This is a genomic window from Streptomyces resistomycificus (assembly GCF_001514265.1).
GTDB lineage: Bacteria > Actinomycetota > Actinomycetes > Streptomycetales > Streptomycetaceae > Streptomyces > Streptomyces resistomycificus.
In genome coordinates this window covers 55276-283753 of the sequence record NZ_KQ948989.1, presented here as the reverse complement: position 1 = coordinate 283753, position 228478 = coordinate 55276, and the positions used below count along the sequence as shown (strand labels likewise).

199 protein-coding genes, 6 pseudogenes and 1 riboswitch (2 of these 206 running past the window's edge) are annotated in these 228478 nt (G+C 71.6%); of the genes and pseudogenes, 93 read left to right on the top strand and 112 right to left on the bottom strand.

Features of this window, described 5'->3' with window-relative positions:
* Window positions 1-2073, top strand: the 3' portion of a protein-coding gene (locus tag AQJ84_RS06585) for an indolepyruvate ferredoxin oxidoreductase family protein (protein ID WP_053191582.1). It extends 1455 nt beyond the left edge of the window; the window shows 2073 of its 3528 coding nt (coding positions 1456-3528); its start codon lies beyond the left edge, outside the window; its stop codon occupies window positions 2071-2073.
* 234 nt (window positions 2074-2307) lie between these two features.
* On the opposite strand, the gene AQJ84_RS06580 is transcribed toward AQJ84_RS06585, so the two are convergent.
* The 12 genes from AQJ84_RS06580 to solA are packed head-to-tail and all read right to left on the bottom strand — an operon-like array spanning window position 2308 to window position 15431.
* Window positions 2308-3591 carry an NAD(P)/FAD-dependent oxidoreductase gene (locus AQJ84_RS06580; RefSeq protein ID WP_030037783.1) on the bottom strand — a complete coding sequence of 428 codons (1284 nt, stop codon included), beginning with the start codon at window positions 3589-3591 and terminating at the stop codon, window positions 2308-2310.
* Between the two features lie 47 nt (window positions 3592-3638).
* Window positions 3639-4310: a haloacid dehalogenase type II gene (locus tag AQJ84_RS06575; RefSeq protein ID WP_030037784.1), complete on the bottom strand. Its 672-nt coding sequence runs from the start codon at window positions 4308-4310 to the stop codon at window positions 3639-3641.
* Window positions 4311-4366: 56 nt separating this feature from the next.
* On the bottom strand, window positions 4367-5305 hold the full coding sequence (locus AQJ84_RS06570; protein ID WP_030037785.1) for an aldo/keto reductase: 939 nt from the start codon (window positions 5303-5305) through the stop codon (window positions 4367-4369).
* Window positions 5302-6762 (bottom strand): aldehyde dehydrogenase family protein, encoded by a 1461-nt coding sequence (locus AQJ84_RS06565; RefSeq protein WP_030037786.1) that lies wholly within the window; start codon window positions 6760-6762, stop codon window positions 5302-5304. The genes AQJ84_RS06570 and AQJ84_RS06565 overlap by 4 nt, the downstream gene beginning before the upstream one ends.
* The gene (locus tag AQJ84_RS06560; protein WP_030037787.1) at window positions 6759-7712 is read right to left on the bottom strand and encodes a succinylglutamate desuccinylase/aspartoacylase family protein; all 954 of its coding nucleotides are present in this window, start codon (window positions 7710-7712) and stop codon (window positions 6759-6761) included. The genes AQJ84_RS06565 and AQJ84_RS06560 overlap by 4 nt, the downstream gene beginning before the upstream one ends.
* Before the next feature lie 23 nt (window positions 7713-7735).
* Window positions 7736-9127: an aminotransferase class III-fold pyridoxal phosphate-dependent enzyme gene (locus AQJ84_RS06555; RefSeq protein ID WP_030037788.1), complete on the bottom strand. Its 1392-nt coding sequence runs from the start codon at window positions 9125-9127 to the stop codon at window positions 7736-7738.
* Window positions 9124-9990, bottom strand: coding sequence for an ABC transporter permease (locus AQJ84_RS06550; protein ID WP_030037789.1), 867 nt, complete (start codon window positions 9988-9990; stop codon window positions 9124-9126). The genes AQJ84_RS06555 and AQJ84_RS06550 overlap by 4 nt, the downstream gene beginning before the upstream one ends.
* Window positions 9987-10928, bottom strand: coding sequence for an ABC transporter permease (locus AQJ84_RS06545; protein WP_107082727.1), 942 nt, complete (start codon window positions 10926-10928; stop codon window positions 9987-9989). Before AQJ84_RS06545 ends, AQJ84_RS06550 begins: the two co-directional genes overlap by 4 nt.
* Before the next feature lie 2 nt (window positions 10929-10930).
* Window positions 10931-12076, bottom strand: coding sequence for an ABC transporter ATP-binding protein (locus AQJ84_RS06540; RefSeq protein ID WP_030037791.1), 1146 nt, complete (start codon window positions 12074-12076; stop codon window positions 10931-10933).
* Complete coding sequence (locus AQJ84_RS06535) at window positions 12069-13175, bottom strand: ABC transporter substrate-binding protein (protein WP_030037792.1); 1107 nt, start codon at window positions 13173-13175, stop codon at window positions 12069-12071. Before AQJ84_RS06535 ends, AQJ84_RS06540 begins: the two co-directional genes overlap by 8 nt.
* A gap of 55 nt (window positions 13176-13230) precedes the next feature.
* Complete coding sequence (locus AQJ84_RS06530) at window positions 13231-14292, bottom strand: succinylglutamate desuccinylase/aspartoacylase family protein (RefSeq protein ID WP_225889074.1); 1062 nt, start codon at window positions 14290-14292, stop codon at window positions 13231-13233.
* A 2-nt stretch (window positions 14293-14294) separates the two neighbouring features.
* Window positions 14295-15431 carry an N-methyl-L-tryptophan oxidase gene (gene solA, locus AQJ84_RS06525; RefSeq protein ID WP_030037793.1) on the bottom strand — a complete coding sequence of 379 codons (1137 nt, stop codon included), beginning with the start codon at window positions 15429-15431 and terminating at the stop codon, window positions 14295-14297.
* 280 nt (window positions 15432-15711) lie between these two features.
* Between solA and AQJ84_RS06520 the strand changes: the two genes are divergently transcribed.
* A complete protein-coding gene (locus AQJ84_RS06520; protein WP_059198805.1) occupies window positions 15712-16458 on the top strand; it encodes an IclR family transcriptional regulator in 747 nt (248 codons plus the stop codon).
* Between the two features lie 333 nt (window positions 16459-16791).
* Complete coding sequence (locus tag AQJ84_RS06515; protein ID WP_059198804.1) at window positions 16792-17535, top strand: IclR family transcriptional regulator; 744 nt, start codon at window positions 16792-16794, stop codon at window positions 17533-17535.
* A gap of 130 nt (window positions 17536-17665) precedes the next feature.
* Here AQJ84_RS06515 and AQJ84_RS06510 read toward each other — a convergent pair whose 3' ends face one another.
* The 4 genes and pseudogenes from AQJ84_RS06510 to AQJ84_RS06500 form a co-directional block, all read right to left on the bottom strand.
* Window positions 17666-19105 (bottom strand): NAD-dependent succinate-semialdehyde dehydrogenase, encoded by a 1440-nt coding sequence (locus AQJ84_RS06510; RefSeq protein WP_030045728.1) that lies wholly within the window; start codon window positions 19103-19105, stop codon window positions 17666-17668.
* A complete protein-coding gene (locus AQJ84_RS45235) occupies window positions 19102-20289 on the bottom strand; it encodes a (Fe-S)-binding protein (protein ID WP_450370759.1) in 1188 nt (395 codons plus the stop codon). The genes AQJ84_RS06510 and AQJ84_RS45235 overlap by 4 nt, the downstream gene beginning before the upstream one ends.
* Before the next feature lie 177 nt (window positions 20290-20466).
* Window positions 20467-22005, bottom strand: a pseudogene (locus AQJ84_RS45230) (FAD-binding oxidoreductase); the annotation flags it as partial.
* Window positions 22002-23270 (bottom strand): aspartate aminotransferase family protein, encoded by a 1269-nt coding sequence (locus AQJ84_RS06500; RefSeq protein ID WP_053190299.1) that lies wholly within the window; start codon window positions 23268-23270, stop codon window positions 22002-22004. The gene AQJ84_RS06500 and the pseudogene AQJ84_RS45230, both read right to left, overlap by 4 nt.
* A gap of 248 nt (window positions 23271-23518) precedes the next feature.
* On the opposite strand from AQJ84_RS06500, the gene AQJ84_RS06495 reads away from it, so the two are divergent.
* The 5 genes from AQJ84_RS06495 to yicI all read left to right on the top strand — a co-directional run bounded on the left by AQJ84_RS06495 (window position 23519) and on the right by yicI (window position 31632).
* Window positions 23519-25144, top strand: coding sequence for a PucR family transcriptional regulator (locus AQJ84_RS06495; RefSeq protein ID WP_030045725.1), 1626 nt, complete (start codon window positions 23519-23521; stop codon window positions 25142-25144).
* A gap of 331 nt (window positions 25145-25475) precedes the next feature.
* Window positions 25476-26990: a glycoside hydrolase family 43 protein gene (locus AQJ84_RS06490; RefSeq protein ID WP_030045723.1), complete on the top strand. Its 1515-nt coding sequence runs from the start codon at window positions 25476-25478 to the stop codon at window positions 26988-26990.
* Between the two features lie 453 nt (window positions 26991-27443).
* Window positions 27444-27905: a hypothetical protein gene (locus AQJ84_RS06485; protein ID WP_030045722.1), complete on the top strand. Its 462-nt coding sequence runs from the start codon at window positions 27444-27446 to the stop codon at window positions 27903-27905.
* A 29-nt stretch (window positions 27906-27934) separates the two neighbouring features.
* The gene (locus AQJ84_RS06480) at window positions 27935-29353 is read left to right on the top strand and encodes a GH1 family beta-glucosidase (protein WP_030045720.1); all 1419 of its coding nucleotides are present in this window, start codon (window positions 27935-27937) and stop codon (window positions 29351-29353) included.
* Window positions 29350-31632, top strand: coding sequence for an alpha-xylosidase (gene yicI / locus AQJ84_RS06475; RefSeq protein ID WP_053190298.1), 2283 nt, complete (start codon window positions 29350-29352; stop codon window positions 31630-31632). The genes AQJ84_RS06480 and yicI overlap by 4 nt, the downstream gene beginning before the upstream one ends.
* A 141-nt stretch (window positions 31633-31773) precedes the next feature.
* On the opposite strand, the gene AQJ84_RS06470 is transcribed toward yicI, so the two are convergent.
* From AQJ84_RS06470 to AQJ84_RS06445, 6 genes are all read right to left on the bottom strand, one after another.
* Entirely contained in the window at window positions 31774-32637 is an 864-nt protein-coding gene (locus AQJ84_RS06470) for a GDSL-type esterase/lipase family protein (protein WP_030045718.1), read from the bottom strand.
* A gap of 36 nt (window positions 32638-32673) precedes the next feature.
* On the bottom strand, window positions 32674-33750 hold the full coding sequence (locus AQJ84_RS06465) for a rhamnogalacturonan acetylesterase (RefSeq protein WP_051870318.1): 1077 nt from the start codon (window positions 33748-33750) through the stop codon (window positions 32674-32676).
* Window positions 33751-33816: 66 nt separating this feature from the next.
* Window positions 33817-34872, bottom strand: coding sequence for a glycosyl hydrolase 53 family protein (locus AQJ84_RS06460; protein WP_030045716.1), 1056 nt, complete (start codon window positions 34870-34872; stop codon window positions 33817-33819).
* Window positions 34873-35075: 203 nt separating this feature from the next.
* Complete coding sequence (locus AQJ84_RS06455) at window positions 35076-36908, bottom strand: rhamnogalacturonan lyase (RefSeq protein WP_404817982.1); 1833 nt, start codon at window positions 36906-36908, stop codon at window positions 35076-35078.
* A gap of 267 nt (window positions 36909-37175) precedes the next feature.
* Window positions 37176-38057, bottom strand: coding sequence for an alpha/beta hydrolase family protein (locus AQJ84_RS06450; protein ID WP_053192598.1), 882 nt, complete (start codon window positions 38055-38057; stop codon window positions 37176-37178).
* 285 nt (window positions 38058-38342) lie between these two features.
* Window positions 38343-39314 (bottom strand): PaaX family transcriptional regulator, encoded by a 972-nt coding sequence (locus tag AQJ84_RS06445; RefSeq protein ID WP_030041618.1) that lies wholly within the window; start codon window positions 39312-39314, stop codon window positions 38343-38345.
* A gap of 268 nt (window positions 39315-39582) precedes the next feature.
* Here AQJ84_RS06445 and AQJ84_RS06440 point away from each other — a divergent pair, with 268 nt between their 5' ends.
* A complete protein-coding gene (locus AQJ84_RS06440; protein ID WP_030041617.1) occupies window positions 39583-40461 on the top strand; it encodes a helix-turn-helix domain-containing protein in 879 nt (292 codons plus the stop codon).
* 59 nt (window positions 40462-40520) lie between these two features.
* On the opposite strand, the gene AQJ84_RS06435 is transcribed toward AQJ84_RS06440, so the two are convergent.
* From AQJ84_RS06435 to AQJ84_RS06420, 4 genes are all read right to left on the bottom strand, one after another.
* The gene (locus tag AQJ84_RS06435) at window positions 40521-41675 is read right to left on the bottom strand and encodes an XdhC family protein (protein ID WP_053192600.1); all 1155 of its coding nucleotides are present in this window, start codon (window positions 41673-41675) and stop codon (window positions 40521-40523) included.
* A 170-nt stretch (window positions 41676-41845) separates the two neighbouring features.
* Window positions 41846-44047 (bottom strand): xanthine dehydrogenase family protein molybdopterin-binding subunit, encoded by a 2202-nt coding sequence (locus tag AQJ84_RS06430; protein WP_030041615.1) that lies wholly within the window; start codon window positions 44045-44047, stop codon window positions 41846-41848.
* Window positions 44044-45024 (bottom strand): FAD binding domain-containing protein, encoded by a 981-nt coding sequence (locus AQJ84_RS06425; RefSeq protein ID WP_030041614.1) that lies wholly within the window; start codon window positions 45022-45024, stop codon window positions 44044-44046. The genes AQJ84_RS06430 and AQJ84_RS06425 overlap by 4 nt, the downstream gene beginning before the upstream one ends.
* Window positions 45025-45036: 12 nt before the next feature.
* The gene (locus AQJ84_RS06420; RefSeq protein ID WP_030041613.1) at window positions 45037-45675 is read right to left on the bottom strand and encodes a (2Fe-2S)-binding protein; all 639 of its coding nucleotides are present in this window, start codon (window positions 45673-45675) and stop codon (window positions 45037-45039) included.
* 425 nt (window positions 45676-46100) lie between these two features.
* Between AQJ84_RS06420 and AQJ84_RS06415 the strand changes: the two genes are divergently transcribed.
* Window positions 46101-46475, top strand: coding sequence for a hypothetical protein (locus AQJ84_RS06415; protein ID WP_053192602.1), 375 nt, complete (start codon window positions 46101-46103; stop codon window positions 46473-46475).
* A 115-nt stretch (window positions 46476-46590) separates the two neighbouring features.
* On the opposite strand, the gene hypE is transcribed toward AQJ84_RS06415, so the two are convergent.
* From hypE to AQJ84_RS06325, 19 genes are all read right to left on the bottom strand, one after another.
* Window positions 46591-47673, bottom strand: coding sequence for a hydrogenase expression/formation protein HypE (hypE, locus tag AQJ84_RS06410; protein ID WP_053192604.1), 1083 nt, complete (start codon window positions 47671-47673; stop codon window positions 46591-46593).
* Window positions 47666-48793, bottom strand: a complete 1128-nt coding sequence (gene hypD, locus AQJ84_RS06405) for a hydrogenase formation protein HypD (protein WP_030041611.1) — start codon at window positions 48791-48793, stop codon at window positions 47666-47668. Before hypD ends, hypE begins: the two co-directional genes overlap by 8 nt.
* On the bottom strand, window positions 48793-49095 hold the full coding sequence (locus AQJ84_RS06400; RefSeq protein ID WP_030041610.1) for a HypC/HybG/HupF family hydrogenase formation chaperone: 303 nt from the start codon (window positions 49093-49095) through the stop codon (window positions 48793-48795). Before AQJ84_RS06400 ends, hypD begins: the two co-directional genes overlap by 1 nt.
* Before the next feature lie 30 nt (window positions 49096-49125).
* Window positions 49126-51510: a carbamoyltransferase HypF gene (gene hypF, locus AQJ84_RS06395; RefSeq protein ID WP_053192606.1), complete on the bottom strand. Its 2385-nt coding sequence runs from the start codon at window positions 51508-51510 to the stop codon at window positions 49126-49128.
* The gene (hypB, locus tag AQJ84_RS06390; RefSeq protein ID WP_030041607.1) at window positions 51507-52286 is read right to left on the bottom strand and encodes a hydrogenase nickel incorporation protein HypB; all 780 of its coding nucleotides are present in this window, start codon (window positions 52284-52286) and stop codon (window positions 51507-51509) included. Before hypB ends, hypF begins: the two co-directional genes overlap by 4 nt.
* A 3-nt stretch (window positions 52287-52289) precedes the next feature.
* A complete protein-coding gene (locus tag AQJ84_RS06385; protein WP_030041606.1) occupies window positions 52290-52688 on the bottom strand; it encodes a hydrogenase maturation nickel metallochaperone HypA/HybF in 399 nt (132 codons plus the stop codon).
* Between the two features lie 143 nt (window positions 52689-52831).
* Window positions 52832-52936: a DUF6893 family small protein gene (locus AQJ84_RS45070; protein WP_374935428.1), complete on the bottom strand. Its 105-nt coding sequence runs from the start codon at window positions 52934-52936 to the stop codon at window positions 52832-52834.
* 11 nt (window positions 52937-52947) lie between these two features.
* Window positions 52948-53490 (bottom strand): hydrogenase maturation protease, encoded by a 543-nt coding sequence (locus tag AQJ84_RS06380; protein ID WP_030041605.1) that lies wholly within the window; start codon window positions 53488-53490, stop codon window positions 52948-52950.
* Window positions 53487-54917 (bottom strand): hypothetical protein, encoded by a 1431-nt coding sequence (locus AQJ84_RS06375; protein ID WP_030041604.1) that lies wholly within the window; start codon window positions 54915-54917, stop codon window positions 53487-53489. Before AQJ84_RS06375 ends, AQJ84_RS06380 begins: the two co-directional genes overlap by 4 nt.
* Window positions 54914-55606 (bottom strand): DUF6084 family protein, encoded by a 693-nt coding sequence (locus AQJ84_RS06370; RefSeq protein ID WP_030041603.1) that lies wholly within the window; start codon window positions 55604-55606, stop codon window positions 54914-54916. The genes AQJ84_RS06375 and AQJ84_RS06370 overlap by 4 nt, the downstream gene beginning before the upstream one ends.
* The gene (locus tag AQJ84_RS06365; RefSeq protein ID WP_030041602.1) at window positions 55603-56244 is read right to left on the bottom strand and encodes a DUF5947 family protein; all 642 of its coding nucleotides are present in this window, start codon (window positions 56242-56244) and stop codon (window positions 55603-55605) included. The genes AQJ84_RS06370 and AQJ84_RS06365 overlap by 4 nt, the downstream gene beginning before the upstream one ends.
* The gene (locus AQJ84_RS06360; protein WP_030041601.1) at window positions 56241-56783 is read right to left on the bottom strand and encodes a hypothetical protein; all 543 of its coding nucleotides are present in this window, start codon (window positions 56781-56783) and stop codon (window positions 56241-56243) included. The genes AQJ84_RS06365 and AQJ84_RS06360 overlap by 4 nt, the downstream gene beginning before the upstream one ends.
* Window positions 56780-58564, bottom strand: a complete 1785-nt coding sequence (locus AQJ84_RS06355; protein ID WP_030041600.1) for a nickel-dependent hydrogenase large subunit — start codon at window positions 58562-58564, stop codon at window positions 56780-56782. The genes AQJ84_RS06360 and AQJ84_RS06355 overlap by 4 nt, the downstream gene beginning before the upstream one ends.
* Window positions 58565-58648: 84 nt before the next feature.
* Window positions 58649-59737 (bottom strand): NADH-quinone oxidoreductase subunit B family protein, encoded by a 1089-nt coding sequence (locus AQJ84_RS06350; RefSeq protein ID WP_053192609.1) that lies wholly within the window; start codon window positions 59735-59737, stop codon window positions 58649-58651.
* A gap of 102 nt (window positions 59738-59839) precedes the next feature.
* Window positions 59840-61582, bottom strand: coding sequence for a hydrogenase maturation protein (locus tag AQJ84_RS06345; protein ID WP_053192611.1), 1743 nt, complete (start codon window positions 61580-61582; stop codon window positions 59840-59842).
* Between the two features lie 193 nt (window positions 61583-61775).
* Window positions 61776-62033 carry a hypothetical protein gene (locus AQJ84_RS06340; protein ID WP_030041597.1) on the bottom strand — a complete coding sequence of 86 codons (258 nt, stop codon included), beginning with the start codon at window positions 62031-62033 and terminating at the stop codon, window positions 61776-61778.
* Window positions 62020-62334, bottom strand: a complete 315-nt coding sequence (locus AQJ84_RS06335) for a DUF6400 family protein (RefSeq protein WP_030041596.1) — start codon at window positions 62332-62334, stop codon at window positions 62020-62022. Before AQJ84_RS06335 ends, AQJ84_RS06340 begins: the two co-directional genes overlap by 14 nt.
* A 178-nt stretch (window positions 62335-62512) precedes the next feature.
* Entirely contained in the window at window positions 62513-64369 is a 1857-nt protein-coding gene (locus AQJ84_RS06330; protein WP_159042785.1) for an SNF2-related protein, read from the bottom strand.
* 5 nt (window positions 64370-64374) lie between these two features.
* Window positions 64375-66723 (bottom strand): hypothetical protein, encoded by a 2349-nt coding sequence (locus tag AQJ84_RS06325; RefSeq protein ID WP_030041594.1) that lies wholly within the window; start codon window positions 66721-66723, stop codon window positions 64375-64377.
* 622 nt (window positions 66724-67345) lie between these two features.
* Between AQJ84_RS06325 and AQJ84_RS06320 the strand changes: the two genes are divergently transcribed.
* Window positions 67346-68008, top strand: coding sequence for a precorrin-8X methylmutase (locus tag AQJ84_RS06320; RefSeq protein WP_053192615.1), 663 nt, complete (start codon window positions 67346-67348; stop codon window positions 68006-68008).
* Between the two features lie 71 nt (window positions 68009-68079).
* Here AQJ84_RS06320 and AQJ84_RS06315 read toward each other — a convergent pair whose 3' ends face one another.
* On the bottom strand, window positions 68080-69156 hold the full coding sequence (locus AQJ84_RS06315) for a Nickel transporter NicT (RefSeq protein ID WP_030041591.1): 1077 nt from the start codon (window positions 69154-69156) through the stop codon (window positions 68080-68082).
* A gap of 499 nt (window positions 69157-69655) precedes the next feature.
* On the opposite strand from AQJ84_RS06315, the gene AQJ84_RS06310 reads away from it, so the two are divergent.
* Window positions 69656-70885, top strand: coding sequence for a cobalt-precorrin-5B (C(1))-methyltransferase (locus tag AQJ84_RS06310; RefSeq protein WP_225877293.1), 1230 nt, complete (start codon window positions 69656-69658; stop codon window positions 70883-70885).
* A gap of 28 nt (window positions 70886-70913) precedes the next feature.
* On the opposite strand, the gene AQJ84_RS06305 is transcribed toward AQJ84_RS06310, so the two are convergent.
* Window positions 70914-71249, bottom strand: a complete 336-nt coding sequence (locus AQJ84_RS06305; RefSeq protein ID WP_030041589.1) for a glyoxalase superfamily protein — start codon at window positions 71247-71249, stop codon at window positions 70914-70916.
* Between the two features lie 260 nt (window positions 71250-71509).
* Between AQJ84_RS06305 and AQJ84_RS06300 the strand changes: the two genes are divergently transcribed.
* Both AQJ84_RS06300 and AQJ84_RS06295 read left to right on the top strand, forming a co-directional pair.
* A complete protein-coding gene (locus AQJ84_RS06300) occupies window positions 71510-71944 on the top strand; it encodes a hypothetical protein (protein ID WP_030041588.1) in 435 nt (144 codons plus the stop codon).
* A complete protein-coding gene (locus tag AQJ84_RS06295) occupies window positions 71944-72531 on the top strand; it encodes a GNAT family N-acetyltransferase (RefSeq protein ID WP_030041587.1) in 588 nt (195 codons plus the stop codon). The genes AQJ84_RS06300 and AQJ84_RS06295 overlap by 1 nt, the downstream gene beginning before the upstream one ends.
* On the opposite strand, the gene AQJ84_RS06290 is transcribed toward AQJ84_RS06295, so the two are convergent.
* The 7 genes from AQJ84_RS06290 to AQJ84_RS06260 all read right to left on the bottom strand — a co-directional run bounded on the left by AQJ84_RS06290 (window position 72522) and on the right by AQJ84_RS06260 (window position 84231).
* Window positions 72522-75458 (bottom strand): discoidin domain-containing protein, encoded by a 2937-nt coding sequence (locus AQJ84_RS06290; RefSeq protein WP_051870022.1) that lies wholly within the window; start codon window positions 75456-75458, stop codon window positions 72522-72524. The two genes, AQJ84_RS06295 and AQJ84_RS06290, sit on opposite strands and share 10 nt — an antisense overlap.
* 92 nt (window positions 75459-75550) lie before the next feature.
* Window positions 75551-77023 (bottom strand): glycoside hydrolase family 32 protein, encoded by a 1473-nt coding sequence (locus tag AQJ84_RS06285; protein WP_037803219.1) that lies wholly within the window; start codon window positions 77021-77023, stop codon window positions 75551-75553.
* A gap of 100 nt (window positions 77024-77123) precedes the next feature.
* Window positions 77124-79421 carry a glycoside hydrolase family 3 N-terminal domain-containing protein gene (locus AQJ84_RS06280; protein ID WP_030041584.1) on the bottom strand — a complete coding sequence of 766 codons (2298 nt, stop codon included), beginning with the start codon at window positions 79419-79421 and terminating at the stop codon, window positions 77124-77126.
* Between the two features lie 167 nt (window positions 79422-79588).
* On the bottom strand, window positions 79589-80476 hold the full coding sequence (locus AQJ84_RS06275) for a carbohydrate ABC transporter permease (protein ID WP_037803218.1): 888 nt from the start codon (window positions 80474-80476) through the stop codon (window positions 79589-79591).
* Between the two features lie 6 nt (window positions 80477-80482).
* The gene (locus tag AQJ84_RS06270; RefSeq protein ID WP_030041582.1) at window positions 80483-81469 is read right to left on the bottom strand and encodes a carbohydrate ABC transporter permease; all 987 of its coding nucleotides are present in this window, start codon (window positions 81467-81469) and stop codon (window positions 80483-80485) included.
* 48 nt (window positions 81470-81517) lie between these two features.
* On the bottom strand, window positions 81518-82816 hold the full coding sequence (locus tag AQJ84_RS06265; protein WP_030041581.1) for an extracellular solute-binding protein: 1299 nt from the start codon (window positions 82814-82816) through the stop codon (window positions 81518-81520).
* A gap of 407 nt (window positions 82817-83223) precedes the next feature.
* On the bottom strand, window positions 83224-84231 hold the full coding sequence (locus tag AQJ84_RS06260) for a LacI family DNA-binding transcriptional regulator (protein WP_030041580.1): 1008 nt from the start codon (window positions 84229-84231) through the stop codon (window positions 83224-83226).
* A 540-nt stretch (window positions 84232-84771) separates the two neighbouring features.
* Here AQJ84_RS06260 and AQJ84_RS06255 point away from each other — a divergent pair.
* The 3 genes from AQJ84_RS06255 to AQJ84_RS06245 all read left to right on the top strand — a co-directional run bounded on the left by AQJ84_RS06255 (window position 84772) and on the right by AQJ84_RS06245 (window position 90148).
* Window positions 84772-87333, top strand: a complete 2562-nt coding sequence (locus AQJ84_RS06255; RefSeq protein WP_059198803.1) for a glycoside hydrolase family 32 protein — start codon at window positions 84772-84774, stop codon at window positions 87331-87333.
* Window positions 87334-87518: 185 nt separating this feature from the next.
* Complete coding sequence (locus AQJ84_RS06250; RefSeq protein ID WP_030041576.1) at window positions 87519-88010, top strand: nucleotidyltransferase domain-containing protein; 492 nt, start codon at window positions 87519-87521, stop codon at window positions 88008-88010.
* 482 nt (window positions 88011-88492) lie between these two features.
* A complete protein-coding gene (locus AQJ84_RS06245; protein ID WP_030041575.1) occupies window positions 88493-90148 on the top strand; it encodes a purine-cytosine permease family protein in 1656 nt (551 codons plus the stop codon).
* Window positions 90149-90221: 73 nt separating this feature from the next.
* On the opposite strand, the gene AQJ84_RS06240 is transcribed toward AQJ84_RS06245, so the two are convergent.
* The 3 genes from AQJ84_RS06240 to AQJ84_RS06230 all read right to left on the bottom strand — a co-directional run bounded on the left by AQJ84_RS06240 (window position 90222) and on the right by AQJ84_RS06230 (window position 93058).
* Window positions 90222-90410, bottom strand: a complete 189-nt coding sequence (locus tag AQJ84_RS06240; protein WP_030041574.1) for a YbdD/YjiX family protein — start codon at window positions 90408-90410, stop codon at window positions 90222-90224.
* Window positions 90407-92560, bottom strand: a complete 2154-nt coding sequence (locus tag AQJ84_RS06235; protein WP_037803215.1) for a carbon starvation CstA family protein — start codon at window positions 92558-92560, stop codon at window positions 90407-90409. Before AQJ84_RS06235 ends, AQJ84_RS06240 begins: the two co-directional genes overlap by 4 nt.
* Window positions 92561-92836: 276 nt before the next feature.
* Window positions 92837-93058 carry a DUF3311 domain-containing protein gene (locus AQJ84_RS06230; protein ID WP_030041572.1) on the bottom strand — a complete coding sequence of 74 codons (222 nt, stop codon included), beginning with the start codon at window positions 93056-93058 and terminating at the stop codon, window positions 92837-92839.
* Window positions 93059-93226: 168 nt separating this feature from the next.
* On the opposite strand from AQJ84_RS06230, the gene AQJ84_RS06225 reads away from it, so the two are divergent.
* The 5 genes and pseudogenes from AQJ84_RS06225 (at window position 93227) to bla (ending at window position 98764) form a co-directional block, all read left to right on the top strand.
* Complete coding sequence (locus tag AQJ84_RS06225) at window positions 93227-94789, top strand: sodium:solute symporter family protein (protein WP_053190762.1); 1563 nt, start codon at window positions 93227-93229, stop codon at window positions 94787-94789.
* Entirely contained in the window at window positions 94786-95472 is a 687-nt protein-coding gene (locus tag AQJ84_RS06220) for a SigE family RNA polymerase sigma factor (RefSeq protein ID WP_053190764.1), read from the top strand. The genes AQJ84_RS06225 and AQJ84_RS06220 overlap by 4 nt, the downstream gene beginning before the upstream one ends.
* A 221-nt stretch (window positions 95473-95693) precedes the next feature.
* The gene (locus AQJ84_RS06215; RefSeq protein ID WP_053190836.1) at window positions 95694-96029 is read left to right on the top strand and encodes a hypothetical protein; all 336 of its coding nucleotides are present in this window, start codon (window positions 95694-95696) and stop codon (window positions 96027-96029) included.
* A gap of 263 nt (window positions 96030-96292) precedes the next feature.
* Window positions 96293-97624 (top strand): annotated as a pseudogene (locus AQJ84_RS06210) (Gfo/Idh/MocA family protein).
* A gap of 201 nt (window positions 97625-97825) precedes the next feature.
* Window positions 97826-98764 carry a class A beta-lactamase gene (bla, locus tag AQJ84_RS06205; protein ID WP_030041567.1) on the top strand — a complete coding sequence of 313 codons (939 nt, stop codon included), beginning with the start codon at window positions 97826-97828 and terminating at the stop codon, window positions 98762-98764.
* Window positions 98765-99107: 343 nt separating this feature from the next.
* On the opposite strand, the gene AQJ84_RS06200 is transcribed toward bla, so the two are convergent.
* Window positions 99108-100412 carry a multidrug effflux MFS transporter gene (locus AQJ84_RS06200; protein WP_030041565.1) on the bottom strand — a complete coding sequence of 435 codons (1305 nt, stop codon included), beginning with the start codon at window positions 100410-100412 and terminating at the stop codon, window positions 99108-99110.
* Between the two features lie 72 nt (window positions 100413-100484).
* On the opposite strand from AQJ84_RS06200, the gene AQJ84_RS06195 reads away from it, so the two are divergent.
* The 6 genes from AQJ84_RS06195 to AQJ84_RS06170 all read left to right on the top strand — a co-directional run bounded on the left by AQJ84_RS06195 (window position 100485) and on the right by AQJ84_RS06170 (window position 110631).
* On the top strand, window positions 100485-100988 hold the full coding sequence (locus tag AQJ84_RS06195; RefSeq protein ID WP_030041564.1) for a MarR family winged helix-turn-helix transcriptional regulator: 504 nt from the start codon (window positions 100485-100487) through the stop codon (window positions 100986-100988).
* A 128-nt stretch (window positions 100989-101116) separates the two neighbouring features.
* The gene (locus tag AQJ84_RS06190) at window positions 101117-101812 is read left to right on the top strand and encodes a LuxR C-terminal-related transcriptional regulator (RefSeq protein ID WP_030041563.1); all 696 of its coding nucleotides are present in this window, start codon (window positions 101117-101119) and stop codon (window positions 101810-101812) included.
* 473 nt (window positions 101813-102285) lie between these two features.
* Complete coding sequence (locus tag AQJ84_RS06185) at window positions 102286-107499, top strand: family 43 glycosylhydrolase (protein WP_053190767.1); 5214 nt, start codon at window positions 102286-102288, stop codon at window positions 107497-107499.
* 204 nt (window positions 107500-107703) lie between these two features.
* The gene (locus AQJ84_RS44905) at window positions 107704-108879 is read left to right on the top strand and encodes a bifunctional class I SAM-dependent methyltransferase/NUDIX hydrolase (protein ID WP_030041562.1); all 1176 of its coding nucleotides are present in this window, start codon (window positions 107704-107706) and stop codon (window positions 108877-108879) included.
* A gap of 54 nt (window positions 108880-108933) precedes the next feature.
* The gene (locus tag AQJ84_RS06175; protein WP_030041561.1) at window positions 108934-109317 is read left to right on the top strand and encodes a DUF779 domain-containing protein; all 384 of its coding nucleotides are present in this window, start codon (window positions 108934-108936) and stop codon (window positions 109315-109317) included.
* Window positions 109318-109392: 75 nt separating this feature from the next.
* Window positions 109393-110631, top strand: coding sequence for a phosphodiester glycosidase family protein (locus AQJ84_RS06170; RefSeq protein WP_053190769.1), 1239 nt, complete (start codon window positions 109393-109395; stop codon window positions 110629-110631).
* Between the two features lie 22 nt (window positions 110632-110653).
* Here AQJ84_RS06170 and AQJ84_RS06165 read toward each other — a convergent pair whose 3' ends face one another.
* The 6 genes and pseudogenes from AQJ84_RS06165 to AQJ84_RS06140 all read right to left on the bottom strand — a co-directional run bounded on the left by AQJ84_RS06165 (window position 110654) and on the right by AQJ84_RS06140 (window position 115921).
* Window positions 110654-110848, bottom strand: a complete 195-nt coding sequence (locus AQJ84_RS06165; protein WP_030041559.1) for a hypothetical protein — start codon at window positions 110846-110848, stop codon at window positions 110654-110656.
* 123 nt (window positions 110849-110971) lie between these two features.
* Window positions 110972-111829, bottom strand: coding sequence for a phosphatidylinositol-specific phospholipase C/glycerophosphodiester phosphodiesterase family protein (locus tag AQJ84_RS06160; RefSeq protein ID WP_030041558.1), 858 nt, complete (start codon window positions 111827-111829; stop codon window positions 110972-110974).
* A gap of 183 nt (window positions 111830-112012) precedes the next feature.
* On the bottom strand, window positions 112013-113086 hold the full coding sequence (locus AQJ84_RS06155; protein ID WP_030041557.1) for an acyl-CoA dehydrogenase family protein: 1074 nt from the start codon (window positions 113084-113086) through the stop codon (window positions 112013-112015).
* Window positions 113083-114264, bottom strand: a pseudogene (locus tag AQJ84_RS06150) (acyl-CoA dehydrogenase family protein). Before AQJ84_RS06150 ends, AQJ84_RS06155 begins: the two are co-directional and overlap by 4 nt.
* A complete protein-coding gene (locus AQJ84_RS06145; RefSeq protein WP_030041556.1) occupies window positions 114261-115238 on the bottom strand; it encodes an NADPH:quinone oxidoreductase family protein in 978 nt (325 codons plus the stop codon). The pseudogene AQJ84_RS06150 and the gene AQJ84_RS06145 overlap by 4 nt, the downstream one beginning before the upstream one ends.
* Window positions 115239-115321: 83 nt before the next feature.
* Window positions 115322-115921, bottom strand: coding sequence for a helix-turn-helix domain-containing protein (locus AQJ84_RS06140; RefSeq protein ID WP_030041555.1), 600 nt, complete (start codon window positions 115919-115921; stop codon window positions 115322-115324).
* A 79-nt stretch (window positions 115922-116000) separates the two neighbouring features.
* On the opposite strand from AQJ84_RS06140, the gene AQJ84_RS06135 reads away from it, so the two are divergent.
* The 6 genes from AQJ84_RS06135 (at window position 116001) to AQJ84_RS06110 (ending at window position 122041) form a co-directional block, all read left to right on the top strand.
* The gene (locus AQJ84_RS06135; RefSeq protein WP_030041554.1) at window positions 116001-116936 is read left to right on the top strand and encodes an NAD(P)/FAD-dependent oxidoreductase; all 936 of its coding nucleotides are present in this window, start codon (window positions 116001-116003) and stop codon (window positions 116934-116936) included.
* Between the two features lie 29 nt (window positions 116937-116965).
* Window positions 116966-118504 (top strand): ATP-dependent DNA ligase, encoded by a 1539-nt coding sequence (locus AQJ84_RS06130; protein ID WP_053190774.1) that lies wholly within the window; start codon window positions 116966-116968, stop codon window positions 118502-118504.
* A complete protein-coding gene (locus tag AQJ84_RS06125) occupies window positions 118501-118959 on the top strand; it encodes an NUDIX domain-containing protein (RefSeq protein WP_030041551.1) in 459 nt (152 codons plus the stop codon). Before AQJ84_RS06130 ends, AQJ84_RS06125 begins: the two co-directional genes overlap by 4 nt.
* Before the next feature lie 76 nt (window positions 118960-119035).
* A complete protein-coding gene (locus AQJ84_RS06120; protein ID WP_030041550.1) occupies window positions 119036-120421 on the top strand; it encodes an NADP-dependent succinic semialdehyde dehydrogenase in 1386 nt (461 codons plus the stop codon).
* Between the two features lie 25 nt (window positions 120422-120446).
* Window positions 120447-120683, top strand: coding sequence for a DUF6213 family protein (locus AQJ84_RS06115; RefSeq protein ID WP_030041549.1), 237 nt, complete (start codon window positions 120447-120449; stop codon window positions 120681-120683).
* Between the two features lie 140 nt (window positions 120684-120823).
* Entirely contained in the window at window positions 120824-122041 is a 1218-nt protein-coding gene (locus tag AQJ84_RS06110) for a cytochrome P450 (RefSeq protein WP_030041548.1), read from the top strand.
* Window positions 122042-122107: 66 nt separating this feature from the next.
* On the opposite strand, the gene AQJ84_RS06105 is transcribed toward AQJ84_RS06110, so the two are convergent.
* On the bottom strand, window positions 122108-123334 hold the full coding sequence (locus AQJ84_RS06105) for an acyl-CoA dehydrogenase family protein (protein WP_030041547.1): 1227 nt from the start codon (window positions 123332-123334) through the stop codon (window positions 122108-122110).
* Between the two features lie 174 nt (window positions 123335-123508).
* Between AQJ84_RS06105 and AQJ84_RS06100 the strand changes: the two genes are divergently transcribed.
* The gene (locus tag AQJ84_RS06100) at window positions 123509-124153 is read left to right on the top strand and encodes a TetR family transcriptional regulator (RefSeq protein WP_030041546.1); all 645 of its coding nucleotides are present in this window, start codon (window positions 123509-123511) and stop codon (window positions 124151-124153) included.
* Between the two features lie 38 nt (window positions 124154-124191).
* On the opposite strand, the gene def is transcribed toward AQJ84_RS06100, so the two are convergent.
* Window positions 124192-124731 (bottom strand): peptide deformylase, encoded by a 540-nt coding sequence (gene def, locus AQJ84_RS06095; RefSeq protein ID WP_030041545.1) that lies wholly within the window; start codon window positions 124729-124731, stop codon window positions 124192-124194.
* A gap of 146 nt (window positions 124732-124877) precedes the next feature.
* Here def and AQJ84_RS06090 point away from each other — a divergent pair, with 146 nt between their 5' ends.
* The 7 genes from AQJ84_RS06090 (at window position 124878) to AQJ84_RS42075 (ending at window position 132962) form a co-directional block, all read left to right on the top strand.
* Entirely contained in the window at window positions 124878-126116 is a 1239-nt protein-coding gene (locus AQJ84_RS06090; RefSeq protein WP_030041544.1) for a MurT ligase domain-containing protein, read from the top strand.
* A gap of 23 nt (window positions 126117-126139) precedes the next feature.
* On the top strand, window positions 126140-126868 hold the full coding sequence (locus tag AQJ84_RS06085; RefSeq protein WP_030041543.1) for a type 1 glutamine amidotransferase: 729 nt from the start codon (window positions 126140-126142) through the stop codon (window positions 126866-126868).
* Window positions 126869-127046: 178 nt separating this feature from the next.
* Window positions 127047-128072 carry a 6-phosphofructokinase gene (locus tag AQJ84_RS06080; RefSeq protein ID WP_030041542.1) on the top strand — a complete coding sequence of 342 codons (1026 nt, stop codon included), beginning with the start codon at window positions 127047-127049 and terminating at the stop codon, window positions 128070-128072.
* 114 nt (window positions 128073-128186) lie between these two features.
* Window positions 128187-129137: a cytochrome c oxidase assembly protein gene (locus AQJ84_RS06075; RefSeq protein ID WP_030041541.1), complete on the top strand. Its 951-nt coding sequence runs from the start codon at window positions 128187-128189 to the stop codon at window positions 129135-129137.
* Between the two features lie 159 nt (window positions 129138-129296).
* Window positions 129297-130661 (top strand): PASTA domain-containing protein, encoded by a 1365-nt coding sequence (locus AQJ84_RS06070; protein ID WP_310591759.1) that lies wholly within the window; start codon window positions 129297-129299, stop codon window positions 130659-130661.
* A 23-nt stretch (window positions 130662-130684) separates the two neighbouring features.
* Window positions 130685-132778, top strand: a complete 2094-nt coding sequence (locus AQJ84_RS06065) for a protein kinase domain-containing protein (RefSeq protein WP_030041538.1) — start codon at window positions 130685-130687, stop codon at window positions 132776-132778.
* Between the two features lie 13 nt (window positions 132779-132791).
* On the top strand, window positions 132792-132962 hold the full coding sequence (locus AQJ84_RS42075; RefSeq protein WP_030041537.1) for a membrane protein: 171 nt from the start codon (window positions 132792-132794) through the stop codon (window positions 132960-132962).
* Window positions 132963-132971: 9 nt separating this feature from the next.
* On the opposite strand, the gene AQJ84_RS06060 is transcribed toward AQJ84_RS42075, so the two are convergent.
* Genes AQJ84_RS06060 through AQJ84_RS06045 form a run of 4 tightly spaced genes read right to left on the bottom strand, consistent with a single transcriptional unit; the run spans window position 132972 to window position 137046 of the window.
* Complete coding sequence (locus AQJ84_RS06060) at window positions 132972-134189, bottom strand: sensor histidine kinase (protein ID WP_030041536.1); 1218 nt, start codon at window positions 134187-134189, stop codon at window positions 132972-132974.
* Entirely contained in the window at window positions 134186-135913 is a 1728-nt protein-coding gene (locus AQJ84_RS06055; protein WP_030041535.1) for a sodium/solute symporter, read from the bottom strand. Before AQJ84_RS06055 ends, AQJ84_RS06060 begins: the two co-directional genes overlap by 4 nt.
* Window positions 135914-135938: 25 nt before the next feature.
* A complete protein-coding gene (locus tag AQJ84_RS06050) occupies window positions 135939-136295 on the bottom strand; it encodes a hypothetical protein (protein WP_030041534.1) in 357 nt (118 codons plus the stop codon).
* Between the two features lies 1 nt (window position 136296).
* The gene (locus tag AQJ84_RS06045) at window positions 136297-137046 is read right to left on the bottom strand and encodes a LytR/AlgR family response regulator transcription factor (RefSeq protein ID WP_030041533.1); all 750 of its coding nucleotides are present in this window, start codon (window positions 137044-137046) and stop codon (window positions 136297-136299) included.
* Window positions 137047-137124: 78 nt separating this feature from the next.
* Between AQJ84_RS06045 and AQJ84_RS06040 the strand changes: the two genes are divergently transcribed.
* The 7 genes from AQJ84_RS06040 to AQJ84_RS06010 all read left to right on the top strand — a co-directional run bounded on the left by AQJ84_RS06040 (window position 137125) and on the right by AQJ84_RS06010 (window position 145836).
* Window positions 137125-137610 carry an Lrp/AsnC family transcriptional regulator gene (locus AQJ84_RS06040; RefSeq protein WP_030041532.1) on the top strand — a complete coding sequence of 162 codons (486 nt, stop codon included), beginning with the start codon at window positions 137125-137127 and terminating at the stop codon, window positions 137608-137610.
* Between the two features lie 154 nt (window positions 137611-137764).
* Window positions 137765-138577, top strand: coding sequence for a dimethylargininase (gene ddaH / locus AQJ84_RS06035; protein WP_030041531.1), 813 nt, complete (start codon window positions 137765-137767; stop codon window positions 138575-138577).
* Complete coding sequence (rocD, locus tag AQJ84_RS06030; protein ID WP_053190779.1) at window positions 138574-139797, top strand: ornithine--oxo-acid transaminase; 1224 nt, start codon at window positions 138574-138576, stop codon at window positions 139795-139797. The genes ddaH and rocD overlap by 4 nt, the downstream gene beginning before the upstream one ends.
* 163 nt (window positions 139798-139960) lie before the next feature.
* Window positions 139961-142525 carry a SpoIIE family protein phosphatase gene (locus tag AQJ84_RS06025; RefSeq protein ID WP_030041528.1) on the top strand — a complete coding sequence of 855 codons (2565 nt, stop codon included), beginning with the start codon at window positions 139961-139963 and terminating at the stop codon, window positions 142523-142525.
* Between the two features lie 57 nt (window positions 142526-142582).
* On the top strand, window positions 142583-143812 hold the full coding sequence (locus tag AQJ84_RS06020) for a PP2C family protein-serine/threonine phosphatase (protein WP_030041527.1): 1230 nt from the start codon (window positions 142583-142585) through the stop codon (window positions 143810-143812).
* Window positions 143813-143978: 166 nt separating this feature from the next.
* Window positions 143979-144701 (top strand): lysophospholipid acyltransferase family protein, encoded by a 723-nt coding sequence (locus tag AQJ84_RS06015; RefSeq protein WP_030041526.1) that lies wholly within the window; start codon window positions 143979-143981, stop codon window positions 144699-144701.
* A gap of 109 nt (window positions 144702-144810) precedes the next feature.
* Window positions 144811-145836, top strand: coding sequence for an NAD-dependent epimerase/dehydratase family protein (locus AQJ84_RS06010; protein ID WP_107082667.1), 1026 nt, complete (start codon window positions 144811-144813; stop codon window positions 145834-145836).
* Between the two features lie 63 nt (window positions 145837-145899).
* Here the strand turns inward: AQJ84_RS06010 and AQJ84_RS06005 are convergent, their stop codons facing one another.
* The 8 genes from AQJ84_RS06005 to AQJ84_RS05970 all read right to left on the bottom strand — a co-directional run bounded on the left by AQJ84_RS06005 (window position 145900) and on the right by AQJ84_RS05970 (window position 153033).
* The gene (locus AQJ84_RS06005; protein WP_030041524.1) at window positions 145900-147498 is read right to left on the bottom strand and encodes an alpha/beta hydrolase; all 1599 of its coding nucleotides are present in this window, start codon (window positions 147496-147498) and stop codon (window positions 145900-145902) included.
* Between the two features lie 147 nt (window positions 147499-147645).
* The gene (locus AQJ84_RS06000; protein ID WP_053190839.1) at window positions 147646-148410 is read right to left on the bottom strand and encodes an urease accessory protein UreD; all 765 of its coding nucleotides are present in this window, start codon (window positions 148408-148410) and stop codon (window positions 147646-147648) included.
* The gene (ureG, locus tag AQJ84_RS05995; protein WP_030041522.1) at window positions 148407-149084 is read right to left on the bottom strand and encodes an urease accessory protein UreG; all 678 of its coding nucleotides are present in this window, start codon (window positions 149082-149084) and stop codon (window positions 148407-148409) included. The genes AQJ84_RS06000 and ureG overlap by 4 nt, the downstream gene beginning before the upstream one ends.
* Before the next feature lie 152 nt (window positions 149085-149236).
* Complete coding sequence (locus AQJ84_RS05990; RefSeq protein WP_053190782.1) at window positions 149237-149911, bottom strand: urease accessory protein UreF; 675 nt, start codon at window positions 149909-149911, stop codon at window positions 149237-149239.
* A gap of 16 nt (window positions 149912-149927) precedes the next feature.
* Window positions 149928-151649 carry an urease subunit alpha gene (locus tag AQJ84_RS05985; protein ID WP_030041521.1) on the bottom strand — a complete coding sequence of 574 codons (1722 nt, stop codon included), beginning with the start codon at window positions 151647-151649 and terminating at the stop codon, window positions 149928-149930.
* A complete protein-coding gene (locus AQJ84_RS05980) occupies window positions 151642-151953 on the bottom strand; it encodes an urease subunit beta (RefSeq protein ID WP_030041520.1) in 312 nt (103 codons plus the stop codon). The genes AQJ84_RS05985 and AQJ84_RS05980 overlap by 8 nt, the downstream gene beginning before the upstream one ends.
* Window positions 151954-151968: 15 nt before the next feature.
* Window positions 151969-152271 carry an urease subunit gamma gene (locus tag AQJ84_RS05975; RefSeq protein WP_028808600.1) on the bottom strand — a complete coding sequence of 101 codons (303 nt, stop codon included), beginning with the start codon at window positions 152269-152271 and terminating at the stop codon, window positions 151969-151971.
* A gap of 111 nt (window positions 152272-152382) precedes the next feature.
* Window positions 152383-153033 (bottom strand): TetR/AcrR family transcriptional regulator, encoded by a 651-nt coding sequence (locus AQJ84_RS05970; protein ID WP_037803214.1) that lies wholly within the window; start codon window positions 153031-153033, stop codon window positions 152383-152385.
* Window positions 153034-153232: 199 nt separating this feature from the next.
* Here AQJ84_RS05970 and AQJ84_RS05965 point away from each other — a divergent pair, with 199 nt between their 5' ends.
* A complete protein-coding gene (locus AQJ84_RS05965) occupies window positions 153233-154267 on the top strand; it encodes an ABC transporter permease (protein WP_053190786.1) in 1035 nt (344 codons plus the stop codon).
* Between the two features lie 188 nt (window positions 154268-154455).
* Here the strand turns inward: AQJ84_RS05965 and AQJ84_RS05960 are convergent, their stop codons facing one another.
* Window positions 154456-154734, bottom strand: coding sequence for a type II toxin-antitoxin system Phd/YefM family antitoxin (locus tag AQJ84_RS05960; RefSeq protein WP_030041518.1), 279 nt, complete (start codon window positions 154732-154734; stop codon window positions 154456-154458).
* A gap of 63 nt (window positions 154735-154797) precedes the next feature.
* Between AQJ84_RS05960 and AQJ84_RS05955 the strand changes: the two genes are divergently transcribed.
* The 4 genes and pseudogenes from AQJ84_RS05955 to AQJ84_RS43940 all read left to right on the top strand — a co-directional run.
* The gene (locus tag AQJ84_RS05955; RefSeq protein ID WP_030041517.1) at window positions 154798-155433 is read left to right on the top strand and encodes an ATP-dependent Clp protease proteolytic subunit; all 636 of its coding nucleotides are present in this window, start codon (window positions 154798-154800) and stop codon (window positions 155431-155433) included.
* Between the two features lie 7 nt (window positions 155434-155440).
* Window positions 155441-155746 (top strand): hypothetical protein, encoded by a 306-nt coding sequence (locus AQJ84_RS05950; RefSeq protein ID WP_030041516.1) that lies wholly within the window; start codon window positions 155441-155443, stop codon window positions 155744-155746.
* Between the two features lie 553 nt (window positions 155747-156299).
* The gene (locus AQJ84_RS05945; RefSeq protein WP_030041515.1) at window positions 156300-156773 is read left to right on the top strand and encodes a C40 family peptidase; all 474 of its coding nucleotides are present in this window, start codon (window positions 156300-156302) and stop codon (window positions 156771-156773) included.
* 96 nt (window positions 156774-156869) lie between these two features.
* Window positions 156870-157114: pseudogene (locus tag AQJ84_RS43940) on the top strand (DUF6328 family protein); the annotation flags it as partial.
* 45 nt (window positions 157115-157159) lie between these two features.
* Here AQJ84_RS43940 and AQJ84_RS05940 read toward each other — a convergent pair.
* Entirely contained in the window at window positions 157160-157618 is a 459-nt protein-coding gene (locus tag AQJ84_RS05940) for an ATP-binding protein (RefSeq protein ID WP_053190790.1), read from the bottom strand.
* A 214-nt stretch (window positions 157619-157832) separates the two neighbouring features.
* Here AQJ84_RS05940 and AQJ84_RS05935 point away from each other — a divergent pair, with 214 nt between their 5' ends.
* Window positions 157833-158693, top strand: a complete 861-nt coding sequence (locus tag AQJ84_RS05935) for a helix-turn-helix domain-containing protein (protein WP_030041513.1) — start codon at window positions 157833-157835, stop codon at window positions 158691-158693.
* Between the two features lie 9 nt (window positions 158694-158702).
* Window positions 158703-158933: a DUF397 domain-containing protein gene (locus AQJ84_RS05930; RefSeq protein WP_030041512.1), complete on the top strand. Its 231-nt coding sequence runs from the start codon at window positions 158703-158705 to the stop codon at window positions 158931-158933.
* 82 nt (window positions 158934-159015) lie between these two features.
* Here the strand turns inward: AQJ84_RS05930 and AQJ84_RS05925 are convergent, their stop codons facing one another.
* The gene (locus AQJ84_RS05925) at window positions 159016-160143 is read right to left on the bottom strand and encodes an 8-amino-7-oxononanoate synthase (RefSeq protein WP_053190793.1); all 1128 of its coding nucleotides are present in this window, start codon (window positions 160141-160143) and stop codon (window positions 159016-159018) included.
* Window positions 160144-160309: 166 nt separating this feature from the next.
* Here AQJ84_RS05925 and bioB point away from each other — a divergent pair, with 166 nt between their 5' ends.
* From bioB to bioD, 3 genes are read left to right on the top strand one after another with little or no spacing between them, the layout of a single operon-like run.
* Window positions 160310-161500, top strand: a complete 1191-nt coding sequence (bioB, locus tag AQJ84_RS05920; protein WP_030041509.1) for a biotin synthase BioB — start codon at window positions 160310-160312, stop codon at window positions 161498-161500.
* Window positions 161493-162773: an adenosylmethionine--8-amino-7-oxononanoate transaminase gene (locus tag AQJ84_RS05915; protein WP_053190794.1), complete on the top strand. Its 1281-nt coding sequence runs from the start codon at window positions 161493-161495 to the stop codon at window positions 162771-162773. Before bioB ends, AQJ84_RS05915 begins: the two co-directional genes overlap by 8 nt.
* 1 nt (window position 162774) lies before the next feature.
* Window positions 162775-163497 (top strand): dethiobiotin synthase, encoded by a 723-nt coding sequence (gene bioD / locus AQJ84_RS05910; protein ID WP_053190796.1) that lies wholly within the window; start codon window positions 162775-162777, stop codon window positions 163495-163497.
* A 15-nt stretch (window positions 163498-163512) separates the two neighbouring features.
* On the opposite strand, the gene AQJ84_RS05905 is transcribed toward bioD, so the two are convergent.
* Window positions 163513-165759: a helix-turn-helix transcriptional regulator gene (locus tag AQJ84_RS05905; protein WP_079022628.1), complete on the bottom strand. Its 2247-nt coding sequence runs from the start codon at window positions 165757-165759 to the stop codon at window positions 163513-163515.
* A 114-nt stretch (window positions 165760-165873) separates the two neighbouring features.
* Between AQJ84_RS05905 and AQJ84_RS05900 the strand changes: the two genes are divergently transcribed.
* Together AQJ84_RS05900 and AQJ84_RS05895 are read left to right on the top strand one after the other, a co-directional pair.
* Window positions 165874-166560, top strand: coding sequence for an esterase/lipase family protein (locus AQJ84_RS05900; RefSeq protein ID WP_030041504.1), 687 nt, complete (start codon window positions 165874-165876; stop codon window positions 166558-166560).
* 80 nt (window positions 166561-166640) lie between these two features.
* The gene (locus tag AQJ84_RS05895) at window positions 166641-167330 is read left to right on the top strand and encodes a class I SAM-dependent methyltransferase (protein WP_053190801.1); all 690 of its coding nucleotides are present in this window, start codon (window positions 166641-166643) and stop codon (window positions 167328-167330) included.
* Here AQJ84_RS05895 and AQJ84_RS05890 read toward each other — a convergent pair whose 3' ends face one another.
* Together AQJ84_RS05890 and AQJ84_RS05885 are read right to left on the bottom strand one after the other, a co-directional pair.
* Complete coding sequence (locus AQJ84_RS05890; protein ID WP_030041502.1) at window positions 167331-167705, bottom strand: hypothetical protein; 375 nt, start codon at window positions 167703-167705, stop codon at window positions 167331-167333.
* A gap of 4 nt (window positions 167706-167709) precedes the next feature.
* Window positions 167710-167949 carry a hypothetical protein gene (locus tag AQJ84_RS05885; RefSeq protein ID WP_030041501.1) on the bottom strand — a complete coding sequence of 80 codons (240 nt, stop codon included), beginning with the start codon at window positions 167947-167949 and terminating at the stop codon, window positions 167710-167712.
* 198 nt (window positions 167950-168147) lie between these two features.
* On the opposite strand from AQJ84_RS05885, the gene AQJ84_RS05880 reads away from it, so the two are divergent.
* The 8 genes from AQJ84_RS05880 (at window position 168148) to mug (ending at window position 177708) form a co-directional block, all read left to right on the top strand.
* Window positions 168148-168978 (top strand): ABC transporter ATP-binding protein, encoded by an 831-nt coding sequence (locus AQJ84_RS05880; RefSeq protein ID WP_030041500.1) that lies wholly within the window; start codon window positions 168148-168150, stop codon window positions 168976-168978.
* 4 nt (window positions 168979-168982) lie between these two features.
* The gene (locus AQJ84_RS05875) at window positions 168983-171550 is read left to right on the top strand and encodes an ABC transporter permease (protein ID WP_053190804.1); all 2568 of its coding nucleotides are present in this window, start codon (window positions 168983-168985) and stop codon (window positions 171548-171550) included.
* A 157-nt stretch (window positions 171551-171707) separates the two neighbouring features.
* The gene (locus AQJ84_RS05870; protein WP_030041497.1) at window positions 171708-172133 is read left to right on the top strand and encodes a GNAT family N-acetyltransferase; all 426 of its coding nucleotides are present in this window, start codon (window positions 171708-171710) and stop codon (window positions 172131-172133) included.
* 161 nt (window positions 172134-172294) lie between these two features.
* Window positions 172295-173629, top strand: a complete 1335-nt coding sequence (locus tag AQJ84_RS05865; RefSeq protein ID WP_030041496.1) for a hemolysin family protein — start codon at window positions 172295-172297, stop codon at window positions 173627-173629.
* A complete protein-coding gene (locus AQJ84_RS05860; protein WP_030041495.1) occupies window positions 173626-174639 on the top strand; it encodes a hemolysin family protein in 1014 nt (337 codons plus the stop codon). Before AQJ84_RS05865 ends, AQJ84_RS05860 begins: the two co-directional genes overlap by 4 nt.
* Before the next feature lie 70 nt (window positions 174640-174709).
* The gene (locus tag AQJ84_RS05855) at window positions 174710-175498 is read left to right on the top strand and encodes an SGNH/GDSL hydrolase family protein (RefSeq protein ID WP_053190807.1); all 789 of its coding nucleotides are present in this window, start codon (window positions 174710-174712) and stop codon (window positions 175496-175498) included.
* 225 nt (window positions 175499-175723) lie between these two features.
* Window positions 175724-177166: an adenylosuccinate lyase gene (gene purB, locus AQJ84_RS05850; protein WP_030041492.1), complete on the top strand. Its 1443-nt coding sequence runs from the start codon at window positions 175724-175726 to the stop codon at window positions 177164-177166.
* On the top strand, window positions 177163-177708 hold the full coding sequence (gene mug / locus AQJ84_RS05845) for a G/U mismatch-specific DNA glycosylase (RefSeq protein WP_078632017.1): 546 nt from the start codon (window positions 177163-177165) through the stop codon (window positions 177706-177708). The genes purB and mug overlap by 4 nt, the downstream gene beginning before the upstream one ends.
* Window positions 177709-177718: 10 nt before the next feature.
* Here mug and AQJ84_RS05840 read toward each other — a convergent pair whose 3' ends face one another.
* From AQJ84_RS05840 to AQJ84_RS05830, 3 genes are read right to left on the bottom strand one after another with little or no spacing between them, the layout of a single operon-like run.
* Complete coding sequence (locus tag AQJ84_RS05840; RefSeq protein WP_030041490.1) at window positions 177719-178147, bottom strand: hypothetical protein; 429 nt, start codon at window positions 178145-178147, stop codon at window positions 177719-177721.
* 41 nt (window positions 178148-178188) lie between these two features.
* Window positions 178189-178914 carry an ABC transporter permease gene (locus AQJ84_RS05835; RefSeq protein WP_030041489.1) on the bottom strand — a complete coding sequence of 242 codons (726 nt, stop codon included), beginning with the start codon at window positions 178912-178914 and terminating at the stop codon, window positions 178189-178191.
* Between the two features lies 1 nt (window position 178915).
* Window positions 178916-179851, bottom strand: coding sequence for an ABC transporter ATP-binding protein (locus AQJ84_RS05830; RefSeq protein WP_030041488.1), 936 nt, complete (start codon window positions 179849-179851; stop codon window positions 178916-178918).
* 108 nt (window positions 179852-179959) lie between these two features.
* Here AQJ84_RS05830 and AQJ84_RS05825 point away from each other — a divergent pair, with 108 nt between their 5' ends.
* From AQJ84_RS05825 to AQJ84_RS05815, 3 genes are all read left to right on the top strand, one after another.
* Window positions 179960-181114, top strand: coding sequence for a sensor histidine kinase (locus AQJ84_RS05825; RefSeq protein WP_053190810.1), 1155 nt, complete (start codon window positions 179960-179962; stop codon window positions 181112-181114).
* Between the two features lie 14 nt (window positions 181115-181128).
* A complete protein-coding gene (locus AQJ84_RS05820) occupies window positions 181129-181791 on the top strand; it encodes a response regulator transcription factor (protein ID WP_030041485.1) in 663 nt (220 codons plus the stop codon).
* Between the two features lie 99 nt (window positions 181792-181890).
* On the top strand, window positions 181891-183048 hold the full coding sequence (locus AQJ84_RS05815) for an ROK family protein (protein ID WP_030041484.1): 1158 nt from the start codon (window positions 181891-181893) through the stop codon (window positions 183046-183048).
* 458 nt (window positions 183049-183506) lie between these two features.
* On the opposite strand, the gene AQJ84_RS05810 is transcribed toward AQJ84_RS05815, so the two are convergent.
* Both AQJ84_RS05810 and AQJ84_RS05805 read right to left on the bottom strand, forming a co-directional pair.
* On the bottom strand, window positions 183507-184268 hold the full coding sequence (locus AQJ84_RS05810) for a GntR family transcriptional regulator (RefSeq protein ID WP_030041483.1): 762 nt from the start codon (window positions 184266-184268) through the stop codon (window positions 183507-183509).
* Between the two features lie 178 nt (window positions 184269-184446).
* The gene (locus AQJ84_RS05805) at window positions 184447-185331 is read right to left on the bottom strand and encodes an RNA polymerase sigma-70 factor (protein ID WP_030041482.1); all 885 of its coding nucleotides are present in this window, start codon (window positions 185329-185331) and stop codon (window positions 184447-184449) included.
* Window positions 185332-185488: 157 nt separating this feature from the next.
* Here AQJ84_RS05805 and AQJ84_RS05800 point away from each other — a divergent pair, with 157 nt between their 5' ends.
* The 3 genes from AQJ84_RS05800 to AQJ84_RS05790 all read left to right on the top strand — a co-directional run bounded on the left by AQJ84_RS05800 (window position 185489) and on the right by AQJ84_RS05790 (window position 189510).
* Window positions 185489-186319, top strand: coding sequence for an alpha/beta fold hydrolase (locus tag AQJ84_RS05800; RefSeq protein ID WP_053190812.1), 831 nt, complete (start codon window positions 185489-185491; stop codon window positions 186317-186319).
* Window positions 186320-186525: 206 nt separating this feature from the next.
* Entirely contained in the window at window positions 186526-188100 is a 1575-nt protein-coding gene (locus AQJ84_RS05795) for an alkaline phosphatase D family protein (RefSeq protein WP_053190815.1), read from the top strand.
* 123 nt (window positions 188101-188223) lie between these two features.
* A complete protein-coding gene (locus tag AQJ84_RS05790; protein WP_051870020.1) occupies window positions 188224-189510 on the top strand; it encodes a GNAT family N-acetyltransferase in 1287 nt (428 codons plus the stop codon).
* A 235-nt stretch (window positions 189511-189745) separates the two neighbouring features.
* Here the strand turns inward: AQJ84_RS05790 and AQJ84_RS05785 are convergent, their stop codons facing one another.
* Window positions 189746-190954, bottom strand: a complete 1209-nt coding sequence (locus tag AQJ84_RS05785) for a trans-sulfuration enzyme family protein (protein WP_030041478.1) — start codon at window positions 190952-190954, stop codon at window positions 189746-189748.
* 60 nt (window positions 190955-191014) lie between these two features.
* Between AQJ84_RS05785 and AQJ84_RS05780 the strand changes: the two genes are divergently transcribed.
* Complete coding sequence (locus AQJ84_RS05780; RefSeq protein WP_030041477.1) at window positions 191015-191506, top strand: Lrp/AsnC family transcriptional regulator; 492 nt, start codon at window positions 191015-191017, stop codon at window positions 191504-191506.
* 78 nt (window positions 191507-191584) lie between these two features.
* Complete coding sequence (locus AQJ84_RS05775; RefSeq protein ID WP_030041476.1) at window positions 191585-193276, top strand: DUF885 domain-containing protein; 1692 nt, start codon at window positions 191585-191587, stop codon at window positions 193274-193276.
* Between the two features lie 18 nt (window positions 193277-193294).
* Here AQJ84_RS05775 and AQJ84_RS05770 read toward each other — a convergent pair.
* From AQJ84_RS05770 to AQJ84_RS05760, 3 genes and pseudogenes are all read right to left on the bottom strand, one after another.
* Window positions 193295-193734: pseudogene (locus AQJ84_RS05770) on the bottom strand (SDR family oxidoreductase); the annotation flags it as partial.
* A 30-nt stretch (window positions 193735-193764) separates the two neighbouring features.
* Window positions 193765-194280 carry an immunity 21 family protein gene (locus tag AQJ84_RS05765; protein WP_030041475.1) on the bottom strand — a complete coding sequence of 172 codons (516 nt, stop codon included), beginning with the start codon at window positions 194278-194280 and terminating at the stop codon, window positions 193765-193767.
* Window positions 194281-194323: 43 nt separating this feature from the next.
* Window positions 194324-194821 carry a rhodanese-like domain-containing protein gene (locus tag AQJ84_RS05760; protein ID WP_030041474.1) on the bottom strand — a complete coding sequence of 166 codons (498 nt, stop codon included), beginning with the start codon at window positions 194819-194821 and terminating at the stop codon, window positions 194324-194326.
* Window positions 194822-194944: 123 nt separating this feature from the next.
* On the opposite strand from AQJ84_RS05760, the gene AQJ84_RS05755 reads away from it, so the two are divergent.
* On the top strand, window positions 194945-195391 hold the full coding sequence (locus AQJ84_RS05755) for an Lrp/AsnC family transcriptional regulator (RefSeq protein ID WP_030041473.1): 447 nt from the start codon (window positions 194945-194947) through the stop codon (window positions 195389-195391).
* Window positions 195392-195413: 22 nt separating this feature from the next.
* Here AQJ84_RS05755 and AQJ84_RS05750 read toward each other — a convergent pair whose 3' ends face one another.
* The 8 genes from AQJ84_RS05750 to AQJ84_RS05715 form a co-directional block, all read right to left on the bottom strand.
* Entirely contained in the window at window positions 195414-198407 is a 2994-nt protein-coding gene (locus AQJ84_RS05750; protein ID WP_053190818.1) for an AAA family ATPase, read from the bottom strand.
* Window positions 198404-199567 carry an exonuclease SbcCD subunit D gene (locus AQJ84_RS05745; RefSeq protein ID WP_030041470.1) on the bottom strand — a complete coding sequence of 388 codons (1164 nt, stop codon included), beginning with the start codon at window positions 199565-199567 and terminating at the stop codon, window positions 198404-198406. Before AQJ84_RS05745 ends, AQJ84_RS05750 begins: the two co-directional genes overlap by 4 nt.
* A 126-nt stretch (window positions 199568-199693) precedes the next feature.
* On the bottom strand, window positions 199694-200329 hold the full coding sequence (locus AQJ84_RS05740; RefSeq protein ID WP_053190821.1) for a YigZ family protein: 636 nt from the start codon (window positions 200327-200329) through the stop codon (window positions 199694-199696).
* A gap of 146 nt (window positions 200330-200475) precedes the next feature.
* Entirely contained in the window at window positions 200476-201015 is a 540-nt protein-coding gene (locus tag AQJ84_RS05735) for a SixA phosphatase family protein (protein ID WP_030041468.1), read from the bottom strand.
* Window positions 201012-201770, bottom strand: coding sequence for a hypothetical protein (locus AQJ84_RS05730; RefSeq protein ID WP_030041467.1), 759 nt, complete (start codon window positions 201768-201770; stop codon window positions 201012-201014). Before AQJ84_RS05730 ends, AQJ84_RS05735 begins: the two co-directional genes overlap by 4 nt.
* A gap of 55 nt (window positions 201771-201825) precedes the next feature.
* Window positions 201826-202644, bottom strand: coding sequence for an ABC transporter ATP-binding protein (locus tag AQJ84_RS05725; RefSeq protein ID WP_051870019.1), 819 nt, complete (start codon window positions 202642-202644; stop codon window positions 201826-201828).
* Complete coding sequence (locus AQJ84_RS05720) at window positions 202641-203654, bottom strand: FecCD family ABC transporter permease (RefSeq protein WP_030041465.1); 1014 nt, start codon at window positions 203652-203654, stop codon at window positions 202641-202643. Before AQJ84_RS05720 ends, AQJ84_RS05725 begins: the two co-directional genes overlap by 4 nt.
* Entirely contained in the window at window positions 203651-204652 is a 1002-nt protein-coding gene (locus AQJ84_RS05715; RefSeq protein WP_030041464.1) for an ABC transporter substrate-binding protein, read from the bottom strand. Before AQJ84_RS05715 ends, AQJ84_RS05720 begins: the two co-directional genes overlap by 4 nt.
* Before the next feature lie 94 nt (window positions 204653-204746).
* Window positions 204747-204935: riboswitch (cobalamin riboswitch) on the bottom strand.
* 73 nt (window positions 204936-205008) lie between these two features.
* Between AQJ84_RS05715 and AQJ84_RS05710 the strand changes: the two genes are divergently transcribed.
* From AQJ84_RS05710 to AQJ84_RS05700, 3 genes are all read left to right on the top strand, one after another.
* Window positions 205009-205416 carry a CoA-binding protein gene (locus AQJ84_RS05710; RefSeq protein WP_030041463.1) on the top strand — a complete coding sequence of 136 codons (408 nt, stop codon included), beginning with the start codon at window positions 205009-205011 and terminating at the stop codon, window positions 205414-205416.
* Between the two features lie 194 nt (window positions 205417-205610).
* Complete coding sequence (locus AQJ84_RS05705) at window positions 205611-207254, top strand: APC family permease (RefSeq protein ID WP_030041462.1); 1644 nt, start codon at window positions 205611-205613, stop codon at window positions 207252-207254.
* Between the two features lie 68 nt (window positions 207255-207322).
* Window positions 207323-208543, top strand: coding sequence for a 4-hydroxybenzoate 3-monooxygenase (locus tag AQJ84_RS05700; RefSeq protein ID WP_030041461.1), 1221 nt, complete (start codon window positions 207323-207325; stop codon window positions 208541-208543).
* Between the two features lie 18 nt (window positions 208544-208561).
* Here the strand turns inward: AQJ84_RS05700 and AQJ84_RS05695 are convergent, their stop codons facing one another.
* Window positions 208562-208921, bottom strand: a complete 360-nt coding sequence (locus AQJ84_RS05695) for an ArsR/SmtB family transcription factor (RefSeq protein ID WP_053190824.1) — start codon at window positions 208919-208921, stop codon at window positions 208562-208564.
* 63 nt (window positions 208922-208984) lie between these two features.
* Here AQJ84_RS05695 and AQJ84_RS05690 point away from each other — a divergent pair, with 63 nt between their 5' ends.
* The gene (locus tag AQJ84_RS05690; protein WP_030041460.1) at window positions 208985-210148 is read left to right on the top strand and encodes a cation diffusion facilitator family transporter; all 1164 of its coding nucleotides are present in this window, start codon (window positions 208985-208987) and stop codon (window positions 210146-210148) included.
* 2 nt (window positions 210149-210150) lie between these two features.
* Here the strand turns inward: AQJ84_RS05690 and AQJ84_RS05685 are convergent, their stop codons facing one another.
* Together AQJ84_RS05685 and AQJ84_RS05680 are read right to left on the bottom strand one after the other, a co-directional pair.
* Window positions 210151-210708 carry a YbaK/EbsC family protein gene (locus AQJ84_RS05685; protein ID WP_053190826.1) on the bottom strand — a complete coding sequence of 186 codons (558 nt, stop codon included), beginning with the start codon at window positions 210706-210708 and terminating at the stop codon, window positions 210151-210153.
* 41 nt (window positions 210709-210749) lie between these two features.
* Window positions 210750-211322, bottom strand: coding sequence for a helix-turn-helix domain-containing protein (locus AQJ84_RS05680; protein ID WP_053190829.1), 573 nt, complete (start codon window positions 211320-211322; stop codon window positions 210750-210752).
* A gap of 105 nt (window positions 211323-211427) precedes the next feature.
* Here AQJ84_RS05680 and AQJ84_RS43935 point away from each other — a divergent pair.
* Window positions 211428-211662, top strand: a pseudogene (locus tag AQJ84_RS43935) (hypothetical protein); the annotation flags it as partial.
* A gap of 76 nt (window positions 211663-211738) precedes the next feature.
* Here AQJ84_RS43935 and AQJ84_RS05675 read toward each other — a convergent pair.
* A complete protein-coding gene (locus AQJ84_RS05675) occupies window positions 211739-212491 on the bottom strand; it encodes an acyltransferase (RefSeq protein WP_053190843.1) in 753 nt (250 codons plus the stop codon).
* Between the two features lie 103 nt (window positions 212492-212594).
* On the opposite strand from AQJ84_RS05675, the gene AQJ84_RS05670 reads away from it, so the two are divergent.
* Window positions 212595-213125 (top strand): gamma carbonic anhydrase family protein, encoded by a 531-nt coding sequence (locus tag AQJ84_RS05670; protein ID WP_030041457.1) that lies wholly within the window; start codon window positions 212595-212597, stop codon window positions 213123-213125.
* Window positions 213126-213319: 194 nt separating this feature from the next.
* On the opposite strand, the gene AQJ84_RS05665 is transcribed toward AQJ84_RS05670, so the two are convergent.
* The gene (locus tag AQJ84_RS05665) at window positions 213320-213976 is read right to left on the bottom strand and encodes a DedA family protein (RefSeq protein ID WP_030041456.1); all 657 of its coding nucleotides are present in this window, start codon (window positions 213974-213976) and stop codon (window positions 213320-213322) included.
* Between the two features lie 181 nt (window positions 213977-214157).
* Window positions 214158-215954, bottom strand: coding sequence for an RICIN domain-containing protein (locus AQJ84_RS05660; protein ID WP_053190833.1), 1797 nt, complete (start codon window positions 215952-215954; stop codon window positions 214158-214160).
* A gap of 478 nt (window positions 215955-216432) precedes the next feature.
* On the opposite strand from AQJ84_RS05660, the gene galU reads away from it, so the two are divergent.
* Window positions 216433-217503 (top strand): UTP--glucose-1-phosphate uridylyltransferase GalU, encoded by a 1071-nt coding sequence (galU, locus tag AQJ84_RS05655; protein ID WP_079022725.1) that lies wholly within the window; start codon window positions 216433-216435, stop codon window positions 217501-217503.
* A gap of 100 nt (window positions 217504-217603) precedes the next feature.
* Here galU and AQJ84_RS05650 read toward each other — a convergent pair whose 3' ends face one another.
* Window positions 217604-218041 (bottom strand): DUF4442 domain-containing protein, encoded by a 438-nt coding sequence (locus AQJ84_RS05650; protein WP_030041452.1) that lies wholly within the window; start codon window positions 218039-218041, stop codon window positions 217604-217606.
* An 85-nt stretch (window positions 218042-218126) separates the two neighbouring features.
* On the opposite strand from AQJ84_RS05650, the gene AQJ84_RS05645 reads away from it, so the two are divergent.
* Together AQJ84_RS05645 and AQJ84_RS05640 are read left to right on the top strand one after the other, a co-directional pair.
* Window positions 218127-219068: a hypothetical protein gene (locus AQJ84_RS05645; protein WP_030041451.1), complete on the top strand. Its 942-nt coding sequence runs from the start codon at window positions 218127-218129 to the stop codon at window positions 219066-219068.
* Window positions 219069-219159: 91 nt separating this feature from the next.
* Window positions 219160-220152 carry a hypothetical protein gene (locus tag AQJ84_RS05640; RefSeq protein WP_030041450.1) on the top strand — a complete coding sequence of 331 codons (993 nt, stop codon included), beginning with the start codon at window positions 219160-219162 and terminating at the stop codon, window positions 220150-220152.
* A gap of 148 nt (window positions 220153-220300) precedes the next feature.
* On the opposite strand, the gene AQJ84_RS05635 is transcribed toward AQJ84_RS05640, so the two are convergent.
* Both AQJ84_RS05635 and tuf read right to left on the bottom strand, forming a co-directional pair.
* Window positions 220301-221146, bottom strand: a complete 846-nt coding sequence (locus tag AQJ84_RS05635) for a spermidine synthase (RefSeq protein WP_030041449.1) — start codon at window positions 221144-221146, stop codon at window positions 220301-220303.
* A gap of 84 nt (window positions 221147-221230) precedes the next feature.
* Window positions 221231-222400, bottom strand: coding sequence for an elongation factor Tu (gene tuf / locus AQJ84_RS05630; RefSeq protein WP_030041448.1), 1170 nt, complete (start codon window positions 222398-222400; stop codon window positions 221231-221233).
* A 307-nt stretch (window positions 222401-222707) separates the two neighbouring features.
* Here tuf and AQJ84_RS05625 point away from each other — a divergent pair, with 307 nt between their 5' ends.
* Window positions 222708-223496 (top strand): TVP38/TMEM64 family protein, encoded by a 789-nt coding sequence (locus tag AQJ84_RS05625; RefSeq protein ID WP_030041447.1) that lies wholly within the window; start codon window positions 222708-222710, stop codon window positions 223494-223496.
* Between the two features lie 7 nt (window positions 223497-223503).
* On the opposite strand, the gene AQJ84_RS05620 is transcribed toward AQJ84_RS05625, so the two are convergent.
* Window positions 223504-224673 carry a thiolase family protein gene (locus AQJ84_RS05620; protein ID WP_030041446.1) on the bottom strand — a complete coding sequence of 390 codons (1170 nt, stop codon included), beginning with the start codon at window positions 224671-224673 and terminating at the stop codon, window positions 223504-223506.
* Window positions 224674-224788: 115 nt separating this feature from the next.
* Between AQJ84_RS05620 and AQJ84_RS05615 the strand changes: the two genes are divergently transcribed.
* The 3 genes from AQJ84_RS05615 (at window position 224789) to AQJ84_RS40595 (ending at window position 226571) form a co-directional block, all read left to right on the top strand.
* On the top strand, window positions 224789-225259 hold the full coding sequence (locus AQJ84_RS05615) for a winged helix-turn-helix transcriptional regulator (protein ID WP_030041445.1): 471 nt from the start codon (window positions 224789-224791) through the stop codon (window positions 225257-225259).
* 142 nt (window positions 225260-225401) lie between these two features.
* Window positions 225402-226277, top strand: coding sequence for an undecaprenyl-diphosphate phosphatase (locus tag AQJ84_RS05610; protein ID WP_030041444.1), 876 nt, complete (start codon window positions 225402-225404; stop codon window positions 226275-226277).
* Window positions 226278-226391: 114 nt separating this feature from the next.
* Window positions 226392-226571, top strand: a complete 180-nt coding sequence (locus tag AQJ84_RS40595; RefSeq protein WP_078632009.1) for a hypothetical protein — start codon at window positions 226392-226394, stop codon at window positions 226569-226571.
* 33 nt (window positions 226572-226604) lie between these two features.
* Here AQJ84_RS40595 and AQJ84_RS05605 read toward each other — a convergent pair whose 3' ends face one another.
* Window positions 226605-227720 carry an AI-2E family transporter gene (locus AQJ84_RS05605; protein ID WP_030041443.1) on the bottom strand — a complete coding sequence of 372 codons (1116 nt, stop codon included), beginning with the start codon at window positions 227718-227720 and terminating at the stop codon, window positions 226605-226607.
* A gap of 119 nt (window positions 227721-227839) precedes the next feature.
* Between AQJ84_RS05605 and AQJ84_RS05600 the strand changes: the two genes are divergently transcribed.
* Window positions 227840-228325 (top strand): nuclear transport factor 2 family protein, encoded by a 486-nt coding sequence (locus AQJ84_RS05600; protein ID WP_030041442.1) that lies wholly within the window; start codon window positions 227840-227842, stop codon window positions 228323-228325.
* Window positions 228326-228395: 70 nt separating this feature from the next.
* On the top strand, window positions 228396-228478 hold the 5' portion of the coding sequence (lnt, locus tag AQJ84_RS05595) for an apolipoprotein N-acyltransferase (RefSeq protein WP_053192493.1). It continues 1483 nt past the right edge of the window; only the first 83 of its 1566 coding nucleotides appear in the window; its start codon is at window positions 228396-228398; the stop codon falls past the right edge of the window.

The window sequence follows — 228478 nt, the reverse complement described above, 5'->3', positions numbered from 1 at the left end:
CAGTGGATCGGGATGGAGCCGTTCGTCGACGCCGACCACTTCGTGCAGAACATCGGGGACGGCACTTTCATGCACTCGGGCAGCCTGGCCGTCCGGGCGGCGATCGCCGCGGGGGTGAACGTCACGTTCAAGCTGCTCTACAACGGGACGGTCGCCATGACCGGCGGCCAGGACGCCGTCGGCGCCCTGCCGGTCGACCGGCTCGCCGCCACGCTTCTCGACGAAGGTGTCGCCAAGGTGATCATCACGACCGAGGACAGGGCACGCATCCCGCGGGCGCGGCTTCCCAAGTCGGTGAAGGTTCTCGGCCGGGCTGCGATCGAGGACGCGATGGCGGAGCTCAAGGACACCGCCGGTGTCACGGTCCTCATCCACGACCAGGAATGCGCCGCCGAGAAGAGGCGTGCCCGCCGACGCGGCAAGGTCCAGGTACCGAGGACGCGAGTCTGGATCAACGAGCGCATCTGCGAGGGCTGCGGTGACTGCGGCCGCAAGTCGAACTGTCTGTCGGTTCACCCGGTCTCGACGGAGTTCGGCCGCAAGACCAGGATCGACCAGTCCTCGTGCAACCTGGACTACTCGTGCCTCGACGGCGACTGCCCTGCGTTCATGACCATCACGTCCACCGGCAAGCCGAAGCACGCGGACCTTCCCGTTCTCGAGGCCACCGACGTGGCCGAGCCGGCTCGCATGGCCGGTGCCGACTCCTTCGGCATGCGGATCACCGGGATCGGGGGAACGGGCATCGTCACCATCTCCCAGGTGCTGGCGACCGCGGCCGTCATCGACGGCCGACACGCGCGCAGCCTCGACCAGACCGGTCTCGCCCAGAAGGGCGGCGCCGTCGTCTCCGACATCAAGATCACAGAAGGGGTCGTGGAACAGGGGGCCAGGATCGGTGAGGGGCAGTGCGACCTCTACCTCGCATGCGACCCGCTCGTCGCGACCGACCCGAAGCACCTGTCCGCCGCTTCCCCGGGCCGCACCGTCGCCGTCATGACCACCACCGAGATACCCACCGGGCACATGGTGGTCGACACGGCGGTCAGCTTCCCGGCTCCCGACGCCGTGCGCCGTGCCGTCGACCACGCGACACGCCAGATCGTCGCCCTGGACTCCGGCGCACTGGCTACGCGGCTCTTCGACGACGAGCAGTACGCCAACATGCTGCTGGTGGGGGCCGCGTACCAGACGGGGCTGCTACCGATGCCGGCTTCGGCCATCGAAGAGGCCATCGCCCTGAACGGAGTCGCCGTCGACCGCAATGTGCAGGCCTTCCGGCGAGGGCGACAGGCGGTCGCCGATCCGGAGGTGCTGCGTGCCGTGCTGGCCGGCTCGCCGTTCCCGGAGGCACCGCAGCTCCCCACTGGAACCACCGAGCTCGTGGCCTCGGTCACCGATGACGAGGAGTCGGAGCTGCATCGTCTCCTCACCGTGCGCGTGGGCGACCTCATCGACTACCAGGACAGGCGCTACGCCCGCACCTACGTCGACTTCGTCAAGGCGGTGGCGCTCGCGGAACGCGCTGCCGTCGGTGCTTCCACCGAGTTGACCGAGGCCGTCGCCCGTCATCTCCACAAGCTCATGGCGTACAAGGACGAGTACGAGGTGGCACGGCTCGCCCTCGATCCGGTCGTGGACGACCACATCACCGCAACGTTCGGAAGCACGAGCCGACGCTACTTCCGGCTGCATCCGCCTGTTCTGCGAGCCGCGGGTATGAAGAGGAAAGTCGCTCTGGGGAGCTGGTTCCGTCCGGTTCTCAGCCTGCTGCGTGCGCTGCGGCGCGTTCGGGGGACCCGCCTCGACGTGTTCGGACTTCAGCACATGCGACGGATCGAGCGGGAGCTCGTCGACGAGTACCGTGAGTCGATCAACGCCGCGCTCGGGCTCTTGAACGAGGCGAACCTGGCCGAGGTCCACCGGCTCGCGGAGCTGCCGGACGCCGTTCGCGGATACGAAGGCGTCAAGCTCGCGACCGTCGAGCGCTACCGGGCCGACAAGGCCCGCATACTCCGTGAGCTGCAGGAGAGCGCGGACCCTGAGTCGACGGGAGCCGGACAGGGTCGTTGAACCCGGTGGCGTAGCGGGTGCGGGGCCAGGCATGCCTCCGACGCCGCTCGACCTGACGGTCGAGAATCGACACCGGCCGCGCTTCGCCTCGGGCCACGCCTCGGGCGAACCGCACCCGTCAGACCAGCGGACGTATGTGGGGTGCGGCGGCAGGCCGCGTGACCGGAAAGCCGCGGGGAGGTCCCAGGACCGCTGCTTGGGAGTCCCCGCGGCTTGGACGCCGTCGGCATCGGCTCAGAGCAGCCGGTCCTTCGCCTTGTAGTAGGCACCGCCGAACGGCAGGAACCAGGGCGTGCCGTTGTAGAACGGGACGGGCACCTTCGGGAAGCCGAAGCCGCGCAGCGGGTTGGCCTCCGGCTTGCCGTCCATCATCTCGGCGATGGCGCGGCCCATGTACGTGGCCATCTGGACGCCGTGGCCGCAGTAACCCATGGAGTAGTACAGGCCGTTGACGTCACCCGCGTGCGGGATACGGTCCCAGGAGAAGCCGACCATGCCGCCCCAGACGTAGTCGATCCGCGTCCCGGCCAGCTGCGGGAAGATCTCCGTCATCTCCCGCTTGAGGATGTCGCCGCTCTTGATGTCGGAGGCCGGATTGGAGGGGGCGAAGCGGGCCCGGCCGCCGAAGGCGAGGCGGTTGTCGGGGGTGAGGCGGACGTAGTGGCCGACGTTCTTGTGTGCGACCAGCAGGCGGCCGTTGGGGATGAGCTCCTTGGCGCGCTGCTCCCCCAGCGGCTCGGTGACGATGATGAAGCTGCCGACGTTGATCAGCCGCTTGCGGAACCACGGCATCGACTTGTCGGTGTAGGCGTCCGTCGCCGCCATGACCTGCTTGGCACGGATGGTGCCGTTCATGGTCTCCACCAGGAAGCCACCGCCGGGGAGGCGGGTGAGGCCGGTGGCGGCGTTGCGCTCGTGGATCTCGGCGCCGGCCCGCTCGGCGGCGTCTGCCAGGCCGCCGACGAACTTGCCCACGTGCAGGCCCGCGCTGAGCGGGTCGAGCAGGGCGCCGTGGTAGTAGTCCGTGCCGAGCTCGGCCCGCAGTTCGCTCTTGCTCAGGACGATCGTCTCGTGGCCGAAGTTCTCGGCCAGGTCGCGCTGCTTGGCCCGCAGGCCGTCGAAGTGCCCGGGCTTGCAGACCGCGCCGAGGCGCCCGGAGCGGTTGAAGTCGCAGTCGATGTTCTCGGTGCGGGTGAGCTCCTCGACGACGTCGACCGCCTCGCGGAAGGAGTCGTACAGCTCACGGGCCCGCTCCTGCCCGAAACGCTTGCGCGCCTCGGCGGGGCTGATGGTGATGCCCTGGGTGCACATGCTGCCGTTGCGCCCGGAGGCGCCCGAGCCCACCTTGTCCTTCTCGACCAGGACGACCCGGGCGCCCTTACGGGCGGCGTGATAGGCGGTGGACAGGCCGGTGAGACCGCCGCCGATCACCACCACGTCCGCCGCGTCGGGCAGGTCCTTTCCGGAACGGTCGGGGAAGGCGGGGGCTGTGTCCAGCCAGTAGGGGATCTGCTTCATGGCGTGCGTCCTCTGTGTCTCGGTCTGTTTCGCCGGTGCGCCGTCGGTCAGCAGCCGAGCAGCTTCGGCAGGCCCGACAGGTCGGGCAGCTCGTCGTAGGGCTGGTAGTCGGCGCTGCCGGGGCGGCCGTAGCGGTTGATCCACACGCGGCGCTTCAGGCCGAGGTCGCGGGTCGGGATGTGGTCGTACTCCCAGCCCTGGGCGGTGTGGATGACCTGGGACGGCTCGACGCCCATGGTCCGGAAGGCGTGCCTGAAGGTCTGGCGGTCCGGCTTGTAGGCGCCCGCCTGCTGGGCGGTGATGACGTAGTCGAACTCGACGCCGATGTTCTCGACGTTCCGCGCGATCAGGTTGTCGTCGGTGTTGGAGATGATGGCGATCTCGTACCTGGTCTTCAGGGCGCGCAGTGCGTCCGGGACCTCCGGGAAGGGACCGAAGGTGGGGACCGCGTCCACCAGGGCCTCGCCGTCGGAGTCGCGGTACTCCAGGCCGTGCAGGCGCATGGCGTTGCGCAGGCTGGAGGGCAGGGCCTCGTGGTAGGGGCGGTAGGCCTCCAGGACGGCTTGGAAGCGCATGACGCGGAAGTCGTCGAGGAACTCGTCGACGTCCAGGTTGTCCAGGTCCAGCCGGCCGGAGTCGGCAAGGATCTTCAGGGTGGTGGGGCCGAGCTGGAAGTCGACCAGGGTTCCATAGGCGTCGAAGGTGACGATCTCTCGCATGGTGTTCAGCCTCAGTTCGCGGGTTTCCGGATTTCCAGGGGGCGGGGTGGGGGGCTTCAGACGACGCGTTCGCCGGGGGTGACGATCGCGTCCAGTGCGGCCAGGTCGGCCGGGTCGGGGATCCAGTCGGCCGCCGCCGCGTTGGCGGTGACCTGTTCGGGGGTCATGGCGCCGCAGATGACGGAGCCGACGGCGGGCAGCGCGGCCAGTGCGCCCACGGCGACCTCCAGGAGGGTGAGTCCTCGTTCGGCGCCGTAGCCGGAGAGCGCCTCGACCTTGTCGAGGGCCGCGTCGGTGAGCCAGCCCTGCCGCCAGGACAGCCGGCTGCCGGCCGGGGGCTGCTCACCGCGCCGGTACTTCCCGCTGAGCAGGCCGTTGGCCAGCGGGTAGTACGGCAGCAGGCCCACGCCGTTGTGCAGACAGGCCGGGATCAGGTCCCGCTCCACGCCGCGGTCGAGCAGGTGGTAGCGGGCCTGGGTCGACACGAAGGCGCCGGTGAGCTGCTCGGGTGGGAGGTTGGAGCAGCCGATGTGACCGATCTTGCCCTCGTCGACCAGTTCACGGAGCGCGGCGACGGTCTCCTCCAGCGGGGTGACACCGTCCGGCTCGTGGTACTGGTACAGGTCGATCCGGTCGGTGCCGAGCCGGCGCAGGGACGCCTCGACGGCGTACCGGATGTAGGAGCGGGCGCCGCGCCGGCCGTGGAGGTCCGCCTCCGGCCCCATCTCCATACCGAACTTGGTCGCCAGGACGACCTCGTCCCGGCGTCCCTTGAGGGCAGCGCCGAGGAGGCGTTCGCCGTCGCCGCGCGAGCCGCCCTGTTCGCCGAAGCCGCCGTACATGTCGGCCGTGTCGAACAGCGTGATCCCGGCGTCGAGGGCCGCGTGGACGACGGCCTTCGTGCCCTCCTCGTCCAGACGGGCGCCGAAGTTGTTGCCGCCGACGCCGACCACGGAGACGGCCGGCCCGCGCTCGCCGAGCGAGCGGTATCTCATGACCGGCTCCCGAATCCGACGCAGACGTTCTTGGTCTGCGTGTAGCTGTCGAGGGCCGCGAGGCCCTTCTCCCGGCCCCAGCCGCTGTGCTTGTAGCCACCGAAGGGGAGTTCGACGCCGGTGCCGACGCCGGTGGCGTTGACGTAGACCTGGCCGGCCCGGATGCCCTCGGCCAGCCGCATCGCCTTGTCGATGTCCCGCGTCCAGACGTAGGACGCCAGGCCGTACGGGCTGTCGTTGGCGATGTCCAGGGCCTCGTCGGCGTCGTCGAACTCGATGACGGTGACGACGGGGCCGAAGATCTCCTCGCGGGCGCATCGGGCGTCGTTGGTCAGGCCGGTGAGGACGGTCGGCTCGACGTAGTAGCCGTCGGACAGGGCCGGGTCGGACGGCGCACCGCCGCCGGCCCGTGCCACGGCGCCCTCCTCGCGGGCCAGGTCCAGGTAGCCCAGCACCCGGTCGCGCTGCCTGCCGGCGACCAGCGGGCCGATGTCCGGGTCGGTGAGCCCCGGACCGATGCGCAGCGAGGCGGCGTACGCGACCAGCTTGTCGAGGAACTCCTCGGCGCCGCGCTGGAGCAGCAGCCGGGTGCCGGCCGAGCAGGTCTGGCCGGCGTTGCCGAAGGCCGAGGCCGCGACAGCGGTCAGCGCCAGGTCGAAGTCGGCGTCGGCGAAGACCACGACCGGGGACTTGCCGCCCAGCTCGGTGACGGACGGCACCACGTTGGCGGCGGCGGCCTGGGCGACCTTGATGCCGGTCGGCACCGAGCCGGTGAAGGTGACCTGGTCGATGTCCGGGTGCCCGGCGAGGGCCGCGCCGGTCTCTCCGTCACCGGGGACGACGTTGAGAACGCCCGGCGGAAGTCCGCACTCCAGGGCGATCCTGCCGATCTCCAGCGGGGTGAGCGGCGCCTCAGGCGACGGCTTGAGCACCACCGTGCAGCCTGCCGCCAGCGCCGGGGCCGAGCCCCTCGCGGTGTTCTGCAGCGGGTAGTTGAACGGGATGATCTGGCCGGACACACCGATCGGCTCACGCACGGTGTAGTCGATCAGGCCGGGCCCGAGAGGGATCGTCGTGCCCCCGAGCTTGTCGGTGACGCCCGCGTAGAACTCGAAGTAGCGGGCCGCCGCCTCGACATCGGCCTTGGCCTGGCTCAGCGGCTTGCCGACGTCCTGGCTCTCCAGGCGGGCCAGCCGTTCGCCCTGGTAGCGGATGGCCTCGGCGATCCGGTACAGGATGCGGCCCCGGTCCGCGGCCCGCATGCGGGCCCATTCGGGAGAGGTGAAGGCCGAGCGGGCCGCGGCCACCGCCTGGTCCACGTCCGCCTTGCCGGCCAGCGCGACATGGGTGATGACCGTACCGTCGGACGGGTCGAGGACCGTGAAGGAGCGTCCGTCGGCGGCGGCCACCTGCTTGCCGTCGATCAGCAGCTCGGTCAACCGCAGTTCGCCGGTCATGGCGTGATCTCCCCCTGCACCTCGCCGAAGATGACGACCTCGTCGCCGGGGCGGACGGTACGGATCCGGCGGACCCAGAGCACGATGCCGTCCTGCGGGGCGCGGACCTCCTCCAGCGTGTTGCCGTAGTGGTCGGCGATGTGGGCGATCAGGTCGCCTTCCTTGCAGGTGTCCCCCGGCTCGGCGTGGCCGACGAAGAAGCCGCCGGCGTCGGAGCGGGCGAAAGTGCCGGAGACCGTGGTGTAGGTGTCCCGCAGCTCCGCCGCACCGTCGATCATGCCGAGTTGCCGGAGGATGTTGCGGATGGAGTGCATGTGCAGGGTGACGTTCTCCTCGCGGTAGGTGCCACCACCGACCTCGATGGTGATGGCGGGCTTGCCCGCCGCGAGCGTGGGGTGGCGCACCGTGCCGCCCCACTTGCCGCCCTTCCAGACCAGCTCGTGCCCGGCCGCGAGGGCCATGTCCGTCGCCAGTTCCTCGTAGCCGCCCTGAAGGATGACCAGCGGGGCGATCTCACCGAACGTGCCGCCGGTGTGCAGGTCGACCAGGGCGTCGATGGCCGGGACGACCTGCTCGACGAAGGTGGCGGCCAGGCGCAGCGAGTACGAGCCGTCCGCGTCACCGGGGAAGATGCGGTTGAGGTTGAGGTGGTCCAGGCCGCTGGTGCGGGCCGCCGCCTCGAAGGCCGGGGTGTTCATGCAGGGGATGGCGACGAGCGTGCCGCGCAGGGTGGCCGGGTCGATCTCGGCGACCACGCGGCGGACGGCTTCCTGGCCGTCGTACTCGTCGCCGTGCACGCCGGCGTCCACACACAGGACCGGGCCGTCCTGGGCGCCGTTGACGACGATCAGGGGGATGCCGAGTTCCACACCGTAGCTGCTGGTGCCGACCGGGATGAGGCCTTGGGCGCGCTCGCCGGGGGCGACGGTCAGCGGACCGATGGAGTACATGTTGTTCCTTTCCGAAACATGGGTCAGATGCGGGCGGACGCCTCGGCGAGGGTCTCCGCGAGGATGTCGGCGATACGGTCGAGAAGGGCCCGGTCGCTGATCAGCGGGGGCGCGATCTGGACCAGTGGCGCGGACCGGTTGTAGACGCGGGCGAGGAGGCCGGCCTCACGCAGCCGGCGCGGGATCAGGTCGGCGATCAGGTCGGCGCGGGCGGTGTCGCCGAAGCCGCCGTCCTCGTGGTCACCGACGAGTTCGCAGGCGTAGAAGAATCCGGCGCCCCGGACGTCGCCGACGATCGGCAGGTCCGCGAGGGATGCCATGCGGCCCGCCAGGTGGTCCTGGAGGCCACGCACGTTCTCCAGGATCCGGTCCCGCTCCATGATCTCCAGGTTGCGCAGGGCGATGGCCGCGCTCAGCGGGTGCCCGCCGAAGGTGTAGCCGTGGTTGAGGACCGCGCCGGGCCGGTTGATGACCTCGACGACACCCTGGCTGACCAGAGTCGCCCCCATGGGGGCGTAACCGGCGGTGATGCCCTTGGCGACGGTGACCATGTCCGGGCGGGCGCCGTAGCGGTCCCCGCCGAACCACTCCCCGAGCCGGCCGAAGGCCGTGATCACCTCGTCGGCGACGAGCAGGAGTCCGTACCGGTCGGCCAGCGCCCGCAGACCCTGCCAGTAACCCTGGGGCGGGGTGATGCAGCCGCCCCGGTTCTGCACCGGCTCGGCGATCAGCATGGCGACGGTCTCCGGCCCCTCGGCCAGAATCGCGTCCTCAAGCTCGGCGAGCAGCCGGGCCGTGTACAGGTCGTCGTCCGCGTACTCCGGTGCGAGGCCGAAGCGGTTGGTGTTGGCCACGAACCGGGTGTCGATCGCCGGCGGGCCGTACGGCTCGGTCAGGCCTGGGTCGTCGGTGAGCGACAGGGTGCCGATGGTCAGCCCGTGGTAGGCGCCACGCCGAGCGATGGCCTTGGTGCGGCCCGGCTCGCCGCGCAGCGCGTGGTAGCGGCGGGCGATCTTCCAGGCGGTCTCGACGGCTTCGGCGCCGCCGCTGGAGAAGAAGGTGTGCTCGATGTCCACGGGGGCGATCCGGGACAGCCTCTCGGCGAGTTCGATCGCCGTCGGGTGCGCGGAGGAGGTCCACAGCGGGCTGTAGCACAGCTCTCGCAGCTGCCGTTCGGCGGCCTCGGCGAACTCGGGGCCGTAGGAGTAGCCGAGCTGGCAGCAGTACAGCCCGGACAGGCCGTCGATGTAGCGCCTGCCGTCGGCGTCGTCGACGTACGGGCCCTCTCCCCGCCGGATGACGAGGAGGTTCTCGCCTTCCGGGCCGAGCGAGCCGTTGGGGGTCATGTTGAGCAGCAGGTGGCCGGCCGCAATGGCGGACAGTTCGCCGGCCGGGGTGCGGGTGCTGGTGGTCATGAGGTTTCACTCCCGGTGGACAGGCCCACCGCGGGCTCCGTCGGCAGCAGACCGTCCTGCTTTTCGGCCCCGCCGAGTCGGCGCACCGCGGCGACCAGGACGAGGGCCAGGACGGCGATCGCGATGAGGACCGCGCTGATGGCCGTCACGGACGGGTCGACATCGAACTGGAGGACGTTGAAGACCTGGACGGGCAGGGTCGTGGTGTCCACCGAGGACAGGAACTGCGAGATGAAGAACTCGTCGAAGCTGGTGATGAAGGAGAAGACCGCGGCGGCGATCATGCCGGGCATCGCGAGAGGGAGCGTGATGCGCCGGGCGACGGTGAGCCGGTTCGCGCCCATGCTGGCCGCCGCGTCCTCCAGTCGTTCGTCGATGCCCTTCAGCGTGGCCATGAGGATCATCACGGCGATCGGTGAGGCGAGCACGGTGTGGCCGAGGGCGATGGCGATCGGACTGCCGAGCATGGCGGCCGGCTCGAAGAGCAGGAACAGCCCGAGGGCGATGACCACTTGGGGGATCACCAGCGGGGCGAGGACCAGTCCGTACACCGCCGAACGCAGCGGCAGGTTGCTGCGGACCAGTGCCGTGGCCGCCGTGATGCCCAGGAGGAGCGAGAACACGGTGGTCAGTGAGGCGATCAGGGCGCTGAGCGAGAGCGCGGCCGGCCACTTGCTGCCGTCGGCGAACAGCACCTTGTACCAGCCCAGCGTCCAGGAGTCCGGCGGGAAGGCGCCGAAGGCGTCCTTTCCGAAGGAGGTGACGACGATGAGGACGATCGGCAGGGCGAGGAACAGCAGGATCACCGTGGAGGCGACGGTCAGGAAGATCCGCCCGGCCAGTGTCGAGCGCAGCGCGATCATGAGATACCTCGATTCTTCGCGGCCTCGCTCACGGCCTTGATCAGCCGCAGCAGGAGCAGACCTCCGAAGGTGAGGAGCAGCAGGATGATGCCGAGCGCGGCGGCGCCGTTCCACTGGTTCTGCTTCATCACCTGCTCACTGATGAGCGAGGCGACCATGGTCTGCTTCGGACCACCCATGAGGGCGGGGGTCAGGTAGTAGCCGAGGCAGAGGATGAAGCACAGGATGCCCGCGTTGACCAGGCCCGGAGCGACCATCGGCAGGTAGACCCGGCGGAAGATCGTCAGCCGGCCCGCGCCCATGCTGGCCGCGGCGGCGGGCAGCCTGCGGTCGATGCCGCGCATCACCGCGTACAGCAGCAGCACGGTGTACGGCAGCATCACGGAGGTGGTGCCGATGACCACGCCTATCTCGTTGTAGAGCATCTGGAAGGGAGCGCCGGGGACCTTCAGATCCGTCAGGGCGTTGTTCACCACGCCGCGTTCACCGAGCAGGATGATCCAGCCGTAGGTGCGCACCAGCGCGCTGATGAAGTGCGGCACGATGACGATGATCATCACCAGGCCTGCCCACAGCGGCTTGAGCCGGGAGACGGCGGCGGCCAGCAGGAACCCGATGACCAGGCTGAGCAGCGAGGTCTCGGCGGAGATCCGCAGGGTGGTGAAGAGGACCTCCAGGTTGGAGCCCTGGAGGGCGTCCGCGTACCAGTGCAGCGTCCATCCCCCCTCCTCCCCCTTGAGGCTGAGGAGCAGGGTGCTGAAGATCGGGTAGACGAACAGCACCAGCAGGTAGACGACGACGGGTGCGGCGTTCAGCAGCCCGAAGCGGGTGCGGCGCTCGGACAGCGCGCGGCGCAGCCGGTGCAGCCGTCCCGTGCCGGCGGCGGGGGTCGCGGCGCCCGGGGCCGGGGGCGCGGGCGCGAGGAGGGATCCGGCCATGCTCACCCGCCCCCTTCCACCGCGAAGACGCTGACGTCGTCGGGGTGGGCCGTCAGGCTGACCTGCTCGCCGAGGACCGGGGCCTCGCCGGCCGGGAGTTCCAGCCGTACGACACCGGTGTCGGCGCCGCCCGCCGGGCGGACGGTGACGCGGACGAGGGTTCCCACGTAGGTGACCGTCTCGACGGTCCCGGTACAGAACCCGTCGCCGGGCGTGCACAGCCGGAGCCGGCCGGGCTGGACCGCGGCCCGCACCTTGGCTCCCTCCGCTCCCGCCTGCGGGCGGGCCGTGAGCAGGCCTCCGGTGTCCAGCCGTACGAGGGTCTGCTCGGGCGTCCGCTGCTGGACGGTGCCGGGCAGGAAGTTGGCCGCGCCGAGGAAGTCGGCGACGAACGGGGTGCGGGGACGCTCGAAGAGCTCGCGCGGGGTGTCGAACTGGTCGATCCGCCCGTCCCGCATCACCGCGATCCGGTCGGACAGGACCAGCGCCTCCTCCTGATCGTGCGTCACGTAGATGACGGTGAGGCCGAGTTCCTGCTGGATGCGCTTGATCTCGGTCTGCAGCTGGTCGCGAAGCTTCTTGTCCAGGGCGCCGAGCGGCTCGTCCATGAGGATCACCGGCGGCCGGTAGACCAGCGCCCGGCACAGCGCGACGCGCTGCTGCTGGCCGCCGGACAGCTCGCGCGGCCGGCGGCGGGCCATGGCGGAGAGTCCGGCGATCTCCAGGGTCTCGCCCACTCGTCGGCGCAGCTCCGCCTTGGGCACGCCCCGCAGTTGGAGCGGGAAGGCGACGTTCTCCCAGACCGTCATGTGCGGGAAGAGCAGGTACTGCTGGAAGACGAAGCCGAGGCCGCGTTTCTGCGGGGCGAGGCGGGTCACGTCACGGCCGCCGACGACGATGCTGCCGGAGTCGGGCTCGCAGAACCCGGCGATCATCATCAGGGTGGTGGTCTTGCCGGAGCCGGAGGACCCCAGGAAGGTGACGAACTCGCCGCCCGCGATCTCCATGGAGACCGTGTCGACAGCGGTCACGCCACCGTACGTCTTGCGCAAGTCCGTGACGGAGAGGGGTTTTCCGGTGCCGGACCCCGGCGGCGGGAAGACCGCCGGGGAGGACTGGGGCTGGGACTTCAGGTGCAGCTCAGGCATTGACCCACTCCTGCCAGCGCTTGGACACGGCGGCCTCGTTCTTGATCCACCACTCGACGTCGAGGTCGAACCCGGCCTTCAGGTGCTCGGGCGAGCTGGCCAGGTTGTCCCCGGCGGCCGTGGAGAGCTTCTTGTAGGCGGCGGGCACGACCGGGGCCATCGGGTAGATCTCGGCGTAGTTGGCCTGGATGTCGGGCCGCAGCGCGAAGTCGATCAGCTGGTAGGCGGCGTCCGGGTTCGCCGCGCCCTTGGGGACGCAGAAGCCGTTGCTCTGCCGGCGTGCGCCGTTCCACTGGTACGCCATCGGCGAGCCGCCCTTGATCAGGGCGTCGAGACGGCCGTGCCAGACGCTGGTGGCGACGACCTCCTCGCGGCCGAGCAGCAGGCCGGGGAGGGCACCGGTGTCCCAGTACTTGCGGACGGACCCCTTGATGTTGTCGAGGGACTTGAAGGCCCGTTCCACGTCGAGGGGATACAGCTTGTCCAGGGGCACGCCGTCGGCGAGGAGGGCGAACTCCAGCTCGGGCAGGTCGGCGTCCCTGGCCTGGAGGGCACGGCTGCCGGGGAACGCCTTGGTGTCCCAGAAGTCCGCCCAGCTCCCGGGCTTCTTCCCGTCGAAGGCGTCGGTGCGGTACGCCATGACGCTGGCCCAGTAGTTCTTGCCGACGCCGTGGGACATCATCAGTGACTCGGCGATGCCCGTGTTCCTGGTGTTCTTCAGGCGGTCGTAGTCGAGTTCCTCGGTGGCGTCCTCGTCCTTGAAGCGCACGACGTCGGCCATGGAGGTGTCGATCAGGTCGAACTGCGGGCGACCCTGCTTGATCTGGGCGAGCAGCTGGGCGTACGCGATGTTCACCACCTTGATCTGGATACCGGTCTCCTTGGTGAACGCGTCGTAGACCGCCGTCTGGTTGGCGTCTCCGTAGGTGCCACCGCTGTTGCGGACGACGAGCGTCTTGGAGCTCTTGCCGCCGCTGCCGGCGACGGACCGGCTGGTGCCGGTGCCGCAGGCGCTGAGGGCGGACGCGGCGGCGAGGCCCGCGGTGACTCCGCCGACTCCGCGCAGGAAGAGCCGGCGGTCTATCCGGGCATCTCTCATCGTGTGCCTCCTGGGTGGTGCTGGACGTGGGAAGGGGGGCGGCTGGGGTGGTGTTCTACGGGCGGGGGTCCGCCTCGTCGGGTGCGACGCCGACGCCGGGGGTCCGGAGGGTCTCCGGCCGCGTGGACTGGTCGGGGTCCCAGGGGACGGCTATGGCGGCCAGTTCGTCGCCGTGGGCGACGGTGAGGCCGTGCATGCCGTAGAAGATCCGCCCGCCGGCGGGGGCGTGGACGGTGTGCTCCCGGCCGTCGGCCGGGTCGACGATGCGGCCGAGGACGTCGCCTTCCGCCACTTCGCCGATGACGTCACCGTCGAAGGAGAACTCCGGGTACCACAGGCCCGTGGCCTCGGCCGTGACACCGGCGGACCAGACCCATGCGCGGATCGGGCCCGGGGCTGAGCCGTCCTGGTCGAGGACGCCCAGGTGGCGCAGTGCCCCCAGCAGACCGTCGACACGGCGGAGCGCCGTGGCCTCGTCCCGCTGCCCGAGTTCGCCCACCTCGACGAGGACCGCCGAGATGCCCCGGCGGGCGGCGGCCGCGTGGCTGTTGCCGCCGTCGGCCTTCAGACCGAGGATGACGTCCTCGATGCCGAAGGAGCCCGCCAGTTCGGCCGTGGCCTTGTCGAGGTCGGGGTCACCGGTGAGGCGGTGGCCGACGAAGTCCCGCAGGACCTGGTCGATGCCGCCGCAGTGCAGGTCGATGTAGACGTCGGCGCCGTCGATGAGGTGGCTGAAGAGCCAGGCGCCCAGCCGCTCGGTGGGGCCGCCGGCCGGGTCGCCCGGGAAGACGCGGTTCAGGTTCACGCCGTCGACCGGGGAGACGTTGAGCCGGCCCTGGTACACGGCCGGCGGGTTGGCGACGGGGCAGATGATCACCTGGCCGTGCACCTCGCCGGGTTCCAGCCTGTCCGCCAGTCGCACGACGGCGTCGATGGGCGTGAACTCGCCGCCGTGTACGCCCGCGGTGATGACGACTCGGGGGCCGGGGCGGGAGCCGTTGACCAGGGTCAGCGGAATGTCCGCGGTGAGGGTGCCGAGGTCGGCCCGGACGGTGCCGCGGGCCTTGGTGCCCGGCTGGGCCTCGAGGGAGCCGACGGAGAGGGTGGCGTCGTTCATGGTCATGCCTCCGTACGGCCGACGGTGGAGATGAAGTCGATGGGCTGGGGCGAGGTGCCGTCCAGCGCCAGGTCGGCGGCGATGTCGCCGAATGCGGGCGCGAGCTTGAAGCCGTGGCCGGAGAAGCCGGCGAGCAGGACGACGTTCTCGGCGCCGGGCAGGGGGCCGACCAGCGGGCGGCTGCTCTCGGTGTAGCCCTCCATGTAGACGGAGAGCCGGGTCGGGTCGGGGTGCAGGTCCGGCATGTGACGCCCGATCAGCTCGGAGAAGATATCCAGCTCTTCCGGCCGCACCGTCCGGTCCAGCTGGTTCGGGTCGCCGGCCGGCTCGTGCAGGGCGCGGGAGAGGCCGAGCTTGACGGAGATGCCGTCCGGGGAGGGCAGGCCGTAACAGTGGGTGGGTGCCGTACGGATGAACGCGGGGCGCTCCTCGCCGAACCAGGCGTCGGTGGTGGGCACGTACCAGGCGCTGACGAGCCGGCGGACGTCCACCTCCCACGGCAGGTCGGGCAGCAGGTCGTTGACCCAGGGGCCGGGGGTGACGACGGCCGTGTCGAAGTGCTCGCTGCCGGAGTCGGTGCGGATCTCCATGCCGTTCGCGACGGGCACGATCTCGCGCACCGTGGTGTAGCGGTGGATCCGGGCGCCGAGCTCCTCGGCCCGGCGGGCGGCGGTCTGGATCGACAGCTCAGGCCGGATGAAGCCGGCGCGGCGGTCGAGCACGGCCGCGTCGCCGTCCTCGAGGCGGTACTGCGGGAAGCGCTTGGCCAGGGACTCGGCGTCGAGCACCTCGTGGTCGAGGCCGTGCTCGGCGATGGACTGCAGGACGGTGGCCATCTGGTGGTGCTCGGTCGGCCCCATGAGCAGGCATCCGGTCAGGCGCCTCAGCTCGCGGCCGGTCTCCTCCTGGAGCCGCTGCCAGAGGGCGTCGGCGTGCTGGAGGAGCGGGACGTACCGGGAGTCCTCGAAGTGGGCGCTGCGGAAGATGCGGGTCTCACCGCCGGCGGCACTGCGGTCGTGACCGGGGGCGAACCGGTCGTACCCGACGACCTCGGCGCCGCGGGCCGCCAGCCGCCAGGCGGCCTGGCTGCCCATCGTTCCGACGCCGACGACGGCGACGCGCTTCCTGGCAGCTGACACTGGGCTTTCCTTTCGTATCGCCGAGGCGCATGCTGAGCGCCCGACGTGAGGCTGGTTGATTCAAGGTGGTTTGGGCGGGGGCCAGGCCCTTTCCTCGGGTCCTCGGCTCACAGCCGCCGCGTCTCGCGGCGCCGGCCCTCTCCGGAATCTCCTCCGTCGAGCCGTGCCACATTGTGGAACGCTGTGCTAGAATCTGGCACGAGAATGACAGCGGCTCGGAGGGGAGTCAAGAGGTGTCCAGCAGAAAATCCGCGGATTAACGGGGGGAAACCGGATGGAAATGAAGAGCGTCACCAGATCGCTGCGGGTTCTGGAAGCGGTCGCCCAGCATCAGCCGGTCACCGTCGGAGAGTTGACGAAACTCTTCGGCCTACCGAAGTCGACCGTGCAGCGCACTCTGGTCACCCTGGCCGAGGCGGGCTGGCTGCGCGCGAACCGCGAGGACACGACACGCTGGGAGATCGGCGCCCGGGTACTGGCCGTACGACCCGCCGCCCTGCAGGGCTCCAGCCTGTTCGCCGCCGCCCGCGAACCCATGATCCGCCTCCGCGACAGGGTGAACGAGACCATCCACCTGTCAGTGCCCGACGCACTGCACAGCATGGTCGTCGTCGACCGCGTCGACTGCGACCATCCCGTACGGACCTTCCACACCATCGGCGACACCTCACCGCTGCACGCCACCGCCGTGGGGCGGGTGATCCTCGCCCGGCTTCCGAAGCAGGACGTCGAGGAACTCATCACCCAGGGCCTGGAGCGCTTCAGCGACACGACCCCCGCCGACCCCGACGAGCTGCGCGCCGAACTGGACCGGATCCGCGCCGACGGCTACGCGGTCAACCGGAACCAGTACCGGCCGGGCGTCTGCGCCCTCGCCGCACCCGTGCTCGACGAGAACGGCACACCGTTGGCCGCCGTGGCCATCTCGATGCCCGACTCCCGGTACGACGTGAAACGGGAGTCCGAGTGGGGTGGCCTCGTGGCCGGCGCGACAGAGGAGATCAGCGGACGCCTACTGGGCGGCTGACGGAAGGTGGTGGCCCAAGAGGGCCCCGACCGGCGAGGGCCGGCTTGCACGCGTCGAAGCGTGCAAGCCGGCCCTCTCCGCATGCCAGGGCAGCCGTCACCCCGGGCCCGACCGGGGGGGCGGGCCCAGGGCGGCCGCCGCGCGCGGCACGGCGCGACGCGGGCAGGGCGCTCCCGCCACTCATCGCCGGGAAGGCCATGGGACCCCATTCCCCTTCATGCCGTATTGTGGAACGCCATGCTAGAATGCGGCATGAATCGTGCCCGCGGCTCCGGGGAGGGAGTCAAAGGTGAGCGACGAAGCCACGCGCCTGATGGGGGCCCCGGGATGGAAATGAAGAGCGTCACCAGGTCACTGCGCATCCTGGAGGCGGTCGCCCGGCATCAGCCGGTCACCGTCGGAGAGTTGACGAAACTCTTCGGCCTACCGAAGTCGACGGTGCAGCGCACTCTGGTCACCCTCAACGAGGCGGGCTGGCTCCGGGCCAACCGCAGGGACACCACGCGCTGGGAGATCGGCGCCCGGGTGCTGGCCGTACGACCCGCCGCCCTGCAGGGCTCCAGCCTGTTCGCCGCCGCCCGCGAACCCATGATCCGCCTCCGCGACAGGGTGAACGAGACCATCCATCTCTCGGTGCCCGACGCACTGCACAGCATGGTCGTCGTCGACCGCGTCGACTGCGACCATCCCGTACGGACCTTCCACACCATCGGCGACACCTCACCGCTGCACGCCACGGCCACCGGGCACGCGATCCTCGCCCATCTCCCGCGTCGCGAGGTCGACGAGTTCGCGACGGGCACATTCGAGGGGTACGGCGAGGACACCATCACGGACGCCGAGGAGCTGCGCACGGAGCTCCAGCGGGTCAGGGAGCGTGGCTACGCCGTCAACCACAACCAGTACCTCCAGGGCATCTGCGCCATCGCCGCCCCCGTCCTGGACGGTGACGGCGTCCCGCTGGCCGCGGTCGCCGTCTCCCTGCCGGACTCCCGCTTCGAGCCCGGTCGGCTCGCGGAGCTGGGGCGACTGGTGACCGAGACGGCGGCGGAGATCACCGCCCGCCACCTGCGCTGAGGGCGCCCTCGGCCCGGCCCGCCCGCGGCGAGGCAGGGCCCTCCCCGTGCCCGGCCAGGAGGACAGTGCGGCCGGGCACGGCGTGGCCCGCGCGGTGCGCGACGCGGCGTAGGTCAGGGCAGGACCGCCGTCATCGCACAGGCACCGCGAGGTACTGGTACTCCAGGAACTCGTCGAGACCGACCCGGCCGCCCTCGCGGCCGAGCCCGGACTGCTTGACACCGCCGAAGGGGGCGGCCGGGTTGGAGACGAGGCCGGTGTTGAGGCCGACCATGCCGACCTCCAGGCGCTCGCTGACCCGCAGGGCGCGGTCCAGGCCCTCGGTGAAGACATAGCCGACGAGGCCCCAGGGGGTGTCGTTGGCCCGGCGGATCACCTCGTCCTCGTCGTCGAAGGTGAGGATCGCCGCGACCGGGCCGAAGATCTCCGTGTCCATCAGGCGGCTGCCGGGGTCGACGTCCGTGAGTACGGTCGGCGGGTAGAAACAGCCCGGCCCCTCGGGCGTACGGCCGCCGACGAGTACCCGGGCGCCGCGCTCCACCGCGTCGGCCACCAGATCCTCGACCTTGGCCCGTCCGACCCTGTCGATCAGCGGGCCGACGTCGACGCCGTCCCGGGTGCCGGGCCCCACGACCAGCGCACCCATGCGCTCGGCCAGGCGCCGCCCGAACTCCTCCGCCACGGAACTGTGCACGAAGAAGCGGTTGGCGGCGGTGCACGCCTCGCCCATGTTGCGCATCTTGGCGACCATCGCGCCGTCGACCGCCTTGTCCAGGTCGGCGTCCTCGAAGACGATGAACGGCGCGTTCCCGCCCAGCTCCATCGAGGTCCGCACGACCGCCTCCGCGCTCTGGGCGAGCAGCAGGCGTCCGACGTTGGTGGAGCCGGTGAAGGAGAGCTTGCGTATCCGCCCGCCGCGCAGGAGCGGTTCGCACACCTCCCCCGCACGGGAGGTGGTGACGACGTTGAGCACACCGTCCGGCAACCCGGCCTCCTTGAGGATCGCGGCGAGGGCCAGGCTGGACAGAGGGGTCTGCGGGGCCGGCTTGAGGATCATCGTGCAGCCGGCGGCGATCGCCGGGCCGATCTTGCGCGTGCCCATGGCCAGCGGGAAGTTCCACGGGGTGATCAGCAGACAGGGGCCGACCGGGCGGCGGGAGAGCAGCATGCGGTTGCGGCCGTCGGGCAGGACGCCGTGGCCGCCTTCGACACGCACGGCCTCCTCCGAGAACCAGCGGAAGAACTCGGCCGCGTACGCCACCTCTCCCCTGGCCTCGGCCAGGGGCTTGCCCATCTCGGCCGTCATCAGGTGGGCCAGCTCGTCGGTGCGCTCGACGACGATCTCGTACGCCCGGCGCAGGATCTCGCTGCGGACCCGGGGCGCCGTACGGGCCCACTCCTCCTGCGCCTGAACGGCCGCCTCCTCCGCACGCTGGGCGTCCTTGGCGCCGGCGTCGGCGACGTGGGCGATGATCTCACCGGTCGCGGGGTCGTCCACGGGCATGGTGGCGCCGTCCGCGGCGTCCGCCCAGGCACCGCCGATGAACAACTGCGTGGGTGTGTCGGTCATGGGGTTCCTCCTGGTTGATCGGCGGTGGGGTCGAGCAGCTCCGCGAGGTGCAGGGCCCGGATGCCCCGGTCACCGGCGAGGTGGTCGATCTGGGTGGCACAGCTGAAACCGTCGGCCACGACGACCGTCCGCCCGGCCCCGCCGACGGCGTCGATGCCGTCGAGGCGTGGCTTCAGAGCCAGGTCGGCGACGGCCATCGAGGTGTCGTAGTGCTGCTCCTCGAAGCCGAAGTTCCCGGCGAGTCCGCAGCAGCCCTCGGCCTCGTCGACCTTTTCCACGCCCAGGCGGCCGAGCAGGTCGCGGGGGTGGCTGCCCTTGAAGGTGGCGTACTCGTGGCAGTGGGTCTGCAGGACGACGTTGTCCGGCAGCTCGGGCGGGGCCCAGTCCGGCGCGGCCAGGTCGGTCAGGGCGCCGGTGAAGGTGTGGACGCGGGCCGCGACGCGCCGGGCGGCCTCGGTGCCGAGCAGTTCGGGCACGTCACGCTTGAGGGCTGCGGCGCAGCTGGGTTCCGCCACGATGATGGGCCGGTCGTCGCCGTCGTCGAGGTGGGCGACCGTACGGGCCATGACGCGGCGGGCGGTGGACAGCTGGCCGGTGCTGACCCAGGTCAGGCCGCAGCACAGGCCGTCCTCGGCCGTGCACGGGATGCCGGCGTCGGCGAGCACGCGGCTCGCGGCGCCCGCCACCTCGGGGCGGAAGGCGCGGGTGAAGCTGTCGACGAAGAGCAGGGCCTTCGCAGGTTCGCCGGTCCTCGCCCCGCGCAGGGCCCGGCGGAGCGCGCGCCGGGAGGCGAAGGCCGGGATCCGGCGCTTCGTGGTCACGCCGCCGAGCCGGGCGAGCAGTTTGCCGACCGGTCCGCGCAGCAGCGCGTTGACCGGGCGGGCGGCGAATCCGGCGAGGGACGAGGTCAGCGGCAGCCAGCCCAGCGAGTAGTGGGAGCGGGGGCGGATCCTGCCCTTGTAGTGCTGGTGCAGGAACTCCGCCTTGTACGTGGCCATGTCGACGCCGACCGGGCAGTCGCTGGAGCACGCCTTGCAGGACAGGCACAGGTCGAGGGCGTCGCGCACCTCCGTCGAGCGCCAGCCGTCCTGGACGAGGTCGCCCCGCACCATCTCCTGGAGCAGCCGGGCCCGGCCCCGGGTGGAGTCGGTCTCCTCCCCGGTGGCCCGGTAGCTGGGACACATCACGCCGCCCGCGTCACTGCGGCAGCGGCCGACTCCGACGCAGCGGCGTACCGCGCCGGCGAAGCCGTCCTCGTCGTGGGGGAAGGAGAAGAGGCTCTCGACGGGCAGCACCTCGGAGGGCGTGTGCAGGGCGAGGTCGGCGTCGAGTCGGGCCGGGGCCACGACGACGCCGGGGTTGAGCAGCCCCTCGGGGTCGAAGATCTCCTTGAAGGCGGCGAACGTGCGGATCATCCGGTGGCTGTACATGACCTCCAGCAGCTCACCGCGTGCCCGCCCGTCCCCGTGCTCGCCCGACAGCGAGCCGCCGTGCGAGACCACGAGCGCGGCCGCCTCGCCGAGGAAGCGGCGGGTCGCGGCCCGGCCGGCGTCCGTGGCGAGGTCGAAGTCGATGCGCACGTGGACACAGCCCGCGCCGAAGTGGCCGTACAGCACCCCGGTCAGGCCGTGGGAGGCCAGCAGCTTGCGGAAGTCGCGCAGGTAGGCGGCCAGCTCCTCGGGCGCGACCGCCGCGTCCTCCCAGCCCGGCCACGACTCCCCGCCGTCCACCAGGCGGGCGGCGAGCCCGGCCCCGTCCTCACGGACCCGCCACAGCGAACGACGTTCGGCAGGGCTCCGCACGACCCGTCCGCCGGTCGTCCGGCCCTGGGCCTTGAGCACGTCGAGCAGTTCGGCGGCGCGGGCGTCGACCGCCGTCTGGTCGTCACCGTCGAGTTCGACGTACAGCCAGGCCCGCCCCTCGGGCAGTCCCGTCACGGAGTCCGGGCCACGGCGGGCGCGCATGGTGGCGACGATGGCCTCGTCCATGCCCTCCACGGCGGTGGGTTTCCAGCGCAGGATCTCGGGGACGTCCTCGGCGGCGTCGACCACGTCGTCGTAGCCGAGCGTCAGGAGGGTGGAAGCCTGTGCGGTCGCCACCAGGCGGACCGTCGCGGCGGTGACGACCGCACAGGAGCCCTCGGTGCCCACCAGGGCGCGGGCCATGTCGAAGCCGTGTTCGGGCAGCAGGTGGTGCAGCTGGTAGCCGGAGACCTGACGGGGCACGCGGCCCAGCTCGGTGCGGATCGGCGCCAGGTTGGCGTCGATCAGGCCTCGGATGTCCGCTGTGAGGCGGGCGACCCGGCGGACGGCGTCCGTGTCGTTCGGGTCGGCCGCGCGCAGGCCTTTGCCGTCGGCGACGGCGCGCACGCCGTCGGCGGTCACGATCTCCAGTGCCTCGATGTGCGTACTGGTACGCCCGTGCCGCACGGACCGGTTTCCGCAGGCGTCGTTGCCGATCATGCCGCCGAGAGTGCAGCGGCTGTGCGAGGAGGGGTCGGGGCCGAAGGTGAGCCCGTGCAGGGCGGTCGCGCCACGCAGCGCGTCCAGGATCACCCCGGCCTCGACCCGCGCGGTGCGCGCCACCGGGTCGATGTCCAGGATCCGGTTCATGTACCGGGAGAAGTCCAGGACCACACCCGGTCCGACCGCGTTGCCGGCCATGCTGGTGCCGCCGCCGCGCGCGGTGACGGGCACGCCCGCCTCCCGGCAGGCCCGCACCACCGCGACCACGTCGTCGGCGCTGCGGGGGAACACCACGGCCCTCGGCGGAACCCGGTAGTTGGAGGCGTCGTAGGCGTAGGTACCGGTGGAGCCCGGGCCGGTCTCCACCCGCAGGCCGGGAGCGGTCTCGGTGAGCCGCGCGACCAGTGGCTCCAGGGCCGTGGTGGTGTCCGTCATCGCCCTGCCGCCCCCGATGTGCCGGCCTCGACCGCGGTCGCCCACGCCTGGAGGCCCTCGTCCACCGCCGTCTCGTCGATGACGAGCGCCGGGATCATCCGTACGACCTGGTTCCACGCGCCGCACAGCAGCAGGAGCAGGCCCTCGTCGATCGCGGCGCGCTGCACGCGGGCGGCGGTCTCGGGGTCGGGGCTGCCGTCCTCGGTGACGAACTCGGTGGCCAGCATCAGACCCAGGCCGCGTACGTCACCGATGCCCGGCGTGCGGTCGGCCACCGCCTCCAGGCCGTGCCGCAGCCGCTTGCCCATGGCCTCGGCGTTCTCGACGAGCTTCTCGTCGCGTACGACGTCGAGGGTGGCGACGGCCGCCGCGCAGGCCACGGCGTTGGCGCCGTACGTGCCGCCCTGCGAGCCCGGCCACGCCTTGGCCATCAGCTCCTCGGAGGCGGCGATGCCGGACAGCGGGAAGCCGCTGGCCAGGCCCTTGGCGGTGACGAGGATGTCCGGGGTGACGCCGAAGTGGTCGTGACCCCAGAAGCGGCCGGTGCGGCCGACACCGGTCTGCACCTCGTCCAGGATGAGGAGGAAGCCGTGGCGGTCCGCACGCTCCCGCAGCCCTTCCATGAACGCGCGGGTGGCGGGCACGTAGCCGCCCTCCCCGAGCACCGGCTCGACGATGATCGCGGCCGTGTCGGCGGGCGAGGAGATCGTCTGGAGGGTGTAGTCGAGCTCCTGGAGAGCGAAGCGGGTCGCGGTCTCCTCGTCCCAGCCGTAGCGATAGGCCGACGGGAACGGGGTGACGACCACACCGCTCATCAGCGGGGAGAAGCCGGACCGGAAGCGGATGCCGGACGTCGTCATGGAGGCGGCGGCCACCGTACGGCCGTGGAAGCCGCCGTGGCAGACGATGACGTTGGGGCGGCCGGTGGCCTGGCGGGCCAGCCGCAGCGCCGCCTCGACCGCCTCGCTGCCGGAGTTGGTGAAGAACAGGCTGTCCAGCCCGGTCGGCAGCACGTCGCCCAGCTTCTCGACGAGCTGCCGCAGCGGCTGGTGCATGACGGTCGTGTACTGGCCGTGTACGAGCGTGCCCACCTGCTCCTGCGCCGCCGCCACGACCTTCGGGTGGCAGTGCCCGGTGCTGGTGACGCCGATGCCGGCGGTGAAGTCGAGGTAGCGGCGGCCGTCCTCGCCGAAGAGGTGGACGCCCTCGCCCCGGACCGCCACCACGGGCGTGGCCTGGCGAAGGTGCGGCGAAAGTGCGGTCATGTTCGTCTCCCGGCCTCGGTGTTCGGTCTGCTGCGGTATCCCGAGCATCTCCGCGGACCAGGGGTGCACCAACGTGCGATCTGTCCGGTCGGGCCGCGACATCCGGACGTTGTGTCAGCCTCATCACGGGCATGCCGGGTGTCGATCGCTCACGGACCGCCCTTGCGCAGGTCAGCCACGCTTGTCACAGTGGCCGGACACTCCCGGGCGCTGAACCGTGCTCGAGCGAGGGACCCCATGGAGAGACCGTGAACGACAACCACCCGGCCGGCCATGGGCCCACCCGCGCGCTCACCGTCGCCGACGTCCTGGCCCTTCCCGTGCTGGCCGCCGGACAACCCCAGGTCGTCACCGGTGTGGCCCACCTGGAGCGGCCGGTCGGGTGGGTCCACATCACCGAACTGACCGACCCGGCGTCCTTCCTCAAGGGCGGCGAACTCGTCCTGACCACGGGAATGCCACTCCCGGACGACGTGCCGGGCGTGCGCAGGTACGTCGACGAACTCGCCGACGTCGGGGCCGCGGCGCTGGTCATCGAACTCGTTCGTCGCTATCACCGCCCGCCGGACGCACTCGTGGACGCCTGCCGCCTGCGGGGCCTTCCCCTCGTCACGCTCGCCAAGGACGTCAACTTCCTGGAGGTCACCCAGGTCGTGCACGCCCTCCTGCTCGGCAACCAGGCGGACGCGATGCGCCGCACCCAGCGCATCCACGAGGTGTTCACCGCCCTGACCCTGCGCGGTGCCGGCCCGGAGGACGTGGTGCGTGCGGCGGCGGACATGTGCGGTCGCACGGTCGTCCTGGAGAACCTGGCGCACCAGGCACTGGTCTGCGAACCGTCCGGAGGCACGGTGGAGGAGGCACTCACCGGTTGGGAACAGCGCTCCAGAGCCACCGGGGCCCACGACCACACGGCGACCTGCGGCCCGGCGGGCTGGCTCACCGCACCCGTCGAGTACCAGGGTGAGCGCTGGGGCCGTGTGGTCATGCTCCCGTCCCGCACCGACGGCCCCGCCTTCGGGCCGGAGCACGTCACCGTGCTGGAGAGGACCGCGATGGCGCTGACCGTCGCCCGCCTCATCCATCACACCCCCTGGGAACGCACCGCTCACCGAAACGCCCTGCGCGACCTGGTCGACCAGCGCCACCGCTCCGCCGAGGACGCCCACGCCCGCTGCGCCGCACTGGGCCTGCCGACCGACCGCAGCCGGTTCGTCGCGACCCTGGTGGACCTCCGCACAGGCAGCGGAGGAACCGAGGCCGAGACCCGCCTGTCCCAGGAGCTCCGGACGGCGGGCGTCTCGGCCCTCGTCGGCGAGCTGGCCCCCGACCGCCTCGGCATCCTGCTGGCTCTGCGCCCCTCCCAGCCCTGGCGTCCCGTCGTCGAACGAATCTGCGGCACCGCACTGAGCCTGGCCCCGCGAGCCGTGGTGAGCGTCGGCTCGGAGATCACGGACCTCTCCGACACCGCCCGCTCGTTCCGCGAGGCGGCCCGCGTCGCCGAGGCCACCCCACCCGGCCAGCCCCTCCCCCCGGACCGGTCCTTCCACGAGCTGTCCGACATCGGCCTGCACCGCCTGCTGTACACCCTGCGCGAGGACACCCGGATCCAGGAGTACGCCGAACAGCAGCTCGGGCGACTCATCGATCACGACACCCAGCACGGCACCGACCTGCTGACGACCCTGCGCCACTACCTCGAAGCGGCCGGCAACAAGACCACCGCCGCACGCCGGGGCGGCCTCTCCCGCGAAACCATGTACCAACGCCTGCGCACCATCGAGCGTCTCCTCGACCGCGACCTGGAGGCCGGCGAGCAGCGCACCGAACTCCACGCGGCTCTCATGGCACTCGACGTGCTGCGGACCCACTGACGTAGACGGGCTGCGGCCTCGGCAGCGTCGGCAGCGTCGGCAGCGTCGGCATGATTGTCGAAGCGCTTCGACGGCGGCAAACGGCAGCAATCCGGCTGTCAGGCTACCCGTGGGCCGGTAATGGAAAGCATCTCGCGGTAGACACCCTTGTTCAACACGAAACCGGTCCGCTAACTTGCGACTGGAAGTGAAGCGCTTCGACAGCGACCTGAGCCTGACCAACCCCGTCCACCGCGCCGTCCGCCGTCCTGCTCCACATCACCCCCACGGCCCCCGGCGCTGCCCGAACCACCCCACGCCCGCACCACCAACCGACGAGAGGACCTATCGGGTGCCCCCTCTGCGCCAGCCGGACGGACGCTTCGCCAACCCCGTGCTCCCCGGCTTCCACCCCGACCCCAGCGTCTGCCGCGTCGGCGACGACTACTACCTGGCCTGCTCCAGCTTCGAGTACTTCCCCGGGGTGCCCCTCTTCCACAGCCGTGACCTGGTGCACTGGACGCAGATCGGCCACGCCCTGGACCGGCCGGACCAACTGCGTCTGCCCGCCTCCATGCCGTCCTCCGGCGGGATCTACGCCCCCACCCTGCGCCACCACGACGGCCGCTTCTGGCTGATCGTCACCAACTGCAGCGAGGGCGGCGGCAACCTGGTCGTCACGGCCACCGACCCCGCCGGACCCTGGTCGGACCCCATCTGGGCGCCGGGGGTCCCCGGCATCGATCCCGACCTGGTCTGGGACGAGGACGGCACCTGCTGGTGCACGGTCGCCGGGGTGTCGCAGGTCCGTCTCGACCCGTCCACCGGGCAGACGTACGGGACACCGCACAGGCTCTGGTCCGGCGGGCCCGGCGCCAAGGCCCCGGAGGCGCCGCACCTCTACCGGATCGGCGACTACTGGTACCTGCTGATCGCCGAGGGCGGCACCGAGCGCGGCCACGGTGTCTCGATCGCCCGCGGCCTTACGCCCGCCGGCCCGTTCGAGCCGTGCCCGGCCAACCCGATCCTCACCCACCGCGGCACCGACCATCCCGTCCAGAACACCGGGCACGCCGACCTGGTCCAAGGCCCCGACGGCTCCTGGTGGATGGTGCTGCTCGGCGTACGACCGGGCGGCGGCACCCCGGGCTGGCACGTGCTCGGCCGGGAGACCTTCCTGGCCCCCGTGACCTGGGTGGACGACTGGCCGGTCGTCGGCGAGGTCGCCCTGGACCTGCCCGAGCTCCCGTGGCCGCTCTTCCCCGGCCCGGTCGAGGAGCACCGGGACGACTTCGAGCTCGCCGAACTGCGCCCGTCCTGGATCTCCCTGCGCGACCGGCCCGCCGAACACTGCACCACCAAGGAACGCCCCGGATGGCTGACGCTCCGCGCGAGGGGCGGCTCCCTGGACGAGCCCGACGTGGTGTTCACCGGCCGGCGCCAGCAGCATCTGTCGTGCCGGGCGCGCACTCTGGTCGATGCCGGGGAGGGGGACGGCGGCCTCGCCGTCCGGCTCGACGAGCGGCACCACTACGCGATCGAGGCCTCCGGCACCGAGGTGCGGGTGATCGCGCGCGTCGGTTCCCTGCGCACGGTCGTGGCCGCACACCCCGTGCCCGCCGGGCCGGTGGTCCTCGCCGTCACGATCACGCAGCCGCCGCCTCCGCACGGCCCGTGCACCGGACCCGACGTCGTCTCCCTCGGCGTCGAGGAGCCCGACGGCACGTTCACCGAGCTCGCGTCCCTCGACGGCCGCTACCTGTCGACCGAGGTCGCCGGCGGCTTCACGGGCCGGGTCATCGGCATGTACGCCGCGGCTGGCACCGTCCACTTCGACTGGTTCGACTACGAGCCTCTCGACGGCTGAGGCAGGCCCCTCCTGTGCCTCCCGCTGACAGGGACAGGACGCTCCGCCACATCACCCCATGGGCCTGCGGCGGCAGGTGTGGCGGCGTTGGCGCCTGGTCGCTGCCCGACCACGGACCGGAGCCCTCGTACACCGACCGAAACCGACCGTCTCCCGGCGCCCTGGTTGCCCACCTCCCGGGCGACTAGGCGCCGGGGCGTCTCTGCGCGCCGCCTCACTTCGCCGGCCGCGCGCGCCGCTCGGTGTCATGGCAGCAGCCCTCTCTGTGGGTCGTCGAAGCGCTTCACCTGATGACGCAAGGTTATGAGGATTTTCTGGCGAAACAAGGGACCGCAGGCAATGGAGCCCTCTTTCTTCCCAGGCATTGACAGCGCATCTCAGGCGATGACAGCGTCGAAGCGCTTCACCAATCGTCCAACCGATGACTCTCCCGCTCGTTGAGGTGGCCCTCCCGTGGGTTCTGTTCCCCTACCCGCCGTCGGTCCGCGGCGATTCCGCGATCCCGCGCTCCTGCGGGACCGGCGCGTCGACGACCTGCCGCGACGGCTCACGCTCGAAGAGCGGATCGCTCTGCCTCACCCGTACGCGCCGCACGGCGCTGCGGGGCCGCGCACGGTCTACCGCGGGGGCCTAGGCCGCAAGGCCCACCACTCGAAGATCACCAAGTACCCGCAGCGGCGCAGCCACCACCGCGTGGCGGCGACCTCCGCCTTCGCCACCTCCGACTGCCCCGAAGGTGTCCACTCCGCCCAACGGGCCACCGCTCCGGCGCCGTTCAGCGTCGGCCCGACGAACCCTGGATACCCGCCGCCCACGGCCTACGCCGTCATCCACGGCCGTGGCCGCGGCCGCGGCTCCAACCCGCCCACCCGACCGGCCTGCCCGCACCGGCGCGGCCTGGCACCGGAGCTCTGATCACCGTGTCCCACGCATCCGGGCCCACCGTGCGCCCGTTCCCCGAACTGCCCGCCGGGTTCCGCTTCGGAGCCGCGACCGCCGCCTACCAGATCGAGGGCGCCCATGACCTGGACGGCCGCGGTCCGTCCATCTGGGACACCTTCAGCCACACCCCCGGCCGCACCCTCGGCGGCGCCACCGGTGACACCGCCTGCGACCACTACCACCGCTACCGCGAGGACATCGCCCTGCTGCGCCGGCTCGGCGTCGACGACTACCGGTTCTCGATCGCCTGGCCCCGCCTGCTGCCCCAGGGCACCGGGCCGGTCAACGCCAAGGGCCTGGACTTCTACGACCGGCTGATCGACGACTTGCTGGCCGCAGGTGTCGCACCCACCGTCACGCTCTACCACTGGGACCTGCCGCAGTCCCTGGAGACTTTGTCCGGCAGCGGCTCCGCCGCGGGCGGTGGCTGGCGCGTGAGGGAGACCGCCGAGGCGTTCGCGCAGTACGCGGCCCTCGCGGCCGAACGCTACGGGGACCGGGTGGAGCGCTGGATCACCCTCAACGAGCCGTACTGCTCCGCCTTCGTCGGCTACGCCGAGGGGCGGCACGCACCCGGCGCCGAAGAGGGCCGCGGCGCGCTGGCCGCAGCCCACCACCTGCTGGTCGCCCACGGGCTCGCGGTACGTGCGCTGCGCGCCGCGGGCGCCCGCGAGATCGGAATCACCCTCAACCTCGACCGCATCCACGCCGCCTCCGCCCACCCCGAGGACCAAGCAGCCCTGCGCCGGGCCGAGGTCCTCCACAACGAGGTCTGGACCGAGCCGCTGCTCGCCGGGCGCTATCCCGCGCACGAGGACGAGACCTGGGCCGGCCTCGCCGACGGTCCCTGGCGGTTGCCCGGTGACCTGGAACTGATCGGCGCCCCGCTGGACTTCCTCGGCGTCAACTTCTACCGCCCCGTGACGGTCGCCGCCGCGCCCCACCGCGCCGCCGACCCCCGACTGCGCACCGCCGTTGACATCGGCGTCACCGAGCTGGATCCGTACGGGACCCGGCACACCACCATGGGCTGGCCCGTCGTCCCGGAGGCGTTCACCGAGCTGCTCTGCGGACTCCACGCCCGCCACCCGCGGCTTCCACCCATCTGGATCACCGAGAACGGCTCCGCCGAGACCGACACCGTCGGCCCCGACGGCCGGATCCACGACACCGCGCGGATCGACTACCTCGCGGACCATCTCGCCGCCGTCGCCGCCGCTGTCGCCGCCGGGGTGGACGTACGCGGCTACTACGCCTGGTCGCTGCTGGACAACTTCGAGTGGGCGCGCGGCTATGACCAGCGCTTCGGCCTCGTCCACGTCGACTACGACACGCTGACCCGAACGCCCAAGGACAGCTACCACTGGTACCGGGGCCTGATCACCGCGCACCGCGCGCGGACGGAGGAAACCACCCCATGAAGTTCACCGACGGCTACTGGCTGATGCGTCCGGGCGTCACCGCGCGCTACGCCACCGAGGTCGCGGACGTCCGGGCCGACGAGCACCGGATGACCCTGTACGCGCCGGTGAAGCACGTGCGCAGCCGCGGCGGCGTACTCAACAGCGCGCTGCTGACGGTCGAGTGCTGGTCGCCGGCCGAGGGCGTGATCGGGGTACGTGCCACCCATCACGCCGGTTCGGCGCGGCGGGGGCCGGAGTTCGCGCTGTCCGGCGCGCAACCGGATGTGGGAAAGGTGTGCCGGGACGGCGCGGTGGTCGAGCTCACCGCCGGTGAGCTGTCGCTGCGGGTGGACACCTCACAGCCGTGGCACCTGGAGTTCACCGCCGGCGGGCGGGTGCTGACCTCCGTGGGCGAACGCGGCACCGGCTTCGTCACCGACGCCGACGGCCGGCACTTCATGCTCGGGCAACTCTCCCTGGGCGTAGGAGAGTCGGTGTACGGGCTGGGGGAACGGTTCACCCCGTTCGTCAAGAACGGGCAGGTGGTCGACATCTGGCAGGCTGACGGCGGCACCAGCAGCGAGCAGGCGTACAAGAACATCCCCTTCCACCTGACCAACCGCGGCTACGGCGTCTTCGTCAACCACCCGGGCAAGGTCAGCTACGAGGTGGGCTCCGAGTCGGTAGGCCAGGTCCAGTTCAGCGTCGAGGACCAGTCGCTGGAGTTCTTCGTCGTCCACGGCCCGACCCCGAAGGAGATCCTTCAGCGCTACACCTCGCTCACCGGCCGCCCCGCCCTGCCCCCGGCCTGGGCGCTCGGCCTGTGGCTGACCACCTCCTTCACCACCGACTACGACGAGGCCACCGTCAACCGCTTCGTCGACGGCATGGCCGAGCGCGGCATCCCGCTGAGCGTGTTCCACTTCGACTGCTTCTGGATGCGCGGCTACCAGTGGTGCGACTTCGCCTGGGACTCCGACACCTTCCCCGACCCGGCCGGCATGCTGGGCAGGCTCAGGCAACAGGGGCTGCGGATCTCCGCCTGGATCAACCCGTACATCGCGCAGAAGTCGGCGCTGTTCGAGGAGGGCATGCGCGAGGGGCACCTGGTGCGGCGCCCGGACGGCAGCGTGTGGCAGTGGGACCTGTGGCAGCCCGGCATGGCCCTGGTGGACTTCACCAACCCCGCTGCGCGCGACTGGTACACAGGCAAACTGAAGACGCTGCTCGACCAGGGCGTGGACTGCTTCAAGACCGACTTCGGCGAGCGCATCCCCACCGACGTCGTCTGGCACGACGGCTCCGACCCCGAGCGGATGCACAACTACTACACCCACCTCTTCAACCAGGCCGTCTTCGAACTGCTGCAGGCCGAGCGAGGCGAGGGAGAGGCGCTGCTGTTCGCCCGCTCCGCCACGGCGGGCGGCCAGCAGTACCCGGTCCACTGGGGCGGCGACTGCGAGTCCCACTTCAACGCCATGGCCGAGTCGCTGCGCGGCGGCCTCTCCCTCGGCCTGTCCGGCTTCGGGTTCTGGAGCCATGACATCGGCGGCTTCGAGGGCACCCCGACCCCGGCCGTGTTCAAGCGCTGGGTGCAGTTCGGGCTGCTCTCCTCGCACAGCCGCCTGCACGGCAGCAAGTCGTACCGCGTGCCGTGGGACTACGGCGAGGAGGCAGTCGACGTCACCCGCGAGTTCACCCTGCTCAAGCACCGCCTCGCCCCGTACCTCCAGCGCGCCGCGCAGCAGGCGCACGCCACCGGTGTCCCGGTGATGCGCGCCATGGTGCTGGAGTTCCCCGACGACCCGGCCGCCGCGACCCTCGACCGGCAGTACATGCTCGGCGACGACCTGCTCGTCGCCCCGGTCTTCACCGACGACGGCACAGTCGAGTACTACGTCCCGGAGGGCACCTGGACCAATGTGCTGACGGGTGCCCAGGTCGCCGGTCCGCGCTGGGTCCGTGAGCAGCACGGCTTCCACACCCTGCCGCTGCTGGCCCGCCCGGACTCGGTCATCCCGCTGGCCGCCGACGACCAGCGCCCGGTCTCCGCCTGGGCGGACGGCGTCGAACTGCGGGTGCACGCCTTCGCCGACGGCGCAGAGCGCACCGTGGTGATCCCCCGTACCGACGGCCCCGGTGAGACGGCCCGCTTCCACCTGCGCCGCCGGGGCGGCCGTCTGCACGTGACCACCGACAGCGCACACCCGTGGCAGCTGCGGATCGGCGGCCCGGACGCGACCGTGCACACCCGGCCCGCCGGCACCACGGAGGCCGACCTGCCGTACCCGGCCTGAACCCGACAGTCAGGGCGGGGTCCCCGCGGGGGCCCCGCCCTCGGCGGGGGTTGCTCGCCGCCGACGCGGCGAACTCGCCTGCGGCAAACGTCATAGGGGTGGAGTGACCCGTCGCGAACCGGGGAGTCAGCCGCGACGCCGCTACTTGAGATACGCGGCGAGCGGGAGTTTCTGCCGCCGCACGTCTCCGGCGACGAGCCTGGCGATCTGCTGGGCACCGTGGGTTTCGAAGTGGGTGTGGTCGTTGCAGAAGAACGCGCCTACCGGACCCGATCCGTAGTCGCCGTTGTTGGGACAGAAGCGCAGGCTGTTGTAGAGCGAGACGCTCAGCGTCTGCAGGTCGACGACCGGCGCTCGGGTGGCGGTTCCGGCGGCGAAGGTCTGGTTGACGAAGCCGCGGTTCTTGGTCGCCGTACTGCCGGAACAGGTGATGGCCGCCACCGGGGTGAGCAGCACCGGGTGCGCGCCCCGGGCGAGGGCGGCCTGCGCCATCGCGGTCATCAACTGCTGGTAGCGGGCCGGACCGACATGCCGGGGGCAGGTCGAGGAGGAGTCGTTGATGCCGAACTGGATGAACAGGTAGTCGCCGGCCTTCATCCCGGTGCTCGCGTTCAGCATGGCCTGCCAGCGTGACGAGTACGTGCTGGACGTGAGGCGGCACTCGCCGTCGGAGCCCTTGGTGCCGCTCACGTTCCCCTCGTACAGCCAGGTCTGGATGCTGCGGCCTCCCACGGCCTGGTTCCTGACGGTCACGTCGCTGTTGAACAGGGCACCGAACTGGCTGCCCCACCCGTTGGGACAAGGGCGGCCGGCGCTCGGGTTGGCCATGGTGGAGTCACCGGCCAGCCACACGGTGACCGGCTGGGCCTCGGCTCGTACGGCCGGGGCGCTGGAGGCATCGGTGCAGTCCGCCGCGGTGCTGTCGGCCGCCGAGGCGGTGCGAACGCCGAGACCCGACATGGCGATCACCAGTGCGGTGGTGACGAGTATCCGAAGGTTCTTCATGGGTTCCTTTCCGAGGCGTGCGCCTTCGCACGTCGGTCAGCGCAGGTGGGCGGCCAGGGGCAGGTTCTGTTCCCGGACGCTCTGGAGCAGCAGCCCACCGATCTGTGTCGCGCCGTACTGCGAGAAGTGGGTGTTGTCCGTGACGCCGTCGACGGAGGAGCGGAGGAAGAGCTGTGCGGAGGCGCTCGGACCGAGGGACTCGACCAGCGCCTTGCTCCTGGCGGTCAGATCGATCACCGGCACCCGCTGCGCCGTACCGACCGCGCGCATCTCGGCGGGCAGGTTCACGCCGACACCGTTGACGTGCAGTGCCGTGGACGTGAGCCGGTTGCCGCTGAACTGCCGGCGGACCGGCGGCGTCACCAGGACCGGGACGCCGCCCTTGGCACGCACCCTCGAGATCATGGTGGTGAGATTGTTCCGGTAGGCGGACGCGCTGGTCTGCTTGTCGTTGTGGCCGAACTGGATGAAGACGGGGTCGTTCGTCTTGACCTTCGACAACAGTGCGGGGAGGAGCGCCGAGTTACTCAGGAAGCTTCCCGAACTCTCCCCGGAGTCCGCATAGTTGGCTATGACGGCCCCGGGACGGACCGCGGGTGTGATCATCTGTCCCCAGCCGGTGTACGGGGCGGCAGACTGGTCGCACACGGTCGAGTCACCGGCCAGGTAGGCGACCAGCGGCTGGGTGGCCGGCTTCACCGAGACGGCCGAGACCTGCGGGCTGGATCCCGTGAACCGGATGTCCAGACCGGGGTTGCCGGTACCGCCCTGGCCGGTCGGCTGCCCCTCCGGTTGGCGCACGTTGACCGTGAACGAGTACGTGGCGACGGCTCCGGCAGCCGTTCGCGTGGCCGGAAGCATCAGTCGCCGGGCCTCGACCCACATCTCGGTCTGCCCGGCCGAGGCGCCGCCGATGGAGACCGTCACGTCGTAGTTGCCCGGCGAGACGCCGTAGCGACAGGTGATCGGCGAGGTGCCGGAACAGCCGGCGGGCAGAGCCTGCGGAGCGGCGGCAGCGGGGTGCGCCGCGCCGGTGCCGGCCAGCGCCGCGAGGGTCAGGAGTCCCGCCGCCCCCAGCCGGGCGCCGTCTGTGCCACCACGTCGAAATGTCATGCTCATTACACTCACGATTCCGTCCTTGACCAGGGAAACAAGCGGGTTGGGGTTCGCGGCCGTCGTTCAGGCCTGGGTGAAGCCGTTCATGATGGTGGTGGGCCGCTGACTGGCGGAGTCCCAGGCGCCCATGCCGTAGCCCGTGAACGGGGACATGCACTCCGGTTCCCAGTAGAAGATGCCCTGACCGCCGTTCGCCTTCAGCGCCTTGGTGTACGCGACCAGTGCGGCCTGGGTGGAGGAGGCCCTGTCCACCCGGCCGCCGAACTCGCTCTGCAGGAACGGTTTTCCGTACTGCGTGGAGATCTTCTTCATGTTCGCCACGATGCCGGGGGCCACATCGGCGCTGCCGTAGGAGGAGAACACCGACATGTCCCACTTCCCGCCGTTGGCGGCGTAGCGGCTGAAGAACGTCGTCATCACGTCGTACTTCTGCGGCTGGGCCAGGTGGATACACACCGTCGTGTTCGGGGACACCGCCTTCACCTGGGTGTACGCCGCGTTGAGCAGCCCGGTCATCTGCGCCGGGTTGGAGACGCTGCCCACGGGGCGGCAGATCCCGCTGTTGATCTCGTTGCCGATCTGCACCCAGGTGGGCAGCACGTCGTTGCTCTTCATGACCGTCATGGTCTGGTTCACGTACGTGCCCATCGCGGTGCGCATCTGGCTGTAGTTCATGTTCCGCCAGGCCGCGGGCGGGTTCTGCACCCCGACGGAGTTCCAGGTGTCGCCGAACATGTAGTCGAGCATGATCGACATGCCCGCGGCCTTGACCCGCTTGGCGAAGGCGGCGACCTCGTTGATGCCGCAGTGCCCGTCGGTCGGGCTGGTCGAGGGATTGACGAACGTGCGCAGCCGCACGGCGGTGATGCCGTATCCCTTGAGAATGGTCAGCAGGTCCTGCTTCTGCCCGCTCGCGTTCTTCCAGGAGAAGCCGCGCGCCTCCATCTGCGGCACCCAGCTGATGTCGACGCCCTTGACGAAACCCGCGGCGGCGTTGGCCGGCGTCTCGAGTTCGGCGAGCGCGGCAGCGGTGGCGATCGCCCCGGCGGTGGCGGTGGTGGCCTTGAGCAGGATCCTGCGGCTGAGCCGTCCCGAACCGGATGCCTCGGTGGGGTGCATGGTTCGTTCCTTCCTGCGCGCCGGCCGCGCATGAGTCGCGGCGGGCCGGCGGGCGGTGGGTCGTGGGGGGCGTGGGGGGTGGGTTGAGGGGCGTGGGGGGTGCGCGTGCCGAGGGTGCCGTTCCCTGCCTCGGCCGGCCTCACGGCGCACCGGCCCTCCCCCGGCCACCCACGAGGTCGGGACGGGCGGCCGGGGGAGGAAGGTCAGGGCGTGTAGACCGTGGGCCGCGGGGCCGTGGGCATCTGGTTGCCGATGAAGAAGCTCGGGTGCGGCGGCTGGTTGTAGGCGGTGTTCTGCCAGGCCAGGGCGGCGCGGTACATCGTGTCGTGGAGGAGCGTCGTGATCTTGGTGTTGGTCTGGTGCGGCGTCGAGTAGATCCGCAGGGCCGTGTTGTTCGAGGTCGGCCAGACGACCTCCTCACGCCAGTCGCCGAGGATGTCCCCGGCCAGGGACGGCGTGGACTTGGTGCCGTTGTTGGAGTGGACGCCGGAAGCGGTCAGCAGGCGGGTGTCGCCGGAGGTGCCGTACTTGTCGATGCGGGTGCCGTCGAGGAGTTCACGGACGGGGTCGCCGTCCCACCAGCTGAGGAAGTTCATGCTGGAGGGCTCCCGGCCGAGGGAGGCACCGGTCGCCGAGCGCAGGGTGGTGTCGGAGGCCGACCATGCCTCGGCGCCCGGGCTGCCGGCGTGGACGTCGGCGGCGACGCCGCGGCCGTTGTCCGAGCCGGAGGCCGTCTGCCACAGGATCTGGCCGGTGCGTGCGTCGGCCATCCAGGAGCCGGGCTTGCTGGAGTCCTCGGAGACCTTGAAGTACTCCAGGCCCGCGCGGGAGGGGTTGAGGTCGCCGACGTGGCCCGCGTCGCCATGGCCGAGCCTGGTGGTCCACAGCCCGTTGCCGTTGTCGTCCACCGTCATCGCGCCGTAGACGATCTCGTCCTTGCCGTCGGCGTCGACGTCCGCGACGGACAGGCTGTGGTTGCCCTGACGGTCGTAGCCCTTGCCGCTGTTGGCGGAGGAGGAGGTGTCGAAGGTCCAGCGTCGGGTGAACTGGCCGTTGCGCCAGTCCCAGGCCGCGATCACCGAGCGGGTGTAGTAGCCGCGCGCCATGATCAGGGAGGGGCGGGCGCCGTCCAGGTACGCCGTGCCGGCCAGGAAACGGTCGACGCGGTTGCCGTAGTTGTCGCCCCAGGAGGACACGTTGCCGCGGCCCGGGACGTAGTCGACGGTCCCCATCGCCTTGCCGGTCTGTCCGTTGAACATCGTGAGGAACTCCGGGCCGGACAGGATGTAGCCGCTGGAGTTGCGGTGGTCGGCGGACGCGTTGCCGATCACGGCGCCGGTGCCGTCCCGGGTGCCGTCGGCGGTCTTCATGGCGACCTCGGCCTTGCCGTCACCGTCGTAGTCGTACACCTGGAACTGTGTGTAGTGCGCTCCGGAGCGGATGTTGCGGCCCAGGTCGACGCGCCACAGCCGGGTGCCGTCCAGCCTGATGCCGTCGACGATCGTGTTGCCGGTGTAGCCGGACTGGGCGTTGTCCTTGGCGTTGGTGGGATACCACTTCAGGACCAGGTCGAGCCTGCCGTCGCCGTCCAGGTCGCCGACGCTGGCGTCGTTGGCCTCGTACGTGTACGACACCCCGTCCGGGGTCCTGCCGCCGGCCGGCGGCGAGATCGGCACGTCCAGGTATCCCGACCGGAACTGCAGCGCGCGCTCGGAGTGGGCCTGCTCGGTGCCGCTCACCACCGGGCGCACCGTGTAGTCGGCGGAGTCCGGGGCGCCGGAGTCGAAGTAGTTCGTGGAGCCGGTGACCGGCGAGGAGTTGAGCTTGGCGCCGCCGCGGTAGACGTTGAACGCCACGTCGTTCGGGTCGGTGGCCAGCCAGCGCCACGAGACCAGGTTTCCGCCGCTGGTGTGGACGCTGGTCAGACCTCGGTCGAGGCGCTCCACCTGCCGTGCGGTCGCGGCGTGCGCGGTCTGCGGCAGCACGGTGAGCGCGGAGGCGGCCAGCGTGGCGGCGGTGGCGAGAACGGCCGCCACGCGGCCGCCTGGAAGGCGGCGGATTCTTCGTCGCCGCGGCGCCGTGCGGGGACGCGGGTACAGGTCGGTCACGGTGACCTCCGATGTGGGGGGATGTGAGAGCAGCGAAGCGCCCGTCGGAGCCCGCGACCGAGCGCCTCGCTGTCCGCGTTCGTGGATGATCAGGGGAGGGCCCCGCGCATGCCGCTGGTGACGCGGTCATGACAGATCTGCCTCACGATCCTCATGTTCGGGAACGTCAGGCCGGGCGTGTGGGGCGGTCGCGCCTCACCGCAGGACGGATTCCCACTTGGTGTTGGGCCCGGCCGCGTCGGCAGGGAGGCGGTCCCGTGCGGCGGTGTCGGCGTACATGCTCCAGCGGGCCCAGTCGACGACGGTCCGCGGGAAGCGCTGGTCGCTCCAGAAGCTGGTGTGGCTGCCGCCGACGAAGGTGAGGAACGCCTTGGGCCAGGTTATTTCCCTGTACGCCTGCCGGGCCGAGTTGTACCCCGTGGTCGAGTCCCGGTCGCCGTGGACGAACAGGACCTTGGCGGAGATCGAACCGGACGGGTTGCCCATGTCGGTGCAGGACTGCGGGTTGGCGGAGACGATCCGGCTGTCGGGCCACGAGGTCAGCAGGCCGTGGGTGATCATGCCGCCCAGGGAGTGGCCCGAGACGCCGACGCCGATCCCGGTGTTGATGTGCCCGGCCAGCGGTCCGCTCGCGTTGAGCGCGAGGGTGTTGGTGAGGATCTGCGAGACGTCCTTGGAGGAGTTGCCGTTGTTGACGTCGTTGAAGTTGTGGTTGAAGTGCGGGGCGGGGACGACGAAGCCCGCCGCGGCCAGGGCCCGGATGACGAACAGGGAGTTCTGCGGGCTGCTTCCGTAGCCGTGGGTGAAGTTGTAGACGGGGAAGACACCGCCTGCGACCGGGGCGTTCGTCACCGGGTTGCCGCCGGGGGTGCCGGTGGCGGGGTAGTAGACGTAGGTGGTGCACCGGCGGCTGCCGCGGGTCCAGTCATACCGGCGCACGCCGACCGCGAACGGCGTGGTCGGTGCGCCCTGCGGCCTGGCGGTGGCGCCCGCCTGGCCGGTACCGAGCAGGGACGCGCCCACGCCCGCTGCTCCGGCCGCGCTCAAAGCCAGGAAGGTACGCCGTTGCATGCTCATCAATGACTCCCTGTTGTGTGGGGGGTTGCATGTATGAGGGGGTGCTTGTGGGGGGTGCGTGTGGGGGGCGCTTGTACGTGGGGGGAGCAGGGACGACCCGGACTCTTCATTGGTGGAGCAGCACCAGGAGTGGTGAGGGGCGGCGCACGTGATCTGCTCTGTACGTCGCCCCGACTGGGAACGCTCCCACACGGCTTCGAATAACAAAAAGAGTCGCGACCGGGCGCCCATCTGTCAATCGTTGCGACCCAATCACTGTGAACCCGGGGGTCGGACCCTCCGCCGTCAGCCGGGGCTGTGACCGATACCGGCACTCATGCCGGCGATCGTGTGGGCCCTGACGTCGGGATGCGGGCCGTCGACGAACCGGGCCACCACCGAACGGACGTGTTCCTGGGCCGGATGGGCCAGACCGTCGTACACCGCGACGCAGATCTCCCGCGCCCGGGACCGAGGCCAGTCGGCCGGAAGCAGATCGACGGGCAGCAGTGGGTCCAGCACCGGGAAGTGACGGTAGGTACTCATCACTTCGGTGCGCGCGTGCACCGCGTCAGCTCCCGTGACGGCACCGGCGCTGATACCGGGCAGCGAGCCGCTCCACCGCCGGATGAAGATCTCGTACTGCTCGGCGATGCCGGCGAGGTCCCATGCCTCCACCGGATTGCGGTTCGCCTCCGTCTCGAGATCCACCTGCCGCGCGCGGAACACACTCACGGCCCCCAGGGCCAAGTCGGCCAGCTCGACCAGCCCCTTGGGAGTCAGGGGGTGCGGCGACGCCCAGACCGCGTCGTACAGCGGCGCGAATCCCCGCCACCGCAGAGCGGTGCGCAGCGCGCGCCGTCGCGTGCTCTCCTGTTCCGGCACGGAGAAGGCCACCAGCGTCCACCATCCGTCCCACGAGTCGGGTTGCGTGGTGAACGTGGCGATCGAGCCACCGCCGCTCCACAGATCGACAGCGGCCTCCCGGGTCAGCCGGTACGAGCTGTACCGCCCCTGCCGGGCGCCCTCCAGCACCCCTCGACGCGCCAGCCTGCTGATCGTCGTGCGGGCGGTGCCGTCGGCCACGCCGAACTCCCCCAGCAGCGCCACGATCGCCGCGGCCGGCAACCAGGCCCGGACCGGAAACGTGTAGTCGGCGATCAAGGTGACCGCCAGGCCCGCCGGTGAGCCGCCGGCCTGCCAGCGGCGCGGCCGCATCGGCTCGGCGCCGTCGCCGTCGCCGGAGAAGATCTCCTCTAGGTGGGACAGGTTCGCCAAGGTCTTCTCCGACGCGTCGAATTACGGCGGCCCCACTGTAGTGGTCCGGTCCGACGTGCCTACCGAACTCGGGCGGGCCTCCCGCCCCCGCGCCTGTTCGACCGACAGTTCATGTCCGACCGGGATGCAAAGTGAAACATGCCGACCCTCGCTCCATGCGCGAAAGTTCACGACGACCGAGACTGAAACTCAGTCTCAATGAGAGTTGTCGAGTCGATGCAGTACTCTGCTCGCGTCAGCGAGGCACGTTCGACGACTGGAGAGCAGGATGTCTTCACGCGTGGCGCCCGGTGAGGAAGTGACGCCCGGTCTCGACCGGCGTGCGGAGCTGAAGGAGTTCCTGCGTTCCCGCAGGGCCCGGCTCAGGCCCGAGGACGTGGGCCTGCCCACGTACGGGCGGCGCCGGGTTCCCGGGTTGCGGCGCGAGGAACTGGCGCAGCTGGCGGGAATGTCGTACGCGTACTACGCGCGCCTGGAGCAGGGCTACGGCGACACCATGTCGGCCGAGGTGCTGGAGGCCGTGGCTCTCGCGCTGCGCCTGAACGAGGAGGAGCGTGACCATCTGATCCGGCTGGCCCAGCCCGAACGCACACAGGCCGCGCCCCCGCCGCAGCAACTGCGGCCCACCGTCCGGAACCTGCTCGACGCGCTCGGCGTACCCGCCTACGTCGTCAGCCGGCGCATGGACATCCTGGGCTGGAACCGGCTCGCCACCGCCGTCTTCGGGGACTGGGCCCAGCTGCCGCCCGAGGAACGCAACCTGGCCCGGCTGATCTTCCTCTCGCCCGCGACGCGCGACCGGTTCGCCGACCCGGACCGCGCGGCTGTGAGAGCCGCCGGCGCTCTGCGCATGAACGCCGGCAAGAGCCCCGGGGATTCACACCTCTCCTCCCTGATCCACGAGTTGTCGCAGAGGAGCGAGGAGTTCCGCCGGTTGTGGGCCCGGCACGAAGTGAGCTGCGGAACCATCGGCGACACCGTGCGGATGCGGCACCCGCTGGTGGGAGAGTTCGACCTCGTCCACGAGCCCATGGCGCTGCCCGGGGGCGCTCCCATGCGACTGGTCACCTACCACGCCGAACCGGGCTCCCGGTCGGAGGAAGCCCTGCGGACGCTGGCCAGTTGGGAGATGGCGCCACTGCGCTGAGGAACCAACACCTGAGACGCCGAGGACACAGCGAGCACGCGACGACCCGGCGCGCGCCTTCACACGGCCAGGAGCGCGGCTGGTGACGACATCCGGGCCACCGGGACGGAACCGTGTATGGGGCCGGGGACGCGGGACAAGGGCAGGCCGGTGCCGTTGTTGGTGTGGGCGATGATCTCTGCGGTGATGGAGATCGCTGTCTCCTCGGGTGTGTGGGCGCCGAGGTCGAGTCCGATCGGGGAGTGCAGGCGGGCGAGGTGCTCATCGGACACGCCGGCCTCGCGGAGCCGGTCCAGGCGGTGTTCGTGGGTGCGGCGGGAACCCATCGCGCCCACGTAGGCGACCGGCAGGTCGAGGGCCCGGCGCAGCAGGGGAATGTCGAACTTGGTGTCGTGGGTGAGGACACAGATCGCGGTGCGGGCGTCGACCTCCGTGGCCTCGAGGTAGCGGTGGGGCCAGTCCACGACCACCTCGTCGGCGTACGGAAAACGGGTGGGAGTGGCGAACACGGGGCGGGCGTCGCAGACGGTGACGTGGTAGCCGAGGAATCGTCCGGCCTGGCTGAGAGCGGCGGCGAAGTCGACGGCGCCGAAGATCAGCAGGCGGGGCGGAGGGGCCTGGGTGTGGACCAGGAGGGTCAGCTTCCGGAAACAGGTGTCGGCATGGCCGCCGACCTCGACGTGACCGGTCCGCCCTGCCCGCAGCAGCGAACTGGCCTGGGTGGCCACCGCCCGGTCCTCCTCCCGGCCGCCCAGGGTCCCGTCGTACGCGCTGCCGCCCCCGAGGACGGACAGGGTCCGGCCGAGGAGGTGTTCCGGGCCGTCCACCACCTGCGCGACGGCGACGGGCCGGCCGTCCACCACCTGTGCGAGGGCCGTGGCGAGGTGGGGCTGGTCGGCGGGGTCGACGCGCTGCACCAGGATCTCCAGCTCGCCGCCGCAGGTCAGGCCCACGGCGAAGGCGTCGTCGTCGGAGTAGCCGAACCGGGCCCGTAGCGGGGGCTCGCCCGACTCCAGGACCTGTCGGCACAGGTCGTAGACGGCGCCCTCCACGCATCCTCCTGAGATGCTGCCGACCGCCTCGCCCTCGGCCCCCACGGCCAGTGCGGTGCCGGGCGGCAGGGGTGCGCTGCCGCTGACCTGGACGACGGTGGCGAGCGCGAAGGGGCGGGCCTGGCGGCACCAGCGGTTCAACGCGTCCGCGATGTTCAGCATGAGAGGTGTCCTTCCGGAGGGGTGGGGAAGCCGGCCGCCGCGCCGGCTGGGGGGATTGTGGTGTGGGGAAGTCCGCCGCCACGCCGGCTGGGAGGATGGCACGGCGCGGCGGCGGGCCGACCGGGTCGTTCCGGGCTCCCTGGGGGGAGAGAGGTCCGGCCGCCCGGGGTTCAGAGCAGGGCTTCGGCGGTGATGGGCAGGTTCCGGACGCGGCGTCCGGTGGCGTGGAAGACCGCGTTGGCGAGGGCGGGTGCCACGCCGATCTGCACGAGCTCCCCGAGGCTCTTCACCCCGATGGGGTCGGCCTTGTAGTCCTCCCCGTCGAGGTAGACGGCCTTGAGGTCGGGGATGTCGGCGTTGACCGGGACCAGGTAGTCGGCGAGGTTGGCGTTGACGATCCGGCCGTCACGGTGGTCGGTGACCGTGTGCTCCAGCAGGGCCGCGCCGATGCCGCCCACCATGCCGCCGACGGCCTGGCTCTCGGCGAGCTTGGGGCTGATGATGCGGCCCGCGTCGTAGACGCCGAGCATCCGCCGCACCCGGACCAGCCCGAGCCGGGCGTCGACCGCGACCTCGGCGAACATCGCGGCGTAGCCGTACATCGAGAACCGGCTGTTCTCCTCCGGGGCCCAGGACCCGCGCGCCTCCAGGTGGGTGCGGTGGTTGCGGGCCAGAAGCCGCCGGTAGGTCTCCCCGCGCGCGGGGGCGCCCTTGACGTGCAGCCGTCCGCCGCCGGCCACGACGTCGTCGGCGTCGACGCCGTGCAGCGGTGAGCGCTCGTCCTCCACCGCGAGGGTGATGGCCTGCTGCCGCAGCTTGTCGCAGGTGTCCTGGACGGCGGATCCGACCGTGGCCATGGTCTGCGAGGCGCCCTGAGGCGGGGCCGGCGGCATGGCGGAGTCGCCGAGTCGGAAGGTCACCTGACGCATGGGCAGACCAAGCGCGTCGGCGGCGACTTGGGTCATGGAGGTGTACGTGCCCGTACCCGTGTCGTGCGTGGCGGACTGGACCACCGCGGTGCCGTCGGCGTCGAGTCTGGCGTGCGCCTCGGCCTGTCCCAGGAAGACGTCGTAGCAGCCGGTGGCCACGCCGGTGCCGATGAGCCAGTCGCCGTCACGCGTGGAGCGCGGCCTGGGGTCGCGCCGATGCCAGCCGAAGGCGCGGGCTCCGACGCGGAAGCACTCGCGCAGCCGCCGGGTGGAGAAGGGCTGCTGCGTAGACGGGTCTTCGCCGGGTTCGTTGCGCAGCCGCAGCTCGATCGGGTCGATGCCGAGCTCGTGGGCGAGTTCGTCCATCGCGGTCTCGATGACGAAGGCGGCGCTGCCGTAGCCGGGGCCGCGCATCCACATCGGGGTGCTGACATCGAGCGGCACCGTCTGGACGTGCTGGCTGACGTTGGGCACGGCGTAGAGCATCTGCCCGAGCGCCTGGTTGGCCTCCCAGAACTGCTCGTAGCGGGAGGTCTCGTACTTCATCTCGTGGGTCATCGCGGTCAGGCGCCCGCGCCGGGTGCTGCCCAGGCTCAGTTTGTACTCGTACGCGGGCCGGTAGCCCACCGTGAAGTACATCTGCCTGCGGGTCAGCGCGAGTTTCACCGGGCGGCCGAGCTCGCGTGCGGCGAGGGCCGCGATGGTGACGTGCGGCCAGGTCCGCAGGGCGTTGCCGAAGGCACCGCCGACGAAGGGCGAGAGGACGCGCACGTTCTCCTGCGGTATGCCGAACACGGCCGCGAGTTCGTTCCGCGTGCCGAGCACGTGCTGGGTCTTGTCCCACACGGTGAGCCTGCCGCCGTCCCAGCGGGCGATGGTGGCCTGCGTCTCCATCGGATTGTGGTGGTTGCGGGAGAGCCGGTACGTCATGTCCATCCGGACGTCCGCGGAGCCCAGCGCCTCCTGCGCGTCGCCCCGTGTGTAGGGCCGTGCGAAGGGCGCGGGCCCGTCCACGGCCGGGCTGCGGGTCAGGTCGGTCGACGGTGTCTCGGCGGCGTAGGAGACCTTCACCAGGTCGGCTGCGTGCTGCGCGGTCTCCAGCGTGGTGGCCACGACGACGGCGACCGGCTGGCCCATGAACCGGACGGCGTCGTCCTGGAAGACCCGCAGCCGCCGACCCGGGAAGGGGCCCGGGTTGTCGCGGTAGGCCAGCGAGGGCCTGTCGAGGTGGCTGATGACGCCCAGGACTCCGTGCAGGGCGTCGGCGGCGCGGGTGTCGATGCCGGTGATCCGTCCGCGGGCGACACTGCTGTCGACGACGACGGCGTGCACGACGCCGTCGATGTCGTGGTCGGCCGCGTACTTGGCCTGACCGGTGACCTTCAGCCGTCCGTCGACCCGGGACATCGGCGCTCCGACGGCTGCCTGTGGCTGCTGGCTCACTTGCCACCTCCTATGACGCGCAGTTGGCGTTCGACGGTCCGTCTGAGCAACTCGACTTTGAAGCGGTTGTGTGGGAGGGGCCGGGCTCCGTCCGCCGCCCGCTCGGCCGCCGTGGTCCACAGCGCGTCGGACGGCCGCTGCCCGATGAGCCGCCCCTCCACGGCGGGCAGCTTCCAGGGCACGGTGCCGACGCCTCCGGCGGCCACCTTCGCCTCCCGGATCACTCCGCCTCGGATGTGCAGGGCGACGGCCGCCGAGGTGAGCGCGAACTCGTAGGACTGCCGGTCGCGCACCTTCAGATAGCCCGACTTCAGGGGACGCGGAAGGGCCGGTATCTCCACCGCGGTGATCAGTTCCCCCGGCCGCAGGGCCTGTTCGCGGCTCGGTGTGCTGCCCGGCTCGAGCAGGAAGTCGGCGAAGGGCACGGTCCGCTCCCCGGCCGGCCCCAGCAGGTGCACGGTCGCCTCCAGCGCCGCGAAGGCCACGGCGACGTCGGAGGGATGGGTGGCCACGCAGTCGTCGGACGTGCCGAGGATCGCGTGGGTGCGGTTGACGCCGTGCAGGGCCGCGCAGCCCGTGCCCGGCTCACGCTTGTTGCAGGCGGCGGTCACGTCCCGGAAGTACGAACACCGGGTGCGCTGCATGATGTTGCCGCCGATGGTCGCCATGTTCCGCAGTTGCGCCGACGCGCTCAGCTCCAGTGCCTGCGAGATCACCGGATACAGCGCGCGCACCCTCGGATGCGCGGCGGCCTCGGCCATCCGCACCAGCGCGCCGATGCGCAGGCCCCCGCGCCGGGTGACGGTGACCTCGCGCAGTGGCAGGGCGCTGATGTCGACCAGTGCGCGGGGGCGTTCGACGGTCTCGCGCATCAGGTCGACCAGCGTGGTGCCGCCGGCGATGTAACGGCCGCCGCGACGACCCGCGTCGAGAGCTGCCCGGGTGTCGGAGACCCTGGTGTAGGAGAAGGGATGCATGGGAACCGTGCCTCATTTCCCGTGCGCGGCCTGCTCGACCGCCCGCACGATCTTCACGTAGCAGCCGCAGCGGCAGATGTTGCCGCTCATGAACTCCCGGATCTCCTCCGGTGAGCCGGTGTGCCCCTCCTGGACGCAGCCGACGCCGGACATGATCTGGCCGGAGGTGCAGTAACCGCACTGGAAGGCGTCCTGGTCGATGAACGCCTGCTGCAGCGGGTGCAGTTGGTCTCCGTCGGCCAGGCCCTCGATCGTGGTGACGTCGGCGCCGTCCAGCCGAACCGTCAGCGTCAGGCAGGAGTTGACCCGACGACCGTCGACCAACACGGTGCATGCGCCGCAGGCACCGGCGTTGCAGCCCTTCTTCGAGCCGGTCAGCCCGAGGCGTTCGCGCAGCAGGTCGAGGAGCGAGGTCCGGTTGTCGACCGTGACGGTGTGCCGCACGCCGTTGACGGTGACCGAGACGCGGCTGCCGGGCGGCGCCTCGACGGCGCCCGCGGGCTCGGCGCCGAACACGGACGGCCCGGATGTCAGGCCGCCCACCGCGACCGCGCCGCCGACGGCGGTGGTCGCGATGAAGGTACGCCGGGACGGGGCGGACGGAGATGCCTCGGGGGGAGATTCAGCTGACTCGGGAGGTTCGGTGGACATGCCCACTCTCTTGGTCGACGGGAGACGGCCGGCGGTCGCCAACCGCCGCGTGCGCTGATCGGGCGAGAGGCTCCGCGGCGGGTCGCAGGCCCGGGAGGAGCACCGGACGCGGGGCGTCGATCGCGGCCGGCAGCCGTCTCACCAGGTCCTCGGTGCGGCACGGCGTCCACTGTGCGGCACCTGGCGCGATCCAACGAGCAGGCAGCTTTGAGACGACTCGGTTGCGTACGACTGCCGTTGGTACGTCTGGCGGTAGCAGCCGGCGGCGCCACGCGTCGGTAGCTCTCCGTGCTCGCGACCGCCCCGTCGGGTGAGCGGACCGAGAAGGGGCAAAATATGCTGCGAATATCATAAAGAGGGATAATTGCCGCGTCCTGGGACGCGTGAACAGCGTCCCCACCCGCCAGGAAAAGGCAGAGCGGACCATGTCGAAGAAACCACGTTCGTCCGAGCCATCACACGGAAAGGGCCCCAGTCGTCACCAGGGCACCGAGCAGCACGGTTGGTCGCCCGATGTGGATGAGACGCGTCAGCAGGACAACCCGAGCGCCGAGCGCTCCTTCCGTACCGCCGAGCATGCCGGCGGAAAGGGCCGGGGCCGGACGAAGTCCCCTCAGGAGACGAAGTCCGTTCCGGGCGACACGGCCGTAAGTCACAATGCGCGCGGCGAGGAGTACGGCGACGCGGACGAGAAGGGCCGACGCGACACCGGACCCAAGGGCCGCTCCCAGCGCCCCAGCGGCACCAAGGACGCATCAGCCAAGACCGGCGTGGACCCGCAGGACCCGCAGGACTCATAGGACTCACAGTCGCAGGACCCGGCGTGCGGGCGCCGAAAGAACCGCCAACCCGGTTCGGCGCCCGCACGGCCGGCCGCTCCGCCCGTCTCCACGGCGGGCGAAGCCCCGGTCGACTTCAGCAGATCCGCGGCAGCTGCTCCCCGATCGGCAGATCGACCACGCGCGTGCCGCCCAGGCCGGTCCGTGCCACGACCATGCCGGGATGCGCCTCGACGGCCTCCCCGATGATCACGGAGTCGACGCCCAGCGGATGGGCCCGCATCGCCTCCAGGACGGCGTCGGCGTGCTCGCGGGGAACGAAGGCCACCAGCTTGCCCTCGTTGGCGATGTACATGGGGTCCAGTCCGAGAATGGCGCAGGCGTTGGCCACGGCCGGCGGGACCGGGACGTCGCGTTCCCGGATGACCACCCCGGTGCCGGAAGCCTGAGCGATCTCGTTGAGCGAGGCCGCCAGGCCGCCCCGGGTGGGATCGCGCAGGACGTGCAGATCCGGGGTGACGGCGAGCATGGCCTCGACCAGCCCGCCGAGCGGGGCGCAGTCGCTCCTGATCTCCACTCCGAATTCCAGGCCCTCGCGCACGCTCATGATCGCCACGCCGTGGACACCGATGGCGCCGCTGACGATCACGACGTCGCCGGGGACGACCCGCTGCGGGCGCAGATCGACCCCCGCCGGGACGAGACCGACGCCCGCCGTGTTGATGAAGATCCCGTCGCCGTGTCCGGCCTCCACCACCTTGGTGTCGCCGGTGGCCACCTCGACACCGGCTGTGCGCGCGGCCGCGCCCAGCGCCTCGGACACCCGGGTGACCACGTCGAGCTCGACGCCCTCCTCCAGGATGAATCCGCAGGAGAGGTAGGCGGCACGGGCGCCGCTCATGGCGAGGTCGTTGACCGTGCCGTTGACCGCCAGGTCGCCGATGCTGCCGCCGGGAAAGAACAGCGGCCGCACCACGTAGGAGTCGGTGGAGAAGGCCAGCCGGGCACCGCCGAGGGAGAGGACGGCGGCATCACCCATCTGGGCGAGCACTTCGCCCCCGAACGCGGGGGCGAAGATCTGCTGGACCAGTTCGGCGGAGAGGACTCCCCCACCGCCGTGGCCCATGACGACGCGCGGCCGGTCGCGCAGGGGCGCCGGACACGTCCACCCCTCGACGTCCAGGGCTGCGGGACCGGAGAGGTCCGTGGTGTCAGACAACGGGGGTCGCCTCCCGGGCCTTGGTGGCGGGCATGTCCAGCCGCCGGTAGAGGTAGTACGCGGCGCAGGCGCCCTCGCTGGAGACCATGGTGGCTCCCAGCGGGGTGCGGGGGGTGCACAGGGTGCCGAAGGCCTCGCACTCGTGCGGCTTGAGCAGCCCCTGCAGGACCTCTCCGCTGCGGCACTCGGCGGGTTCCTCGGTCCGGATGCCGTCGACCGCGAAACGGAACTCGGCGTCGTGGTCGCGGTACTTCGCCGACAGCTTCCAGCCGCTGTCGGGGATCACCCCGATGCCGCGCCAGGCGCGGTCGGTGACCTCGAACACGTCCTCGAGCATGGCGCGGGCGGCCGGGTTGCCCTCCGGGCGGACGGCACGGGCGTAGGCGTTGTCGACGGTGTGCTCTCCGCGTTCCAGCTGACGGACGGCCCGGCGTACGCCTTCGAGGATGTCCAGTGGCTCGAAGCCCGTCACGACGATCGGAACACGGAAGCGTTCGACCAGTTCCGGGTACTCCCCCACGCCCATCACGCTGCAGACGTGCCCGGCCGCGAGGAAGCCCTGCACCCGGCAGCTCGGCGACGACATGATCGCCTCGATGGCCGGGGGTACGCGGACATGGGACACCAGCATGCTGAAGTTCCGGATGCCGAGCTTTCGGGCCTGGTGGACCGTCATGGCGTTGGGGGGCGCCGTCGTCTCGAAGCCGATGCCGAAGAACACCACCTCGCGGTCCGGGTTCTGCTGTGCGATGCGCAGCGCGTCGAGCGGCGAGTAGACGACGCGCACGTCGCCGCCCTCCCCGCGGACCTGGAACAGGTCCCGTCCCGTGCCCGGCACGCGCAGCATGTCACCGAAGGAGCAGAAGATCACCTCCGGCCGGGAGGCGATCTCCAGAGCCTTGTCGATGACCTCCAGCGGGGTCACACACACCGGACAGCCCGGCCCATGGATCAACTCCACCTTCTCCGGGAGGAGTTGGTCGATGCCGTGGCGGATGATGCTGTGGGTCTGCCCTCCGCACACCTCCATCAGCGCCCACGGTCTGGTCACCGTGGCGTGGATGTCGTCGAGGAGCCGACGTGCCAGCTCGGGGTCCTGGAACTCGTCGATGTACTTCACTACTTGCGCACCTCTTCCACCGGGTCCGCGCCCGCCTCTGTCGCCGCCATCTCCCAGGCGTCGCCGAACTCCTCCTGCAGCAGGCCGAGTTCGGCGAAGAGTTCGAGCGTCTGCCGTGCCGACTCCTCGTCCAGCCGTTGCAGGGCGAACCCGACGTGCACGATGGCGTACTCGCCGACCTGGAGGTCGGGCAGGTACTCCAGGCACACCTCCTTGACCACTCCGCCGAAGTCGACGGTGGCCATCCTGGTGCCGTCCCGTTCCTCGATGTCCAGCACTCTGCCGGGTACCGCCAGGCACATGAGCCTCTCCTCGCTGTGGTCGCGCGTTGCTCAGTCGGTCGGGGTGGCGCGGGCGGCCACCATCAGCTGGCCCAGCGCCAAGCCGCCGTCGTTGGGCGGCACCAGGTGGTGCCGCAGGACCGTGAAGCCGTCCTCGCGCAGAGTGGCGGCGCAGGCCGAGGAGAGCAGCGTGTTGGCGAACACACCGCCCGTCAGGGCGACCGTGTCCAGCCCGTGCCGCTCGCGCGCCCGTACGCAGACGCGGTGCACCAGGCCGGTCACACCCCGGTGAAAGCGAGCGGCGACCAGGGCCGGCCCGACGCCCGCGCGCAGGTCGCCGACGATCGCCGCGAGTACGGGTGCCGGGTCGGCCCGTACGGCGCCGCCCCCGTTCTCCTCCGGCGCGTGCAGGGCGAAGGCGTACGCGGCGGTGTCCTCGGCGGGTGCGCGCAGGGCCGCGCCCTCCAGTTCGACGGCGGCCTGCGCCTCGTATCCGGCTCGGTGGCACACCCCGGCGAGTGAGGACACGGCGTCGAAGAGCCGGCCCATGCTGGAGGTGGGGACGCAGTTCAGGCTGCGCTCCAACTGCCGCTCCAGAAGCCGCAGTTCGTCCGACGGGCAGGCGGCCGTGCAGGGCAGGTCGTCGGACCAGCCGATGCCGGCCGCCCTCAGGTGGGCCAGCGCCATGCGGTACGTCCGGCGCACCGCCGCGTCGCCACCGGGCAGCGGGACGTACGCGAGGTGCCCGAACCGGGTGAAGCGGTCGTAGTCCGCGAGCAGGAACTCCCCGCCCCACACGGCGCCGTCGTCGCCGTGGCCGGTGCCGTCGAAGGCGACGCCGATCACCGCCCGGGTCCCGTCCAGCCCGTGCTCGGCCATCGCGGCGGCCACGTGCGCGTGATGGTGCTGGACGCGCAGGACGGGCCGGCGCGCCGCGTTCCGCTCGGCCCAGCGGCCGGAGCGGTAGCCGGGATGCCGGTCGGACACCAGGGCCTCGGGCCGCACACCCGTGAGGGACTCCAGCTGTTCCGCCGCGCGTTCGAAGACCGCCTGCGTACCGACGTCGTCCATGTCACCGACGTGCGCCGACAGCCAGGCGCGACGGCCGGCCCCCAGACAGAAGGCGTTCTTCAGGTCGCCGCCGACGGCGAGGGCCGGCCGCACGGGCAGCGGAAGGGAGACCGGCAACGGGGCGTAGCCGCGCGAGCGGCGGATCACCAGCGTCTCCCCGTCGCAGACGCGGACCACCGAGTCGTCGCACGGAACGTGGATCGGCCGGTCGTGCGTGAGCCAGGCGTCCGCCAGGTGCGCGAGCCGCTCCAGCGCCTCGGTGTCGTCGGTGACGATCGGCTCACCGGACACGTTGCCGCTGGTCATGACGAGCAGCCGAGGGCCGTCCGGATCGCCCGGCAGCCCGAGCAGCAGATGGTGCAGGGGCGTGTACGGCAGCATCACGCCGAGGTCGGGGCTGCCGGGAGCGACGGCCTCGGCGGGCCGCGGGTCCCCGGCGGCGTACGACGGGTGCGGACGCCGTCTCACCAGCACGACCGGCCGGACCCCGCCTTCCATCAGGGCCCGCTCCTCGGGGCTCAGCCGGACGAGGTGCCGGACGTCGTTGACGGTCCTGGCCATGACGGCGAACGGCTTGTCACCGCGCGCCTTCCGGCACCGCAGCAGAGCGACCGCCGCCTGGTCGGTGGCGTCGCAGGCCAGGTGGTAGCCGCCCAGGCCCTTCACGGCGAGGATCGCGCCCCTCGCCAGAAGGGTGCGTGCCTCGGCGACCGGGTCCACCCCGTCGACGCTCCTGACGCCTCGCTGCCGGGCGACGAGCAGCCGCAGTCGGGGCCCGCAGTCCGGGCAGGCGACCGGCTGCGCGTGGAAGCGGCGGTCGGCCGGATCCGCGTACTCCCGGGCGCAGTCGGCACACATCGCGAAGCCGGCCATGGTCGTGTGGGCCCGGTCGTACGGCACGGCGGTGACGATCGTGAAGCGCGGGCCGCAGTGGGTGCAGTTGACGAACGGGTGGCGGTAGCGCCGGTCCGCCGGGTCGGCCAGCTCGGCCAGGCAGTCGGCGCAGGTGGCGGAGTCCGGGGAGACCAGAGTGCGGGCCGGTCCGCCGGTGCGGGAGGTGAGGATGGTGAACGCGGTGCCGCCGGCGGCAGGCAGCTGCCGGTGGTGGACGGACTCCACGCGGGCCAGCGGGGGTGCCTGGGCGGCGATCCGGTCGCAGAAGCTGGCGACGGCCGAGGCGGCGCCCTCGACCTCCACGACGACGCCCTCCGGAGTGTTGGTCACGTGTCCGGTCAGGGCCAGTTCGGTGGCGAGGCCGTACAGGTAGGGACGGAAGCCCACGCCCTGCACGACTCCCCGGACGGTGACCCGGCGGCGCAGCGGGGTGTCCTCGGCCAGGGCGGCCGGGGCCTGCGGAGCGCTCACGAGTGGGTGTGGGCCATCGGGCCGGTGGCCTCGGGGTGTGGGTGCGGGTGCGGGTGGCCGTCGGGCGCGTGGGTGTGGCCGTGGTGGGCCGGCCGGGCCATGACCGGCGCGTGGACGGGTGCACCGTCCGCGGCCGCCATCGCCCTGTCGAGCAGCGCGCCGACTCCCTGCCCCCGGCGTGCGGAGGTCAGGACCACCTCGACTCCCGGGTTGACCTGCTCCACGTTCGCGCGGAACGTCGCCTCGTCGAACTCGACGGCCTCGGCGATGTCGGTCTTGGTGACCACGACCAGGTGGGCGAGGCCGAAGGCGGTGGGGTACTTGAGCGGCTTGTCCTCGCCCTCCGTCACGGAGGCGAGGGCGACCCTCAGCGTCTCCCCCAGGTCGTAGGAGGCCGGGCAGACCAGGTTGCCGACGTTCTCCACGAACAGCAGCCGGGTGTCCGCGGGCAGCCACCCGTCCAGGTGTCCGGCGAGCATCCCCGCCTCCAGATGGCACAGTCCGTCGGTGAGGACCTGCTTGACGGGGACGCCCGACCGCGCCAGGCGCGCCGCGTCGTTCTCGGTGGCGAGATCGGCGCTGAGCGCCGCGACGGGAACGGACCGCTCCCGGGCCCGCACCAGTTCGCGCTCCAGCAGCGCGGTCTTGCCGCTGCCCGGGCTGGACAGCAGGTTGACCACCGCGGTGCCCTGAGCCGCGAGGCGGGCGCGCAGTTCGTGGGCGCTCGCGTCGTTCTTGGCGAGTACGGCCTGCCGCAGGTCGACGACACGACACATGGTTCAGCGCTCCTCGGAGATCGGTTCGCGGGTGGGCGGGTGCGCGGGGCCGCCGTCCTCCCAGTGCACGTCGACGATCTGCAGTTCCCGGCCCGCGAGCAGGTCGGTACGCGTCCCGCCGCAGCCGGGGCAGGTCAGTCGGGGCGGCATGCCGACGGCCCATTCGTGTGCGCAGGTCGTGCAGCGGGCCCGCCCCGGCACGGCCTCGGTGACCAGTTCGGCGCCTTCCAGCAGGGTTCCGGCGCAGGCCAGTTCGAAGGAGAAGGCGAGCGCGTCGGGTACGACACCGGCCAGTTCGCCCACCTGGAGCCGTACCGATCGCACCGCCGTGACGTCACCGGCCCGGGTGGCGGCCTCGGCCACCTGGTCGACGACGGCCAGCGCGACGGACATCTCGTGCATGGGTCTCCGTCCTTTTGCCACCTGGCTCCGCCGGGCTTCATTAGAGGCGCGCGGACCCGGGCCGCACGGCCCGGCACGCCGTCACCGGGCGGCGGGTACGCCGTTCGACGCAATCGCACGGCGCACCCGGCGGCGCCCACGGTTCACATCCGTCGGATCCGCATGTAACGCCTGATGTCGGGAAACACCTGAGCGAAGACTGCGGCCATGGCGGCCACGGCCGCTCCGCCGATGATGATCTTCTTCATCCCGTCTCTCCTCATGTCGAAGCCTCAGCGGTTGGGGCCTGCGCCTCGGACGGCTCGCCGTTGCGCAGCAGCTCTTCGATCAGCCGGACTGCCTCCGGTACGGCGTCGGACACCGGCTCACTGAGACCGATGCCCTCGTCCACCGAGGCCGGTTCGCATCCGACCACCAGGACGCGTCCTGGTGGCTCGCCGCCGGTCCCGGCGCACAGCGTGCCCAGCAGCGCCAGGACGGTGTCGGGGGTCATCCGGTGGCCGTCCAGCGCGGGGGTGTCCGGCGGGGGACTCGCGCCACCGTCGTGTTCGATGACGTACAGGGTGCCGGGAGCCTCACCGCGTGCCGTGGCGTCCACGAGGACGAGGGTGTCGTAGCCGTCCAGCAGCTGGTAGGCGAGGTGCACCCCGCGTACCCCGATGTCCACGACCTCGATGTGTCCGGGCAGGTCGCGCTCGGCGAGCCGGCGCGCGGTCTCGACGCCGAAGCCGTCGTCGCCGAGGAAGATGTTGCCGATGCCGGCGACGAGGGTTCTGGGGCCCGACCGCGGTGAGGGGCTCATACGTCGTCCTCCAGCGGTGTGACCTCGTCGGGCTGGAAGTACAGGAACCGTCCCTGTTCCCGGCGGATGTCGGCGCCCGGGTCGCCCTCGACCGTGACCGCCAGGTGCACCCCGCCGTCGACGTCGTGCAGCACGGCCTCGACCTTCGCGGTGCGGCCCTGCAGGAAGATGTCCTGCGCGTCGGTGTGGCGCAGGCCCGGGCGCAACTCGACGCGGGTGCCCTTGCCCACGGGCCTGCCGTCCACGACCACCCGGTCGCGCTCCGGGTCGAAGCCCTCGTCGCTCGCCGGGTCCCACCAGGGGGTGTCCGGCTGCCGCACCCCGTACTCGTCGGGGAAGCCGTCGTGCGAGGCGGTGGGGTCCGGGCCGGTCACCTCGCGCAGGCTCCGGACCGCCCCGTGCAGGCGCTCCAGGACCTCGGCAGGCATCGAGTCCGCCAGCTCGATCACGGCGGCCGCCCGCTCGTCGGTGCCCCGGGCCTCGCGTTTCTCCTCGTCGGTGAGGGCCGCGGTGCGCAGCGCGAGGATCTCGTCGATCTCGGTGGCGTCGTAGAGCGCTCCGGGGCTCTCCGGCGCGATGGCCGGATGGTCCTCCAGGATGATCGGCGAGGACAGCACGAGGTCGGCGCTGCCGGGTTCCCCGGCGAGCACGGGCCAGGTGTGCAGGTTGCGGCAGCCGGCGACCGCGCCCTTCGCCCACTCGGGGGGATCGGTCATCGACAGGAACGATCCGGCGCTGAGCGCCATGAGGAGGTGGGTGGCCACCAGGGAGTGCGGCAGCGCCGCGTCCCGGTCCGCGCCGCGTCCCTCTCGGGGTGTCCAGTCGCTGGTGTTCTCGACGACGGCGGTCAGCCGCAGGGCCCGGTAGGGGCCGTCGAGTTCGCGGGCGGACAGCCGGACCGTACCGCTGATCTCCTCGCATCGCCGCACCAGTCGGCCGACGGTTCGGCCGGCCGCGTCCAGGACCGGTTCGGTGTCCTCGCGGGCGGGTCGTCGGAAGGGGTGCGTGACGCCGTCGCCGAGCAGCTCGTCCACCTTCGCGACCACCTCGACCCGCTCCTCGCCTCCCTCGTCCCAGGGCACCAGCACCCGGTCGTCGAGGCGCAGTTCGGCGACCGTGTCGAAGCCGCCGTCCGCGCGGGCCCGCTGTACCGTGCGCCGGCGGGCGTGCAGGAAGCGCACCTCGACCGAGAGGGTCGCGCCCTCCTTCGGTTCCATCAGGCACTCGGTGTGCTGGAAGTCGTGCTCCTCGCACTCGGCGCCCCAACCGGGCGGCACGAGCACGCCGAACTGCCAGCGCAGCCGGTTCTTGGCCGCCGAGGCGCGGTACGGGTAGAGCACGTAGCCCTCGAAGAGGACGGCGTCGGCCACCTGCCGGGCGAGGGCGAACCGCTTCTCCGTCTCGGAGGCGAACGCGGTCACGGTCACGGATCGGTCCTTCCGGTGGTGCCGGTGAGCGTGCGCAGCGGGTCGCGCCGGGGTGGGTCGGCGGCGCCGCCGGCGGCGAGCAGGGCCTTGAGGGTCGCCTCCCAGGAGGGCAGCGCGTGCCGGGAGCGGTAGGCGAGGAGGGCGTCCATGGTGTCGCGCGGCAGCCGGATCCAGCCGCATCCGGGGAAGTGCTGCTCGACCATCTCCCGCCAGGTGGCGACCGGCATCCGGAAGGCCGCCTCCCGGTCCCACGGAACCGGCTCGACCTGGAACCCGCCGTCTCCGGTGAACGCCGTGCCGGAGAACAGCATCAGCAGCGGCACCTCGCCGCCGGTGAGGGCCGAGAGGTAGCGGGTGGCGGCGATGTCCATGTCGTAGGTGCAGGGCACGACGAGGTCGGTCTCGGTCTCCCCGGTGAAGCTCGGGACCATCAGCGAGACCTGGGCGAACTGCACCGGCTGGAGCGTGCTGCCCCAGCGGGAGCGCTCGCCGAAGAGGTCCCCCAGTCCGTCGGCCTCGGCGGCGTCGTAGGCCCGTCGGGCGGGTTCGATGCGGATCTGGCAGCGCAGCGCGAGGGCGTGCACGCGCGCGTTGTCGGCCGCGGTGACGCGCAGGCGGAAGACGAGGGTCGGTCCGGCCGCGTAGGCGTCGGCGCGCACGCCGGTGCAGGCGAAGGAGAACGCCGTCACGGCCGCACCGCCTCGTCCACGGGCCGGGCGCGCCGCGAGACGTCCGCGAAGAACGCGTCCAGAGCGGCGCGTGCCTCGGCTCCGCCGTCGAAGCCCTGCCACAACAGGCGCATGCGGCCGACGAGTTCGTAGCAGATGTCGATCGGTACGAGATGGCACTCGCAGCGGCCGTCGGTGCGGCGCAGCAGCAGTGCCTCCACGTCGGGTTCGAGGAGTTCGGCGAGGCGGCTGCCGCCGAGGACCGACGTCCACGTGGCCGGATCGAGTTCGCTCTCGGTGGCTCCGGCCGGGCTGGGGTACAGGGCGACCAGGCGGTCGAGCGCCGCGTTGCGGAAGAGGAAGGCGACGCCGACCGGGATCTGCAACGCGTCCCAGGCACTCTCGTCGAGGTGATGTCCGGGGTCGGTGAGGTAGCGGTCCGGGACCGTGCGGAAGCGGCCCGCGGCGGCTCCCGGCTGTTCCATCAGCAGCGCGCAGGGGGCGCAGGCGCAGGCCAGGGCGCGTTTCTCGGTGTCGACGAGATGGCGATGGCCCGCCTCCACCTGCACGGCGCACAGCTCGCACCGCTCGGGCTGCGGAGGCCGCTCGGTGAGGAACCTCCGCAGGCCGGGCGAGCGCGTAGCCGGGGTCCCCGTCATCGGGCCCCCGTCGGTGCCGTGCCGATCTGGAGGAGCGTGGGCCCCTTGGGCGCGGTCTGCACGTCGACGGCCCTGACCTCGGGCGCGAAGCAGGCGAGCGCCGCCTCGGCGGCCTCCCGGGCGCCCGCGCCGGAGTCGGAGCCGCAACCGCAGCCACCGGCCGCCTCTCCGGCCCGCAGGGTCAGGGTGCCGCTCTTCTCGTCGAACTCCACGGCGTCCAGGGCGTGTTCCCGGACGCTTCCGAGGGCCCGGGCGATGCGGGTGTCGCGGTCCTCGGGGTGCAGGTCGTGCAGGACGAGCAGGCTCGCGACGAGTTCGTCACCGAGCAGCGGCGCCGCCGGTTCGCCGGGGGCGGAGGACAGCAGGTGGAGGATGCGGGCCAGGCCCGCGCCGTAGAAGTCCATGAGGGACCGGACGAGTTCCTCCGCGGCCGCGGCGGCGGCCGGGTCGCCGCTCGCGGCCAGGCGCTCCAGCACCTCCTCGACACGGCGTCCGGTCTGCTCCGCGTTCACCGGTGCCGCCGCCGTCGCCGCGCTCATCCGCCCAGTCCGCTCAGGCCGGTGGGCACGTGCATCGACTTCACCGTCTTGCCGCCGCCGACGTACATGTGGACGCCACAGGGCAGACAGGGGTCGAAGCTGCGGACGGCCCGCATGATGTCGATGCCCTTGAAGTTCTCCGGGGTGTTCTCCTCGAAGATGGGCGTGTTCTGCACGGCGTCCTCGTACGGGCCCGGCGTGCCGAAGGTGTCCCTGGTGCTGGCGTTCCAGGGGGTCGGCGGGTACGGGTGGTAGTTGGCGATCTTGCCGTCGCGGATCACCATGTGGTGGGAGAGGACACCGCGGACCGCCTCGGTGAAACCGACGCCGACGGCCTCGTCCGGCACCTCGAACTTCTCCCAGGTCTGGGTGCGTCCGGCGCGGACCTCCTCCAGGCCCTTCTCCGCGAAGTGCAGCGCGACGGCGGCGGTGTAGGCCTGGAAGTAGGTGCGCGCGCGGTTGCGTTCCAGCGCGTTGCTCCACTTCGGGATCTTCCACTCGAAGCTGGTCTCGGGCTTGGTCATGGTGCGGGGCAGGTTGATGACCACGCTGTGACCGGTGGCCTTCACGTACCCGGTGTCGACGAGTCCGGACAGGGCCGTCGACCAGAGGCGGGCGATGGGGCCGCCGCCGGTGTCCAGGGCGAGGTGGTCCTTGCCGTCGAACCAGCGGGGCGACATGACCCAGCTGTACTTGTCGTCGAAGTCGCGCTTCTGCGGGGCGGGGATGGTGTGCTGGTTCCACGGGTGGCGCGGGTCCACCGGGTTGCCGAGCGGGTCGTGGGTGACGAACTGCTCCTGGCCCTGCCAGTCCTCGTAGTAGGAACTGCCCAGCAGGATGCGCATACCGAGGTTGATCTCGGTGAGGTCGTTGGTGACGAGCTTGCCGTCGACGATGATGCCGGGGGTGACGAACATCCGCCGGCCCCAGTCCGTCATGTTGGCGTAGGTGAAGTCGCAGTACTCGGGGTCGTTGAGCGCGCCCCAGCAGCCGAGCAGCACCCGCCGGCGGCCCACTTCCTCGTAGCCGGGCAGCGCCTCGTAGAAGAAGTCGAACAGGTCGTCGTGCAGCGGCACGACGCGCTTCATGAACTCCACGTAGCGCATCAGGCGGCTGAGGTAGTCCGTGAAGAGCTGTACGGAGGCGATGGTGCCGACGCCGCCCGGGTAGAGCGTGGAGGGGTGCACATGGCGGCCCTCCATGAGGCAGAACATCTCGCGCGTGTAGCGGCTGACCTGGAGGGCCTCGCGGTAGAACTCCCCTTCCAGGGGGTTCAGCGAGCGCATGATGTCGGCGATGGTGCGGTAGCCGTGCTCGGCCGCGTGCGGGGCCTCGGTGCGCTCGGCGAGTTCGAGGACACCGGGGTTGGTCTCCTTGACCATCTTCTCGCAGTAGTCGACCCCGACCAGGTTCTCCTGGAAGATGTTGTGGTCGAACATGTACTCCGCGGACTCACCGAGGTTGATGATCCACTCGGCGAGGTGCGGGGGCTTCACCCCGTACGCCATGTTCTGCGCGTACACCGAGCAGGTGGCGTGGTTGTCCCCGCAGATCCCGCAGATGCGGCTGGTGATGAAGTGGGCGTCCCGGGGGTCCTTGCCGCGCATGAAGACGCTGTAGCCGCGGAAGACCGACGACGTGCTGTAGCACTCCGCGACCCGCTTCTGCTTGAAGTCGATCTTCGTGTGGATGCCCAGGCTGCCCACGATCCGGGTGATCGGGTCCCAGGCCATCTCCACCAGGCCGCTGCCGTCGCCGGCCGCCTTCGTCGTCGGTGCCATCTGTGTGCCGTGCCCTTCGTTGCGCGGGAGGTTCGTGTGGGTGGGGGTGCACGAAGCGGGGAGCGGACTACGTGCGGGGGACGATCACCACGGGGGTCGGTATCCGGTGGTGATGCTGTCTCCGGTGCGGCGCCACTTGGGCTCCTTGTCCACCGTCCTGGCGGTGATCGACCGCAGCTTGCGGACCACGGCGCCGTACGCTCCGCTGGCGTTGCTGGACAGCTTGGCTCCGGGGGGCTCGTCCATGAACGGCATGAACTTGTCGGGGAATCCGGGCATCGTGCAGGCGATGCAGATGCCGCCGACGTTGGGGCAGCCGCCGATGCCGTTCATCCAGCCGCGTTTGGGCACGTTGCACTTGACGACCGGGCCCCAACAGCCGAGCTTGACCAGGCAGGTCGGCGAGTCGTACGACAGGGCGAACTGGCCCTGTTCGTAGTAGCCCGCGCGGTCACAGCCCTCGTGCACGGTGGCCCCGAACAGCCACGTCGGGCGCAGCTTGTCGTCCAGCGGGATCATCGGGGCGGAGCCGGCCGCCTGGTAGAGCAGGTAGGTGAGCGTCTCGGAGAAGTTGTCGGGCTGGATCGGACAGCCGGGGACGCACACGATCGGGATGCCGGCGTGGGACTTCCAGTCCCAGCCGAGGTAGTCCGGCACGCCCATGGCGCCGGTCGGGTTGCCCGCCATGGCGTGGATGCCGCCGTAGGTGGCGCAGGTACCGATGGCGACGACCGCCAGCGCCTTCGGGGCGAGCCGGTCGATCCACTCGCTGGTGGTGATCGGCTGGCCGGTCTCCGGGTTGTCGCCGAAGCCGCACCAGTAGCCCTCGGGCTTGATGTCCTCGTTGGGGATGGAGCCTTCGACGACCAGGACGAACGGGTCGATCTCGCCCCGCTCCCCCTTGAAGAACCACTCGATGAACGTGTCCGAGCCACCGACCGGACCGCATTCGAAGTCGATGAGCGGCCAGTGGACGGCGATCTTCGGAAGACCCGGCAGCACACCGAGCACGATCTCCTCGATGCTGGGCTGCATGGCCGCCGTCAACGCGACCGAGTCGCCGTCGCAGCTCAGCCCCGCGTTGATCCAGAGAATGTGGATCGTGGGTGTCTCGTCGGCGGGCGCGCCGCCCGCTTCCGCGGCATCGACCGTGTCCGGCGTCGCCTCAGTCATGGGACCGCCTCCTGGGGAGGAATGGGATGAAGGCCTGCATTTCGGCCGTCGACGTTCTTCGTATCAGTCGCTCGGCCGCGCTGAGATGCCGAAGGGGGCCGTTCAGGTGACGTCGACGGCGGAGGGGGCCGGGCCGTGTTTCGCAACCGCGGCGACGCCGAGATGCGGCGGTGTGCCCGACGGCCGCTCCTTGTGGACGAAGGAACGCCGCAGAGCGTGGTACGGGGCGTCCGGGTCGTCGAACGTCCGGCGCATCCGGGCCAACTCCCGCTCGCGGAAGCCGGCCAGCGGGGTCGCGCTCTCCAGCCGGTCCAGCTCCGTCTTCTTCGCGGTGATCCGTGACGCCGTCGCCGGCAGGGACGCCAGGCGCGCCGCCAGCCCGCCGACCTCCTGCCCGAACTCGCCGGGAGCGCAGTCGACCACCCGGTCGGCCAGCCCGAGGCGCAGCGCGCTCGCCGAGCTCACCGGCAGGGCCTCACGCATGAGCCGCTCGGCCGTCGCGGGACCCACTCTGCGCGGCAGGGTGTGGGTCCAGTACTCCGAGCCGTACAGGCCCATCAGACGGTAGTGCGGGTTCAGCACGGCGCCCGAGCGGCACCACACCTCGTCGGCCGCCAGGGCGAGCATCACCCCGCCCGCCGCGGCGTTGCCCGCGACCGCCGAGACCACCAGCCGGTCCGTCGTCGTCAGGACCGCCTCGACCAGATCGTCGATGGCGTTGATGTTCGCCCAGGACTCGGCAGCGGGGTCGTCGGCGGCCTCGATGACGTTGAGGTGGATGCCGTTGGAGAAGAAGTCGCGCTCGCCGCCCAGCACCAGCACCGAGGTGGGCCGCGCGCACGCTTCCCGGTAGGCGTCCAGCAGACGCCTGCACTGGTCGGTGCTCATGGCGCCGCCGGGGAAGGAGAACGAGAGGAAGCCCGCGTTCCCGTCCTCCCGGTAGCGGATGTCCGTCCAGGTTCGGTGCCCCGCCTCCGGCAGCAGGGGCGGGGCGTGCTCGGGCAGCGGCGGCAGCCGGTCGCCCAGGGCCCGCACGGCGGGCAGTTTGTAGGTGGGCGGCAGGCCGGGCCGGCGTCGGCGCCGCAGCTCGGGGATCCACACGGCGCCGTCCTTGGTGGCCCGGCAGACCGCCCCGGCCCGGGTGGCCAGCAGTTCGCCCGGGCGGCCGCGCAGCTCGCTCTCCGGGTGGCCGCCGTGCAGGTACCACTCGTCGCCGAGCAGGACGTCCAGCACACCGGGCTGCGAGTTGGCCGCTCTCAGCTTGCGCAGGACGTCCTGGGTGGAGTCCTCGGCCCAGTCGATCCGCCGGACGCTCTGGTCGAGGTAGGGGCGGGCGCGCAGGCGGGTGTCGGCGGTGCGCGCCGTGTCCTGCTTGAGCGGTACGTGGGTTCCCCCGGCGAAGCGCTCCACGGCGAGCAGGACGGCTTCGAGCGCGGCGTCGGCGATCTCACCCCGGTACAGCTCGCTCTTGGGCACCGGAGGGACCCGGCACGGGACAAAGGCCCACACGTCTCCGGCGTCCATCTCCCCGTCGGCCTGCAGGACGGTGACGCCCCACTGGTCGACGCCCTCGTGGATCGCCCAGTCCAGGGAGGACGGTCCGCGGTCGCCGACGGGCCCCGGATGGACGACGAGGCACGTGTGCGCGGTCCACACCTCTTCGGGGATGGCCGTCTTCAGCATCGGCGACACGACGAGCTGCGGCGAGTGCCGTCTTACGGCTTCCGGCAGCGCGCTGCCGGGCAGGGCGAGTTCCACCGCCACGGTGTGGCCGCGGTCGCGCAGTTCGGCGTGGACGCGCTGGGTGAGGCTGTTGAACGCGCTGGCTAGGAGCAGGATGTGCACGGCTGCCTCCGGGCGGACGAACGGCAGGCAGGGATGTCCGCCGACCGCGATCCTCGGTCAAGGCGGCCCGCCGTTCCCGGAGACAGACGATGAGGTCATCCGAAAGCGGGCGCCGATCCGCCGTCCGGCCTCACCGGCCGTGGCCCGCGCCGACACCGGCGACCCGGCGCGCCGGGTCAGCCGTGGTGGACGATCACCGTCGTCGCAGGCCGCTGGTGACCCGCTCCCACGGGGAGCGGGTGGCACCGAAGTGGGTCTCGTGCGTCCAGATGTGGGTGCACGACCGGCACTGCAGGTGCAGCAGGCTGCCGACGTTGGAGAGCAGGTAGCGCCAGTGCTCGGAGCAGGTGCGTCCCTGCTCGCAGGTGCCGCACCCGCGACGGTCGTCGCAGTTCGGGCAGGCCACCCAGGCGCGGCGCCCGATGTCGGCCTGCGGGTCAAGCGGCAGCATGGCCGTCCCCTCTCCGCGGCAGCACACCGGCCGCGACCAGCTCGTCGTACACGCGCTGCTGTTCCGCGCTGAGGCCGGAGTAGAGCAGCTCGTAGGCGGCTTCCTCGCCGCGCAGGGCGGCGACGGGGTCCCAGTCGGAACCGAGGGCGTCCAGGACATGAGCGCGCCGGAGAAGTTCGTGCGAGGTCAGGTCGACGTCCAGGTCGACCAGAGGGTGGGCGCCGGGGTGGTCCGCCGCAGGCCTGCTCGCCTCGGCGGGTTCGTCCGGTTCGCCGGGAAGGGCGCGGCCATGGAGGGACATGCGACCGAACGTAGGTAAGCGCTGCTCCTCCCGGCAAGAGCAGGTGGGAGAAGTCACAGCAGGTCCGGACGCCCGGGGGCGAGGGCCGCACCGCCCTCCGGCCGCGCCGGACCGCTGCCCAGGCAGTGGCGGCGCGGCGGAGGTCCTCAGGTTCCTTCGCCGCGCGCGGCCTCCCCTGTCACCACGGCCGCAGCAGTTCACGCAACGCGTCGATGTCGCCGAGCAACGCGTCGATGCCTCCGTCCGTGAGGGACGGGTCCGCGACGGGCCTCAGGGCAGGGTCACGCAGCGCCGCGGCCAAGGCGGCGACCTTGGCGTTGAGCACCTCGTTGACCCGTTCGTCGATCGTGTCCGTGGCGAGCAGCACGGTGCAGGAGGGGTCGGCGTCGGCCGGCAGGCCGAGGCGGTGGGTGCGGTCGATGGCCTGGAGCCAGGTACCGGCCGCGTATCCGCGGTCCAGGTGGACCTGGTCGCTCGCCGCCAGATGCAGGGAGACCCCCTCGCCCAGGGTCTGCGGGGTCGCGATCAGCGCCCAGCAGTCGTCGTCGTGACGGAAGCGGTCGAGGTGGGCCCGGCGGTTGGCGCGGCCCGTCGGCTCGTCCAGCGGGGTGGCCCCCGTGATGACGGCCGGACGGTGCCTGGCCAGCGCCGCCGTCAGCGCCTCGACGTTGCCGAGGAAGCCCGACCAGACGACGGTCTTGCGGCCCCGGGCACGGTTGTCGGCCACGAGCTGGGCGGCGCGGACGACCTTGGCCGGGCGGATGTGCCGGGCGGGGTCGGCGACCAGGGACGCCAGGTCAGTCTCGCCGGGCCCCTCCAGTGGCAGCGACCACGGGCGCCCCGGGGCGAAGACGGCGGCGGGGTTGGCCGCGGCGGCGATGAGGTTCAGCAGGGCGCGGCCCGCCTGGGCCGCCACCGCTCCCGAAGCGGCCCTCTCGGCACCGCCGGCGTCCCGCGCCCACTGCCGCACCCGGTCGCACATGGCGTCGTACAGGGCGCGGTGGGAGGCGTCGAGGGCGATGCGTTCCACCCGCAGCCGCAGCGGCGGGAGTTCGAGGTCGTCCTTGGTGGCGCGTACGTAGGCCCGGTCCCGGAGCCGGGCGAGGTCGCCGTGGACGAGTCGATGTCCCTGGCCCGGCCACACCAGGTCGAAGACGGCCTCCAGGTCGCGGGGCCGGTTGGGCATCGGGGTGCCGGTCAGGACCATCGTGGCGTCGGCGCGGCGGGCGAGTTCCGCGGCCTCGGCGCCGCGTCGGGAAGCCGCGCCGGCCTTGGCGCGGTGTGCCTCGTCGAACACGGTGAGGACCTTCCGGCCGCGGGACCATCCGGCCAGACCGGCGCGCACCACCGGGTCACCGAGGCGCTCGTAGTTGAGGACCACCACGGTGTCGGTGCGGGCCAGGACCCGGGGGCGTACGGCGACGGAGGGCAGCCGTGGCGGCGCGAAGCAGGCGCGGGCCTCCTCCACCCAGGCGTCGAACGCGGACGGCGGGGCGACCACGAGCATGGCGTGCGCCGCTCCTCGGGCCCGCAGTGCGGTGAACACGGCGTAGGCCACGGTGGTCTTCCCCGAGCCCGGCACGGAGAAGTTCGCCCCGCCGCCGGCGGCGACCAACCGGGCCACGGCCGTGCGCTGGAAGGGCCGCAGCGGCCGGACGAACCCCAGGGCCGCGAGGTCGAGTCCGACGGGCCAGACGGACTGTTCGGCGACGTCCGTGGCGAGCAGCCGGGTCAGTGCGTCGGCCGTGCCGCCCCCGGACGCGCGCAGCCGCTCGGCGGCCGGGGTCCAGCTCCAGCGGGCGGACGCGGCGGGATGCCGTTCGAGCAGCCGGGGCAGCGCGCGGGCCCGGTCACGGCGCACCGTGACCGAGGTCGCGGTCACGGCGGTGGCCGGTGTGCCGTGCACGGTCGGCCGGAGCAGGTTGGCGACCTCCTGCCACCACCGGTCGGTGACGTGCTCCGGCCGGCGGACGACGGGCCGGCCTTCCTCGTCCACGGCGACCGTGCCCGTGGCGCGGTCGTTCTCGTTCGCCACGGCGATCACCGGCGGGCCTGCTGCTTGAGGTAGGCCATCACGCCCTGCCGGAGGAAGCGGCGCAGGTTCTCGATGGACTCGTCGGTGCTGCCCTCCACCTCGGGGTCGATGCCGAACTCGTCGATCATCCGGGGCAGATCGGGGTCTTCGGGGTCGTACTCCTCCTCTTCGACGCCCGCGCGTACGGCGTCCACCGGGATCTGGGCGAGGACGCTCGCGTGGGCCGCCAACGTGTCGACGTCGTCCACCAGGGCGATGATGGCCTTCGACCACTCTCCGGGGTCGGAGAGCGGGTTGGCCGTGTCCGGTTCCTCCTCCACCGGGGTGTCGGGCCACAGCGGGACGGCCACGCCGGTGGTGAGGGCCGGTCCGCGGTCGGCACCGTCGGTGCGGGGTCCCGGGAGCAGGGCGGAGGGTCCCGTGAAGCCGTCCGCCGCCCGCTCCGGCCGGCCGTCGGTGCCGGAGGTGTTCGCCCACCGCTGCCGCAGCCACTCCTCCAGCATCTCCTCGCCGCCGGCCGGGTCGAGCGGGACGACGGGTTCCTCGACACTGGCCGCGGCGACGATCGCCTCGAGCTGGTCGATGCCCTCACGCGAGCGGGCGGCGTTCAGGACGACGACGTCCGCCTCCACCTTCATGACCCCGCCGCGGCCGCCACGGCCGGTCAGGGTCATGGAGGACGGGTAACGGACCGTGCGGGGGCTGCCGTCAGTGTTCGTCCCGACGGTCATGCGGTACTCACGCAGGGCGGGGTTCGCCGCGTGCGCGACGAGGGCGAGGACGGCGAGGGCCCGCTGGTGCGCGCCGAGCGGCGCCCGCTGCGCGGACGAGGCCGCGTCCAGCTCCCGTCGGGCGCCTGCGGCGATGACCTCGACGTCCCGCTCGATCAGTTCGGTCCAGTTCCCTTCGTGCTGACCGATGTCGCGCAGCTCCGGCTTGCGGAAGGAGCGCGCGATCACCGCGGTGAACTGGCCCATCTCACCGTCCCCTTCGAGACCGGCGACCAGGCCGGCCAGGGAGGCGGTGGTGGTCGCGGCCTGCAGGGGCGAGTTGGGCACCCGCAGCCTCTTGAGCGTTTCGCGCACCACGCCGTACCGGGTGGCGAGAGCCGGGTCGTCCACCACGGTGGAGACCATGACGTGGGTGGTGGCCACGACTCGGCTGCGGTAGGGGGCGCGCGCCGGGTCGTCCGCCCAGGGCACCTCCGTGTCGCCGAAGAAGACGTCTCGCTGTTCCTCGGTGAGGTAGTCGCGGCGAACGAGGTCGTTGACGACCGTACGGGCCTTGAAGGCCTCGTCGTCGGCCTTCCCCCACAGGGTCGGGTTCTGTCCCTTGACGTGGAAGCGGGCCATGTCCGCGTAGACCACGTCGTGGTCGCTGTTGCTGCGGTACGGCCGGACGGCGATGCCGATGTCCATCCGGGCCGTCATCATGCGCACAGTGGCCTCCGCCTCCGGCGACGCGCCGTCGAGCCAGGTCTGTACGGCGTTCCCGGTCCGGCCGGCCGGCCACACGGCGAAGGAGGCGTCCTCGAAGCGCAGTTCGCGGAACGCCGCCTCGATCGTGTCGGGCGTGTGCGGGCGGACGGTCAGGGAGCCGTCGCCGTTCTCCCAGTGCAGCGTGGACAGTTCGGCGTTCAGGCCCATCAGCTGGCCCATGAAGGACTGGGCGACGCTGACCCGCGTCCAGCCGTCGTCCGTCTCGACGAGGTGGCCGCGCTCGTCGTCGGACACGAACATGTCGTACGCGAATCCGCGGACCTCCTCCCGGATCCCTTCGAGGGCGAGTGAGTCGGCGAACTCCTTCTCGGCCTCGCCTGCGTACGCGTGCGGGATGCGGACCGTCTTCTGCGCCTCGGTGATGTCGATCAGATGCTGGGCGGAGCGCGCCTGCACGCGCAGGCCCGTGCCGACTTCGTGGATCAGCGACCGCTGGTACTTCTCGCGCATGATGCGCTGGGCGGAGGCGGCCATGCGCGGCTGCACGGTGGCCGGGCGCACCATGGGGACGCACACCTGAAGCTGGGCGACCGACAGCAGCCCGGCGTGGTTGCGCCGCCACTGTGCCCGGCGGACGGCATCGGCGTTGTCGCGGCCGATCGACACCGCCTCGATGGCCCGGACGAGCCCTGCCGGGGTCTCCTCGGGCGCACGGCCGTGGACCCTGCCGTACCACTCCATGACGGCCCTGCCGAGCGCGGTGGGCGGCTCCCCGTCGGAGAGGGCGGGCTCGCCGCTCAAGGGCTCGAACACCGGCGGCAGCAGGGGGAACACGCCGTCGAGCGGGACGGCGTCGGAGATCAGGTTCTGATGACCGGGGTTGAGGAACTGGAAGGAGCTCTTACGAGCGACCATGGGGGGCAACCTCCAGGGGTCGACACCCGTCGAAGCGTGCTGCCCCCAGGCTCCGTCCCCGGCCGACGGCGCGAGGGCGCCGCTGCGTGGCTGCGGGGTGCGGGTACGGGAGGACACGGTGGAGACGGGTGCGTCATCGGTGCACTGCACAGGAGCGCGGTGCTCAACTGCGTGACGACGCAAGCGCCGCCTCCACGGACTCGTCACCAGAGCTGTCCAGGCGCGTCGCCTACTGCGGCGTGCGAGGGCAGGTGGACTCCCGACATCGTGGAGCGACCACCTGTCGGAGGTGGTTGCAGGGAGACAGTAGCGACCGGCGTCCCAACTTGTCCCTAGAACGCAGGAGTTCGGGTACGAACGAGGCCTCGTCGCGGCTGGTGGCGGGGGACTTCCGCTCGACGGCCCGGGTGAGGTAAGGGGCTCCGCGCGAAGGCGGGTCATACATCCGTGGGACGGTGGGTATGCTCGCCGCCATGTCCACGGCTGCCCTCCGTCCATCGCCCCAGGCCACAGTGGCCGCACGGGCGGGATCGCGGTGACGCCTGCCCGGACTCACCGCGCCCGCACCTCGCGGACGACGGGGCACCGGCCCCACCTCATCAGCCAGCCGAACGACAGCCGTATGACGACCGAGAGCAGCGAGAAGAACACCGTGACGACGTACGACTACGAGAAGGACGGCGCGGCCATCTACCGCCAGTCGTTCGCCACGATCCGCGCGGAGGCGGACCTCGCGGGTCTGCCCGCCGACGTCAGCCAGGTAGCGGTGCGCATGATCCATGCCTGCGGAATGGTCGACCTCGTGCGCGACCTCGCCTTCACTCCGGACGTGGTGACCCGGGCTCGCCGGGCCCTGCGCGCGGGTGCGCCGATCCTCTGCGACGTCCGGATGGTGGCCAGCGGCGTGACCCGCAAGCGGCTGCCCGCCGACAACGAGGTGCTGTGCACGCTCTCCGACCCCGCCGTCCCCGACCTGGCCGCGAAGCTGGGCACCACGCGCAGCGCCGCCGCGCTGGAGCTGTGGCGTGACCGGCTGGAGGGTGCCGTGGTCGCCGTCGGCAACGCGCCCACCGCCCTCTTCCGTCTGCTGGAGATGATCGACGAGGGCGCTCCCCGGCCCGCCGCCGTCATCGGTGTCCCGGTCGGCTTCGTCGGCGCCGCCGAGTCGAAGGACGCCCTGGCCGCGCACCCGTCCGGCCTGGAACACCTGATCGTCCGCGGCCGGCGCGGCGGCAGCGCCATCGCCGCCGCCGCACTCAACGCGATCGCGAGCGAGGAGGAGTGAGCGCGGCGGAGTAGGCGCAAAAGGGTGAGCGCGGAGGGGGCACCCGGGGGACCCGGACGCCGTCGCCCCGGTCAGCTCTCCTCGGCCGGGGTGGGCCGGGCCGGGCCCGCCGTCCACTTCTCCTCGATCCGGCCGACCTTCCACACCACCAGGGCCACCGCCCAGGTGGCGAAGAACAGTCCGACGATGAGGTAACCGACGAGGTTCAGGTCGAGCCCGGACACCCAGTCCCAGAACGGGCCGCGCAGATCCGCCTGCTCCGCGACGAGGCCCAGCAGTTCGACCGTGCCGATGATGAGGGCGACCGCCACCGACAGGCCGGTGATCGTGAGGTTGTAGTAGACCTTGCGGACCGGTTTGGAGAAGGCCCAGCCGTAGGCGAAGTTCATGAACGAGCCGTCGATCGTGTCCAGCAGTGACATGCCGGCGGCGAAGAGGACGGGCAGGCACAGGATCGCGTACCAGGGCAGCCCGGAGGCCGCGCCCGACCCGGCCATGACGAGGAGCGCGATCTCCGTCGCCGTGTCGAAGCCGAGCCCGAAGAGAAGGCCCAGCGGGTACATCTGCCAGGGCTTGGTGATCGACTTCATCACGCGGCCGAGGAGACGGTTCATGAAGCCGCGGTTGTCGAGCTGCTTCTCCAGGGCCGCCTCGTCGAGGTGGCCGGTGCGCATCTGCCGGAAGACCTTCCAGATCCCCACCATGATCACCAGGTTGATGATCGCGATGACGTACAGGAAGGTCCCGGAGACGGTGGTGCCGATCCAGCCCGTGACGCTGTGCAGCGTGGAGTCGTCGTCGCCCACCGGGCCGGCCAGCGCCTTGACGCCGAGGGACAGCAGGAAGGCGAGTACGAAGACGATGGACGAGTGACCGAGCGAGAACCAGAAGCCCACCGACAGGGGTCGCCGGCCCTCGCTCATCAGCTTTCGGGTGGTGTTGTCGATCGCGGCGATGTGATCGGCGTCGAAGGCGTGCCGCATCCCCAGGGTGTAGGCCGTCACGCCGATACCGATACCGAAGGACTTGTCCCCCAGGCTGTAGTGCTCCGGAGCGACGATCACCACCAGTGTGAACCAGCCGATCACGTGCAGCGCCAGGATGAACGCGGCCATCCCGCCGAGGCTCGTCCACTCCTTGCGGGTCATCGACGTACGGATCCGGTGCCACGAGAGTCCGCGCCCACCGGCCGGGGGCGGAGCCGGGGCCGGGGCCGGGGACGGAGCCGCGACCGGGGCCGGTGCCGGTGCCGGTGCCGGGCGAGCGGAATCGGGGGCGGTGGTCATGAGGGTGCGGGCCTTACTCCTTGGCGTGCGGCTGTTCTCAGCCGCGCACTCCAGGTTTGTGCGAATGAGTTGCAGCTACAACACATCCGCGGCAAAGCCCCCGTCAGGTTTCCGCCAGCGTCAGGGAAAGCCGCCCCGGCCGGGGCGGCGCGGGGCGAGCAGGGGAACATGGGCCGTGGCGGCGGTCCGCGCCGCGTGGAGACCGTTCGCGCCGACGAGGGGGTGGCATCGATGAGCACGTCCGCCTCGCGCCCGCGCAGTCACGACGTCAGCCATGCCGCGCCGCCGAAGCAGCCGCCGCGGACCTCGCCCGGGGCCAGCCGCCGAGTATCAGTGCGTGCAGGGAAGTACGGGTCCGTTCATGAGCGGTGAAGTGCAGGGCGTCGGCGAGTCGACGGGCGGCGCCGGAGCGCGGGGCGCCGACGAGGCGACGCACCAGATCGGGGACCGAAGCGCCCCCGAGGCCAAGGGCGGCCGAAGCGCGCAGCTCAAGCACACCGGACTGCGTCCCGGCTGGACCACCGGCGCCTGTGCGACCGCCGCCACGACGGCCGCGTACACCGCCTTGCTGACCGGTGAGTTTCCCGACCCGGTGACGATCACGCTGCCCAAGGGGCAGACGCCCGCGTTCGCGCTCGCGGCGGAGGAGCTGACGGACGCGTACGCCATGGCCGGGATCGTGAAGGACGCCGGCGACGACCCGGACGTCACACACGGCGCGCTGGTCCGGGTCACGGTACGGCGGCTCCCCGTCGGGGCCGGGGTGGTGTTCCGGGCCGGTCCCGGGGTCGGGACGATCACCCGCCCCGGACTGCCCCTGCCGGTCGGGGAACCGGCCGTGAACCCCGTGCCCCGCCGGATGATGCGCGACCACGTCACCGAGGTCGCCGCCCGGCACGGCGGCAGCGGCGACGTCGAGATCACCGTCTCCGTCGACCACGGCGAGGAGATCGCCCGCTCCACCTGGAACCCGCGGCTGGGCATCCTCGGCGGTCTGTCGATCCTCGGCACGACCGGCATCGTGGTGCCGTACTCCTGCTCGGCGTGGATCGACTCGATCAGGCGGGGCGTGGACGTGGCCCGGGCGGCCGGGCGCACGCATGTCGCCGGGTGCACCGGGTCGACGTCGGAGAAGGCGGTCGTCGCCGAGTACGGGCTTCCCGAGGACGCCCTGCTGGACATGGGCGACTTCGCGGGGGCCGTTCTGAAGTACGTCCGCCGTCACCCGGTGGACCGGCTGACCGTCTGCGGCGGCTTCGCCAAGCTGTCCAAGCTCGCGGCCGGGCACCTGGACCTGCATTCCGCCCGCTCCCAGGTCGACAAGGGCTTCCTCGCCGAACTGGCCCGGCGCGGCGGCGCGGACGAGGCACTGGCCGCCGAGGTGGCGGAGTCCAACACCGGGCTCGCCGCGCTCCAGTTGTGCACGGCGGCCGGGGTGCCGCTGGGCGACCTGGTCGCGACGGCGGCCCGCGACGAGGCCCTGGCCGTGCTGCGGGGCGCGCCCGTCGCGGTCGACGTGATCTGCATCGACCGGGCGGGGACGGTGGTGGGACGCAGCGCGGTGGCGGCGGGACGCGGCCCGGCGACATGAACGTCCTGCGGGGAAGGCGGGAGCCGGCTCAGCCGCCGACCGCGCCCACCCTGAGGCGGTTTCCGTCGAGGTCCCGCAGCTCGAGCTCACGCCCCCAGGGTGCGGCCTCGGCCCGGACCCCGAACTCCGCCGCGACGGCGTCGAGGTCGGTGACCCGCAGGTAGACCAGGGTGTCCGGCCGCGCGTCGCCCTCGTGCTCCGACAGGAACAGCCGGACCCGGCCACGGGCGACCTCCGTGAACACGGGCAGCCCCGGCTCGAAGCGGTGCTCCCACTGCTGGAGGAAGCCCAGGCGCGCGTACCACTCCACCGCAACCCCGGCGTCCCGCACCCGCAGGATCGGGATGACTTCTTCTTCGTCCATGGCGTAATCCTTCACCGGGAGCGTGGCGGACATCCACACGAGGGGTGGACACATCCTGTGGCGGCGTTCAGCACGGATGGTGTTCCGCTCACTGGGCAGTCGGGCCGTGGGCGACGGCCTGCCGGACGCCGACGGAGCGGCGCTCGGCAACCGTCGCGACCCGCACACCCCTGTGCACGCCCACAACACCGGCTACCCAACAACACCCTCTTGTTGCACACTACTTGCAAGACCAAGTTGAGTGCGAGAAGGGACGGATTGTGGACTCGCCGAGAGCGCCCGGGATCGCCCACACGCCGGTCATCCCACGCCACCTCGGCGACACCCACGAAGGGGCGTCCGCCGGGGCCTCCGACAAGGCCGCCGGGATCTTCGGGCGGCCATGCCCCGGCGGCCCGGCCATCGACCGGGCAGCGCGCGTGGGGGATCCGCGCGCTGCCCTCATCCCTCGCCCGCTTCCCGGCTGGTACGCCTCCCCCTTACCGGAGTTGCCGACGGCCGCCGCGGCCGCCGCCCTTCGCCCCGAAGGGCACACCAGCAGTCGGCCGGCGGGCGGCGACAGCGCGGCCTCGCTCCGGGAGACCGTCGCGGCCGAACAGGCGCCGCCGTACCTGTCGATCGATCCACCAACACCCCTGGAGTCCCTGGCGTACGCCTCACCGCACTCCAACGCGGCCGAGGCGGTGGCTGCCTGATGGGTACTCAGGTGTTCCGGGGCACCGAACTCCTCACCCACGCCGACGACTTGCACTCCGTATACGCCGAGGCCTTCTGCGCCCCGCCCTGGAACGAGGACGAGGAGATGGCCGTCGAGTTCGGGAGGCGGCTCCCGGTGGACGCGCGGCGCCCGGGCTTCACCGCAGCGCTCGCCTTCGCGGGCGAGGAGGTCACCGGCTTCGTCACCGCCTGGACCACGCCCACCCCGTTCCCCACCGGCCGCAGCTATCCGGAGGCCGCCGCAGGCCTGGGGCCCGAGCGCACGGCGGAGTGGCTGTGCGGGGCCCGCGAGATCGACGAACTCGCCGTCCGCGCAGGGGCTCGCGGCGCAGGGCTCGCCTCCGGCCTGCTCGCAGCGGTCGTCGCGGACGCTCCCGAGGGCCGCTCCTGGCTGCTCACCTCCGTCCGCTCGCCGCGGGCCGTGACCTTCTACCGCCGCCAGGGCTGGGTCCAGGTCACCCACCCCTCCCCCGACGACACGGGCATCGTCGTCTTCCTCGGCCCCGACCATCCGGCACGGCGCCACGCCGCCCCTGCCCTACGGGCGCGCTCGGGTCAGTTGTAGACGTTGAACTCTGCCACTGACCACCAGCTACGGGCGACATTGCCGGTATTGACGACCTTGATATAGCGAGCGGTCTGCGTCGGGAAGGAAATCAGGTGGACTCGTTGGCCGTCCGCTACGGACGTGACCTTGGTCCAGTCGGTTCCATCCGTGGACACGTATACGTCTGCGCTTCGCGCGTAGTCGCTGACACTGCCGCCGACATCCAGCACGATCTTGTCGAAGGTCTGCGTCTGCCCCATGTCCACTTGGATCCAGAGGCCGTCGTACTGCCCTGTTCCGGAGCTGTACCGGGTGTCGGAATTGCCATCGAGCATGTTTCCGGGCGCATCCCACTGGCTTGCGTCCGAAGACTTTGCGGTCCAGCCTGTCCGCGGCAAGGCAGGACCAAGATCTATGACGTCGAACGTTGATCCACCTGCGTCTGCTCCGCTGGCCCCCTTCACGGAAACCGTGACCTTCCCCGCTGGAAGCCCCTTCGGAACGTAGGCGCTGATGCCCGTGTCCGACCAGGTGTCTATTTCGGCATAGCTTGATCCGAAATACACCGTGCCCAGCCCCTGTGTATCACCGAAACCAGAGCCACGAATCGTGAACTTGGAGCGCGGCATGCCTCGTTCCGGCTTCAGATCGCTGAAGGTCGGCGATGGGAAGCTCGACAGCTTCTTGGTGGTGAACATCGCCGAGGTACCGCTTGGCAGCGTATACGTGTACGAGCCGTCGGCGGATATCTTGAAGCTCCTGCTGTCGGTGGTCCCGTTGAATACTACGGTTACCTGCGACCCTTCCTTGCTGGTCCAGGTCTTCAGCCGGAGGCCGTTCGATACTGCTGTAGGAGCTGTAATTGAGCCGTTTCCACGCGCAGACCCGTACACCTCGATGTCGCCGATGGACCACCAGAAACCGGATGCCGCGGTACTGACGATGCGAATGTACTGTGCCGTACGGGGCGGCAGTGTGACTGCTATCTTGCCGATACCCCCGCTGCCGCTCGCAATCGCGCTGCCCCAATCGGCACCGTCGTTCGAAACGTAGATCTGATACTTGGTGACGTAGTCGAACGAGTTGTTCACGCCGGTGTCGATGACGATTTTATTGAAGCTCGTGGGGCTCCCCAGGTCGATCTGGAACCAGTCGCCGCTCGTCGTCCCGTGCCCGAGACTCCACTTCGTGTTGATGTCGCCGTCGATCGCGTTCGCGGCCACACCCCAGTCCGGCTGCGCGGAAGCCGTGGCGGTCCACTTGCCACGGCTCAGTGCCCTTCCTGTCGTCTGGACGGAAGCTCCGATCGGCAGGGAGTACGTGACCAGCTTGTTTTCGGTGCGGATGGAGTTCTGGTAGGGCAGCAGTGCCGGGTCGTACGTGACGGTGACCGGGCCGGATGCCGACGTGAAGGTGAAGTCGTGTGTCGGGTCCGAGACCTTGGTCGCTGCGGGGGCGCGGCCGCTCTGCGCAGGCCCGGAGTACGTGAAGGTGACGGCGTCGCCGGCGTTCAGGGTGTAGTCGAACGAGTGTGTCCCGTCCGCGACGCTGAATGTCTTCGCGGCGCTGCCCGAGTTGTGGGCGATCAGGACCTTCGATCCGTCCGGGTTCTGGAACGCGACGTTCTCTATGCTTCCTTCGCCGAAGGTGTTCGAGTAGATCCGGCGCGCTCCGGGCTTGACGAACCTGCTGGCATGAGCGAGGGCGTGGTAGTCCACGTTGTAGGTCACCCGCCCGTCGGCCGGGTCGATCGTGAGCAAGCCCCGGAGCATGGGTATGCCGGCCGTGTCGCTGTTGAGGGGGCCCCGATCGGGGTCGAGTGCGATGTTCCACAGCATCACCCCGTTCGCCCAGTTGCGCGTTCCGTTGATGATCCACGTTCCCAGTGCTTCGCTGAACGCCGTCTGGTCGCTGTCCTGCCAAACGCCTCCGGTGGCTTCTGTGATGAAGGTTTCCTTGCTCGGGTAGTCGTTGTGGACCACGGTCTGGTAGTTCGGGTTGCCGCTGTAGATGTGCCATCCGGTTCCCGCGGTGTACTTGGACGCTGCGGGGTCGCTGAAGATCGTCTCCGGATACGAGGGCACGTCCCAGTTGTGGTCCCAAGCCAGGATCTTCGTGGAGATTCCGCCTGCTTCGAACGCCTTGCCGATCTCCTGGATCAACTCGGCTTCCTGGTACGCGGACAGGAACATTCCGGGCCAGGTGGGAGTACCCATGGGTTCGTTCTGCGGGGAAATGTAAGAGATGGGCACGCCGGCTTCGCCATAGGCGTGGATGAACTTGACGAAGTAGTTGGCCAGCGCGGAGGTGTACTCGCTCCTGAGGGTGCCTCCGATCATGGAGTCGGAGGTCTTCATCCAGCCCGGTGGGCTCCACGGGTTGGCCATGATCTTGATGGAGGGGTTGAGTGAGAGGGCCTGCCGCAAGGCCGGAATGATGTACGGCACGTCATGCTGGACGGAGAAGTTGGACAGCGTGGGGTCCGTTTGTCCCGCGGGCATGTCGTTGTAGGAGTAGTTCCCGGACGCGTTGAAATCCGTGGCGCCCATCGGAGAGCGGAGCAGGCTGAGGCCGATTCCCTTCGAGGGATCGAACAGCTTCTGCATCAGCTTGGTCCGCTCGGCGGTGGACAGCTTGTCGATGAGCCAGGCGGAGGAGTCGGTCATGGCCGCCCCGAAGCCTTGGACCTTCTGGTACTTGACGCTGTCGTCGATCTTGATCGTCAGCGGGTTGGCCGTTCTCCTCGCCTTGAACAGCACGTCGTCCTGGCCGGCGACCCACTTGTCGGCCGATACGTCCGTCAGCCACACACGGACGGAATTGTCACGTGAGGCTTGCTTCAGCTGCGGGGCGGCGATGGCGCTGCCGGAAGCCTGGGTCCAGGCGGCGGCGACACCAACTGCGGAGGCCAGGAACTGGCGTCGTCCGAGACCGTATGACCTCATGGAAGATCCTCCTTCGGACCTGCTTGTTCAGTACTGGGGAGAGGGGGTGGGACACATTGCCGAGGTGGGGGATCGACGGGTTGGAGTCGGTTCTACGGCGACGCCGGCGCCGGCTCTGCGGCGCCGGTGCTCGGTTCCTTGATCACGAGCGGGTGCAGTTCCCACGCGTCGACCGCGAAGCCGAGGCGCGCACCCGGTGCGTTGCGGGCCTGAAGTCGCCACGGGCTCTGCCCTGTGGGGTAGAAGCGCAGGGTGAGGACCTGGCCGGTGGTGGTCAGGAAGATTTCGACGATGGAGTGGTCGACGACCACGCGCAGGTCGACCGGCTGACCGGAGGGGCAGGGCATCCGGTAGGAGCCGCCGCGGGCCCGGCTGTCCAGTGAGGCGTGGTCACGGTCGACGACGAGTTCGCCCGCGTCCACGTCGAGACGGATGTCGAGGTACTCGGAGCCGTCCGGGGTGGTGAGCAGCCGCAGGCCGGCGTTTCCGGTCGGCTCCAGACGGGCCGTCAGGTCGAAGGCGCGGCCCACGGTGCCGAGGTCCACCGGCTGCGAGCCGTGCGTCGCGCCTGTGGCGGTGATGGTGTGTCGGCCGCGCAGGGCGAGCAGTTCGCTGGCGGGCTGCTGGCGCAGTGTGCCGTCGTCGTGGACGTGGATCTCGCGGGGCAGGGTGAGGACCCCGGCCCATCCGTCCGCGACGGCCCAGGCTTCGTCGCGGGCTTCCCACGACCAGCCCCACAGCAGCCACCGGTCGCCCGGTGCCCGCAGCAGGGCGGGGGCGTAGCAGTCGGGGCCGTGGTCGACGGGCACCGCTGAGCCCGCCTTGAAGTGGCCGTCCTGCTCTTCGCCGATCAGGGCCGCGACCCTCTGCGGACCGGTGGGTTCGGTCCAGGTGCTGAAGAGGAGGGCGCCGCGTCCGTCGGCTGCCGGGAGGTACTGCGGGCATTCCCAGCCCTCCCCGGTGAGCAGGTCGGTGCCACCGACGGGCTCCGGATGGCGGGTGGCGAAGGGCCCCCGGTAGGTCCAGTTCTCCAGGTCGGGTGAGTCGTAGAGGAGGGCGGCGGCGCGGCCGTCCGCGAGGGCGGCGCCGACCAGCATCCGCCAGCCGTCGCCGTCCTGCCAGACGTACGGGTCGCGGTACATGGTGCAGCCCTCGGGCAGCTCGGGGATGACCAGTTCACCGCTCGGGCTGAACGTCCGGCCGCTGTCTCGGGAGACGGCGCGGGTGACCGGCTGGTGCTGGAACGAGCGGTCCTCGCGGTGCGCGGAGTAGAAGGCGACCAGCCGCTCGCCGTCGGAGACGGCGTTACCGGAGAAGCAGCCGTCGGCGTCCAGGCCACCGGGGGTCGGGGACAGGGCGATCGGCAGCGGCTCCCAGCTCAGCAGGTCGGGGCTGCGGAAGTGGCCCCAGTGCATGTTGGCGTGGGTCGCTCCGTGCGGGTTGTACTGGTAGCACACGTGGTAGTGGCCGTCGTGGAAGACCAGCCCGTTGGGGTCGTTGATCCAGTTGCGGGGCGGGCGCAGATGCGCGACGGGGAAGTGTGGATCGCGGGGTGGGGTGGACACACGCGTGCCTTTCGGTATGACAGGGGACCGCCCCGCCGGCCCTCTGGTTGGCGGGGCGGCGGGCCGACGGGGCGGTGGTCTTCAAGCCTGTGTGCGGCCTTCAGGTCCGGATGCGGAAATTCACGCTCAGCTGCTGCTCTCGTCGTGAGTTGGGACCGACGCGGAGTGCGAACTCTCCTGGTTCGACCACTCGGCGGTTGTCCGCGGTGACGAGAGAGCACTGGGAGGCAGGGATGTTGATGGTGACGTCCAGGCTTTCGCCGGGAGGTATTTCGACCTGGGTGAAACCCTTCAGCTCCTGCTCGGCCCAGGTGACGCTGGTGGTCAGGTCGCTGACGTACGCCTGGACCGTTTCCACGGCCCTGCGGCTGCCGCTGTTGGTGAGCCGCACCGTGGCGTCGACGGTGCCGTCGGCAAAGACCTCCGGGGCGTGCACGACCAGGTCGGAGTAGGTGACCTTGGTGTAGGTGAGGCCCTCGCCGAACGCGAACAGGGGGTCCTGTGTGAGATCCGCGTAGCGGCTCCCGTGCTGGCCTCGCACCTGGTTGTAGAAGACCGGTTGCTGTCCGACGTGACGTGCGAAGGAGACCGGGAGCCGGCCGCTGGGTTCGACGAGTCCGAGGAGGAGCTCGGCGATGGCGCGGCCACCGCGCATGCCCGGGTTGAACGCCTCGATGAGGGCTGCCGCGTTCAGTGCCGACTCCGGGAGGGTGCTCGGCTTGGACTGGGCCAGTACGACGATCATCGGTGTGCCGGTGGCGGCGACCGCGTCCAGGAGCGCGATCTGGCCGCCTTGGAGGTCGAGCGTGGCCGTGGAGCGCACCTCGCCGGTGAGGGCGATGGTGTCCCCCACGACCACGACGGCGTAGTCGGCGGCCTCCGCGGCGGCGGTGGCCTCCCGAAGCTGTGCCTGGTCGACCGGGGCGGGGGTGAAAACAGTCGGCTGCGGTTGGCCGTCGGGCCCGAGGGCCCACTCGGAGTCGGATACGGGGCTTTCGATGTCGGCTCCGCGGGCGTACGTGATGGTCCAGTCGGCCGGTGCGATGGCACGAAGGCCGTCGAGCACCGTCTCCACCGACTCGCGTGGATGTCCCTCGGGCATCCACGGGACCTGACCGGAGGCGCCCGCCCAGTCCCCGAGCATGGCTTCCGTGCTGTCGGAGTTGGGGCCGATGACCGCGATCGTCCGCGGCCTGTCCCGGCTCACGCCGCGCCCCGTCCCGTCCGAGGTCAGTCCGCCCTCGAGGGGCAGGATCCCCTCGTTGCGCAGCAACACCAGGGAGCGCCGGGCGGTTTCGAGGTTGAGGTCGGCGTGTGCGCGGCAGCCGATCACCTGCGCCTGCCGCTCGGGGTCGGGGGCGCGGGGGTCCTCGAAGAGCCCGAGCTCGAACTTCAGCCGCAGAACCCGCCGTACCGCGTCATCGATCTGCTTCTCTTCGATCAGGCCGCGGGCGACCGCCTCCTGGGCGCCCTCGAAGAACTGCGGTGTGGCCATGATGAGGTCGTTCCCGGAGCTGACGGCGACCGCCGCCGCCTCGGCGTAGTCGGCGCAGGTCCGCTGGTCGTAGACCATCCGGCCGACGTTGTCCCAGTCGGTCACCAGCGTCCCGGTGAAGCCCCACTCGCCCTTGAGCACGTCGTTGATCAGCCACTGATGCGCGGTGATGGGCACCCCGTCGATGGACTGGTAGCCGAGCATGAAGCCGCGGCAGCCGGCCCGTACCGCCTGCTCGAAGGGGGGCAGGAACCACGAGCGCAGCTTGCGGGGGCTGAGATCGGCTTCGCTGGCGTCGCGCCCGCCCAGGGTTTCGGAGTAGCCCGCGAAGTGCTTGGCGTACGCCAGCACGGCTGTCGGGTCGCTGAGGCCGTCGCCCTGGTAGCCGCGTACCATCGCCGCCCCGAGTTCGCCGATGAGGAACGGGTCCTCGCCGAACGTCTCGTTGATCCGGCCCCAGCGCAGGTCCCGGGTGATGCACAGCACCGGGGAGAACGTCCCGTGGATTCCGGTAGCCGCGATTTCGGCCGCGGCCGCTCGGGCGACTCGGTGGAGCAGGGAGGGGTCCCAGGTGCAGGCCATGGCCAGCTGGGTCGGGAAGATGGTCGCCCCCGGCCAGAAGGAGTGGCCGTGGATGCCGTCGTCGGCTGTCAGCAGCGGTATGCCGAGCCGTGTCTGCCGGGCCAGTTCCATGGCCTGCGGCATGAGGTCGGGAGACACATGCAGGACTGCCCCGGCCAGCTTGGCCGACACGATGTCCGCCAGGTCCCCGTGTTGTGCGTCGAGCATCAGCAGCTGCCCGACCTTCTCCGGCAGGGTCATCCGGGACAGCAAGTCGTCGGTTCTCGCTTCCACGGACGCTTCCGGATCCAGGTACGCGGCAGAGTGGACCGGCTGTCCCACGGTGTGCTCCAAGAGATGAGTCGTCACGGATCAGAGAGTTGATGGGCGACGGTGAGTGCTTCGTCGCGCGAACCTTGCCGCCCGTCGCGGCGGGGCTCGCGTGCCGTCCGTCCGCCGCTCTGGGCGGGACCGGTACGGCATGGGGCGGCGGGGCGGGAGACGGGGTGTCACTTCAGTCCGGTGGTGGCGATGCCCGCCACGAACTGTCGCTGGAAGAGCAGGAAGACGATCATCACCGGCAGCAGGACGACCATGGCGCCGGCGAGCAGGATGCCGAAGCGGGTGAAGGACTGTCCGCTGCTGGCCAGGGCGAGGCCGACGGGGAGGGTGTACTGGCTCTCGTTCTGGGCGACGACCAAGGGCCACAGGAAGTTGTTCCAGGAGCCGAGGAAGGTGATGATCCCGAGGGTGGCGAGGGCCGGCTTGGTCAGCGGAAGGATGATCTTCGCGAAGATGGCCAGTTCGCGGCAGCCGTCGACGCGGGCGGCGTCGATCAGTTCGTCGGGCAGGGTGGAGATGAACTGCCGCATCAGGAACACCCCGAAGGGCGTGGCCAGGAACGGAAGGATCAGCCCGAGCAGGGAGCCGGTCAGATGCATGTTGGCCACCAGCACGTACAGCGGTACGAAGGTGACCAGGCCGGGGATCATGAGCGTCCCCATGACCAGCAGGAAGACGGCGCGCTGTCCGCGGAACTCCAGCTTCGCCAGGGCGTATCCGAGCATCGAGCAGAAGATGAGATTGCCCGCGGTGACGGCGAGGGCCACGATCACGGAGTTGGCGAACATGCTCGTGAAGTCGAGCGTGCTGAACAGCTCGCCGTAGTTGGCGGTCGTGGGCGCCGTGGGTATCAGGACGGGCGGGACCCTGCGGATGTCGGCCTCGGGCTTGAACGAGCCGGACAGCATCCACAGGAACGGCGCGATCATCAGCAGCAGGGCGCCGGCGAGCGGTATGTACAGCCAGGGCCGGCCCCAGTTCTGGCGGATGCGGCGGCGCCTCAGGGCGCGGTTCGTGCCCGGTTGTGGCGTTCGGAGAGTGGAGAGGGTGCTCATGTGGCATCAGTCCTTTTCTCGCAGCACGCGGAACTGCAGCACGGTCAGCGCGACGATGAGGACGAAGATGACGTAGCCGGCGGCCGACGCCATCTCGTAGTTGCCGTTGCCGAACTGTTTGTAGGCGTACAACGTCGCCGACAGGGTGGAGTCCAGCGGTCCGCCGTCGGTCATCACGAACGGCTCGTCGAAGAACTGCAGATAGCCGATGCCGGTGGTCACGGCGGTCAGCAGCAGGGCCGGCCGCAGGAGCGGGAAGGTGACCCGCCAGAACCGCTGCCAGGGCCCGGCGCCGTCGAGTTCGGCCGCTTCCATCAGGGACTGGGGTACGGACTGCAGACCCGCCAGCATGATGATCATGACCGTGCCGAGGTTGCGCCACACCGCCATCACGATCATGACCGGCAGGGCGAAACGGGTGTCCGCCAGCCAGGCCGGACCGTCGATCCCGAACCAGCCCAGGACGAGGTTCGCCAGTCCCGCGCGAGGTTCCAGGAGCGTCTTCCACACCACGGCGACGGCCACGATGCTGGTGATCACCGGCAGGTAGAAGCCGACCCGGAAGACGGCCCGGAAGCGGCGGATGCCCCGGTCGAGGGCAACCGCCGCCGCGAGCCCGGCGGCCAGGGTCAGGGGCAGGGCCACCAGGACGAACACGGCCGTGTTGCGCAGGGCCGTGAAGAACTGCGGGTCCTCAAAGAGGCGTACGTAGTTGTCGAAGCCGACGAACGACACGTTCAGCGGTGTGCGCAGGTCCGCGCTCTTGGTGTCGGTCAGGCCCATCAACAGCGACCACACCACCGGCAGCAGCATGAAGGCCAGGAACAGCGCGAGGAACGGGCCGGCGAGGACCCAGGCGGCCCGGGTCTGCCTGCCGCGCGCCGTGCTCCGGAGCCCGGAGTGCCGGCGATCGGCACTCCGTTCCGACCCTGCGGTGCCCTGCTCGTGGGTGCCGCCCCGCTCGGGGAGCGCTTTCGTGGACATGGATGTCATCCGTCCGTGCGAGGGTTGTCCATACGAGGGGTACTCACGCGGCGGCGCTCAGCGGCCGGTGCCGATGCTGGTGGCCTTGGACTGCAGCGTCTTCTGCACCTCGGCGACGGTGGCCTTGCCGAGGGTCAGCTTCTCCAGTTCGGAGTCGATGGTGTCGGCGATCTGCTGCCAGGTCGTGATGGCGGGCGGCGCCTTGCTGACCTCGAGCTGCTCGGCGAACGCCTTCAAGTTCTCGTCCTCGGTCAGCTTCCCCACGGTCCACGCCTGGGGTGAAGGAGGCAGGCTGCCGGTGGCCTTGGAATAGGTCGCGAGGTTGGCGGGCTCGGTCAGGAACTGGGCGAACTTCCATGCCGCGTCGGGGTTCTTGGCCCCCTTGAACACCGCCAGGTCGCTGCCGCCGGCGAACCCGGCGGGCTGCTTGGTGTACGGCATCGGCATGGTCTTCCACTTGCCGTCCAGCTCAGGGGCGTCCTTGTGGAGGCTGCCGCCGGCCCACGCACCCTCCTGGTAAACGGCGATCAGCCCGTCGCGGAAGCCCTGCACGTTGTCCGACCTGTCGGTCGGCGCCAGGCCCTGCTTGGGGACGCTCGCGTAGTCCTCCAGCGCCTTGGCGACCTCGGGCGAGTCGAAGGTGAACTTCCCGGTCTTGGCGTCGTAGATGTCACCGCCCTGCTGCCAGACCATCGGCACCCAGAAAATCCAGGAGTTGAAGCCCATCACCAGCCCGCTGGCATGGCGCAGCTTGGGGTTCTCCTTGCCGGCGGTGGCCTGGATGGCCTTGAGATCCTTCAGGTACCCGGCCCGGTCGCTGGCCAGGGCGCCCTTGATACCGGCCTTCTTGGTGATGTCGGTCCGGTAGAAGACCGCTTGGGTGTCGGCGATGAACGGGATGCCGTAGGAGGTGTTCTTGTACTTGGTGGTGTCCCACTGGCCGGGGTAGAAGTCCGACGACTTGATCGACGCCGGGGTGGCCTGGAAGCCGTTCAAGGCTGCCATCTCCGCCATCCAGGTGCTGCCCACCATGGACATGTCCGGTGTGTTGCCGCCGGCTATCGCCGTGGTCAGCTTGTCGTGTGCACCGTCCCACGGGACCGCGGTGATCTTGACGTCTGCGTCCGGGTTCTCCTGCTCGAACTTCTTGGCCAGCTCCTTCAGGTCTTCGTCGGGGTCGCCCATGGACCACATGACCACCGTCCCCTTGGCCTTGCCCGCGCCGATCTTGGCCGGGGCGTCGTTGCCGGGGCCGGAATCCTCGCTCCGGCCGCAGCCGGTGGCCACGAGGGCTGCCGTGACGGTGACGCACAGGGTCTGGACGGTTCTGACAGCGTGACGGGTGGTGATACGCATGATGCGGCTCCTTGCCGTTGAGCGAGACAGGCGGGGGGGGCGAAGGGTGGGAAGGGGCGGGCGCCCGGATGGGCCGGCCCACGAGTGGGCAGCGTCTGTGAGGACGACGGCGGCGGTCCCTCGCGGGTCGCGGTGGGAGCGTCCGACGCGGAGTGGGTAGCGGCCGGGCGAGATGTGCCAGGCGCCCCTTCGGTGTCCCGGATCGGGGAAACGCGCGGGCGAAAGTGCAGGTGGGCGGTGCCGCGTGAACGCAGGCGCAGCCGCCGGATGTTGTGAGGAAGGCGAGGCCGAAGAGGTTCGCCTAGGTTTCAAGGAGAGAGGTTTCAAGGAGACGGGGGCGGTGCGTCACCGGCAACGCACCGCCCGGCCGCGAGGCGCCATCACCTACGCATCGCGATGACGCCGCGTCAGTTCGAGCTCGGCTCTAACGTCGAGCCACGGATCACGAGGCTCGTGGGAACGATGCGCGAGGGAGCGGCCTCCGGCGATCTGCGCACGTGGTCGAGCAGCAGACGAGCCGCCGCCTCACCCATTTCCCGCATCGGCTGGCGGATGGTGGTCAGCGCCGGATAGGTGTACGACGCCACCTCGACGTCGTCGAACCCCACCACGGCGACATCCCGCGGAATCTTGAGGCCGGCCTCGTGCAGGGCCGCGATCACGCCGGCCGCCAAGGGGTCGTTGTGTCCGAAGACCGCGTCGAAGTCCACGCCGTCCGCGAGAGCTTGCGCCACCGCGCTCCGGCCGTCGTCGAACAGGAATTCGCCGCAGATGATTCTGCGCGGGGCCAATTCGATCCCGGCCTGCGCATACGCGTCAACGAAGCCGCCCAGCCGTTCCTGCGTGCACCCGTACTCGTCAGGGCCGGTCACCACCAGAGGGCGATGGCGACCGATGTCCAGCAGGTGGCGCGCCGCCTGCTCACCGCCCTCCCGGTTGGTGGTGGCCACGTAGGGGAATCCCGGCCGCTGGAAGCGGTCGTCTATCAGCACCACCGGCAGTCCGGCCTCGTGCAGTTCCGTGATGGATCCCAGGGCCCCCTCGGGCTCTATCACCAGCAGCCCGTCGAACGACTTGGCAGCGACCTGCAGGCCCAGCCTGCGCAGTGACTCCTCACCGCGGTTCCAGGTCAGCATCCGCAGCCCGAAGCCCTCGGCCTCCAGCGTTTCGACGACCGCCTGCACTATGCCGGCCCAGGCCCAGGCCAGGTCAGGGACCAGCATCCCGATCATCTGGGTCGTGCCGCGTGCCAGCCCCACGGCCCCCGCGCTCGGCACATAGCCGAGCTCCGAGATCGCCTTGCGGACCTTCGAGACGGTGTCCTCGCTGATCTCGCCCTTGCCGTTCAGCACCCGCGAGACCGTCGTCTTGCTGACCCCGGCCCGCGTGGCCACGTCGGCGATAGTGACTCCCATGTCACCTCCCCTCCCTTCCTGCAGAGGCGGAAGACATCCTCCCGCACCGAAGGACCTGATCGTACAGAGACCCGTGCAACCGGTACCGATATCGGTCCCGGAACCGGTTTCGGTACCGGTCCCGGAAGTGAAGCACCGCGAGGCCCTACCGGTCAACACCCCGGAAACAACTCGTTAACGCGACCGGTCTCGGTCTCGCACGGCGCTGCGGAAACCTGCCAGTTGCCACCCGATTCACCACTCTGACCTGCGCGTTTGCGGCCCCAACCCGTCATGGGCGAACTCGTTGATGCGGTTCGCGACCGTCGACGATGCCCGACGGACCGCAGGCCGAACCGGAGCAATCACGCCCGCACCGTTGACGCACTGGCCGGATTGCGCTTCATAATCGGGCACTCGCTGTCATCGATGACATTCGTCGTCGCTGACACCCCAGTCGGCTGCGTGGACGTCGACGCCGCTGGGATGTCACTTTTCGGTCCGTCCGCGCCGGGGCCGCAGTCAGTGCTGCGCCGACGAGCCGCGGGACTAGGAGACACCATGAGCTCTGCACGCGTATCCCGGCATGCCCGCATACGGATGATGGCGGCGGTGGCGACCGTCTGCGCCCTGTCCGCAGCCCCACTGGTCCCCCAGGCCGTCGCTGCCGACACCCCGCCGTACTCCGAGACCTACCGGCCCCAGTTCCACTTCACGCCGGAGAAGAACTGGATGAACGATCCCAACGGCCTCGTGTACTACAAGGGCGAGTACCACCTCTTCTACCAGTACAACCCGAACGGGAACTCGTGGGGCGACATGTCCTGGGGGCACGCGGTGAGCACGGACCTCGTGCACTGGACGGAGCTGCCGCTCGCCCTGTCGCACGACGACGAGGAGATGGTGTTCTCCGGCAGCGCGGTCGTCGACTGGAACAACACCACCGGCTTCGGCACGAAGAACAACCCGCCCATGGTGGCGATCTACACCAGCGCCTACAAGAACGGCGGCAAGCAGGCCCAGTCCATCGCCTACAGCACCGACCGGGGCCGCACCTGGACCAGGTACCAGGGCAATCCCGTCATCGACATCGGCTCCAACAACTTCCGCGATCCCAAGGTCCAGTGGTACGAGCCGACCAAGAGCTGGCTGATGACGGTGTCACTGTCCGCCGAGCACAAAGTGCAGTTCTACTCGTCCAAGAACCTCAAGGACTGGAAGCTGCAGAGTGAGTTCGGGCCGCAGGGCGCGACGGGCGGCGTCTGGGAGTGCCCCGACCTGTTCCCCCTCGCCGTCGACGGCGACAAGAAGAACATCAAGTGGGTGCTGGTCGTCAACATCAACCCCGGGGGTATCGCGGGGGGTTCGGGCTCGCAGTACTTCATCGGCGACTTCGACGGCAAGAAGTTCACCGCAGACGACAAGGGCAGCTACACACCCCCCACCGGCACGGTGGTGCAGGACTTCGAGGGCACCGGCTTCGGTGAGTGGACGACCACCGGCACCGCGTTCGGCCAGGGGCCGGCAACCGGGGCGGTGGACTGGCAGGGGGCCGTCACGGGTTTCGACGGCCAGGGCCTCGCCAACAGCTTCCATGGCGGTGACGGCGCCACCGGCACCCTCACCTCACCCGAGTTCACCGTGGACAGCCCCTACCTGAACTTCAAGGTCGGCGGCGGGCGGCATCCGCACGAGGCCGGAACCGTCATGGACAGAACTCCGCCAGAGGGCACGGTCCTCGCCGACTTCGAAGGCGGAACCTACGGCGACTGGACGGCGACCGGAGACGCCTTCGGCACCGCACCGGCCAACGGCACCCTCCCCGACCAGGGGCAGGTCTCCGGCTTCCTGGGAGACGGGCTGGCCAACACCTTCCTGAACGGCGACTCGACCACCGGCACACTCACATCGCCCGAGTTCACCATCGACAAGAAGCACATCAACTTCCTCATCGGCGGCGGCAACCACCCCGCCGACTCCGACAACCCCACCGCCGTCGAGCTCCTCGTGGACGGCCAGGTCGTCCGCAGCTCCACCGGAAAGGACGGAGAGGCCCTCAACTGGGACTCGTGGGACGTCGGCGACCTCGCAGGCAAGAAGGCGCACATCAAGATCGTCGACAACAACAGCGGCGGCTGGGGCCACCTCAACGTCGACCACATCATGTTGTCCGACAGCAAGGCCCCGCGCGTCTCCCAGGAGACGTCCGTCAACCTGATCGTCGACGGCCAGGTCGTCCGCAGCGCGACCGGCGCCGACAGCGAGAGCCTGGACTGGGCATCCTTCGACATGCGCCCGTACGTCGGCAAGAAGGCGCAGATCCAGATCCGCGACATGAACACCGCCGGCTGGGGCCACGTCATGGCCGACCGGTTCACCGCCGCTGGCAAGCCCGCCAAGTCCGTCGTACAGCGCGCCGACTGGACCGACTACGGCAAGGACTACTACGCGGCCGTGTCCTGGGAGAACGCACCCGGCGGCAAGCGCTACATGATCGGCTGGATGAACAACTGGGACTACGGCCAATCCATCCCCACCTCCCCCTGGCGCAGCGCGCAGAGCATTCCCCGGGAAATGGCACTGCGCACGATCAACGGCCGGATCCGGCTGACCAGCAAGCCGGTGGGCAGCCTGGAGTCACTCCGGCACAACCGCCCGGCGGCGACCGCATCCGACGTCACCGTCAAGAGCACCTCCAAGCCCCTGATCGGCCCCACGGCCAACGGCAAGGCCCTCGACATCGAGGCCACCTTCTCCCCCAAGGACGCCGACCGCTTCGGCCTGAAGGTACGCACCGGCGCAGGCGGCGAGGAGACCGTCATCGGCTACGACACCACAACGCAGGAGCTGTACGTCGACCGCACCCGCTCCGGTGCCGGGGACTTCAACAGCACCTTCCCCGGCGTCCAGACCGCACCCCTGAAGCCCAAGAACGGCAAGGTCAAACTGCGGATCCTCGTCGACTGGTCCTCCGTCGAGGTCTTCGGCGGCAACGGCGAGGCCGTGATCACCGACCAGATCTTCCCCGACCCCTCCAGCACCGGCGTCGAGGTCTTCGCCGAAGGCGGCACCGCCACCCTCAACCACATACAGGCGTGGCATCTGCAGTCCATCTGGCGGTGACGAGCCGCGGGTCCTTGCGCCGGTCGGCCGGTAGCGGCTTCCGGCGCACGGCATTCGGCGAAGCAGGCGCCAAGAGGGCGACGTGGAGGCATTCCCCTCGCTCGCCCCCGCCACCACCAGCCAGCGGAAGGCTGACAGGAAAACGTTCGCGGCACTGGGCGGACGCTTCTAGCCTGGGTCAGGTGATGACAGCTGAAGACGTGTTGTTCGTCCTGGCCCTGCTACGACAGGCGAATGCGGACGTCTGGATCGGTGGAGGATGGGGGATCGACGCTCTGGTCGGCGAGCAGACGCGAACCCACCGGGACCTGGACCTGATGCACCGGCAGGACCAGGAAGACGTCGTGGTGGCGGCCCTCCATGAGGTCGGTTTCGTGGAGACCCTGAACTGGAGACCCATCCGATTCGTCGTGACGGCACCGGACGGACGAGAGATTGACCTTCACCCGCTGGTCTTCGCCGACGACGGCTCAGCAGTGCAGGCGTCACCCGAACCCGAGCGTCCGTTCACCTACCCGTCCTCGTGCTTCGTGACGGGCACCATCCATGGGACGTCAGTCGCGTGCCTGTCCGCCGAACAGCAGGTCTACTTCCACCAGGGCTACGAGCCCTCGGAACGCGATCGTCACGACATGGCACAACTCCGGCGCGCTTACGGCATCACAACGCACTTCTGATCCACGTAGGCGGGCGGAGAGCCTCCCCACGTTGAGTCACGGCTCACGGTCTCCGAACCGCCAACTACCGATCAAACGGAATCGGCGATCGCGTACGGCTCGATCAAGTCCTCAAGCCCGCACCGCTCCGACCGCACCCGGCTCTCGCACGCACGCATCAAGAAGAGCAGCCGCTGATCTGCGACACACGGCGATCTCCTCGGATGACCGAAGGTCGCGATCACAGACCGTCTCGGGGCCAACTACCGACCGCCGTCACGCGCGCTCGCGATGAAGCCCGGAAACACGTCGTTCACCATCCGAGGCCCGCTGGGAAACAAGCGGTTTCTAGCGTGTGCGCTCGTGGATTCAGAGTTGTATACGCAGCCGGACACCGAAGGCGCGCGGCCGAAACACCGCAGGCCCGCGGCCGGACGCCCGTGTCTCTGAAGCCCAGGGTCCCCCCCCCAACTCAGCAGCGCCGCATCCCCGAAGGGCTGACCATGAGTACCGCTCAGACATCTGAGACAGCCAGGCCACCGAGTTCCCCCACCAGTCAGGCGACCAAGGAGACGCTGGAGGACTACACCCTCCGCTTCGCTCCCCGCAGTTACCGGCGCTGGACCCCGATGGTCGTGGCGACGACCGCACTCGGCGGCATCGCCTACATGGCCGACTTCTCCATCGGCGCCGGCATCGGACTGGCCCACGGCACCGGCAACGCGCTCGTGGCGATCGCCGTCGCCGCGGTCGTCATCTTCGTCACCGGGTTCCCGCTGGCGTACTACGGCGCCCGCTACAACATCGACCTGGACCTGATCACCCGCGGCTCCGGGTTCGGCTACTACGGCTCGGTGTTGACCAGCGTCATCTTCGCCAGCTTCACCTTCATCTTCTTCGCCCTCGAGGGTTCGATCATGGCCCAGGGCCTCAAACTCGGCCTCGGACTGCCCTTGTGGCTCGGCTACCTGGTCTCCACGCTGATGGTGATCCCGCTGGTGATCTACGGCATGAAGGCGCTCAGCAAGCTCCAGGTGTGGACCACCCCGGTCTGGCTCGTGCTGATGGTCGCCCCGCTGGTCTACCTCGTCGCCACCGACCCGGGCACCGTCGACCGCTTCCTCTCCTACGCGGGCACCGACGGCGAGGGCGGCGTCAACACCGCCTCCGTGCTGCTCGGCGCGGGTGTCTGTCTGTCCCTGATCGCCCAGATCGGCGAGCAGATCGACTACCTGCGCTTCATGCCGCCCAAGACCGAGGCGAACAAGCGCAGTTGGTGGACCGCGGTGATCATGGCCGGTCCCGGCTGGGTGGTGCTCGGCGCGCTCAAGCAGGCGATCGGTGTCTTCCTCGCCGTCTACATCCTGGCCAAGGTCGGCCCGGCCGCGGCGCCCGAGCCGATCCAGCAGTTCCGCAGCGCCTTCGACACGATGATGCCGTCCTGGCTCGTCCTCCCGCTGGCCGTCGCCCTCGTCGTGATCAGCCAGATCAAGATCAACGTCACCAACGCGTACTCGGGCTCCCTGGCGTGGACCAACTCCTTCACCCGCGTCACCAGGCACTACCCCGGCCGTATGGTCTTCGTCCTGGTCAACCTGGGGTTCGCGCTGGCCCTGATGGAAGCCGACATGTTCAGCTTCCTCAACGACATCCTCGGCTTCTACTCCAACTGCGCCATCGCCTGGGTCGTCACCGTGGCCACCGACATCGGTGTCAACAAGTACCTGCTCAAACTCTCCCCGCTGCAGCCGGAGTTCCGCCGCGGCATGCTCTACGCCGTCAACCCGGTCGGTGTCGTCGCCTTCGTCGCCGCCTCCGGTCTGTCGATCGCCATGTACTTCCACGCGCTGGGCGACACCCTCCAGCCGTACTCCCCCGTCGCCGCGGCCGTGATCGCCTTCGTCCTCACCCCGCTGATGGCCGTCGTCACCAAGGGCCGGTACTACCTGCGCCGCGCCGACGACGGCATCGACGAGCCCCTGCTCGACGCCGACGGCAACCCCAGCGCGACGACGTACGACTGTCACGTCTGCCACCAGCGCTACGAGCGCCCGGACCTGACCGCCTGCCAGACGCACGGCGCGCACGTCTGCTCGCTGTGCCTGAGCACCGACAAGGTCGGCGACCACGTACTGCCGGGGCAGCCGGCCACCGTCTGAACCGGGTGCCGGGCGGTGGGAGGGCCCGATCGCCCTCCCACCGCCCGGCAACCCGGCTTCACACGACCGTCCGTCAACAGCAGCGGCTCTGCGGGTGGTTCTCCCGGTGCAGCGTGCGCAGTGCCTCGTGCTCGCGCCGGGTGGGGACCGGGGCGTGCGGGTGCCGGCGCCGGTGACGTTCGCAGTAGCGGTCGTACTCGGCCTCGCCGGTCAGCTCGCGCAGGTACCAGCGCACGGCCCGGGCCCAGCGCGGGACCGTCATGAGCGGGCTCCCGCCAGCGGCTGGGCGGCCTGCTCGGGCAGCTCGATACGGGACTCGACGTACGGCGCCTCGGTCGTCGGCAGGGGGACCGGGGACCGTACGGCGCGCACGCAGACCACCGCCGCGTTGACCATCACCACCGTGACCAGGAGCAGGAACAGGGCGATGAGGACGCCGTCGACCGTGGAGTTGGTGACCACGGTGTGCATGTCGTCGAGGGTCTTGGCGGGCGGCAGGACCTGACCGGCGTCGATGGCGTCGGCGTACCGCGTGCGCTGGGCGAAGAAGCCGACGCGGGGGTCGTCGGAGAAGATCTTCTGCCAGCCGGCGGTGAACGTGATGGCGACCACCCAGGCCAGCGGGACCCCGGTGACCCAGGCCCAGCGCCGGCGGCCGGACTTGACGAGGACCGTGGTGCAGACGGTGAGGGCGATGGCGGCGAGCAGCTGGTTGGCGATGCCGAACAGCGGGAAGAGCTGGTTGATCCCGCCCAGCGGGTCGGTGGCGCCGGTGTAGAGGAAGTAGCCCCAGGCGGCGACGACGAGTCCGCTGCACAGCCAGATGCCCGGCTTCCAGTTGACCCGGCCCATGGGCTTCCAGACGTTCCCGAGCATGTCCTGGAGCATGAAGCGTCCGACCCGGGTGCCCGCGTCGACCGTGGTCAGGATGAACAGCGCCTCGAACATGATCGCGAAGTGGTACCAGAAGGCCTTCATCGCGGTGCCGCCGAAGACCCCGGAGAAGATCTCCGACATGCCGACGGCGAGGGTCGGCGCTCCGCCCGAGCGGGCGATCAGGGTCTGCTCCTCCACCGCCTTGGCCGCCTGCGTCAACTGGTCGGGGGTGATGGTGAAGCCGAGGCCGGCCACCGCGTGAGAGGCCGACTCGGCCGTCGTGCCGAGCAGCCCGGCGGGTGCGTTCATCGCGTAGTACAGGCCCGGTTCGAGGGTGGCCGCGGCGATCAGCGCCATGATCGCGACGAACGACTCCATCAGCATGGCGCCGTAGCCGATCATGCGGACCTGGGACTCCTTCTGGATCAGCTTCGGGGTGGTCCCGGAGGCGACCAGTGCGTGGAAGCCGGAGAGCGCTCCGCACGCGATGGTGATGAAGAGGAACGGGAACAGCGCTCCCGCGAAGACCGGTCCGGCGCCCGAGGAGGCGAAGTCGCTGACCGCGTCGGCGCGCAGCACGGGTGCGGCCACGACGACGCCGACCGCGAGCAGCGCGATGGTGCCGATCTTCATGAAGGTGGACAGGTAGTCACGCGGCGCGAGCAGCATCCACACCGGCAGCACGGAGGCGACGAAGCCGTATCCGATGAGGCAGAAGACGAGGGTGGTCGGGCTGAGGGTGAAGGTGTCGGCCAGCGACGACTCCTGGATCCAGCTGCCGCCGACGATGGCGAGCAGCAGCAGCACCACACCGATGAGGCTGGTCTCGACGACCCTGCCGGGCCGGATACGATGCAGCCAGAAGCCCATGAACAGCGCGATGGGGACGGTCATGGCGACCGAGAAGGTGCCCCACGGGGAGTGGGCGAGCGCGTTGACCACGACCAGGGCCAGCACCCCGAGCAGGATGATCATGATGGCGAACACGGCGATCAGGGCCGCGGCCCCGCCCGCCCTGCCGATCTCCTCGCGGGCCATCTGCCCCAGCGACTTGCCGTCCCGCCGCATCGACAGGAACAGCACGACCATGTCCTGCACCGCCCCGGCGAAGATCACACCGGCGACGATCCACAGGGTTCCGGGCAGGTACCCCATCTGGGCCGCGAGCACGGGTCCCACCAGAGGTCCGGCGCCGGCGATCGCGGCGAAGTGGTGGCCGAGCAGCACCCGGCGGTCGGTCGGCTGGAAGTCGACCCCGTCCTCGAGGCGTTCGGCGGGGGTGGCCCTGCGGTCGTCGGGCTTCAGTACGCGCCGTGCGATGAAGCGGGAGTAGAAGCGGTAGGCGATGGCGTACGAGCCGAGGGCGGCCACCACCAGCCAGACCGCGGAGATGTCCTCGCCGCGGGCCAGCGCGAGGACGCCCCAGCCGATCGCGCCGACCAGGGCCACGGCGGTCCACACCAGGATCGTGCGGGGCGTCGCACGCGGCCGGGCGGGCGGCGGGTCGTCCGGCGCCGGGAGAGCGGATTCGGGCATGGCTGATATGGGCATGGCGGCTCCTCACCTCGAGGGTGATGCGTGATGGAAGGTGCGTACTGATCAGCGACGGGGTGTTCGTGCCCGGGCGTTCGGATCAGCGGTGGTGGTGTGCGTATGTGATCGGCCGGAACAGAGACGGTCGGGCTCGTGCCTGATCGGCCAGGTCAGAGACGGTGATGTACGTGTCTGATCGGCCGGAACAGAGACGGTCGGGCTCGTGCCTGATCGGCCAGGTCAGAGACGGTGGTGTACGTGTCTGATCGGCCGGGCGGATCAGGGGTCGTCGCGTTCGTGCCTGGTCAGCGCGTACGCGGCGAGCAGGCACAGACCACACCCCGGTACCCAGGCGAGCTGGTACCAGTAGAAGAACGGCGTTCCCGCGAGCCGTGGGCTCGCACCTGCGTACCAGGGGACCGACAGCAGCCCCACCGCGGGCGCGAGGAGCAGCATCGCGATCACGACGCGTCGTAGCCGGGGATGACCCGTCAGTGCCATGACCTGCGCTCCTCTCCCGCTTGCTGTCGGTATGTGCAAGAGTTGCCCATCCTCGGGAACCGGTTGACAGCGAATTTCCAGAAGATTTCCCGCCGGTTCCCTGTCATCGGAATGGGCCCTACGCGCAACTCTCCGGCAAGGGCTCAGACACACCAAGGACGGTGAGCGATGGCGGACGGCGCCATGACCGCGACGTTCCTCGCCGTGATCGGCGGGGCGTCGTTGCTGGCCGTCACCGCGCGTCGCCTGCGTCCCAGCGGGCGGCTGCCGTCCCTGGAGGGCTGGGCACTGGCCGACCGGAGCCTGGGCCCGGTGTGGACCTGGCTGCTGCTGGGCGGCACGGTCTTCACCGCCTACACCTTCACGGCCGTCCCGGGACTGGCGTACGGCAACGGGGCGGCCGCCTTCTTCGCGGTGCCGTACACGGTGATCGTCTGTCCGCTCGCCTTCGTCCTGCTGACCCGGCTGTGGGCCGTGGCCCGGCGGCACGGCTATGTCACGGCCGCCGACTTCGTGCGCGGTCGGTACGGTTCGCCGCCGCTGGCCCTGGTGGTGGCGCTGACCGGGATCCTGGCGACGATGCCCTATCTGGCGCTGCAGTTGCTGGGCATCCGGGCGGTGCTGACCGCCGGGGGCATCTATCCGCGCGGTGCGGCCGGGGACCTGGTGATGGTGGCGCTGTTCGCGGGGCTCGCGGTGGCGACGTACCGGCACGGGCTGCGGGCGCCCGCCGTCATCTCCGCGCTCAAGGCGGTGGCCGTGTTCGTGTCGCTCACGGCGGTGTGCTGGCTGGTGCTGGAGCGGCTCGGCGGGCCCGGTGCGGTCTTCGACGGCGCGGCCCGGCGGCTCGACGGTACGGACGCGGCCCACTCCGCGTTGCTCCTGTCGCCCGAACAGCAGCCCGCGTACGCCACCCTCGCGCTGGGCTCCGCGCTGGCCCTGCTGATGTACCCGCATGTCCTGACCGCGGGGTTCGCCGCCGACTCGCCGCGCACCCTGCGCAAGGTGTCCGTGGCGCTGCCCGCGTGGACGGGGCTCCTCGCTCTCTTCGGGTTCCTCGGCGTCGCGGCCCTCGCGGCCGGGGTGCGGGCGCCGGACGGGGGTGCCGAGGCGGCCGTGCCGATGCTGGTCGACCGGCTGATGCCGGCGCCGCTCGCCGGGCTGGTGTTCGGCGCTATCACGGTGGGCGCGCTGGTGCCGGCCGCCGTGATGTCGATCGCGGCCGCCACCAGCTTCGTACGGAACGTGTACGTCGAGTACGTCCAGCCGACCGCCACACCCAAGCGGCAGGTGCGCATCGCCAAGACGGTGTCGCTCACCGCGAAGGTCGGGGCGGTCGCGTTCGTGTTCGGGCTGCGCGACCAGGACGCCATCAACCTCCAGCTGCTCGGCGGCGTGTGGATCCTGCAGATCTTTCCCACGGTCGCGGTCGGACTGTTCACCGGCCGCCTGCATCCGCGCGCCCTGCTGGCCGGCTGGGCGGTGGGCATGGCGGCGGGGACGTTCCTCGTGGTGCGGGAGGGGTTCTCGTCCGTCGTGTCCTTCGGGTCCGGGCAGCCGTCGCTGGAGGTCTACGCGGGCCTGGTGGCCCTCGTGCTCAACCTGACCGTCGCCGTGGCCGGCACCGCGGCACTGGAACGTCTCGGCGTCCCGCGCGGCGCCGACCTCACCGATCTACCGTCCCGCCTGACCGTCAGGCGGCGCCCTGAGACGGGAGCGAGCAACCCGTGAGACGCAGACAGCACACCGGTGCGACGGTGGCACAGGCCGCCCCGGCCGCCGTCACCGAGCCGCGCATCCCGACGCCCGCCGTCACCGAGCCGCGCGTCCCCGCCCCCGCCGTCGAAGAGCCGACGGTCGCGCCGCCCGGGGGCCCGGAGGACGGGCCGCTCTCCCCCGCGGCGAGCGATCCCGCGGACATCGAGCGCGAGGCCGCCCTCGCCCGTCTCTTCGAACTGCACTACGCGTCGATGCTGCGCCTGGCCGTGCTGCTGGGCGCCGACGACCCCGAGAACGTGGTGGCGGAGGCGTTCTACCAGATCTACCGCAAGTGGCGCCGGCTGCGGGAGCCGGGGGCTGCGGAGGCGTATCTGCGCTCCACGGTGTGCAACCTGACGCGTATGCGCATACGGCATCTCCAGGTCGCCCGGAAGCACGTGGAGCACCCGCCCCCGTCGGGCGAGGTCGTCGCGTCGGCGGAGAGCACCGCGCTGCTGCACGACGACCAGCGGGTGCTGATCGAGGCGCTTCAGCACCTGCCGGCACGGCAGCGCGAGGCGCTCGTGCTGCGCCACTGGCTCGGGCTGAAGGAGAGCGAGATAGCCGCCGCGATGGGGATCTCCTGCGGTTCGGTCAAGACACACACCTCGCGCGGTATCGCCGCGCTGAGCCAGGTGATGGGGGCCCGGCGATGAACGACACCTCTGCGGACCGGACGGGACAGGACCCGAGGGGACAGAACGTGCGGGGTCAGGACCTGCGGGGACAGAACGTGCGGGGACAGAACCTGCGGGCACAAGACGTGCGGGGACAGAACCTGCGGGCACAAGGCGTGCGGGGTCAGGACTCGGCGCGTCAGGACGCCACGTATCGGAACGCGACGGAACTCGACGCGCCGGAACTCGACGCGACAGGGCTGGACTCGACCGGACCGGACTCCGAGGGGCGCACTCCGAGGGCACGGCATCAGGCGGAACAGGACCGTACGGAACTGGAGTTGCGCGAAGCCCTGGAGGCGCTGGCCGGCGGGGTGCGGGCCGCGCCCGACGCCTACCGCACGGCTCGCGGCGACTGGCTGCGCCGCGAGCGGCGGCGCCGGCTCGTGCTCGTCGTCCTGATCGCGGTCGTCTTCACCCTCGCCACGCTGATCGGCCTGTGGGTCCTCAACCAGGCCCCGACCGACCCCGGCGTCATCTTCTCGGGCACCGGGGGCACGGTCGCCTCCGGTCCCCTGGAGTCCGCCGGGGGCTGAGCACGCAGGGCCGACCCTCGCGTTCCACTGAGGCGGCGGGGAACGCGGTGGCGTGAGCAAGTGGCGTGGGGTGGGGTGGCATGGCATGGCATGGCGTGGCGTGGCGTGGCGTGGCGTACGGCATGGTCGGCGTCTTCCGCGTTCGCGGGTCCGGCGTCGACGTCCGGCGGCCTGTGTCACCGTGATCCCGGGTACCGGCCCTCCGTACCCGGCCGGTGTCCCACCGCGCGACCATCCGACCGCCCCACCGAACGGAGTCCCGTATGGCCCCCGACACCGCACGCCGCCGAGCCGCCGTGGTGGGGCTGGGCGCTCGCGCCCGGCTGTTCGCCCAGGCGTTGGCCGGTCCCTACGCGGACCGGTTCGAGCTGGCCGGCTTCTGCGATGTCAACTCCCGCCGGATGACGGTCCACAACGCCTGGATCGCGGACGCCCGACCGGGCCGGCCGCCGGTACCGGCGTACGCCGCCGAGGACTTCGACGAGATGCTGCGCCGTGACCGCGTCGACCTCGTCGTGGTGTGCACGGTGGACCGCTCGCACGACGACTACATAGTGCGGGCCCTCGAAGCGGGCTGTGACGTGGTCACCGAGAAGCCCATGACCACGGACGCCGACCGGGCCCGCCGCATCCTGGAGACCCAGCGGCGCACCGGTCGCGAGGTCAGGGTCGCCTTCAACTACCGCTACAACCCCGCGCACTCGGCCGTCCGGGAACTGATCGCGGACGGCGCGATCGGTGAGGTCGGCTCCGTGCACTTCGAGTGGCTGCTCGACCTGCGCCACGGCGCCGACTACTTCCGGCGCTGGCACCGCGACAAGGCCAACTCCGGTGGCCTGATGGTCCACAAGTCCACCCATCACTTCGACCTGGTCAACTGATGGCTGGGCACACGGCCCGAGACGGTGTACGCGCAGGGCGGGCTGTTCTTCTACGGCGATGTGGCCGGCCGCCGCCGGGGGCTCGCCCGTCCCTACGACCGCGCGCACGGCTCCCCCGCCGCCGAGGGCGACCCGTTCGCCCTCCACCTTGCCGACTCCCCCGTACTGAGCGCGCTGTACCTGGACGCGGAGGCGGAGGACGGCTATCACCGCGACCAGAACGTGTTCGGCCCCGGCGTCACGATCGAGGACGACATGGCCGTGCTGGTCAGGTACGCCACGGGCGCCTCCCTCACGTACCACCTGACCGCGTACGCCCCGTGGGAGGGCTACCGGATCGCCTTCAACGGCAGCGAGGGACGTCTGGAGCTGCTGGTGGAGGAGTCGACGTGGACCCGCCCCCAGGCGCCGACGAACGGTTGCGACCCGGTTCTGCACGGAGCCGAGGCGGACGACACCGCAGGACGCACGGAGTTGTCGCTGCGCCGCTTCTGGGAGAGGCCGCGCGAGATCGAGCTGCCGGCCGGCGAGGGCGGGCACGGCGGCGGTGACGTACGCATGCTGGAGGATCTGTTCGGTACGCACGTCCCGGATCCCCTGCACCGCGCGGCGGACGCGACCGACGGTGCCCGCTCCCTGGTCACCGGCCTCGCCGCGAACCGCTCGTTCGAGACGGGTCTGCCGGTGCGGGCCAAGGAGCTGCTGGACGTCTGACGAGACCCCGGGTCCCCGTCGCCGGGGGGGGCGGCGCCGGTGCACGCGAGTGCCGGTGCACGCGAGTGCCGGTGCACGCGAGTGCCGGTGCACGCGAGTGCCGGTGCACGCGAGTGCCGGACACTGGTCTGCGGCGCCACGGGAGTCACCCGGGGCCGCAGCAACGTCCCACTGGTCTCTCAACGGCCTGGAGGCTCGTTCATGACGCATTCCCTTCGTACGCGGCGAGTCGCCGCCTGGGCGGCCGGCTTGCTGGCCCTCGTCGCGCTGCCGGGCTGCGGCGGGCAGGCTGAGCTCTCGCCCGGATCACCGGAGGCCTCCAGGACGTCCGCCTCACCGACGGCGGCCGCCAAGGCCACCGCTCGCGCATTCCGTGACCTGGAGGGCGAGTTCGACGCGCGGCTGGGGGTCTACGCCCTGGACACCGGCACGGGCCGGACGGTCGCCCACCAGGCGGACGAACGGTTCGCGTACGCCTCCACGTTCAAGGCGCTGGCGGCGGGTGCCGTACTTCGGAAGTTCGGTACGGACGGGATCGACAAGGTGGTCACCTACGCCCGTGACGACCTGGTCGAGAACTCACCCGTGACCGACGACTTCGTCGAAACCGGGATGAGCCTGCGCGAACTGTGCGCCGCCACCCTCTGGTACAGCGACAACACGGCGGTCAACCTGCTCCTGCACGAGCTCGGTGGGCCGGACGGCCTGGAGAAGGTGCTGGAGCAACTCGGCGACCACGTCACCGAGATGGACCGCTACGAGCCCGAGATGAGCGACGGCACCCCGGGCGACAGCCGCGACACCAGCACGCCGCGCGCGATGGCCGCCGGTCTGCGGGCGTTCCTGCTCGGTGACGCCCTGGGACGGGAGGAGCGTGACCTCCTCAGACAGTGGATGGAGACGAACACGACCGGCGAGACGCTTGTCCGGGCCGGCCTTCCGGCCGACTGGAAGGTGGCCGACAAGAGCGGTTCCGCCGGCTACGGGGGACGCAACGACATCGCCGTGGTGTGGCCGGACGACGGTGGCAACCCGATCGTGATGGCCGTCATGTCCTCCCGGGACAAGCAGGGCGCCGAGCGCCGCGACGCCCTGATCGCCAAGGCCGCCACCGTGGCGATCGACGGCCTGGGCCGCTGAGACCACCGGCCGCTTGAGCCGCCCTGCACCCCTGTTCCTGCGGCCGCCGCGCTCCGCCCACCCCTACGACAGCACGGTGGCGAGCGGTCGCCACCAGCCGCACTCCCCGCAATGGGAGTCGAGGAAGTCGACGAGGCTCAGCCGCTCGGCTTCGGCCCACCGCAGAACCCGTTCACGGTCCATGTCCCGCTCCTCCGGGGAAGAGGGCAGGCGGTACCGGTGGCGGCCGGAGTGCTCCGTCGCCACCCGGCCGCGCTGATGTCGCTGTCAGCTGTCATGACCGTCGTCAGCGACGTTGCCCCGACGCCCGGCCGGCAGCGGGGCGTCCGACCGGGCACGCCCGCTACGCCCCGGCCTTGGCGGCGCCCGGTTCTCCGTGCCCCTGCCAGGGGCGCGCGAGCCCGACCAGGGCCAGCGCCGCCCCGGCCACGGCGGTGAGCATGATCAGGGCCATCGGCAGGGAACTGTCCTCCCCGAACAGTCCGACGAGGGGCGAGGCGAGGGCACCGAAGAGGAACTGCAGGCCACCCACGAGCGCGGAGGCGGCACCCGGTGCGGTCCGGCCCACCGTCTGGCCGATGCTCATGCCCGCCGGGAAGACGAGGCCGATCCCGCTGACCGTCACGAACAGCGTGATCCACGTACCCGCGAGGGTCTCGCCCAGGGACAGGACCAACACGACCTGGCCCAGCGCACCCAGCAGGGAGACACCGACGCCGGCGACCAGGAGCGTGTTCAGGCGCACGCCCCGACCGGCCAGGCGGGAGAAGACCGTACCGGTGACCAGGGTGCCGACCGCGTTGGTGGCGAAGATCAGGGAGTACGTCGTCGAGGAGACCCCGTGGAGGTTCTCGAAGACGAAGCTGGAGCCGCTGATATAGGTGAACAGCGCCGCCGCGACCAGGGCGACGACCAGGACGTACCCCATGAAGGCCCGACGGCCGAGCAGTGCGCCCATGGCCCGGAAGGTGCTCGCCACGCCACCGCTGTGCCGGCGCTCGGGCGGCAGGGACTCCGGTACGGCCCGCACCACGGCGAGCAGCAGCAGGCCGCCCAGCAACGTCAGTACGGCGAACACCGCACGCCAGGTGGACACGGTCAGGACGACCCCGCCGAGCACCGGCGCGACGATCGGCGCCACGCCCATGACCTGGGAGAGCACCGCGAAGCGGCGTGGCAGGTCGGCGCCGTGGAAGCGGTCTGTGAGCACGGCTCGGGCCAGCACCATGCCCGCCGCCCCGGCCACGCCCTGCAGGAAGCGGGCTCCGGTCAGCAGGGTGACGTTGGGGGCGAGCGCGCAGGCGAGGGACAACAGCACGAAGCCCGCCGCCCCGGATATGAGCAGCCTGCGGCGGCCGAGCCCGTCACTGAGAGGCCCGATCAGCAACTGGCCGACGACCAGCCCGGCCAGGAACGCGGTCATCGTCAGCTGCACGGCCGAACTGCTCGCGCCGAGCGCGTCTCCCATCGCCGGGAAACCGGGGACGTACATGTCGGTCGCGAGCGGGGCCACTGCCGTCAGGGCACCGAGGACGGCGACCAGGACGGCAGCTGCACGCCGGGAGGGGGCGGGGTCGGCGGCGGGGCCGGGCGTCGGGCCCGGGGAGGCCGACGCGGTGGCGGGACGGGAGGGGGACGGGGCTACCATGGAGAAAAAGGTAACCGATAGTTCACTGGCTAACAAATGTAAGAGCCAAGCAAGAGCGCGAAGGTGAGCCGCATGCCCTCCTCTCCCCCCACCCCCTCCGAGGTCCGCACCCGGTGGGCCGAGCAGAATCCCGGGCTCGACACGTCCCCCATGGAAGTCGTCGCCCTGCTCAAGCACGCCACGGGTCTGCTCGGCCGCGCCATCGAACCCCTCTATGCGGGAGCACCGCTCACCGCACCGGAGATCGACATGCTCATCCCCCTCCGCCACGCCACCGAGCCGGTCATCGCCCGCCGGCTCGCCGAGCGACTCGGGCTGTCGCGCGCCGGCGTCAGCAAGACGCTCGCCAAGCTGGAGCAGCGCGGCTTCATCGCCCGCACCCCGAACCCCGCCGACCGTCGCGCCGCCCTGGTCACCATCACCGAATCCGGCGCCGACGCCGTCGACGCCCTCTTCCCCCGCCAGCTCGCCACCGAGGTGGAGCTGCTGGCGGGGCTCGGTGAGGACCGCGAGTGGATCCTCAAGGCACTGTCCCGACTGGTCGAGGTGATGGAGTCGCGAGTGCAGCGCGACTGACCTCCGCGCCCCGCGCGAATGTGACCCACACCACAAGAAAAACGGGGTCGTTTCGATAAAGCAGGGGGTAGCCTTCCCGCAAGAACGAAACGGTTTCGTTCACTGGGGGGCGAGAGGGGAAACCCGGCATGACCTCCGTACTCGTCGTCAACGACCAGGCACTGCAACGCCTCGGCTTCCGGATGCTCCTTGAGGCCCAACCCGATCTCACCGTCGTCGGCGAGGCGTCGGGCGGGTTCGAGGCGATCCGCATGAGCACCGAACTCCGTCCCGACGTCGTCCTGATGGACGCCCGCGTTCCGGACTCCGACGTCATCGACACGATCCGGCGCATCGCGCGGATCCCCGCACTCCCCCTCCCGCCCGACTCGCGTCGCACGGTGCCGAGCCCTCCGCGCGTGCTGGTCCTGACCAGCACCGGACTCGACGAGTACGCCTACGCGGCCCTGCGTGCCGGAGCCCGCGGATTCCTCCTCCAGGACGCCACCCCGGACGAACTGACAGCGGCCGTCCGCATCGTGGCCACCGGAGACGCCGTCATCACCCCCGGCCTGACCCGGGCACTCATCGACGCCGTGCGCCAGGAGCGCCCCAGCCGTCTCGCCGAGCGGGCGGTCGGACTCGACGCGCTCACCGGACGGGAGCGGGACGTCCTCACGGCCGTCGCCTCCGGCTGGTCCAACGTCGAGATCGCCGCGCGGCTGTCGATCTCCCCGACCACGGTCAAGTCGCACGTCAGCAACATCCTCGGCAAGATAGGCGCCCGCGCCCGGGTGCAAGCCGTGGTGTTCGCCTACGAGTCCGGCCTGGTCCGCCCGGCCTGACACCGATCCGGCCGACCCCTGTCCGGCGCTCACCTGACTCGACCACGCGATCCGGCCGACCCCGGTCCGGCACTCACCTGACTCGACACCGCGATCCGGTCGACCCCGGTCCGACCGACCCCCGTCCGACCGACCGCGATCCGGTCGACCGCGGTCCGGTCGACCGCGGTCCGTCAACGGCTCGATCCGGTCGGGGCCCGACCCGACCGGGGAGCCCGACCCGACCAGGGAGCCCAACCCGACCAGGGAGCCCCGACCCGCGCAGGGAGCCCGATCCCGACCGGAGGCCCTCGCCCCCAAAAAACCCGCCTCCCCCACCCCACCGTTCGACCCATCGGACATCGTTCGAAACCTCTTGACGCTGCCCCACACCCCGGCTGACACTCTCGCAACACGACGTCACACAGCCGAAACAGCGGGGCGCCCCTGGCCGAGGCCCCTACTTCCACCGTGTCTTAGCAGGGGAACTCCACATGACGTACAGGGCACGACTTCGCGGCCGTGCGAGACGCCTGACGGGCCGACTCGCCGGACTCACCGCCGCGTCGCTGTTGCTGGGCCTCGGGCCCGCCGTACCCGCCCAGGCGGCGGAGACGGCGGACACCGCGGAGATCACCGACGGCCTCGCCCTCTGGTACCCGCTCGACGCCGCCTCGGGCACCGCCGCCACCGACGCCTCGGGCAACGGCCGGACCGGCACTGTCAACGGCACCGCCGGCTGGTCGGCATCCGGTCAGGGGCTCGCCTTCAACGGTTCCGACACCTACATCAAGGTGCCGGACGACGTCATGAAGGGCATGAACGCGATCAGCGTCTCGATGGACGTGCTGATCGACTCCGCCCAGACCACCCCGTACTTCATCTACGGCTTCGGCAACACCAGCGCAGGCAACGGCAACGGGTACCTGTTCACCACGGGCAACTCCCTCCGCACCTCCATCGCCACCGGCAACTGGTCGACGGAGCAGACCACCAAGCCCGGCGACTCCCACAACCTCGCCCGTGCCGCGTGGAAGCACCTCACCTACACCCAGACCGGCACCACCGGCGTGCTCTACGAGGACGGCGTCGAGGTGGGCCGCAACACCGCGGTCACCACCACGCCCGGCGCCATCGGCTCCGGCACCACGACAGCCAACTACATCGGCAAGTCCGTGTACTCCGGCGACAAGCTCTTCAAGGGCAGGATCCGCGACTTCCGGGTGTACGACCGGGCGCTCGCCGACACCGAGGTCGAGCAACTCGCCCTCCCCGTGGCCACCCAGGGTGTCGCCGACGACAAGGCCGCCCTCACCCTCGGCGACACAAGTGCCGTCACCGCCGACCTCGACCTGCCGAAGACCGGCTCCGCGGGCGGCTCCAGCATCAGCTGGGCCAGCGACAACCCCTCGGTGGTGTCGGAGACCGGCAAGGTCACCCGTCCCGCCGCCGGTGAGCCGGACGGACGTGCCGAGCTCACGGCGACCCTGAAGAAGGGCACCGTGACGGACACCAGGTCCTTCGACGTCACGGTCCTGCCCGCCTTCGACGACGAGACCGCCGCCCGGCAGGCGGCCGAGGACCTCGTCGTCCACAACATCGACGACGTACGCGGCAACCTCACCCTCCCCGCGGACGGCTCCTTCGGCACCCACGTCACCTGGTCCTCCGCCCACCCGGACGTCGTCGCCGCCGACGGCACGGTCCACCGCCCCGCGCACGGCGCCGGCGCCGCCGACGTCGAACTGACCGCGACCGTCACCAAGGGCGAGGCCACCGCGACCCGCACCCTCACCGCCAAGGTCCCCGAACTCCCCGCGAAGCAGGCCCTCAAGGGCTACATGTTCAGCTACTTCACCGGCGAGGGCACCTCCGACGGCGAGCAGCTCTACGCCGCTCTCAGCAAGGGCAACGACCCTCTCAAGTGGCGGGAGTTGAACGACGGCAAACCCGTACTGACCTCCACGCTCGGCGAGAAGGGCCTGCGCGACCCGTTCATCATCCGCTCCCCGGAGGGCGACAAGTTCTACCAGATCGCCACCGACCTCAGGATCTACGGCAACGGCGACTGGGACGCCTCCCAGCGCACCGGCAGCAAGTCGATCATGGTCTGGGAGTCCACGGACCTCGTGCACTGGACCGACCAGCGCCTGGTGAAGGTCTCCCCCGACAGCGCCGGCAACACCTGGGCTCCCGAGGCGTTCTACGACGAGCAGCGCGGTGAGTACGTCGTCTTCTGGGCCTCGAAGCTGTACGACAACGAGGCGCACTCCGGCGACACGTACAACCGCATGATGTACGCGACCACCCGCGACTTCCACACCTTCAGCGAGCCCAAGGTGTGGATCGACCGCGGCTACTCGGTCATCGACTCCACGGTGATCCAGCACGGCGGGACCTACTTCCGCCTCTCCAAGGACGAGCGCAACAACTCCTCCTCGACGCCCAACAGCAAGTTCATCTTCGAGGAGAAGAGCGACTCGCTCCTCGACACCTCCTGGACACCGGTCGCCGAGGGCATCGGCAAGGGCGCGATGAACGCCGCGGAGGGGCCGTTGGTGTTCAAGTCCAACACCGAGGAGAAGTGGTACGCGTTCCTCGACGAGTTCGGCGGTCGCGGTTACATCCCCTTCGAGACGACCGACCTCGACTCCGGCGTCTGGACCCCGTCCACCGGTTACGACCTGCCCGCCAAGCCCCGCCACGGCACGGTCCTCCCGGTCACCCAGGCCGAGTACGACCGCCTGCTGCGCGCCTACCAGCCCGACCAGCTCGTCGACAGCGTCGAGGACATCGCGGTGAAGACGCGGATCGGTGACGCGCCGGTCCTGCCGGCCACCGTGATCGCGAAGTACGCCGACGGCGTCGAGCGTCCCGTCTCCGTCGACTGGGCGGACGTACCGGAATCCGCCTACGAACAGGCCGGCACCTTCACGGTGACGGGCTCCCTGCCCGAAGGGGGCACCCTGAAGGCCGAGGTCACGGTCTCGGCCGAAGGCCCCGACGTACCCGCCGACCTGCTCCTGGACTACGACTTCGACGAGACCGGCGGCAACATCGCCCGCGACTCCAGCGGCCACGGCTACCACGGCACGTACGTGCGCACTCCCGACTTCGGGACCGGCGTGGACGGCGGCTCGTTCAAGATGTCCGGCGGTACCAGCAGCTCCACGACCTCGCCGTACGTCAGGATTCCCAACGGCGTCCTGAAGAACGCCGACAGCGTCACCGTCTCCACCCACGTCAAGTGGAAGGGCGGGGACAACTTCCAGTGGCTCTTCGGCCTGGGTCCCGACAGCAACAAGTACCTCTTCGCCTCCCCCTCCAACGGCGGCGGCAAGCTCTTCTCCGCGATCACGGAGGCCACCTGGTCGGGCGAGAAGCAGATGACCGCGGGCTCCCGGCTCACCCCCGGTGAGTGGCAGCACGTCACCGTCACCGTGGACAGCGCGACCGAGACGGCCGTCCTCTACGTGAACGGCATCGAGGCGGCCCGGGCCACCGGGGTCACCATCAAGCCGTCCGAGCTCTACGACTCCTCCAAGGGATACTCCGGCTACATCGGCAAGTCCCTGTACTCCCCGGACCCCTACTTCGGCGGCGAGGTCGACGACTTCCGGATCTACAACCGGGCCCTGGCGCCCACCGAGGTCCTGGAGCTCAGCGGCAACACCACGGGCATCGCCGCGGCGACCCACCCCGCGCTGAAGACCGACGCGATCATCGACGACGCGGCCGGCAAGATCACCCTCCCGCTGGCCGAGGGCAGCGATCTCACCGCCCTGGCGCCGGAGTTCGCCCTCGCCCACGGCGCGTCCATCAGCCCCGCCTCCGGCACGCTGCACGACTTCACCGAGCCGGTGACGTACGAGGTGACCGGCTCGGACGGCGCCAAGCGCACCTGGAAGGTCACGGCACTGGAGATGAAGAGCCCGGTCCTGCCCGGGCTCAACGCCGACCCGAACATCGTCAGGTTCGGCGACACCTTCTACATCTACCCGACCACCGACGGCTTCCCGGGCTGGAGCGGCACGCAGTTCAAGGCGTACTCCTCCACCGACCTGGTGCACTGGAAGGACCACGGCGTCATCCTCGACCTGGGGCCGGACGTCAGCTGGGCCGACAGCAGGGCCTGGGCGCCGACGATGGCCGAGAAGAACGGGAAGTACTACTTCTACTTCAGCGCCGACGCCAACATCGGCGTCGCGGTCTCCGACTCGCCGACCGGCCCGTTCAAGGACCCCCTGGGCAAGCCCCTGCTCAAGGCGGGACAGTTGACCGGCCAGATGATCGACCCGGCCGTCTTCACGGACGACGACGGCACCTCGTACCTCTACTTCGGCAACGGACGCGCGTACGTCGTCCCGCTGAACGACGACATGACGTCCCTCGACAGCACGAAGATCAAGGACATCACCCCGAGCGGCTACAACGAGGGCACCTTCGTCATCAAGCGCAAGGGCACCTACTACTTCATGTGGTCGGAGAACGACACCCGCGACGAGAACTACCGCGTCGCCTACGCCACCGGCTCCTCCCCCACCGGTCCGTGGACCAAGCAGGGGGTCATCCTGGAGAAGGACCTCTCACTCGGCATCAAGGGCCCCGGCCACCACTCCGTGGTCCACGTGCCCAACACCGACGACTGGTACATCGCCTATCACCGCTTCGCCATCCCCGGCGGTGACGGCACCCACCGCGAAACCACCGTCGACAAGCTGGAGTTCGACGCCGACGGCCTGATCGAGAAGGTCGTGCCGACGCTGACGAGCATCGACCCGGTCACCGTGGTGCACGCGGGCTCCGACGCCGACGGCACCGAGGGCGACGCGATCCGGATCTCCGGCACCCTCTCCGGGGCGGGCAGTCCGAAGTGGACGATCGAGAAGGGAGCGCCCTGCGCGTTCGCGGACGCGGGAGCGGCCGCGACCACCCTCACCTGCCGGGACGACGGCACCTACGAGGTCACCCTCACCGGCGGCCGCAGCAGCGACACGGCCACCGTCACCGTCGGGAACGCGGCCCCGGCGATCACCTCCGCCCACGGCCCCGCGTCACCCGTCGCGGCCAACCGCGCCACGGCCGTCAGCGCCGCGTTCGGCGACCCCGGCTCGGCGGACACCCACACCTGCACGGTCGACTGGAAGGACGGCGGCGAACCGACGCGCGGCACCGTCAGCGACTCCCGTTGCACGGCCACCCACACCTACACCACGGCGGGCATCCGCCGGCCCGTGGTCACGGTGACCGACGACGACGGTGCCTCGGACCGCAGGACGCTGCCCGAGCTGGTCGTCTACGACCGGGCCGCCGGCCCCGCGGCCGGAGTCGGGATCGTCACCTCGGCAGCGGGCGCCTACCCCGCCCAGCCCGGGCTGACCGGCAAGGCCGCCTTCTCCTTCACCGCCGACTACCGCAGGAACGCCGACGTGCCCACCGGCAAGGTCACGTTCGACTTCGGCGCGGCCCGGCTGAAGTTCCGCTCCACCGGCTCCGACTGGCTGGTGGTCACCAAGTCCCGTGCCGTCTACCAGGGATCGGGCACGGTGAACGGCGCGGCCGGCTACGGATTCCGGATCACCGCGACGGACGGACCTGACACCTTCCGGATCGAGGTCTGGAAGAAGTCGACGGGTGCCGTGGTCTACGACAACGCCACCGCGGCGACGGTGACCGGATTCGTCACCGTCGGCGGTCCCCGGCTGTAGACCGGGCGGAGAAGACCCCGCAGGACCGGACCTCAGCGGCACCGGACGAACCCGACGTTCGTCCGGTGCCGCTGAGGTCCGGACGGTTCCACCACTGGTCGCCGCCGCCTCGACGACCACGGTGGCGTGACGGTCCTCGGCGATTCGTGGCAGGACACTTCCCGTAAGGTCCGAGACCCGCGACCAGTACACCCGGGAGGCTTCGTGACAGCGCACCCCCTCGACTCCGGCGAGGCGGAGTCGGTCAACGCCGAGGCCTGGGACGCGTACGGGACCCACCACCTGCGGCAGGGCACGGTCCTCACCGAGGTGGAGCGGATCGACTGGGGTGGGTGGGGCACCGGGCCGGGCACAGAGCTCCTCGGCGAGCCGGCGGGGCGGCGGGTCCTCGACCTCGGCTGCGGTCCGGCGCGGCAGGCGGCGCATCTCGTCCGCGCGTACGGCGCGTCGGTCGACGCGGTGGACTCCTCGCCCAGCCAGTGCGAGCGGGCCCGCGCCCGCTACGGCGACCTGGCCGGGCTGCGGGTGGTGCGGGCCGACGCGGTGGACCACCTGCGCGCGGCCGAGCCGTACGACGTCATCTACTCCGTCAACGCCGTCCCCTACATCGACCCCCGTCGGCTGCTGCCCGCACTCGCCACGGCGCTCAGGCCCGGCGGAACGCTGTGTTTCACGGTGCTGCACACCAACTCGCGGGGCGACGGGCCGTCGTCCGTCGTCGCGTCACGGCCCGAGACCCTGCGGCTCGCCGGCGGCGGCGAGGTGGAGGTGCGGATGTGGGTGCTCACCCCGGACCTCTGGTCCCAGCTGCTCGCCGAGCACGGGCTGCGCGTCGATCGGATCGACGTGTCGGACGCACCCGACCCGGACAACCAGGCCTCGTACCGGATCTTCCGGGTGACCCGGCCGGTCCGGGTCTCCTCCCGCCCCCGCTCCTCCCGGCCGCCCGTCCCGCACGCCGCGATCGGTGTCGGCGCGATCCTGCACGGTCCGCGCGGTCTGCTCCTGGGCCGCCACCACCGGGGCACCTGGGAGCTGCCGGGCGGGACCGTCGAACCCGGCGAGTCGCTGCCGGAAACGGTCGTACGGGAACTCCGCGAGGAGACCGGCATCGAGGCCCGCACGGCCGACGTGCGGCTCCTGGGCACGCTCCTCGACCACGTCGACGACGTCGTACGGATCACCGTGGCCACCGTGGTGACGGCGTGGCGCGGTGAGGCGGCGGACCAGCCCGGCGAACGCGTCGGCGACTGGCGCTGGTTCCCGCTCGACCGACTGCCCCAGAACCTGTTCGTGTGCAGCGCCCAGGGACTCACCGCCTGGCGCCCCGACCTGCCGATCGACCACACTCCGGCCCACTTCACCCCGTACGCCGGCTGACCGGGCACCCGCCGCAACCCCTTCGCAACCTTGTGCGTGCTGCACTCGGTGACCATGGCCGAAGAACCCGCACCGCCTCCCTACGACGAGGTCCCCCGCGTCCAGCTCACCCCCGCGGCGGCCGATCTGCTGCGCCGACTGCGCCGGACGCACGGGCCGCTGATGTTCCACCAGTCCGGAGGCTGCTGCGACGGCAGCGCCCCGATGTGCTTCCCGGCCGGTGAGTTCCGCACCGGCGACTCGGACGTGCTGCTCGCGGAGCTGGACGTGGCCGGGGTGGAGGAGGCGGTGACGTTCTGGATGTCGCGGAGCCAGTACGAGGTGTGGAGCCACACCCGGTTGATCGTGGACGTCGTCGAGGGCCGGGGAAGCGGGTTCTCCCTGGAGGCACCCGAGGGGGTGCGCTTCCTCATCCGTTCGCGGATCGTCGACGCGTAACCACCCGGACGGCCGTCGCCGTCTGGTGCACTTCCCCTGAGTCCTGGAACAGTTGACGAGACCTCAGGGGGGATCGTGACGCGTCGTCAAGTTCGTTTCGGAGCAGGCAGATCGGCACTGACGTTACTGACGGCACTCGGCACACTGGCCGGTGCCGCCCTGGTGGGGGCGGCACCGGCCGACGCCGTACCGAGCCGGGTACGCATCGCCTCGGGAGTCACGTACGCGCACTACGACGTCCCCGCGGCCAGGGGAACCGCGCACGCCCACGTGCTGACCGTCGACCTGCGCGACCCGCGCGTCGGCGTGGACCTGCTGTACCCGGGAGCGGTGGCCGCGCGGGCCACCGTCTCCCGGATGGCCGACACGGCGGGCGCCGTCGCGGGCGTCAACGGCGACTTCTTCAACATCACCGAGACCCAGCACCCGGGCGTGGAGGCCACGGGCGCGAGCGTGGGACCGGCGGTCGCCAAGGGCCACGCCCTCAAGGCGGCGGTCCCGAACGGCCAGCGATTCGGACCCGCCCTGCCGCCCGGCACGAGCACCAGGGACGTGGTCGGCGTGGGCGCCGACCGCCGGGCCCGGATCGGCGAGCTCACCCTGTTCGGCTCGGTCCGTACACCCGAGGGCCGGCTGCCGCTCGGCGGACTGAACCAGTACGCGCTGCCGGTCGGGTCCGTCGGGGCGTTCACGGTGGACTGGGGCGGTGCCTCCCGGGTCCGGGCGACCTGCGGCACGGACACGGACCGGGCGGCCCCGTGCAGCACGGACACCTACGAGGTGACGGTACGCGGCGGCCGGGTGGTGTCGGCCTCGGACCGGCCGGGCAGCGGGCCCATCGCGCGGGGGACGACCGTGCTCGTCGGCCGTGAGGAGGGCGCGCAGCGACTGCGGAGGCTGTCCGCGGGCGAGGAGGTGACGGTACGGCACCGGCTGACCGCTTCCCCGTCGCGGATCCCGTACCGCTTCGCGCTCGGCGGATACCCGCTCCTGAGGGACGGCCGGCCGCTGCCCGGTCTGGACGACACGACCTCGGCCGTGCGCACCGCCGTGGGCCTGGCCGACGGTGGGCGGCGGCTGCTGCTGTTCGCATTGGACGGCGCGGCCGAGTACCGCTCGGGTCTGACGATCGCCGAAGTGGCGCAGGCCATGCGGGAGTCGGGTGCGGTCGACGCCTTCAGCCTGGACGGCGGCGGGTCCACGACCCTGGTCGCCCGCGCACCGGGCGCCACCGCGGTCTCGGTGCGCAACAACCCCTCCGGCGGTGCGGAACGCCCCGTCCCCAACGGCATCGGGGTCTTCTCGAAGCGGTAGGGACCCGGGGCCTGCGGCCGGCTCAGGGCCTGAGGCCGCTGACGATGTCCGCCGTCGCCGTGACACCGCTGCTGATGGTGGGCGCGATGCTCGTACCGGCCAGGTAGAAGCCGAGCAGCGCGCACACCAGCGCGTGGGAGACCTTCAGCCCGCCGCTGCGCAGGAAGATCACCGCCAGGATCAGCAGCAGTACCACCACAGAGATGGAAATCGCCATCGTCAACCTCCTCCGCCACGCCCGATTCACGGTGTTCGGCCGTAAGTGTGGCGTAACGGAGGCTTCGTCCGGGCGGCTGACCTGTCCTCCGAACGTGTGATGTCCCGCCGGTTCGGCGCGCGCCTACCGGTGGGCGTCCAGGAAGGCCTCCAGTCCGGCGAGGTCGTCGGTGTTGAGGTGGTCGACGTCGGCGGCGAGCAGTTCGCTCCACAACGCGTCACGGGCGGGGCCGGCCACGTCCGGGGTGGCCCAGAAGCGGACCTTCTGTCCCCGCGCGTGCGCGGTCCGCGTGATGGTCCGCAGCTTCTGCCGCTCGGCGTCCGGGAAGGCGCCCGTACCCGGCCAGGTGAAGTTGAGCGTCCAGTTGTCGCTGATCAGCGGGACGAAGGAGGCGGGTGCCGAGGTGCCGAGATCGGCGAGCCGGCCGTCGTAGAAGGCCCGTCGGACGGTCTGTGCCGCCATGGGCGCGCGGGCGGCGCGGTCGCCGGAGATCACGACGGTGACCGGGCCGGGCAGGACGCGGCCGTGGACGTACGTCGTGAACAGGTGCCGGTAGCGCTTGAGGTGACGGTCGAGTTCGAGGTACGTCGAGGCGCCCTCGGTCTTGATGTCGACGAGCAGTTGCAGCGACCCGCGGTGACGGCGGTACACGGAGCCGTGGTGGGCCCGGACGCGGGCGGCGAGCGGGTCGAGGTAGAGGGACTCCAGGGTGCGGGCCGGGTCCAGGTCCACCGGGTCGTGGGCGACGAGGAGTTGGTCGCCCACGAGGTGGATGTCGGCCTCGACGCTGCCGAAGCGGTGGTCGAGCGCGTCGAGGAGGGGGCGCGGGTGCTCGTAGTCGTTGTGGGCGTGGGCGCGCCACAACGGCCGCGGGCCGTGCGTCCGTTCGCCGGCCGGCGCGCTGGTGGCGGGCAGGGCGACGGTGCCCGCGAGGGCGGCGCCGAGGGTGGTGAGGGCTCCGCGACGGGTGGTGAGGGCCATGCGCTGCCTCCCTGGTAGGCCTTACGGGACCGCAGAGAGTATGCGTTCCCGAAGGGCCCAAGGAGCAGTGCCGGGAGAGGAGTTGGCCGGACTGCCGCTGTCCGTTCACTTCGTACGGGCGGTACGCGCGAAGAAGCCCGCCCCAGGTGGGACGGGCTTCTCGCGGGCTTCGCCCGGTGAACGTCAGGGCGCCTGGAGACCGACGAGTTCGGCCACCGCCTCCCGGTGGGCGCCCGCCGTGCCGTACGCGAGGGAGTCGGCCTTCGACCGCTTCAGGTAGAGGTGGGCCGGGTGTTCCCACGTCATCCCGATGCCGCCGTGCAGCTGGACCGCCTCCTCGGCGGCGTGCACGGCGACCGGCGCCGCGTACGCCTGGGCGACGGCGACCGCCACGTCGACGTCCTCGCCGGTGGCGAGCGCGTCGGCCGCGTTGCGTGCGGCGGCCCGCAGGTTGACGACCTCGAGCCACAGCTGGGCGAGCCGGTGCTTGAGTGCCTGGAACCCGCCGACCGGCCGGTTGAACTGCTTGCGCTCCTTGAGGTAGCGAACCGTCTCCGTCAACGACCAGTCCGCGAGCCCGAACTGCTCGGAGGCGAGCAGCCCGGCGCCGGCCCGCAGGGCTCGTCGTACGGCGGGTCCGGCGTCCCCGATCCGGGTGGCGGCGGCACCGTCGAGGGTGACGGTGGCCAGCGGCCGGGTCAGGTCCAGCGACACCTGGGGGGTGATGGTCACGGCGTCCGCCTCGACCGCGTACAGCCCGCCGTCCTCGGCGGGGACGAGCAGCACGTCGGCCACGGCCGCGTCGGCGATGCCCGTCAACTCCCCGTGCAGAGTGCCGTCTTCCAGCCGTACGGTCCGGTGGGCGGCGCCCGGCGCGAGGTGCAGGGCGACGGCGAGGGCGCCGACGCGCCGGCCGGACGCCAGGTCGGCGAGGAGTTCGCCGGCCTCGCAGGCCAGCAGCGCCTCGGTGGCGACGACGGCACTGGTCAGATAGGGCACGGGAGCGACGGCCCGGCCCAGCTCCTCCAGGACGACGGCGGCTTCGCGGTGCGTGGCACCGTGGCCGCCGTGTGCCTCGGGCACCAGGAGCCCGGCGAGGCCCATGCCGTCGGCGAGCGCCTTCCACAGGGCGCGGTCGTGCGGTGCGTCGGACTCGGTCCGCGCTATCACCCCGGCCGCGTCGCAGTGGTCCGTGAGCAGGTCGCGGACGGCGGAGCGGAGCGCCTCTTCCTCCTCCGAGTAGAGAAGATCTGTCATCGCGCCAGGTCCTTCCATGCGACGTCCTTGTCGGTGCGCGGCTCGGCGGGCAGGCCCAGGACGCGCTCGGCGACGATGTTCAGCAGGATCTCGGTGGTTCCGCCCTCGATGCTGTTGCCCTTGGAGCGGAGGTAGCGGTAGCCGGCCTCCCGGCCGGTGAAGTCGACCAGCTCCGGCCGGCGCATGGTCCAGTCGTCGTACGACAGGCCCTCCTCGCCGAGGAGTTCGACCTCCAGGCCGCTGATCTCCTGGTTGAGGCGGGCGAACGCGAGTTTCATGCCGGCGCCCTCGGGGCCGGGCTGGCCGGCCACCAGCTGCTGGCGCAGCCGCTCGCCGGTGAGGCGGGCGACCTCGGCCTCGACCCACAGCTTCAGCAGGCGCTGGTGCAGGTCGTGGGTGCGCAGTTCGGGGCGCTCGCGCCAGGTGGCGGCGGCCGGACCGATCATGCCGCCCTCGCGGGGCAGCCGCATGCCGCCGATGGCGACACGTTCGTTGTTCAGCGTGGTCTGCGCGACCCGCCAGCCGTCGCCGACCTCGCCGAGGCGGCGGGAGTCGGGGATGCGGACGTCGGTGAGGAACACCTCGTTGAACTCGGCCTCGCCGGTGATCTAGCGCAGGGGCCGGACCTCGACTCCCGGGTCGGTCATGTCGCACAGGAAGTAGGTGATGCCGGCGTGCTTGGGCACGTCCGCGTCGGTGCGGGCGATGAGGATGGCCCAGCGGGCGAGATGGGCGCTGGACGTCCACACCTTCTGCCCGTTGACGACCCAGCCGTCGCCCTCGCGTACCGCCCGGGTGCCGAGCGCGGCGAGGTCGGATCCGGCGCCGGGCTCGCTGAAGAGCTGGCACCAGACCTCCTCCCCCACCCACAGGGGCCGCAGGAAGCGCTGCTTCTGTTCCTCGGTGCCGTACTTCAGGATCGTCGGCGCGGCCATCCCGAGGCCGATGCCGATGCGCCGCGGGTCGTTGTCGGGAGCGCCCGCGGCCTCCAGCTCGGAGTCCACCACGACCTGGAGGGAGCGGGGAGCACCCAGTCCACCGAGGCCCTGCGGGTAGTGCACCCAGGCCAGTCCGGCGTCGAAGCGGGCCTTGAGGAAGTCGAGCCGGTCGGTACCGGCGGGCGGGTGGGCGGCCAGCAACTCCTGTGTGCGGCGGCGCAGTTCGGCTGCGTCGGTCATGCCGCTCCTCCTTCGGTCAGGGCGGGGACGACGGCGAGGCGGCCGGTGGTGACACCCGCGCCGACCCTCTGTACGGCGGCGGCGGCCTCACGCAGCGGCACCCGCTCACTCACCAGCGGTTTGATCGCACCCCGCGCCGCCAGCTCGGTGAGCTGCTCGTGGCAGTGCCGGACCAGTTTGGGGTTCTTGGTGTTGTACAGGCCCCAGTGCAGGCCGAGGATCGAGTAGTTCTTCACCAGGGCGTGGTTGAGCGACGGGCCGGGAATCGTGCCGCTCGCGAAGCCGACGACGACGATCCGGCCCTCGAAGGCGACGACCTTGGTCGACTGGGTGTAGGCCTCGCCGCCGACCGGGTCGTAGACCACGTCGGCACCGCGGCCGCCGGTCGCCTCCTTCACGGCGGCGATGACGTCCTCGGCGCGCCGGTCGACGACCACGTCACAGCCCAGGTCCCGGGCGACGGCGGCCTTGTCGGCGCCGCCGACGACACCGATCACCCGGGCGCCGGCGGCCTTCCCGAGCTGCACGGCCGCGCTGCCGACCCCTCCTGCGGCAGCGTGGACGAGCAGGGTCTCACCGGCTTCCAGGCCGGCCCGTCGGTGCAGTCCGAACCAGCCGGTCTGGTAGCCGATGTGCAGGGCGGCGGCCTGGGCGTCGTCCAGCGCGTCGGGCGCGGGCAGCAGGGCGGCGGCGTCCGCGACGGCGTACTCGGCGAAACCGCCGTACGGCAGCGCCGGGTTGGCGATGACCCGCCGTCCGTCCTCGGTCTCGCCGCAGATCTCCACTCCCGGGGTGAACGGCAGTGGCGGCCTGACCTGGTAGTGGCCCCGGACCATGAGCACGTCCGGGAAGTTGATGTTCGCGGCACGCACCTTCAGCAGGACCTGGCCGTCACCGGGCGTGGGGCGCGCCACGTCCTCGAGGCGCATCACCTCGCTCGGCTCACCGTTCTCGTGCACTTGCCAAGCCTGCATGCGGGGCCTCCACGGGACTGCGTCGTCTGACCGGGCTCCACCGCATACTAAGCGGTCGCTTGCTCTCCAGGGAACCGTCGGCGTCAGTCGTCTTCGCCACGCTTGCGCTTCGGCCGTGCCCGCACGTGCATCCGCTCCCCCTGCGGCCCGAACAGACTCAGGAACTCCACCGGCCCCTCCCCCGTCGACCCGAACCAGTGCGGCACCCGGGTGTCGAACTCGACGGCCTCACCCGTGGCCAGGACGATGTCGTAGTCGCCCAGGATCATCCTCAGCCGTCCCGACATCACGTACAGCCACTCGTAACCCTCATGGGTCCGCGGCTCCGGCTCGTCCGGCTGCTGCGGCACCAGCACCTTGAAGGCCTGCAGACCGCCGGGCTGGCGCGTCAGCGGCCAGTACGTGCGGCCGTGCCTCGTGATCGGCTCGGCCCGCACCCGCGGATCGCGCACCGGCCGAGCGCCGACCAGCTCGTCCAGCGCCACCTCGTGAGCCCGCGCGATCGGCAGCAGCAGTTCCAGGCTGGGCTTGCGCAGCCCCGACTCCAGCCGGGAGAGCGTGCTCACCGAGATGCCGGTCGCCTCCGACAGGCCGGCCAGCGTGGCCCCCCGCTCCCTGCGGATCCGCCGCAGCCGGGGACCGACCTCGGCCAGCACTTCGTCCATGTCGTCGTCATCGCTCATGGACACCATTGCAGTTTCGGCAAACACATTTGTCAATGTGGCAGTGGCGGGGCGATTGTCGTGGTGGAGGTGGTCACCCATGACCGAGAACAGCACCGAGGCCTACGAGGTGGTCGTCGTCGGAGGCGGCGCGGCAGGACTGTCCGCCGCGCTGGTCCTGGGCCGGGCCCGGCGCCGCACGCTGGTGGTCGACGCGGGGGAGCCGCGCAACGCGCCCGCCGCGCACATGCAGGGCTATCTGTCCCGGGACGGCATGTCCCCGGCCGAGTTCCTGGCCGTCGGCCGCGAGGAGATCGCACGGTACGGCGTCGAGCTCGTCCGCGACCGGGTGGTGGACGTCACCCAGGGCTTCGCCCTCGAACTGGCCGGCGGCCGCACGGTCCACGCCCGGCGCCTCGTGATCGCGACCGGCCTGAGGGACGAGCTGCCCGAGGTCGCGGGCCTCGCCGGGCGCTTCGGGCGCGACGTGCTGCACTGCCCGTACTGCCATGGCTGGGAGGTGCGCGACCAGGCGTTCGGCGTGCTGGCCACCACCGCGATGAGCGTGCACCAGGCGTTGATGGTCTCCCAGTGGTCGAAGGACGTGACCTTCTTCCTGCACACCGTCGCCGAGGAGGAACTCTCGGACGACGACCTGCGCAGGCTCGCCGCAGCCGGCGTGAAGGTGGTGCCGGGCGAGGTCACGGAGGTGCTGGCCGACGCCGACCGGCTCACCGGGGTCCGGCTCGCGGACGACACCAGGCACGAGCGTGACGTGCTGTTCGTGGCGCCCCGGGCCGTCCCGCGGACCGGCCTGCTGCGCCGCCTCGGCGCCGAGCTCCATGAGACGCCGTTCGGCGCCTACCCGGTGGTGGACCAGACGGGCCTGACCACCGTGCCCGGCGTGTGGTCCGCGGGCAACGCGGCGGGCTTCGGGGAGCAGGTCGTCAACGCGGCGGCCGGCGGTTACCGGGCGGGTGCCACGATCAACGGCGAACTGCTGATGACCGACCTCGACGCGGCCGTGCGGGTGTAGAGCGTCCGCCTCCGGTGCACCATGGCTGCATGCTGCTGACCCGGCTGGCCCAGGTGTCCCAGGAGGTCGCCGCGACCTCGGCTCGCTCCCGGAAGATCGCGCTCCTCGCCGAGCTCTTCCGGGACGCCGAGGCCGCGGACGTGCCGATCGTCATCCCCTACCTGGCGGGACGGCTGCCCCAGGGGCGGCTCGGCGTCGGCTGGAAGGTGCTCGGCCGCCCGGTCGCCCCGGCCGTCGAACCGGCCCTGACCGTGCGCGAGGTGGACACCCTGCTGAGCGCGCTCGGCACGGTCTCGGGCGCCGGCTCGCAGGCCGAGCGGGCCCGGCTGGTCGCGGAGCTGATGGGCGCGGCCACCGAGGACGAGCAGCGGTTCCTGCTCGGGCTGATCAGCGGAGAGGTACGCCAGGGCGCACTGGACGCGGTCGCGATCGAGGGGCTCGCCCAGGCGACCGGGGCGCCGGCGGCGGACGTACGGCGGGCCGTGATGCTGGCGGGCTCGCTCCAGACCGTGGCCGAGGCCCTCCTCGCGGACGGCCCCGGCGCCCTGGACCGCTTCCGGCTCACCGTCGGCCGCCCGGTCCTGCCGATGCTCGCCCACAGCGCCTCCTCGGTCGCCGAGGCGGTCGAGAAGCTGGGCGCTTGTGTGGTCGAGGAGAAGCTGGACGGCATCCGCGTCCAGGTCCACCGCGACGGCCCCGCCGTACGGCTGTACACGCGCACCCTCGACGACATCACCGACCGGCTGCCCGAACTGACCGCTGCCGCCCTGGAGTTGAAGGTCGACCGCTTCATCCTGGACGGCGAGGTCATCGCCTTCGACGAGGACGGCCGGCCCCGTTCCTTCCAGGAGACCGCAGGCCGGGTCGGCTCCCGCTCGGACGTGCGGACGGCCGCCGCGGCCGTCCCCGTCTCCCCCGTCTTCTTCGACGTCCTGTCCGTCGACGACCGCGACCTGCTCGACCTGCCGTTCGCCGAACGGCACGCGGAGCTGGCCCGGCTGGTGCCCGAGCCGATGCGGGTGCGGCGGACTCCGGTGCAGGGCCCGGACGACGTGCGGGCGGCCGAGGAGTTCCTCGCCGAGACCCTGGAGCGTGGCCACGAGGGCGTCGTCGTGAAGTCCCTCGACGCGCCCTACAGCGCGGGCCGGCGCGGCGCGTCCTGGCTGAAGGTCAAGCCCGTCCACACCCTCGACCTGGTGGTCCTGGCCGCCGAGTGGGGGCACGGCCGCCGCACCGGCAAGCTCTCCAACCTCCACCTCGGCGCCCGCACCGCGGACGGCTCCTTCGCGATGCTGGGCAAGACCTTCAAGGGCATGACCGACGCCATGCTGACCTGGCAGACCGAGCGGCTCCAGGAACTGGCCGTGGACACGAACGGCTACGTGGTGACCGTACGTCCCGAACTCGTCGTGGAGATCGCCTACGACGGTCTGCAGCGGTCCACCCGCTATCCGGCCGGCGTCACCCTGCGCTTCGCCCGCGTGGTCCGCTACCGCGAGGACAAGCGCCCTGCGGACGCGGACACGGTGGAGACGCTGCTCGCGGCTCATCCGGAGGTGCGGCCGTGAGGCGCAGCGCGGGCCTGCTGCTGTTCCGCCACACCGGACACGGCCTCGAAGTGCTGCTCGGCCATATGGGAGGCCCCTTCTTCGCGCGGCGCGACGCCGGGGCGTGGACGGTGCCGAAGGGCGAGTACGAAGCGGACGAACCCGCCTGGGACGCGGCCCGCCGTGAGTTCCGGGAGGAGCTCGGGCTGCCCGCGCCGGACGGCACGGCCCTGCCGCTCGGCGAGGTCCGCCAGACCAACGGCAAGGTCGTCACGGCGTGGGCGATCGAGGCGGACCTCGATCCGGCGACGGTCGTGCCGGGGACCTTCCGGATGGAGTGGCCGCCGAAGTCCGGGCGGATCGAGGAGTTCCCGGAGCTGGACCGCGTGCGGTGGTTCGGCCTGGACGACGGCCGGGCGGTGATCGTCAAGGCGCAGGCCGCGTTTCTCGACCGGCTGGCGGAGCACTCGGTCTGAGCGGATGCGCACGCGTTGCGGTCCCCACCGCGGCGCGGGAAGGTCGAAACACAGCCCGTCCCCAGGGAGGTCACCCATGCCCATCGCAACGGTCAACCCGGCGAACGGCGAGACGCTCAAGACGTACGAGGCCATGGGCGAGGAGGAGATCGAGCGCCGGCTCCAGCTCGCGGAGGCCACGTTCCGCACGTACCGCACGACGACCTTCGCCGAACGGGCCCGCCTGCTGCACCGCGCCGCCGACCTCCTCGACGAGGACCAGCAGGACATCGCCCGGGTGATGACCACCGAGATGGGCAAGCCGGTCAAGCAGGCCAGGGCCGAGGCCGCGAAGTGCGCCAAGGCGATGCGCTGGTACGCCGACCACGCGGCGCGGCTCCTCGCCGACGAGGAGCCGGCAGCCGCCGACGTGAAGGACTCCGGCGCCTCCCGCGCCCTGGTCCGCTACCGGCCGCTGGGCCCGGTGCTCGCGGTGATGCCGTGGAACTTCCCGCTGTGGCAGGTGGTCCGCTTCGCCGCGCCCGCGCTGATGGCCGGCAACGTCGGCCTGCTGAAGCACGCCTCCAACGTCCCGCAGACCGCCCTCTACCTGGAGGACCTCTTCCACCGCGCGGGCTTTGGCGAGGGCTGCTTCCAGACCCTCCTCGTCGGCTCCGGCGCCGTCGACGAGATCCTGAAGGACGACCGTGTCAAGGCGGCCACGCTCACCGGCAGCGAGCCCGCGGGCCGGGCCGTGGCGTCCACCGCGGGGCAGATGGTCAAGAAGACGGTGCTGGAACTGGGCGGCAGCGACCCCTACGTCGTGATGCCGTCCGCGGACATCGACCGGGCCGCGCAGATCGCGGTCACCGCGCGCGTGCAGAACAACGGGCAGTCCTGCATCGCCGCCAAGCGGTTCATCGTGCACACGGACGTGTACGACGCGTTCGCCGAGCGGTTCGTCCGGGGCATGCAGACCCTGAAGGTCGGCGACCCGCTGGAGGAGGACACGGAGGTCGGGCCGCTGGCGAGCGAACAGGGGCGTGCCGACCTGGAGGAACTCGTCGACGACGCACTGCGCAGCGGCGCGCGCGTGCTGTGCGGGGGCGAACGCCCGGGCGGGGACGGCTGGTACTACCGGCCCACCGTCCTGGCCGGCATCACCCGCGAGATGCGCATCCACCGCGAGGAGGCGTTCGGCCCGGTCGCCACGCTGTACCGGGCAGCCGACCTCGACGAAGCCGTACTGATCGCGAACGACTCGCCGTTCGGGCTGAGTTCCAACGTGTGGACACGGGACGAGAGCGAGGTCGACCGCTTCGTCCGGGACCTGGAGGCCGGTGGCGTGTACGTCAACGGGATGACCGCGTCCCACCCGGCGTTCCCGTTCGGCGGGGTCAAGCGGTCCGGCTACGGCCGTGAGCTGTCCGGGCACGGAATCCGGGAGTTCTGCAACATCACGACCGTATGGCACGGAGCGTGAGGCTTCCGCGGCTACGATCCCCTTTGTGAACCGCGAAGTGACTCTGCCTCTGATCGTCGACGACCGCGGGACCCTGCAGGTGGCTGCCGCCGATGTGAGCAAGCTTTTGCGGACCGTGGGCGGGCGGTGGCTGCATCTCGTCGAGGCCGGGGAGGACGGGCTCGACGAGGACACGGTGGCCGCGTTGACGATCGAACTCGCGAAACTCGCCGACCGTATCGACGTCGCCTGCATCGCGCACAGCAGCGGGAGTACGCCCTAGGGCCGTGCTTTTCAGGCCCCCGGGCCTCCCGCGTTCGGAGTAGCCCCGCGCGAGATCGCCGCCACCTGGGGTGATGGTGGACTGGACCACTCTCCGCGGCGAAGGCAGGCACGGTTCATGGCGACGGCAGTGAGTACGGCATGACGGAAGACACCATGATCGAGACCCTCCCCCCGATCCGGCACTGGCCCGCGCTCAACCTGTCCGGCGTGGACTTCGACCCGGTCCTCACCGAGCTGATGCTCGAAGCCCCCGTCACCCGTATCCAGCTGCCCGACGGCGAGGGCTGGGCCTGGCTCGTCACCCGGTACGAGGACGTCCGCACGGTGACCGAGGACCCCCGGTTCAGCCGGGAGGCGGTGACGGACCGGCAGGTCACCCGGCTCGCCCCGCACTTCGTCCCGGCCCGCGGCGCGGTCGGCTTCCTGGACCCGCCCGACCACACCCGGCTGCGTGACTCGGTCGCCGCCGCCTTCACCGCGAAGGGCGTGGAGCGGATCCGCGAGAAGTGCCGCCGGATGCTGGACGAGCTGGTCGACGAGCTGCTCCAGGACGGCCCGCCGACCGACCTCACGGCGACCGTGCTCACGCCCTTCCCCACCGCCGTGATCTGCGAGCTGATGGGTGTCCCGGCGGCCGACCGGCACGGCATGCACGCCTGGACCCGGCTGGTCCTCTCCTCCTCGCACGGCCTCCAGGCCGGCGAGAGGGCCAGGAACGAGATGGGCGCGTACTTCGCCGACCTCATCGAACTCCGGGAGGGCGGCACCGGCGAGGACGTCATCTCGCTGCTGGGCGCCGCCGTGGGCCGTGGCGAGGTCACCCGGGAGGAGGCGGCCGGGCTCGCGGTGCGGCTCCAGACCGGCGGCGAGGCGCTCACCCACAACAGCGGCCAGCTGTTCTACATCCTGTTGACCCGCCCGGGCCTGGCCGAACGGCTGCGCCGCGAACCGGAGATCCGCCCGCAGGCCGTCGACGAACTGCTGCGCTACATCCCGCACCGCAACGCCGTGGGGCTGTCCCGGATCGCCACCCAGGACGTGGGGATCCAGGGCGTGCGGATCCGCGCGGGTGACGCGATCTACGTGTCGTACCTCTCCGCGAACCGTGACCCGGACGTCTTCCCCTTCCCGGAGACGATCGACTTCTCCCGCAGCCCGAACCCGCACGTGTCCTTCGGCTCCGGTCCGCACTCCTGCCCCGGCGACCTGCTCGCCCGGCTGGAGTCCGAGCTGCTGGTCGACGCCCTGCTGGACCGCGTGCCCGGTCTGAGGCTGGCCGTGCCGGCGAACGAGGTCCCGTTCAGGAAGGGCGCGTTGATCCGCGGGCCGGAAGCGCTGCCCGTCACCTGGTCCTAGGGGCGAGGGACCGCACGACGGGCCGCACAAGACCGGCACCGCGCGACGCACCCACGCCCCGCGGCGTTAGCGGATCGGCATCCCCGACAGGGTGCGGGCGATGACCAGCCGCTGGATCTCGCTCGTCCCCTCGAAGATCGTGTAGATCGCGGCGTCCCGGTGCATCCGCTCCACCGGGTACTCCCGCGTGTAGCCGTTGCCGCCGAGGATCTGAACCGCCTGCGCGGTGACCGTCTTCGCCGTCTCGCTCGCGAACAGCTTCGACATCGATCCCTCGGCCGCCGTGAACTGCTTGCCGTTGATCGCCATCCAGGACGCCCGCCACACCAGCAGCCGCGCCGCGTCGATGGACGTCCGCATGTCCGCGAGCTGGAAGGCCACGCCCTGGTTGTCGATGATCGGCCGGCCGAACTGCTCACGCGTCTTGGCGTAGTCGAGGGCCACCTCGTACGCCGCGCGCGCCGTGCCGACGGCCATCGCTCCGACGGCGGGCCGCGACGCCTCGAACGTGGCCATCGCCGCGTTCTTCACGCGCTCCCCGCCCGCCTTGGCGCGCTCACGGGCCCGGGCCAGCCGCTCGTCCAGCTTCTCCTTGCCGCCGAGGAGGCAGGAGCCGGGCACGCGGACGTCCTCCAGGACGACCTCGGCGGTGTGCGAGGCGCGGATGCCGTGCTTCTTGAACTTCTGTCCCTGGGAGAGGCCGGGGGTGTTCGGCGGGACGATGAAGGAGGCGTGACCCTTGGAGCCGAGCTCCGTGTCCACCACGGCGACCACGACATGGACGTTGGCGATGCCGCCGTTGGTCGCCCAGGTCTTCGTGCCGTTGAGCACCCACTCGTCCTTGGCCTCGTCGTAGACCGCGCGGGTGCGCATCGAGGCGACGTCGGACCCGGCGTCGGGCTCGGACGAGCAGAACGCCGCGACCTTGACGTCGTTGGCGTCGCCGTACATCTGCGGGATCCAGGTGCCGATCTGCTCCTCGGTGCCGTTGGCGAGGACGCCCACGGCGGCGAGACCGGTGCCGACGATGGACAGGGCGATGCCCGCGTCACCCCAGAACAGCTCCTCCATGGCCATCGGGATGCCCAGCCCGGTGGGGTCGAAGTACTGCTGGGCGTAGAAGTCGAGGGAGTAGATGCCGACCTTGGCGGCCTCCTGGATGACCGGCCAGGGAGTCTCCTCACGCTCGTCCCATTCGGCGGCCGCGGGGCGGATGACGTCGGCCGCGAAGCCGTGCAGCCAGTCCCGGACCTCCTTCTGTTCGTCGTTGAGCTCCATGGTGAACTCGGCCATGTCCCCTCCAGCGGCGACGCACGTGCGTGTTACTTACGGTAACCCGAGTCTGTTACCCGCGGGTAGGAAAAGTCAACTCCCGATGACCGGTCGGTAGCCCGTTCGATCCCCGAGGCATCCTGGGTGTTAGTTTGCGCAGGCGTTACCTAATTCAGCACGGGTGGGGAGAGCAACATGGACACCACGCAGCGGACCGATCAGCAACGGTCCGCCGACCGCCGCCGTCGCGAGCTGCTGGAAGCCGCCGACAGAGTGGTGCTGCGCGACGGTCCACAGGCTTCCATGAACGCCATCGCCGCGGAGGCGGGCATCACCAAACCGATTCTTTATCGCCACTTCGGCGACAAGGGCGGGCTTTACGCAGCTTTGGCCAAGCGGCACACGGACGCGCTGCTCGACTCGCTGCGGGCCGCGCTGGACGCGCCCGCGGACCGGCGCGAGCGGGTTGCGGCCACGCTGGACACGTATCTGGCGGCGATCGAGGCGCGGCCCCAGGTGTACCGGTTCCTGATGCACCCGGCGGAGGGCGGCCAGGTCGGGGACCAGGGGTTCGACGTGAACAAGCATTCCGCGCCGCTGCTTCGCAGGATGGGCGAGGAGTTGGCGCAGGTCATCGAGGACCGGCTGGACCTCGGGCCCGGTGGGCAGCAGCTGGCCCGGGTGTGGGGCCACGGGATCGTCGGGATGATGCATGCGGCCGGGGACTGGTGGCTGGGCGAACGGCCGTGCTCGCGCGCCGAGTTGGTACGCAGTCTCGCCGACCTGCTGTGGGGGCGGCTCGCCGAGGCCGGGGACAAGGTGGGCGGCCCCGGGTTCTGACGGTCGCGTCCCGTCCGCGGGCCGTGGGGGCCGGCCGCTCAGCGACTCCATGCCGCTCGGGCCACCTGTCGCATCAGGCGCCTGTGGCGCCAGCCCCGCACACGGTCCGCGTAGACGCGGCCCTCCAGATGGTCGCACTCGTGCTGCAGGCAGCGCGCGAAGAACCCCGTCCCGTGCACGGTGACCGGTTCGCCCGTCACCGTGAAGCCCTCGACCACGGCGTGGTCGTGGCGCTCCGTCCCCGCCTCCAGGCCCGGCAGGGACAGACAGCCCTCGGGGCCTCGCAGCACCACGCCGTCCGTCTCGACCAGCCGCGGATTCACCACGTGCCCGAGATGGCGCGTCTCCTCGTCGTCCGGGCAGTCGTAGACGAACACCCGCAGGGGCACGCCGATCTGGTTCGCGGCCAGGCCCACGCCCTGTGCGGCGTACATGGTCGCGAACAAGTCCTCCACAAGTGCGGCCAGTTCGGGGCCGAAGTCTGTGACCTCCTCGCAGGGAGCGTGCAGAACGTCGTCGCCGAGCAGGGTAAGGGGCCGGACGCGCCCGTGGGCGCCCGGGATCGGGCCTTGTCGCATGGCGGCAAGGGTACGGTCCTTCCTGTCACGCGAAGGTCGCGCGGGCGCCGCGATTCGGGAGTGCGAATGGATCTCGATAGGCTGAGGTCCACACCACGTGGCCGGAGGCAGGGGCGCGGCGCGTACGCAAGGAGGATCGAGAACTGATGGCAGGCAACTCGGACCCGCTCTCTCCGCGGGCCAAGATCGCCGTGACCGCGGGCAAGGCGGTCGCGGCGGCATCGCGCGCCGCAGGGCGCGGCAGCGGTTCCGTGATCGGCGGCCGGGTGGCACTCAAACTCGACCCGGACCTTCTCGCCCGGCTCGCCCAGAACCTGGACGTGACCCTGGTGTCGGCGACGAACGGCAAGACCACCACCACCCGGCTGATCGCCGAGGCACTGCGGGCCGCGGGCCCGGTCGTCTCGAACGCGCTCGGCGCCAACATGCCGGCCGGCATCACCTCGGCGCTGGCGGGCAGCTCGGACGCCCGCTTCGGTGTCATCGAGGTCGACGAGAAGTACCTCGCGGGCGTCGCCCGGGACACCGACCCGAAGTGCATCGCCCTGCTCAACCTCTCCCGCGACCAGCTCGACCGCGCCGCCGAGACCCGCATGCTCGCCGAGAACTGGCGCGAGGGCCTCGCCGGTTCCAAGGCCGTCATCGTGGCCAACGCGGACGACCCGCTGGTGGTGTGGGCCGCGTCCTCCTCCCCCAACGTGATCTGGGTCGCCGCCGGGCAGATGTGGAAGGACGACGCCTGGTCCTGCCCGTCCTGCGGTGGCGTGATGCAGCGGCCCGGCGACGACTGGTTCTGCGGCGAGTGCGGCTTCCGCCGGCCCACGCCGAGCTGGGCGCTGTCCGGTGACCACGTCCTGGATCCGCACGGGTCCGCCTGGCCGATCCACCTCCAGCTGCCGGGCCGTGCCAACAAGGCCAACGCGGCCTCCTCGGCCGCCGTCGCGGCCGTGTTCGGCGTCCCGCCGCAGGTCGCCCTGGAACGCATGTACCAGGTCCAGGCGGTGGCCGGCCGGTACGACGTCGTGCAGTTCATGCAGCGCGACCTCAGACTGCTGCTCGCGAAGAACCCGGCGGGCTGGCTCGAAACGTTCAGCCTGATCGATCCGCCGCCCACTCCGGTGATCCTCTCGGTGAACGCGCGCGGCGCCGACGGCACCGACACCTCGTGGCTGTGGGACGTCGACTACACCCGGCTGACCGGCCACCCGATCTTCGTGGTCGGCGACCGGAAGCTGGACCTCGCGGTGCGACTGGAGGTCGCCAACCAGCACTTCCAGGTGTGCGAGAACCTCGACCAGGCCGTGCAGATGGCACCGCCCGGCCGCATCGAGGTCATCGCCAACTACACCGCCTTCCAGGACCTGCGCCGCCGCGTCGGCAACTGAGTACCGGACTTCAGGGGACTTTTGTGAGCGACAACCAACTGCGGATCGTCTGGATCTATCCCGACCTGCTCAGCACGTACGGCGACCAGGGCAACGCCCTCGTCGTGGAGCGCCGGGCCCGGCAGCGCGGCCTCGACGTGGCCCGGCTCGACGTGCGCAGCGACCAGCCGATCCCGACGTCCGGTGACATCTACCTGATCGGCGGCGGTGAGGACCGGCCGCAGCGGCTCGCGGCCGAGCGGCTGCGCCGGGACGGCGGTCTGCACCGGGCCGTCGGCAACGGCGCGATCGTCTTCTCCGTCTGCGCCGGCTACCAGATCCTCGGCCACGAGTTCATCAACGACCTCGGCCAGCGCGAGCCCGGCCTCGGCCTGCTCGACGTGGTGTCGGTGCGCGGCGAGGGCGAGCGGTGCGTCGGAGACGTCCTCGGGGACATCGACCCGCGCCTCGGCCTGCCCTCGCTGACCGGCTTCGAGAACCACCAGGGCGTCACCCACCTGGGCCCCACCGCCCGCCCGTTCGCCCAGGTCCGCCTCGGCAACGGCAACGGGACCGGTGACGGCACGGAGGGCGCGTACAACGACACGGTCTTCGGTACGTACATGCACGGGCCCGTGCTGGCGCGCAACCCGCTCGTCGCCGACCTGCTGCTGAAGCTGGCGCTCGACGTCAACGCGCTGCCGCCGACCGACGACCGGTGGTACGAGGCGCTCCGCAGCGAACGCATCGCGGCCGCGCAGCAGCCTGCCTGACAGCCGGGCTCCGACCCGGCGCGACCAGCCCGTCTGACGGCCCGTCCGCACAGGTGAGCGGGCTCGTCCAGCAGGCGGACGCGTGGTTCGGCCCCGCCCCCTCCTGCCGCTAGGGTGGCGGGGATCGAGCCGGACAACGTGGTCCGGATCCGGCCCACGTCGAGAAGGTATTCGGGCTATGCGCATTGGTGTCCTCACGTCCGGCGGCGACTGCCCCGGCCTGAACGCCGTCATCCGGTCCGTCGTGCACCGCGCCGTCGTCGACCACGGCGACGAGGTCATCGGTTTCCGGGACGGCTGGAAGGGCCTCCTGGAGTGCGACTACCTCAAGCTCGACCTGGACGCGGTGGGCGGCATCCTGGCCCGCGGCGGCACGATCCTCGGTTCCTCCCGGGTCCAGCCCTCCCACCTGCGGGACGGCGTGGAGCGGGCCCGCGGCCATGTCCAGGAACTCGGTCTCGACGCCATCATCCCGATCGGCGGCGAGGGCACCCTCAAGGCCGCCCGGCTGATGTCGGACAGCGGTCTGCCGATCGTGGGCGTGCCGAAGACCATCGACAACGACATCGCCGTCACGGACGTCACCTTCGGCTTCGACACGGCCGTCGGTGTCGCCACGGACGCCCTGGACCGGCTGAAGACCACCGCCGAGTCCCACCAGCGCGTCCTGGTCGTCGAGGTCATGGGGCGGCACACCGGCTGGATAGCGCTGCACTCCGGCATGGCGGCCGGCGCGCACGCCATCGTCGTGCCGGAACGGCCCTTCGACATCGACGAGTTGACCGCGAAGGTCGGCGCGCGCTTCGAGGCGGGCAAGCGGTTCGCGATCGTCGTCGCCGCGGAGGGCGCCAAGCCGCGGCGCGGCACCATGGCCTTCGACGAGGGCGGCAAGGACATCTACGGTCACGAGCGGTTCGCCGGGATCGCCCGGCAGCTCTCCCTCGAGCTGGAGCAGCGGCTCGGCAAGGAGGCGCGGCCGGTGATCCTCGGCCACGTGCAGCGGGGCGGGACGCCGACGGCCTACGACCGGGTGCTGGCCACGCGGTTCGGGTGGCACGCGGTGGAGGCCGTACATCGCGGCGAGTTCGGGAACATGACCGCTCTGCGGGGGACGGACATCGTGATGGTGCCGTTGGCCGAGGCCGTGGAGACGTTGAAGACGGTCCCTGAGGACCGGTACGAAGAGGCCGAGTGCGTGCTCTAGCCGCCCAGGGCACCTGAGGGCGCTGTACTGCCCCCGGTCGCAGGAGCGGCCGGGGGCGGTTCTACTCTGGGGGCGGACAGACGCGTACAACCCCCACGAATCAGGAGCCGTTGGATGGATCACAGCGGGCACGGCATGACCATGGATCTGCCGCCGTTCACGCTGGGGCGGGGTCTTCAGTGGTCGGCGGACCCGTTCTTCCTCGTGGCCTGCCTGGTGGGGCTCGGGCTGTACGGGTGGGGGGTCGTGCGGCTCAGGCGGCGCGGGGACTCCTGGCCGGTGGGGCGGACCGTGGCGTACGTCGTCGGGGTGCTGTCCGTCGGGCTGATGATGTGCACCCGGCTGAACGACTACGGCATGGTCATGTTCAGCGTGCACATGGTGCAGCACATGGTCATCAGCATGCTGTCGCCGATCCTGCTGCTGCTCGGCGCCCCGGTCACGCTGGCGCTGCGGGCGCTGCCGACCGCCGGCCGGGGGCGGAAGGGGCCGCGCGAGGTGCTGCTGATGTTCCTGCACAGCCGGTACATGCGGATCATCACGCACCCCGCGTTCACCATCCCGCTGTTCATCGCGAGCCTTTACGCGCTGTACTTCACGCCCCTGTTCGACTTCCTGATGAGCTCCAAGACCGGGCACGTCGCGATGATGGTGCACTTCCTCGCCGTCGGCTTCGTGTTCTTCTGGCCGATCATGGGTGTGGATCCGGGCCCCAGCCGGCCGGGCTATCTGATGCGGATGCTGGAGCTGTTCGCGGGCATGCCGTTCCACGCGTTCTTCGGCATCGCGCTGATGATGGCGTCCGCGCCCATGGTCGAGACGTTCGAGAACCCGCCCGCCTCGCTCGGCATCGACGCGCTCTCCGACCAGAACGCGGCCGGCGGCATCGCCTGGGCGTTCAGCGAGATCCCGTCCGTACTGGTGCTGATCGCCCTGCTGTTCCAGTGGTACAGCTCCGAGCAGCGGCAGGCGAAGCGCCAGGACCGGGCCGCCGACCGTGACGGCGACAAGGAACTCGAGGCATACAACGCCTATTTGGCCTCATTGAACGCACGCGGGCATTGAAAGGCCTCTTATTCAGTAGCATGAAGCGCGATGGGGGAACCGCCGGGGGGAGCGGTGATGACACTTCGCGCATTCATGCAAGGGGCCGGGAAAAGGATTGCGTGCTTCCTGGTTCTCGTTCTCGCACTGAGCGGCTGCGACAGAGAGACGCCCTTGGCCGTGGTGAAGGCGGTCGCCGCGGGCGTGCCCTCGCTCGCGCCGTTCTTCGACGAGAGCAGCGGGCTGGGCAGAGATGCCCAGGTGCGGTCGAAGGCCGTGCACGGTGGCCTGCAACAAGGGGACACACCCGGTCTGTACGGGGGTTCGAAACAGCCGACGATCTGTGACGTCGACCGCCTGGAACAGTTCCTCACCGATCCGGCCCAGGACCGGAAGGCGCGGGCGTGGGCGCGTGCCGTGGGCATCCCGACAGCCGGGATTCCGGATTATCTGGAACGCCTCACACCTGTTCTGTTGCGTCACGACACTCTCGTGAAGAACCACGACTACAAAAAGGGAAAGGCCGTCCCCTACGACTCGCTGCTCCAGGCGGGAATCGCGATTCTCGTGGATCAGCAGGGACAGCCGGCCGTGAAGTGTTCGTGCGGAAATCCACTGCGGCCTTTCGAGGGCGACTCCGGCCGGATCTCGGTCGAGTTCGAGGACGGCAACGAGAAGTGGCAGGGCTACGAGCGTTCCCGGGTCGTGGCGGTGCGCCCCGCGCCCCGGGCGTTGCAGCGGATCGCCCTGGTCGATGTCGAGGAACCCGAGCGGGGCATCAGCCGCCCGGTCGGCACGAGGGGCGAGGACGACTCCGCGTTCGACACCCGCGAGCGGCGCGCGGTCCCGAACCTCGCGGGAGCGACGTTCGGGCAGGCGAGCCGGCAGCTGGCCGACAAGGGGCTCGCCGTCGGGTACGACGGGAAGGGGCTGCCGCCCGACGGCGCGAAGGTCACGGCGTCCGATCCACCGGCGGGGAGCGAGCTGGGGTTCGGGGAGTACGTGACGCTGAGCGTGGCCGGGGGCGGGGACGCGGCCGGAGGCGGGCAGGGGGGCTCGTCCGGTGGGGTGGCCACTCCCCCGGCGCCCGGCTCTCCGGGGGCCACGGGTGCTCCGCCGCCGTCGAGCGGCGGGCCCCGGCCTGACACGCCCCCCGCCGCACCCTCGTCTGGTACGCCGTCCGGTACATCCGGTACGTCGGGTACCGGATCGCCCGGGGCGAGTTCGCCGTCCGGTGCCGGATCACCCGGGCCCGGTTCGCCGTCGAGTTCCGCGCCGTCGTCGCGGCCGCCCTCCGGCTCCGCGCCGGAGAAGGACACGCCGTCCAGTCGCCCGCCGAGTTCCGCGCCGCCGTCGACGAGCTCGCCGCCCGAGGTGACCAGCGCGCCGCCGGGGGTCACCAGCGCCCCGCCGACCAGCGCCCCGGTCACCACCGGCACCGCACCACCGCCGTCGACCAGCGCGCCCGTCATCAGCGAACCGGCGAGCAGCGACCCGGTCACGAGCACCCCGGCGCGCGGCGCACCCGCCGACGCGACCACGTAGCCGCAGAACCGTGGAGTCACCGGATGCCTTCAGGAACACCGACGTCGGGAGTGGGCCGGGTCATCGCCGGTCGCTATCTGTTGCTGAACCAGCTCGGCAGCGGCGGCATGGGCCATGTGTGGCTCGCCCACGACCGGAGACTCGCCTGCGAGGTCGCGCTCAAGGAGATCGTGTTCCGCGACCCGGTGGAGGCCGGTCACGAGCGGGAGGCGCGGGTCGCCCGGGCCCGGGCCGAGGCACGGCACGCGGCCGGGTTGCGCGGCCACCCCCACGTGGTGACCGTGCACGACGTGCTGGAACACGAGGGCCTGCCGTGGATCGTCATGGAGTACGTGGCCGGCGCCGTCGACCTGCGGGAGCTGGTCGGGACCCGGGGGCCGCTGGCCCCGGCCGAGTGCGCCCGGGTCGGCCTCGCCGTGCTGGACGCGCTGACCGCCGGGCACCGGCGGGGCGTCATGCACCGGGACGTGAAACCGGCGAACATCCTGCTCGCGCCGGACCGCGCCGGGGCGCCGTACGGCCGCGTCCTGCTCACCGACTACGGCATCTCCGTACAGCCGGACGCCGGCGAGAAGCGGTACACGCTGGCGTCCGTGCTGGTGGGGACCGCCGGATATCTGGCGCCCGAGCGTGCGACGGGCGGGGCGCCCACCCCGGCCGCCGACCTGTTCTCGCTGGGCTGCACGCTGTACCACGCCGTCGAGGGCCGGGGCCCGTTCGAGCGGGAGTCGCATCTGGCCGAGGTCACCGCGGTGGTGATGGAGGAACCGCGTCCGGCCGTCCGGGCCGGGGCCTTGGGGCCGGTGCTGGCCGCGCTGCTCGCCAAGGACCCCGGGGAGCGGCTGTCGGCGGCGGAGGCGGAGGTGGCGCTCTCTCAGATCGTCACACCGCAGGCCGAGGCGTACTCACGGACCTGGACGGACCTGGGGTCGCAGCCGCCCTGGGCGGGGTCACCCGCGCCGCCCGCCGGGCCGAACGGGACGGCCGGAGCGGCCGGGCACGGACCGACGGCGGATCCCCGGGGCTTCGCGCCCACCGCCGACTCCCCGGGGCTCGGGCGGACCGCCGGCCCGCGAGGATCCACGCCTGCCCCGGATCCGCGGGGGTTCGCGCCGCGCCGGGACTCGCGGGGGTTCGCGCCGCCGCACGACCCGCATGGCCTCACGCCGCCCGGGGACCCGCACGGACCCCTACCGCCCCACGACCACGATCCGCACGGGTTCGGGCCGTCCTTCGCGCTGTCGCCCCCGTCCGCGCCCGGCAGGCGGCGGCGTGAGCGCTCGCACGCGCTGCGGGCCGCCCTCGCCTGCGGCCTCGGGATGGTCCTCGCCCTGGGCGGGGTCTGGTACGCCCTGGCGGACCGGAGCGGCACCGGCGGCGCCGGGGGCCAGGGCGGCGACGGGAGCGGAGCGCCGTACGGAGCCGGTGTCGGGCTCTCGAAGGCGCTGCGGGAAGGTGACTGTGTGCTCGCCGACTGGGCGGGCGCGGAGCGCTTCCGGGGCACCCCCCGGCTGTCACTGGATCCGAGCTGCGGGGGCGCGGCTCCGGACGGGCAGGTGCTGGCGTTCGTCGAGGCCGCGTCGGCGGACGAGGCGCGGCGGCTGGGACCCGACCGTTGCGAGGAGCGCACGAGGGAGGTCCGGGACAGGCTCGCGGACGTGCGCAGTCTCGCCGTCGTGCCGACCCCTGACGGATTCGAGGCCGCCGGGCGGCGCAGCGCCTGTCTGGTGCTCGGCGCGCACGGGCCGGTGTACGGGCCGCTGGACGTCCACCGTGAGGCGGGCGCGGCCTTCGCGGACACGGCGACCATGCAGAAACGGGACTGTCTGGACGTCCGCTCCAACCGGGACGCCCGGCTGGTGTCCTGCGGGCAGCCGCACGACGAGGAGGTGCTCGGATTCACCCGGTTGGGCGCAGACGTCACGCTCGCCGAGGCACGGACGGAGTCGGACGTGGCGTGCGGGCGTGAGGTGCCGCCGGGCGACTACGGCTTCGACCCGTCGGTGTACACGGCGGGCTCCTGGACCAGTGAGGGCGCCTGGAAGAACGGCACACATTTCGTCGTCTGCACCGTACGGAGGCAGAACGGGGGCACCATGGAGGGGGACGAACCATGAGGAGGGTGTTGCGATGCCCGGTTCCACGGACGGCTCGACCAGAACGATGGGGGTGCTCACCGTCGGCGGACTCGTCGCGGTGACCGCCTACACGGTGGCGCTCGGCAGTAACGGCTGGCTGTGGTTCGGCTGGGTCGTACTGGGGCTGATCACCCTCGGGATGGTGGCCACCCGCAGCACCTAGCGACGGTCCTCAGCCGCCGCCGAGGCGGCCCGCCGAGTGCACCCCCGGCTGGTACTTGGGCAGCCGGGCGGTGATTTTCATGCCCGCGCCGACAGCCGTCTCGATGACCAGGCCGTAGTCGTCCCCGTAGACCTGGCGGAGCCGGTCGTCGACGTTGGACAGCCCGATCCCGCCGGACGGGCTCACCTCGCCCGCGAGGATGCGGTGCAGCAGGACGGGGTCCATTCCGGTGCCGTCGTCCTCGATGACGACCAGCGCCTCCGCGCCGGCGTCCTGGGCGGTGATGCTGATGTGGCTCTTGCCCGCGGCGGACACGGCCTTGCCCTCCAGGCCGTGCTTGACGGCGTTCTCGACGAGCGGCTGGAGGCACAGGAAGGGCAGGGCCACCGGCAGTACCTCGGGGGCGATCTGCAGGGTGACGGAGAGGCGGTCGCCGAAGCGTGCCCGGACGAGCGCCAGATAGTGGTCGATGGCGTGGAGTTCCTCGGCCAGGGTGGTGAAGTCACCGTGTCTGCGGAACGAGTAGCGGGTGAAGTCGGCGAACTCCAGGAGCAGTTCGCGGGCGCGCTCGGGGTCGGTGCGGACGAACGAGGCGATCACCGCGAGCGAGTTGAAGATGAAGTGCGGGGATATCTGGGCGCGCAGGGCCTTGATCTCGGCCTCGATGAGGCGGGTGCGGGACTGGTCGAGGTCGGCCAGCTCCAGCTGGACCGAGACCCAGCGGGCCACCTCCCCGGCCGCGCGGACCAGGACCGCCGACTCGCGCGGTGCGCAGGCGACCAGGGCGCCGTGCACGCGGTCGTCGACGGTGAGGGGGGCGACGACGGCCCAGCGGACCGGACAGTCGGGGGTGTCACAGCTCAGGGGGAACGCCTCGCCGCGGCCGGTCTCCAGGGGGCCCGCGAGGCGTTCCATGATCTCGGTGCGGTGATGGCCGCCGACGCCGTCCCAGACCAGGACGCGCTGCTGGTCGCTCAGGCACAGCGCGTCCGTGCCCAGCAGCGTGCGCAGTCGGCGGGCCGACTTGCGCGCGGTCTCCTCCGTGAGGCCCGCTCGCAGCGGGGGTGCGGCGAGGGATGCGGTGTGCAGGGTCTGGAAAGTGGCGTGTTCGACGGGGGTGCCGAGTCCGCCCAGGTTCTGGGGGCGGGCGGTACGCCTGCCGAGCCAGAAGCCCGCCGCCAGCACCGGGAGGATCGCCACGCACAGTCCGGCGAGGAACCCGCTCATGCCTTCACCTCCGCCCGCAGTTCCTCCGCCCGCAGTTCCTCCGGCAAATGGAAGCGGGCCAGGATCGCCGCCGTGCCCGCCGGTACGCGTCCCGCCGAAGCCAGGGACACCAGCATCATGGTGAGGAAGCCCAGCGGCACGGACCAGAGGGCGGGCCAGGCCAGCAGGGCGTGCAGCGGGCCCCGGCCCGGGAAGCCCGCCATCGTCGCGGCGACCGCCAGGAACGCGCAGCCCCCGCCGACCAGCATCCCGGCGGCCGCGCCCGGCGGGGTCAGCCGCCGCCACCAGATGCCGAGGACCAGCAGCGGGCAGAACGACGACGCCGACACGGCGAAGGCCAGCCCGACCGCGTCGGCGACGGGCAGTCCGCCCACGAGCATGCTCGCCGCGAGCGGTACCGCCATGGCCAGCACCGTGCCGAGTCTGAAGTGCCGTACGCCGCGCGAGGGCAGCACGTCCTGGGTGAGGACGCCCGCGACGGCCATGGTCAGCCCCGAAGCCGTGGACAGGAACGCGGCGAAGGCCCCGCCCGCCACCAGCGCGCCGAGCAGGTCGCCGCCGAGGCCGCCGATCACCCGCTCGGGCAACAGCAGGACGGCGGCGTCCGCGTCGCCGGTGATGGTGAGTTCGGGGGCGTAGAGCCGTCCCAGGGCGCCGTAGACGGGCGGCAGCAGGTAGAAGGCGCCGATCAGGCCGAGGACGGCGACGGTGGTGCGGCGGGCGGCGACACCGTGCGGGCTGGTGTAGAAGCGGACGACGACGTGCGGCAGGCCCATGGTGCCGAGGAAGGTGGCGAGGATCAGCCCGTAGGTGGCGTACAGCGGGCGTTCTTCGCGGCTCGCGGCCAGGGAGGTCGACATACCGCCGTTGCTGCCGCGGTCGGCGGCCGGGACGGAGGAGCCCCGGTCGAAGGTCAGCCGGGTGCCCTGTTCGATGCGGTGGGTGCCGGCGGGCAGGCGCAGGCGCCGGTCGTCGTGGACGCGGCCGTCGACCGTGCCGCTGACCGTGACCGTCAGGGGGGCGTCCAGCTTGAGGTCGAGGCCCGCGTCGACGCGGACGACCCGCTGGTCGCGGAAGGTGGCCGGTTCCTCGAAGGCGTGCCGGGGTGCCCCGTCGGCCTGCCAGGCGAGGATGAGGAAGAGGGCGGGGACGAGCAGGGCGGTGAGCTTGAGCCAGTACTGGAAGGCCTGCACGAAGGTGATGCTGCGCATGCCGCCGGCCGCGACGGTGGCGACGACCACGGCCGCCACGATCACTCCGCCCAGCCACGGGGGCGCTCCGGTCAGCACCGTCAACGTGAGTCCGGCTCCCTGGAGTTGGGGCAGCAGGTACAGCCAGCCGACGCCCACCACGAAGGCGCCGGCCAGTCGCCGCACCGCCTGGGAGGCGAGCCTCGCCTCGGCGAAGTCGGGGAGCGTGTAGGCGCCGGAACGGCGCAGCGGGGCGGCGACGAAGAGCAGCAGGACCAGGTAGCCGGCCGTGTAGCCGACCGGGTACCAGAGCATGTCCGGGCCCTGGACCAGGACCAGGCCGGCGATGCCGAGGAAGGAGGCGGCGGACAGGTACTCGCCGCTGATGGCGGCCGCGTTGAGGCGGGGGCCGACGGTGCGGGAGGCGACGTAGAAGTCGGAGGTGGTGCGCGATATGCGCAGGCCGAAGGCGCCGACGAGGACGGTCGCCACGACGACCAGGGCGACGGCGGGAACGGCGTAGCTGGAGTTCATCGGTCCACGTCTCGGTCTGGCGGGTTCAGCGGTCTTCGACGAGGCGTACGAAGTCCCGTTCGTTGCGTTCGGCGCGCCGCACGTACCAGCGGGCGAGCAGGACCAGGGGGACGTAGAGGCCGAAGCCGAGGACCGCCCATTCGAGGCGGGCGTCGGGCATCGCCTCGAAGAGCAGCGGCAGGGGGCCGACGAGCAGGGCGAGGAACGCGAACACGGCGAGGGCGGCGCGCAGTTGGGTGCGCATCAGGGAACGCACGTAGGTGTGGCCGAGGGTGGTCTGTTCGTCGATCTCGGTGCGCGGGCGGTAGTAGCCGGAGGCCCGGCGGGCGCGCCGGGGCGGGCCGGTGACGACGACGCGGCGGTCGGCGGGATCCTGGGGCACGTCATGGCCTCCTCATCAGCAGGTCCCGCAGCTCACGGGCGTGGCGGCGGCTGACCTGGAGTTCCTCGGCGCCGACCACGACGCTCACCGTGCCCGCGTCCAGTCTGAGTTCGCCGACGTGGCGCAGGGCGACGAGGTGGCGGCGGTGGATCCGGACGAAGCCGCGGCCCCGCCAGCGTTCCTCCAGGGTGGACAGCGGGATGCGTACGAGGTGACTGCCCCGGTCGGTGTGCAGCCGGGCGTAGTCGCCCTGGGCCTCGACATGGGTGATGTCGTCGACGGGGACGAAGCGGGTCACGCCGCCGAGTTCGACGGGTATCTGGTCGGGGTCGGGTTCGTGCACGGGTATGCGGGGCGCGGAGTCGCGCAGTTCGGCGGCCCGGCGGACGGCCTCCGCGAGCCGTTCCTTGCGGACGGGCTTGAGCACGTAGTCGACGGCCTTGAGGTCGAAGGCCTGCACGGCGAAGTCCTCGTGCGCGGTGACGAACACGACGAGCGGCGGCAGGGCGAAGCCGGTGAGCAGCCGGGCGAGATCCAGCCCGTCGAGGCCGGGCATGTTGATGTCGAGGAAGACGACGTCGATCGCCTCCGGCCCGTCGGGCCCCGACTGCAGGGCGCGATTGATGCGGCGCAGCGCCTCGGTGGCGTCACCGGCACCCTCCGCGCTGCCGATGCGGGGATCGGCGTTGAGGAGGTAGAGGAGTTCCTCCAGCGAGGGGCGTTCGTCGTCGACAGCCAGGGCGCGCAGCATGAACCCGGAGTGTAGGAGTAATTCGCACGCCACGACACGTGCCGGGGGCCGGACCTTTCCGCTGGATACAGTGCCCGCATGAACAGCAGGCACACGCCGTTCGACGACCTCGACCGGAAGATCGTCACCGCGTTGATGGCGAACGCCAGGACCAGTTTCGCCGAGATCGGCGCGGCGGTCGGACTGTCCTCGACCGCGGTCAAGCGACGCGTGGACCGGCTACGGGACACGGGCGTGATCACCGGGTTCACTGCCACGGTGAAGCCGTCTGCGCTGGGCTGGCGCACGGAGGCGTACGTCGAGGTGTACTGCGAGGGCGCGGCCCCGCCCCGACGGCTCGCGGAGGTCGTCCGCAACCACCCGGAGATCACCGCGGCGATGACGGTGACCGGCGGCGCGGACGCGCTGCTGCACGTGCGGGCCCGGGACGTCGAGCACTTCGAGGAGGTGCTGGAGCGGATCCGTGTGGAGCCCTTCATCCGGAAGACGATCAGCGTGATGGTGCTGTCCCACCTCCTCCCGGAAAGCCCGGAGGCGGGCGCCAGCCAGCCCGTGCCGGAGTAAACCTGCGAGGCGCGCAACGGATGTGCGTGATCCGGACCGAAGACGCAGGATTCCTGCGCGAACACGCACTCCCTGTTCCTTGTCGCCCGTCTCGGTCGGTTCCTACCTTGGAGTCAACCCCTATCGATACGGCAGGAAGCGGAGGAACCCCTCTGTGACCGATTCCCGTGTGCCGCGCCGGCGGCGCTTCCTCGTCTGCGAACCCAGACACTTCGCCGTGCAGTACGCGATCAACCCCTGGATGCATCCCGACACCCGGGTCGACGTCGATCTGGCCCAGGAGCAGTGGCGGGAGCTCATCCGCGCCTACCGCTCGCACGGCCACGACGTCGACGCCGTGGAACCCGTCGCCGGGCTCCCGGACATGGTCTTCGCCGCGAACTCGGCGGTCGTCGTCGACGGCCGGGTCTTCGGCTCCCTCTTCCACGCCCCCGAGCGCCGTCCCGAGTCCACGCACTACGAGACGTGGTTCAAGACGGCCGGCTACGACGTGCACCGCCCGGAGGCCGTCTGCGAGGGTGAGGGCGACCTGGTCTGGACGGGCCGGTACGTGCTGGCCGGCACCGGGTTCCGAACCAGCCGGGAGGCGCACCGGGAGGTGCAGGAGTTCTTCGGCCATCCGGTGATCAGCCTGACCCTGGTGGACCCGTACTTCTACCACCTGGACACGGCGCTGTTCGTCCTGGACGACGACAACATCGTGTACTACCCGGAGGCCTTCTCCCCCGGCAGCCGCGAGGCGCTGGCCCGTCTGTACCCGGACGCGGTGCTCGCCACCCGCGACGACGCGATGGCCTTCGGCCTCAACTCCGTGTCCGACGGCCGCCACGTCTTCATCGCACCGCGGGCCGAGGCGCTCGCCGCCCGTCTCGCCGACCACGGCTATGTCCCGGTCGCCGTCGACCTCTCCGAGTTCCAGAAGGCCGGCGGTGGCATCAAGTGCTGCACCCAGGAGATCCGCTCATGACCGCTCCCGTCTCCACGCGTACCTCCGCCGACCTGATCCGCGCCGAGGAGCCGGTGCTCGCGCACAACTACCACCCGCTGCCCGTGGTGGTGGCCCGCGCCGAGGGCACCTGGGTGGAGGACGTCGAGGGCAACCGCTACCTGGACATGCTGGCCGGCTACTCGGCGCTCAACTTCGGCCACCGTCACCCCGCGCTGATCGAGGCGGCCCACCGGCAGCTCGACCGCCTGACGCTCACCTCGCGCGCCTTCCACAACGACCGGCTGGCCGAGTTCGCCGAACGGCTCGCGCGGCTGACCGGCCTGGACATGGTGCTGCCGATGAACACGGGCGCGGAGGCCGTGGAGAGCGGCATCAAGGTGGCACGCAAGTGGGCGTACGAGGTGAAGGGCGTCCCTGCGGACCGGGCGACGATCGTGGTCGCGGCGGACAACTTCCACGGCCGCACCACGACGATCGTGTCGTTCTCCACCGACGAGACGGCCAGGTCGGGCTTCGGCCCCTTCACGCCGGGCTTCCGTGTCGTCCCCTACAACGACCTGGCCGCGCTGGAGGCGGCGGTCGACGAGACCACGGCGGCGGTGCTGATCGAGCCGATCCAGGGCGAGGCGGGGGTGGTCATCCCCGACGACGGCTATCTCGCCGGAGTGCGGGAGCTGACCCGCCGGACGAACTGTCTGTTCGTCGCCGACGAGATCCAGTCCGGCCTCGGCCGCACCGGCCGGACCCTGGCCGTCGAGCACGAAGGGGTGGTTCCGGACGTGCTGCTGCTGGGCAAGGCCCTGGGCGGCGGGATCGTGCCGGTGTCGGCGGTGGTCGCCCGCCGGGACGTCCTGGGGGTGCTCAGGCCCGGCGAGCACGGTTCCACCTTCGGCGGCAACCCGCTCGCCGCGGCGGTGGGCACCGCGGTGATCGAGCTCCTGGAGACGGGCGAGTTCCAGCGCCGCGCCCGCGACCTGGGCGCGGTGCTCCGCGACGGCCTGACCGGTCTGGTCGGCAAGGGCGTCCTCGGATTCCGCTCGCGCGGCCTGTGGGCGGGCGTGGACGTCGACCCCGCCATCGGCACCGGCCGCGAGGTGAGCCACCGCCTCATGGGGGAGGGCGTCCTGGTCAAGGACACCCACGGCTCGACGATCCGCCTGGCGCCGCCGCTGACGATCACGGAGGCCGAGCTCGCCTCGGCGCTGGAGGTGCTGGAAGGAGTGCTCGGGCGCGGCTGAGCCGGCACGGGCGGGGCGAGCGGGTGGGGCGGCGCGCGAGCGGGCGGGTCGCTCGCCGCTACCGCCACCCGCCCGGCGCCCTCGACGCGGTGCGGTCCGGTCGTTGAGGGGCAAGATGGGGGCAAGAGGTGGTAGACCACTCTCAGCGACAGAGAGGTCGGCCGTGGACACATCGGAGGAGCACGAGCTCGCCCGCCTGGCGTTCGACGTGGCGGATGCGGCGCCCCTGCTGCTCGACGCGGCGGGGGTGGTGACGGGCTGGAGCGCGGGCGCCCAGCGGATGCTGGCGTACCCGGCCGCCGAGGTGGTCGGCCGGAGTCTGGCCGACCTGGTGGTCGCCGAGGACGCCGGACGGGTACCGCCGCTGGTCGAGCGGTGGCACCGGGACGGCGGCTGGGCGGGGCTGTTGTCGGTGCGTCGTGGCGACGGGGGGTCGGTCCGGGTCATGGTCCGGGTCGCCTCCGCCGAGGAGGCCCGGGGGCCGGCGCGGTGGCTGGTACTGCTGTCGGAGATGGCCGGCGCCCCAGGCTGGGACATGCATCGCGGTGTGCTGGAGCAGATGGTCGCCCGGTCGCCCATCGGGATCGCCATCGTCGACACCGACCTGCGGTTCGTGTGGTCGAACGCGGCCCTGAGCCGGTTCGGCGGCGGCCCGCCCGAGCAGCGGCTCGGACTGCGGCTGGGGGACATACAGCCGGGTCTGGACGCCGACGCCGTCGAGACGCAGATGCGGCACGTGCTGGCGACCGGGGAACCGGTCCTCGGGTACGAGCACGTCGGCAGCGTGCGGTCGGCGCCGCTCCGGGAGACCGCGCACGTGCTGTCCTTCACCCGGCTCGACGACGAGCGGGGTCGCCCGATGGGCGTGTACTACACCGTCGTGGACATCACCGAGCACCACCGTGCGCGCCAGCGGCTGGCCCTCCTGGACCGGGCCGGCGAGTACATCGGCCGCAGCCTGGACATCGTGCGGACGGCCCAGGAACTGGCGGACGTGGCCGTACCGGCGCTCGCCGACCTGGTCGTCGTGGACCTGCTGGAGTCGGTGCTGCGGGGCGCGGAGCCGGCGCCCGGGCCGCTGGACGGCACGGATCCGGTACAGCTGCGGAGGGTGGGGCACCGGTCGGCGAACGCGACGGACACCGACGGGGCGGGCGACACGGGCGAGCTCGCCTCCCCCGCCGTCGGTACCGGCGACCGCGGGGACACCCTGACCATCGGCACCGACGGCCCCAGCCCCCGCGCCGCCCATCCCGCCATCGGCACCGGGGAACCGGCGGTGTACCTGCCCGACTCGCCCCCGGTCCGCTGCCTCGCCACCGGCCGGCCCTGGCGCGAGGCGCGGCTCGATCCCCTCGCCCGGTACTGGGGCGCCGACGCCACGGACGGCCAGGGGGTCACGTTTCTGGGACTGGGGCTGCACAGCGCGATGGTGGTGCCGATCCGGGCGCGGGGCGTCACGCTGGGCGTGACCACGTTCTTCCGGCGTCGCAGGCAGGAGCCGTTCGACGAGGACGACCTGAACCTGGCCGAGGATCTGGTCTCACGGGCCGCGGTGTGCGTGGACAACGCGCGGCGCTACACCCGCGAGCGGGACGCGGCACTGGGACTGCAGCGCAACCTGCTCCCGCACCGGCTGCCCGACCAGGACGCGGTGGAGGTGGCCGCCTGCTACCGCCCGGCGAACGAGCTGACGGGGCTCGGCGGCGACTGGTACGACCTGATCCCGCTCTCCGGCGCGCGGGTGGCCCTCGTCGTGGGCGAGGTCCCCGGGCACGGGATCGACGCCGCGGCCTCGATGGGCCGGCTGCGAACCGCCGTACGGACGCTCGCGGCGCTCGATCTGCCGCCGCACGAGGTTCTGGCCCATCTCGACGACCTGGTCGCGCGGAACGCGCAGGAGGAGAGCGTGGCCCCGGGTGGTGACGAGGGCGCGGCGCAGGGGGTGGGTTCCGGCTGTCTGTACGTCGTCCACGACCCGGTCGACGGGCGGTGTTCGATGGCCGCCGCCGGGCATCCCGCGCCCGCGGTCGTCCGGCCCGACGGATCGGTGACCTTCCTGGACCTGCCGCCGGGGCCACCGCTGGGCGCGGGCGGCCGGCCGTTCGAGTCGGTGGAGACGGTCCTGCCGGAGGGCAGCACGCTCGCGCTGTACACCGACGGCCTGCTGCCGGCCCGTGGTGAGGCGTCGGACGTGGACGCGCACCGGGAGCGGCTGCGCCAGGCTCTCGGACAGCCGACGGCCTCGCTCGACCTGCGCTGCCGTGCCGTCGTGGACGCGCTGGTGCCGGCCCGGCCGCGCGACGACGTGGCGCTCCTGATGGCCCGTACCCGGCGCCTGGACGCCGACCGGGTCGCGTCCTGGGAATTGCCCGCCGACCCGTCCGTCGTCGCCGACGCCCGCAAGGCGGCCTGCCGCCGGCTGGCGGACTGGGATCTGGACGAGCTGGCCTTCACCACGGAGCTGGTCGTCAGCGAGCTGGTCACCAACGCCATCCGGCACGCCGCCGGACCGATCCGGCTGCGCCTCATCAAGGACCGGTCGCTGATCTGCGAGGTCTTCGACGGCGGCGCGACCGCTCCCCACCTGCGCCATCCCCGCACCACGGACGAGGGCGGGCGCGGCCTGCTGTTGGTCTCCCAGTTCACGCAGCGGTGGGGCACCCGCTTCCTTCCCGAGGGGAAGGTCATCTGGGCGGAGCAGTCACTCACCGATCCGCCGATGTGACCTGATCCGGCGCATATCGTGGGAAACTAGGTCATCCCGGTGGTGAGGGCGGAAGCCATGGACGAATCGGTGATCGACTACAGGGCGGTCTTCCAGGCCCTGCCCGGCATGGTGGCACTGCTCACGCCCGAGCTGGTCTACGCGGACGTCAACGAGGAGTTCTGTCGCGCGTCCGGCCGCAAACGCGAACAGATGGTCGGGCGGCATCTGTTCGAGGTCTTTCCCGACAACCCCAACGACCCCACGGCGACGGGCATGCGCAACCTGGAGGCGTCGATGCAACGCGTCCTGGACACCGGGGAACGCGACGGCATGGCCCTACAGCGCTACGACGTCGAGGACCCCACCCGGGCGGGGCACTGGCAGGAGCGTTACTGGAGCCCGTGCAACGCGCCGGTGTTCGGCCCGGACGGGAACGTGGTGATGCTGGTGCACCGGGTCGAGGAGGTCACCGAGCTGATCCGGGCGCGTGGCGGCCGGACCACCGGCCGGACCCGGGTGCTGGAGGCCGAGCTGTACACCCGCGCCCGCGAGCTCCAGGACCTCAACGAGCGGCTGCGGCTGGCGCACGCCCGCGAGCGCGAGGTGGCCCTGGCCCTCCAGGAGGCGATGCTGCCCGCCAGGCGACAGGTGGGGGATCACCGGGCCGCCGTCCGCTACCGGCCGGCACTCGGCGCGCTGAACGTCTGCGGCGACTGGTACGACATGGTCGACCTGGTGGGCGGCCACCGGCTCGGCGTGTCCGTGGGCGACGTGGTCGGCCACGGGCTGGCGGCCGCCGGGGTGATGGGCCAGCTGCGCAGCGCGCTGAGCGCCGCCTCCCGGGTCGCCGAGGGCCCCGCGCAGGCGCTGGACGTGCTGGGGCGGTACGCGCATGTCGTCGACGGTGCCGAATCGGCCACCGCGGTCACCACGTTCGTCGACTTCGACCGGCACACGATCACCTACAGCAGCGCCGGTCACCTCCCTCCCGTCCTGGTCCACCCCGACGGCTGGGTGGAGTTCCTGGACCAGGCCACCGACCCGCCGCTCGACGCCCATCCCGACCCGATCCCGAGGCCGCAGGCCGGCGCCACCTTCACCGACGGCGCCATCCTCGCCCTGTACACCGACGGTCTCGTCGAGCGGCGGCGCGAGGACATCGACACCGGCCTGGCCCGGCTGGCCGAGTCCCTGCGCCGCCATCGGGCCGAGGACCCGGAGGCCCTCGCCGACGCCGTGCTGCTGGAGCTGCTGCCGCCCGGCGGCGCGACCGACGACACGGCCCTGATCATCGTGCGGCTGTGAGCCGCCGTCGCCCACCCGTCGACGATCGGCCAACCCCGTACCCCGGCGCGCCCGGCCCGGTTTCGGAGGCCACGGCCCGGCCCTACACTGGCACCCCGATGACGTGCCGGTTGACCTGCTTTAACGCGGCGGTTGAGCCGACCGCCGGAGTGAGGAGCGACCCCCCTTGTTCTACTACCTGCTCAAACACGTGTTCCTGGGGCCGTTGCTGAGACTGGTCTTCCGCCCTCGAATAGAAGGCCTGGAGCACGTTCCGGCGTCAGGTGCGGCCATCGTCGCGGGCAACCACCTTTCTTTCTCCGACCACTTCCTGATGCCCGCCGTCCTGAAGCGGCGCATCACCTTCCTCGCGAAGGCCGAGTACTTCACGGGCCCCGGCATCCGGGGCCGGCTGACCGCGTTCTTCTTCCGCAGCGCCGGGCAGATCCCGGTGGACCGCTCCGGCAAGGAGGCGGGCCAGGCCGCGATCCGCGAGGGACTCGGCGTCCTCTCCAAGGACGAGCTGCTCGGCATCTACCCGGAGGGCACCCGTTCCCACGACGGCCGGCTCTACAAGGGCAAGGTCGGCGTCGCGGTGATGGCCCTCAGGGCGCGGGTTCCCGTCATCCCCTGCGCGATGATCGGCACGTTCGAGGCCCAGCCGCCCGGCAAGGTCGTCCCCAACATCCACCCCGTGGTGATCCGGTTCGGCAAGCCGCTCGACTTCTCCCGGTACGAGGGCATGGAGAACGAGAAGGCCGTCCTGCGAGCCATCACCGACGAGATCATGTACGCGATCCTGTCGCTGTCCGAGCAGGAGTACGTCGACCAGTACGCGGCCGTCGTCAAGGCCGAGGAGGCAGCGGCCAAGGCCAAGGAGCGCAGGTTCCCCCGGATGCCGCTGAGTTGACCCCCGCGGTCAGTCCGTGACCGGCCGCTGTCGTCAACCGGCCGCTGTCCCCCTCTGCTGTCGGCAGAGCGTCTGGCACCGGCTGTGGGCCGGGCCCTACGGTCGCCGTATGAGACGAGCTGTGGTGATCGGAGCGACGGGACAGATCGGGCGGGTGGCCGTCGGCGCGCTGGCCCGGGACGGCTGGGAGGTCACGGCCGTCTCGCGGGGCGGCGGCCGGGACGCGAGCTGGCCCGGTGAGGTGCACGCGGTGCGCGCGGACCGGGAGGACGCGGCGGCCCTGGCCGCGGCGGTCGGCGACGGCTGTGACGTACTGGTCGACATGGTGGCCTTCGGGCCCGCTCACGCACGGCAGTTGACCTCGCTGGCCGACCGCGTGGGCTCGGCGGTGGTGATCTCCAGCGTGTCCGTGTACGAGGACGACAAGGGCCGGAACTTCGACACGCAGGCGGAGCCGGACGGCTTCCCCGAGTACCCGGTGCCGATCCCCGAGGAGCAGCGGACCGTACGGCCGGGCGACACCTCGTACAGCACCCGCAAGGCCGGGCTGGAGCGCGAACTCCTCGACGCGGGCGGGCGGTTGCCGGCCACGCTGCTGCGCGCAGGCGCGATCCACGGTCCGCACTGCCGGACACCTCGCGAGCTCTACTTCGTCAAGCGGAACCTGGACGGCCGGCCCCGGCGGGTCATCGCCTTCGGCGGCGAGAGCCGGTTCCACCCGGCGAGCGTGCACAACATCGCGGAGCTGATCCGGCTGGCCGCCGCACGGCCGGGCACCCGGGTCCTCAACGCCGTGGATCCGGACGCCCCGACCGTGTCGGAGGTCGCGCGGGCGATCGACGAGGTGATGGGAGTCGAGACGGAGAGCGTCCTGGTGGACGGGCCGCCGCCGGCGCCCTCCGTGGGGGACACGCCGTGGTCGGTACCGGTGCCCGTCGTGTGCGACATGGCGGCCGCGGAAAGGGAGTTGGGCTACCGGCCGGTGGTCCGGTACGCCGAGACGCTGCCGGAGACGGTCGCGTGGATCGAGGAGCGGCTCACGGGACGGGACTGGCGCGAGGCGTACCCGAAGATGCTCCAGTCGTACGGCGACCTCTTCGACTACACGGCGGAGGACGCCTTCCTCGACAGGTAGAAGACGCCGACACGTGCGCGGGGGCGGCCGGTGGTCCGGCCCCGCCCCCGCGGTACGTCTGTCCTACGGCTTCGGCGTGGCGTGCGGCGCGCACGTCACGTCGGCGCCGTCCAGCCCGCCGCTGAGCAGGTAGGCGTCCACCCGCTCGTTGATGCACGGGTTGACCAGGCTGGTCACTCCGTGGGAACCCGCGTTCTTCTCGGTGATCAGGCGGGAACCCTTGAAGCGCTTGTGCAGTTCGACGGCGCCGCCGTACGGGGTCGCCGCGTCACGCTCGGACTGCACGATCAGCACGCCCGGCAGCCCCTTGCCCGTCCTGACGTTCACCGGGGTCTGCTGCTTGACCGGCCAGGTCGCGCAGGGCAGGTTCATCCAGGCGTTGGACCAGGTCAGGAACGGGTAGTCCTGGTGCAGCCGGGTGTTGTCCCGGTCCCACTTCCGCCAACTGGTGGGCCACTTGGCGTCGGTGCACTCGACGGCCGTGTAGACCGCGTTGCCGTTCTCCGAGGCCGCGTTGCCCGCGGTGTCGGAGAGGTCGGGGGCCGCCGCGTCGACGAGCGCCTGGGTGTCGCCGGCGACGTACTTGCTGAACACCGTCGCCACCGGGATCCACGAGGAGTCGTAGTACGGGGCGCCCTGGAAGAAGCCGATCAGCTCGGCCGGGCCGACGACCCCACCGATGGGGTTCTTCTTGGCGGTGGCGCGCAACTCCAGCCACTTCGCCTGGACTTCGGCGCGCGTGGTGCCGAGGTGGAAGACGGCGTCGTTGGCGGCGACCCAGTCCTGCCAGTCCTTCCAGCGGGTCTCGAAGGCGACGTCCTGGTCGAGGTTGGCCTCGTACCAGATCTTCTCCCTCGACGGGTTGACGACGCTGTCGACGACCATCCGGCGCACATGGCCCGGGAACAGGGTCCCGTAGACGGCGCCGAGGTAGGTGCCGTAGGAGACGCCGAGGAAGTTGAGCTTCTTCTCGCCGAGTGCGGCGCGGATGACGTCCAGGTCGCGCGCGGAGTTCGGGGTGGTCATGTGCGGCAGCATCTCGCCGCTGCGCTCGTGGCAGCCCTCGGCGTACTCGCGGGCGAGCTTGCGCTGGACGCGCTTGTCGGCCTCGGAGTCCGGCACCGGGTCCATCTTGGGTGCCTTGACGAACTCCTGCGGGTCGGCGCAGGAGATCGGCGCCGACTTGCCGACGCCCCGCGGGTCGAAGCCCACGAAGTCGTACGCCTTGGCCGTGTTGGCCCAGACCGGCGCCTTGGTGGTGACGCGGCGCGGGAAGCGCAGGCCGGAGGCGCCCGGTCCGCCCGGGTTGTAGATGAGGGCGCCCTGGCGCTCCTCCTTGGTGCCGGTGTTGCCGATGCGGTCGACGGCGAGCCTGACCTGCTTGCCGTGGGGCTTGGCGTAGTCGAGCGGCACGGTGACATAGCCGCACTGGATGGGCTTCTCCAGGCCCCAGTCGGCCGGGCAGTCCTGCCAGTCGATCCCGGTCTTCGCGGCCTTGGCGGCGGCGATCGCGGCGCCGACGGCTTCGCGGTCCTTGCCGTGGCGGGGGGTGTCCGCGCTGGCTGTGGGGGCCGTGACGGCCCCGGCTATCAGGGTCGCCGTGACGAGCACTCCGGCGGAACCGAACGCGGCCGCCCGCCTCGTCGCTCTCTTGTCCCTCAAGTGGGCCCTCCCCGTACGTCGTTGTCGAGTACGGGGATCCTCTCGGCTGTGAGTCTCCTGAGAACAGGGGTGGTCGGCCTTCTTTGCCAATCCGATAACCGGATCGGTCCGTCCGCTGTGCGGATGGCGTCTCCCGGCGCGAGAGGTCTAGCCGAGCGACTTCAGTGCCTCGTCGAGCACCCGGCGCAACCGTAGCGCGTCCGGCGCGACGGCGGTCACGAGTGCGGCGGGACCTGCCAGCGGCACGACCGCCGCCCCCTCCCCCAGCACCCGCGCCGACACCGGTCTGTCCTCGAACTCCGGCCTCACCACGACTGCTTGGCCGACGGCACGATGTCCGCCGAGCACGGCGGGCCCGTCCCAGCCACCCGGAGCTCCGGGCCCGCAGTCCAGCTCCTGGTCGAGCAGGGTCCGCCCCTCGATCCGTACCACCAGACGGCTGACCAGTCGTCCCGGTTCCTCGCCTACCCGTCCGAGTACCTGCTCCTCACGCAGCACGAGGCGGGCCGTGGCAGCGAGGTCGGCGTGGGTCGTGACGCGCAGATCGCTGCCGCCGGCCGAGATCAACTGTTCGGGCAGCCAGCGCAGTTCGGCCCCGTCGGCGACAGTGAGCCGGACGTCGTAACGCGCCTCGCCCTTGGCCTGGCCGGGCAGTGCGATGGTGGCGGCGGCCGATCCGACGCGCAGCCTGGCCCCGGCCTCCACCCCGGCCCGCACGGCGAAGTGGTCACCGCCGAGCGGCCCGCTCATCGCGCCGACGAGCATGACGTGCGCCTCGTCGCCGCTGCCCCGGGTGCGTCGCAACGCCAGCGGCCCGTCACCTTCCAGCACGGGCAGTGACGTACCGCCCCGGCCGTCGTCCCGCGCGACGATGCGCGCGGTGGCCCGTACTCCGGTCGCGGCGGCGGTCATGCCGTCCACGCGGCGAGCTGCTTCCGCACCCAGTCGGCGACGTCCCGCACCCCGGATTCGGCCCTGAGGGACTGGAAGACGACCGGCAGTTCGGCCCGCTGCGCCTTGGCGTCGGCCGCCATCCGCCCGAGGTCGGAGCCCACATAGGGCGCGAGGTCGGTCTTGTTCACGACGAGCAGGTCCGCGGTGGTGACACCCGGGCCCCCCTTGCGCGGGATGTCGTCGCCGCCGGCCACGTCGATCACGAAGATCTGCGCGTCCACGAGCCCCCTGGAGAAGGTGGCGGTGAGGTTGTCGCCGCCGGACTCGACGAGGATCAGGTCCAGCGGGCCGACCTCGTCCTCCAGGTCCTCGACCGCTTCGAGGTTGGCGGAGATGTCGTCCCGGATCGCCGTGTGCGGGCACGCTCCCGTCTCCACAGCGGTGATCCGCTCGGGCGGCAGCACGGCCTCCCGGAGCAGGAACTCCGCGTCCTCGCGCGTGTAGATGTCGTTGGTGACGACGGCCAGCGACAGCTCGTCGCGCAGCGCCCGGCACAGCGCGGCCACGGTCGCGGTCTTCCCGGACCCGACGGGCCCACCGAGCCCGATCCGCAGGGCACGGCGTGTGCCGTCGGGGCGGCGGGCGTCGGCGCTGACGGCCGCGGGGCCGTCGTGAGAGTGGTCGAGGTGCATGGGGCGGCTCCTAAGGCACGGTCTTCAGCCCGTCCGGCGTTCGAGGACGAGGCCCCTTCAGGGCCGAAGCGGGGGTCTGGGGGCGGGAGCCCCCAGGGGCGGGACGGGTAGGGGCTGGACGGGTAGGGGCGGTGGGGGCGAGGAACAACCTCCTACGACGCGAAGAGCCGCACGGCCCAAGCGGCATGCGCCTCCGCACTGATCTCCAACAGCGGAGCCGAGGCCGCCGGCAGGGCGTCGACCCCTGCGTCGACACACTCGCGCGCGGCTTCCACCGCCTGGTCCGCGACCAGGTCCAGCTCCGGCGCCAGCCGTGCCAACACGCCGGTCGCGTCGAAGGGATCCAGGCTCAGCAACCGCACCGTGGCCGACGCCGGCCCGCTGACACTCTCGTACGCCGCGCAGTAGGCCGCGTCCAGCGCCCCCAGCCCCGCCGCCCGAGCCGCGAGCCCGAGCACCACCGGCTGGTGCGCCCCCTTGGGGAACTCCCGTGCCAGGGCGTCGAGTTCCGAGGACGGCCAGGTCGCCCGCGCGGCCCGCATCAGCTGACGCCCGAGCTTGCGGGCGGTGGCCCGCAGCGCGGGAGACGGCGTCCGGGCGTCCGCGGCGGCGTCCAACCGCACGGGATCGACGCCGAGTACGGCCGCCGCGGCCAGCGCGGCGGAGACCCGCCCCGCCGTGTGCAACCGCCCGCGGCAGAAGTCCTCGAGGCTCGCGGCCCCGGTGACGCGTCCGGCCTTGACGGCCGCCTCGGCCCCGCCGGAGTGCGCGTGCCCTCCGGCGGGGAAGCGGCCGTCGGCCAGGACGAGAAGTGCGGCCCTGGACATCAGGATCCCCCGGCCATCAGAAGAGGAAGTAACGCTGGGCCATGGGCAGTTCGGCGGCCGGGGTCGCCTCGACCAGCTCCCCGTCGATGTGCACGGCGAAGCTGTCGGGATCGACCTGGACACGAGGCCGCGCGTCGTTCTCCCGCATGTCGGCCTTGGTCACCCCGCGCGTCGACTGGATGGCCACGAACCTCTTGCCGAGCTGGAGCCGCTCGGGCAACCCGTCCTCGATGGCCAGCGGGGCCACGAAGTTGAACGAGTTCGAGGCCGGCGCCCGCCCGATCGCGCCGTACATCGGACGCGGCAGGATCGGCTGCGGGGTCGGGATGGACGCGTTGGCGTCGCCCATCTGCGCGTACGCGATCTGCCCGCCCTTGATGACGAGGTGCGGCTTGACGCCGAAGAACGCGGGCTCCCACAGCACCAGGTCGGCGAGCTTGCCGGTCTCGACCGAGCCGACCTCGTGGTCGAGGCCCTGCGCGACGGCCGGGTTGATCGTGTATTTGGCCACGTACCGACGCACCCGATGGTTGTCCGCGCGGCCGTCGCCGGGCAGCGCGCCCCGGCGGTTCTTCATCACGTGCGCGGTCTGCCAGGTCCGCATGACGACCTCGCCCACCCGCCCCATGGCCTGGGCGTCGGAGGAGATGATCGAGATCGCGCCCAGGTCGTGCAGGATGTCCTCGGCCCCGATGGTGGAGGGGCGGATCCGGGACTCGGCGAAGGCGAGGTCCTCGGGGACGGCCGGGTTGAGGTGGTGGCACACCATCAGCATGTCGAGGTGTTCCTCGGCGGTGTTGACGGTGAAGGGCCGGGTCGGGTTGGTCGAACTGGGCAGCACGTGCGGCTCGGAGACCACGGTCATGATGTCCGGCGCGTGCCCGCCGCCCGCGCCCTCGGTGTGGTAGGCGTGGATGCCGCGTCCGCCGATCGCGGCGAGGGTGTCACCGACGAATCCGGCCTCGTTCAGGGTGTCCGTGTGGATCGCGACCTGGATACCGGTGCGGTCGGCGACGGTCAGCGAGGCGTCGATGACGGCCGGCGTGGAGCCCCAGTCCTCGTGCAGCTTGAGGCCGAGGGCGCCGCCGCGGATCTGGGAGAGCATCGCCTCGTGCGAGACGGTGTTGCCCTTGCCGAGGAAGCCGATGTTGAGCGGGTACTGCTCCATCGCCTCCAGCATCCGGGCCAGATGCCAGGGTCCGGGCGTCACGGTGGTCGCCTTCGAACCCTCGGCGGGGCCGGTGCCGCCGCCGACCAGCGTGGTGATCCCGGCGGACAGCGCCTCGTCGGCGATCTGCGGGCAGATGAAGTGGACGTGCGCGTCGATGGCACCGGCGGTCAGGATCCGACCGTTGCCGGCGATGATCTCGGTCTCGGGGCCGATGACGAGGTCGGGGTGGACACCGTCCATGGTGTCGGGGTTGCCGGCCTTGCCGATGCCGGTGATCCGGCCGTCGCGGATGCCCACGTCGGCTTTGACGATCCCCCAGTGGTCGATGATGACGACACCGGTGACGACCGTGTCGGGGGTGCCGTCCGCGCGCGTGGCCCGCGACTGGCCCATGGATTCGCGGATGACCTTGCCGCCGCCGAAGACGGCCTCGTCACCGGCGAGTCCGGGACCGCCGGAACGATCCTCCTCGATCTCGACCAGCAGGGCGGTGTCGGCGAGCCGGATACGGTCGCCGGTGGTGGGGCCGAACAGGTCGGCGTACGCGGCACGCGAGATCTCAGGCATCGAGGGCACCTCCGGTCTCCCCACGCAGCCCGGGCACCACACGGGCGCCGGCGAGCGGGACGAGTTCGACGTCGACGGGGATCCCTGGTTCGAAGCGGACCGCGGTGCCGGCGGCGATGTTCAGCCGCCTGCCGCGCGCCGCGGCACGGTCGAACTCCAGACCGGGGTTGGCCTCGGCGAAGTGGTAGTGGGAGCCGACCTGGACGGGCCGGTCGGCGGCATTGAGGACGGTCAGCGAGGTGACCTCGCGACCCTCGTTGTAGACGACCGGGTCGTCGGCGAACAGGAACTCTCCGGGAATCACGGCGATGTCCCCCCGTCAGACGATCGGGTCGTGGACGGTGACGAGCTTGGTGCCGTCCGGGAAGGTCGCCTCGACCTGCACGTCGTGGATCATCTCGGGGATGCCCTCCATGACGTCGTCCCGGGTGAGCAGCTTGCGTCCGGAGGACATGAGCTCGGCGACCGTACGGCCGTCACGGGCGCCCTCGAGGATGTGCGACGTGATGAGCGCGACCGCCTCGGGGTGGTTCAGCCTCAGCCCGCGCGCCCGACGCTTCTCGGCCACGTCCGCCGCCACGTGGATCAGCAGCCGCTCTTGCTCGTGCGGGGTCAGTTGCACGTCCCACCTCACAGTCTCGCTCCGGACCGTGCGGGGTCCGGTCGCCTCAGGCCCCGGGGCAAAGTCCCTGGTGGCGTGGCGGCAGGCTAATGGGATCGGGTTTCAGGCACGTTAACCGTGCCGTGATCCGTTCAGGTCCGCTGCCCGGGGGGGCGTCATGCTCATCAACGCGCGTAGGCCGTTCTGGAGGACCTCGACCGGAGCCGGCCCCAGCAGCGGCTGCTGTGCGACGAATCCCTGGACGGCCGCGATCATGGTGCGCGCGACATGCTCCGCGGGCAGGTCCGCCCGCATCATCCCGGCGTCCTGGTACGCCACCACCACCCGCTCCCAGGCCGCGCCCACCGCGGCGTACCCGTCGCGCAGGGTGGCCGCCAGTTCCGGGTTGCGGATGGTCTCGGCCCACACCTGGACGATGAGTCGCGGGAAGGCCGCCTCCCCGTCGACGGTCAGCGGCGCCTTCATGGCGAGGGTCCGTCCCAGCACGGCGCCGACCAGCACGTCCGGCGGCTGGGGCGGATCCTCCCGCGCGGCACCCTCGAAGGCTTCCCGGACCGCGTCGAGCACCTCGCCGACGATCGCGGCGATCAGCTCCTCCTTGCCGCTGAAGTAGCGGTAGACCGCTCCGGCGGAGAGATCGGCCTCCTTCAGCACGTCCTGCATGGACGTGGCGTGGAAGCCGTTGCGGGCGAAGCACACCGCGGCGCCGTCGAGGATCTGGCGGCGGCGGGCGTCGAGGTGCTGCTGGGATACGCGGGCCATGGTCCCCAACCTAAAACGAACGTTCCTTCTTGACAAGGATCCGAGACGGCGGGACGGTGAGGGAACCTAAAACGAACGATCCTTCTTTTTAGCCTCGCCGAACCCGACCGACCCGACCGACCCGAGGTAACCGCCCCGAACCAGCCCGACCCGAACCAGCCCAACCCGAACCAACCGACCAACCCGAGGAGTCCAGCTCATGTCCACCCCCTCCGCCACCCGGGCCGAGCCGAGGCCGACCCACCCGCACGGCCGTCGCATGGTCGCCGTGGTGGTCATGGCACCCCTGCTCGCGGCGCTCGCCCTGTGGGCCTTCGCCTGGCCCGCGGCTCGCACCGCACCCCGTGACCTGCCGCTCGGCGTGGCGGGGCCCGCCACCGCGACGTCCCAGTTGGAGCAGCGACTGGCCCGGCACGAGGGCGCGTTCGAGATCCACCGCTACGCCGACGCGGCCGCCGCCCGGGACGCCGTCGAGGACCGGACCGTATACGGCGCGATCGTCGTCTCCGCCCAGGGCAGCGAGTTGCTGACCGCCTCCGCGGCGAGCCCCTTCGTCGCCCAACTGCTCCAGCAGACGGTGACCGCGCAGGCCGGCGAGACCGGGGCACAGGTCAGGACGGTCGACGTGGTGCCCGCTCCCGAGGCGGATCCGCGGGGCTCGGCGTTGAACGGAAGCGTGCTGCCCCTCGCCCTGGCCGGCATCGCGGCGGGGTCGGCGGTCACGCTGGCGGGGCTGCGCGGCCTGCGTGCCGTCGGCGCGCTCGCCGGGGCCGCGGCCCTGGTCGGCCTGGCGGCGGCCGCGATCTCGCACAGCTGGCTCGACGCGCTCACCGGCAACTGGTGGGCCGAGGCCGGCGCCTTCGCCCTGTCGACGCTCGCCGTGAGCGCGGCGGTGGCGGGGCTGGCCGCCCTGTTGGGTCAGGCCGGCATCGCGATCGCGGCCGGCACGGTGATGCTGATCGGCAACCCGTTCTCCGGCGCGGCCACCGCACCGCAGATGCTGCCCGAGCCGGTCGGGACGATCGGCCAGTGGCTGCCGCCGGGCGCGGGAACCACCCTGCTGCGCTCGGTGTCGTTCTTCGACGGCGCGGCGGCGACCGGCCCGCTCCTGACGCTGACCTGGTGGGCCGTACTGGGCCTGGGCGCCGTACTGCTCGGGAACGCGCTCAGGACACGCGCGGAGGCTCCGGACGCCGCCCCCGCCCCGGGCCGGGAGCCGCTGACCGTCGGCTGACCCTCACCGACCGGCCGAGCGCGCGACGCCGCCTGGGCTCCGCGGGCCCCGTCCGGTCGGGGCCGATCCGACCGTGCACTCCGTTACAGCGAACGGGGTGCACGGTTTCGGCGTCCTTCGGACGGCGCAGGGCTTCACGTCTCCACTACGGCTACGCCCTCTACGCCCTCTACGTTAGTACACAACCCCTACGACGCGCCGGGCCCGCGATGGTGGGCCGCGATGCCGAAGCGCTGCTGTTCGCGCGGAGCGGACGCGACCTCGCGGACGGCGGAGACCGCGCTGACCACCTGTTCCTCAGCGGGCTCCTGGAGTTCCTCCAGCCGTTCGAGGTCGGCGGCGGAGACCAGGGCGACCAGGGGTTTGCCGTGGCGTGTGACGACCACCCGCTCACCGCCGTACACCACCCGGTTGATCAGGTCGGCGAGTTCAGCCCTGGCTTGCGTCACCGGAATCTCGTAGGCCATACCCCCATCATAACGTCACGTACATCCTGTACATTTTTTACAGACGCCGAAGGAGGGGTACCCATGGCCCGACCGTCCGCCCGACACGTCCTGCCCGAGTTCACCGAACGCACGTCCTCGGGGAAGCGGACGATGGATCCGTACTCGAAGCTCCTGGAGGAGCGGATCGTCTTCCTGGGCGCGCCGATCGACGAGACCTCGGCGAATGACGTGATGGCCCAGTTCATGTACCTCGAGCACCGGGACCCGGACCGGGACATCTCGCTGTACATCAACTCCCCCGGCGGCACGTTCAGCGCGATGTCGGCGATCTACGACACGCTGCGGTTCGTGACGTGCGACGTGGAGACCATCTGCCTGGGCCAGGCAGGCTCATCGGCCGCCGTGCTGCTCGCCGCGGGCACGCCGGGCAAGCGGTTCGCGCTGCCGGGCGCGCGGATGGTGATCCACCAGCCGGCGCTCACCGAGCCGGTCGAGGGGCAGGCCAGCGATCTCGCCATCCAGGCGGCGGAGTTGACGCGCACACGCACCCGCCTCGAGGAGCTGCTGGTACGCCACACCGGGCGCACGCCCGAGCAGGTGCACGCGGACATCGAGCGGGACAAGATCCTCACCGCGGCGGAAGCGGTGGAGTACGGCCTGGTGGACCGGCTCATCCCGAGCCGCAAGGCCTCGCACCCCACGCCCGGCGAGGGGTGAGCCACCGATGGTGCCGGACCTGCCGCCGCTGCCCGCCCTGACCCGCGCCGAGGGCGAACTGATCGACCGTTACCTCGACGTGGTCGACCTGCTCGGCCGGATCAACCCGGCCCACCACGGTGACACCTACGCCGGACTGCGGGCCGCCCAGGCACTGGTCCGCAAGGCGGCCGAGCTGCGGGACGCGCTCGCGCTGATGCACCGTCGGGGCGAGAGCGAGGTGCACGCCGACACGCTGGCGCGTGCGCTGCGCGTGCTGGACGGGGAGCGTCGCACGGCTCGGGTCACGCTGCCGCCACGCTCCGACAGTTGACGCACCCACAGCGGATCCGGACACCTCGTCACACCGCCGAAGCGTCCGGACCGGCGTCGAAACGGACCAAAAGGCGTACCCCCTATCGGAGTACGCGCGCCTACTTTTTTGCTACCCTCAGGGTTGCGCAACGCGCGTGGCCCGAGGGCGGAATGAGGTGTTCCGGCGCTGGTCCGGGGCTCGTTGAGCCCCTCAACGGCCTTTCGAACAAGCAGGTGTCCACCCGAACGGGTGAGTGGTGAGTAACAACACAAACCCCCGGTTCCGTTGGGTATTTCGGACATCCGTGAGCCAAGATCCCTGACTGACGACAAGACCCCGCCGCAGCGGCGGGGCGATCCGGGCGGACGCCGAGTCCTGCCGCCGCCCGGATGACCGGTCGACAGGAGTGGATCGGCAGGAGTGGAGGACCCAAGCACGACGGGTCGCCGGAACGGTCACGCCATGACCGGGCCGAGCAGCCCTTGGGGTGAAGCCGCAGCAGCGGCCGGGCAACTTCGCCAGCCCGAATCCGACAGGTCATCCTTCACAGGCGGCTGACGAAGGGTTGCGCATGTCTGCGCTCAATCGTGTCCCGTCGCTCATGGTCCGGGCCGGTACGGCCTCGGCCCTCACCATCGCCGCAGTGGGCGGCTCCGTCGTGGTCCCGGGTGTCGCCTCCGACGCCGCGGCCGCCACGCCGGCGACGAAGGCACTCAAGATCGCGGCGTCCAAGAAGGGCTCCCCGTACAAGTACGGCGCCACTGGACCGAAGCGGTTCGACTGCTCCGGGTTGACTCTGTACTCGTTCAAGAAGGTCGGCAAGAAGCTGCCCCGTACTGCGGCCCAGCAGTACAACAAGACGCACCACATCTCCGCCAAGAGCCGCAAGGCCGGGGACCTGGTGTTCTTCCACTCGGGGTCGAGCGTCTACCACGTCGGCATCTACGCCGGGAAGGGAAAGATCTGGCACTCTCCGAAGACCGGGGACGTGGTGCGACTGCAGAAGATCTGGACCAAGAGCGTCTGGTACGGCCGGGTCAAGTGACCCACCCGGAAGGGGGTGGCGGCCACCTGACCGCCGCCGCCCCCTCCCGGGGCCTCCGGAGCGCGTGACACGGACCGGGACTCCACTCGCGCGTCCATGGCCGACCACAGCCCCCACACCGCCCGCTGCGAGACGCCGCTGGAGCGCGCCGACCGCGACTGCGGGAGCTCCTCCAGGAACTGCGCGTCACCCAGACGGGCGTACAGCTCCTCTTCGCCTTCCTGTTGACGTCGGCCGTCACGCCGGTTCTTCCCGTCCCCGGGCCCGGTCCAGCGCACGACGTACGTCGTCCCGCTCCTGCCGGCCTCCTGACTGCGGTGCTCTTCACCGCGCCCGCCGCACATGAGCCGCCGGCGCCCTCTGGCCCCCTCTGCGCGGGTGCGGGCCTACGGCTCCTGCTGCCCCGCCGCGGGCACCGGCTCGGCCGGTACGGTCCACGGCACCTCGATGGAGACGGTCTTGCCGCCCTCGCGGGTGGGTCGGACTCTGAGTCTGCCGCCGCACTCCGCGGTCAGCCAGCGGATGATGACCATGCCGCGGCCGTTGTCCTGCTGCACGGCGGCGGGCAGCCGCTTCGGGAAGCGCGGGTGGCTGTCGGTCACACCGATGCGCAGGTGTTCGTCACGGTCGAGTTCGATGTCCACCGTGAAGGTGGGTGACTGTCCGAAGGTGTGCTGCACGGCGTTGGTGGCGAGTTCGGAGACGATGAGCCGGATGGTGTCGGCGGCTTCGGTGTCCGCCGGCAGACCCCACTCCGCCAGGGTGGTGAGCACGTAGGAGCGGGCCGCGGACACCGAGGCGGGTTCGCTCGGCAGAGTGACGGATGATTCCAGGTGGTCTGCCATGGCGACGTCGTCCCTTTCCCACAGGACCGGAGTCCGACACGAGGGCGGCGGTTCGAGTACGGTCCCGGACTGGTGCTTCGTCGCCAGAGTGCCATTACCGGGGCGGTCACGGGTGGCGATCCACCAAGATATGCATATATCTGTCGCTCGAAGCGGTGAACTCTACGACGGCAGACCGTATTTGGGTGCCTCGGTTGGAGTAAGGAGTGACTCCATGCAGCACGGTCCCGCGGTGCGCCGCCGGAAGCTGGGCGCCGAACTGCGTGCGCTGCGCACCGGTGCGGGGCTCACGAGTGGTGAGGCGGCCCGGCTGGTGGGCTGGCACCAGTCGAAGGTGAGCCGGATCGAGACCGGCGCGAGCGGGGTGAAACCGACCGACGTGCGGTTACTCCTCGACGCCTACAGTGTGCACGACCCCCAACTGCGAGAGTTCCTGATGGTGTTGGCGGGGTCCCACGAGGGCGGTGGCCGTCACCACTGGTGGCACGCCTACCGAGGGGTGCTGCCGCCGACGTACCGGGATTTCATCAGCCTGGAGTCGCAGGCGAGTGCGATGCGCACGCTGGAGACCTCGGTGGTGCCCGGGCTGCTGCAGACGCCGGAGTACGCCCGGGCGGTGACGCGGGCCGCGGTGGACGGGCTGGACGAGGAGAAGCTGGACGCGCTGGTCGAAGTGCGTCTGGCCCGGCAGCACGTGCTGCGCTCGGATCCGCCGCTGGAGCTGAGTGCCGTCCTGGACGAGGCCGTGCTGCGCCGGGAGGTCGGCGGACCCGACATCATGGCGCGCCAACTGGCGCGGCTGGTCGAGGCGGGGCGACTGCCCCAAGTGCGGTTGCAGGTACTGCCGTTCACGGCCGGCGCGCACATCGGCATCACCGGGCCTTTCGTTATCTTCTCATTTTCGCGCACGTCTGATCTGGATGTGGTTGTTCTCGACCACTTGACGAGTAGCCTCTACCTCGAACGGAAAGAAGACCTCCAGGCCTACACGGAGGCCTTCGACGCCCTTCGGATCCACGCCCTTTCGCCCGAGGACTCGATGGATTACATCGCCGCGATAGGTGGCGGCGCGTAAGGAGGCACCATGTCAGCACTGCCTCGGCACGTAACCTCCAGCACCGATCTGCGCAGCCCACGGTGGCTGCGCAGCAGCTACAGCACGGGAGCCAACAACTGCGTCGAGACGGCTCGGCCGGCGGTCGGCCGCTGGAGCGGACTGCTCGCCGTGCGCGACTCCAAGAACCCGGCCGGACCCGCGCTGCTCTTCTCCCCCGAGAGCTGGGCGGGTTTCACGGCCGCCGTCGACCGCATCTGACCGTTTCCCTCGTCATCTGACCGCTTCTCTCGTCATCTGACCATTCCCCTCGTCGAGCGACATCCGACCGTGGCACGCCGACTCACGGTCGCGTCTCGCCGATCACTCGTACAGCGCGTTCGATCTGCCCGTCGGAGAGATCCGCGCGGGCCGTCAGCCTCAGCCGGGAGATGCCGTCGGGCACGGAAGGAGGACGGAAGCAGCCCACGGCGAGCCCCTGCGCACGACAGTCGGCCGCCCAGCGCACCGCCCCTTCCGGGGACGGTGCGCGCACCGAGACGACCGCGGCGTCCGGACGTACCGCCTCCAGACCCGCGGCGCTCAGGCGTGCGTGCAGCTCGGCGGCCACCGCGCGGGCCCGCGCCGCCCGCTGCGGCTCGCCGCGCAGCAGCCGCAGGGCGGCCAGGGCCGCACCCGCCGCCGCGGGGGCGAGACCGGTGTCGAAGATGAACGTCCGGGCCGCGTTGACCAGATGGTCGATCACCCGGGCCGGGCCGAGGACGGCCCCGCCCTGGCTGCCGAGCGACTTGGACAGCGTGACCGTCACGACGACGTCGTCGGCGCCCGCGAGTCCCGCCGCGTGCGGGGCGCCGCGGCCGCCGTCACCGAGGACACCGAGGCCGTGGGCGTCGTCGACCACCAGCCCCGCGCCGTGCGCCCGGCACGCCTCGGCGAGCCCGGCCAGCGGGGCCGCGTCGCCGTCGACGGAGAAGACCGTGTCGGACACGACGACCGCCGCGCCCTCGTGGGTCCGCAGTGCCTTGCGTACGGCGTCCGGTTCGGCGTGCGCGACGACCTGGGTGCTGCCACGGGCCAGCCGGCAGCCGTCGATCAGCGAGGCGTGGTTGCCGGCGTCGGAGACGATGAGCGAGCCGTGCGGCGCCAGCGCGGTGACCGCGGCGAGGTTGGCCGCGTAGCCCGAGGAGAAGACGAGCGCCGCCTCGAAGCCGCAGAACTCGGCCAGCTCGCGTTCCAGCTCGTGATGGAGTTCCGTCGTGCCGGTGACCAGCCGGGAGCCGGTGGAGCCGCCGCCCCAGGTCCGCGCGGCCCGCGCCGCGCCCTCGGTGACCTCGGGGTGGCGGGCCAGGCCCAGGTAGTCGTTGCTCGCCAGATCCAGCAGCGGCGACTGCGCGGGCCGCGGACGCAGCGTCCGTACCAGGCCGGCGCGGCGGCGCAGCTCGGCCTGCTCGTCGATCCAGGCGAACGCCATCGGCCCTCCAGGGATTGAGTGGGCGGTGCCCGGTTTTGTAGGCAGTGCACAGACCCTAGCGGGACGACCAGGCACCCAGGATGTGGCAATACCCACACGTCGAAGCGCCTCTGTTGTACGAACTCTCCTTGGCCCCGGAGGGCTCCTTAGGACAGGATCGGCTCTCATGGACCTGCTGAACACGCTGGTGGACAAGGGGCTTCGGCGCGAGCTGCCGACCCGCGAGGAGGCGCTGGCCGTCCTCGCCACTTCCGACGACGACCTGCTCGATGTGGTGGCCGCGGCCGGCAAGGTGCGCCGGCACTGGTTCGGCCAACGGGTGAAACTCAACTACCTCGTCAACCTCAAGTCGGGCCTGTGCCCGGAGGACTGCTCCTACTGCTCCCAGCGGCTCGGCTCCAAGGCCGACATCCTGAAGTACACCTGGCTCAAGCCCGACGACGCCTCGAAGGCCGCGGCGGCCGGGTTGGCGGGAGGCGCCAAACGCGTCTGCCTGGTGGCCAGCGGACGCGGGCCGACCGACCGGGACGTGGACCGGGTCTCCGACACCATCAAGGCCATCAAGGACCAGAACGAGGGCGTCGAGGTGTGCGCCTGCCTCGGTCTGCTCTCCGACGGTCAGGCGGAGCGGCTGCGCGAGGCGGGCGCGGACGCCTACAACCACAACCTCAACACGTCCGAGGAGACGTACGGGGACATCACGACCACCCACACGTACGCCGACCGGGTGGACACCGTGCAGAAGGCGCACGCGGCCGGACTGTCCGCCTGCTCCGGATTGATCGCGGGCATGGGCGAACGCGACGAGGACCTGGTCGACGTGGTGTTCGAGCTGCGCGCGCTGGACGCGGACTCGGTGCCGGTCAACTTCCTGATCCCGTTCGAGGGCACGCCGCTCGCCAAGGAGTGGAACCTCACCCCTCAGCGGTGTCTGCGCATCCTGGCGATGGTCCGGTTCGTCTGCCCGGACGTCGAGGTGCGCATCGCGGGCGGCCGTGAGGTCCACCTGCGCTCGATGCAGCCGCTGGCCCTGCACCTGGCCAACTCGATCTTCCTGGGCGACTACCTCACCAGCGAGGGCCAGGCCGGCCAGGCCGACCTCGACATGATCGCCGACGCCGGGTTCGAGGTGGAGGGCACCGACCAGGTGACTCTGCCGGAGCACCGCAGGGGCGGCTGCGGCTCCGAGGAGGCCGGTGGCGGGTGCGGCTCGCAGGAGGGCGGCGGTGTGTGCGGTTCCGCTCCGGCGGCCGCCGCGGCCCCCGCTCCTGAGACCTCGTCCGCGGGCGAGGCCCGGACGGACCTGGTCGCCGTACGCCGTCGGGGTGCCGGAACGGACCTCGCGCCCAATGCCTGACCTGACGGTGCCGGACCTGCTGGAGCTGGACCGGCGGCACGTCTGGCATCCGTACGGCCCCATGCCCGGCCGGCAGGAACCGCTCGTCGTGGAGTCGGCGAGCGGGGTACGGCTGCGGATGGCCGACGGCTCGGGCGAACTCGTCGACGGCATGTCCTCCTGGTGGTCGGCCATCCACGGCTACAACCACCCGGTGCTGAACGAGGCCGCGCGCGAGCAGCTCGGGCGGATGAGCCACGTGATGTTCGGCGGGCTCACCCACGAGCCCGCCGTGCGGCTCGCGAAGCTCCTTGTCGACATGTCGCCGGACGGCCTGGAACACGTCTTCCTCGCCGACTCCGGGTCGGTGTCGGTCGAGGTGGCCGTGAAGATGTGCCTGCAGTACTGGCGCTCGCTGGGCCGTCCCGGCAAGCAGCGCCTGCTGACCTGGCGCGGTGGCTACCACGGCGACACCTGGCAGCCGATGTCGGTGTGCGACCCCGAGGGCGGGATGCACGAGCTGTGGTCCGGGGTGCTCCAGCGCCAGGTGTTCGCCGACCCGCCGCCGACGGAGTACGAGGAGTCGTACGCCGATCAGTTGCGCGCGCTGGTCCGGCGGCACGCCGACGAGCTGGCCGCGGTGATCGTCGAGCCGGTGGTGCAGGGCGCGGGCGGGATGCGGTTCCACTCCCCCGCGTATCTGCGGGTGCTGCGCGAGGCGTGTGACGAGCACGGCGTGCTGCTGGCGTTCGACGAGATCGCGACCGGGTTCGGCCGTACGGGCGCGCTGTTCGCGGCGGAGCACGCGGCGGTGACGCCGGACGTGATGTGCGTGGGCAAGGCGCTGACCGGCGGCTATCTCACGATGGCGGCGACGCTGTGCACGTCGCGGGTGGCGGACGGCATCTCGCGGGGCGAGGTCCCGGTCCTCGCCCACGGCCCGACCTTCATGGGCAACCCGCTGGCGGCCTCCGTGGCCTGCGCCTCGATCGAGCTGCTGCTGGGCCAGGACTGGCTCGCGGAGGTCAAGCGGATCGAGGCGGGGCTGCGGGAGGGGCTGGCGCCGGCGTCGGAGCTGCCCGGGGTGAAGGACGTCCGGGTCCTCGGCGCCATCGGCGTCGTCCAGCTCGACCACGCCGTGGACATGGGCGCGGCCACAGCAGCCGCGGTGCGTGAGGGCGTGTGGCTGCGGCCGTTCCGCGACCTCGTCTACACGATGCCGCCGTACGTCACCGGCGACGCGGACGTGGCACGGATCGCGCGCGCGGTGTGCGCGGCGGCACAGGAGGGGTGACATGCCGGTACTGGTGATCACGGGCACGGGCACGGAGGTCGGCAAGACGGTGGCGACCGCCGCCGTGGCCGCCGCCGCGCTCGCGGCCGGGCGGTCGGTGGCCGTGCTGAAGGCCGCGCAGACGGGCGTGGGGCCCGACGAGCCCGGGGACGCCGCCGAGGTGGCACGGCTCGCCGGTGCCGTGACGGCGGCCGAAGTCGCGCGGTATCCCGAGCCGTTGGCTCCGGCCACGGCGGCGCGGCGGGCCGGCCGGACGCCGGTGCGTCCGCGCGAGGTCGCGGAGGCCGCCGCCAAGCTGGCCACCGAGCACGATCTGGTGTTGGTCGAGGGGGCGGGCGGGCTGCTCGTCCGGTTCGACGCGACGGGCGGAACGCTGGCGGACGCGGCGGGGCTGCTGTCGGCTCCGGTGCTGGTGGTTGCGTCGGCGGGGCTCGGCACGCTGAACACGACGGAACTGACGGCACGTGAACTGCGGCTCCGCGGGCTCGACCTGGCGGGAATCGTGATCGGCAGCTGGCCCGGCGCGCCGGACCTCGCCTCCCGCTGCAACCTGGCCGACCTGCCGGAGGTGTCCGGCGCGCCGCTGCTGGGCGCCCTCCCCGCCGGCGCCGGGGCGCTGGCCCCCGCCGACTTCCGTGCCGCGGCACCGGGTTGGCTGGCGTCGCGGCTGGACGGGACGTGGGACCCGGAGGAGTTCCGGAGGCGGGAGGCTCCTGAGGCCTGAGGCGATGCCCGGGCCCTAGGTCTCGTCTCCTTCCGCGAGGAGCCGTACCAGGTCGATGCGGGATCGGATGCCCAGCCGGGTGAAGACGCCGCGCAGGTGGTGGTCGATGGTGCGGGGGCTGAGCGCCAGGCGCACCGCGATCTCCCGGTTGGTGGCGCCGTCGGCGGCCATCCGGGCGATCAGGAGCTGCTGGGCGGTGAGTCGGGCGGTGGGGGTGTCGGGCGCGGCCTGTGCGGAGGACGCCGGGGCGCCGAGGGCCCGGAGTTCGGTGCGGGCCTGTGCCGCGAGGTGCGGCGCGCCGAAGGCGTCGAAGGCCTCCAGGGCGCTGTGCAGGCGGTCGCGTGCCTCGGTACGGCGGCGCAGTCTGCGCAACGCGCTGCCGAACAGCAGTTCCGTCCGGGCGCGTTCGAAGTCCCGGGTGCCGCGGGAGTGCAGGTCAAGTGCGTCGCGGTAGTGGTCCACGGCCTCCCCGCCGGTGGCCAGCAGGGCACGGCAGCGGGCGCTGAGGGCGAGGTCGTCGGGGCTGAGCACCGTGGTCGCCCAGCGGTGGTAGTCGGCGTGGGCGGCCCGGGCGACCCGGGTGTCGCCGGTGCGGACGGCGGCCTCCACGTAGTGCGGGGTGGCCAGGTGCCGGATCGCGCGGTGGCCGTGTCCGGGCCCGAACGCGGCCAGGGCGCGCAGCCGGGCCGCGGCCGCGGCGTAGCGGCCACTGCTGAGGTCGAGGTGGGCGAGCGCCCACTGGGCGAGCGCGGCGGGCAGGCCGAGGCCGCGGGCCAGAGCGTACGACCGGGCGGCGGCGGCGTGTTCCCGGCAGGCGTCCGTGTCGCCGGTGACCGCCGCGAACATGGCGAGCGCGGCCCGCAGATGACAGGCGCCGTTGTCCTGGCCGGTGGCGTAGGCCTGCCCCAGCGCGTCCCTCGCCGCGGCTTCGCCGACCCGGGAGCGGCCGGTCCAGAACTCGGCGTACGCCCGGAACTCCATCGCCTGTACGACGGTGGCCGTCTCGCCCCGGGTCCTGGCCGAGTCCGCCGCACGGAGCGTGGCGGTGGCGGCGCGGGTGTGGTCGCCGAGCAGCAGCGCGGCGATGCCGGCGTGCATCAGCACGGTGGGATCCCCGCCCGGACCGCACCGCCCGGCCGCCGCCATCAGCAGGTCCCGCGCGTCCTCGTACCGCCCGTCGAACGCCGCCGCGAGTCCGGCGAGTGTGCCGGGCGCCGCGATCCCCACCCGCTCGGCGGTCTGCGCCGCCTCTCGGCACCGGCGCAGGTCACCGGTGTGGATGACGGCTTCGGTGGCGTGGGCGAGGAGCTGGGCGGGCACCGAGCGCACGGGGCCGGCAGCGGACGGCTCGCCGCCCGCCTCGGCGTCCTCGCCCCCGCTCTCCCCCGCCGCCCGCCGCACCGCCGCTCCCAGCAGGGCGTCGAACGCCTCGGAGGCGTTGCCCGCCCGCAGCGCGAGGACGCCGGTCAGCGTCTCCTCCTGGGCGGCGGCGGCCAGTCGGCGGGCCCGGTCGGCGTCGCCTGACTGCCAGGCGCAGGCGGCGGCGAGGGCGAGGAGGCGGGACTGCGCGTGCGGGTCGGGGCTGAGGGCGGCGGCGCGCTCGGCGAGGGCGCGGGCCGTGGTGCGCCGGCCCGCCGCGCACGCCCGTTCCGCGGCGGCCCCGAGTTCCGTCGCGAGCCGGCCGCTCGGACCCAGCGCGCCCGCGCCCCGGTGCCAGGAGCGGCCGGCCGTCTCCCCGTCGCCGCGCAGCACGCCGGCCAGCAGTCGGTGGACGTCGCGCCGGGCGGCCGGCGAACCGGTCTCGTACGCGGCGATCCTCGTCCAGGCGTCCCGGAAGAGGACCCCGTCCGCGGTGGCCTGCGCGATCCCGGCCGCCTCGGCGGCCTCCAGCGGCCGGGTGTCGAGGCGGGCGGCTGTGACGGCCCGCGGGAAGGCGTGGGTGGGGACCGGGTGCTGGTCCGCGGCCGCGAGGAGCAGCAGCAGGCGGGTGTCGTCGGGCAGCGACTGGATCTCCGCGCGATGTGCGCGCAGCAGGGCGGGCGCCAGTTCGGCCGGTTCGGTGGGCAGCGGGTCAAGACCGGCCGCCTGCCGTTCGGTGAGCCGCGGCAGCAGTTCGGCGGCGGCACGGGGATCGCCGTACACGGCACGCAGCACGCGGACGCGGACGCCTTCGGCAGGCTCGGGCGCCGCGGGTCTGCACGTGTCAGTGCGCCGCGGTGGCGAAGTGCGTTCGCGGGGCTGGGGGTTCACCGGAGTCACCACGCAAATGACGTTACTGGCGAGTTAATTGAGCCGTAAAGACCGGCGATTTCACCGATGCGCCGCGCGTAGACCCGCCTGACACTCCTGACAACCCCACCCGTATCAGGAGGCATCATGCAGCGCTCAAGGCGTCGCATCGCCACGGCTGTGTCGGCCGTGACGGCATCGCTCCTTCTGTCGCTCTCCCTGGCCGCGACCCCCGCTCACGCCGCGACCCACAACCCGATCGTCTTCGTGCACGGCCTCAGCAGTTCGTCGAGCAGCTGGGACGAATGGGTCGCCGACTTCAAGGCCGACGGCTACACCGCCGCGGAGCTGGACGCCTGGTCGTACAGCTGGTCGCAGTCGAACGTGACCACCGCGCAGCAGCTGGCCACCGAGATCAAGAACGTGCTCGCCCGGACCGGCGCCTCGAAGGTGGATCTGGTCGTGCACTCGATGGGCGCTCTCAGCTCCCGCTACTACCTCAAGAACCTCGGCGGGACGGCGTACGTCGACGACTTCGTCTCGACCGCCGGCGTGAACCACGGCACGACCACCGCGTCCTGGTGCTCGTGGCTGTACACCTCCTGTGCGGAGATGTACACCGGCAGCTCCTTCCTGTCCTCGCTGAACTCCGGCGACGAGACCCCGGGCGCTGTCTCGTACGCCAGCTACTGGTCCAACTGCGACGACGCGCTCACCCCGGACACCACCGCGATCCTGAGCGGCGCGACCAATGTCGAGGTCGGCTGTGTCTCGCACACCGACATGAACAACGACCACGGCGTCTACGAGCAGGTGCGCGACTTCGTCGAGTGAGCCCGGCCTGCCGTGAGGGGGGTGCGACGGGCCCGGACGGGGGACAATCCTGGTGAGGCCCGCCTGCGAGGGAGGTTGCCATGCCGCTACGGTCCGCCGGCTCCGGCAAGGTGTCCCGGGATCCCGTCCACCACCCGCTGTTCGCCCGGTGCTACGCCCGGGTCAGTGTGAGCGCCGAGACCAGACTGGGCATGGCCGGCGTGCGCCGGCGACTGCTGGCCGGGCTCTCCGGCCGGGTCATCGAGATCGGCGCGGGCAACGGCCTGAACTTCGCGCACTACCCGGGCGCCGTCTCGGAGGTCGTGGCCATCGAACCGGAGCGCGGACTGCGGAAGTTGGCCGTGGAGGCCGCGCTGCGTTCCGGGGTGCCCGTCGACGTGGTGCCGGGCACGGCGGAGGCGCTGCCGGTCAAGAGCGAGGCCTTCGACGCGGTGGTGGTCTCCCTGGTGCTGTGCAGCGTGCGGGACGTGCCGCGGGCCCTCGGCGAGGTACGGCGGGTGCTGCGGCCCGGCGGCGAGGTGCGGTTCTTCGAACACGGCCGCGGCGGCGGGCGGGCGATGACCTTCACCCAGCGGGCACTGGACCGCACGCTGTGGCCGCCGCTGAGCGGCGGCTGTCATCTGGCCCGTGACCCGATCGGCGCACTGCGGGCGGCCGGGTTCGAGCTGGGCCCCTACCGGCGGGTGTCGATGCCGGAGACGGGGCCGAGACTGCCGACGTCGTACTGCGTGCTGGGCACCGCGTGGCGGCCCCCGGCCGGGGAGCCGTGATCACAGGCTCCACTGGCGCAGTTCCCGCGCGATGTCGTGCACGGACGCCTCACCGTTCTTGACCAGTCGGGCCAGGTCGCGGACCTGCTCCGGCGAGGTGACGACCTTGAGTCCGCTGGCGGCCAGGTAGGCGTAGGCGACCGCGCAGGCGAACAGGGCGTTGGAGCGCTCCAACGCCGGGACGTGGAGGAGCAGTTGGAGCAGTGCGGCGGCTCGCGCGTGCGGGCTGTCGTAGACGGGGACGCCGAATATCTCGGCATCGTGGCGGGCGACGGCGGCCACGAGCGCGCCCCAGTCGGTGACCTGGGGGTCGCCCGGGGTGTTGTGCTCGGCGAGCATGAGGAGCCAGGCGAGGTCGATTCCGAGGTCGCTCAAGGGATCAGTGGCGACCTTCGCGGGTGCCCTCGCGTTCGGCGCCGAACTCCTCGGCGAACACGGACTCGTACTGCTTCATGAAGTCGGCGGCGGCCTCGACGAAGGTGTGGCCGACCTCGCCGGTGTCCTGTCTGACGAGTTCCTCGATGTAGCGGTTGACGCTCATGCCACGGGCCAGGGCCCGTTCGCGGGCCGCGCGGGCGGTGCCCTCGTCGACGCGTACGTTCAGCTGGGTCTTCGCCATGACTCGAAGCTAGCGCCGGTTCGCTAGCACCCGCAAGCATCTCTCACCGGCCCGGAAGGTGCCCCTTACACCGGCATCGGGGACCCGACCTGCGACGGAGGCCGACTCGACCCCACGATGGATACCGAGTGTGGGCCCGGTCACACTACGCTCGGCCGGGACCATGAGTGCGCGACGTCCACGAGCGAGGAGACAGCCTTGTCCACACCCGCTGCTCAGCATGGGCCGGGCCAGGCCCCGGCCGACGGCATCGCGGCCCGCGCCCGTGGCCTGACCAAGGCCTACGGCTCGGGCGAGACGACCGTGCTGGCCCTGGACTCGGTGGACGCGGACATCGCGCGCGGCCGGTTCACCGCGGTGATGGGGCCGTCCGGGTCCGGGAAGTCCACGCTGATGCACTGCCTGGCCGGGCTCGACACCGTCTCGGCCGGCCAGGTGTGGCTCGGCGACACCGAGATCACCGGCCTGAAGGACCGTGAGCTGACCCGGCTGCGGCGGGACCGGATCGGGTTCATGTTCCAGTCGTTCAACCTCATCCCCACTTTGACCGCGGCCGAGAACATCACGCTGCCCATGGACATCGCGGGCAAGAAACCCGACGAGAAGTGGCTGGACCAGGTCATCGACACGCTGGGGCTGCGGGACCGGCTCAAGCACCGCCCCTCCCAGCTCTCCGGCGGCCAGCAGCAGCGGGTCGCGTGCGCGCGGGCACTGGCCTCCCGGCCCGAGCTGATCTTCGCGGACGAGCCGACCGGCAACCTCGACTCCCGGGCCGGACTGGAGGTCCTCGGGTTCCTGCGCGAGGCGGTCGACCAGCTGGGGCAGACCGTCGTCATGGTCACCCACGACCCCGGTGCCGCCGCCCACTCCGACCTGGTGCTCTTCCTCGCGGACGGACGGATCGTGGACCGGATGCAGCAGCCGACGGCGGAGGCGGTGCTGGAACGGATGAAGAGGTTCGACGTCTCCAGGGCCGCGTTCGACGGTGGCGAGACGCCGGCCGGCGACGTCAACCTCGACAAGGACTGATCCGGTGCTGAAGGCGACCCTCCGCAGTTTCCTCGCCCACAAGGGGCGGCTGCTGCTCTCCGCGCTGGCCGTCGTGCTGTCCGTGGCGTTCGTCGCGGGCAGCCTGATCTTCTCCGACACCCTCAGCCGGACCTTCGACCGGCTCTTCGCCACGACCGCGCCCGACGTCACCGTCAGCCCCGAGGAGAACCTCGACGAGGCGGTGCCGTCCGGCATGACGGCCACCCTGCCGGCCGAGCTCGCGGCCCGGGTGGCCCGGATCGACGGCGTCGCCGCCGCGCGCGCGGACGCCGAGGTCGCGAACATCACCGTCGTCGACGCCGACAACGAGTCCGTCGGCCCGACCACCGGTGCCCCCACCATCGGCACCGACTGGAGCCCGGACGCGCGCACCCCGGTCGAGCTCACCTCGGGGCACGCCCCGAGCGGCCCCTCCGAGGCGATGCTCGACTCGGAGACCGCCGACCGCAAGGACGTGCGGATCGGCGACACCCTCACCGTGATCGCCGGTCCGGGCTCGTTCAAGGTCGAGGTGGTCGGCATCGCCACCTTCACCACCACCAACCCCGGTGCCGCGCTGCTCTACCTGGCCCCCGAGACCGCGCGGGAGAAGCTGCTGGGCGATCCGCGGGCCGCCACCGGCATCTCGATCGACGCCGAGGAGGGCGTGGGCGACGGGCAGCTGAAGCAGCGGGTGGCCGCCGCGCTCGGCGCGGACCGCTACGACTACCGGACCGCGGACGAGCAGGCCGAGTCGGACGTCGAGCAGCTCGGCGGATTCCTCGACGTGATCAAGTACGTCATGCTCGGCTTCGCCGGTATCGCCGTGCTCGTCGGTGTCTTCCTCATCGTCAACACCTTCTCGATGCTGATCGCCCAGCGCACCCGTGAACTGGGCCTGCTGCGCGCGCTGGGCGCCGACCGGCGCCAGGTGCGCCGCTCCGTCCTGACCGAGGCGACACTGCTCGGCCTGGTCGGCTCCACACTGGGCCTGGCCACCGGCATCGGGCTGGCGGCCGGGCTCATCGCGCTCATGAACACGCTCGGCATGAACATCAGGTCCAGCGAGATGGTGATCGGCTGGGGCACGCCGGTGGCGGCGTACGTGGTCGGCGTGGGCGTCACCTTCGTCGCCGCCTACCTGCCGGCCCGGCGCGCCGCCGGTGTCTCGCCGATGGCGGCGCTGGCGGACGCCGAGATCGCCGGGATCGGCCGGCCGCTGAGGACACGGGCGATCGTGGGCGGCGTCGTCGGAGCGCTCGGCGCGGCCGCGCTCCTGGGATGCGTCACCGCGTCCCAGACCGGTTCGGCGGCCTCCCTGCTGGCCCTGGGCATCGTCCTGACGCTCATCGCCATGGTGATCGCCGGCCCCCTGCTGGTCCGGCCGGTGATCCGGGTCCTCGGCGGCGCCTTCCCCGCCCTGTTCGGGTCCGTCGGCCGGATGAGCCAGCGCAACGCCCTGCGCAACCCCCGCCGTACCGGCGCCACGGCGGCCGCGCTGATGGTGGGCCTGGCACTGGTCGGGGGGATGTCGGTGGCGAGCGCCTCCATGACGGAGTCCTTCGACCAGCAGATCGACGACACGCTGGGCGCCGACTTCGTCATCCAGAACGGCAACTTCCTGCCCTTCCCGGCGGAGGTCACCGACGCGGTACGGGACACACCGGGCGCGGGCCTGGTCGTACGCTCGCGGTTCGCGCCGGTCGCCGTACGGCTGCCGGACGGCGACCGCGTGGAGACGACCGCCGCCGCCTACGACCCGAAGCTCGACGAGGTCGCCAACATCACGTACGCGCGGGGCGACACCTCGGCGGCGCTCGCGGACGGCCGGATCGCCATGGACCTGGACTTCGCGCGCGACCACGGCGTGCGGGTCGGCAGCGTGATCCCGGTCGAGTTCCAGGGCGGACGCACCACGGAACTGACGGTGGGCGCGCTCACCGACCAGGACGCGGCCGAGGGGTTCGGGACGCAGGGCGGTCTGTTCTTCGGCCTGGCCACGTCGGCTCGGTTCGCGCCGGGCGGGCAGGACTCCGCGTTGTACGTGAACGCCGCCTCCGGGACCGACGCGGACGAGCTGCGCACGAGCCTGGAGAAGACGCTCGACCCGTATCCGCAGGTGCAGGTGCGCGACCTGGCCGACTACAAGGAGCTGGTCCACGACCAGATCGCCGTGCTGCTCTACCTCGTGTACGCGCTGCTCGGCCTCGCGATCGTCATCGCGGTCCTCGGCGTGGTCAACACCCTCGCCCTGTCGGTCGTGGAGCGGACCCGCGAGATCGGACTGCTGCGGGCCATCGGACTGGCCCGGCGGCAGCTGCGCCGGATGATCAGGCTGGAGTCGGTGGTGATCGCGGTGTTCGGCGCGGTGCTGGGGCTCGCGCTGGGGCTGGTGTGGGGTGTGTGCACCCAGCAGGTACTGGCGTTGCAGGGCATGAACGCGCTCGCGATTCCCTGGGGCACGATCGTCGCGGTCGTGGTCGGCTCGGCGGTGGTGGGGGTCGTGGCGGCGCTGCTGCCCGCGTTGCGCGCCTCCCGCATGAACGTGCTGGCGGCGATCGCGCACGAGTGAGCGCGGGGGCTCTCGGGTCCGACCGCCCCGATGCCGTCTGCGCAGGCGCGTGGGGAGGCGTGTCGCGCCGGTGGGCCGTCGCGTCGCGCGGCCGGTGACGTCCGTCCGGATGCTGGAATCGCGCGTCCCGGCCCCGCGGGCGTGATGGGATCTTCGTATGACCGACTTGCGGATACGGGCCGCGACGCCCACCGACCTCGACACCGTGCTGGCCTTCTGGAAGGTGTCCGCCGAGGGGACCAGCATCAGCGACGACCGGGACGGGGTGGAGCGGCTGATCGCCCGCGACCCCGAGGCGCTGATCCTGGCCGAGCTCGACGGGGAGCTGGTCGGCACGGTGATCGCGGGCTTCGACGGCTGGCGCTGCCATCTGTACCGGCTCGCGGTGCACCCCGACCGCCGGCGCCGGGGGATCGGAAGCGCCCTGCTCACGGCCGCCGAGGAACGGTTCGTACGGCTGGGCGGGCGTCGCGCCGACGCGATGGTGCTCCAGCGCAACGAGACCGGTCAGCATGCGTGGCGGGCAGCCGGGTACGGGCCGGAGGAGAAGTGGCGGCGCTGGGTGAAGCCCCTCGCCGAGTAGGACCCGATCAACCGATCACGCTCCTTTGCCCATCCTTTACTATTGATGGGTCACTCGGTTCTTCATGAAAGGTGTGAGCGTCCGCCCATGGGCGAGCCTCCCAGTACGCGACATCGCGCGATCCTCCCAGCCCTGTCCGACCATGGGACGGAGGTGACCCGATGACCGAAGTGCTCCTCCTGCTGGTGGCGATCCTGCTCTCGCTCGCCTGTGGTGCCTTCGTCGCCGCCGAGTTCTCGCTGACCACCGTCGAGCGCAGCGAACTGGAACGCGCGGTGGAGCGCGGCGAGCGGGGCGCCGCCGGCGCCCTCAAGGCCGTCAAGAACCTGACGTTCCAGCTCTCCGGCGCGCAGCTCGGCATCACGGTCACCAACCTGGTGGTCGGCATGCTCTCCGAGCCGTCGATCGCCGCGCTGATCGCCGGCCCGCTGGAATCCATGGGCATCTCGCGCTCCACGTCGAGCTCGATCGCTCTGGTCCTCGGTACGGCGCTGTCGACGGTCTTCCTGATGGTCGTCGGTGAGCTGGTACCGAAAAACTGGGCGATCTCCTCACCGCTCGCCGTGGCCAAACGGGTGGGCAACGCGCAGCGCTGGTTCAGCGCCGCCTTCCGCCCCTTCATCACCCACCTCAACAACACCGCCAACCGCGCGGTGCGCCTGTTCGGTCTGGAGCCCGCCGAGGAGCTGGCCTCCGCGCGCGGGCCGCAGGAGCTGGCCGCGCTCGCCCGGCACTCCGCCCGCGAGGGCGCCCTGGAGGCGGACACCGCCGAGCTGTTCGTGCGGACGCTGAACCTCGCCGACCTGAGCGCGGAGAACGTGATGACACCGCGGGTGCAGGTCATCGCCCTGGACGTCCAGGCGACCTGCGAGGACGTCGCGAACGCGACCCGGGCGACAGGCCTGTCCCGCTTTCCCGTCTACCGCGGCAACCTCGACTCCGTGGTGGGCACCGCGCACATCAAGGACTGCCTGGCGGTGCCCGCCGAGCGCCGGCGCCGCGTCCGGGTCTCCGAGATCATGCGGGAGCCGCTCCTGGTGCCGGAATCCCTCACCGTCGACCGGCTCCTGGACCGGCTGTCCGGCAAGCGCACGATGGCCGTCGTCATCGACGAGTACGGCGGTACGGCGGGCGTGGCCACGCTGGAGGACATCGTCGAGGAGGTCGTCGGCGAGGTGCGGGACGAGCACGACCCGCACGAGACGCCCGACCTGGCCGCGGCCGGCACCGACGACGCGGGCCGCACCCTGTACTCCGCCGACGGCTCCGCCCGCATCGACCAGCTGACCCGGGTCGGCCTGAAGGCGCCGGAGGGGCCGTACGAGACCCTCGCCGGTCTCGTCGCCACGGAACTCGGCCGCATCCCCGCCGTCGGCGACCACGTCGACGTGGAGGGCTGGCTGCTGGACGTGGTGGACGCGTCGGGTCACCGGGCCGCGCGGCTGCTGATGCACGCACCCCTGCACGACGAGACCACGGAGGTGGAGGGCCGGTGACCGCCGTCCAGTTGTTGATCGGCCTGGCGACCCTCGTCGTCAACGCCTTCTTCGTGGGTGCGGAGTTCGCGCTGATCTCCGTGCGCCGCAGCCAGATCGAGCCGTACGCCGAGCAGGGCGACCGGCGCGCCAAGAGCGTGCTGTGGGGTCTGCAGCACGTGTCCGCCCTGATGGCGGCCGCGCAGCTCGGCATCACGCTGTGCACCCTGATCCTCGGCGTGGTCGCCGAGCCGGCCATCGCACATCTGCTGGAGCCGGTGTTCCACGCGGTGGGCGTGCCCGAGGGCGCCGGACACGCGGTCTCCTTCGTGATCGCGCTGACCCTGGCGACGTATCTGCACATGCTGCTCGGCGAGATGGTGCCGAAGAACATCGCACTGGCGGAGCCGGTGCGCAGCGCGCTGCTGCTCGGTCCGCCGCTGGTCACCCTGTCGCGGGCGCTGCGCCCGGTGATCTTCACGGTCAACGCCTTCGCGAACGGCCTGCTGAAGCTGCTCAAGGTCGAGGCCAAGAACGAGGTCACGGCCACGTTCTCGGACGCCGAGCTGGCCCGGATCGTGCGGGACTCCGGCGAGGCCGGCCTGATCGACGACCGGGCGCGGGAGCGGCTGCACGACGCGCTGGAACTGGGCCGGCGGCCGGTGCGGGACGTCGTCCTCCCTCTGGACCGGGTCGCCTACGTCTACCTGGGTGTCACGCCCGAGAAGCTGGAGGCGCTGTCCGCCGAGACCGGCTACTCCCGCTTCCCGGTGGTGGACGAGGGGCGCCGCATCACCGGCTACCTCCACGTCAAGGACGCGCTGGACAAGACCCCGCGCGACCTGCCGTTCCAGCACAGGGACATGCGATCCATCGCCCGGGTGCGGGAGAGCACGCCGCTGGACGACGTCCTGACGGCGATGCGCGGCAGCCGCACCCACCTCGCGGCCGTGCTGGGCGCGGACGGCCGGCTGACGGGCCTGGTGACGATGGAGGACGTGCTGCGGGAGCTGTTCGGGCAGCGGGCGTGAGCGGTGGAGGGAGCCGCCGCCTGGGGTGACCGACCGCTGAGTATGGTGCCGGGTTACCATCTCTGACGCCATGGAGACGAACCCGCACCCCGCTTACACCAGCCTGGTCGCCGTAGGCGACTCGTTCACCGAGGGCATGTCCGACCTGTTGCCGGACGGCACCTACCGGGGCTGGGCCGACCTGCTCGCCGGGCGGATGGCCGCCCACTCCCCCGGGTTCCGGTACGCGAACCTCGCGGTGCGCGGCAAGCTGATCGGGCAGATCGTCGACGAGCAGATCGACGTGGCGGCCGCCATGAAGGCCGATGTCGTCACCTTGGTTGGCGGACTGAACGACACCCTTCGCCCCAAGTGCGACATGGGGCGGGTCCGGGCCCTGCTGACGGAGGCGGTGGAGCGGCTCGCCCCGTCCTGCAAGCAGCTGGTGCTGATGCGCAGCCCCGGGCGTCAGGGGCCGGTCCTGGAACGCTTCCGGCCCCGCATGGAGGAGCTGTTCGCCTGCATCGACTCGCTCGCCGAGCGGCACGGCGCTCTGGTCGTCGACCTCTACGGGGCGCCCTCGCTCAGCGATCCCCGGATGTGGGACGTGGACCGGCTGCACCTGACCGCCGAGGGCCATCGACGGGTGGCGGAAGCGGTGTGGCAGGGCCTCGGGTACGAACCGGAGGACACCGAGTGGCACGCCCCGATGCCGCTCACGCTGCCGCCGGGGTGGGCCGCGCGCCGGGTCGCGGACGTCCGGTTCGCCCGGCAGTACCTGCTGCCGTGGATAGGCCGCCGTCTCACCGGCCGCTCCTCGGGCGACGGGCTGCCGCCGAAGCGCCCGGACCTGCATCCGTACGAGCGGACCGCGGAGTAGTCCCCGAGGGCCACGCGGGTGATCAACGTCCGGGGCCGGATCCACGCGTAGGCCCTGACCTCTTGGACCTGGTCCCGGCCCCGCGCGGGAAGGCGCCGGCCTGCTGGTACGCGCCGAAACCGTGCCCGGCCGACGTGCAGGCCGAACTCGCGAGACGCACTCGTAGGTTCCGACAAACGCACCCGTTGCGCTGGCCTGCAGGAATCGCCAGTAGAATCCGTCCACGTGACTTCCGCTCCCGCCAAGCCCCGCATCCCGAACGTCCTCGCCGGACGCTACGCCTCCGCCGAGCTCGCCACGCTCTGGTCGCCCGAGCAGAAGGTGAAGCTGGAGCGACAGCTCTGGCTCGCCGTGCTGCGGGCCCAGAAGGACCTCGGGATCGAGGTGCCGGACGCGGCGATCGCCGACTACGAGCGTGTCCTCGACACCGTCGACCTGGCCTCGATCGCCGAGCGCGAGAAGGTCACGCGGCACGACGTGAAGGCGCGGATCGAGGAGTTCAACGACCTCGCCGGCCACGAGCACGTCCACAAGGGCATGACCTCCCGCGACCTCACCGAGAACGTGGAGCAGCTGCAGATCCGGCTCTCGCTGGAGCTGGTGCGCGACCGTACGGTGGCCGTGCTGGCGCGGCTAGGGAAGCTGGCGGGCGAGTACGGCGAGCTGGTCATGGCCGGCCGTTCGCACAACGTGGCCGCGCAGGCCACCACCCTCGGCAAGCGTTTCGCGACGGCGGCCGACGAGCTGCTGGTGGCGTACTTCCGCGTGGAGGAACTGCTCGGCCGCTACCCGCTGCGCGGCATCAAGGGCCCGGTCGGTACGGCCCAGGACATGCTGGACCTGCTCGGCGGGGACGCGGGCAAGCTCGCGGACCTGGAGCAGCGGATCGCCGGACACCTCGGCTTCTCGCAGGCGTTCACCTCGGTCGGCCAGGTCTACCCTCGCTCGCTGGACTACGAGGTCGTGACCGCGCTGGTGCAGCTGGCGGCGGCCCCCTCCTCGCTGGCGAAGACGATCCGGCTGATGGCCGGGCACGAGCTGGTCACCGAGGGCTTCAAGCCCGGCCAGGTCGGCTCCTCCGCGATGCCGCACAAGATGAACACCCGCTCCTGCGAGCGCGTCAACGGCCTGATGGTCATCCTGCGCGGCTACGCCTCGATGACCGGTGAGCTGGCGGGCGACCAGTGGAACGAGGGTGACGTGTCCTGCTCGGTGGTGCGCCGGGTCGCGCTGCCGGACGCCTTCTTCGCGCTCGACGGTCTGCTGGAGACGTTCCTGACGGTGCTCGACGAGTTCGGTGCCTTCCCGGCGGTCGTCGCCCGGGAGCTGGACCGCTACCTGCCGTTCCTCGCCACCACCAAGGTACTGATGGGCGCGGTGCGCGCGGGCGTCGGCCGTGAAGTGGCGCACGAGGCCATCAAGGAGAACGCCGTCGCCTCCGCCCTCGCGATGCGTGAGCAGGGTGCCGAGCGCAACGAGCTGCTGGACAAGCTGGCCGCCGACGAGCGGATCCCGCTCGACCGCGCCGGGCTCGACGCGCTGATGGCGGACAAGCTGTCCTTCACGGGCGCCGCCGCCGACCAGGTCACCGCCGTCGTCGGCCGCATCGAGGAGATCGTGAAGCAGCACCCGGAGGCCGCGGGTTACACCCCGGGAGCGATCCTCTGACGCGTTTTTCGCCCGAGGAGCTGGAGGCCGCCCGCGACCGTCTGGTACCGGATGTCGTCGCGGACGGCCTGCGGGTGTTGTTCTGTGGCATCAACCCCGGCCTGATGACGGCCGCGACGGGCCACCACTTCGCCCGCCCCGGCAACCGGTTCTGGCCGGTGCTGCACCTGTCCGGATTCACGCCGAGGCTCCTGAAGCCCTCGGAGCAGCAGGAGTTGCTGTCGTACGGGCTCGGCATCACGAACGTCGTGGCGCGGGCGTCGGCCCGGGCTGACGAGTTGAGCGCGGAGGAGTACCGCGAGGGCGGCCGGCTGCTGGCGCTCAAGGTGGCGCGGCTGCGGCCGCGTTGGCTGGCCGTGGTCGGGGTGACCGCCTACCGGGCCGCGTTCGACGACCGCAAGGCGCAAGTGGGGCCGCAGGAGCGGACGATCGGGGACACGCGGGTGTGGGTGCTGCCGAACCCGAGCGGGCTGAACGCCCACTGGACGGCGGCGACGATGGCCGAGGAGTTCGGGCGGCTGCGGGCGGCGGCCGAAGCCTGACGGCGCCCGGTCAGGGCGGGTCGGTCTCCGTGACCACGGCCAGCAGGCGGACGTCGTCGGCCTCGTCCCGGTCGGCGACGGCCACCGCGACCCAGCGGCCGGTGCCCTCCACCTCCCACAGATGTGCCATCCCCGCCTCCACGCTGAGCGTCGCCCACGGCTCCGGTATCTCCTCCCGCTCGGTGCGCAACCGCGTGGTAACGAGACTCATGGGAAGCGTGTGTCCCCAGCGCGGCGCCAGCAGTTCGTAGAGGGCGTCCCTCCACTTCTCGTACTGCTCCACGGTCGTCGTTCGCTCGTCGCGGTCGGCTCGGCCGCGCTCTAACACCGCGACGTGGTAGCCCGGTCCCCCGACGCCCACGTCCGACGGGCCGTGCTCCGCCGGAAAGGGACGGAAGCACAGCTCGTCGATGAGGGCGATGTGCCGTGCGATGTTCATGGGATCCAGTAAACCCGGCCCCACTGACAACTGGCGTGCCGTCAGGCGTCCCTGCGCCGCACGCTCCACGCCCCGGCCAGCAGTGCCGCCGCCGTCCACAGCGCGGTCACCGCGAGCCCGGACCACGGGCCCAGCGTTCCGTCGTACGTCTGGTACAGCACGACCTGGCCTGCTCTGTCCGGCAGGAGGTCGGCGGCGGTGCCCGCCGCGTCCCCGATGACGAACGAGACCACGAGGACGAACGGGATCAGGATCGACAGGGTGGCGACCCCGCTGCGCAGCAGGGCCGCGAGGCCGGCCGAGAACAGGGCCATGAGCATGAGGTAGAGACCGCAGCCCACGACCCCGCGCACCTGCTCGCCGACGGTCAGTCCGCTCGCGGCGTCGCCGAGGCCCGCCCGCGCCACGACGAGCGCCGCGAACGCGGTGACCAGGCCCATGAGGAGAGCCGGTACGGCGACGGCGGTCACCTTGGCCGCGAACCACCGTCCACGCTGTGGCACCGCGGAGAGGGTCAGACGAAGGCCGCCCCCGTGGAACTCGCAGGACACGGCCGTCGTGCCGAAGGCGATCGCGGCGATCTGGCCGGGCGCCACCCCGGACAGGGCCGTGAACAGCGGGTCGAACTCGGGGTCGGACGTGCCGGAGGTCCCGGCGAGGGCGGAGAAGGCGACGGTCACGGCGAACAGCGCCAGCAGTGTTCCGCACAGGGAACGCAGTGTGCGGATCTTCAGCCACTCGGCGTGCAGGACGGGCGCGAAGGACATGTCAGGCCTCCTGTGGCTGCGGCGTGGACGGATGGGCGGCGAACTCGGCTTCCTCGGCCGTGAGATCGAGGTAGGCCTGTTCCAGCGTGCCCTCCTGCGCCGTGAGTTCGAGGACCGGCACTCCCTCGGCGGACACGAGGCGGCCGATGTCGTCCACGCGCGCGTGGTGCACGGTCCAGTGCCCTTCCTCGTGCTGCTGTGCGTCGTGGCCGTGCCGGGCCAGGACGTCCCTGAGCGCGGTGGGGTCGGTCGTGCGGATCCGCACCCGTGGCCGTACGCGCGCGTCGATGAACTCCCGCATCGGGGTGTCGGCGAGCAGACGGCCCCGGCCGAGGACGACGAGGTGGTCGGCGAAGGACGCGGTCTCGTTCATCAGGTGGCTGGACACCAGGACGGTGCGCCCCTCACCGGCGAGCCGGCGCAGCAACTCGCGGATCCAGATGATGCCTTCGGGGTCGAGGCCGTTCGACGGCTCGTCGAGCATGACCACCTCGGGGTCGCCGAGCAGTGCGGCCGCGATGCCCAGCCGCTGGCGCATGCCCAGGGAGTACGTCTTCACCCGCCGGCGCGCCGCCGGGGCGAGCCCGGTCTCCTCCAGCACCTCGTCGACCCGGCGGTCGGGGATGCGGTTGCCGGCCGCGAGGGTGCGCAGGTGGTCGCGGCCGGTGCGGGAGCCGTGCGCGGCCTGCGCGTCGAGGAGGGCGCCGACGTGGTGGAGGGGTTCGCGGAGGGTGGCGTAGGCGCGGCCGCCGACGGTGGCGGTGCCGGAGGTGGGCCGGTCGAGGCCGAGCACCAGCCGCATGGTGGTGGACTTTCCGGCGCCGTTGGGGCCGAGGAAGCCGGTGACCCGGCCGGGCAGGACGCGGAAGGTGAGGTGGTCCACGGCTCGCCGGGGGCCGTACTCCTTGGTGAGGTCCTGGACGTCGATGCTGGTCATGGCCACAGCGTGACGGCCCAAGGGGGTGCGTGGCCTCCCCCACGCGTGGAGATCGGCTCCCCCGTGCGGGGGAGGTTCGTTGTCGGTGGCGGCTGGCACGATGACGGGATGACCGGCATCCTGCGCCCGCTGCTGCGGGGGACGACCTACACGCGCCTGCTGCACCTGTGGGTGCCGGTGCTGGTCGTCAGCGTGTGGCTGTGGATCGACATGTCGAAGCCGTGGGTGCCCGCGCTCGCGCTGGTTCCGGTCGGTCTGATCCCGGCCGTGCGCAAGGGCGAGGGCGTGCAGGCGCGGCTGCTGCTGACGGTGGGCGTGCGGGACGCGGAGATCTCCGTGGAGCCGTCGGCCACCTGGCGTGACCGGCTGCGGACCGTGCTGTGGCTGGAAGTGCGCATGGCGCTGGGGGCGTTGGCGGGATTCGCCACCGCGTGGTTGCCGATGCTGTCGTACTCGCTGGGGGAGCTCGCGGCCGGCGGGCGGCCGCGGGGCTTCCCGGTTCTGGAGGACCTCGCCCCGCGCCGGGGTTACGCCTGGCTGGTCCCGGTCCCGCTCGTGGTGATGTGCGTGCTGGTGGTGGGCCTGGGGGTGCTGATCACCGCGCTCGCGCGCCGGCTTCTGGGGCCGTCCGCCGCCGAGCGTCTCGCCGTGCTCGAGGAGCGCACCGAGCAGTTGCTGGAGCGCAACCGCATCGCGCGGGAACTGCACGACTCGATCGGGCACGCCCTGACGGTGGCCGTCGTGCAGGCGGGCGCGGCACGCGCCGCGAACGACTCCGCGTTCACGGACCGGGCCCTGGACGCCATCGAGGAGACCGGCCGGGCCGCGCTGGAGGATCTGGAACGGGTGCTGGGCATCCTGCGGGAGTCGGAGCGCCCCGTGAGCAGCCGGCCCACGCTCACCGACGCCGACCGGCTGCTGGAGTCGGCCCGCGCCTCCGGGGCGAAGGTGGAAGCCGAACTGACCGGCCCGCTGGGCGCCGTGCCGGGGCCGGTGTCCAGAGAGGGCTACCGCATCCTCCAGGAGTCCCTGACCAACGTGCTGCGGCACGCGGGCGCCGTGCCCGTGCGGGTCCACATCGAGGTCACCGGCGACGCCCTCGGCCTGGAGGTGCGCAACCCGCTCACCGCCGGGATACCGGGTCCCGGTCGGGGCAGCGGGCTGCGCGGGATACGCGAACGTGCGGCCCTGCTCGGCGGGCGGGCACGGACCGGGCCCGACCAGGGCGACTGGCAGGTGCGGGTAGAGCTGCCGTTGCGCTGATCTACGCTGGCCGGATGCCGGTCACCGTTCTCCTCGTCGACGACGAGCCGCTCGTACGCGCCGGTCTGCGGGCCGTCCTGGAGGCGCAGCCCGACATCGAGGTCGTCGGGGAGGCGGCCGACGGGGCGGCGGTGATCCCGCTGGTGCGGCGGCTGCGGCCGGACGTGGTGGCGATGGACGTGCGAATGCCGCTCATGGACGGCATCGCGGCCACGCGTGCGGTGCTGCGGACGGTCGACGAGCCGCCGAAGATCCTCGTGGTGACGACGTTCGAGAACGACGAGTACGTGTACGAGGCGCTGCGGGCCGGCGCCGACGGGTTCCTGCTGAAGCGGGCACGGCCGGCCGAGATCGTGCACGCCGTGCGGCTGGTCGCCGAAGGCGAGTCGCTGCTGTTTCCGGCCTCGGTGCGGCAACTGGCCGCCGAGTACGGCGAGGCCGGCGGGAACCGCGCGGCCCGTGCCGTCATGGAGGCGGCCCGGCTGACCGAGCGGGAGGCGGAGGTGCTGCGGCTGATGGCCCGCGGGCTGTCGAACGCGGAGATCGCCGCCCTGCTGGTCGTCGGCACCGAGACCGTGAAGTCGCACGTGAGCGCCGTCCTGACGAAGCTGGGCGCGCGGGACCGCACACAGGCGGTGATCGCGGCGTACGAGTCGGGGTTCGTGGCGCCCGGCTGACCGGCACCGGCCGGACGTCGCGGGCATCCCGGCACTCGCCGGGGTACGTCGCGACGAGTACGATCCGGCCAACACGCGCACGAGCTGGGAGGACGGACCGTGGGGCGGCTGACCGGCGGGGATCCCTCGCTGCTGCGAAGGATCAACTCCGCGGTGGTGCTGCACGCGCTGCGCGCCACGGACTGCGCGACGCTGACCGAGATCACCCGGGTGACCGGGCTGTCCCGGCCGACCGTCGAGGGGGTCGTCGAAGGGCTCATCGAGGCGGGGTACGTCGTCGAGAAGGCGGCCGACGAGAGCGTCGTGCGGCGGCAGGGGCGGCCCGCGCGGCGGTTCCGGTTCCGCGCCGAGGCCGGTCACCTGCTGGGCCTGGAGATCGGCGCGCACCGCGTGGCCGCGCTGCTGTCCGACCTGGACGGCCGGGTGATCGGCGCGCAGGCCAAGGACGTCGACGAGACGGCCTCGGCGGACGAGCGCCTGGAGCGGCTGCGTACCGCGGTGGCCGAACTCCTGCGCCGCGCCGGGATCGCCCGCGGCTCGCTGCGGGCCGTGGGCGTCGGCACGCCGGGGATCGTCGAGGCCGACGGAACGGTCCGGCTCGGGACCGCGCTGCCCGAATGGACCGGGCTGCGCCTCGGCGAGCGGCTGAGCCGCTCCTTCAAGTGCCCGGTGCTCGTCGAGAACGACGCCAACGCCGCGGCGGTCGCCGAGCACTGGAAGGGCTCCGCCACCGAGTCCGACGACGTGGTGTTCGTGCTGGCCGGGCTGAGCCCCGGGGCCGGCGCGCTGATCGGCGGACAGTTGCACCGGGGCTACGGCGGGGCGGCCGGCGAGATCGGCGCGCTGCACCTGCTGGGCCGCGAGGTGACGCCGGAGACGCTGCTGTCCACCACGGACGAGCCGCTGCACCCCCTCGACGAGCAGGCCGTGGCCGCGGTCTTCGCCCAGGCCCGTGACGGCGACCTGCGGGCCCGCGCGGCCGTCGACCGGTTCATCCAGCGTCTCGTCCACGACGTGGCCGCACTCGTTCTCGCCCTCGATCCGGAACTGGTGGTCGTCGGCGGCTGGGCGGCCGGCCTCGACGGTGTACTTGAACCGCTGCGCCGCGAGCTGGCGCGCTACTGCCTGCGGCCCCCGAGGGTGGTCCTCTCACTCCTGGGCGAGGCGGCGGTGGCGACCGGCGCGCTGCGGCTGGCCCTGGACCACGTCGAGGAGCAACTGTTCGCGGTGGAGGGCACCATGACGGCCCGTCGCTGAGGCGGGGCGGGCCGTGGAGAAGCGCCCGCGGGGGTACGGCGGGCCGCGAGGGTGTGCGGCCGAAGGCGGACACCGCGAGAACCGCGCGCGAAGACGGCGCGTCAAGGGACCTCCCGGCAACGCAGCGCACCGCTGAACCACTGCGACCGCGCGCGGAAACACCGCGCACCCGGACGCGCACGTCCGAAGGCCGGCACGGCACACCACACGAACCGCACGGGCCCCACGAACCGCACGGGCCGCACGGGCCGCACGGGTCCCACGGGCCCCACGGGCCCCACGGGCCGCACGCGGGGACGGCACATCGCGGGGGCCCACTCGGCAACGCCGCACACCGCGGAGCCCACACACGACGCGTGCGAAGAACGGGACCTCTTCTATGAGCTCCGCGCGCGGAGCGGCGCGAAACAGCGCCCCGGGGACAGTCCCGGGGCGCTGGACGTGCGGGGCAGTCGTGGTCAGGAGGCCTGGGGCTGGGGGTCCGGGTGGACCTCGACGCCGCCGGAGTCCCCGAAGGTCAGCCGGCAGGTGTCCGCGCGGTACGTGGCGACGGACACGGCGACCGTGCGGCCGCCGGCGAAGTAGCGGGTGGTGACGACGAGGACGGGCGCCCCCGGGAGCCGGTCCAGTTGCCGGGCGTCGTCCGCGCGGGCGGAGCCCAGCTCGACGGCGCTCTCCCGTCCTTCCAGTTCCAGACGCTGCAGCTCGCGCAGCACGGCACGCGCGCGTGCCGCCCCGGCCGACGTGTCGATGGCGGCGAGCTCGGGCACCGCCCCCACGGCGACGTAGAGCAGTTCGGCGGCGACGGGCTGGCCGTGCGTCGTGAGGGAGCGCCGCACCAGGTGCACGGCCTCGTCGGCGCCGGTCTCCAGTGCGGCGGCGACGCCGGCGGGCGGCACCTCCGGCGTCGCGTCCACGGGCTGCCAGTCGTCGCCTGCCCCGCCCGGCCAGGCGTGCTGCTCCGTGCCGACGGCCACGCCCATGCGCGGCGGGGCGACGGTCGTACCGACTCCGCGGCGGCGCTGGAGGCGGCCTTCCAGTTCGAGCTGTTCCAGGGCCTGGCGGAGCGTCGCACGGGCCACGCCGAAACGGGCGGCGAGGTCACGCTCGTTGGGCAGGATCTCGCCCACCGTGAACTCGGTGTCCAGTGCCTCACTGAGCACGGTCCTGAGATGCCAGTACTTCGGTTCCGGCACCGTCTCCAGCTGCGTGGTCCCCACCCTTGCCTCCGCAATCGCCGTGGTCCGGCGGCGTTTTAGCGCCCTTGTTTATTAAAGGTTGTTGCACTTATCTGCGACCATAAGGCGGCCCCCACCCTTGGTCAAGACCAATCATCGATCCCCCGGAACCGCACAGAAGTGTCACGTCCAAGCGTTCACGCGACGTTCGTGAAGGACCTCAGACAAAGGCCAGCGACCGCAGCTTGTCGGGGTTGCGGATGACGTAGACGCACTGGATGCGCCCGTCCCGGACGTCCAGCTGGAAGACGGAGTCGGGCCTGCCGTCCGACAGGAAGAGGATCGCGGGGCCGCCGTTGAGCTCCAGGAACCGGAAGGACGGAGCCGGGACGCCCTTGCGGGCGGCGCCGTGCAGGAAGCGGCCCACCTTGTCGGCTGTCTCCAGGACCCGCAGCGGCGCCTTGGCCTTGCCGCCGCTGTCGCCGACCAGCCGGACGTCCGGGGCGAGCAGGGACATCAGCCCCTCCAGATCGCCCTCCCCCGCGGCGGCGAGGAACCGCTCGGTGAGGTCACGGCGCTGCACGGGGTCGACCTCGTAGCGCGGCCTGCGCTCCTCGACGTGCTTGCGGGCCCGCCCCGCGAGCTGCCGTACCGCCGGTTCGCCGCGCTCCAGCATGGCGGCGATGTCGGCGTAGGGGTAACCGAAGGCCTCCCGCAGGACGAACACCGCGCGCTCCAGGGGCGACAGCGACTCCAGGACGACGAGGACGGCCAGGGAGACGGAGTCGGCGAGGACCGCCCGTTCCGCGGTGTCGGGCACGCCGGCGCCGAAGTCGGTGACGTAAGGCTCCGGCAGCCACGGGCCGACGTACGTCTCGCCCCGGGCCTTGACCTGGCGCAGCCGGTCGATGGCGAGGCGGGTGGTGACGCGGACCAGGTAGCCGCGCGGTTCGCGCACCTCGCTGCGGTCGGCGGCCGACCAGCGCAGCCAGGCATCCTGCACCACGTCCTCCGCGTCGGCCACGCGCCCGAGCATGCGGTAGGCGACCCCCAGGAGGACGGGACGGTGCTCTTCGAAGACGTCGGTCACGGTGTCGGCGGTCACGGGTTCCATCCCAGCGGACCCGTGCGGTGCTGTCCAGGCGGCACCCGGCCGAGCCATCCTGCGGCCACTCCAGGGGCTACCCGTGGGTAGCTTTTGCTGACAAGCTGTCTACGCCGCGTCTGTCGTCACGTCCGTCACCCCGTCGAGGAGCAGCCCCATGTCCGCATCCGTCTCCTTCAACGTGCCCTCCGCACAGGGCTCGCAGCCCGTCACCGTCTCCTACACGCGCGCCGGCCGGGGTGAGCCCCTGCTCCTGCTGCACGGCATAGGACACCACCGGCAGGCGTGGGACCCGGTGGTGGACATCCTCGCGACCGAGCGCGACGTGATCGCCGTGGACCTTCCGGGGTTCGGCGTCTCCCCCGGCCTGCCGGGCGGGCTGGCCTACGACCTGCCCACGACCACCAAGGTGTTCGCTTCGTTCTGCGAGGCCCTGGAGCTGGGCCGGCCGCACGTGGCGGGCAACTCGCTCGGCGGTCTGCTCGCCCTCGAGCTCGGCCGCGAGAAGCTCGTGCGGTCGGTCACGGCCCTGTCCCCGGCCGGTTTCTGGTCGCAGGCCGAGCGGCGCTACGCCTTCGGCGTGCTGCTGACGATGCGGCGGATCGCGGAGCGGATGCCGCTGCCGCTGGTCGAGCGGCTGGCCCGTACGGCGGCCGGCCGCACCGCCCTGACCAGCACGATCTACGCCCGTCCGAGCCGCCGTGCGCCCGAGGCCGTCGTCGCCGAGACGCTCGCGCTGGCGCGGGCCACCGGCTTCGCCGACACCCTCCGGGCCGGGACCGCGGTCCGTTTCACCGACGACGTCCCCGGCGTCCCGGTCACCGTGGCCTGGGGCACCCGGGACCTGCTGCTGGTACGCCGCCAGGGCGTGCGCGCCAAGCAGATCATCCCCAAGGCGCGGCTGGTGAGGCTGCCGGGCTGCGGCCACGTCCCGATGAACGACGACCCCGCGCTGGTCGCCCGCGTCATCCTCGACGGCAGCCGCTGAGACGGGAGTCGGCCGTCACGGCCGGCTGAGGACGGGAGCTCCGACCGGACCTCCCGTCCTGCTCGACGCCCACTTCAGCGGATCCCGGCGACGCCGCTTCCCCCACCGCACGGTCAGTTGTTCACTTGTGGTTTCCGTGGGCGCTGCGGCGTACCAGTAGTTGTGGCACTGCACACTGGCCGGATCCCGTCGCTGGAGGCGTATCCATGACACACCGTCCGTTCCCCGGTCGCCGCAGCGTCCTGCGCGGCTCGCTCGCCGCGTCGGCGGCGCTGACCCTGCCCACCGCCGCGGGAGCGGCACCGGCGTTCGCCCTGTCCGGCCGCCCCGAGGCCGGCTGGGGCGTGCAGGCGGGGGACGTGGGCTGCGACTCCGGCCTGGTGTGGGTGCGCTCCGACCGGCCGGCCCGGATGGTCGTGGAGACCTCCGCCACCGAGTCGTTCCGCAACCCGCGCAGATGGCGGGGCCCGTTGCTCGGCGCGGACACCGACTTCACCGGGACGACCCGGCTGCGCGGCCTGCCGGCGGGCGAGCAGATCCACTACCGTGTCCTGCTCGCCGACCCCGACGACCCGCGCCGGACCGGCCGGCCGGTCACCGGCACCTTCCGTACGGCCTCCGCCAGGCGGCGCGACGGCGTGCGGTTCGTCTGGTCGGGCGACCTGGCCGGACAGGGCTGGGGCATCAACCCTGATCTCGGCGGCTACCGGATCTACGACGCCATGGCCAAGCTGGACCCTGACTTCTTCCTGTGCAGCGGCGACAACATCTACGCGGACGGCCCGATCACGCAGGCGGTGGCCCTGCCCGACGGGCGGACCTGGCGGAACGTCACCACCGAGGAGAAGTCCAAGGTCGCCGAGACCCTGGCGGAGTTCCGCGGCAACTTCCGCTACAACCTGCTGGACGAGAACCTCAAGCGGTTCAACGCGCGGGTGCCCTCCATCATCCAGTGGGACGACCACGAGGTCACCAACAACTGGTATCCGGGCGAGATCCTCACCGACACCCGCTACACCGAGAAGAACGTCGACGTGCTCGCCTCGCGCGCACGGCGGGCGTTCTCGGAGTACTTCCCCATCTCCACGCTGCGCCGCCCCGACGGCCGGGTGTACCGCGTGCAGCACCACGGGCCGCTCCTGGACGTCTTCGTCCTGGACATGCGCACCTACCGCAACGCCAACTCACCGGACGACCAGAGCACCGACGGGCAGGGCATCCTGGGCCGGGAACAGCTGGAGTGGCTCAAGCGGGAGCTGGCCCGCTCCCGCGCGGTGTGGAAGGTGATCGCCTCCGACATGCCGCTCGGCCTCGTCGTGCCCGACACCGGGGACGGCAAGCCCAACATCGAGGCGGTCGCGCAGGGCGATCCCGGCGCTCCGCTCGGCCGCGAGCTGCAGATCGCCGAGCTGCTCCGGTTCGTCAAGCACCGGCGGATCACCGGGACGGTGTGGCTGACGGCCGACGTGCACTACACCTCGGCCCAGCACTACGACCCTTCGCGCGCGGCGTTCAAGGACTTCGCGCCGTTCTGGGAGTTCGTCTCGGGTCCGCTCAACGCGGGGGCCTTCCCGGCCAACACGCTGGACGGCACGTTCGGCCCGGACCGCGTCTTCGTCAAGGCGCCCACCACCGCCAACGTCTCGCCGGCCGACGGGTACCAGTTCTTCGGCGAGGTCGACATCGACGGCGACAGCGGGGAGCTGACGGTCCGGCTGCGGGAGCAGGACGGCAACGTGCTGTTCACCCAGGTCCTGCAGCCGGGGCGGGTCGGGCAGTAGGGCCGGCACCGGAAACGTCCGCATCGGAACCGTACAAGGGAAAACAAAAGGTACGGACCGCACTTTACCGATCGGTCACAAAGCGTTCGTGATCACGCAACACCGTTCCTTCACAGTGGTCGCATGACTCGAGAAGTTTCTGAAACGACGCACCACGACGACGAGCGCCCCGTACGCCACTGGCGGCGTGCCTCAGCCAGGTTCCACTCATGGTGGGCACGCCGCCACGGTCACGCGCCCCCGACAGGCGATACCGATGCCCGGTCCGACCGGGCGTCGGTGGCCCCCGACCAGGCAGCGGTGGAGAGCACGCTGTGGCGGATGCGGACCACCGTGCGGGACCAGCCGGGATCACTGGCCGTGCTGTGCTCGGCCCTCGCCGGGCAGCGCATCGACATCCTCAGCCTGCAGACGCACCCGTTGGCCGCCGGCACCGTGGACGAGTTCCTGCTGCGGGCCCCGGGCGAGCTCGCGGGCGGGGACATCACCCGCGCGACCGCCTCGGCCGGCGGCACCGACACCTGGATCGAGCGGGCGGACGCCCACGATCTGGTGGACGCGCCGACCCGGGTGCTGGGCCTGGCCGCCCGTACGGCGCTGGACGCGGCGGAACTCCCGCTCGCCCTGCGCCAGTTGCTGGGCAGGTGCACCATCCGTTCGCTGCCCGCCAGGCCCGTCGCCGGTACCGGCCGGGGGCCGGAGGCGGTGCCGGTGGAAGGGGTGCTGGAGGACACCGTGATGCGGCTTCGGGCGCCGGAAGGCGGCGTACTCACCGTGGAACGGCCGTATCTGCCGTTCACCCCCACCGAGTTCGCGCGGGCGCGGGCACTGGTCGAGCTGGACGCGCGGCTCGGTCCGCGGGTGCCGCACGGCCGGGACGTGCTGACCCTGCCGGAAGGCCGCGACATCACCGTGCGCCGGGCCGACCAGGGTGATCTGGAGGCCGCCAGGGCGATGCACGAGCGGTGCTCGCAGCGGACCCTGGGCATGCGCTACCACGGTCCGGTGCGTGACGCCGACCGCTACCTCAACCACCTGCTCAGCCCCCGCTTCGGCCGGACGCTCGCCGTGCAGACCGCCTCGGGGCGCGTCGTCGGGCTCGGGCATCTGCTGTGGGACGGGGACGAGACGGAGGTCGCCCTGCTCGTCGAGGACAGCTGGCAGCGGCGCGGCATCGGCGGCCAACTGCTCGGCCGCCTGGTGGCGATGGCCGTCGAGGCGGGCTGCGCGAGCGTGTACGCGGTGACGCAGTCCGCCAACACCGGCATGGTCGCCGCGATGCGCGGCCTCGGGCTCCCCCTCGACTACCAGATCGAGGAGGGAACCCTGGTGATCACGGCCCGCCTTGACGCGGCCCGCCCGTCCCACGAGGAGCGGCGCGAGATCGGCGAGGAGGCCGTGCGGGACTAGTGCCCACCCGGCCGGGACATTGCCGGTGGGCTTCAGTGCCCGGAGCGAGGTTCGGTGCCTGTCCGGGCTCGGTGCTTGCCGGGGCGGTGCCTGTCCGGGCTCGGTGCCCGCCGGGGCTCGGCACCCGCAAGGGCTCAGGGCCCGCCAGGGCTCAGGGCCCCGGGGCTCGGTGCCCCGGGGGGGGCTCTGTGCCCCGGGGGGGCTCTGTGCCCGGCCGGGTCCTGAACCTGTCCGGCTAGGCTTCGCCGACCGAGGCCGGGAGGGCGGTTCGGCGGGTGCCGCCGGACCGTTCGCCGAGCGCCCGGTCCAGGTCGTCCCACAGGTCCTCGACGTCCTCCAGTCCCACCGACAGCCGAAGCAGCCGGTCGCTCACGCCCGCCCCGCGCCGGTCCTCGGCGTCCACGACGCGGTGGCTGATGGAGGCCGGGTGCTGGATGAGGGAGTCGACGCTGCCGAGGCTCACGGCCGGGGTGACCAGGCGGACGCCGCCGATGACCTGGTGCGGGTCGCCGTACACCTCGAAGGCGATCATCGCGCCGCCGATGCGCGGGTAGTGAACCCGGGCGACGCGCGGATCGGCGGCGAGACGACGGGCGAGTTCGGCGGCGTTCGCGGACGCGGCCCGTACCCGCACCGGCAGGGTCGCCAGGCCGCGCAGCAGCAGATAGCCGGCCAGCGGGTGCAGCACACCGCCGGTGGCGAACCGCACCTGCCGCAGCCGCCCGGCGAGCTCCTCGTCGCACGCCACGACGCCCGCCATGACGTCCCCGTGCCCGCCGAGGTACTTGGTGGCGCTGTGCAGCACCAGCCGCGCGCCCTGCTCGGCGGGGCGTTGCAGGACGGGCGTGGCGAAGGTGTTGTCCGCGAGCAGCGGCACGGAGCCGCAGGCGTGGGCGACGGCTCTGAGGTCCAGTTCGGCGAGCGTGGGATTGGCCGGGGACTCCACCATCACGAGGCCGGTGTCCGGGCGCAGCGCGTCCGTGATTCCGGCGGGGTCGGTCCAGGTCACCTCGGAGCCGAGCAGGCCGGCGGTGAGCAGGTGGTCGCTGCAGCCGTACAGGGGGCGTACGGCCACGACGTGGCGCAGGCCCAGGGCGGACCGTACGAGCAGCACGGCGCTCAGCGCGGCCATGCCGCTGGCGAAGGCGACCGCGGCCTGTGTGCCCTCCAGCCGGGCGAGGGCGGTCTCGAAGCGGGCGACGGTCGGGTTGCCGAGCCGTCCGTAGACGGGTGGGCCGTCCGGCTCGGCACCCGTTTCGGCGAACGCGTCTATGCGGGCGGCCTCACCGCGGCTGTCGTAGGACGGGTAGGTGGTGGACAGGTCGATCGGCGGGGCGTGCAGTCCCTGCCGGGCGAGGTCGTCACGGCCGGCGTGGACGGCCTCGGTGGCCAGTGCCCGGTGTGCGGTGACGTACGACGTCGTGTCCCTGCTCGCTGAGTCCATGGACGGAAGGGTGAACACCGGACGGGTCACACGGGCACTGCTCCGTGCTACGTTCGGCCGATGCCCGAATCCGTCGCACTGGATCCGGTGGACCTGCATCTGCTGCGGCTGTTGCAGAACGACGCCCGGACCACCTATCGGGACCTCGCCGCGCAGGTCGGGGTCGCGCCCTCGACGTGTCTGGACCGGGTCACCCGGCTGCGCCGCTCCGGCGTCATCCTCGGGCACCAGCTCCGGCTCGATCCGGCCAAGCTGGGCCGCGGTCTGGAGGCGTTGCTGTCCGTCCAGGTCAGGCCGCACCGGCGGGAGTTGGTGGGGCCGTTCGTGGAACGGATCCGCGCCCTGCCGGAGTCACGGTCGGTGTTCCACCTGACCGGCCCGGACGACTACCTCGTCCATGTGGCGGTCGCGGACATGGCCGATCTGCAACGCCTGGTCCTCGACGAGTTCACCGCGCGGGGCGAAGTGGCCCGTGTCGAGACCCGCTTGATCTTCCAGCAGTGGGACTGCGGACCGCTGCTGCCGCCCGGCCCGCAGGGCGTCACGCCCTAGGCGAAATCGAGCTGACCCGGCTCGACGCCCGGTGGTACCGGGCTGACGCGGCACCCTCCGCCGTATGAGGATGTCGGCATGTCACAGACCAAGAGCCCGCTGCCCCGAGAGGTCGCCGACACCTACGTCGACGAGCTCATCGCCCTCGACCCCATCACCGGTACCTATCTCGGCGTGAAGGAGAGTTCGAGCAGGCTTCCCGACATCTCGCCCGCGGGCCAGGAGGCGATCGCGCGGCTGCACCGTTCGACGCTCGCGCGGCTGGACGAGGCCGAGCGGCAGCCCGGTGCGGACAGTGACATCGAGCGCCGGTGCGCGCGGCTGCTGCGCGAGCGGCTCGGCGCGGAGCTCGCCGTGCACGAGGCGGACGAGGGGCTGCGCTCGGTCGGCAACATGGCCACGCCCGCGCACTCGGTGCGTAACATCTTCACCGTCACGCCCACGCAGACCGACGAGGACTGGGCGCAGATCGCCGAGCGGCTGCGCGCGGTGCCGGCCGCGCTGGCCGGCTACCGCGAGTCCCTCGCCCTGGGTCTGGAGCGCAAGCTGTACGCGAGCCCGCGGCCGACGGCCACGTTCGTCGACCAGCTCGCCGAGTGGGCGGACACGGACGGCCAGGGACGCGGCTGGTTCGAGGACTTCGCCGCCGCGGGCCCCGAGTCGCTGCGCACCGAGCTCGACGACGCCGCCCGCGGCGCGACCGCGGCCGTGGCCGAGCTGCGGGACTGGATGCGCGACGTGTACGCGCCGACCATCGAGGGTGCCCCGAACACGGTGGGCCGCGAGCGCTACGCCCGCTGGTCGCGCTACTTCAACGGCACGGACCTCGACCTCGACGAGGCGTACGCCTACGGCTGGGCCGAGTACCACCGGCTGCTCGCCGAGATGAAGCAGGAGGCGGAGAAGATCCTGCCGGGGGCCGGGACGCCGTGGGTGGCGCTCGCCCACCTCGACGAGCACGGCAGGCACATCGAGGGCGTCGACGAGGTCCGCGACTGGTTGCAGGGGCTGATGGACCAGGCCATCGAGAAGCTCGACGGCACGCACTTCGAACTCGCCGAGCGGGTCCGGAAGGTGGAGTCCCGGATCGCCCCGCCCGGCGGCGCCGCGGCCCCCTACTACACGCCTCCGTCGGAGGACTTCTCGCGGCCCGGCCGCACCTGGCTGCCGACGATGGGCCAGACGCGCTTCCCGGTCTACGACCTCGTCTCCACCTGGTACCACGAGGGCGTCCCCGGCCATCACCTCCAACTCGCGCAGTGGGTGCACGTCGCCGGGGACCTCTCCCGCTACCAGGCCTCCGTCGGCATGGTCAGCGCCAACGCCGAGGGCTGGGCCCTGTACGCCGAGCGGCTGATGGACGAGCTGGGCTTCCTCACGGACGCGGAGCAGCGGCTCGGCTACCTGGACGCGCAGATGATGCGGGCCGCGCGGGTCATCGTCGACATCGGCATGCACCTGGAGCTGGAGATCCCGGCGGACTCCCCCTTCCATCCGGGCGAGCGCTGGACACCGGAGCTGGCGCAGGAGTTCTTCGGCGCGCACAGCAGCCGGCCGGCGGACTTCGTGGAGAGCGAGCTGACCCGCTATCTGACGATCCCCGGGCAGGCCATCGGCTACAAGCTCGGCGAGCGGGCCTGGCTGCTGGGCCGGGAGAACGCCCGCAGCCGCCGCGGTGACGCCTTCGACCTGAAGGCCTGGCACATGGCGGCCCTTTCGCAGGGCTCGCTGGGCCTGGACGACCTGGTGGACGAGCTGTCGCAGCTGTAACCCACCGCGCGGGCACCGGCGCCGGAAGCCGCCCTCCGAGTCGATCACGTTGCCGGTGCCCCAGCCCGCCTCGTCCGCCACGAGCCACGCGATGAGGCGGGCCGGGTCGTCGGGCATGCCCCAGCGACCGGCCGGGAACATCGCGGCGACGGTCTCGTACGCCTCGCCGCTGAGGCAGTCCGTGTCCACGGGGCCGGGGTTGACCGTGTTCACCGTGACCTGCTGCTCGGCGAGCGTGGTCGCCAGGGAACGGTGACGGAGGCCAGGGCGCCCTTCCGGAGGGCGTACGCCATCTCGGCGGGCATGCCGCCGCCGTGGTCCTGGCCCGAGGTCATCATCAGCCGGCCGCCCGGGGCACGCTCCGGCAGCGCGGCGGGCGGCCGTGCGTAGGCCTGCACCAGGAGCAGCACCGAGCGGGTGTCGACGGCCCAGTGGGCGTCAAGCCTCGCCGCGTCGATCCTGGTCCGCCCCCCGCCATCCACCACGAATCAGCCAGGCAGCCGCCGCAACTGCACCAGACCCAGCCACGTCTCGGGGCCGGGCCGCACATGAGCCGCCCGCACGGCGTACCGGCCCGGTTCCAGGGCGATCCTGACCCGGTCGGCACGGGTGGCGTCCGTGCCGGGCCATGCCGCGTCGAACAGCACCACCGCACCCGGGACGCTCCAGCGGACCTCCGCTTCCCACGCCGCCGTGTCGAGCGCCGCCGGCACCTCGGCGAGCAGGGCGGCCTCGGAGTCGGCGGCGGACCAGCGTACGAAGGTCCGGTGATCCGGCAGATAGGTGGTGGAGGCGGGTTCGTCGCCGAAGACGAGCGCGGCACTGTCCCCTACGGGCAGCAGCCCGATGAACCCGTCCACCTCGCAGGCCCGGTCGTAGTCGGACGCCGTCTCGTCCCCGTCGGCCCCCGCCCAGAACGGCAGGACCGTCTCCGGCACCGCTATGAGCGGACCGCCGCCCGACTCCACCCACTCCACCGTGCCCGGCTCCGCGTATCGCACCATGCGGCAGAACCTACACGTTCGCAAAGCGCGGGCAACCTCGGGCTCAGCAGCCGCAGTTTGCGGCGTCCTTAGGCGCGGTCAGGGGATCGGCTTCGCGCCGCTCGCGGCCCTGCCAGGTCTCGAACTCGAAGCCCTCACGCGCCCAGTACTCGAAGCCGCCGAGCATCTCCTTGACCTGGTAGCCGAGTTCGGCGAGGGCCAGCGCGGCCCGGGTGGCGCCGTTGCAGCCGGGACCCCAGCAGTACGTCACGACCGGCACGGACCTGTCGAGGAGCTGCTCGGCCTGTTCGGGGATGAGAGCGGTGGGCAGGTGGACCGCTTGGGGGACGTGTCCCTGGTCCCAGGCCTCGGTGGAACGGGAGTCGAGGAGCACGAAGCCGGGGTCGCCGCCGGCCGCGAGCGCGGCGGCGACATCGGACACGTCGGCGTGGAAGACCAGGGAGGCCCGGAAGTACGCGGCGGCCTCGGCGGGGGCGGCGGGGGCGACCCGCAGGACGGGGTTGGCGGTGGCGGTCGTCGTGGTGGTCGTCGTGGTGGTCATGTCGAGGCCCTTCCGTGGTCGTTCCCGATGAGCGGAAATCTACGGTCGGCGATCGCTGACATGAAGGGGCATTCCCCGGCGCGGGCCTTGCTCGGCCGGGGATTCCCCTGCTATTCCTCGGCCATGACCGCGTATTCCCCGGACGCCACCGACTGGCGCATCCTCGACGTCCTCCAGCGGGAGGGCCGGGCCAGTTTCGCCGAGCTGGCCCGGGCCGTGTCCATGTCGCCGAGCGCCGTGACGGAGCGGGTGCGGCGGCTGGAGGAGGCGGGCGTCATCAAGGGGTACGCGGCCGTCGTCGACCCCGAGCGGCTCGGCCTGCCGATCCTCGCTTTCGTCCGCCTGCGCTACCCCAACGGCAACTACAAGCCCTTCCACGACCTGGTCGCCGCGACGCCGGAGATCCTGGAGGCGCACCATGTGACGGGTGACGACTGCTTCGTCATCAAGGTCACGGCGAGCTCGATGCGTCATCTGGAAGAGGTGTCGGGCAAGATCGGCGCCCTGGGTTCGGTGACCACGAGCGTCGTCTACTCCTCGCCGCTGCCCCGGCGTCCCCTGGGCCGCTGACCTCGGGCCCGGCCGCCGGGGCTCAGCCGACGCCGCGCTGCCGCAGTACCGACCCCGAGCGGCCCTTCACGACCTCCAGCTGCGCGTGGATGCGCCGCCGCAGGTCGGCGACGTGGCTGACGATGCCGACACTGCGGTCGCGTTCGCGCAGCGAGTCGAGGACGTCGAGGACCTCGTCGAGGGTCTGGTCGTCGAGACTGCCGAACCCCTCGTCGATGAAGAGGGTGTCGAGGCGGACCCCGCCCGCCTCGTCGGTGACGACGTCCGCGAGCCCCAGGGCGAGGGCGAGCGAGGCGAAGAACGTCTCACCACCGGACAGGGTCGCGGTGTCCCGCTCCCGCCCGGTCCAGGCGTCGACGACATGCAGACCGAGGCCACTGCGGCCGCGGCCGCTGCGGTCGTCGGAGTGGACGAGGGTGTAGCGGCCCGACGACATGCGCTGCAGCCGGGCGGTCGCGGCGGCGGCCACCTGCTCCAGCCGGGCGGCCAGCACATACGCCTCCAGGCGCATCTTGCGCTCGTTGTCCGCCGAGGTGCCCGCGGCCAGGCCGGCCAGACGGGCCACCCGGTCGTACTCCTCGCGCAGCGGTGCGAGGCGTCGTACCGAGTCGGTCGCCCGCGCGGACAGCCGGTCGAGTTCGGTGCAGCGGCGGGCGGCCGCGTCCCGGGCGGAGGCGGCGTCGCGCAGCCGCCGGGCCGCCTCGGCCGCGGCCCGCTCCGCCTCGTCGACGTCGGCCGGCTGCCGGCGCGCGGCGGCCGCGGTGTCGGCCTCGGCGAGCACGGCGCGTACGGCCGTCTCCTCGGACTGCCAGGCGTCCAGCCGCCTTTGCAACTCGCGGTGTTCGGTGTCGTCGAGGAGTGCGGCGGCCGCGGCCTGCGGAGTGTCGAACCCGGCGCGGAAGGCCGCGTCGGCGAGGCGGGCGTCGGCGTCCTTGAGGCGCTGGGCGGTGTCCTCGGCGGTGCGCGCGGTGTCGGCGGCGTCGGTGAGCAGCGCGGCCCGCCGCTCCAGCTGCGCGGCCCGCGCGGCCACACTGTCGGCGGTGCCGCGGGCCTCGGCCAGTTCGGCTTCCAGCGTGGCCCTCTCGCGGTCGAGGCGTTCACGGCGGCCGACCCGGGAGGCGGCCCTGACCGCGGCCTGCTGCCGGGCCTCGGTCCGCTGCTCGTGCTCGGCCTGGGCGCGGCGCAGCTCCTCGTGTGCGGGGTGCAGCGCGGAGGCGGCCCTGCGGGCGTCCGTGTGCAGGCGCTCCAACTTCTCCGCCTCTTCGGCGAGTTGTGCGGTGGGGGCGTCGCCGGCCTCGGCGGTGGCGGCGGCCAGCGCCTCGCGTGCCACACCCAGGCGCCGCTCCCTCTCGGCGCGCAGCTCCTCCGCCTGCTGGTAGGCGGTCAGCGCCTGCTCCTCCGCCTCCCGGTCGACGTGCCCGGCATCCTTGCGTGCCGGCGCGGGGTGCTCGGTGCCGCCGCACACGGCACAGGGTTCGCCGCTCTTCAGCTGGGCGGCCAGTTCGGCGGCGATGCCGTTCAGCCGCTGTTCCTTGACGTCGAGCCAGTGGGCCCTGGCCTGGAGCGTCCGCTCCTGCGCGAGACGGGCCTGCTCGGCTGCCGTCTCCGTGTCGCCCGCCAGCTGGTCGCGCAGCCGGGCCGCGTCGAGCCGGCGCTGGGCGGGTTCGCGCTGGACGGCGAGCTGTTCGGCCCGGGTGGCGGCTTCCTGTGCCGAGTCGATACGGCTTTGCAGTGCGGCCCGGGTCTCCTCCCACCCGGCGAGCCAGGCTTCCGCGTCCTGCCCGACCTCCTCGTCGTCCCGCTCCTGACGCTCCAACTCGGCGCACTCGTGGACGAGTTCGGTCAGGCGGCGTTCACCCCGGCGTGCCGACTCCAGTCCGCCCAGCTCCTCGGCGGCCCGGCGGGCGGCCGAGGCGAGTCCGGCGGCTGAGGCGTCTGCGAAGGTCTCCGGGAGCAGTCCCCGTGCGTGTGCCTCGGCCGCGGCCGCCCCCCGGTGTTCGGTGTCGGCGGCCTCCCGCAAGTCCAGCGCGGGCGACACCGCCTCCGCCTTGCGGGCGCGCTCCATGCGGGCCTGCGCCTGGTGGTAGCCGTCGACGCGCTCCTCGAGGAGGGCGGCTCGCTCCCGCGCCTGGGTGAACCGCCGCTGCAGCCGGTCCAGTTCGCGTACGTCGGCCAGGTCGCGGTCAGCGGCGGCGTGGGCGGACTCGGCGGCCGAGAGGCGGCAGCCGGCGAGCGTCAGCTGTTCCCGGGCGGTGCTGCGGGCGACGGCTGCCGCGTACAGCACGGCGTCGGCCAGGCCCGGTTCGCCTGGTGCCAGGTCCGGCAGCTCCATAGCGGCGCCGGCCGCCTGCTGCATGCGGTGCGCATCGGCCAGCAGCTCCGAGTCGCCGTCCCGCACCTGGGCCTCGGCCGCCCGTCGGCGGTGCGCCAGCCGCTGCTCGACCTCGCCGAAGCGGTGGGTGTCGAAGAGGCGGCCGAGCAGCCGGCCACGTGCCTCGGCGTCGGCGCGCAGGAAGCGCGCGAAGTCGCCCTGGGGCAGGAGCACCACCTGGCAGAACTGCTCACGGCTCATGCCGAGCAGCTGGGTGATCTCCTCGCCGATCTCCTGGTGCGAGCGGCTGAGGTCCTTCCAGGCGCCGGCCGCCGGGTCGTACTCGCGCAGCCGGCTCTGGGCCTTGTCGAGGGTCGTGCCGGATCCGCGTTTCTTGGGCCGCTCCCAGGGCGGCTGCCGGGTGACTTCCAACCGGCGCCCGGCGACGGTGAGTTCGAGGCGGATCTCGGTGCGGGTGCCGGGTATGGCGTGGTCGCTGCGCAGCGCCGTGCCCTGTCCGGACTGCCGGGCGCCCGGGACGCTGCCGTACAGCGCGTAGCAGACGGCGTCCAGGACGGAGGTCTTCCCGGCGCCGGTCGGTCCGTGCAGCAGGAAGATCCCGGCCGACGACAGCTCGTCGAAGTCCACGGTCTGGGAGCCGCCGAAGGGGCCGAAGGCGGTGATCTCCAGCTGGTGCAGCCTCATCGCGACACCTCCCGCACGGCCTCGTCCGCGCGCACCGCGTCGAACGCGTCCCGCAGCACGAGCTGCTCCCGCTCGTCGGGTCCGGCGCCGCGCACGTGGACCACGAAGTCCTCCGCGATCTGCTGGTCGCTGCGCCCGGCGAGCCGCCTGGCGTAGGACAGGGCGGGGTCGTCCGGTGCCCGGTCGGGGTCGAAGGCGAGGCTCAGCGTGTGCGGGAAGCGCTCGCCGAGCCGGGCCATGGGGTCGGCGGGGCGGACCGGGTCGGTGAGGGTCGCCTCGACCCAGGCGTCCTCGTGCCGGGCGAGTGCGGGGTCGGCGAGCAGTTCCTCCAGCGGGCCCCTGATGCGGGCCAGCGCCCGCGGGACCGGGCAGTCGAGGCGCTCGGCGGTGACCGAGCCCTCGGCGTCCAGGTCGACGAGCCACATGGTCTTGCGGTGGTCGGCCTCGGAGAAGGAGTACGGCAGCGGGGAGCCGGAGTAGCGCACGCGCTCGGTGATGGTCTGGCTGCCGTGCAGGTGCCCCAGTGCCGCGTAGTCGACGCCGTCGAAGACGCCGGCGGGCACGGCGGCGACGCCGCCGACGGTGATGTCCCGCTCACTGTCGCTGGCCTGGCCGCCGGTGACGAAGGCGTGGGCGAGGACGACGGACCGGGTGCCGGGCGCGCGGGTGGCGAGGTCCGCGCGGACCCGGTCCATGGCGGCGGCCAGCACCGCCTCGTGCCCGGCCTTCGTCACCCCGAACTCGTCCTTCACCAGCGCGGGTTCGAGATACGGCAGCCCGTAGAAGGCGACGTCGCCGTGGGCGTCGGCGAGCACCACGGGCGTGCCGCACGCCGACGGTTCGGTCCGCAGATGGATACCCGCTCGGTCGATGAGCCCGGCCCCCACTCCCAGCCGCCGGGCCGAGTCGTGGTTCCCGGAGATCATCACCGTGGGCACGCCGAGGGCGGCGAGGCGGTGCAGGGCGTCGTCGAAGAGCTCGACCGCGGCGAGGGGAGGCACCGCCCGGTCGTACACGTCACCCGACACGACCACCGCGTCGACGCCGCGCTCCCGCACGGTCGTGACGAGGTGCCCGATGAACTCGGCCTGGGCGCCGAGCATGTTCACCCGGTGGAAGGCCCGGCCCAGGTGCCAGTCGGACGTGTGCAGCAGTCTCATGATCCTCGAGACTAACGGCCGCTTCTGACAGCACGGGCGGTTACTCCCGTATCGACCCGTCATGACGGGCCGCGTTCACGGCCGTTATGCACCTTTCGCCTGCGATCGTCCTCGTCGTGAGGTTCTTCACGGGCGCCGGGCGTCCCCGTACGCCTCTCCGCCGAGCTCGAACCCGGCCGTACCGGCGGTCGCGTCGGCCAGCCACGCCCGGAAGGCCTCCACGTCGGCGTCCGGCAGTCCGATCTCGATGGTGACGGCCTCGCCGTAGCGCACGTCCCGCACCTCGCGGCCCGTCGCCCGCAGGTCGTTCTGGACCTTGCCGGCGCGCTGGTGGTCGACCGTCACCGTGGCCAGCCGGAAGCGGCGGCGGGTGAGGGTGCCGAGGCTGTCGAGGGCTTCGCCGACCGCTCCGCCGTAGGCCCGGATGAGACCGCCCGCGCCGAGCTTGACGCCGCCGTAGTAGCGGGTGACGACGGCGACGACGTAGCGCATGTCTCGGCGGAGCAGCATCTGGAGCATGGGGACGCCGGCGGTGCCGCCGGGCTCGCCGTCGTCGCTCGCCTTCTGGATCGCCGCGTCGGCGCCGATGACGTACGCGAAGCAGTTGTGCGTGGCGTCCGCGTGTTGCCTGCGGACGCTCGCGACGAAGTGCTGGGCCTCCTGTTCGGTGGCCGCCGGGGCGAGGGCGCACAGGAAGCGGGAGCGGTTGACCTCGGTCTCGTGGACGCCCGGGCGGGCGACTGTGCGGTACTCGTCCTGCATCCGGTCAGCCTATGCGCAGCCTCCGCGTCCGCCGCGGCGGGTGCGAAGCCCCGGACACGGCAGCCCCGGTCGCCCCGGTCGCCCGCGAGGCGCCGCGCCGCATCGGTCCCGGAGCCGGCCGCACGTCCCCGTCGGCCGGTCCGCGGTCACTTCTTGCCGCGCGCCACGATCACGTCCGTCAGCAGGGCCGTGCCCGGGGCGAGGTCCCGCCAGGTGCCGCCGCGCCAGGCGAGTACGGCGATCGCCGAGGTCGGGAACTTCAGCCGGACCTCGTCCAGAGCGTCGTCGAGGCCGTCGCCGGCGAGGTGGAGGACGAGTTCCTCCAGCCCGGGGTTGTGCCCGACCAGCAGCAGGGTGCCGACCTCACCGGGCGTCTCGTGCAGCACGGCCGACAGCTCGGGCACGTCCGCCGCGTAGACCCGCGCGTCGAGCCGCGCCGGCGGCGGGGACACCCACTGTGCGGAGGCCAGCTCCCAGGTCTGCCGGGCCCGTACGGCGGTGGAACACACCGCGAGGTCGGGCAGCAGGTCGGCCTCGGCGAGGGCCCGTCCCGCGGCCGGCGCGTCCCGGCGGCCGCGCGGGGCGAGGGGGCGTTCGTGGTCGGGGACACCGGCCGGCCATGCGGACTTGGCGTGCCGCAGGACGACCAGATGGCGCAGTGGGCCCGCTCCCGCCCGGGCGATCACGCCGGGGATCCCAGGTCGCGGGTGAGCTCGAGACCGAGCAGCCGGTCGGCGTAGGCGTACGTCTCGAAGCGGGCGCCCTCCAACAGCTCCGAGGTCTCCACCTCCCTGAGCACGCGCAGCACCCCGAGGACGTCCAGGTCGTCCTCCCAGGCGGTCCGGAGCTCTCCGCGCACCTCCTCCGGAATCGCCCGTGAGGGCCTGCGCGCCCAGTCGGCGACCGCGCGCCGCCACCGTACGAGCGTCTCGCGGGCCTCACCCAGCGCGTCCGCGTCGAGCCGTACGGGCTCGCTCCGGCGCCGGGAGAGCAGGGCAAGACGTACGACGGTCGGGTCGACCCCCTCCGGGACCACGGCCGCACCGGCGGCCACGGGGGCTACAGGGGCCACAGGGGCCACGATCAGCCGGACGCCGCCGGAGGGGGGCGGTGAGCTGTCCGCACCCGCGTCCTCGGCGAGCACGTGGATCACCTGGGCCTCCCCGGGCCCCGCCGACACGTCCCGGCTGTCCTCGAACGGACGGATCCCGAGGGCGGCGGCGCCTGCCCTCAGTTCCGCCGACTCTCGTTCGCCGCCCAGCAGGGCCCAGACGGGCGTGCCGCCCAGTTCCAGGGCACGGACCAGAACGTCGGCGACCAGCAGCACGCGCAGGGCGGTGGTGTCGCGGCCCGGCACGTGGGCCTGGACACGGGTCAGCCCCCGGCGTGCGGGAGCGGCGTCCACGGGCTCGCCGGTTCCGGCGTCGATGATGCGCAGCACGGGCTGAGCGTAGGCGGGTGGACCGCGCCGCGCCACCGACCGACCGAACACGCGTTCAAGGCAGCGTGCCCAGAAATCGCACATGGGGCCGATCGCCGGGCCCTTCCCTGGTCACGGCGGCCCGTACCCCGTACACCTCGGCGATGAGCTCCTCGGTCAGGACCTCGCCCGGAGCGCCGCCCGCCACCACCCGGCCCGTGTTCAGGACGACCACCTGGTCGCAGTACATCGCCGCGAGGTTGAGGTCGTGCAGGGCGACGACGGTGGTGACCGGGAGACCGGTGACCAGGGTCAGGAGGTCGAGCTGGTGGTGGATGTCGAGATGGTTGGTGGGTTCGTCGAGGAGGAGTTCGCGGGGTTCCTGGGCGAGCGCGCGGGCGATCTGCACCCGCTGGCGCTCACCGCCCGACAGGGTGTGCCAGGGCTGGTCGCGGCGGTCGCCGAGCCCGGTGCGCGCCAGGGCGGCCCGCACGGCTCGCTCGTCGTCGGCGGAGGCGGGCGTCCAGGCCCGGCGGTGCGGGACGCGTCCGAGCCGTACGACGTCCAGGACCGTCAACTCGACCTGCGTGTCCACCTGTTGCTCGACCACGGCGAGGCGCCGGGCGACCTCGCGGCGGGCCAGGCCGGCCAGGGGCGCTCCGTCGAGCGTGACGACACCGGCGCTGGGGCTGAGCAGGCCGGCCAGCAGCCGCAACAGGGTCGACTTTCCGGAGCCGTTGGGCCCGAGCAGTCCGACGGTGGTGCCCTGTTCGGGGGCGAGACAGACGCCGTCGAGGATGAGCCGGCCGTCGACGCGGCGGCTGACGCGGTCGGCGCCGAGGCCGGCCCCGTTCCCGGCCGGCGCCTTCGACTCCGTGCGCGGGGCCGGCTTCACCGCACCCTCCGCGTCCGGTACAGCACCGCCACGAAGGCCGGCACCCCGATCAGCGACGTCACCACACCCACCGGCACCTCCTGCGGGTCGAGAACCGTGCGGGCCAGCGTGTCGACCCACACCAGGAAGACCGCCCCGGTCAGCGCGGTGACGGGCAGCAGCCGGGCGTGGCCCGGGCCGACCAGGGCACGGGCGGCGTGCGGCAGCACCAGCCCGACGAAGCCGATGGCGCCGGCGGAACTGACCAGCGCGGCCGTGAGCAGGGCCGTGACGCACAGCAGCACCAGCCGGGTGCGGGCCACCGACACCCCCAGGGTGGCCGCCGCGTCCTGCCCGAAGGCGAAGGCGTCGAGGGTGCGGGCGTACGACAGGCAGACCACCAGCGCCACGGCCAGGACGGCGAAGCACATCCAGACGTCGGTCCAGCCCGCCCCGCCGAGCGAGCCGAGCAGCCAGAACAGGACACCGCGGGTGGTCTCGGCGTCGGCCGCGGTCATCACGACGAACGAGGTGAGCGCGGAGAAGAGCTGCATGGCGGCGACCCCGGCGAGGACGACGCGGTCGGTGCCGCCGCCGAGCGTGTGGCTGAGGAACAGCACCAGCGCGAACGAGACCAGGGCGCCCAGAAACGCGCCCGCGGGAACGGACAACGCGCCCCCGCCGACGCCGAGGACGACCACCACCACGGCCCCGGTGGACGCGCCCGAGGACACCCCGAGGACGAACGGGTCGGCGAGCGGGTTGCGCAGCAGGGACTGCATCACCGCCCCGCACACGGCCAGTCCGGCGCCGCACACGGCCGCGAGGAGCGTGCGCGGCAGCCTGAGCTGCCACACGATGCCGTCCCGGATCGGCGTCGACTCCGAGGTGCCGAGCCCGAGATGGGCGGCGACGACGGACCACACGTCGGCGACCCGGATGTCGGCCGGTCCGATGGTGATGGCGACGGCGAGGGAGCAGCACAGCAGGAGGGTGCCGGCAGCGGTGAGCAGGACCGCCCGGGCGGTCACTTCACGAGCCCGAACTCGCGCAGTCCGGCCGCGACCCGCTCCACGCCCTCGATCGTCCGGATGGTCGGGTTCATGGCCTGCCCGCTGAGCAGGACGTACCGGTGGTGCCGGACGGCGGTCATGTTCCTGGTGACCGGGTCGGACTCCAGGAAGGCGATCTTCCGCTCGGCCGACTCGGCGGTCTGCGACCTGCGGGTCAGGTCGCCGATGACGAGGACGTCGGGGTCGCGGTCGGCGACCGTCTCCCAGTTGATCTGCGGCCACTCGTCGTGCGTGTCGTCGAAGACGTTCTTCGCGCCCAGGGCACGGGTGATGACGCCGGGCGCTCCGCAGCAGCCCGCCATGTACGGCGACTCGGAGTTGGCGAACCAGAACAGCAGGCTCACGTCGGAGGCGTCGACACCCGCAGTGGCCTTCGCCATGCGCCTCTTCAGTGCGGCGACGAGCCTCTCGCCACGCTCCTTCACTCCGAACACGGCGGCCAGGTCGCGGACTTCGCCGTAGACGTCGTCGGCGGTCACCGGTTGGTCGCGTACGCCGTCCCCGTCACCGGAGTTGTCCTTGCCGACGCAGTCGGACGGTGAGACGTAGGTGGGGACGCCGAGCTTCTCGAACTGCTCCCGGGTGGCCACCCCGCCCTTGCCCAGCGTGGAGACGAAGGAGGCGGCGACGAAGTCCGGTTCGACGTCCAGGACCCGTTCGAAGGAGGGGTTGTTGTCGGCGATCCGCTCCACCTTCGCGTTCGCCTTCTCCAGCCCCTTCATCACGGGGTCGGTCCAGGTCGCCGTACCCGCCATCCGGTCGGCGAGACCGAGGGAGAGCATGATCTCGGTGGTGCCCTGGTTGAGCGAGACGGCCCGCTCGGGCGGGGCCTGGACGCGTACCTCACGGCCGCAGTTGTCGAGGCTGACGGCGGCCTGCGAGGCGGCCGGGCCGCTGTCACCGCAGCCGGTCATCAGCAGGGAGCCGGCCGCGAGCAGCGCGGTGGGACGGGCCATGCGGGCAAGACGTGCTATCGGCACGGGAGTGGGTCCTCGGTCGTCGAGGGCTCGAACGCGGAGCCCGGTCGTACGGAACTCCCCCGCCGTAGCTCGACCGCGGGGGCCGCCAGCAGGTCTTCGGACTCGGGTTCAGCCGGTCGGAGCGCCTTCCCGGACGACTCGAGAGTCGTCCAGTGGCCGATGCCCCGCCCGTCCCCCTCACCGCTGCGCGTCAGCTCCGGATTCACACCGGATTCCCTGACCCACGTTCATGGGTTCGACTGGCCTCGGCAAGCTATCACGGCGGGGAATCCCCGAGACCGGCGCACTGTTGTGCCAGGCGTCAGTGCTGATACGACCCCTGGAGACCGACGGTGTACGGCGACGAGGCAACAGTCCGCAAGATCCTCACCGGGCTCGGCGACACCTGGGCCGTGGTCGGCCTGTCGTCGAACCGACGGCGCGCCGCGTACGGCGTCGCCGAGGTGCTGCAGCGCTACGGCAAACGGGTCGTGCCGGTGCACCCCAAGGCGGAGACGGTGCACGGCGAGCAGGGGTACGCCTCGCTCGCGGACATCCCCTTCGACGTGGACGTCGTCGACGTGTTCGTGAACAGCGAGCTCGCCGGGGCGGTCGCCGAGGAGGCCGTCGCGAAGGGGGCGCGGGCGGTCTGGTTCCAGCTCGGGGTCATCGACGAGGAGGCGTACGACCGCACCCGGGAAGCGGGCCTGGAGATGGTGATGGACCGCTGCCCGGCGATCGAGATCCCGCGGCTGGGGTGAGGACGGACCGACCCCTGACAGCTCAGGTGGTCACTCGGGTTTCCACCGCGTCCGCAATTCCTGAATAACGTTCCAGGAATTCCCCGCACACCAGTCAAAATTCGACAACCGCCTTCAGCGCGACGGCGCGTGATTCCTAATCTGAAGCCTCTTGCACAGTAAAAGCATCTGCTTTATGAGAGGCCTCTTAAGAAATGGTAAGCGTTGATCACGCCGCCCCGGAGGCCACGAAGGGCCCGGGCGGCGGACTGCGGCGGGACGTCGGACTGATCGGCCTGATGTGGGCGTCGGTCGGTTCCATCATCGGATCCGGCTGGCTCTACGGCGCCGAGAAGGCGGTCGCCGCGGCCGGTCCCGCGGCCGTCATCTCCTGGGTGATCGGCGCGGTGGCGATCGTGCTGCTCGCGCTGGTGCACGCGGAACTCGGCGGAATGTTCCCGGTCGCGGGCGGCACCGCGCGATATCCGCACTACGCGTTCGGCGGTCTGGCCGGCATGTCCTTCGGCTGGTTCTCCTGGCTCCAGGCGGCGACCGTGGCGCCGATCGAGGTCGAGGCCATGATCGGATACGCCGGGCACTGGTCCTGGGCCCGGGGCTTCCAGCACCACCCGGACGGCACACTGACGAGCAGCGGTCTGTTCGTGGCCGTCGCGCTGATGGCCGTCTTCGTCGTCGTCAACTTCCTCGGTGTACGGGCCCTCGCCCACACCAACAGCGCCGCGACCTGGTGGAAGATCGCGGTACCGCTGGCCGCCATCTTCATCATCGCGGTCGGCAACTTCCACCCCGGCAACTTCACCTCGGAGGGCTTCGCGCCGTTCGGCGCCAAGGGCGTGCTGACCGCGATCAGCACCAGCGGCATCATCTTCGCCCTGCTCGGGTTCGAGCAGGCCATCCAACTCGCGGGCGAGAGCCGCGACCCGAAGCGGGACCTGCCGAGGGCGACACTCGGTTCCGTGGCCATCGGCGCGGTCGTCTACGTACTGCTCCAGGTGGTGTTCATCGCCGCCCTGCCGCACCACGCCTTCGCGCACGGCTGGGCCAGGCTCGACTACCCGGGCATCGACGGCCCCTGGGCGGGCCTGGCGACCCTCGTCGGGCTGGGCTGGCTGGCCGTGGTGCTGTACCTGGACGCCGTGGTCTCCCCCGGCGGCACCGGCCTGATCTACACCACCGCGACCGCCCGCGTCTCCTACGGCCTGGCCAGGAACGGCTACGCCCCCAAGCTCTTCGAACGGACCGACGCGCGGGGCGTGCCGTGGTTCGGGCTGCTCATCTCCTTCGTGACCGGCGTGATCTGTTTCCTGCCCTTCCCCAGCTGGCAGGAACTCGTCAGCTTCATCACCTCGGCGAGCGTCCTGATGTACGCGGGCGCCCCCCTGGCGTACGGCGTCTTCGCCGACCGCCTGCCGCACCACGAGCGTCCCTACCGGCTGCCCGGCGGCACGGTGATCGCCCCGCTGTCCTTCGTGGTGGCCAACCTCATCATCTACTGGTCCACCTGGGACACCCTGTGGCGGCTCGGCCTGGCCATCGTCCTCGGCTACGTCCTCCTCGGCGGGTACGCCTGGTACGCCACCCGCAAGGGCCTGCCCGACGCACCGCGCCTGGACTGGAAGGCTGCCCAGTGGCTGCCGGTCTACCTGGTGGGCATGGGCCTCATCTCCTGGCTGGGCAGCTTCGGCGGCCGGGGCCGCATCCCCCTGTGGTGGGACATCCTGGTCGTCACGGTCTTCTCGCTGGCGATCTACTACTGGGCGCGGGGGTCCGCGTCCCGTCCGGAGGAGATCGAGCGGAGCATCGACGACGTGGCGGTGACGGAGGCACCGGCGCACTGAGGCCCGCCGCCCGACCCGTTGCCCGTTGCCCCGCCGCCCCGCCCGGTTCAGCCCGACATAATGTTCGGGTGAACTCCACTGCCGTCCACCTCGACTCCGGTGCCCCGCAGCGTTTTCCGGTCGTCGTCGTGGGCGCCGGACCCGCCGGCCTCACCGTCGGCAACGTCCTGCGGGCCGCAGGCGTCGACTGTCTGGTCCTGGAGACGGAGACCCGCGAGTTCATCGAGCGGCGGCCCCGGGCGGGCGTCATCGAGGAGTGGGCCGTGCGCGGCCTCCAACAGCGCGGCCTCGCGGAGACCTTGCTGGAGCGGGCGCAGCTGCACAGCGAGTGCGAGTTCCGGTTCGGGGGCGAGCGCTTCCGTTTCTCCTACGCCGAACTGACGGACACTCACCACTTCATCTACCCGCAGCAGTTCCTGGTGACGGACCTGGTGCGCGAGTACGTGGACGTGCGGGGCGGCGAGGCGCGGTTCGCAGTGCGGGACGTCCGGCTGCACGATCTGGACAGCGCCCGCCCCTCGGTGTCGTACGTCTCCGCGGAGACGGGCGAGCGCGAGATCGTCGAGTGCGACTTCGTCGCGGGTTGCGACGGCGGGCGCGGGGTCACCCGCACCGCGCTGCCCGGGCAGGCGCGCATCTCCCGGCACGACTACGGCGTCGGCTGGCTGGCGCTGCTCGCCGAGGCGCCGCCGTCCAACGACTGTGTGGTGTTCGGCATCCACCCGAACGGTTTCGCCGGGCACATGGCCCGCAGTCCCGAGGTGACCCGCTACTACCTGGAGTGCCCGCCCGGCGACGACCCGGAGAACTGGTCGCACGAACGGGTCTGGTCCGAGCTCCGGCTACGCCTCGCGGCGACGGGCACCGGCCCGCTCACCGAGGGGCGGCTGATCGAGAAGCGCGTCCTGGACATGCACAACTACGTCGTCGAACCCATGGTGTTCGGCCGGCTCTTCCTGGCCGGGGACGCCGCCCACCTGACCGCCCCCATCGCCGCGAAGGGCATGAACCTCGCCCTGCACGACGCCTTCCTCCTCGGCGACGCCCTGGTCGGCTATCTCACCGGGGGTGACGAGAGCGGACTCGACGGGTACTCGGAGACCTGTCTGCGGCGGGTGTGGGACTACCAGGAGTTCTCCCAGTGGCTCTCGGAGGTCTACCACGGCACCTCCTCGGGCGACGCCTACCGCGCGGGCACCACCTTCGCCCGCCTCCGCCGCCTGTTCACCTCCCCCAGGGCCGCGGCGGCCTTCGCGGAGCAGTACCTGGGCACCGCCTCCGGTTACTGACCGGCCCGCGCCCGTCCGTCAGTCGTGCAGCGGCCGGTCGCTGAGCCGGTGGTCGGCCACGTTCAGGGCCTCGTCCACCAACCGACGCAGATGGCCGTCGCGCAGTGAGTAGATCACCCGGCGGCCCTCCTTGCGGGTGTTCACCAGACCGGCCAGCCGCAGCCGGGCCAGGTGCTGGCTGACGGCCGGCCGCGCCGCCCCGCACACCTCCGTGAGCGACGTGACGTCGGCCTCTCCCCCGGCCAGGGCATGCAGCAGGGCGAGCCGGGTCCGGTCGCCGAGCAGGGCCAGGATGTCGGCGGCGAGGGCGAACTGCTCCTCGCCCGGAGTGCGCGGGTGCGCATCGTGCGCAGGTGATAGGTGCATGCGTGCGCTCATACGCACATAATGGGCCTCGTGGGCGCCTCACGTCCACTCCCGGCGCACCGGAAGGGGACCCACGTGAACGACCGGCACGACCACGAGCACGGGCAGGGCCAGGGGCACGCGCACGGCCACGCCCACGCCCACGAGCAGGGACATGGGCACGACCACGGGGACCCGCACAGCCGTCGCGAGCACACGCACCCCCACCACCCGCACCCGCACCCGCACCACCCGAAGGCCCCCCTCCGTCACCGCCTCACCCACCTCCTCTCCCCCCACTCCCACGAGACCGCCGACAGGCTCGACTCCGCCCTGGAGTCCTCCGCCCGTGGCATGCGGGCCCTGTGGATCTCGCTGGCGGTGCTGGGGGCGACGGCGCTGGCGCAGGCCTTCGTGGTGGCCCTCTCAGGGTCGGTCGCCCTGCTCGGCGACACGGTGCACAACGCCGCGGACGCGCTGACCGCCGTACCGCTGGGGATCGCGTTCGTGCTGGGGCGGCGCGCGGCGACGCGGCGTTTCACGTACGGCTACGGCCGCGCCGAGGATCTGGCGGGCATCGTGATCGTGCTGACGATCGCCGCGTCGGCGGCGTTCGCGGGGTGGGCGGCGGTGGACCGGCTGTTCGATCCGCGGCCGGTCGAACACGTGCCGGCGGTCGCGGTGGCCGCGCTGGTCGGTTTCGCGGGCAACGAGTGGGTGGCCCGGTACCGGATCCGGGTGGGCCGTGACATCGGCTCGGCCGCGCTGGTCGCGGACGGACTGCACGCCCGTACGGACGGGTTCACGTCACTGGCCGTGCTGTTGGGCGCGGGCGGTTCGGCCCTCGGCTGGCACCTGGCGGACCCCGTGGTGGGACTGGCCATCACCGCCGCCATCGCGCTGGTGCTCCGGGACGCCGCGCGCGAGGTGTTCCGGCGGGTGCTGGACGCCGTCGATCCGGCCTTGGTGGACCGGGCCGAACAGGCGCTGACGGAGGTCGAGGGGGTGCGCGCGGTGGGCGAGTTGCGGCTGCGCTGGATCGGGCACCGGCTGCGCGCCGAGGTGGCGGTCGTGGTGGACGGCGAGGCGACGGTACGCCAGGCGCACGCCATCACCGTGGACGCCGAACACGCCCTGCTGCACGCCGTGCCCCGCCTCACCGCGGCTCTCGTGCACGCCGACCCGGCGCCGCAACCGGGCCGGGCGGACCCGCATCACGCCCTCGCGCACCACACGGCCGCACGTTCCTCGCCCGCCTGAGGTCAGGCGACTCCCAATCCCTCCAGCACCACCGCGCCGGGCAGCTCCGCGAACGCCTTGCCGGGCACCAGCAGCTTGCCGCGTCGGCGTCCGCTGCCCACCAGGACATAGGGCAGGTCGACGACGGCGGAGTCCACCAACACGGGCCAGTCCCCGGGCAGCCCGATGGGTGTGATGCCGCCGTACTCCATGCCGGTCTCACCGGTCGCCGTGTCCATCGGGGCGAACGAGGCCTTGCGGGCGCCGAGTTGACGGCGGACGACGCCGTTGACGTCGACTCGGGCGGTGGACAGGACGACGCAGGCCGCCAGAGTGCTCTCGCCACCCCGCCGGCCCGCGACGACCACACAGTTCGCCGACCGCTCCAGCAGCTCGCGGCCGTAGTGCTCCACGAAGACGGCGGTGTCGGCCCACCGCGGGTCGGTGTCCACGTAGACGATCCGCTCGGCGGGGACGCTGCCGCTCCAGTGGCGTACGGCGTCGGCGACGGGGCCGGTCAGCTCGTCGAGGGCGTCGGGGGCGGGAGTGGCGTGCTCGAAGTGGCCGATGGGTGCGTGCATGAGGGCACGCTAACAAGGCCGTCGCGGCCGCGGCCTCGACGTCAGTGGACGGCCGGGACCGACACCGTCAGCGTCATCTCCGCCGGTACGTCACCCCGATTGCCGTACGCGTGCGGGGCGTTGGCCTCGAACGTGACGCTCGAGCCGGCCGGGACGCGGTACTCCGCGTCCTCGACGGTCAGCGTCAGCTCGCCCGCCGTGACGTGGGCGATCTCCACCGTGCCGACGGGGTGCGGATCCGACCGGCTGCTCTCGCCCGGCATCAGCCGCCACTCCCACATCTCCAGCGGGCCGGGCGCCTCGGTGCCGGCGAGCAGCCGGCTGTAGCTGCCCGCGTCGGTGTGCCACAGACGTACCACCTGCTCGGGCGGGATGATCCGCACCTTGGGGCCCTGCTCGTAGTCGAGCAGGGTCGTGATGCTGATCCCGAGCGCGTCGCCGATCTTGACGACCGTGCCGAGGCTCGGGTTGGTGCGGGCCTGCTCGATCTGGATGAGCATGCCGCGGCTGACCCCGGCGCGTGCGGCGAGCGCGTCCAGGGTGAAGCCGCGCTCGGTACGCCAGCGCTTGACGTTGCGCGCCAGGGACTGGGTCAGCAGGTCGAGGTCCGACACGTTCCGTCCACCATCTAGGCCAATATTTTGAATGAAAGGGTTCATTGCACTGCACTATTGTGTGGTGCACCCGATCGTTCACCGAACTGTACTGCGAGGTCACCGGTGACAGCACTCCTCGCCCCGACCACCAGCCTGTTGTGGGGCCTGGCCGACTTCGGCGGCGGGCTGCTGACCCCGGCATACCCCGGCCCCGACGGTGGTGGTGGTCGCGCAGACGATCGAGGCGATCGCGCTCGGCGCGGTCGTCGTGGCCACCGGCGGCTGGAGCGAGGCCCGACCACGGCTGGAGCGAGGCCGGACCACGGCTGTGGTCGCGGTCGCCGCAGGCATGGTGGGCGAACGGCTGCGGGCCGCCCAGGCGGTGGGAGCGGGACTGGCCCTGGTGAGCACCCTGCTGCTGGCGACGAGCCGAGTCAGTCCAGCTCGGCGAGCTTCGCCGCCGTCGCCTCGTCCAGGTCCGCCAGCCTGCGCAGTTGCGCCGGGGTGACCCCCTCGGGAATCGGCACCGGCGCCGGTGTCCTGAGCGGCGGCTGCCAGCCGTCGCCCGGCGTCCAGCGCCGGACGACCCGGGCGGGTGCCCCCGCTACGACGGCGTGGTCCGGCACCACACCGCGGACCACGGCACCAGCGGCGACGACCACGTTCCGGCCGACGCGCGCGCCGGGCAGGATGACCGCGCCCGTGCCGATCCAGCAGCCCGGCCCGATCTCCACGGGTTCCATCCGGGGCCACTGCTTGCCGATGGGCTCGTGCGGGTCGTCGTAGGAATGGTTCGTGGAGGTGACGTAGACGTACGGCCCGAAGTAGCAGTCGCTGCCGATGGTGACCGTGGTGTCGGCGATGACGTGGCTGCCCCGGCCGAGGACCACGCCGTCGCCGATCCGCAGGATGGGGTCCGGGCCGAGGTCGAGGTCGGGCATCAGACCCGCGGTCAGGGTGACCTGTTCGCCGACGATGCAGTGCGAGCCGAGGTGGATCCAGGGTTCGCCGAAGACCGTGCCCAGCGGGAAGGCCAGCCGGGTGCCGGTGCCGAGGGCGCCGAAGCGGAAACGTCCCGGGTGGTCGGCGGTGACCGAGCCGGTGCGCTGCACCCAGGCCCAGCCCGCGTGCACGGCCCGCTGCACGACGCCGCGTCGCCATGATGAGAACGTGTTCTTCTTCGGCACCCGCTCACCGTACTCAGCGCCGGGTGGACCCATGAGCCGGTGGTGCTGTGATCTTCGCCCCACCGGGTGGCGTACGGTGCGGTGCACAGGACCAGGAGGCGAGATGACGCAGAAGGCGTTGATCACGGGTATCGGCGGCCGGGAACCGAAGGTGGACGACGCAGCGTTCGTCGCGCCCACCGCCTCGGTGATCGGGGACGTGACGCTTCGGGCGGGGGCGAGCGTCTGGTACGGGGCGGTGCTGCGCGGAGACGTCGAGCGGATCTCCGTCGGCGAGCGGAGCAACATCCAGGACAACTGCACGCTCCATGCCGATCCCGGATTCCCCGTCACCATCGGCGAGCGCGTGTCCGTCGGCCACAACGCCGTGGTGCACGGGGCGACGGTCGGCGACGACTGCCTGGTCGGCATGGGCGCGACGGTCCTCAACGGGGCGGTGATCGGGGCGGGATCCCTGGTCGCCGCGCAGGCGCTGGTCCCGCAGGGGATGCAGGTGCCGCCGGGTTCACTGGTGGCGGGCGTCCCCGCGAAGGTCAGGCGTGAGCTGACGGAGGAGGAGCGCCAGGGAGTCACCCTGAACGGCACGCTCTACGCGGACCTCGCGAAGGCCCACGACGAGATCCACCGGGACTGAACCGTGATCGACCGGGACTGAGCCTTGGTCCACCGGGACTGAGCCTTGTTCCACCGGGACTGAAACGTGGTTTACCGGGACTGAACCCTGGGGCCGCCAAGCCTGAAGCGTGGGCCCCCAGGCCTGATGCGTGGGGACCCCAGCCTGAACCGTGGGGCCGCCGGGGTCTGCCCGGTGGCGCGTGCCGGGAAGTGCTAGTCGGCGGCCGGCACGGCTTCCGGCCCGGACACGGCCGTCTGCTTCTCCGCCATCGCCGCCTTCGCCTTGCGCTTGAGCACCAGCATCGACGTGAGCCCGACGAGGACCGCCGCGACCAGTCCCAGCCACGAGAACCGCTTCAGCCACGACTCGGCGACGATACCGACGTAGTAGATGACGGCGGTCGTGCCGCCCGCCCAGACGATCCCGCCGAGCACGTTGGCGATCAGGAACTTCCAGTACGGCATCCGCAGCACGCCCGCGAGCGGCCCCGCGAAGATGCGCAGCAGGGCGACGAAGCGGCCGAAGAAGACGGCCCACATGCCCCACTTCTCGAAGGAACGCTCGGCCGTGGCGATGTGTCCCTCACTGAAGTGCCGGGGGAACTTCCCGCCGAGCCAGGCGAGCAACGGCCGCCCGCCCTTGCGGCCGATGGCGTAGCCGATCGAGTCGCCCACGATCGCGCCGACGGTGGCGCACGCTCCGAGGATCACCGGGTCGATGCCGGCGTGCTGCGAGGACAGCAACGCGGCCGAGACCAGGATGATCTCGCCGGGCAGCGGAATGCCCAGGCTCTCCAGACCGATGACGATTCCCACGAGGGCGTAGACGGCTGCCGCGGGCACCGTGTCGAGCCAGTCCTGGACGTGCAACGCCGGTTCCTCCCGAATTCGCGTCCCTGTGATCCCGGGCGGTCCCGGCGCGCGCCCTCAGGGCAGGCGCACGCCGGGAAGCCTACCGGGTCAACGGGACGCCTCGGCGTCCCACAGGTCGCACCGGCCTCCCCGGCCCACCGCCCCGCCCTGCGTGCGTGCTCCGGCCGGTCGACCCGCTCTAGCGGAGCACCGCGCCGACCGACCGGTCGAGGGTCGCGGTCGCCGCGCCGACCGACCGGTCGAGGGTCGTGGCCGCCGCGTCGACGACCGACCCGGCCGTGTCCAGCGCCTCGCCGGTGAGGGCCTCGGCGTCCGCCGCCGGTGCGGCCGGATCTTGACCGGAGTCGGCGTCGACCTGGGCCATCCGCCTCTCGAACTGCGGCGGCGCCACCGGGGCATCCTGCGGCGACGTCGGATCCTCGCTCAGTGCGTCGCCGTCGGGTGACGACGAGTCCTCCGGTGCCGAGTCCGGCGTCTTCGAGCGGCTGTCCGGCGTCCCGCTCCGCTTCTCCGCGCCGCCCCTGTCACCGCCCGCGCTCTCCAGCACCCACTGCTGCTCCGCCGATCCGTCCCGTTCGGCGACTACCACGGCCGTGCCCGGGCCGTCCTCGACGAGCAGCCCGCCGCCCCGGCGCAGCAGCAGTTCACCCCGGACGGTGAGGTCGTAGCGGACCTCACCGGCGTGCACCAGACAGTCGGCCACGACGACCGTTTCCTCGTCGGCGTCCGCGTCGAGGCAGAGCCTGGGGTCGACGGCACTGCGCAGCAGCCCGTCGTCCTCGTACGACCACTGCTGGGTCCGGGCCGTGGAGCACGCCTTCAGCACCGCCCCGGCTCCGTCCTCGGCCCGGCCGCCTCGTACGTCGAGGCACAGTCCGGCGGCGACGTTGCGGAACCGGCCGTGCCCGACCTCGACGGGGTTGCCCACGGACGCGGCGGACGGGGACCCGCCGGACGGGCCGTCGCCCGAGGTGCCCGGGGAGACGGAGTTTCCGCTGGACGCGCCCCAGGTGGCGCGGGGGCCGGGTTCGCCGCCTTCCTCGGACCAGCTCCGGGCGACGAGCACGGTCGCCAGCAGGGCGAGGGAGGTCAGCCCGGCCCCCACGAGCACCGTCTTGGTGTGCCGGCGGGGTGCAGCGAGGGGGCCTGCCTGGGCGGGGCGGTGGGCGGGGCGGTGGCGGCCGCCGGGCCTCGGCCGTCCGGCGGGACGCGCGGCCGGAGCGGCCTGGCCGCCTCCGCGACCCGGCCGGGAGTCGAGATAGCGGCGGGCGCCCCAGCCCAGGACGGTCTCGGCGAGCAACTCCTCCAGTCCGCCCTCGAAATGACTGAGTTGTTCCGCCGCGTGCCGGCAGTACCGGCACGCCGTCAGATGCTCCTGTACGTCGGGCAGCAGGGAGCCGCCCCGGCGAATGGGCACGTCGAGCAGACGGTTGTAGAAGCGGCATTCCCGGGTGGGCGCGAGTTCCCGGTGGGCCCGTGCGCAGCCCGCCCGGAATTGCTCGCGGGCCTGTTCCAGGGCGGCCGATGCGCGGGCCGCGTCCACGCCCAGCAGTCCGGCCGGTACGGATATGGGCTCGGCTTCGACCTCCGTATGCCACAGCAGGCATTGCGAGGCGCCGGGAAGTCCCTGGAATGCGCGCTCGGCGAGCTGTCGCCTTTCGGGGGTGGCCGACCTCGCGGCCCGCAGTCCGCGACCGCCGGTCGGTTTGCGGAGTTCAGGCAGTACGGCGCAAATGCCGTCGTCCGACGCCCACTCCTTGACGGTCTCCCGTACCGCCCTCAGGAGCTGGGGCCGCACGGCTCCGCCGCCCGCCCGTTCCAGTACCCGGTGGAACGCGGCGGCGGCCGCCATGGACGCCGAACCGGCCGACGAGACCAGGCAGATGACCGCGTAGTCATAGGTCGCCCGCCAGTGACGGGCCATCAGCAGGGCAACGGCCTGGGCGTCCGGGGCAGGTCCGTCGAGTCGGGCCATGAGGTCGCGGTCCGACTCCCCGGGGCTCGATCCGGGGCGGGGAGGGTACGGGGGCCGTGGGGGGTAGGCGGATTGCACTGGACCAATTCCTTCCAAGCCGCAGGACGGCATGGGGAATGCGCGTCCGTAGGAAAGCAGGTGCCTGATTGGTGCGTACCTATACCGCGTCAGGTGCGGGTCGGTTTTGAGCAGTCGGTGCGGTCGGTAATGAGCGGTCGGTCAGGGGCCGCTCACTTTCGCACAAGCGCGTCACAGTAAACAAGAAGTTCGAGTGACCGGAGTTCAAAAAGAGGCGACTTCAGAAAAGTTACCGTCGGTATCCGCACCCACATTCGAAAATACCCCGGAGTGACGTCGTCAAGTTGTGTGCCCCGCAGACCGGTTGGCACACGAAATCTCCAACTTCCCACCGCGTCACACAGCGGGCTCAGAGCTTTCTCTCGGGGTGTTCCCATCGTCGTACGCCAGCATGAGCCGCATGATCGCCCCCCACTCGACAACCACCCACGCCCCCGCCCGCCCGGTCCGCAAGGCGGTCGTACCCGCCGCCGGCCTCGGCACCCGCTTCCTGCCCGCCACGAAGGCGACACCCAAGGAGATGCTCCCGGTCGTGGACAAGCCGGCCATCCAGTACGTCGTCGAGGAAGCGGCGGCCGCCGGCCTCGACGACATACTGATGATCACCGGCCGCCACAAGCGGGCCATCGAGGACCACTTCGACAACGCCTTCGAACTGGAGCAGGTCCTCGCGGCCAAGGGCGACACGGTCCGACTGGACGCCGTACGCGACCCCGCACGCCTGGCCGACATCCACCACATCCGCCAGGGCGAACCCCTCGGCCTCGGGCACGCCGTGCTCTGCGCCCGCCGCCACATCGGCGACCAGCCGTTCGCCGTCCTGCTCGGCGACGACCTCATCGACCCACGCGAGACCCTGCTCGGCCGGATGCTGGAGGTCCGCGACCAGCACGCGGGCAGCGTGGTCGCCCTCATGGAGGTCCCCCGCGAACAGATCCACCTCTACGGCTGCGCGGCCGTGGAACCCACCGGGCAGGACGACGTGGTCCGCGTCACCGGCCTGGTCGAGAAGCCGGCGGCACAGGACGCCCCCAGCGCCTACGCCGTCATCGGCCGCTACGTCCTCGACCCCGCCGTCTTCGACATCCTGGAGCGCACCCCGCCCGGCCGCGGCGGCGAGATCCAGCTCACCGACGCCCTCCAGGAACTGGCCACCGGCGGCACCGTGCACGCGGTCGTCTTCGACGGACTGCGCTACGACACCGGCGACAAGGCCGACTACCTGCGCACGGTCGTCCGCATGGCCTGCGACCGCGACGACCTCGGACCCGAGTTCGTGGGCTGGCTCAGGGAGTTCGTCGCGGGGCTGGCGGACACCGGGCCGGCGGGGCTGCGGGACGCCCGGACGGCGGAGGTGATCGGCGCCGGGGCGGCCGCGGTCGACGGGGCCGGGACGGCGGAGGTGAACGACGGCCGGACCACCGGACGCCTGGACACCAAAAGCGCCGGACGCGAGCGGTCCGCCGCCTGATCCGGGCGGCCGAGCACCCGTCCGCTTCCTGGTGAGGGCGGAGGTGGACGGCCGGACGCGGCCGGCCGTCCACCTCCCCGCCCGTGCCGTGAGCCCTGACTCAGCCGTTGGGCCGGAGGGTCCAGACCACGGTCATCTCGGTGGTGACCGCCCCGTCCTCGCGCCGGATGGCGACGGACACCGGGAACTCCGGGCGCTTGCCCTCGTCGAGCTCGGCGACGACCTCGGCGGCGGGGCGGCCGAGCGTCGCGGTGGCGGTGACCGGCCCCAGGGCGATCTTCCTGAACGCGATCTCGGCGGTCACCGGCAGCGGCACGGCCCGCGAGAGCTGGTCGCCGAAGGCCGCCAGGACGATCGCCCCACTGGCCGACTCCCCCAGCGTGAACATCGCGCCGGCGTGCGGCCCGCCCACGTGATTGCGGTACTCGCTCTGGTCCGGGAGGGCCAGGACGGCCTGCTCCGGGGTGGTCTCCAGGTACTCCAGGTTCAGCGTGCGAACCATCGGCACCGTGGCGGCGAGCAACTCGCCGATGGACATCTGATCTGCGCTCATGCCGTCATGTTACCCATGAGTAGCCTCGCGGGGCCAGAGCCCCCGGGTGATCGCCGTATCCTTACCGCCCATGTGGCCAGGACAGCAGCCGCCGGGGGGCGGGCAGGACCCGCAGCAGCACCCGGCTGAGAAGAACCCCTACCAGCAGCCCGGATACCACCAGGCGAACCCGTATGCCGGGCAGCCCCAGCCGTGGGACGCGCCCACCCTGGTGCCCGCTCCGCCGGGCGGCGGGCGTCGCACCAAGGTGGTGGCGATCAGCGTCGCCGCGGCCGTGGTGCTGGCCTCCGCCGTCACCGGCGCCGTGCTCCTGGGCGGCGGTTCGGACGACGAGGCCGGCCCCGGCCCGACGACCTCCCCGGCGTCGGCGTCCCCCTCCCCCTCGGGCAACCCCCGCGCCGCCGACGGCATGAAGCCCACCGTGGCCGGCTGGAAGGTCGTCGTGAACCCCGACCTCGGCGTCGCCTTCGACGTCCCGTCCGACTGGGCGCCGCAGTCCACGGGTTGGGTCTCCTGGGTCTCCGAGAACGACGACCCGCAGGACAAGCCCCTCGTCGCCATGAAGGCTCCCGCGTACCTCAAGGAGGAGTGGTGCGGGTCGGACGACGACAAGGACGGCGAGAAGGACTACACGTCGCTGGCCGCCGTGGGCACCAGGGGCAACAACGGCGCCAAGAGCACGGAGGCGATAGCCCGCACCGACTCCTCGACGTGGGTCTACGGCGGCTACACGCAACCGGACCGCAAGAAGGTCACCACCGGGCCGGTCACCTCCTTCACCACGACCTCCGGCCTCACCGGCAGTACCGCCACCTCCCGGTCCTCCGGGGCCGTCAGGAAGGACAAGTGCGACACCGAGGGCAAGGCGACGACCTTCGCCTTCACGAACACGGACGGCGACTTCGCGTCCTGGTCGCTGGTCGGGGTCGCGGGCGTGGACGACGAGGTCCCGGATGCCACGGTCCGCGAAATCATGAAGACCGTACGGCTCTACACACCCCCGTCCACGTAGGCGAGTTGATCCACCGCGGCACCGTTTTGCTACGTCCCTGACAAGGCCCGGTGACCTGATCGTGTCCCTGGCGGGACTAGGGTGGCTGCCCATGTGGCCAGGACAGCAGCCGCCCGGGGGCGAGCAGAACCCGCAACAGCAGCACAACCCGTACCAGCAGCCGGGGTACCAGCAGCCGAATCCGTACCAGCAGCCCGGATTCCAGCAGCCCAACACCTATCCGCAGCAACCGCAGTGGGGTGCTCCGGGGCCGGCCGGCCCGCCCGGACCGCCGCCCGGTGACGGCGGCAACCGGACGAAGGTCGTCGCGATCGTGGCGGCGCTGGCCGTGGTCGTGGCCGCCGGTGTGACCGGATTCCTGGTGCTGGGCGGCGACGACAAGGAGAACGTGGCGGACGGCAAGGACGTGAAGCCGTCCGCGAGCGCCTCCGAGCCGAGCGCGTCCCCCTCCGAGGACGACCCGCGCGGCGGTGACGCCGAGAAGGCGACCATCAGCGGCTGGAAGATCGTCGTCAACCCCAAGTGGGGTACGGCCTTCGACGTGCCGGCGGACTGGGAGGTGCAGTCCCCGCGGTCGGCCGTCGCCTTCGAGGAGGAGAACTCGGACGACATCAAGCCGATCATCACGATGTCGGCGCCGGCGATCCTCAAGTCCAAGTGGTGCGAGTCCGACGACGACAAGGACGGCAACACCGACACCATGTCCCTGGCCGCGACCGGCACCAAGGGCGCCAACGGAGCCAAGGACACCGACGAGATCGCCATCAACACGCCGGCCTGGTGGGTCTACGGCGGCTACACGCAGCCGGACAAGAAGAGCATCACGCTCGACAAGAAGGCCACGCCCTACACGACCACGTCGGGCGTCGAGGGCAGCTACGCCTGGGCGTCGTCGAAGGACACGCCCGCGAAGGGCAAGTGCGTCACCGACGGCAAGGCGATCACCTTCGGCTTCAAGAACTCCGCCGGTGACTTCGTGTCGTGGAACTTCTACGGCGCCAAGGGCGTCGACGAAGAGGTCTCCAAGGAGACCATCATGAAGATCCTCAGCACCGTACGCCTGCACGGCGAGCCGACGGGCTGACGCCGGGCCGCGCTTACCGGGTCTACCGCCGGGCCGCGCTTACCGGGTCTACCGCCGGGCCGCGCTTACCGGGTCTACCGCCGGGCCGCCTCCGGGTCTACCGCAGGTGTCCGCGGTAGACCCGGTCGGTCCTTTCGGCCCAACCGCGTCACCCGACGCCGAACGCCCCGTCCGGGGGCACGGGCGACGGTACGGCGTCCGCGTCGTGGACCGGCGTCGCGCCGCCGATGAACTTCCGCAGGGCGGGCCCGTGTTCGACCCGGGCCGGGAAGGCGTCGGAGGCGGTGAGCCGGGCGAGAGCGGTCGTGTCGAGCGGCCGGTGGGCGGCGACGAGCACCGCGTTGCCGAAGCGGCGCCCGCGCAGCACGCCCGGCTCGGCGATCAGCACCAGCTCCTCGAACACCGTGGCGAAGGTGGCGAGTTGGGAGCGCAGAAAGGAGAAGGGCGCCGCGTCGGCCAGGTTGGCCAGGTAGACGCCGTCGCCGCGCAGCACCCGCGCCGCGTCACGGGCGTAGGCGAGGGACGTCAGGTGGGCGGGCACTCTGGAGCCGCCGAAGACGTCGGCGACCAGGACGTCGGCGAGGTCGTCGGGGGCGGTTTCCAGCCAGGCGCGGGCGTCCGCCGCGTGCAGGGTGACGCCCGCGTCGTCCGGAAGCGGCAGCTGTTCGGCGACCAGCTCCAACAGCCCTCGGTCGGCCTCGACGACGTCCTGCCGGGAGCCGGGCCGGGTGGCGGCCAGGTACCGGGGCAGGGTGAGCGCGCCCCCGCCGAGGTGCAGTGCGTCCAGCGCCCGGCCGGTCTCCGCGACGGTGTCCAGCACGTGCCCGAGCCGCCGCGCGTACTCGAACTCCAGGTGCTCCGGCTCGTCCAGATCGACGTACGACTGGGGCGCCCCGTCCACGGTGAGCAGCCAGGCCCGTTCCCGGTCGACGTCGGGCATCAGCTTGGCGGTGCCGTGGTCGACGGCTCGGGTGACGGGTATGGCTTCGCTCACCCGCCCATTGTGCCTGTGCAGGCGTGAGGGGGACCGTGGGCCGGCCGCGACCGGCCCACGGTCCCCCGCGGGCGACGGCCCCCTTCACTCGACGGCGGTCACGGTCCCCGCCCCCACGGTCCGCCCGCCCTCACGGATGGCGAACCCGAGACCGGGCTCCAGCGGTACCTCCCGCCCGAGTTCCACGGTCATGACGACCGTGTCCCCCGGCCGGGCCACCGCGACCTCACCGAGGTCCACGTCACCTACCACGTCCGCGGTCCGGATGTAGAACTGCGGCCGATACCCGGTGGCGACGGGCGTCGTACGCCCGCCCTCCCGCGCCGACAGCACGTACACCTGCGCCGTGAAGCGCCGGCCGGGCACCACGCTCCCCGGCGCGGCCACCACGTGTCCTCGCCGTACGGCGTCGCGCTGGACCCCGCGCAGCAGCAAGGCCACGTTGTCGCCGGCCTGCGCCTCCTCCATGGGCTTGCCGAAGGTCTCCAGACCGGTGACCACGGTCTCCACGTCGGCGCCGAGCACCTCGACGCGGTCACCCAGCCGTACCGTGCCGCGCTCGACCGCACCCGTGACGACCGTCCCGCGGCCCGTGATGGTCAGGACGTTCTCGACGGGCATCAGGAACGGCGCGTCCACATACCGCTCGGGCATCGGCACATAGGTGTCCACCGCGTCGAGCAACGCCTCGACCGACGCCGTCCAGCGCGGGTCGCCCTCCAGGGCCTTCAGCCCCGAGACCCGTACGACGGGCACGGAGTCACCGCCGTAGCCGTGCGCGGTGAGCAGGTCGCGCACCTCCAGCTCGACGAGGTCGTTGAGCTCCTCGTCGCCCGCGTCGGCCTTGTTGAGGGCGACGACGACGTGGTTCACGCCCACCTGCCGGGCGAGCAGCACGTGCTCGGCGGTCTGCGGCATGATCCCGTCGAGCGCGGAGACGACGAGGATCGCCCCGTCCAGCTGCGCGGCGCCGGTGACCATGTTCTTGACGTAGTCGGCGTGGCCTGGCATGTCGACGTGCGCGTAGTGCCGGGTGTCGGTCTCGTACTCGACGTGCGCGATGTTGATGGTGATGCCCCGCGCCGCCTCCTCCGGCGCCCGGTCGATGCGGTCGAAGGGCACGAACGTGCCGGAGCCGCGCTCGGCCAGCACCTTGGTGATGGCGGCGGTCAGGGTGGTCTTGCCGTGGTCCACGTGCCCCATCGTGCCGATGTTCAGATGGGGTTTGGTGCGGACGTAAGCCGTCTTGGGCATGGCGATACCTCGAAGCCTCTGCGTAGGAGATGGGGACCCCGAGGACTCGCCGACCCTCCCCCTGCGGGGTCCGCCGGACGATCCGGAGAGGGTCAGCTTCGGGCGCCGTCGACAGCGGCCGGGAAGAGAACGGCAGCCTTCGGCGCATCCGCGACTGCGGATGCTGCGACGAGGAAGGCGTACCGGAACATGACGCAGATCATGGCTGACGCGTTGTCGCACGTCGAATGGTTTTCCGCGGTGCCGGGGCGGACAACGGGCGGGATCCATACGGCGATCACACATGTCCGTCGGTTACCGTCACTGGATGCTCGATGCCACCACCCGCTCTGGGGGCACCGCCACGGCCACTCCCCGGGCCGCCGCCACGGAGTTCGCCCTCGCCGTCCCCGCTCCGGAGCTCGCCGCACCCGCTCCGGCGGGCCTTGCCGCGCGTTGCACGAGAGTGCTGCTGTCTCCGTGGTCGCGCCTGTCCCTGCTGATCGCCCTGCTCGCGGGCGCCGCGTCGACCGTGCTGCTCTTCGAACCGCAGCGACTGCTCGCCGACGGCTGGCCACCCGAGCTCGGCGGAGCGGTGGCGGCGCTGGTGTTCGCGGTGGCGTACGGGCTGTGCACCGTCGCCTTCGTGCCCCGCCCGCTGCTGAACCTCGCGGCGGGCGCGCTCTTCGGCTCCCAGCTCGGCACCGGCGCGGCGATCGCGGGGACGGTGCTCGGCGCCGGTCTCGCCTTCGGCCTCGGCCGGATACTCGGGCAGGACGCGCTGCGTCCACTGCTGCGCGGCCGGTGGCTGAAGGCCGCGGACGGGCAGCTCAGCCGGCACGGCTTCCGTTCGATGTTGGCGGCCCGGCTGTTCCCGGGGGTGCCGTTCTGGGCCGCGAACTACTGCGCCGCCGTCTCCCGCATGAAATACCTCCCCTTCCTGCTGGCGACGGCGCTCGGCTCGATCCCGAACACCGCCGCCTACGTCGTGGCGGGCGCCCGTGCCTCCACGCCGACGTCGCCGGCCTTCCTGATCGCGATGGCCTGCATCGCGCTGCCCGCGCTCGTCGGCGCGGCGGTGGCCTGGCGCAAGCGCCACCACCTGCCCGGCCGGTGACGCCGCCTCAGACGCTTTCGAGGATCATCGCGTTGGCGAGTCCGCCCGCCTCGCACATCGTCTGCAGGGCGTAGCGGGCGCCGCGCTCGCGCATCGCGTGCGCCAGGGTGGCCGTCAGCCGGGTGCCGCTCGCCCCGAGCGGATGGCCGAGGGCGATCGCGCCGCCGTGCACGTTGACCTTGGCCGGATCGGCACCAGTCTCCTGCTGCCAGGCCAGGACCACGCTGGAGAACGCCTCGTTGACCTCGAACAGGTCGATGTCGCCGAGGGACAGTCCGGCCCTGCGCAGGACCTTCTCCGTGGCCGGTATCACGCCGGTGAGCATGAGGACCGGGTCGGAGCCGGTGACGGCGAAGCTGTGCAGGCGGGCGAGCGGGCGCAGGCCCAGGCGGGTCGCGGTCTCGCCGGAGGTGATGAGCACGGCCGACGCCCCGTCGTTGATCGGGCTGGCGTTGCCCGCGGTGACGTTCCACTCGATCTGCGGGTAGCGCTCGGCGAAGGCCGGGTCGTAGTACGCGGGCTTGAGGCCCGCCAGGGTCTCGGCGGTGCTGCCCGGCCGTACGCACTCGTCGCGCACGACGCCCTCCAGGGGCGCGACCTCGGCGTCGAACAAGCCCGCGTCCCAGGCCGCGGCGGCCTTGTGGTGCGAGGAGACCGCGAAGGCGTCCATCTGCTCGCGGGTGATCGACCACTTGGCGGCGATCAGCTCGGCGCTGATCCCCTGCGGGACGAGGCCCTCCGGGTAGCGCTCGGCGACGCCCGGTCCGAAGGGGTCCTTCCCCGCCGGGACGTTCGACCACATCGGGACCCGGCTCATCGACTCGACACCGCAGGCGACGACGAGGTCGTACGCGCCGGACATCACGCCCTGCGCCGCGAAGTGCACGGCCTGCTGGGAGGAGCCGCACTGTCGGTCCACGGTGGTCGCGGGGACGGTCTCCGGGAAGCCCGCCGACAGGACGGCGTAGCGGGTGGTGTTCATGGCCTGCTCGCCGACCTGGTCGACGGTGCCGCCGATGACGTCGTCGATCAGCGCGGGGTCGACGCCGGTGCGCTCGACGAGGGTGCGGAGGGTGTGGGCGAGGAGTTCGACGGGGTGGACGTGGGCGAGAGCGCCGTTCGGCTTGCCCTTGCCCACGGGAGTGCGTACGGCTTCGACGATCACTGCGTCGCGCATGTGCGGCCTCCAGGATGGCTGCCGGCAGCCGCTGTCGCGCACCGGCGAGTAGGAAATTCAAACTCACCCTAGCCCCGTGCGTTGGAATTTCCAACCCTCCCCTACACTGGGCGCCATGGCCGCCACCAAGGACCCGCGCCCCTGCTCCATCGCCGACGCGCTCGCACTCGTCGGCGAGAAGTACTCACTGCTGGTCCTGCGTGAGGTGTGCCTCGGCAACAGCCGCTTCGACCAGTTGGTGCGCAACATCGGCGCTCCGCGCGACATCCTCGCCACCCGGCTGCGCCGGCTGGTGGACGCCGGGATCCTGACGAAGGAGGCGTACCAGGAGCGCCCGCAGCGCTTCGAGTACCGGCCGACCCGGGCGGGGCTCGAACTGGAACCGGTCCTGATGACCCTGATGGCCTGGGGCGACCGCCACCTGCGAAGTGACGACGACCGCCCGATGGTGGTCCGGCACGTCTGCGGCGAGATCCTGGCACCGGTCGTCACCTGCCGGGCCTGCGGAGACGAGGTCCGGCACGAGGATCTGACGGCACACCCCCGGACCGCGGGCTGGACGGTGGCGGGACCGACGGCCGCGTAGCGCACCCCCGCTCCGAAACCCCCGTGCCGGCGCTGTCACTTCAGGGCGCTACGCTGCCCCTCGACACTTCCGATCACCGCGTACCGCGGCTCGGCGTGCCCGTCGCTCCTCACCACGATCAGCGCTTGGACTCCGTAACCTCATGTCTTGGTTTGAATCCCTCATCCTCGGACTCGTCCAGGGGCTGACCGAGTTCCTCCCCGTCTCCTCCAGCGCGCACCTGCGCCTGACAGCGGCCTTCTCGGGCTGGGAGGACCCGGGCGCGGCCTTCACGGCGATCACCCAGATCGGCACCGAGGCCGCGGTCCTGATCTACTTCCGCAAGGACATCGGGCGGATCATCTCGGCCTGGACGCGCTCGCTCACCAACAAGGAGATGCGCGGCGACCACGACGCGCAGATGGGCTGGCTGGTCATCGTCGGCTCGATCCCGATCGGTGTGCTCGGAGTGACGCTCAAGGACCAGATCGAGGGGCCGTTCAGGGATCTGCGGATCACCGCGACGATGCTCATCGTGGTCGGCATCGTCATCGGTGTCGCCGACCGGCTGGCGGCGCGCGACGAGAGCGGCGGCCGGCACCGTGCGGCCAAGCAGCGCAAGTCGCTCGAGGACCTGAGCGTCAAGGACGGTCTGATCTTCGGTCTGTGCCAGGCCTGCGCCCTGGTGCCGGGCGTCTCCCGTTCCGGCGCCACCATCAGCGGCGGCCTCTTCATGGGCTACCAGCGCGAGGCCGCGGCCCGTTACTCCTTCCTGCTCGCCATCCCCGCGGTGCTCGCCTCCGGACTCTTCGAGCTCAAGGACGCGATGGAGAACGACCACGTGTCCTGGGGGCCGACGATCTTCGCCACGGTGATCGCCTTCGTGGTCGGCTACGCCGTCATCGCCTGGTTCATGAAGTTCATCTCGACCAAGAGCTTCATGCCGTTCGTCTGGTACCGCATCGCCCTCGGCGTCGTGATCATCGTGCTGGTCACGATGGGTGTGCTCAGCCCGCACGCGGCGGAGTCCGCGGGCTGACCTGGCCTTACGCCAACTCGCCCGGATGGCACGGCAGTTCCCGTGACCAATCACATACGGGATCAGTAGCCGTTCGGTAGCGCACGGTCAGTTCCTGCCCTTAGGCTTGTGGGCATGTCCCCCAATTCCGTGGCCCCTGGTTCCGTGCGGTCTGCTGCCGAGGTGAACGAGCAGATCCGCGCGCTCTGGCTGCGCGCGGGCGGCACCCTCTCGACCCAGGAGCGCGCGGAGTACGAGCTGTTGGTGGTCGAGTGGGCGGCAGCGATCCGCGGCGCCGTGGTCGAAGCGGCCTGAAGCTCCCCGTCCGAGCGCGCCGTACAGCCTCCCCTACGAGGGGAGGGGGGCGCCGGCGGACGACTCGTCGTCCGGCAACTCCAGCTCCGGTTCGCTGAGTTGCTCGCGTACGTAGTTCCAGACCACCGCGATCAGCGCGGCGAGAGGCACGGCGAGCAGGCTGCCCACGATGCCGGCCATGCTGCCGCCGAGGGTCACCGCGAGCAGGATCACCGCCGCGTGCAGCCCGAGACCGCGGCTCTGGATCATGGGCTGGAACACGTTGCCCTCGAGCTGCTGCACGCCGACGATGATGGCCAGCACGATCAGCGCGTCCGTCAGCCCGTTCGAGACCAGGGCGATGAGGACCGCGACGAATCCGGCGAAGAGGGCGCCCACGATCGGCACGAACGCGGAGACGAAGGTCAGCACCGCCAGCGGAAGCACCAACGGCACCCCCAGGATCCACAGGCCGAGACCGATGAATACGGCGTCGAGCAGACCGACGAGTGCCTGCGACCGCACGAACGCGCCCAGGGTGTCCCAACTGCGTGCGGCCACGGTCGGGACGTCGGTGGCGAGCCGGCCCGGCAGCTGACGGGCCAGCCACGGCAGGAAGCGGGGGCCGTCCTTGAGGAAGAAGAACATGAGGAACAGCGCGAGGACGGCCGTGACCAGGCCGTTGACCACGGTGCTCACCCCGGTGACGACGGCGCCGACCATGCTGCCGAGACCCTCCTGAGCGCGGTCGGTCGCGGTGTCGAACGCCTTGGTGATCTGGTCGTCGCTGATGTTCAGCGGCGGCCCTGCGGCCCACTCGCGCAGCCGCTGGATGCCCTCGCCGACCCCGTCGGTCAACTCGCCCGACTGGGACGCCACCGGCACCGCGATCAGCGCCACGACCCCTGCCGCCACCAGGAGGAACAGCACGGTCACCGTGGCCGCCGCCAGGGCCGGACGCCACCCGCGACTGCGCAGGAAGCGCGTCAGGGGCCAGGTCAGCGTGGTGAGCAGCAGGCCGACTATGAGCGGCCAGACGATCGACCACATCCGCCCCAGCGCCCACAGGGCCACCGTGAGCATCACGAGTACCAACAGCAACTCGGCGGAGACTCGCGCCGACGTGCGCAACGCGGCGCGACTCTTCGTGGAACTCAACGTGGCAGGCATGGAGGTCACCTTATTGGTACGCCGTTCACAGCTCGCAGGCACCGCCCGTCAGGGGGAATCGGGGACTTGGACACCGCACGCCCCTTGGCGGCACCCCCGCCATGCCCAACACTGAGCCGATGACGCAGCGTGTGGAGCTCGCGACCGTGATGGACCGGCTGGCCGTCGACGGGCTGGTGACCGAGTACGCGATGGCGGTGGACGACGGCGACTGGGAGGCGTACCGAAAGCTGTTCACGCCCGACGGGAGAGCCGACTACCGGTCGGCGGGGGGCATCGAGGGAGACGCCGGGAAGGTCGCCTCGTGGCTGGAGGAGAGCATGCGGCTCTTCGCCATGCGCCAGCATCTGATCGTCAACCGCCGGGTCCGCTTCGGCGTACTGGAACAGGACACCGGCGACACGGCCCAGGTGCATGCCGACTACGTCAACCCGATGCGCCTCGCCGGTGACGTGAACGGATCGTCCGCCCCCGACTTCGTGTGCGGCGGGCGGTACGTCTTCGGGTTGCTCCGCACGTACGACGGCTGGCGGCTGCGCGAGGTGCTCGTCCGGGAGAAGTGGCGGCGCCTGCCGGACGGTCACCCGGCGCCTGTGATCAACTGAGCCGACGCCCGCTGTCCCGTGTGCGTCGCCGGAACGCACACTGGAGACACCACGGGGTAGGAGGCGCCGTATGAAGTCGTTCGGCCACTGGCTCACCTCCCCCTGGCGGCGCTCGGCCGTCGCCGCCCTGGCGGGCGCCCTGCCCGTGCTGGC

Bases quoted from the DNA above. Each gene is read 5' to 3' on its own strand.
- AQJ84_RS06580 (WP_030037783.1), bottom strand. From the start codon at position 3,591: ATGAAGCAGATCCCCTACTGGCTGGACACAGCCCCCGCCTTCCCCGAC.
- AQJ84_RS06575 (WP_030037784.1), bottom strand. From the start codon at position 4,310: ATGCGAGAGATCGTCACCTTCGACGCCTATGGAACCCTGGTCGACTTC.
- AQJ84_RS06570 (WP_030037785.1), bottom strand. From the start codon at position 5,305: ATGAGATACCGCTCGCTCGGCGAGCGCGGGCCGGCCGTCTCCGTGGTC.
- AQJ84_RS06565 (WP_030037786.1), bottom strand. From the start codon at position 6,762: ATGACCGGCGAACTGCGGTTGACCGAGCTGCTGATCGACGGCAAGCAG.
- AQJ84_RS06560 (WP_030037787.1), bottom strand. From the start codon at position 7,712: ATGTACTCCATCGGTCCGCTGACCGTCGCCCCCGGCGAGCGCGCCCAA.
- AQJ84_RS06555 (WP_030037788.1), bottom strand. From the start codon at position 9,127: ATGACCACCAGCACCCGCACCCCGGCCGGCGAACTGTCCGCCATTGCG.
- AQJ84_RS06550 (WP_030037789.1), bottom strand. From the start codon at position 9,990: ATGATCGCGCTGCGCTCGACACTGGCCGGGCGGATCTTCCTGACCGTC.
- AQJ84_RS06545 (WP_107082727.1), bottom strand. From the start codon at position 10,928: ATGGCCGGATCCCTCCTCGCGCCCGCGCCCCCGGCCCCGGGCGCCGCG.
- AQJ84_RS06540 (WP_030037791.1), bottom strand. From the start codon at position 12,076: ATGCCTGAGCTGCACCTGAAGTCCCAGCCCCAGTCCTCCCCGGCGGTC.
- AQJ84_RS06535 (WP_030037792.1), bottom strand. From the start codon at position 13,175: ATGAGAGATGCCCGGATAGACCGCCGGCTCTTCCTGCGCGGAGTCGGC.
- AQJ84_RS06530 (WP_225889074.1), bottom strand. From the start codon at position 14,292: ATGAACGACGCCACCCTCTCCGTCGGCTCCCTCGAGGCCCAGCCGGGC.
- AQJ84_RS06520 (WP_059198805.1), top strand. From the start codon at position 15,712: ATGAAGAGCGTCACCAGATCGCTGCGGGTTCTGGAAGCGGTCGCCCAG.
- AQJ84_RS06515 (WP_059198804.1), top strand. From the start codon at position 16,792: ATGAAGAGCGTCACCAGGTCACTGCGCATCCTGGAGGCGGTCGCCCGG.
- AQJ84_RS06510 (WP_030045728.1), bottom strand. From the start codon at position 19,105: ATGACCGACACACCCACGCAGTTGTTCATCGGCGGTGCCTGGGCGGAC.
- AQJ84_RS45235 (WP_450370759.1), bottom strand. From the start codon at position 20,289: ATGTGTCCCAGCTACCGGGCCACCGGGGAGGAGACCGACTCCACCCGG.
- AQJ84_RS06500 (WP_053190299.1), bottom strand. From the start codon at position 23,270: ATGACCGCACTTTCGCCGCACCTTCGCCAGGCCACGCCCGTGGTGGCG.
- yicI (WP_053190298.1), top strand. From the start codon at position 29,350: ATGAAGTTCACCGACGGCTACTGGCTGATGCGTCCGGGCGTCACCGCG.
- AQJ84_RS06470 (WP_030045718.1), bottom strand. From the start codon at position 32,637: ATGAAGAACCTTCGGATACTCGTCACCACCGCACTGGTGATCGCCATG.
- AQJ84_RS06465 (WP_051870318.1), bottom strand. From the start codon at position 33,750: ATGACATTTCGACGTGGTGGCACAGACGGCGCCCGGCTGGGGGCGGCG.
- AQJ84_RS06460 (WP_030045716.1), bottom strand. From the start codon at position 34,872: ATGCACCCCACCGAGGCATCCGGTTCGGGACGGCTCAGCCGCAGGATC.
- AQJ84_RS06450 (WP_053192598.1), bottom strand. From the start codon at position 38,057: ATGAGCATGCAACGGCGTACCTTCCTGGCTTTGAGCGCGGCCGGAGCA.
- AQJ84_RS06440 (WP_030041617.1), top strand. From the start codon at position 39,583: ATGTCTTCACGCGTGGCGCCCGGTGAGGAAGTGACGCCCGGTCTCGAC.
- AQJ84_RS06435 (WP_053192600.1), bottom strand. From the start codon at position 41,675: ATGCTGAACATCGCGGACGCGTTGAACCGCTGGTGCCGCCAGGCCCGC.
- AQJ84_RS06425 (WP_030041614.1), bottom strand. From the start codon at position 45,024: ATGCATCCCTTCTCCTACACCAGGGTCTCCGACACCCGGGCAGCTCTC.
- AQJ84_RS06420 (WP_030041613.1), bottom strand. From the start codon at position 45,675: ATGTCCACCGAACCTCCCGAGTCAGCTGAATCTCCCCCCGAGGCATCT.
- AQJ84_RS06415 (WP_053192602.1), top strand. From the start codon at position 46,101: ATGTCGAAGAAACCACGTTCGTCCGAGCCATCACACGGAAAGGGCCCC.
- AQJ84_RS06400 (WP_030041610.1), bottom strand. From the start codon at position 49,095: ATGTGCCTGGCGGTACCCGGCAGAGTGCTGGACATCGAGGAACGGGAC.
- hypB (WP_030041607.1), bottom strand. From the start codon at position 52,286: ATGTGTCGTGTCGTCGACCTGCGGCAGGCCGTACTCGCCAAGAACGAC.
- AQJ84_RS06385 (WP_030041606.1), bottom strand. From the start codon at position 52,688: ATGCACGAGATGTCCGTCGCGCTGGCCGTCGTCGACCAGGTGGCCGAG.
- AQJ84_RS45070 (WP_374935428.1), bottom strand. From the start codon at position 52,936: ATGAAGAAGATCATCATCGGCGGAGCGGCCGTGGCCGCCATGGCCGCA.
- AQJ84_RS06380 (WP_030041605.1), bottom strand. From the start codon at position 53,490: ATGAGCCCCTCACCGCGGTCGGGCCCCAGAACCCTCGTCGCCGGCATC.
- AQJ84_RS06365 (WP_030041602.1), bottom strand. From the start codon at position 56,244: ATGACGGGGACCCCGGCTACGCGCTCGCCCGGCCTGCGGAGGTTCCTC.
- AQJ84_RS06360 (WP_030041601.1), bottom strand. From the start codon at position 56,783: ATGAGCGCGGCGACGGCGGCGGCACCGGTGAACGCGGAGCAGACCGGA.
- AQJ84_RS06355 (WP_030041600.1), bottom strand. From the start codon at position 58,564: ATGGCACCGACGACGAAGGCGGCCGGCGACGGCAGCGGCCTGGTGGAG.
- AQJ84_RS06350 (WP_053192609.1), bottom strand. From the start codon at position 59,737: ATGACTGAGGCGACGCCGGACACGGTCGATGCCGCGGAAGCGGGCGGC.
- AQJ84_RS06340 (WP_030041597.1), bottom strand. From the start codon at position 62,033: ATGCTGCCGCTTGACCCGCAGGCCGACATCGGGCGCCGCGCCTGGGTG.
- AQJ84_RS06335 (WP_030041596.1), bottom strand. From the start codon at position 62,334: ATGTCCCTCCATGGCCGCGCCCTTCCCGGCGAACCGGACGAACCCGCC.
- AQJ84_RS06325 (WP_030041594.1), bottom strand. From the start codon at position 66,723: ATGGTCGCTCGTAAGAGCTCCTTCCAGTTCCTCAACCCCGGTCATCAG.
- AQJ84_RS06320 (WP_053192615.1), top strand. From the start codon at position 67,346: ATGACGACCGAGAGCAGCGAGAAGAACACCGTGACGACGTACGACTAC.
- AQJ84_RS06315 (WP_030041591.1), bottom strand. From the start codon at position 69,156: ATGACCCGCAAGGAGTGGACGAGCCTCGGCGGGATGGCCGCGTTCATC.
- AQJ84_RS06310 (WP_225877293.1), top strand. From the start codon at position 69,656: ATGAGCGGTGAAGTGCAGGGCGTCGGCGAGTCGACGGGCGGCGCCGGA.
- AQJ84_RS06305 (WP_030041589.1), bottom strand. From the start codon at position 71,249: ATGGACGAAGAAGAAGTCATCCCGATCCTGCGGGTGCGGGACGCCGGG.
- AQJ84_RS06295 (WP_030041587.1), top strand. From the start codon at position 71,944: ATGGGTACTCAGGTGTTCCGGGGCACCGAACTCCTCACCCACGCCGAC.
- AQJ84_RS06290 (WP_051870022.1), bottom strand. From the start codon at position 75,458: ATGAGGTCATACGGTCTCGGACGACGCCAGTTCCTGGCCTCCGCAGTT.
- AQJ84_RS06275 (WP_037803218.1), bottom strand. From the start codon at position 80,476: ATGAGCACCCTCTCCACTCTCCGAACGCCACAACCGGGCACGAACCGC.
- AQJ84_RS06270 (WP_030041582.1), bottom strand. From the start codon at position 81,469: ATGACATCCATGTCCACGAAAGCGCTCCCCGAGCGGGGCGGCACCCAC.
- AQJ84_RS06265 (WP_030041581.1), bottom strand. From the start codon at position 82,816: ATGCGTATCACCACCCGTCACGCTGTCAGAACCGTCCAGACCCTGTGC.
- AQJ84_RS06260 (WP_030041580.1), bottom strand. From the start codon at position 84,231: ATGGGAGTCACTATCGCCGACGTGGCCACGCGGGCCGGGGTCAGCAAG.
- AQJ84_RS06255 (WP_059198803.1), top strand. From the start codon at position 84,772: ATGAGCTCTGCACGCGTATCCCGGCATGCCCGCATACGGATGATGGCG.
- AQJ84_RS06250 (WP_030041576.1), top strand. From the start codon at position 87,519: ATGACAGCTGAAGACGTGTTGTTCGTCCTGGCCCTGCTACGACAGGCG.
- AQJ84_RS06245 (WP_030041575.1), top strand. From the start codon at position 88,493: ATGAGTACCGCTCAGACATCTGAGACAGCCAGGCCACCGAGTTCCCCC.
- AQJ84_RS06240 (WP_030041574.1), bottom strand. From the start codon at position 90,410: ATGACGGTCCCGCGCTGGGCCCGGGCCGTGCGCTGGTACCTGCGCGAG.
- AQJ84_RS06235 (WP_037803215.1), bottom strand. From the start codon at position 92,560: ATGCCCGAATCCGCTCTCCCGGCGCCGGACGACCCGCCGCCCGCCCGG.
- AQJ84_RS06230 (WP_030041572.1), bottom strand. From the start codon at position 93,058: ATGGCACTGACGGGTCATCCCCGGCTACGACGCGTCGTGATCGCGATG.
- AQJ84_RS06225 (WP_053190762.1), top strand. From the start codon at position 93,227: ATGGCGGACGGCGCCATGACCGCGACGTTCCTCGCCGTGATCGGCGGG.
- bla (WP_030041567.1), top strand. From the start codon at position 97,826: ATGACGCATTCCCTTCGTACGCGGCGAGTCGCCGCCTGGGCGGCCGGC.
- AQJ84_RS06200 (WP_030041565.1), bottom strand. From the start codon at position 100,412: ATGGTAGCCCCGTCCCCCTCCCGTCCCGCCACCGCGTCGGCCTCCCCG.
- AQJ84_RS06195 (WP_030041564.1), top strand. From the start codon at position 100,485: ATGCCCTCCTCTCCCCCCACCCCCTCCGAGGTCCGCACCCGGTGGGCC.
- AQJ84_RS06190 (WP_030041563.1), top strand. From the start codon at position 101,117: ATGACCTCCGTACTCGTCGTCAACGACCAGGCACTGCAACGCCTCGGC.
- AQJ84_RS06185 (WP_053190767.1), top strand. From the start codon at position 102,286: ATGACGTACAGGGCACGACTTCGCGGCCGTGCGAGACGCCTGACGGGC.
- AQJ84_RS06175 (WP_030041561.1), top strand. From the start codon at position 108,934: ATGGCCGAAGAACCCGCACCGCCTCCCTACGACGAGGTCCCCCGCGTC.
- AQJ84_RS06165 (WP_030041559.1), bottom strand. From the start codon at position 110,848: ATGGCGATTTCCATCTCTGTGGTGGTACTGCTGCTGATCCTGGCGGTG.
- AQJ84_RS06160 (WP_030041558.1), bottom strand. From the start codon at position 111,829: ATGGCCCTCACCACCCGTCGCGGAGCCCTCACCACCCTCGGCGCCGCC.
- AQJ84_RS06155 (WP_030041557.1), bottom strand. From the start codon at position 113,086: ATGACAGATCTTCTCTACTCGGAGGAGGAAGAGGCGCTCCGCTCCGCC.
- AQJ84_RS06145 (WP_030041556.1), bottom strand. From the start codon at position 115,238: ATGCAGGCTTGGCAAGTGCACGAGAACGGTGAGCCGAGCGAGGTGATG.
- AQJ84_RS06140 (WP_030041555.1), bottom strand. From the start codon at position 115,921: ATGAGCGATGACGACGACATGGACGAAGTGCTGGCCGAGGTCGGTCCC.
- AQJ84_RS06135 (WP_030041554.1), top strand. From the start codon at position 116,001: ATGACCGAGAACAGCACCGAGGCCTACGAGGTGGTCGTCGTCGGAGGC.
- AQJ84_RS06130 (WP_053190774.1), top strand. From the start codon at position 116,966: ATGCTGCTGACCCGGCTGGCCCAGGTGTCCCAGGAGGTCGCCGCGACC.
- AQJ84_RS06120 (WP_030041550.1), top strand. From the start codon at position 119,036: ATGCCCATCGCAACGGTCAACCCGGCGAACGGCGAGACGCTCAAGACG.
- AQJ84_RS06110 (WP_030041548.1), top strand. From the start codon at position 120,824: ATGACGGAAGACACCATGATCGAGACCCTCCCCCCGATCCGGCACTGG.
- AQJ84_RS06105 (WP_030041547.1), bottom strand. From the start codon at position 123,334: ATGGCCGAGTTCACCATGGAGCTCAACGACGAACAGAAGGAGGTCCGG.
- AQJ84_RS06100 (WP_030041546.1), top strand. From the start codon at position 123,509: ATGGACACCACGCAGCGGACCGATCAGCAACGGTCCGCCGACCGCCGC.
- def (WP_030041545.1), bottom strand. From the start codon at position 124,731: ATGCGACAAGGCCCGATCCCGGGCGCCCACGGGCGCGTCCGGCCCCTT.
- AQJ84_RS06090 (WP_030041544.1), top strand. From the start codon at position 124,878: ATGGCAGGCAACTCGGACCCGCTCTCTCCGCGGGCCAAGATCGCCGTG.
- AQJ84_RS06080 (WP_030041542.1), top strand. From the start codon at position 127,047: ATGCGCATTGGTGTCCTCACGTCCGGCGGCGACTGCCCCGGCCTGAAC.
- AQJ84_RS06075 (WP_030041541.1), top strand. From the start codon at position 128,187: ATGGATCACAGCGGGCACGGCATGACCATGGATCTGCCGCCGTTCACG.
- AQJ84_RS06065 (WP_030041538.1), top strand. From the start codon at position 130,685: ATGCCTTCAGGAACACCGACGTCGGGAGTGGGCCGGGTCATCGCCGGT.
- AQJ84_RS42075 (WP_030041537.1), top strand. From the start codon at position 132,792: ATGCCCGGTTCCACGGACGGCTCGACCAGAACGATGGGGGTGCTCACC.
- AQJ84_RS06060 (WP_030041536.1), bottom strand. From the start codon at position 134,189: ATGAGCGGGTTCCTCGCCGGACTGTGCGTGGCGATCCTCCCGGTGCTG.
- AQJ84_RS06055 (WP_030041535.1), bottom strand. From the start codon at position 135,913: ATGAACTCCAGCTACGCCGTTCCCGCCGTCGCCCTGGTCGTCGTGGCG.
- AQJ84_RS06045 (WP_030041533.1), bottom strand. From the start codon at position 137,046: ATGCTGCGCGCCCTGGCTGTCGACGACGAACGCCCCTCGCTGGAGGAA.
- AQJ84_RS06040 (WP_030041532.1), top strand. From the start codon at position 137,125: ATGAACAGCAGGCACACGCCGTTCGACGACCTCGACCGGAAGATCGTC.
- rocD (WP_053190779.1), top strand. From the start codon at position 138,574: ATGACCGCTCCCGTCTCCACGCGTACCTCCGCCGACCTGATCCGCGCC.
- AQJ84_RS06020 (WP_030041527.1), top strand. From the start codon at position 142,583: ATGGACGAATCGGTGATCGACTACAGGGCGGTCTTCCAGGCCCTGCCC.
- AQJ84_RS06010 (WP_107082667.1), top strand. From the start codon at position 144,811: ATGAGACGAGCTGTGGTGATCGGAGCGACGGGACAGATCGGGCGGGTG.
- AQJ84_RS06000 (WP_053190839.1), bottom strand. From the start codon at position 148,410: ATGACCGCCGCCGCGACCGGAGTACGGGCCACCGCGCGCATCGTCGCG.
- ureG (WP_030041522.1), bottom strand. From the start codon at position 149,084: ATGCACCTCGACCACTCTCACGACGGCCCCGCGGCCGTCAGCGCCGAC.
- AQJ84_RS05990 (WP_053190782.1), bottom strand. From the start codon at position 149,911: ATGTCCAGGGCCGCACTTCTCGTCCTGGCCGACGGCCGCTTCCCCGCC.
- AQJ84_RS05985 (WP_030041521.1), bottom strand. From the start codon at position 151,649: ATGCCTGAGATCTCGCGTGCCGCGTACGCCGACCTGTTCGGCCCCACC.
- AQJ84_RS05970 (WP_037803214.1), bottom strand. From the start codon at position 153,033: ATGGCCCGCGTATCCCAGCAGCACCTCGACGCCCGCCGCCGCCAGATC.
- AQJ84_RS05965 (WP_053190786.1), top strand. From the start codon at position 153,233: ATGTCCACCCCCTCCGCCACCCGGGCCGAGCCGAGGCCGACCCACCCG.
- AQJ84_RS05960 (WP_030041518.1), bottom strand. From the start codon at position 154,734: ATGGCCTACGAGATTCCGGTGACGCAAGCCAGGGCTGAACTCGCCGAC.
- AQJ84_RS05955 (WP_030041517.1), top strand. From the start codon at position 154,798: ATGGCCCGACCGTCCGCCCGACACGTCCTGCCCGAGTTCACCGAACGC.
- AQJ84_RS05950 (WP_030041516.1), top strand. From the start codon at position 155,441: ATGGTGCCGGACCTGCCGCCGCTGCCCGCCCTGACCCGCGCCGAGGGC.
- AQJ84_RS05945 (WP_030041515.1), top strand. From the start codon at position 156,300: ATGTCTGCGCTCAATCGTGTCCCGTCGCTCATGGTCCGGGCCGGTACG.
- AQJ84_RS05940 (WP_053190790.1), bottom strand. From the start codon at position 157,618: ATGGCAGACCACCTGGAATCATCCGTCACTCTGCCGAGCGAACCCGCC.
- AQJ84_RS05935 (WP_030041513.1), top strand. From the start codon at position 157,833: ATGCAGCACGGTCCCGCGGTGCGCCGCCGGAAGCTGGGCGCCGAACTG.
- AQJ84_RS05930 (WP_030041512.1), top strand. From the start codon at position 158,703: ATGTCAGCACTGCCTCGGCACGTAACCTCCAGCACCGATCTGCGCAGC.
- AQJ84_RS05925 (WP_053190793.1), bottom strand. From the start codon at position 160,143: ATGGCGTTCGCCTGGATCGACGAGCAGGCCGAGCTGCGCCGCCGCGCC.
- bioB (WP_030041509.1), top strand. From the start codon at position 160,310: ATGGACCTGCTGAACACGCTGGTGGACAAGGGGCTTCGGCGCGAGCTG.
- AQJ84_RS05915 (WP_053190794.1), top strand. From the start codon at position 161,493: ATGCCTGACCTGACGGTGCCGGACCTGCTGGAGCTGGACCGGCGGCAC.
- bioD (WP_053190796.1), top strand. From the start codon at position 162,775: ATGCCGGTACTGGTGATCACGGGCACGGGCACGGAGGTCGGCAAGACG.
- AQJ84_RS05900 (WP_030041504.1), top strand. From the start codon at position 165,874: ATGCAGCGCTCAAGGCGTCGCATCGCCACGGCTGTGTCGGCCGTGACG.
- AQJ84_RS05895 (WP_053190801.1), top strand. From the start codon at position 166,641: ATGCCGCTACGGTCCGCCGGCTCCGGCAAGGTGTCCCGGGATCCCGTC.
- AQJ84_RS05885 (WP_030041501.1), bottom strand. From the start codon at position 167,949: ATGGCGAAGACCCAGCTGAACGTACGCGTCGACGAGGGCACCGCCCGC.
- AQJ84_RS05870 (WP_030041497.1), top strand. From the start codon at position 171,708: ATGACCGACTTGCGGATACGGGCCGCGACGCCCACCGACCTCGACACC.
- AQJ84_RS05865 (WP_030041496.1), top strand. From the start codon at position 172,295: ATGACCGAAGTGCTCCTCCTGCTGGTGGCGATCCTGCTCTCGCTCGCC.
- AQJ84_RS05855 (WP_053190807.1), top strand. From the start codon at position 174,710: ATGGAGACGAACCCGCACCCCGCTTACACCAGCCTGGTCGCCGTAGGC.
- AQJ84_RS05840 (WP_030041490.1), bottom strand. From the start codon at position 178,147: ATGAACATCGCACGGCACATCGCCCTCATCGACGAGCTGTGCTTCCGT.
- AQJ84_RS05835 (WP_030041489.1), bottom strand. From the start codon at position 178,914: ATGTCCTTCGCGCCCGTCCTGCACGCCGAGTGGCTGAAGATCCGCACA.
- AQJ84_RS05830 (WP_030041488.1), bottom strand. From the start codon at position 179,851: ATGACCAGCATCGACGTCCAGGACCTCACCAAGGAGTACGGCCCCCGG.
- AQJ84_RS05825 (WP_053190810.1), top strand. From the start codon at position 179,960: ATGACCGGCATCCTGCGCCCGCTGCTGCGGGGGACGACCTACACGCGC.
- AQJ84_RS05820 (WP_030041485.1), top strand. From the start codon at position 181,129: ATGCCGGTCACCGTTCTCCTCGTCGACGACGAGCCGCTCGTACGCGCC.
- AQJ84_RS05800 (WP_053190812.1), top strand. From the start codon at position 185,489: ATGTCCGCATCCGTCTCCTTCAACGTGCCCTCCGCACAGGGCTCGCAG.
- AQJ84_RS05795 (WP_053190815.1), top strand. From the start codon at position 186,526: ATGACACACCGTCCGTTCCCCGGTCGCCGCAGCGTCCTGCGCGGCTCG.
- AQJ84_RS05790 (WP_051870020.1), top strand. From the start codon at position 188,224: ATGACTCGAGAAGTTTCTGAAACGACGCACCACGACGACGAGCGCCCC.
- AQJ84_RS05785 (WP_030041478.1), bottom strand. From the start codon at position 190,954: ATGGACTCAGCGAGCAGGGACACGACGTCGTACGTCACCGCACACCGG.
- AQJ84_RS05780 (WP_030041477.1), top strand. From the start codon at position 191,015: ATGCCCGAATCCGTCGCACTGGATCCGGTGGACCTGCATCTGCTGCGG.
- AQJ84_RS05775 (WP_030041476.1), top strand. From the start codon at position 191,585: ATGTCACAGACCAAGAGCCCGCTGCCCCGAGAGGTCGCCGACACCTAC.
- AQJ84_RS05765 (WP_030041475.1), bottom strand. From the start codon at position 194,280: ATGGTGCGATACGCGGAGCCGGGCACGGTGGAGTGGGTGGAGTCGGGC.
- AQJ84_RS05760 (WP_030041474.1), bottom strand. From the start codon at position 194,821: ATGACCACCACGACGACCACCACGACGACCGCCACCGCCAACCCCGTC.
- AQJ84_RS05755 (WP_030041473.1), top strand. From the start codon at position 194,945: ATGACCGCGTATTCCCCGGACGCCACCGACTGGCGCATCCTCGACGTC.
- AQJ84_RS05750 (WP_053190818.1), bottom strand. From the start codon at position 198,407: ATGAGGCTGCACCAGCTGGAGATCACCGCCTTCGGCCCCTTCGGCGGC.
- AQJ84_RS05745 (WP_030041470.1), bottom strand. From the start codon at position 199,567: ATGAGACTGCTGCACACGTCCGACTGGCACCTGGGCCGGGCCTTCCAC.
- AQJ84_RS05740 (WP_053190821.1), bottom strand. From the start codon at position 200,329: ATGCAGGACGAGTACCGCACAGTCGCCCGCCCGGGCGTCCACGAGACC.
- AQJ84_RS05715 (WP_030041464.1), bottom strand. From the start codon at position 204,652: ATGGCCCGTCCCACCGCGCTGCTCGCGGCCGGCTCCCTGCTGATGACC.
- AQJ84_RS05705 (WP_030041462.1), top strand. From the start codon at position 205,611: ATGGTAAGCGTTGATCACGCCGCCCCGGAGGCCACGAAGGGCCCGGGC.
- AQJ84_RS05695 (WP_053190824.1), bottom strand. From the start codon at position 208,921: ATGAGCGCACGCATGCACCTATCACCTGCGCACGATGCGCACCCGCGC.
- AQJ84_RS05685 (WP_053190826.1), bottom strand. From the start codon at position 210,708: ATGCACGCACCCATCGGCCACTTCGAGCACGCCACTCCCGCCCCCGAC.
- AQJ84_RS05670 (WP_030041457.1), top strand. From the start codon at position 212,595: ATGACGCAGAAGGCGTTGATCACGGGTATCGGCGGCCGGGAACCGAAG.
- AQJ84_RS05660 (WP_053190833.1), bottom strand. From the start codon at position 215,954: ATGGCCCGACTCGACGGACCTGCCCCGGACGCCCAGGCCGTTGCCCTG.
- galU (WP_079022725.1), top strand. From the start codon at position 216,433: ATGATCGCCCCCCACTCGACAACCACCCACGCCCCCGCCCGCCCGGTC.
- AQJ84_RS05650 (WP_030041452.1), bottom strand. From the start codon at position 218,041: ATGTCCATCGGCGAGTTGCTCGCCGCCACGGTGCCGATGGTTCGCACG.
- AQJ84_RS05645 (WP_030041451.1), top strand. From the start codon at position 218,127: ATGTGGCCAGGACAGCAGCCGCCGGGGGGCGGGCAGGACCCGCAGCAG.
- AQJ84_RS05640 (WP_030041450.1), top strand. From the start codon at position 219,160: ATGTGGCCAGGACAGCAGCCGCCCGGGGGCGAGCAGAACCCGCAACAG.
- tuf (WP_030041448.1), bottom strand. From the start codon at position 222,400: ATGCCCAAGACGGCTTACGTCCGCACCAAACCCCATCTGAACATCGGC.
- AQJ84_RS05625 (WP_030041447.1), top strand. From the start codon at position 222,708: ATGCTCGATGCCACCACCCGCTCTGGGGGCACCGCCACGGCCACTCCC.
- AQJ84_RS05620 (WP_030041446.1), bottom strand. From the start codon at position 224,673: ATGCGCGACGCAGTGATCGTCGAAGCCGTACGCACTCCCGTGGGCAAG.
- AQJ84_RS05615 (WP_030041445.1), top strand. From the start codon at position 224,789: ATGGCCGCCACCAAGGACCCGCGCCCCTGCTCCATCGCCGACGCGCTC.
- AQJ84_RS05610 (WP_030041444.1), top strand. From the start codon at position 225,402: ATGTCTTGGTTTGAATCCCTCATCCTCGGACTCGTCCAGGGGCTGACC.
- AQJ84_RS40595 (WP_078632009.1), top strand. From the start codon at position 226,392: ATGTCCCCCAATTCCGTGGCCCCTGGTTCCGTGCGGTCTGCTGCCGAG.
- AQJ84_RS05605 (WP_030041443.1), bottom strand. From the start codon at position 227,720: ATGCCTGCCACGTTGAGTTCCACGAAGAGTCGCGCCGCGTTGCGCACG.
- AQJ84_RS05600 (WP_030041442.1), top strand. From the start codon at position 227,840: ATGACGCAGCGTGTGGAGCTCGCGACCGTGATGGACCGGCTGGCCGTC.